The 208,382-nt window shown below is 29.0% G+C and carries 207 protein-coding genes, 4 pseudogenes and 1 riboswitch; of the genes and pseudogenes, 85 read left to right on the forward strand and 126 right to left on the reverse strand.

Annotation, left to right across the window (positions count from 1 at the left end):
- Nucleotides 1-386 precede the first annotated feature (386 nt).
- The 6 genes from L8W57_RS00005 to L8W57_RS07865 all read left to right on the forward strand — a co-directional run bounded on the left by L8W57_RS00005 (nt 387) and on the right by L8W57_RS07865 (nt 9,732).
- Nucleotides 387-4,127, forward strand: coding sequence for a hypothetical protein (locus L8W57_RS00005; RefSeq protein ID WP_263661773.1), 3,741 nt, complete (start codon nt 387-389; stop codon nt 4,125-4,127).
- 56 nt (nt 4,128-4,183) lie between these two features.
- Complete coding sequence (locus tag L8W57_RS00010; protein WP_133318845.1) at nt 4,184-4,477, forward strand: hypothetical protein; 294 nt, start codon at nt 4,184-4,186, stop codon at nt 4,475-4,477.
- A gap of 28 nt (nt 4,478-4,505) precedes the next feature.
- Nucleotides 4,506-5,384, forward strand: a complete 879-nt coding sequence (locus L8W57_RS00015; RefSeq protein ID WP_133318844.1) for an ankyrin repeat domain-containing protein — start codon at nt 4,506-4,508, stop codon at nt 5,382-5,384.
- Between the two features lie 35 nt (nt 5,385-5,419).
- Nucleotides 5,420-5,569 carry a hypothetical protein gene (locus tag L8W57_RS00020; RefSeq protein ID WP_263661774.1) on the forward strand — a complete coding sequence of 50 codons (150 nt, stop codon included), beginning with the start codon at nt 5,420-5,422 and terminating at the stop codon, nt 5,567-5,569.
- A 244-nt stretch (nt 5,570-5,813) separates the two neighbouring features.
- Entirely contained in the window at nt 5,814-6,809 is a 996-nt protein-coding gene (locus tag L8W57_RS00025) for a putative toxin (protein WP_263661775.1), read from the forward strand.
- Between the two features lie 10 nt (nt 6,810-6,819).
- The gene (locus L8W57_RS07865) at nt 6,820-9,732 is read left to right on the forward strand and encodes a BspA family leucine-rich repeat surface protein (protein ID WP_133318843.1); all 2,913 of its coding nucleotides are present in this window, start codon (nt 6,820-6,822) and stop codon (nt 9,730-9,732) included.
- A 235-nt stretch (nt 9,733-9,967) separates the two neighbouring features.
- On the opposite strand, the gene dnaE is transcribed toward L8W57_RS07865, so the two are convergent.
- Complete coding sequence (gene dnaE, locus L8W57_RS00040; RefSeq protein WP_133318842.1) at nt 9,968-13,561, reverse strand: DNA polymerase III subunit alpha; 3,594 nt, start codon at nt 13,559-13,561, stop codon at nt 9,968-9,970.
- 103 nt (nt 13,562-13,664) lie between these two features.
- Between dnaE and L8W57_RS00045 the strand changes: the two genes are divergently transcribed.
- A complete protein-coding gene (locus L8W57_RS00045; RefSeq protein WP_257396702.1) occupies nt 13,665-13,904 on the forward strand; it encodes a SelT/SelW/SelH family (seleno)protein in 240 nt (79 codons plus the stop codon).
- Nucleotides 13,905-13,927: 23 nt separating this feature from the next.
- Here L8W57_RS00045 and L8W57_RS00050 read toward each other — a convergent pair whose 3' ends face one another.
- The 4 genes from L8W57_RS00050 to L8W57_RS00065 are packed head-to-tail and all read right to left on the reverse strand — an operon-like array spanning nt 13,928 to nt 17,235.
- Nucleotides 13,928-14,494 (reverse strand): DJ-1 family glyoxalase III, encoded by a 567-nt coding sequence (locus L8W57_RS00050; protein ID WP_263661776.1) that lies wholly within the window; start codon nt 14,492-14,494, stop codon nt 13,928-13,930.
- Nucleotides 14,495-14,505: 11 nt separating this feature from the next.
- On the reverse strand, nt 14,506-15,378 hold the full coding sequence (locus L8W57_RS00055; protein WP_263661777.1) for an N-carbamoylputrescine amidohydrolase: 873 nt from the start codon (nt 15,376-15,378) through the stop codon (nt 14,506-14,508).
- The gene (locus L8W57_RS00060; RefSeq protein WP_263661778.1) at nt 15,347-16,261 is read right to left on the reverse strand and encodes a cation diffusion facilitator family transporter; all 915 of its coding nucleotides are present in this window, start codon (nt 16,259-16,261) and stop codon (nt 15,347-15,349) included. Before L8W57_RS00060 ends, L8W57_RS00055 begins: the two co-directional genes overlap by 32 nt.
- Complete coding sequence (locus L8W57_RS00065; RefSeq protein ID WP_263661779.1) at nt 16,258-17,235, reverse strand: agmatine deiminase family protein; 978 nt, start codon at nt 17,233-17,235, stop codon at nt 16,258-16,260. The genes L8W57_RS00060 and L8W57_RS00065 overlap by 4 nt, the downstream gene beginning before the upstream one ends.
- 190 nt (nt 17,236-17,425) lie before the next feature.
- On the opposite strand from L8W57_RS00065, the gene L8W57_RS00070 reads away from it, so the two are divergent.
- A complete protein-coding gene (locus L8W57_RS00070; RefSeq protein WP_263661780.1) occupies nt 17,426-18,421 on the forward strand; it encodes a c-type cytochrome in 996 nt (331 codons plus the stop codon).
- 23 nt (nt 18,422-18,444) lie between these two features.
- Here L8W57_RS00070 and L8W57_RS00075 read toward each other — a convergent pair whose 3' ends face one another.
- Both L8W57_RS00075 and L8W57_RS00080 read right to left on the reverse strand, forming a co-directional pair.
- Complete coding sequence (locus L8W57_RS00075) at nt 18,445-18,726, reverse strand: hypothetical protein (RefSeq protein WP_133318838.1); 282 nt, start codon at nt 18,724-18,726, stop codon at nt 18,445-18,447.
- On the reverse strand, nt 18,726-19,325 hold the full coding sequence (locus L8W57_RS00080; RefSeq protein ID WP_263660924.1) for an MBL fold metallo-hydrolase: 600 nt from the start codon (nt 19,323-19,325) through the stop codon (nt 18,726-18,728). Before L8W57_RS00080 ends, L8W57_RS00075 begins: the two co-directional genes overlap by 1 nt.
- A gap of 61 nt (nt 19,326-19,386) precedes the next feature.
- Between L8W57_RS00080 and L8W57_RS00085 the strand changes: the two genes are divergently transcribed.
- From L8W57_RS00085 to L8W57_RS00105, 5 genes are read left to right on the forward strand one after another with little or no spacing between them, the layout of a single operon-like run.
- The gene (locus L8W57_RS00085) at nt 19,387-20,127 is read left to right on the forward strand and encodes an NAD+ synthase (RefSeq protein WP_263661781.1); all 741 of its coding nucleotides are present in this window, start codon (nt 19,387-19,389) and stop codon (nt 20,125-20,127) included.
- Nucleotides 20,114-21,052: a tetraacyldisaccharide 4'-kinase gene (locus L8W57_RS00090; RefSeq protein WP_263661782.1), complete on the forward strand. Its 939-nt coding sequence runs from the start codon at nt 20,114-20,116 to the stop codon at nt 21,050-21,052. Before L8W57_RS00085 ends, L8W57_RS00090 begins: the two co-directional genes overlap by 14 nt.
- Nucleotides 21,027-22,436 carry a threonine synthase gene (thrC, locus tag L8W57_RS00095; protein ID WP_263661783.1) on the forward strand — a complete coding sequence of 470 codons (1,410 nt, stop codon included), beginning with the start codon at nt 21,027-21,029 and terminating at the stop codon, nt 22,434-22,436. The genes L8W57_RS00090 and thrC overlap by 26 nt, the downstream gene beginning before the upstream one ends.
- Nucleotides 22,433-23,158 (forward strand): 3-deoxy-manno-octulosonate cytidylyltransferase, encoded by a 726-nt coding sequence (kdsB, locus tag L8W57_RS00100; protein WP_263661784.1) that lies wholly within the window; start codon nt 22,433-22,435, stop codon nt 23,156-23,158. The genes thrC and kdsB overlap by 4 nt, the downstream gene beginning before the upstream one ends.
- Entirely contained in the window at nt 23,155-23,919 is a 765-nt protein-coding gene (locus L8W57_RS00105; RefSeq protein ID WP_263661785.1) for a transporter substrate-binding domain-containing protein, read from the forward strand. Before kdsB ends, L8W57_RS00105 begins: the two co-directional genes overlap by 4 nt.
- On the opposite strand, the gene L8W57_RS00110 is transcribed toward L8W57_RS00105, so the two are convergent.
- The 4 genes and pseudogenes from L8W57_RS00110 to ppk2 form a co-directional block, all read right to left on the reverse strand.
- The gene (locus L8W57_RS00110) at nt 23,916-24,698 is read right to left on the reverse strand and encodes an amino acid ABC transporter permease (RefSeq protein ID WP_263661786.1); all 783 of its coding nucleotides are present in this window, start codon (nt 24,696-24,698) and stop codon (nt 23,916-23,918) included. The genes L8W57_RS00105 and L8W57_RS00110 overlap by 4 nt on opposite strands.
- 9 nt (nt 24,699-24,707) lie before the next feature.
- A pseudogene (locus L8W57_RS00115) lies at nt 24,708-25,127 on the reverse strand (polyphosphate kinase 2); the annotation flags it as partial.
- Nucleotides 25,128-25,193: 66 nt separating this feature from the next.
- Entirely contained in the window at nt 25,194-25,976 is a 783-nt protein-coding gene (locus L8W57_RS00120) for an amino acid ABC transporter permease (RefSeq protein WP_263661786.1), read from the reverse strand.
- Nucleotides 25,977-25,985: 9 nt separating this feature from the next.
- Nucleotides 25,986-26,813 (reverse strand): polyphosphate kinase 2, encoded by an 828-nt coding sequence (gene ppk2 / locus L8W57_RS00125; protein WP_133318830.1) that lies wholly within the window; start codon nt 26,811-26,813, stop codon nt 25,986-25,988.
- A gap of 92 nt (nt 26,814-26,905) precedes the next feature.
- Between ppk2 and dsbD the strand changes: the two genes are divergently transcribed.
- On the forward strand, nt 26,906-28,597 hold the full coding sequence (gene dsbD, locus L8W57_RS00130; protein ID WP_263661787.1) for a protein-disulfide reductase DsbD: 1,692 nt from the start codon (nt 26,906-26,908) through the stop codon (nt 28,595-28,597).
- A 22-nt stretch (nt 28,598-28,619) separates the two neighbouring features.
- Here dsbD and L8W57_RS00135 read toward each other — a convergent pair whose 3' ends face one another.
- Nucleotides 28,620-29,795, reverse strand: coding sequence for an NAD(P)/FAD-dependent oxidoreductase (locus L8W57_RS00135; protein ID WP_263661788.1), 1,176 nt, complete (start codon nt 29,793-29,795; stop codon nt 28,620-28,622).
- A gap of 102 nt (nt 29,796-29,897) precedes the next feature.
- On the opposite strand from L8W57_RS00135, the gene L8W57_RS00140 reads away from it, so the two are divergent.
- Entirely contained in the window at nt 29,898-31,262 is a 1,365-nt protein-coding gene (locus L8W57_RS00140) for a sodium-dependent transporter (RefSeq protein ID WP_263661789.1), read from the forward strand.
- On the opposite strand, the gene L8W57_RS00145 is transcribed toward L8W57_RS00140, so the two are convergent.
- From L8W57_RS00145 to L8W57_RS00165, 5 genes are all read right to left on the reverse strand, one after another.
- Nucleotides 31,233-32,117: a 1-aminocyclopropane-1-carboxylate deaminase/D-cysteine desulfhydrase gene (locus L8W57_RS00145; protein WP_263661790.1), complete on the reverse strand. Its 885-nt coding sequence runs from the start codon at nt 32,115-32,117 to the stop codon at nt 31,233-31,235. The genes L8W57_RS00140 and L8W57_RS00145 overlap by 30 nt on opposite strands.
- Nucleotides 32,104-33,054 (reverse strand): OmpA family protein, encoded by a 951-nt coding sequence (locus L8W57_RS00150; protein ID WP_263660064.1) that lies wholly within the window; start codon nt 33,052-33,054, stop codon nt 32,104-32,106. Before L8W57_RS00150 ends, L8W57_RS00145 begins: the two co-directional genes overlap by 14 nt.
- A complete protein-coding gene (locus L8W57_RS00155) occupies nt 33,041-34,372 on the reverse strand; it encodes a MotA/TolQ/ExbB proton channel family protein (RefSeq protein ID WP_039626332.1) in 1,332 nt (443 codons plus the stop codon). Before L8W57_RS00155 ends, L8W57_RS00150 begins: the two co-directional genes overlap by 14 nt.
- 75 nt (nt 34,373-34,447) lie before the next feature.
- Nucleotides 34,448-35,512 (reverse strand): class II fructose-bisphosphate aldolase, encoded by a 1,065-nt coding sequence (fbaA, locus tag L8W57_RS00160; RefSeq protein ID WP_133318824.1) that lies wholly within the window; start codon nt 35,510-35,512, stop codon nt 34,448-34,450.
- Nucleotides 35,512-36,327: a peptidylprolyl isomerase gene (locus tag L8W57_RS00165; RefSeq protein WP_133318823.1), complete on the reverse strand. Its 816-nt coding sequence runs from the start codon at nt 36,325-36,327 to the stop codon at nt 35,512-35,514. The genes fbaA and L8W57_RS00165 overlap by 1 nt, the downstream gene beginning before the upstream one ends.
- Before the next feature lie 78 nt (nt 36,328-36,405).
- Between L8W57_RS00165 and nth the strand changes: the two genes are divergently transcribed.
- The gene (gene nth, locus L8W57_RS00170) at nt 36,406-37,029 is read left to right on the forward strand and encodes an endonuclease III (RefSeq protein WP_263661791.1); all 624 of its coding nucleotides are present in this window, start codon (nt 36,406-36,408) and stop codon (nt 37,027-37,029) included.
- A 28-nt stretch (nt 37,030-37,057) separates the two neighbouring features.
- Here nth and gltS read toward each other — a convergent pair whose 3' ends face one another.
- The 4 genes from gltS to L8W57_RS00190 form a co-directional block, all read right to left on the reverse strand.
- On the reverse strand, nt 37,058-38,266 hold the full coding sequence (gltS, locus tag L8W57_RS00175; protein ID WP_133318821.1) for a sodium/glutamate symporter: 1,209 nt from the start codon (nt 38,264-38,266) through the stop codon (nt 37,058-37,060).
- A gap of 114 nt (nt 38,267-38,380) precedes the next feature.
- Entirely contained in the window at nt 38,381-39,721 is a 1,341-nt protein-coding gene (locus L8W57_RS00180; RefSeq protein ID WP_133318820.1) for a TolC family protein, read from the reverse strand.
- A gap of 1 nt (nt 39,722) precedes the next feature.
- Nucleotides 39,723-41,654: an ABC transporter permease gene (locus L8W57_RS00185; protein WP_133318819.1), complete on the reverse strand. Its 1,932-nt coding sequence runs from the start codon at nt 41,652-41,654 to the stop codon at nt 39,723-39,725.
- Complete coding sequence (locus tag L8W57_RS00190) at nt 41,651-42,784, reverse strand: efflux RND transporter periplasmic adaptor subunit (RefSeq protein WP_263661792.1); 1,134 nt, start codon at nt 42,782-42,784, stop codon at nt 41,651-41,653. Before L8W57_RS00190 ends, L8W57_RS00185 begins: the two co-directional genes overlap by 4 nt.
- Nucleotides 42,785-42,917: 133 nt before the next feature.
- Here L8W57_RS00190 and L8W57_RS00195 point away from each other — a divergent pair, with 133 nt between their 5' ends.
- Both L8W57_RS00195 and L8W57_RS00200 read left to right on the forward strand, forming a co-directional pair.
- On the forward strand, nt 42,918-43,526 hold the full coding sequence (locus tag L8W57_RS00195) for an NAD(P)H-dependent oxidoreductase (RefSeq protein ID WP_133318817.1): 609 nt from the start codon (nt 42,918-42,920) through the stop codon (nt 43,524-43,526).
- Between the two features lie 69 nt (nt 43,527-43,595).
- Entirely contained in the window at nt 43,596-47,108 is a 3,513-nt protein-coding gene (locus tag L8W57_RS00200; RefSeq protein WP_133318816.1) for an acyl-[ACP]--phospholipid O-acyltransferase, read from the forward strand.
- Nucleotides 47,109-47,138: 30 nt separating this feature from the next.
- Here the strand turns inward: L8W57_RS00200 and L8W57_RS00205 are convergent, their stop codons facing one another.
- Together L8W57_RS00205 and L8W57_RS00210 are read right to left on the reverse strand one after the other, a co-directional pair.
- Nucleotides 47,139-49,148 carry a CocE/NonD family hydrolase gene (locus L8W57_RS00205; RefSeq protein ID WP_263661793.1) on the reverse strand — a complete coding sequence of 670 codons (2,010 nt, stop codon included), beginning with the start codon at nt 49,146-49,148 and terminating at the stop codon, nt 47,139-47,141.
- Entirely contained in the window at nt 49,145-50,395 is a 1,251-nt protein-coding gene (locus L8W57_RS00210; protein ID WP_220567114.1) for an MFS transporter, read from the reverse strand. The genes L8W57_RS00205 and L8W57_RS00210 overlap by 4 nt, the downstream gene beginning before the upstream one ends.
- Before the next feature lie 251 nt (nt 50,396-50,646).
- On the opposite strand from L8W57_RS00210, the gene L8W57_RS00215 reads away from it, so the two are divergent.
- From L8W57_RS00215 to mnmH, 7 genes are read left to right on the forward strand one after another with little or no spacing between them, the layout of a single operon-like run.
- Nucleotides 50,647-51,591, forward strand: coding sequence for an NAD(P)-binding domain-containing protein (locus tag L8W57_RS00215; protein ID WP_263661794.1), 945 nt, complete (start codon nt 50,647-50,649; stop codon nt 51,589-51,591).
- 47 nt (nt 51,592-51,638) lie between these two features.
- Nucleotides 51,639-52,277, forward strand: a complete 639-nt coding sequence (locus L8W57_RS00220) for a tRNA1(Val) (adenine(37)-N6)-methyltransferase (RefSeq protein WP_263661795.1) — start codon at nt 51,639-51,641, stop codon at nt 52,275-52,277.
- Nucleotides 52,267-52,638, forward strand: a complete 372-nt coding sequence (locus tag L8W57_RS00225) for a YkgJ family cysteine cluster protein (RefSeq protein ID WP_263661796.1) — start codon at nt 52,267-52,269, stop codon at nt 52,636-52,638. Before L8W57_RS00220 ends, L8W57_RS00225 begins: the two co-directional genes overlap by 11 nt.
- Entirely contained in the window at nt 52,614-53,849 is a 1,236-nt protein-coding gene (locus tag L8W57_RS00230; RefSeq protein ID WP_263661797.1) for a tetratricopeptide repeat protein, read from the forward strand. Before L8W57_RS00225 ends, L8W57_RS00230 begins: the two co-directional genes overlap by 25 nt.
- On the forward strand, nt 53,834-54,436 hold the full coding sequence (locus L8W57_RS00235) for an indole-3-glycerol-phosphate synthase TrpC (protein WP_263661798.1): 603 nt from the start codon (nt 53,834-53,836) through the stop codon (nt 54,434-54,436). The genes L8W57_RS00230 and L8W57_RS00235 overlap by 16 nt, the downstream gene beginning before the upstream one ends.
- Complete coding sequence (locus tag L8W57_RS00240) at nt 54,436-54,924, forward strand: HIT family protein (RefSeq protein WP_263661799.1); 489 nt, start codon at nt 54,436-54,438, stop codon at nt 54,922-54,924. Before L8W57_RS00235 ends, L8W57_RS00240 begins: the two co-directional genes overlap by 1 nt.
- Nucleotides 54,917-55,900, forward strand: a complete 984-nt coding sequence (gene mnmH, locus L8W57_RS00245) for a tRNA 2-selenouridine(34) synthase MnmH (protein WP_263659103.1) — start codon at nt 54,917-54,919, stop codon at nt 55,898-55,900. Before L8W57_RS00240 ends, mnmH begins: the two co-directional genes overlap by 8 nt.
- Here mnmH and L8W57_RS00250 read toward each other — a convergent pair.
- From L8W57_RS00250 to L8W57_RS00260, 3 genes are read right to left on the reverse strand one after another with little or no spacing between them, the layout of a single operon-like run.
- A complete protein-coding gene (locus L8W57_RS00250) occupies nt 55,895-57,415 on the reverse strand; it encodes an inorganic phosphate transporter (protein WP_133318806.1) in 1,521 nt (506 codons plus the stop codon). The genes mnmH and L8W57_RS00250 overlap by 6 nt on opposite strands.
- A gap of 43 nt (nt 57,416-57,458) precedes the next feature.
- Complete coding sequence (pdxA, locus tag L8W57_RS00255) at nt 57,459-58,559, reverse strand: 4-hydroxythreonine-4-phosphate dehydrogenase (protein WP_263661800.1); 1,101 nt, start codon at nt 58,557-58,559, stop codon at nt 57,459-57,461.
- Entirely contained in the window at nt 58,556-59,323 is a 768-nt protein-coding gene (locus tag L8W57_RS00260) for a pyridoxine 5'-phosphate synthase (RefSeq protein WP_263660947.1), read from the reverse strand. Before L8W57_RS00260 ends, pdxA begins: the two co-directional genes overlap by 4 nt.
- Nucleotides 59,324-59,378: 55 nt before the next feature.
- On the opposite strand from L8W57_RS00260, the gene L8W57_RS00265 reads away from it, so the two are divergent.
- From L8W57_RS00265 to L8W57_RS00275, 3 genes are read left to right on the forward strand one after another with little or no spacing between them, the layout of a single operon-like run.
- Nucleotides 59,379-60,338: a Ppx/GppA family phosphatase gene (locus L8W57_RS00265; protein WP_263660948.1), complete on the forward strand. Its 960-nt coding sequence runs from the start codon at nt 59,379-59,381 to the stop codon at nt 60,336-60,338.
- 10 nt (nt 60,339-60,348) lie between these two features.
- On the forward strand, nt 60,349-60,792 hold the full coding sequence (locus L8W57_RS00270; protein ID WP_263661801.1) for a GatB/YqeY domain-containing protein: 444 nt from the start codon (nt 60,349-60,351) through the stop codon (nt 60,790-60,792).
- Nucleotides 60,789-61,442 carry a DNA/RNA non-specific endonuclease gene (locus L8W57_RS00275; protein WP_258107532.1) on the forward strand — a complete coding sequence of 218 codons (654 nt, stop codon included), beginning with the start codon at nt 60,789-60,791 and terminating at the stop codon, nt 61,440-61,442. Before L8W57_RS00270 ends, L8W57_RS00275 begins: the two co-directional genes overlap by 4 nt.
- A 31-nt stretch (nt 61,443-61,473) precedes the next feature.
- On the opposite strand, the gene dnaK is transcribed toward L8W57_RS00275, so the two are convergent.
- The 3 genes from dnaK to L8W57_RS00290 are packed head-to-tail and all read right to left on the reverse strand — an operon-like array spanning nt 61,474 to nt 64,648.
- Nucleotides 61,474-63,336 carry a molecular chaperone DnaK gene (dnaK, locus tag L8W57_RS00280; protein ID WP_263661802.1) on the reverse strand — a complete coding sequence of 621 codons (1,863 nt, stop codon included), beginning with the start codon at nt 63,334-63,336 and terminating at the stop codon, nt 61,474-61,476.
- A gap of 23 nt (nt 63,337-63,359) precedes the next feature.
- On the reverse strand, nt 63,360-63,869 hold the full coding sequence (gene grpE / locus L8W57_RS00285) for a nucleotide exchange factor GrpE (protein WP_263661803.1): 510 nt from the start codon (nt 63,867-63,869) through the stop codon (nt 63,360-63,362).
- Nucleotides 63,866-64,648: an HrcA family transcriptional regulator gene (locus L8W57_RS00290; protein WP_263661804.1), complete on the reverse strand. Its 783-nt coding sequence runs from the start codon at nt 64,646-64,648 to the stop codon at nt 63,866-63,868. The genes grpE and L8W57_RS00290 overlap by 4 nt, the downstream gene beginning before the upstream one ends.
- A gap of 240 nt (nt 64,649-64,888) precedes the next feature.
- Between L8W57_RS00290 and L8W57_RS00295 the strand changes: the two genes are divergently transcribed.
- Complete coding sequence (locus tag L8W57_RS00295) at nt 64,889-65,020, forward strand: hypothetical protein (RefSeq protein ID WP_256374638.1); 132 nt, start codon at nt 64,889-64,891, stop codon at nt 65,018-65,020.
- Here the strand turns inward: L8W57_RS00295 and L8W57_RS00300 are convergent.
- The 5 genes from L8W57_RS00300 to L8W57_RS00320 are packed head-to-tail and all read right to left on the reverse strand — an operon-like array spanning nt 65,009 to nt 69,473.
- Nucleotides 65,009-65,638 carry a hypothetical protein gene (locus tag L8W57_RS00300; protein ID WP_263661805.1) on the reverse strand — a complete coding sequence of 210 codons (630 nt, stop codon included), beginning with the start codon at nt 65,636-65,638 and terminating at the stop codon, nt 65,009-65,011. The two genes, L8W57_RS00295 and L8W57_RS00300, sit on opposite strands and share 12 nt — an antisense overlap.
- Nucleotides 65,635-65,871 carry a hypothetical protein gene (locus tag L8W57_RS00305; protein WP_263661806.1) on the reverse strand — a complete coding sequence of 79 codons (237 nt, stop codon included), beginning with the start codon at nt 65,869-65,871 and terminating at the stop codon, nt 65,635-65,637. Before L8W57_RS00305 ends, L8W57_RS00300 begins: the two co-directional genes overlap by 4 nt.
- Nucleotides 65,855-66,907, reverse strand: a complete 1,053-nt coding sequence (locus tag L8W57_RS00310) for a DHH family phosphoesterase (RefSeq protein WP_133318797.1) — start codon at nt 66,905-66,907, stop codon at nt 65,855-65,857. Before L8W57_RS00310 ends, L8W57_RS00305 begins: the two co-directional genes overlap by 17 nt.
- Nucleotides 66,908-66,916: 9 nt before the next feature.
- Nucleotides 66,917-69,076 carry a flagellar biosynthesis protein FlhA gene (gene flhA, locus L8W57_RS00315; protein ID WP_133318796.1) on the reverse strand — a complete coding sequence of 720 codons (2,160 nt, stop codon included), beginning with the start codon at nt 69,074-69,076 and terminating at the stop codon, nt 66,917-66,919.
- The gene (locus tag L8W57_RS00320; RefSeq protein ID WP_133318795.1) at nt 69,069-69,473 is read right to left on the reverse strand and encodes an Rrf2 family transcriptional regulator; all 405 of its coding nucleotides are present in this window, start codon (nt 69,471-69,473) and stop codon (nt 69,069-69,071) included. The genes flhA and L8W57_RS00320 overlap by 8 nt, the downstream gene beginning before the upstream one ends.
- A 184-nt stretch (nt 69,474-69,657) precedes the next feature.
- Between L8W57_RS00320 and rpsO the strand changes: the two genes are divergently transcribed.
- Nucleotides 69,658-69,930, forward strand: coding sequence for a 30S ribosomal protein S15 (gene rpsO / locus L8W57_RS00325; protein WP_012661650.1), 273 nt, complete (start codon nt 69,658-69,660; stop codon nt 69,928-69,930).
- Between the two features lie 187 nt (nt 69,931-70,117).
- On the opposite strand, the gene L8W57_RS00330 is transcribed toward rpsO, so the two are convergent.
- Genes L8W57_RS00330 through ilvC form a run of 5 tightly spaced genes read right to left on the reverse strand, consistent with a single transcriptional unit; the run spans nt 70,118 to nt 74,223 of the window.
- Entirely contained in the window at nt 70,118-71,011 is an 894-nt protein-coding gene (locus L8W57_RS00330; protein WP_133318794.1) for an RsmB/NOP family class I SAM-dependent RNA methyltransferase, read from the reverse strand.
- On the reverse strand, nt 70,998-71,384 hold the full coding sequence (gene ruvX / locus L8W57_RS00335) for a Holliday junction resolvase RuvX (protein ID WP_220567240.1): 387 nt from the start codon (nt 71,382-71,384) through the stop codon (nt 70,998-71,000). The genes L8W57_RS00330 and ruvX overlap by 14 nt, the downstream gene beginning before the upstream one ends.
- A complete protein-coding gene (locus L8W57_RS00340; protein WP_133318792.1) occupies nt 71,381-72,148 on the reverse strand; it encodes a DNA-processing protein DprA in 768 nt (255 codons plus the stop codon). The genes ruvX and L8W57_RS00340 overlap by 4 nt, the downstream gene beginning before the upstream one ends.
- The gene (locus tag L8W57_RS00345) at nt 72,135-73,190 is read right to left on the reverse strand and encodes a divergent polysaccharide deacetylase family protein (protein WP_412175276.1); all 1,056 of its coding nucleotides are present in this window, start codon (nt 73,188-73,190) and stop codon (nt 72,135-72,137) included. The genes L8W57_RS00340 and L8W57_RS00345 overlap by 14 nt, the downstream gene beginning before the upstream one ends.
- Before the next feature lie 10 nt (nt 73,191-73,200).
- Entirely contained in the window at nt 73,201-74,223 is a 1,023-nt protein-coding gene (gene ilvC, locus L8W57_RS00350) for a ketol-acid reductoisomerase (protein WP_012661655.1), read from the reverse strand.
- A 107-nt stretch (nt 74,224-74,330) separates the two neighbouring features.
- On the opposite strand from ilvC, the gene L8W57_RS00355 reads away from it, so the two are divergent.
- From L8W57_RS00355 to L8W57_RS00380, 6 genes are all read left to right on the forward strand, one after another.
- Complete coding sequence (locus tag L8W57_RS00355; RefSeq protein WP_263661808.1) at nt 74,331-76,271, forward strand: VacB/RNase II family 3'-5' exoribonuclease; 1,941 nt, start codon at nt 74,331-74,333, stop codon at nt 76,269-76,271.
- Nucleotides 76,264-77,229: a DNA polymerase III subunit delta gene (holA, locus tag L8W57_RS00360; RefSeq protein ID WP_133318790.1), complete on the forward strand. Its 966-nt coding sequence runs from the start codon at nt 76,264-76,266 to the stop codon at nt 77,227-77,229. The genes L8W57_RS00355 and holA overlap by 8 nt, the downstream gene beginning before the upstream one ends.
- A gap of 90 nt (nt 77,230-77,319) precedes the next feature.
- Nucleotides 77,320-77,694, forward strand: a complete 375-nt coding sequence (rpsF, locus tag L8W57_RS00365; RefSeq protein WP_133318789.1) for a 30S ribosomal protein S6 — start codon at nt 77,320-77,322, stop codon at nt 77,692-77,694.
- A gap of 3 nt (nt 77,695-77,697) precedes the next feature.
- Nucleotides 77,698-78,228: a single-stranded DNA-binding protein gene (locus L8W57_RS00370; RefSeq protein ID WP_133318788.1), complete on the forward strand. Its 531-nt coding sequence runs from the start codon at nt 77,698-77,700 to the stop codon at nt 78,226-78,228.
- 10 nt (nt 78,229-78,238) lie between these two features.
- The gene (gene rpsR, locus L8W57_RS00375) at nt 78,239-78,499 is read left to right on the forward strand and encodes a 30S ribosomal protein S18 (protein WP_039618521.1); all 261 of its coding nucleotides are present in this window, start codon (nt 78,239-78,241) and stop codon (nt 78,497-78,499) included.
- Nucleotides 78,500-78,551: 52 nt separating this feature from the next.
- Nucleotides 78,552-79,187: a MarC family protein gene (locus tag L8W57_RS00380; RefSeq protein ID WP_133318787.1), complete on the forward strand. Its 636-nt coding sequence runs from the start codon at nt 78,552-78,554 to the stop codon at nt 79,185-79,187.
- Here L8W57_RS00380 and L8W57_RS00385 read toward each other — a convergent pair.
- The 5 genes from L8W57_RS00385 to fliW are packed head-to-tail and all read right to left on the reverse strand — an operon-like array spanning nt 79,180 to nt 81,721.
- Nucleotides 79,180-79,596, reverse strand: coding sequence for a hypothetical protein (locus L8W57_RS00385; RefSeq protein ID WP_263661809.1), 417 nt, complete (start codon nt 79,594-79,596; stop codon nt 79,180-79,182). The two genes, L8W57_RS00380 and L8W57_RS00385, sit on opposite strands and share 8 nt — an antisense overlap.
- Nucleotides 79,593-80,321, reverse strand: a complete 729-nt coding sequence (locus L8W57_RS00390) for a prepilin-type N-terminal cleavage/methylation domain-containing protein (RefSeq protein WP_263661810.1) — start codon at nt 80,319-80,321, stop codon at nt 79,593-79,595. The genes L8W57_RS00385 and L8W57_RS00390 overlap by 4 nt, the downstream gene beginning before the upstream one ends.
- Complete coding sequence (locus tag L8W57_RS00395) at nt 80,305-80,601, reverse strand: hypothetical protein (RefSeq protein ID WP_263661811.1); 297 nt, start codon at nt 80,599-80,601, stop codon at nt 80,305-80,307. The genes L8W57_RS00390 and L8W57_RS00395 overlap by 17 nt, the downstream gene beginning before the upstream one ends.
- Nucleotides 80,598-81,326: a pyrroline-5-carboxylate reductase gene (locus tag L8W57_RS00400; protein WP_263661812.1), complete on the reverse strand. Its 729-nt coding sequence runs from the start codon at nt 81,324-81,326 to the stop codon at nt 80,598-80,600. The genes L8W57_RS00395 and L8W57_RS00400 overlap by 4 nt, the downstream gene beginning before the upstream one ends.
- The gene (gene fliW, locus L8W57_RS00405; protein ID WP_012661666.1) at nt 81,326-81,721 is read right to left on the reverse strand and encodes a flagellar assembly protein FliW; all 396 of its coding nucleotides are present in this window, start codon (nt 81,719-81,721) and stop codon (nt 81,326-81,328) included. Before fliW ends, L8W57_RS00400 begins: the two co-directional genes overlap by 1 nt.
- A 175-nt stretch (nt 81,722-81,896) precedes the next feature.
- On the opposite strand from fliW, the gene bamD reads away from it, so the two are divergent.
- Nucleotides 81,897-82,553 carry an outer membrane protein assembly factor BamD gene (bamD, locus tag L8W57_RS00410; RefSeq protein ID WP_133318782.1) on the forward strand — a complete coding sequence of 219 codons (657 nt, stop codon included), beginning with the start codon at nt 81,897-81,899 and terminating at the stop codon, nt 82,551-82,553.
- Entirely contained in the window at nt 82,553-84,931 is a 2,379-nt protein-coding gene (gene lon, locus L8W57_RS00415; protein WP_263661813.1) for an endopeptidase La, read from the forward strand. The genes bamD and lon overlap by 1 nt, the downstream gene beginning before the upstream one ends.
- Nucleotides 84,932-84,941: 10 nt before the next feature.
- Here the strand turns inward: lon and L8W57_RS07895 are convergent.
- The 11 genes and pseudogenes from L8W57_RS07895 to L8W57_RS00470 all read right to left on the reverse strand — a co-directional run.
- Nucleotides 84,942-85,613, reverse strand: a pseudogene (locus L8W57_RS07895) (methyl-accepting chemotaxis protein); the annotation flags it as partial.
- A 716-nt stretch (nt 85,614-86,329) separates the two neighbouring features.
- Entirely contained in the window at nt 86,330-86,821 is a 492-nt protein-coding gene (locus tag L8W57_RS00425) for a PAS domain-containing protein (protein ID WP_263661814.1), read from the reverse strand.
- Nucleotides 86,822-86,906: 85 nt separating this feature from the next.
- On the reverse strand, nt 86,907-87,398 hold the full coding sequence (locus L8W57_RS00430) for a PAS domain-containing protein (RefSeq protein ID WP_133318778.1): 492 nt from the start codon (nt 87,396-87,398) through the stop codon (nt 86,907-86,909).
- A gap of 43 nt (nt 87,399-87,441) precedes the next feature.
- A complete protein-coding gene (gene ilvA / locus L8W57_RS00435; protein ID WP_133318777.1) occupies nt 87,442-88,653 on the reverse strand; it encodes a threonine ammonia-lyase in 1,212 nt (403 codons plus the stop codon).
- A complete protein-coding gene (locus L8W57_RS00440) occupies nt 88,650-89,018 on the reverse strand; it encodes a CoA-binding protein (protein WP_243705625.1) in 369 nt (122 codons plus the stop codon). The genes ilvA and L8W57_RS00440 overlap by 4 nt, the downstream gene beginning before the upstream one ends.
- Before the next feature lie 73 nt (nt 89,019-89,091).
- Nucleotides 89,092-90,264: an MFS transporter gene (locus tag L8W57_RS00445; RefSeq protein WP_165955254.1), complete on the reverse strand. Its 1,173-nt coding sequence runs from the start codon at nt 90,262-90,264 to the stop codon at nt 89,092-89,094.
- Between the two features lie 13 nt (nt 90,265-90,277).
- On the reverse strand, nt 90,278-90,601 hold the full coding sequence (locus L8W57_RS00450; RefSeq protein ID WP_133318774.1) for a MarR family winged helix-turn-helix transcriptional regulator: 324 nt from the start codon (nt 90,599-90,601) through the stop codon (nt 90,278-90,280).
- 803 nt (nt 90,602-91,404) lie between these two features.
- Complete coding sequence (gene trmA / locus L8W57_RS00455; RefSeq protein ID WP_133318772.1) at nt 91,405-92,442, reverse strand: tRNA (uridine(54)-C5)-methyltransferase TrmA; 1,038 nt, start codon at nt 92,440-92,442, stop codon at nt 91,405-91,407.
- Nucleotides 92,443-94,155: a Na+/H+ antiporter NhaC family protein gene (locus L8W57_RS00460; RefSeq protein ID WP_133318771.1), complete on the reverse strand. Its 1,713-nt coding sequence runs from the start codon at nt 94,153-94,155 to the stop codon at nt 92,443-92,445.
- A 16-nt stretch (nt 94,156-94,171) separates the two neighbouring features.
- On the reverse strand, nt 94,172-94,918 hold the full coding sequence (locus tag L8W57_RS00465; RefSeq protein ID WP_133318770.1) for an SDR family NAD(P)-dependent oxidoreductase: 747 nt from the start codon (nt 94,916-94,918) through the stop codon (nt 94,172-94,174).
- Nucleotides 94,915-96,162 carry an ankyrin repeat domain-containing protein gene (locus tag L8W57_RS00470; protein ID WP_133318769.1) on the reverse strand — a complete coding sequence of 416 codons (1,248 nt, stop codon included), beginning with the start codon at nt 96,160-96,162 and terminating at the stop codon, nt 94,915-94,917. Before L8W57_RS00470 ends, L8W57_RS00465 begins: the two co-directional genes overlap by 4 nt.
- Before the next feature lie 108 nt (nt 96,163-96,270).
- Between L8W57_RS00470 and L8W57_RS00475 the strand changes: the two genes are divergently transcribed.
- Nucleotides 96,271-96,723, forward strand: coding sequence for a methylated-DNA--[protein]-cysteine S-methyltransferase (locus L8W57_RS00475; protein ID WP_133318768.1), 453 nt, complete (start codon nt 96,271-96,273; stop codon nt 96,721-96,723).
- A 1-nt stretch (nt 96,724) separates the two neighbouring features.
- Nucleotides 96,725-97,603, forward strand: coding sequence for an EamA family transporter (locus tag L8W57_RS00480; RefSeq protein ID WP_133318767.1), 879 nt, complete (start codon nt 96,725-96,727; stop codon nt 97,601-97,603).
- Here L8W57_RS00480 and truA read toward each other — a convergent pair.
- Genes truA through glmU form a run of 7 tightly spaced genes read right to left on the reverse strand, consistent with a single transcriptional unit; the run spans nt 97,557 to nt 103,798 of the window.
- On the reverse strand, nt 97,557-98,291 hold the full coding sequence (gene truA / locus L8W57_RS00485; protein WP_133318766.1) for a tRNA pseudouridine(38-40) synthase TruA: 735 nt from the start codon (nt 98,289-98,291) through the stop codon (nt 97,557-97,559). The two genes, L8W57_RS00480 and truA, sit on opposite strands and share 47 nt — an antisense overlap.
- Entirely contained in the window at nt 98,291-99,316 is a 1,026-nt protein-coding gene (locus tag L8W57_RS00490; RefSeq protein WP_263661815.1) for an LptF/LptG family permease, read from the reverse strand. Before L8W57_RS00490 ends, truA begins: the two co-directional genes overlap by 1 nt.
- Nucleotides 99,313-100,062, reverse strand: a complete 750-nt coding sequence (locus tag L8W57_RS00495) for a prepilin peptidase (protein WP_133318764.1) — start codon at nt 100,060-100,062, stop codon at nt 99,313-99,315. The genes L8W57_RS00490 and L8W57_RS00495 overlap by 4 nt, the downstream gene beginning before the upstream one ends.
- Nucleotides 100,059-100,727 (reverse strand): polyprenyl diphosphate synthase, encoded by a 669-nt coding sequence (gene uppS, locus L8W57_RS00500; RefSeq protein WP_133318763.1) that lies wholly within the window; start codon nt 100,725-100,727, stop codon nt 100,059-100,061. The genes L8W57_RS00495 and uppS overlap by 4 nt, the downstream gene beginning before the upstream one ends.
- Nucleotide 100,728: 1 nt before the next feature.
- Nucleotides 100,729-101,349, reverse strand: coding sequence for a hypothetical protein (locus L8W57_RS00505; RefSeq protein ID WP_165955253.1), 621 nt, complete (start codon nt 101,347-101,349; stop codon nt 100,729-100,731).
- Nucleotides 101,346-102,509: a bifunctional phosphopantothenoylcysteine decarboxylase/phosphopantothenate--cysteine ligase CoaBC gene (coaBC, locus tag L8W57_RS00510; RefSeq protein WP_133318761.1), complete on the reverse strand. Its 1,164-nt coding sequence runs from the start codon at nt 102,507-102,509 to the stop codon at nt 101,346-101,348. The genes L8W57_RS00505 and coaBC overlap by 4 nt, the downstream gene beginning before the upstream one ends.
- Nucleotides 102,506-103,798 carry a bifunctional UDP-N-acetylglucosamine diphosphorylase/glucosamine-1-phosphate N-acetyltransferase GlmU gene (gene glmU, locus L8W57_RS00515; RefSeq protein ID WP_133318760.1) on the reverse strand — a complete coding sequence of 431 codons (1,293 nt, stop codon included), beginning with the start codon at nt 103,796-103,798 and terminating at the stop codon, nt 102,506-102,508. Before glmU ends, coaBC begins: the two co-directional genes overlap by 4 nt.
- Before the next feature lie 162 nt (nt 103,799-103,960).
- Here glmU and L8W57_RS00520 point away from each other — a divergent pair, with 162 nt between their 5' ends.
- From L8W57_RS00520 to L8W57_RS00540, 5 genes are all read left to right on the forward strand, one after another.
- Nucleotides 103,961-106,315 (forward strand): autotransporter outer membrane beta-barrel domain-containing protein, encoded by a 2,355-nt coding sequence (locus L8W57_RS00520; protein ID WP_263661816.1) that lies wholly within the window; start codon nt 103,961-103,963, stop codon nt 106,313-106,315.
- Nucleotides 106,316-106,459: 144 nt separating this feature from the next.
- The gene (fliP, locus tag L8W57_RS00525) at nt 106,460-107,194 is read left to right on the forward strand and encodes a flagellar type III secretion system pore protein FliP (protein ID WP_133318758.1); all 735 of its coding nucleotides are present in this window, start codon (nt 106,460-106,462) and stop codon (nt 107,192-107,194) included.
- Between the two features lie 65 nt (nt 107,195-107,259).
- The gene (locus L8W57_RS00530) at nt 107,260-109,008 is read left to right on the forward strand and encodes a bifunctional anthranilate synthase component I family protein/class IV aminotransferase (RefSeq protein WP_133318757.1); all 1,749 of its coding nucleotides are present in this window, start codon (nt 107,260-107,262) and stop codon (nt 109,006-109,008) included.
- Nucleotides 109,005-109,571, forward strand: a complete 567-nt coding sequence (locus tag L8W57_RS00535; protein ID WP_133318756.1) for an anthranilate synthase component II — start codon at nt 109,005-109,007, stop codon at nt 109,569-109,571. Before L8W57_RS00530 ends, L8W57_RS00535 begins: the two co-directional genes overlap by 4 nt.
- A 94-nt stretch (nt 109,572-109,665) precedes the next feature.
- A complete protein-coding gene (locus L8W57_RS00540; protein WP_263661817.1) occupies nt 109,666-111,906 on the forward strand; it encodes an autotransporter domain-containing protein in 2,241 nt (746 codons plus the stop codon).
- Between the two features lie 51 nt (nt 111,907-111,957).
- Here L8W57_RS00540 and L8W57_RS00545 read toward each other — a convergent pair whose 3' ends face one another.
- From L8W57_RS00545 to L8W57_RS00630, 18 genes are all read right to left on the reverse strand, one after another.
- Nucleotides 111,958-112,287: a Spx/MgsR family RNA polymerase-binding regulatory protein gene (locus L8W57_RS00545; protein WP_133318754.1), complete on the reverse strand. Its 330-nt coding sequence runs from the start codon at nt 112,285-112,287 to the stop codon at nt 111,958-111,960.
- Nucleotides 112,281-113,621 carry a class II 3-deoxy-7-phosphoheptulonate synthase gene (locus tag L8W57_RS00550; protein ID WP_133318753.1) on the reverse strand — a complete coding sequence of 447 codons (1,341 nt, stop codon included), beginning with the start codon at nt 113,619-113,621 and terminating at the stop codon, nt 112,281-112,283. Before L8W57_RS00550 ends, L8W57_RS00545 begins: the two co-directional genes overlap by 7 nt.
- Before the next feature lie 53 nt (nt 113,622-113,674).
- Nucleotides 113,675-114,028, reverse strand: coding sequence for a cupin domain-containing protein (locus tag L8W57_RS00555; RefSeq protein WP_243705616.1), 354 nt, complete (start codon nt 114,026-114,028; stop codon nt 113,675-113,677).
- Nucleotide 114,029: 1 nt separating this feature from the next.
- Complete coding sequence (gene rplS, locus L8W57_RS00560) at nt 114,030-114,386, reverse strand: 50S ribosomal protein L19 (protein ID WP_012661698.1); 357 nt, start codon at nt 114,384-114,386, stop codon at nt 114,030-114,032.
- Between the two features lie 11 nt (nt 114,387-114,397).
- Nucleotides 114,398-115,102 carry a tRNA (guanosine(37)-N1)-methyltransferase TrmD gene (gene trmD / locus L8W57_RS00565; protein WP_133318752.1) on the reverse strand — a complete coding sequence of 235 codons (705 nt, stop codon included), beginning with the start codon at nt 115,100-115,102 and terminating at the stop codon, nt 114,398-114,400.
- Nucleotides 115,099-115,623: a ribosome maturation factor RimM gene (rimM, locus tag L8W57_RS00570; protein ID WP_133318751.1), complete on the reverse strand. Its 525-nt coding sequence runs from the start codon at nt 115,621-115,623 to the stop codon at nt 115,099-115,101. Before rimM ends, trmD begins: the two co-directional genes overlap by 4 nt.
- Complete coding sequence (locus L8W57_RS00575) at nt 115,613-115,858, reverse strand: KH domain-containing protein (protein WP_043019956.1); 246 nt, start codon at nt 115,856-115,858, stop codon at nt 115,613-115,615. The genes rimM and L8W57_RS00575 overlap by 11 nt, the downstream gene beginning before the upstream one ends.
- Before the next feature lie 2 nt (nt 115,859-115,860).
- Entirely contained in the window at nt 115,861-116,088 is a 228-nt protein-coding gene (rpsP, locus tag L8W57_RS00580) for a 30S ribosomal protein S16 (RefSeq protein ID WP_012661702.1), read from the reverse strand.
- A 71-nt stretch (nt 116,089-116,159) separates the two neighbouring features.
- On the reverse strand, nt 116,160-117,497 hold the full coding sequence (gene ffh, locus L8W57_RS00585) for a signal recognition particle protein (protein ID WP_263661818.1): 1,338 nt from the start codon (nt 117,495-117,497) through the stop codon (nt 116,160-116,162).
- A 64-nt stretch (nt 117,498-117,561) separates the two neighbouring features.
- Nucleotides 117,562-118,314, reverse strand: a complete 753-nt coding sequence (locus L8W57_RS00590; RefSeq protein ID WP_133318749.1) for a pseudouridine synthase family protein — start codon at nt 118,312-118,314, stop codon at nt 117,562-117,564.
- Entirely contained in the window at nt 118,295-119,479 is a 1,185-nt protein-coding gene (gene waaA, locus L8W57_RS00595) for a lipid IV(A) 3-deoxy-D-manno-octulosonic acid transferase (RefSeq protein ID WP_133318748.1), read from the reverse strand. The genes L8W57_RS00590 and waaA overlap by 20 nt, the downstream gene beginning before the upstream one ends.
- Nucleotides 119,476-120,195, reverse strand: a complete 720-nt coding sequence (locus L8W57_RS00600) for a zinc ribbon domain-containing protein (protein ID WP_133318747.1) — start codon at nt 120,193-120,195, stop codon at nt 119,476-119,478. The genes waaA and L8W57_RS00600 overlap by 4 nt, the downstream gene beginning before the upstream one ends.
- An 11-nt stretch (nt 120,196-120,206) precedes the next feature.
- Complete coding sequence (locus L8W57_RS00605; RefSeq protein WP_133318746.1) at nt 120,207-120,932, reverse strand: Nif3-like dinuclear metal center hexameric protein; 726 nt, start codon at nt 120,930-120,932, stop codon at nt 120,207-120,209.
- Nucleotides 120,922-121,782 (reverse strand): glycine--tRNA ligase subunit alpha, encoded by an 861-nt coding sequence (glyQ, locus tag L8W57_RS00610; protein ID WP_133318745.1) that lies wholly within the window; start codon nt 121,780-121,782, stop codon nt 120,922-120,924. The genes L8W57_RS00605 and glyQ overlap by 11 nt, the downstream gene beginning before the upstream one ends.
- Entirely contained in the window at nt 121,779-122,285 is a 507-nt protein-coding gene (locus L8W57_RS00615) for a DUF3972 domain-containing protein (protein WP_133318744.1), read from the reverse strand. Before L8W57_RS00615 ends, glyQ begins: the two co-directional genes overlap by 4 nt.
- Before the next feature lie 9 nt (nt 122,286-122,294).
- Nucleotides 122,295-122,789 (reverse strand): 5-(carboxyamino)imidazole ribonucleotide mutase, encoded by a 495-nt coding sequence (purE, locus tag L8W57_RS00620; RefSeq protein WP_133318743.1) that lies wholly within the window; start codon nt 122,787-122,789, stop codon nt 122,295-122,297.
- Entirely contained in the window at nt 122,786-124,042 is a 1,257-nt protein-coding gene (locus tag L8W57_RS00625) for a peptidase U32 family protein (protein ID WP_263661819.1), read from the reverse strand. Before L8W57_RS00625 ends, purE begins: the two co-directional genes overlap by 4 nt.
- Nucleotides 124,039-124,746, reverse strand: a complete 708-nt coding sequence (locus L8W57_RS00630) for a protein phosphatase CheZ (protein ID WP_263659057.1) — start codon at nt 124,744-124,746, stop codon at nt 124,039-124,041. The genes L8W57_RS00625 and L8W57_RS00630 overlap by 4 nt, the downstream gene beginning before the upstream one ends.
- Before the next feature lie 214 nt (nt 124,747-124,960).
- On the opposite strand from L8W57_RS00630, the gene glnA reads away from it, so the two are divergent.
- Entirely contained in the window at nt 124,961-126,391 is a 1,431-nt protein-coding gene (gene glnA / locus L8W57_RS00635) for a type I glutamate--ammonia ligase (RefSeq protein ID WP_263660992.1), read from the forward strand.
- Nucleotides 126,392-126,415: 24 nt separating this feature from the next.
- Here glnA and purU read toward each other — a convergent pair whose 3' ends face one another.
- The 14 genes from purU to L8W57_RS00705 form a co-directional block, all read right to left on the reverse strand.
- Nucleotides 126,416-127,243, reverse strand: a complete 828-nt coding sequence (gene purU / locus L8W57_RS00640) for a formyltetrahydrofolate deformylase (RefSeq protein ID WP_133318739.1) — start codon at nt 127,241-127,243, stop codon at nt 126,416-126,418.
- Nucleotides 127,244-127,245: 2 nt separating this feature from the next.
- Complete coding sequence (locus L8W57_RS00645; RefSeq protein ID WP_263661820.1) at nt 127,246-128,349, reverse strand: CCA tRNA nucleotidyltransferase; 1,104 nt, start codon at nt 128,347-128,349, stop codon at nt 127,246-127,248.
- Complete coding sequence (gene ciaD, locus L8W57_RS00650; protein ID WP_263661821.1) at nt 128,318-128,755, reverse strand: effector protein CiaD; 438 nt, start codon at nt 128,753-128,755, stop codon at nt 128,318-128,320. Before ciaD ends, L8W57_RS00645 begins: the two co-directional genes overlap by 32 nt.
- The gene (locus L8W57_RS00655) at nt 128,752-129,000 is read right to left on the reverse strand and encodes a hypothetical protein (protein WP_087691144.1); all 249 of its coding nucleotides are present in this window, start codon (nt 128,998-129,000) and stop codon (nt 128,752-128,754) included. The genes ciaD and L8W57_RS00655 overlap by 4 nt, the downstream gene beginning before the upstream one ends.
- Before the next feature lie 61 nt (nt 129,001-129,061).
- Nucleotides 129,062-130,234 carry an MFS transporter gene (locus L8W57_RS00660; RefSeq protein ID WP_263661822.1) on the reverse strand — a complete coding sequence of 391 codons (1,173 nt, stop codon included), beginning with the start codon at nt 130,232-130,234 and terminating at the stop codon, nt 129,062-129,064.
- 2 nt (nt 130,235-130,236) lie between these two features.
- Nucleotides 130,237-130,404 carry a hypothetical protein gene (locus tag L8W57_RS00665; protein ID WP_087699327.1) on the reverse strand — a complete coding sequence of 56 codons (168 nt, stop codon included), beginning with the start codon at nt 130,402-130,404 and terminating at the stop codon, nt 130,237-130,239.
- Nucleotides 130,405-130,406: 2 nt separating this feature from the next.
- Nucleotides 130,407-130,742, reverse strand: coding sequence for a chaperone NapD (locus L8W57_RS00670; RefSeq protein ID WP_133318735.1), 336 nt, complete (start codon nt 130,740-130,742; stop codon nt 130,407-130,409).
- Entirely contained in the window at nt 130,729-131,655 is a 927-nt protein-coding gene (locus L8W57_RS00675) for a WD40 repeat domain-containing protein (RefSeq protein ID WP_263661823.1), read from the reverse strand. Before L8W57_RS00675 ends, L8W57_RS00670 begins: the two co-directional genes overlap by 14 nt.
- 4 nt (nt 131,656-131,659) lie before the next feature.
- A complete protein-coding gene (locus L8W57_RS00680) occupies nt 131,660-132,178 on the reverse strand; it encodes a nitrate reductase cytochrome c-type subunit (protein WP_133318733.1) in 519 nt (172 codons plus the stop codon).
- The gene (gene napH, locus L8W57_RS00685; protein WP_133318732.1) at nt 132,168-132,959 is read right to left on the reverse strand and encodes a quinol dehydrogenase ferredoxin subunit NapH; all 792 of its coding nucleotides are present in this window, start codon (nt 132,957-132,959) and stop codon (nt 132,168-132,170) included. Before napH ends, L8W57_RS00680 begins: the two co-directional genes overlap by 11 nt.
- Nucleotides 132,956-133,705 carry a ferredoxin-type protein NapG gene (napG, locus tag L8W57_RS00690; RefSeq protein WP_133318731.1) on the reverse strand — a complete coding sequence of 250 codons (750 nt, stop codon included), beginning with the start codon at nt 133,703-133,705 and terminating at the stop codon, nt 132,956-132,958. Before napG ends, napH begins: the two co-directional genes overlap by 4 nt.
- Nucleotides 133,706-133,707: 2 nt before the next feature.
- On the reverse strand, nt 133,708-136,482 hold the full coding sequence (gene napA, locus L8W57_RS00695; RefSeq protein WP_133318730.1) for a periplasmic nitrate reductase subunit alpha: 2,775 nt from the start codon (nt 136,480-136,482) through the stop codon (nt 133,708-133,710).
- Between the two features lie 168 nt (nt 136,483-136,650).
- Complete coding sequence (flgG, locus tag L8W57_RS00700; protein WP_133318729.1) at nt 136,651-137,445, reverse strand: flagellar basal-body rod protein FlgG; 795 nt, start codon at nt 137,443-137,445, stop codon at nt 136,651-136,653.
- 16 nt (nt 137,446-137,461) lie between these two features.
- Nucleotides 137,462-138,274, reverse strand: coding sequence for a flagellar hook-basal body protein (locus L8W57_RS00705; protein ID WP_133318728.1), 813 nt, complete (start codon nt 138,272-138,274; stop codon nt 137,462-137,464).
- A 134-nt stretch (nt 138,275-138,408) separates the two neighbouring features.
- On the opposite strand from L8W57_RS00705, the gene rpoD reads away from it, so the two are divergent.
- Nucleotides 138,409-140,286, forward strand: coding sequence for an RNA polymerase sigma factor RpoD (gene rpoD / locus L8W57_RS00710; protein WP_133318727.1), 1,878 nt, complete (start codon nt 138,409-138,411; stop codon nt 140,284-140,286).
- Nucleotides 140,287-140,306: 20 nt separating this feature from the next.
- Here rpoD and L8W57_RS00715 read toward each other — a convergent pair whose 3' ends face one another.
- Nucleotides 140,307-142,400, reverse strand: coding sequence for an RNA degradosome polyphosphate kinase (locus tag L8W57_RS00715; RefSeq protein WP_133318726.1), 2,094 nt, complete (start codon nt 142,398-142,400; stop codon nt 140,307-140,309).
- Nucleotides 142,401-142,627: 227 nt separating this feature from the next.
- Here L8W57_RS00715 and nrfH point away from each other — a divergent pair, with 227 nt between their 5' ends.
- Nucleotides 142,628-143,122, forward strand: coding sequence for a cytochrome c nitrite reductase small subunit (gene nrfH, locus L8W57_RS00720; protein WP_039618639.1), 495 nt, complete (start codon nt 142,628-142,630; stop codon nt 143,120-143,122).
- Between the two features lie 16 nt (nt 143,123-143,138).
- On the forward strand, nt 143,139-144,956 hold the full coding sequence (locus tag L8W57_RS00725) for an ammonia-forming cytochrome c nitrite reductase subunit c552 (protein ID WP_133318725.1): 1,818 nt from the start codon (nt 143,139-143,141) through the stop codon (nt 144,954-144,956).
- 27 nt (nt 144,957-144,983) lie between these two features.
- Here L8W57_RS00725 and thiC read toward each other — a convergent pair whose 3' ends face one another.
- The 3 genes from thiC to rpe all read right to left on the reverse strand — a co-directional run bounded on the left by thiC (nt 144,984) and on the right by rpe (nt 147,871).
- Nucleotides 144,984-146,282, reverse strand: a complete 1,299-nt coding sequence (thiC, locus tag L8W57_RS00730; RefSeq protein ID WP_263661824.1) for a phosphomethylpyrimidine synthase ThiC — start codon at nt 146,280-146,282, stop codon at nt 144,984-144,986.
- A gap of 43 nt (nt 146,283-146,325) precedes the next feature.
- A riboswitch (TPP riboswitch) is annotated at nt 146,326-146,430 on the reverse strand.
- Nucleotides 146,431-146,462: 32 nt separating this feature from the next.
- A complete protein-coding gene (locus L8W57_RS00735) occupies nt 146,463-147,227 on the reverse strand; it encodes a 3'-5' exonuclease (protein WP_263661825.1) in 765 nt (254 codons plus the stop codon).
- Entirely contained in the window at nt 147,224-147,871 is a 648-nt protein-coding gene (gene rpe, locus L8W57_RS00740) for a ribulose-phosphate 3-epimerase (RefSeq protein ID WP_220566854.1), read from the reverse strand. Before rpe ends, L8W57_RS00735 begins: the two co-directional genes overlap by 4 nt.
- A gap of 142 nt (nt 147,872-148,013) precedes the next feature.
- On the opposite strand from rpe, the gene rpmB reads away from it, so the two are divergent.
- From rpmB to L8W57_RS07905, 5 genes and pseudogenes are all read left to right on the forward strand, one after another.
- Entirely contained in the window at nt 148,014-148,208 is a 195-nt protein-coding gene (rpmB, locus tag L8W57_RS00745) for a 50S ribosomal protein L28 (protein WP_012661734.1), read from the forward strand.
- Between the two features lie 25 nt (nt 148,209-148,233).
- Nucleotides 148,234-149,361, forward strand: coding sequence for a potassium channel family protein (locus L8W57_RS00750; protein WP_220566855.1), 1,128 nt, complete (start codon nt 148,234-148,236; stop codon nt 149,359-149,361).
- A gap of 51 nt (nt 149,362-149,412) precedes the next feature.
- A complete protein-coding gene (locus L8W57_RS00755) occupies nt 149,413-149,628 on the forward strand; it encodes a YdcH family protein (RefSeq protein WP_133318720.1) in 216 nt (71 codons plus the stop codon).
- Nucleotides 149,629-150,059: 431 nt separating this feature from the next.
- Nucleotides 150,060-150,344 (forward strand): annotated as a pseudogene (locus L8W57_RS07900) (methyl-accepting chemotaxis protein); the annotation flags it as partial.
- 99 nt (nt 150,345-150,443) lie between these two features.
- On the forward strand, nt 150,444-150,791 hold the full coding sequence (locus L8W57_RS07905) for a CZB domain-containing protein (protein ID WP_410689985.1): 348 nt from the start codon (nt 150,444-150,446) through the stop codon (nt 150,789-150,791).
- A 12-nt stretch (nt 150,792-150,803) separates the two neighbouring features.
- On the opposite strand, the gene L8W57_RS00765 is transcribed toward L8W57_RS07905, so the two are convergent.
- The 3 genes from L8W57_RS00765 to groES all read right to left on the reverse strand — a co-directional run bounded on the left by L8W57_RS00765 (nt 150,804) and on the right by groES (nt 153,413).
- Nucleotides 150,804-151,373 (reverse strand): NUDIX domain-containing protein, encoded by a 570-nt coding sequence (locus L8W57_RS00765; protein ID WP_263661826.1) that lies wholly within the window; start codon nt 151,371-151,373, stop codon nt 150,804-150,806.
- A 128-nt stretch (nt 151,374-151,501) separates the two neighbouring features.
- Nucleotides 151,502-153,139, reverse strand: a complete 1,638-nt coding sequence (gene groL / locus L8W57_RS00770) for a chaperonin GroEL (protein WP_070256698.1) — start codon at nt 153,137-153,139, stop codon at nt 151,502-151,504.
- Nucleotides 153,140-153,152: 13 nt separating this feature from the next.
- Nucleotides 153,153-153,413: a co-chaperone GroES gene (groES, locus tag L8W57_RS00775; protein WP_039626536.1), complete on the reverse strand. Its 261-nt coding sequence runs from the start codon at nt 153,411-153,413 to the stop codon at nt 153,153-153,155.
- 162 nt (nt 153,414-153,575) lie between these two features.
- Here groES and L8W57_RS00780 point away from each other — a divergent pair, with 162 nt between their 5' ends.
- Nucleotides 153,576-156,119 carry a hypothetical protein gene (locus L8W57_RS00780; protein WP_133318717.1) on the forward strand — a complete coding sequence of 848 codons (2,544 nt, stop codon included), beginning with the start codon at nt 153,576-153,578 and terminating at the stop codon, nt 156,117-156,119.
- A gap of 33 nt (nt 156,120-156,152) precedes the next feature.
- Here L8W57_RS00780 and hpf read toward each other — a convergent pair whose 3' ends face one another.
- From hpf to yajC, 13 genes are all read right to left on the reverse strand, one after another.
- Nucleotides 156,153-156,671 carry a ribosome hibernation-promoting factor, HPF/YfiA family gene (gene hpf, locus L8W57_RS00785; RefSeq protein WP_133318716.1) on the reverse strand — a complete coding sequence of 173 codons (519 nt, stop codon included), beginning with the start codon at nt 156,669-156,671 and terminating at the stop codon, nt 156,153-156,155.
- Between the two features lie 78 nt (nt 156,672-156,749).
- Entirely contained in the window at nt 156,750-157,430 is a 681-nt protein-coding gene (locus L8W57_RS00790; RefSeq protein WP_263659040.1) for an endonuclease III domain-containing protein, read from the reverse strand.
- Complete coding sequence (locus L8W57_RS00795) at nt 157,427-160,366, reverse strand: DEAD/DEAH box helicase (protein ID WP_263661827.1); 2,940 nt, start codon at nt 160,364-160,366, stop codon at nt 157,427-157,429. Before L8W57_RS00795 ends, L8W57_RS00790 begins: the two co-directional genes overlap by 4 nt.
- Nucleotides 160,356-160,760 carry a bactofilin family protein gene (locus L8W57_RS00800; protein ID WP_133318713.1) on the reverse strand — a complete coding sequence of 135 codons (405 nt, stop codon included), beginning with the start codon at nt 160,758-160,760 and terminating at the stop codon, nt 160,356-160,358. The genes L8W57_RS00795 and L8W57_RS00800 overlap by 11 nt, the downstream gene beginning before the upstream one ends.
- Nucleotides 160,688-161,599: a M23 family metallopeptidase gene (locus L8W57_RS00805; protein ID WP_243705623.1), complete on the reverse strand. Its 912-nt coding sequence runs from the start codon at nt 161,597-161,599 to the stop codon at nt 160,688-160,690. The genes L8W57_RS00800 and L8W57_RS00805 overlap by 73 nt, the downstream gene beginning before the upstream one ends.
- Complete coding sequence (locus L8W57_RS00810; protein WP_263661828.1) at nt 161,586-162,755, reverse strand: Mur ligase family protein; 1,170 nt, start codon at nt 162,753-162,755, stop codon at nt 161,586-161,588. Before L8W57_RS00810 ends, L8W57_RS00805 begins: the two co-directional genes overlap by 14 nt.
- A 1-nt stretch (nt 162,756) precedes the next feature.
- Nucleotides 162,757-164,124: a hypothetical protein gene (locus tag L8W57_RS00815; protein ID WP_133318710.1), complete on the reverse strand. Its 1,368-nt coding sequence runs from the start codon at nt 164,122-164,124 to the stop codon at nt 162,757-162,759.
- Nucleotides 164,125-164,622 carry an LPS assembly lipoprotein LptE gene (gene lptE, locus L8W57_RS00820; protein ID WP_133318709.1) on the reverse strand — a complete coding sequence of 166 codons (498 nt, stop codon included), beginning with the start codon at nt 164,620-164,622 and terminating at the stop codon, nt 164,125-164,127.
- On the reverse strand, nt 164,619-167,048 hold the full coding sequence (gene leuS, locus L8W57_RS00825; protein ID WP_263661829.1) for a leucine--tRNA ligase: 2,430 nt from the start codon (nt 167,046-167,048) through the stop codon (nt 164,619-164,621). Before leuS ends, lptE begins: the two co-directional genes overlap by 4 nt.
- Nucleotides 167,049-167,056: 8 nt before the next feature.
- Nucleotides 167,057-167,398, reverse strand: a complete 342-nt coding sequence (locus L8W57_RS00830) for a DUF6394 family protein (protein WP_133318707.1) — start codon at nt 167,396-167,398, stop codon at nt 167,057-167,059.
- Nucleotides 167,399-167,400: 2 nt separating this feature from the next.
- On the reverse strand, nt 167,401-168,372 hold the full coding sequence (gene secF / locus L8W57_RS00835; RefSeq protein WP_133318706.1) for a protein translocase subunit SecF: 972 nt from the start codon (nt 168,370-168,372) through the stop codon (nt 167,401-167,403).
- Complete coding sequence (gene secD / locus L8W57_RS00840; protein ID WP_263661830.1) at nt 168,372-169,952, reverse strand: protein translocase subunit SecD; 1,581 nt, start codon at nt 169,950-169,952, stop codon at nt 168,372-168,374. Before secD ends, secF begins: the two co-directional genes overlap by 1 nt.
- Nucleotides 169,945-170,220, reverse strand: a complete 276-nt coding sequence (gene yajC, locus L8W57_RS00845) for a preprotein translocase subunit YajC (RefSeq protein ID WP_039618686.1) — start codon at nt 170,218-170,220, stop codon at nt 169,945-169,947. Before yajC ends, secD begins: the two co-directional genes overlap by 8 nt.
- On the opposite strand from yajC, the gene L8W57_RS00850 reads away from it, so the two are divergent.
- A complete protein-coding gene (locus L8W57_RS00850; protein WP_263661831.1) occupies nt 170,190-171,512 on the forward strand; it encodes an apolipoprotein N-acyltransferase in 1,323 nt (440 codons plus the stop codon). The genes yajC and L8W57_RS00850 overlap by 31 nt on opposite strands.
- Nucleotides 171,513-171,522: 10 nt before the next feature.
- On the opposite strand, the gene metK is transcribed toward L8W57_RS00850, so the two are convergent.
- The gene (gene metK / locus L8W57_RS00855) at nt 171,523-172,716 is read right to left on the reverse strand and encodes a methionine adenosyltransferase (RefSeq protein WP_133318704.1); all 1,194 of its coding nucleotides are present in this window, start codon (nt 172,714-172,716) and stop codon (nt 171,523-171,525) included.
- Nucleotides 172,717-172,845: 129 nt separating this feature from the next.
- Between metK and sstT the strand changes: the two genes are divergently transcribed.
- From sstT to L8W57_RS07910, 18 genes are all read left to right on the forward strand, one after another.
- Nucleotides 172,846-174,072 carry a serine/threonine transporter SstT gene (gene sstT, locus L8W57_RS00860; protein WP_258107600.1) on the forward strand — a complete coding sequence of 409 codons (1,227 nt, stop codon included), beginning with the start codon at nt 172,846-172,848 and terminating at the stop codon, nt 174,070-174,072.
- Between the two features lie 9 nt (nt 174,073-174,081).
- The gene (locus L8W57_RS00865) at nt 174,082-174,960 is read left to right on the forward strand and encodes an aspartate carbamoyltransferase catalytic subunit (RefSeq protein WP_263661020.1); all 879 of its coding nucleotides are present in this window, start codon (nt 174,082-174,084) and stop codon (nt 174,958-174,960) included.
- A gap of 4 nt (nt 174,961-174,964) precedes the next feature.
- Nucleotides 174,965-176,686 (forward strand): M3 family oligoendopeptidase, encoded by a 1,722-nt coding sequence (locus tag L8W57_RS00870; RefSeq protein WP_263661832.1) that lies wholly within the window; start codon nt 174,965-174,967, stop codon nt 176,684-176,686.
- Entirely contained in the window at nt 176,679-177,125 is a 447-nt protein-coding gene (locus L8W57_RS00875) for a hypothetical protein (RefSeq protein ID WP_263661833.1), read from the forward strand. The genes L8W57_RS00870 and L8W57_RS00875 overlap by 8 nt, the downstream gene beginning before the upstream one ends.
- The gene (locus L8W57_RS00880) at nt 177,122-179,185 is read left to right on the forward strand and encodes an ATP-dependent helicase (RefSeq protein ID WP_263659034.1); all 2,064 of its coding nucleotides are present in this window, start codon (nt 177,122-177,124) and stop codon (nt 179,183-179,185) included. Before L8W57_RS00875 ends, L8W57_RS00880 begins: the two co-directional genes overlap by 4 nt.
- A complete protein-coding gene (gene truB, locus L8W57_RS00885) occupies nt 179,182-180,000 on the forward strand; it encodes a tRNA pseudouridine(55) synthase TruB (protein ID WP_263661834.1) in 819 nt (272 codons plus the stop codon). The genes L8W57_RS00880 and truB overlap by 4 nt, the downstream gene beginning before the upstream one ends.
- Nucleotides 179,994-180,221 (forward strand): carbon storage regulator CsrA, encoded by a 228-nt coding sequence (gene csrA, locus L8W57_RS00890; RefSeq protein ID WP_012661763.1) that lies wholly within the window; start codon nt 179,994-179,996, stop codon nt 180,219-180,221. Before truB ends, csrA begins: the two co-directional genes overlap by 7 nt.
- The gene (locus tag L8W57_RS00895) at nt 180,218-180,973 is read left to right on the forward strand and encodes a 4-(cytidine 5'-diphospho)-2-C-methyl-D-erythritol kinase (protein ID WP_263661835.1); all 756 of its coding nucleotides are present in this window, start codon (nt 180,218-180,220) and stop codon (nt 180,971-180,973) included. Before csrA ends, L8W57_RS00895 begins: the two co-directional genes overlap by 4 nt.
- The gene (smpB, locus tag L8W57_RS00900) at nt 180,973-181,428 is read left to right on the forward strand and encodes an SsrA-binding protein SmpB (protein ID WP_039668585.1); all 456 of its coding nucleotides are present in this window, start codon (nt 180,973-180,975) and stop codon (nt 181,426-181,428) included. Before L8W57_RS00895 ends, smpB begins: the two co-directional genes overlap by 1 nt.
- Before the next feature lie 12 nt (nt 181,429-181,440).
- On the forward strand, nt 181,441-182,058 hold the full coding sequence (locus tag L8W57_RS00905; protein WP_263661836.1) for a TlpA family protein disulfide reductase: 618 nt from the start codon (nt 181,441-181,443) through the stop codon (nt 182,056-182,058).
- Nucleotides 182,042-182,335 (forward strand): ATP-dependent Clp protease adaptor ClpS, encoded by a 294-nt coding sequence (locus L8W57_RS00910; protein WP_220566880.1) that lies wholly within the window; start codon nt 182,042-182,044, stop codon nt 182,333-182,335. The genes L8W57_RS00905 and L8W57_RS00910 overlap by 17 nt, the downstream gene beginning before the upstream one ends.
- Complete coding sequence (locus tag L8W57_RS00915; RefSeq protein WP_133318694.1) at nt 182,332-184,461, forward strand: AAA family ATPase; 2,130 nt, start codon at nt 182,332-182,334, stop codon at nt 184,459-184,461. The genes L8W57_RS00910 and L8W57_RS00915 overlap by 4 nt, the downstream gene beginning before the upstream one ends.
- Nucleotides 184,436-185,077, forward strand: a complete 642-nt coding sequence (gene aat / locus L8W57_RS00920; RefSeq protein ID WP_263661837.1) for a leucyl/phenylalanyl-tRNA--protein transferase — start codon at nt 184,436-184,438, stop codon at nt 185,075-185,077. Before L8W57_RS00915 ends, aat begins: the two co-directional genes overlap by 26 nt.
- A gap of 92 nt (nt 185,078-185,169) precedes the next feature.
- Entirely contained in the window at nt 185,170-185,601 is a 432-nt protein-coding gene (flgB, locus tag L8W57_RS00925) for a flagellar basal body rod protein FlgB (protein WP_263661838.1), read from the forward strand.
- Nucleotides 185,602-185,611: 10 nt separating this feature from the next.
- The gene (gene flgC / locus L8W57_RS00930; protein WP_133318691.1) at nt 185,612-186,106 is read left to right on the forward strand and encodes a flagellar basal body rod protein FlgC; all 495 of its coding nucleotides are present in this window, start codon (nt 185,612-185,614) and stop codon (nt 186,104-186,106) included.
- A 3-nt stretch (nt 186,107-186,109) separates the two neighbouring features.
- Nucleotides 186,110-186,406, forward strand: a complete 297-nt coding sequence (gene fliE / locus L8W57_RS00935; protein ID WP_263661839.1) for a flagellar hook-basal body complex protein FliE — start codon at nt 186,110-186,112, stop codon at nt 186,404-186,406.
- Nucleotides 186,407-186,409: 3 nt separating this feature from the next.
- Nucleotides 186,410-188,218, forward strand: coding sequence for a peptidoglycan D,D-transpeptidase FtsI family protein (locus tag L8W57_RS00940; protein WP_263660141.1), 1,809 nt, complete (start codon nt 186,410-186,412; stop codon nt 188,216-188,218).
- Nucleotides 188,219-188,561: 343 nt separating this feature from the next.
- Nucleotides 188,562-188,744 carry a BspA family leucine-rich repeat surface protein gene (locus tag L8W57_RS07910; protein WP_412175277.1) on the forward strand — a complete coding sequence of 61 codons (183 nt, stop codon included), beginning with the start codon at nt 188,562-188,564 and terminating at the stop codon, nt 188,742-188,744.
- Nucleotides 188,745-188,752: 8 nt separating this feature from the next.
- On the opposite strand, the gene hemH is transcribed toward L8W57_RS07910, so the two are convergent.
- Genes hemH through L8W57_RS00955 form a run of 3 tightly spaced genes read right to left on the reverse strand, consistent with a single transcriptional unit; the run spans nt 188,753 to nt 191,591 of the window.
- Nucleotides 188,753-189,658, reverse strand: a complete 906-nt coding sequence (gene hemH / locus L8W57_RS00945; protein ID WP_133318688.1) for a ferrochelatase — start codon at nt 189,656-189,658, stop codon at nt 188,753-188,755.
- 2 nt (nt 189,659-189,660) lie between these two features.
- Nucleotides 189,661-190,518: a Gfo/Idh/MocA family protein gene (locus tag L8W57_RS00950; RefSeq protein ID WP_133318687.1), complete on the reverse strand. Its 858-nt coding sequence runs from the start codon at nt 190,516-190,518 to the stop codon at nt 189,661-189,663.
- Nucleotides 190,515-191,591: a DegT/DnrJ/EryC1/StrS family aminotransferase gene (locus L8W57_RS00955; protein WP_243705622.1), complete on the reverse strand. Its 1,077-nt coding sequence runs from the start codon at nt 191,589-191,591 to the stop codon at nt 190,515-190,517. The genes L8W57_RS00950 and L8W57_RS00955 overlap by 4 nt, the downstream gene beginning before the upstream one ends.
- Nucleotides 191,592-191,699: 108 nt before the next feature.
- Between L8W57_RS00955 and alaS the strand changes: the two genes are divergently transcribed.
- From alaS to L8W57_RS00980, 5 genes are all read left to right on the forward strand, one after another.
- Nucleotides 191,700-194,237, forward strand: a complete 2,538-nt coding sequence (gene alaS / locus L8W57_RS00960) for an alanine--tRNA ligase (RefSeq protein WP_133318685.1) — start codon at nt 191,700-191,702, stop codon at nt 194,235-194,237.
- On the forward strand, nt 194,237-194,779 hold the full coding sequence (gene maf / locus L8W57_RS00965; RefSeq protein WP_133318684.1) for a septum formation inhibitor Maf: 543 nt from the start codon (nt 194,237-194,239) through the stop codon (nt 194,777-194,779). Before alaS ends, maf begins: the two co-directional genes overlap by 1 nt.
- Nucleotides 194,779-196,710: a PBP1A family penicillin-binding protein gene (locus tag L8W57_RS00970; protein WP_133318971.1), complete on the forward strand. Its 1,932-nt coding sequence runs from the start codon at nt 194,779-194,781 to the stop codon at nt 196,708-196,710. The genes maf and L8W57_RS00970 overlap by 1 nt, the downstream gene beginning before the upstream one ends.
- 84 nt (nt 196,711-196,794) lie before the next feature.
- Entirely contained in the window at nt 196,795-197,688 is an 894-nt protein-coding gene (gene msrP / locus L8W57_RS00975; RefSeq protein WP_133318683.1) for a protein-methionine-sulfoxide reductase catalytic subunit MsrP, read from the forward strand.
- The gene (locus L8W57_RS00980; RefSeq protein WP_133318682.1) at nt 197,688-198,260 is read left to right on the forward strand and encodes a sulfite oxidase heme-binding subunit YedZ; all 573 of its coding nucleotides are present in this window, start codon (nt 197,688-197,690) and stop codon (nt 198,258-198,260) included. The genes msrP and L8W57_RS00980 overlap by 1 nt, the downstream gene beginning before the upstream one ends.
- Before the next feature lie 45 nt (nt 198,261-198,305).
- On the opposite strand, the gene L8W57_RS00985 is transcribed toward L8W57_RS00980, so the two are convergent.
- The 4 genes from L8W57_RS00985 to L8W57_RS01000 form a co-directional block, all read right to left on the reverse strand.
- Nucleotides 198,306-198,830 (reverse strand): DUF2165 family protein, encoded by a 525-nt coding sequence (locus L8W57_RS00985; protein ID WP_207920993.1) that lies wholly within the window; start codon nt 198,828-198,830, stop codon nt 198,306-198,308.
- 66 nt (nt 198,831-198,896) lie between these two features.
- Nucleotides 198,897-201,017 carry a heavy metal translocating P-type ATPase gene (locus L8W57_RS00990; protein WP_133318681.1) on the reverse strand — a complete coding sequence of 707 codons (2,121 nt, stop codon included), beginning with the start codon at nt 201,015-201,017 and terminating at the stop codon, nt 198,897-198,899.
- The gene (locus tag L8W57_RS00995; protein ID WP_263661840.1) at nt 201,007-201,198 is read right to left on the reverse strand and encodes a heavy-metal-associated domain-containing protein; all 192 of its coding nucleotides are present in this window, start codon (nt 201,196-201,198) and stop codon (nt 201,007-201,009) included. Before L8W57_RS00995 ends, L8W57_RS00990 begins: the two co-directional genes overlap by 11 nt.
- Nucleotides 201,199-201,744 (reverse strand): GNAT family N-acetyltransferase, encoded by a 546-nt coding sequence (locus tag L8W57_RS01000; RefSeq protein WP_133318679.1) that lies wholly within the window; start codon nt 201,742-201,744, stop codon nt 201,199-201,201.
- A gap of 80 nt (nt 201,745-201,824) precedes the next feature.
- On the opposite strand from L8W57_RS01000, the gene L8W57_RS01005 reads away from it, so the two are divergent.
- From L8W57_RS01005 to L8W57_RS01030, 6 genes are all read left to right on the forward strand, one after another.
- Nucleotides 201,825-202,532 carry a YebC/PmpR family DNA-binding transcriptional regulator gene (locus tag L8W57_RS01005; RefSeq protein WP_133318678.1) on the forward strand — a complete coding sequence of 236 codons (708 nt, stop codon included), beginning with the start codon at nt 201,825-201,827 and terminating at the stop codon, nt 202,530-202,532.
- 10 nt (nt 202,533-202,542) lie between these two features.
- Nucleotides 202,543-203,025, forward strand: a complete 483-nt coding sequence (locus L8W57_RS01010; RefSeq protein WP_133318677.1) for a peptidylprolyl isomerase — start codon at nt 202,543-202,545, stop codon at nt 203,023-203,025.
- Nucleotides 203,026-203,073: 48 nt separating this feature from the next.
- Nucleotides 203,074-203,502, forward strand: coding sequence for a trehalose-6-phosphate synthase (locus L8W57_RS01015; RefSeq protein ID WP_133318676.1), 429 nt, complete (start codon nt 203,074-203,076; stop codon nt 203,500-203,502).
- Between the two features lie 50 nt (nt 203,503-203,552).
- On the forward strand, nt 203,553-204,158 hold the full coding sequence (locus L8W57_RS01020) for a DedA family protein (RefSeq protein WP_133318675.1): 606 nt from the start codon (nt 203,553-203,555) through the stop codon (nt 204,156-204,158).
- A gap of 126 nt (nt 204,159-204,284) precedes the next feature.
- Nucleotides 204,285-205,061 (forward strand): threonine/serine ThrE exporter family protein, encoded by a 777-nt coding sequence (locus L8W57_RS01025; protein ID WP_133318674.1) that lies wholly within the window; start codon nt 204,285-204,287, stop codon nt 205,059-205,061.
- On the forward strand, nt 205,058-205,576 hold the full coding sequence (locus L8W57_RS01030; protein ID WP_133318673.1) for a threonine/serine exporter family protein: 519 nt from the start codon (nt 205,058-205,060) through the stop codon (nt 205,574-205,576). The genes L8W57_RS01025 and L8W57_RS01030 overlap by 4 nt, the downstream gene beginning before the upstream one ends.
- Here the strand turns inward: L8W57_RS01030 and argS are convergent.
- The 4 genes and pseudogenes from argS to L8W57_RS01050 all read right to left on the reverse strand — a co-directional run.
- Nucleotides 205,573-207,168, reverse strand: coding sequence for an arginine--tRNA ligase (argS, locus tag L8W57_RS01035; RefSeq protein ID WP_263660153.1), 1,596 nt, complete (start codon nt 207,166-207,168; stop codon nt 205,573-205,575). The genes L8W57_RS01030 and argS overlap by 4 nt on opposite strands.
- A 9-nt stretch (nt 207,169-207,177) precedes the next feature.
- A complete protein-coding gene (locus L8W57_RS01040; protein ID WP_133318671.1) occupies nt 207,178-207,417 on the reverse strand; it encodes a twin-arginine translocase TatA/TatE family subunit in 240 nt (79 codons plus the stop codon).
- 1 nt (nt 207,418) lies between these two features.
- Nucleotides 207,419-208,033, reverse strand: a complete 615-nt coding sequence (gene gmk / locus L8W57_RS01045; protein WP_133318670.1) for a guanylate kinase — start codon at nt 208,031-208,033, stop codon at nt 207,419-207,421.
- Nucleotides 208,030-208,382 (reverse strand): annotated as a pseudogene (locus L8W57_RS01050) (highly acidic protein); the annotation flags it as partial. The gene gmk and the pseudogene L8W57_RS01050, both read right to left, overlap by 4 nt.

The following is a 208,382-nucleotide window of genomic DNA, read 5'->3' on the forward strand; positions in this document are numbered from 1 at the left end:
CTATTTTAGCAGATCATCTGATAATAAATATTCTATTTTGAAATTGTCTCTTGAATATATTTAAACACTTACTCTTCATTAGTCAGGCAGTATTTTTCTTTGTTAGAATTTAAATCCACAATATTCTTTCCTTGAAATTCACACTCTAAAAATTTTAATATATCACCTATTTAGCAAAAAATATCACTTTTTTACACATTTTTACAATAAAATAAAAAGTATGTGCAAAAGTATGTGCAAATGAAAAAATATTTCATTAAAGTATGAATACTTAATGGTTTTGATTAATAAATTATATGGCGACCTCGGGCACCATTTGCTTTAGTTTTAAACTTATACTAGCTAAAATATACCATTTACAAAAAAACTTCTATAAAAGGTTTATGTTGAATTACACATTGACAAAAAAAGATAAAATATTTTATTATGAATTAAATTTGAAAAATCAAAACTTTTTTGATACTTTTTTAAAAATAATGGAAAATAGTATTTTTAAAGTAGAAAAAATTCAAGAAAATAATTTTATCGTAAGTGGAGGTAAATTTACTTGGATTTATGAAAATGGTAAAAATATCATAATAACAGAATCTGCCTTTGAGATAATTGCAAATTTTATTCTAGATGATTTTTTTAATCTTTACCGCCAAACTCAAACAGATAATGAAACAACAAATGAAACCAAAGACGTAACCGAAGAAAACTATACACCTAAAATGCAAGATTTCATGGATCAATTTAGTTGTTTTAATATTCCTCAAACTTTAGATGCAAAATCTTTAAAAATCAATACACAAGATATGTTTGAATTTGCAAAACAAATGAATGCTATGAGAGATTATTATGAAGATGAATTTGAACAAAGTGGCAAAATGGATTCAGAGCAAAAAGCTTTAAAAAATTATCAAGAAAAAATTATACAAAAAGCCTTAAGAGATGTCTTAGATATCACTCAAGAAGAATTTGAAAAACTCTCTTTAAGTGATACAAAAAAAGCACAAGATTTTATCGATGATGCTTTGGAGATTGAACTTTTAAAATATACTGATATATTTATCAATCATAAATTAGATGATGATATTTTCACATGTATAATTAAACCTTTACTTGAAGAAGAAACAAAAAATCAAATAGGTTTTATACAATCTAAATCTTTTAATAACATCAATTCTAAAGAATATTTTTTCAATTTAATAAAAGCTGGTGCAAAAGTGACATTCAAGCAAGCTCAAAAAAGTATGATAATGCAAAATTTTTATTATTCTTTACAAGCACAGCTTTGCGAAATTTATAATCAAAATAATCAAAATTACAAATTAGAAGACGAAGAAATAAATAAATTTATAGAATCTTTACCTAACTATATAATTTTTAACAAAATAAACATAGCTTTGCAAATATCTCAAGTAACACAAGGAAAAGAGCGTATTAACCAACTTGATGATATTGAATGTTTATATGATGAGTGGCAAAAAGAAGAATGTATAGAACTTTTTATGTTAAATTATACCTATAGTCCTCCAAAACTTTTAGCTTATGAAAGAATTGATGCAAACTTAAATGATGAAGAGATAAAAAATAAAGAACAAGAACTCATAAGAGCGAAAAAATTTAATTTTAATGCCATAAAAGCTTACAAAATTAAAAAAAGAAATGATTTTTCTAAACAGATCTTAGAAGAGTTAGCTCCTTCACAAAAACACGAATATACTATAAATTTAAATTCTATTGAAGAAAAATACATAAAAGAAATTTTAAATTTAGATGAAAATGTAAATATTACAAATTTTCACATAAATACTATCAATTCTTTATTTAATAAAATTATCCGAAAACTTTGTGGTAATTTTTTAGCATTAGATGATGTTTTAGAACAAAGCAAAATACACGATTTAATTCACAATGATTTTATCGAAATTTTAATGCAAAAAAGTGTTAGTAAAAAAACTTTGAAAAATATAAATATTTGTGTTTTTGAACCTATTTTTAGTACTAAAGAATACGATTTTTATTGTAATTTAGAAGATGAACAAAAACAAAATTTTGCCTTAAAAATAGATCAAAATTTTTTCAAGACTTTATTAAAATGTGGAGTAAGTATCACTCAAAAACACCTAAAAAAACTACAAACCTTGAAAGAATTTTATACCTTAATGCATAAATTAAATCTTGAAAATTTTAATCAAAATTTAAATTATTACGAAAATCAAATATACTACACAAAAGACCATATCAAAATTCAATTAAAAAATTTAAATAAAATCACAAATTTTCAAGAATTTTTAAATAAAAATACAAATTTTATAGCTTTAAATCAAATTTTAGATATTTTAAGTCAAATAAAAGATTTATCTTCGTATGAAAAAGAAGAATTTTTACAAAATTATGATTTTAAAGATTGGCAGCATACTGATGGTGAAATTTTTGTATATGATAGACAATACATTAATGAAAACTCCATAGGTTTTTTAAAAGCAAATAAAGAATTTCAAGAACCAAAAATACGCTTACTAGGTTTTACACAAATTAAACCAAACAATAGCATAGAAAGTCAAGCAGAAGAAATATTTGATTATTTAATGCTAGGAGAATCTCTTTTTGATTTAGATAATATATTAAATTTCTTAAATATCATTAAACACAAAGAATATTGCTATGCCTTAAAAGCTAATATAACCTATGGATTAACATACAGACGAATGATAAATTTAAAAGAATTAGCAAATTATCTAAAAACAGAAGAAATTAAAAATATTATATTTATCCAAAATGACGATGAGTGCTTTAACTCCTTAAGTAAAGCTTTGAAAATATTAAATTTAAAAGCAAATTTTGATTTTAAATTAGATTTAGATAATAATTTGCAAATTTTCATACTAGAAAATGAAGAGAATAAAAATTTAAAATCAGCTATTATGTTTGGAGATACCACAGAGGAAGAATATATTTTAGATTTTATAGAAAAAGAGCAGTTTAACCAAAACTCTCTTCCTTTACTTTTTGATTTAAATTTTAGACAAAATGGCAATGGAGGAATAGCTTTAAATTCTATTTTTTATCAAGGTTGTTGCTATTTGGAAGACAACTATACTAAAGTTGATAAATACATAGGTAGTTTTGATTTTTTTCAATGTAATTGTTTTTTAAAATATTTTAAAAATGATTTAAAAAAGATCATTATATCCTATATAGATAGAAGCGAAGAAGAGGATTTTAACATTGACGAAAATATAGAATTTAAATCTAATTTTGATAAAAAATTCTTTGACTATGTTTATTCTTATAAAAATTCTTACAATAATCTTTTTATATGTGAAAAAAATAATATACTTTATATTATGTTTTGTATAGATATGTATCAATCAAATTTAGAAGATAATTTTACATGCATGAGCTCTTTTATAAATAAACATTTTCCACTAAGTGTAAAGGAAGTTAAATTTTACTCACGAAGTCCTTATGAAAAATTTGGACTAGAAACATTTTATATACAAGAACAAATACAACTAGAAAAATTACAAAACATTAAACAAACAAATGAAAATTTTATTTCATTGCAAAGCATCAAAATGGCTAAAGAATTTTATGATACATTAAAACCTTTTGATGGTTTAAATGCTCTAAAAATTTATAATGAATTTAAAAAAATTTGCCTAACACCAGTGAATTTTTTAGAAAATACAGATAAAGATTGTGTAGATTTTTTTATAGATATTGATATTTCACACAATAGACCATTTATAGATGAATATTATATTTGTTTCAAATTTGAGAAAGATTTTTACACTTTTTTTAAAGATGAAAATCTAAGTAGATGGGTTTTAACGATAACTTTTAGTCTATCATATGATGAGTATCTTGAGCAAAACAAATCTTACTCAAGCAATGATAACAATGGAGAATTTATTAAATATGCAAATTTGAAAGAAGTAGATGATATGGAAAATCTAGAAATCAACTATGAAGAGCAACAAATAAGATGTGAAAAAATCTTTGACTTTATAGAAACAAATCCACTCTTTAAGAAATTTTTCAATAAAAACAATCCTAGGAATTTTAAATTACGATTTGCTACTTATGCTGAACAAATTGATGAAATAGTTTGGATTAATAACACTTGGATTAAATAAAGAAAGGAAAAAATAAAAACACTAAAAAATTGAAAACCAACAACATAGGAAAAATTATGGATTTTAATACCGATATTTTAGAAAGCTTAGATGATTTCAAAGCATTTTTAGACACAAAACCTAGTAAAGAACTCCTAGAAGCAGTAAAAAATCATATAGATGATTTTATGGAAGGTGCATATAATAATTTAGATCCAGAAAACTACGAAGTTGCTTTTGAAGAAGATACTGGCATACCTTATGATGAAGTAAGTGAAGATGAATTTATGGATTGGTTTATTAAAAATGTACTTTATCATGATGATTTAAGTGAGATTTATAAAATACTAAAATCACTTGTTAAAGATTAAAACCCAATTTACAAAGAAAGGAAAAACAATGAAAACATTAGAAGAAATATTATCTTTAGAAGAAGATGTAGATAAATATGTAAAAAACTTATGTTTAGAATTTTATGATCTTGTAGAGGCTAACAAACTTGAAGAAGTTAAAGAATTTTTAAAAGATTATCCTGTGCCTGAAATATTTTTTGAAAAATGCTATACACCTTATTGGGATAGTGAAAACAAAAGAGCTATTATCGATCCTGTTATCGCTTTAGCTTGTGCAGGAATTGCTTATGATAAAAGTAAAAGTTTTGAAATGATGGAGTATTTTGAAAATTTAGGACTTAAAGCCAATGAAGTGTGCTTTGGATACAATGCACTTAGTAGGTATATTGATAGAGATGGAAAAAATAAAGAAGTAATAGAGTATTTTTTTAAAAAAGGATGCACATTTGAAACTTATAATGAAGAAAGTGGCAGCACTCCTTTACATGAATGGATATTATGCGGCGAAGAAGTGAAGTATTTAGAAGAAGCTTTAAAACTAGGAGCAAATCCTAATATGAGAGCTATTAAAACAGAAAGTGAATTTAGCTTTACTAATACAGGAGAAACCCTTTTGCATAGAGCTGCAGAATCTGATGAGAAACCTATAGGAGCTTGTGTGGAAGTGCTAATCAAATATGGAGCTGATGTAAATGCGGCTAATTGTTGTATAAGTGATATTGAAGATGGGAAAATTGAATATTATGATCCTGCTACTCCATTAGATAGAGCTAACACCTATGATATAAGCAAAAACATAAAAATCTTAAAAAAAGCAGGAGCTAAGACTTGGGAGGAATTGGTTGAAGAATACAATATCGATACAAGCTTAGAAGAACCAGAACAAATTAAAATGTATGAAGAAAGAAGAAAGGATAAAAAATAAGATTAATAAGGTAAAGAACAAAAAAGGATTTTTCATTGAAATTTAATGATGTGAAATTTAAAATCAAAGAATTTGAAAGTGTGGATATCATCAGTGGTTATTCTCTTGCCTTTTATTTGCCTAAAGAAGAGCATATGATAGGAGAAGAAAACAAGAATAAAAACCAAAAAACAAAAAAAAGATGAATATCGCATCAATAAAAGTAATTCTTTAGAATATATACAAAAAATCAATGAAGAAAAAGAAATTGAAAAACTTAAACTTCAAAGCAATGAAAAAATCAATGAAGAATTTGATAAATTAAAAGATGATGCTTTACCTGCTAAAGAATATAAAAGAAAAAATTATGAATACGATGTATTTTATGATGTTTATACAAGTAAGGATAATATAAACAAGTGCATAAAAAAAATCCCGATAGAAAATGGTGTGGCAATAGTAACAAAAGATTTTTTAGAGGAATTTTATGAAAATTCTGTTAAGGGTCGGTATAATTGTAAATGGTGTCTTATACCCAGACTAATCCGCAATGAAGGAGAATCTAGTTTTGATCCTGTGCCTATTTTAAATAGTAGCTTTGTCATTTCAGAATTAAGCAATATCAAACAAAAAACCCTTACTTTTCAAAGAAAAATAGCCAATGTGGAACATCCAAGTCATTTTGCTTTACAAAGCCCTAAGGAATTTAAAAGTATGCTTGAAAATGAGCAAAGCTTTGCTTCTTATGGTGGTAAAGAAAAACAAATAGAAGAGCTTTTAAAAAGCGCACAACATAAGCTTGAAACCATTAAAAAAGCAGATGGAATTTCTAAAAAAACTAAGGAAGATTTAGAGAAAAAGCAAAGAAAAGAAGTTGAAAAATGCAAAAAATTAAAAAATAGCAAGAAAAAAATTTCACCCAAACTCATAGGAGATACGGGAGAATATGTCACTTCTTTACTTTTTGGGAAAAGATCCACACGCTATTTAAGCAATCAAAGAAAACTAGATACTAATTTTAATACTAAAGGTTTCAATCACACCATACCTGATTTTTTAGTAACGCTAAATGATTACCCTACTTTAGTAGAGGTTAAAAATGTTCAAGATCAAGCTTTAACAGAACAAATAAGCTTTGAGTTAAAACTTGCTAGAGAATATGAGCTTGATTATTTATTTTTATGCAATCATTACACAAAATTAATAGATAATATAACTAATCTAGAGATATTTAATAAAGACAATAAAAACCATAAAGGATCAAGAAGTGGTTTTATCTACCACAGACATGCTCACAGAAGCATAAAGACAATATTTAAAGAAATATATCTACACCATATCAAAGGAGTAGCACCTAATAAAATAGTAATAAAAAGATTAAATTTAAATGACCCTGTTCATATAGAAGAAGAATTAAACAAAAACAAACAAATACAAAAAAACTAAAGGAAAAACAATGAAAACATTAGAAGATATCATAGCTATGAGTTTTGAAGAAAAAATGCAAATTCAAAAACAGTTATTTGATTTTATTAGTAATAATGACTTGGAAAATGTTAAAAATCTTTTAAAAGATTATCCCATAAAAGAAAGCTTTTATGAGGCACATTTTACATACCATCATAATAATGAAGATTATGAGCTATCTTTATTTGATCCAGCAGCAAGCTTATTAAGGGCCGCATTTGCTTGTGAAGAAAATAATAATGATTTTTCTATTTTAGATTATTTATTTGATGAGTATGGTTTAAGTTTAAAAGATCCTAAATATAATTTTGCTTTTCCCGACATGAAACATATCAAAGAAGCTAATGAAAAATACATCTTAATGAAAGAAGTAGAAGGCGAGCCTAATATTTATAAAAACGCTCTAATCTACGCATATATACTAGGCACTAAAAACCCAAATTCTCAAATCATACAATATCTAGTCAATCGTGGAGCTAAATTTGAAGTGCATAATGAAGGATTTTCCGGTAGAACTCCTATGCATTTTTGGGTTATGCAAAATAATTATGAATTATTAGAACTAGCTATTAAAGGAGGGGCTAATGTAGATATGCAAACCCGACTTATTCAAGAGAGTGAATACAATGAAACTCTTTTATTTGAAGCTGTAAGCGAACCTGAAACTTATAAGGTTACAAAGCTTTTAATTGAACTAGGAGCTAATGTGAATTTTGTCACCCCAAGAACTCCTTTAGATAATGCAAGAGGATCTAGAAATAAAAAGCTTTTAAAAGATGCGGGAGCAATGACTTCAGAGCAAATTAGAAAAAAATATAATTTACCAGCATATGATTCTTCTCATTGTGAAATTAATGGAAAAACTGACTTTGATTTATTGGGTAAATATCGTGATGAATGCTCCAAACTTTTAAACGATGCCATAAAAAAAGCCAAGGAGAATGGAGAAAAAAAAGATGTAAATAAAGTTTCAACACAAGAAACTACAATAATTTTAGGAAAAACTCCTAAAGAGCTTATAGATGCTGTGCAAAATTTTAAAGTTTTAAAAGCTTTAAATTTATTACAAAATGACGCTATTAAAAGCATCAACAAAGACATTTTAAAAATATGTGATGATGCTATAAATGAGTTAATCGATAAAGTTGTAGTAGATTCTAACAAAGGTAAAAATATAGGAGATGGTATTTATATAGAATTTAGTGAATTTATTTGCATTGATTATAATGATGATGGTTATAAAGATTATAGCGGGTGTGTAAGGAAAGAACTCAAAAAAAGTAGTCTTTATGAGCTAAAAAAGATTTTAGAAGATATTATAAAGGGTAAAAGCATAGAATCTGCTTTGCACAGTTGTGCTTTTTATGATAAAAAAGGTAAATTTAAACCAAAACATCCAAATCTTTGCTATATTCCATTTAATCTTTTTGAATTAAAAATATTAGTAGAGATGGAATTTATATCTTTAGGGCAAATTGATTTAAGTTACATAAAAGACCTAAATCAACTTTTTGCTAGTTATTCTATGGAAATCATTCATTTGCATACAAATAGGAAAGATTTTAGCGGGATAGAGTCTTGGGATGTGAGCCAAATCAAATACATGAATGGACTTTTTAAAGGATTAAAAGATTTTAATGCAAACTTAAGCAAGTGGAAAGTTACAAATGTAAAAGATTTTGAAGATATGTTTTGTGATTGTGAGTCTTTTAAAAGTGATTTATCTAAATGGAAACCAAAAAAAGCTGAAAATATCAATTCTATGTTTCATGGAGCAAAATCTTTTGACTGCGATTTAAGCGAATGGAATCTACCAAGCGAATTAGTAGAACAATCAAACAATATATTTAGCGACTGCCCTTTGCAAAACAATCCACCTTCATGGTATAAAGCAGTATTTGATATGGATAATCCAAGCTATGAATTATTATGCAAACTTGTTAAGGCGCGTGATTATAAACAAGCTAAAATTATTTTAGAAAAGATACTTCCTTTACAAAATGAACAGTATCAACATATCACTCAGCTTTGTTTTTATGTACCGAAAGGGACAGTAAGCAATGCAATGCCAGATGAGGATTTTTTTAGTACTCTTGTAAAAAATGCAAAATCTCAAGGCTTTCATATTCCTATTAGTGATAAAGTGATGCATACTTGTTTGCGTTTTGATAAACTAGAATATGCTAAATTTCTTAGAACATTAGGCTATAAAGTAGTAATTACTGAAGAAAATAATTTTGGTTTATTTGTTGCATTAAAACATAAATTGAGCACAGAAAACAAAAATATTTTAGAATTTATCTTGGATAATCTTGATAGCAAAATCGATACTGCATTTTTTGAAAATATTAGACTTGACAAAACGCCTAATAGAAGATTTTGCGATGCAGATGATGAAACACTTGATTTTTTCTTTCAAGAATTAATAAAGCGTTACCCTAAAGAGATGCTTGATGAAAAACTACTAGTTATGTTTGTGCATAGCGATCTTATTTATTTACTTTTTAAACATGGATTAAAAATAGATTTAAAAAATATACCATATGATCTAAATATAGTAGGAAGGTATTACTTAGCGCCGATTCAGAAAATGCTCGCTTATGAAGCAAAGGGAAGAGTATCAAGATTTTTACAGCTTTTAAGACATAATTTATTGCGTGCAGATTCTATTATAGAATATCATACTGGAGTAAAAGCCCCTGCGTTGCTTATTTTTTTAGATAATTTTAAGGATAGATTAGACCTTGATGGTAAAGAATACCCAATAAAAGACATTTTAATAGAATTTGCAAGTCATAATGTAGATATACAAAAGCTTGGAACTTTTTATGATAAAGATTTTTATGAAATTTTAAAATTAAGCGAATATAAACAAGAAATATTGAAAATTTTTAAAAAATAAATATATATTATATTTGACAAACAAAAATGGTTTTTTATATATATTTTAGTTATCTTAAAAATTCTGTCTTACTAAAAAAATAATTAAATTTTTAACTAAAAAATATATAAAAACCTTTTTTGAGACATTTTATAGGATAACCTTGTGATTTTTTAAAATGGCATTGAATTTTATCAACTTAAATTTGCATATATAAAATCTCATATAAAATTCAAACCTATTTTTATTTAAATACTTAAGTTTTACATTTTTGAGCTATCACATCCATAGCTTCTTGCGAGAGAACAAAATTTGTATGATAAAGCAAGCAGCTACCCATATCAAGTACTTTTAACACAAGCTTTTTGTTATTAGCATCTTTTGGATTATGTCTTGTATTAGCTAGATCATAAATTTCATACACCATATCTTTACTAAGCTTATTAATGTCAAGTTCTATGATATTTTCTTCAAATTTCATAGGATCTTGTGTAAATTCTTCTTTGTTTTCTTTTTTTACAAAGCTTTTTTTCTTACTAAAAGATTTTAGCTCATTTTCTTTTGCTTCTTCTAGTGTATAAATTTCATTTAAACTAAAGCTTAAGTCATTGTCATTGTTTTTATATCTTAGCAAAAAGGCAAAGGCTTCATCTTTGCTTTCTTTAAAAAGTGTTTCAACTTTTTCTACTTGAGTTTCAAAAATAATCATATCAAAAGAAGAATAAAAGTCTAAAACCACAGCCTTAGCATATCTTTTACCACTTTTACTCATCATTGATTTAAAATCTTCAATCTTTCCTACAACCAAAAGTTCACCCTCGCCTTTGAGTGTTTCAAAATCCATACTTTTAAAATATTCTATACCTTCTATTTGACTTGCAAATTTATCTAAAGGATGACCTGATACATAAATTCCTAAGATTTCTTTTTCATAGCCTAGTTTTTCTATTAACTCAAATTCTACTTTGCTATCGTGAAGCCCTACTTTGATATCTGCTGCTATTTCTTCTTCTCCAAAAAGAGAAGCAGTAGAATTTCTTTTAACTTCAGCTATTTTTCTACTTGTTTCTGAAATAAGCTCAAGATTATCCACCAAGCATTTTCTAGTATAGCCAAACTCATCAAATGCACCTGATTTAGCTAAATTTTCTATAGTTTTTTTATTAATCTTAGTAGGATCAATAGAGCTTATAAAATCATCAAAATCACTAAAGCCCTCTTCCTTGCGAATAGTCATGATATTTTCTATCGCAGGAATTCCCACACTCTTAATCGCTCCAAGCCCATAAATAATAGCTTCAGAACCATCTTCAAGCTTAGTTGCACTAAATTCTCTTTGAGCTTTATTGATATTTGGCGGCAAAAGCTTGATATTCATTCTTTTCATCTCTTCAATGTATTTTGCGACCTTATCCACATTGCTTTCTTCACTTGTTAAAAGCGCAGCCATAAATTCACTTGGATAATAAGTTTTTAAATACGCTGTTTGAAAGGTTATAAGTGCATAGGCAGCCGAGTGAGATTTATTAAAACCATATTCAGCAAATTTCAAAATAAGCTCAAACAAATCATCAGCCTTTTTCTCATCATAGCCTTGTTTTTTAGCTCCTTCTAAATACTCTGCTTTAAGATTGTCCAAAATTTCTCTTTTTTTCTTACCCATAGCACGACGCACATTATCAGCTCCACCCAAAGAAAAACCACCAATTTTTTGCACTATTTGCATAACCTGCTCTTGATAAACTATAACCCCATAAGTATTTTCAAGTATAGGCTTTAAATCATCAAATGCATAAGTAGCAGCCTTTCTACCATGTTTAATATCGATAAAATCATCCACCATCCCACTATCAAGTGGTCCTGGTCTATATAAAGCTAAAACCGCGATTAAATCTTCAAATCTTTCAGGCTTTAACCTAGCATTCAAACTTTGCATACCGCCTGATTCTATTTGGAAAATACCCAAGGTATTACCACTTTGTATGGTTTTATAAACCTTAGGATCATTCATATCAATCTTTTCCCAAATTACATCTTTACCATAACGCTTTTTCACTAGCTTAATTGCATTATCAATTACTGTAAGGGTTTTTAAACCCAAAAAGTCAAATTTAATTAAATCCACATCTTCAAGATATTCTTTAGAATACTGGGTTACCAAATGGCGCTCATCGTTTTTGCTTTGTCTAAAAAGCGGAGCTTTATTCCACAAAGCTTCATTAGATATCACAACTCCGGCCGCGTGCATACCTGCATTTCTATTTAAACCCTCTAGTGCCTTAGCAAAATCCCAAACTTGGCGCCCCTTTGGATGAGAATTTACAAATTCAGCTATTTTTGGTTCTTGCTCATAGGCTTTTTCTAAAGTAATTTTTAGCTCTTCAGGAACTAATTTTGCCAAAGCATCTGCATCAGGTATGCTCATATCACAAACCCTAGCTACATCACGGATTACCCCCTTTGCTAAAAGCTTACCAAAGGTAATGACTTGTGCAACCTTTTCAGCTCCATATTTATCGATCACATAATCAATCACTTCCCCTCTTCTATCTTGACAAAAATCCACATCAATATCGGGCATTGATACACGCTCAGGATTTAAAAATCTCTCAAAAAGAAGATTATAAGGTATAGGATCTAAATCTGTAATTTTCAAACAATACGAAACTAAACTCCCCGCTGCACTCCCACGCCCTGGGCCAACTGGTATATCTTTTTCCTTAGCTGCGGCGATAAAATCATGAACGATTAACATATAACCTGAAAATTTCATATTTTTAATAATACTAATTTCTAAATCAAGCCTATCTTTATACTCTTGGTGCTTACTCTCATCGATAAATTGAAGTCTTTCTTCCAAGCCTTTTTTACAAAGATACTCAAAAACTATATCATCATTATCAAAGCTAAATTCTTGATCTTCTTGTGCTAGATTTAAACTATATTTTTTTGCATATTCACGGGTAAATTTAAAATTTGGTGGGGTTGGATCGCCTAGTTTTAATTCTAAATTGCATTTATTAGCTATTTCTTGAGTATTTTCAATGGCTTCAGGAATATCAGCAAAAAGCTCGCTCATTTGCTCTGGCGTTTTTACATAAAACTCATGCACCTCATGTCTTAAACGCCCTGGATCATCAAGCTTAACCCCCATGGCTATACACATAAATACTTCATGAGCAGCCGCTCTTTCTTTAAAAGTGTAATGCGTATCATTAGTTGCAATAATTTTTATATCAAGCTCTTTAGCAAGTTTGATGATAGAATCATCAATAAATTTTTGATCATCAATACCATGACGCATAATTTCAAGGTAAAAATCATCTCCAAAAACCTTTTTATACCATAAAGCTGCTTCTTTTGCACCCTCATAACCCTTTGCGCCAAATTTTATATTTCTTTCATTCTTGGTATTTAAATGCCAATTAACCTCACCTTGCAAACACGCAGAAGAGCAAATCAAACCCTCACTATGAGTCTCTAAAAGCTTTTTATTAATCCTTGGGTAATAATACAAGCCATGTATATAACTTTGCGAGCTCAAATACATCAAATTTTTATAACCAATTTCATTTTTAGCAAATAAACAAAGATGAAAACGCTGTCTTGAACTTTTATCACTTAAATCATCGTGATTATGTAAATATGCTTCAAGCCCTATAATAGGCTTAATTCCTTCAGCTCTCATTGTTTTATAAAAATCAATAGCACCAAACATATTTCCATGATCAGTCATAGCAACACTTGTTGCACCTTGTGCTTTTAGCGTTTTAGCTAGCTCTTTGAGTTTATTTGCTCCATCAAGTAAAGAATATTCTGTATGTAAATGCAAATGTGTAAATTGGCTCATATTTTTCCTTGTATTTTTTTATTATTATAAAAAAAAACCTTAAATTTAAAACTTACAAGCATAAAAAATGTATAATAGCTTACTTTCAAAAAAGGAGTAAAAAATGGAAGTAAAAATTTATTATTGTAATCTTTGAAATTACAAACCACAAGCTGCAAGGGTTGCAGAAGAAATACAAAATGAATTCAAAGATGCACAAATTTCTACCATAGAAAAAGGTGGCGGTCATTTTATAGTAGAAGTAGATGGTAAAATCATTTACTCTAAAAAAGACTTGTTTAATTGTGAAGTAGATAGATTTCCTCATGAGGGTGAAATTACCAAGCTTATGAAACAAATGTAAGCTAAACCCTCATCAGCGAGGGTTTATTTTGTTAAAGGAACAAGCATACCTTCATAAAGTTTTTGATAAATTTCTTCTGAGCATAAATGTTTAGCAAGCTCTAAACCAAATAAAATAGCCGTAGCAGGCCCAGCTGCTGTGATGACATTTTCATTTACTACAACTGCTTTATTTACTCTTATACCTTCAATACCCACTTCACAACCAGGATAGCAAGAAAACTCGCCGTTAATCACCCCTGCTTTTGCCAATACCATAGGTGAAGCACAAATAGCAGCTACGATTTTTTTCTTAGCATGTAAATCTTGTATGATTTTTATGATAAGTGAATTGTTTTTTAAATTCATCATACCTTCAAATCCACCTGCCAAAGCGATTGCATCTAAATTTTCTTGATCAACACTAGCCAAACTCACATCAGCCCTTATGCTAATTCCATTAGCTCCTTGCACTAAAAGCTCATCATCTAGTGAAGCAATAATAACTTCTAAATTTCCACTAGCCTCCCCTGCTCTTTTTAAAACATCAGCTATACCTATAAATTCAGCCTCTTCAAAACCTTTTGCCAAAGGCACTAAAACTTTTTTCATTTTTCCTCCTTTTAGTCAATAAATCTTTTATTTAATTCATGAAAATATTCTATGCGTCTATCGCGTAGAAATGGCCACCATCTACGCACATTTTCACATCTTTGCATATCAATTTCAACGATTTTACAAAGCTCTTGTTTATCATCAGCCCTAAAAAGCTCTTCACCTTGGGCCCCAAAAACAAAAGAATTCCCCCAAAATCTTATACCTTCTTCCACACCGCTTTCATCTTTTTCAAAACCCACTCTATTAATAGCTACTACAGGTAAGCCATTAGCTATAGCATGACCTCTTTGCACACCTATCCAAGCTTCAAGCTGTCTTTGTTTTTCTTCTTTTTCATCCTTATCAAACCAACCTATAGCGGTAGGATAAATTAAAATTTGAGCTCCCTTTAAAGCCATTAACCTAGCAGCTTCAGGATACCATTGATCCCAGCATATTAAAACACCAAGCTTTCCAACACTTGTTTGTATAGGCTCAAAACCCAAATCACCTGGAGTAAAATAAAATTTTTCATAAAAACAAGGATCATCAGGAATATGCATTTTGCGGTATTTGCCTGCTATGGAGCCATCTTTTTCAAATACCACACTAGTATTATGATAAAGCCCTGCACTTCTTTTTTCAAATAAAGAAGTTACCAAAACAACTTTATTTTCCCTAGCTATATTAGACCAAAATTTAACATCCTCTTCATAGTCATTTGCCAAATCAAAAAAGTTTGTATTTTCACTTTGACAAAAATACTGCGTTTGATGAAGCTCTTGCAAACACACAAGCTCAGCCTTTTCTTTTGCTGCTTGTTTAATAAGTTCGCATGTTTTTTCTATAGTTTTTTCTTTATTTTGTTTAAATTCTTGCTGAATGAGCGCTAATTTCATTTTTACTCCTTTCTTCTTCTGAATCATCATAAGGATCTAAATGTATATGGATATTCCAAAAATCATCTTTAAAATGTTCTCTTATACTATCTTCAATCTCATCACCAATCTCATGAGCTTTTAAAAGTGATATTGTAGGTTCAAAAACTAAATGCACACTAACATAAAGCATATCAGGACTTTTTCTAGTTTTTAAATGATGAAAACTTTTGACTTCTTTATTTGTACTTATGATTTGTTTAATCACTTCAACTTGTTCTTTATCAATAGCTACATCTAATAAAATTTTAGAACTTTCCTTAATGATTTTAAAAGCTGAAAAAATCGTATATAAACTTATAGCTATACCAAATATTCCATCAATAAAATGATAATTTGTAAAAGCTATAATCACAAGTGCTAAAAGCGTTAAAGCATTAGTCAAAAAGTCTATTTTATAGTGTAAGCTATCAGCTTTTATAATCAAGCTTTTTGTTTTCTTAGCAACATAATTTAAAAAAACCACCAAACACAAAGTCACAGCCATAGCAAAAGCCATGACAAAAATTCCAAGATCAAGTTTTTCTACACTTTCTTGATTGTGAATTTTCAAAACACTCTCATAAAAAATATAAACCCCAATCCCACTAATAACAAGACCTTCAAAAAGCCCCATTAAAGCTTCAATTTTACTAAGGCCAAAATTATATTCCTTGCTAGAGCCTTGAGAGCTTTTTTTCAAAGCTAAAAAATTTAAACCCGAAATCACACAATCAAGCAAAGAATCAATCGCGCTAGAAAGTACTGCAACAGAACCTGAAGCTAATCCTACTGCAAATTTTATAATAGCTAAAAAAATAGCACATACACTTGCAATGATAGTTGCGCTTTTTTGTAAATTCATCTTTGACCTTCATAGCGGTTTTGACAAGAGCAATGCAAAGAACCATTTTGTCTTAAAAACACCCTTGCATCAACCCCTACTACTTTTCTATCTTTGCATGCTTTTTGTAAATTTTCTAATACCAAAGCATCATTTTCATCATTATAAGTTGGCACTATCAAACCACCATTAACAAAAACAAAATTTGCATAAGTAGCACCAATTCTTTTACCTTCAAAATACAAAGGCTTAGGTAAAGGAAGCTCTAATAAATCAAATCCTGTTTTTTTAAGTTCCTCTTCCATAGCCTTTAAAGGTTTATAATGCTCATCATTTTCATCTTTACACACACAATAAGCAATAGTTTTTTCATTTATAAATCTTGCTAGAGTATCTATATGATGATCAGTATCATCGCCTTTTATATAACCATGATTTAACCATATAATTTGTTTTAAGCCAAAAATTTCTTTTAACTTAGCTTCAATTTGCTCTTTATTTAAATGTGAATTTCTATTTTCATTTAACAAACAAGCACTCGTTGTAAGCATTACTCCTTGCCCGTTAAAATCAATACTCCCACCTTCTAAAATAAGATCAATTTTTTCTAATTTTCCAGGTAATTTTTGTGCAAAAAGCTTTGAATTTACCGCATTATCTAAAGTGCTTTGAAATTTATCGCCCCAAGCATTAAAAGTAAAATCAAGCCCTATAATTTTATCATCTTCACGCGCATCAATTGCACCAAAATCTCTAATCCAAGTATCATTAGTATCACACTTAAAAAAATCTACATTTTTTATATGTTTAAATCTTTGAAAATCTTTTTCACTTGGAGCAATAAGTAAAACTTTTTGAAAATTTGCCACAGCTTTAATAAATTCCTCATAGCTTTGCATAATTTCTTCTAAATAAGGACTCCAATCGCTATTTTTATGGGGTAATGAAAGTAAAAGTAGTTCCTGTTTTTCCCATTCTGCTATGCTTTTTCTCATTGATAATTTCCTTTGATAAAATGTATAAAAAGGTAACATTAATTACATATTCTAAAAAATATTAATAATATCATTTTTATCTTTAAAAACGGCATAGTAGTATTTAAAGATACTTTTACATTAAAAACATTTAATATTTTTTTAAATTTCAAGTTATAAGATGAAAATAAGACAAGTTCAAGGAGGTAAAATGAAAAAAATTGTATATTCTGTCTTATCTTTATCTTTTTTAATGAGTTCTGCTTTTGCCATTGATCAAGCAAAACTTCAAGCAAAAAAGCAAACAGGTATCCATTTACAAAGTGCACAATGGAAAGTCCCAAATACTATAGAAAATGGTATTATCATTGAAGATAAACTTCCAAATTCACCTTATACTCAAGCAGTCATTTTGGGTAATAAAATTTTAAATTACACCACAAACTATATAGGACCTCAAGCAAAAAATCCTAAAAATCGTTATGCAGGTAACAATCTTTCTTGCTCAAGCTGTCATGCTAATGCTGGAACTATAAAAAATCAATCAGGTTTTGTAGGAATTTATGCACGCTTTCCACAATATAATGCAAGAGCGGATAAAATAATCACTCTAGAAGATAGAATTAATGGCTGTATGGAAAGATCCATGAATGGCAAAAGGCTTCCAAACAACTCTCCTCAAATGAAAGCCATACTTGCTTATATGCATTATATTTCTCAAGGTATAGAAGTAGGAGCAAAAACACAAGGACAAGGATTACCTAAAATATCCTTTTTAAAAAGAGCAGCAGATCCTAAAAAAGGTAAAGAAATTTATCAAAATAAATGCGTAGCCTGCCATGGAGAAAATGGAGAGGGGATAAAAAGTAATAATCCTAGTATGAGTTATTACATATATCCTGCTTTATGGGGAAATGATAGTTACAACACAGGTGCTGGCATGTATAGACTTATCAAAGCTACAAGTTATATCAAAGCAAATATGCCAAAAGATGATGCAACCTTAACTCTAGAACAAGCTTATGATGTGGCAGCTTATATTAATTCTCAACCAAGACCTATTAAAAAGAATAGAAATAAAGACTTTCCAGATCGTGATGTAAAACCTGCAGATATGGATGTAAAACCTTATGCTAAACATGATAAATTTAGTATAGAGCAACATCGTTATGGTCCTTTTGAACCTTTATATATTAATACAAAATAATTTTTAAGAATAGCTAATTCTAGCTATTCTTTTTTTAAAACCCAAGCAAAATACCATATCGCAAAAGATAAAAGCAAAATCATAAAAAGCTTTTTATCATACACTCCAAAACCAATATAAAGCACAGAATACATAAAACCAAAACTTCCTGCATAAATGCAAATTCTACTCATTAAACCATTTTCTACTGCTCTAAAACATGGACATTTGTGAAAAAATTTCTTTTTTGTTTCTTTGGGTTTAAAAAAACTCAAAATCGCACTTAAAATCAGTAAAAAACTTAAAAAATATAAAACCTTATCCATTAATGAAAATACCTTAACCAAGCAGGAATTGCACTTTGCTCTTCTCTTAAAGAACTTTCTTCTCCATGCCCTGGAAAAAGCTTAAAATCTTTTTCATAAGCTAAAACTTTAAGCAAACTCTCTTTCATCTTAGTTGCATCTGAGTAAGGAAAATCCCACCTACCAATACTACGATAAAATAAAAAATCCCCACTAAAAAGCACATCTTCACCCACAAGTTCTATCATACAACACCCTGGAGTATGCCCTGGGAAATGATGAAATTTAAACTTAAACTCATCTATACTAAATTCATTTTCATTTTCTATCAATACATCAGCACTTGAATGCTCAAAACCATAATTAAAAGGATCTTTTAGCATAAAAGCATCATCTTTATGGATAAAAATTGGAATTTCATAAGCCATTTTAACTTTAGCATTATCATAAACATGATCATAATGACCATGGGTATTTAAAATAGCTAAAGGTTTACTTGTATTTTCTTTGATAAACTTATAAGCATTTTCTCCTGGATCGATGATAATTTGCTTGTTATTATGATCTATAATATAACAATTTGTTTCATACATTCCACATGGTTGTTTCAAAATACGCATATAAACTTCCTTTTAACTAAATCAAATATAATTTTAAAAAATTAATATTTAAAGATTTTTTATGAATTATACAAAATTACAAGAATTATTGATCAATTTTATAAAAGAACAAGCAAGAGATAAAAATCTCATCTTAGGTTTAAGCGGTGGGATAGATTCAGCTTTAGTAGCTCATCTTTGCAAAAAAGCAGTAGGTGAAAAACTTTTTGTGCTTTTAATGCCTACAAAATATTCTAAAAAAGAAAATTTAGATGATGCGTTAATGCTGTGTGATCATTTGCAAATTCATCATAAGATCATTTATATTGATGAAGTACTTTGTGCTTATGAAAAAATTTGTCAAGATTTAAGCCATTTACGTTTTGGGAATTTAGCTGCAAGAGTGCGCATGAGCTTGCTTTATGATTATTCAGCCTTGCATAATGCTTTAGTGGTAGGCACTTCTAATAAAAGCGAACTTATGCTTGGTTATGGAACTATTTATGGGGATTTAGCTTGCGCTTTTAATCCTTTAGCTACACTTTATAAAAGTGAAGTTTTTGAGCTTGCTAAATTTATAGGTGTACATGAAAATTTCATACAAAAAGCCCCTAGTGCTGATCTTTGGCCAAATCAAAGCGATGAAAAAGATCTTGGCTATAAATATGAAGTTTTAGATGAAGTTTTAAAAGCTTTAGAAAATAATCAAGGCTTGGAAAATTTTGATGAAAATTTAAAAAATTTAGTCTTAGAGCGTATGCAAAATAATGCCTTTAAAAGAAAACTTCCAACAACATTAAAGAATACATATGACTTGGCTTGATCGGTATTTTTTTAAACCTAATTTTTTACAAAAAATTCTAGCCTTTTTGCTTTTACCTTTTAGCTTTTTATATATGATTATAGCTATTTTAAATACTAAATTTAAAAAAGAACTTGATTTTAATTTACCCATTATAAGCATAGGTAATCTAACCCTAGGAGGCAATGGAAAAACCCCCATTTGTAAAGCCATAGCTGCTGAATTTGAAAATTGTTTTATCATCTTAAGAGGCTATAAAAGACAAAGTAAAGGCTTAATCATCGTTAAACACAAAGATAAAATTTTATGCAGCATTAAAGAAAGTGGCGATGAAGCTATGGAGTATGCACTTACAAAGCATATTAGCGGAGTGATAGTAAGTGAAGATAGAGTTAAAGGCATACAAAAAGCTATCGAACTTGGAGCAAAGATCATACTTTTAGACGATGCTTTTTCTAAATTTCATATTAAAAAACTTAATATTTTATTACAAAGCAAAGATGAGCCTTTTTTTGATTTTACCCTACCTAGTGGGGCTTATCGTTTGCCAAAATCTTTTACTAAAAGGGCTGATTTTACAGCTAAAGAAAATGAAGATTTTGTGCGTTATTCTCATGTAAAAGAAAATCAAAAAGCTATTTTAATAAGCTCTATTGCAAAGCCTTTTAGATTATATGAGCATTTTATCAAAGCTAGGGCTTGTTATTTTTTTGCTGATCATTACACTTTTCAAAAAGAAGAATTAGAAAAACTTTTAAAAAAACACAATTGTGATACCTTAATGCTAACCTTTAAAGACTATGTCAAGGTAAAAGATTTTGGCTTTAAAACAGAATTAATTCATCTTGATATTATTTTAAAAGACAGCTTTAAGCAAATTTTACAAGATTATATTGATAAATTTAACAATAAGGAAAAAAATGTTACTACACTCAACCCAAGATAAAAATCACCAAGTAAGCTTTTCAAAGGCCTTACTTAGCCCTAGTGCACCTAATAATGCTTTATATGCACCACTTAATCTACCAAAGCTTGATAATGAAGCTTTAAAAAATTTAAACTACAAAGAATTAGCCTTAAAAATCATCGCAGCTTTTGATTTTGATTTAGAGCCTGAAGTTTTTGAAAAAGCTTTGAAAACTTATGAGAGTTTTGATGATAAAACCTGCCCTATTAATTTAAGAAAAATTAATGATAAGCTTTATATTAATGAATTATTTCATGGGCCAACAAGAGCTTTTAAAGACATGGCATTGCAGCCTTTTGGCGTGCTTTTGGAATGCTTAAAAAAAGATGATGATTTTTTAATCATGTGTGCTACAAGTGGCGATACAGGACCTGCTACGCTAAAAAGCTTTGAAAATAAAAAAGGCATAAAAGTAGTTTGCATTTACCCAAATGAAGGCACAAGCAAAACTCAAGCTTTACAAATGACACACTCAAATGCAAGCAATTTAAAATCCATAGCCATTGAAGGTAATTTTGATGATGCACAAAATGCCCTAAAAACACTTTTAAATGATGAAGATTTTAAAAACACCTTAAAAGAAGAAAAGTTAAGTCTAAGTGCTGCAAATTCAGTTAATTTTGGAAGAATACTTTTTCAAATCATCTATCATTATTATGCTAGCTTAAAAATTGATAAAACAATAGACATCATCATTCCAAGTGGAAATTTTGGCGATGCTTTGGGAGCTTATTATGCTAAAAAAATGGGAGCAAATATAGGTAAAATTAAAATTGCTTCCAATTCAAACAATATCTTAAGTGAGTTTTTTAATACAGGTAAATATGATTTAAGAAATAAAAACTTACAAAAGACTATTTCCCCTGCTATGGATATACTCATATCATCAAATATAGAAAGATTGCTTTTTGATAAATTTAAAGATGAACGCACCAAAGAACTTATGCAAGCTTTAAAGAATGAAAAATATTATGAGCTTAGCCAAAAAGAACTAGAGCTTTTACAAGAAGACTTTGAAGCTGATTTTTGCAATGATGATGAGTGTATGCAATATATCAAACAATACAGCCACTTAGGACTTTTAGATCCTCACACTTGCACTTGCTTTAAAATGCTTGATTCTAACACCACGACACTCATCACTTCCACAGCACAATGGAGTAAATTTACCCCAAGTATGTATCAAGCAATTTATAACAAAGAATGTCAAGATGAACAAGCTTGTATGCAAGAACTTGCAAAAGAATTTAAGCAAGAAATTCATCCAAATATTGCAAGCTTATTTACAAGCACTCAAAAACAAAATCAAGTTTGCAAACTTGAAAATCTAAAACAAACTATTATAGAATGGATAAAACAATGATAATCATACCAGCAAGATTAAAATCAAGTCGTTTTGAAAATAAAATTTTATGTGAGATTGATAATTTACCTATGTTTATTTATACAGCTAAAAAAATGCAAGAAGTTGATGAAGTGTATGTGGCACTTGATGATGAAGAGGTTTTAAAAATAGCACAAAAACACAATATAAAAGCAGTTTTAACAAGCAAAAATCATGAAAGTGGCACTGATAGGATCAACGAAGCTTGTCAAATTTTAAAACTAAATGAAAATGAGCTAATTATTAATGTCCAAGCTGATGAGCCTTTTATAGAAACACAAAATATTAAAGATTTTAAAGAATTTAGCCAAAAAGCTTTTGAAGATGAGCTTTGTTTTATGAGTAGTTGCTACAAAGAAGTAGATGCGAAAGCTTGTGATGATCCAAATTTGGTTAAAGTAGTTACTGATAGTAATGATTATGCTTTATATTTTTCAAGATCTAAAATTCCTTATGAAAGGGCAAATTATAAACAAAATTTTAAAGCCCATCTTGGAATTTATGCATATAGGGTTAAAAATTTACAAGAATTTTGTACTTTAAAAAACTCAGCTTTAGAAGAATGTGAAAAATTAGAACAATTAAGAGCCTTAGAAAATGGCAAAAAAATCAAAATGTTAAAAATACAAAGTCAAAGCATAGGTATAGATACAAAAGAAGATTATGAAAGGGCTTTGGCTAAATTTGGAGTTAAAAAATGAAAAAAATATTTTTTTTACTAAGCTTGTTTTTTACACTTCATGCAAAAGAATTAATCGTAGGCATGGAGTTAGCCTACCCTCCTTTTGAAATGAGTGATACTAAAGGTAATCCAAGTGGTATTAGTGTAGAGTTTTTACAAGCCTTTGCTAAGGAAAAAAACTATGATTTAAAAATTCAAAACATAGCTTGGGATGGACTTATACCTGCTTTAAGAACTCAAAAAATAGATCTAATCATGTCTTCTATGAGTATAAGCGAGCAAAGAAAAAAAGTAATAGATTTTACCTTGCCTTATGCTAAGGCAAATTTAGCGATATTAAGCGCTAAAAAATCAAATATTAATTCCATAGAAGATTTAAATCAAAAAGGAAAAATCCTTGCTTTAAAAAGAGGTTCAAGTGCACATTTATATGCTCAAAAAAATCTTAAAAACGCAAAAATCTTAGTATTTGATAAAGAAAATGCAGCCATTTTAGAAGTCATTCAAGCAAAAGCTGATGCTTTTATTTATGATCAAATGAGTATTTATAAAGCATGGAAAAAACATCCTGAGCAAACAAAAGCTATTTTTACCCCTTTTGAAAAAACACCTGAGCAATGGGCCATAGCTTTAAATAAAAACAATACCAAATTAAAAGAAGAGCTCAATGAGTTTATTTTAAAATTTAAAAAAAATGGTCTTTTTGATAAGCTAAGTCAAAAATATCTCAAAGATATGCAAGAAGTTTTCAAAGAACAAAAGCTTGAGTTTTTCTTTTAAGAAAAACTCTTTTCAAGCTTTCTTGAAAACATAGAAATAGGTAAAGTTAAAACCAAATAACAAAGCGCTAAGGGAATATAAATTTCTAAAGTAGAAAAGGTAAAAGCATTAATTTCTTGAGCATTTTGAGTTAATTCTGAAATAGCTATAACGCTTAAAAGAGAGCTATCTTTGATCAAATTACTAAGTTGTCCACTTAGTGGTGCTAAGATATTTTTTAAAGCTTGAGGAAAAATCACACTTTTATAAATTTCAAACTCACTCAAACCTAAAGCCTTAGCACTTTCATATTGCATTTTATCAACACTTAAAATCCCTGCTCTAAATATTTCACAAATATAAGCACTAGCAAATAAAGCTAAAATCAAAACTCCACAAACATAGCGATTATCAAGCCCCAAGTTATCTGCAAAAATATAATAAATCAATAAAATTTGCACTAGCAAAGGTGTGCCTCTAATAAGCTCTATAAAAACTCTTGCAAACATATTAAAAAGCACGATTTTACAAAGACTCATATAACACAAAATCAAAGCAAAAATCACACCTACAATCAAAGACAAAACACTAATAAAAAAACTCGTAAAAAAACCTTGTATCATTTTGTTTTTATACTCATAAATTGCCATAAAATCAAAATTATAACTAGCACTTAAAAAAGATAAATAAAAAAATAAAAACAATAAAAATGCTAGCAAAAAGGCATTAATAGCAAACACCTTTGGACTGATTTTTTTATGCTCATTAAATTTATTACGCACTATAAAAAGATGATTCAATTCTAGCCTTTATTTTTTATCAAATTTTTTAAGTTTTTCATCATTTAAACTAAGTTCCATCTTACGAATTTCTTCCTCACCGCTACGGACTAATTTTTTATCATATTTAAAATACTTATTTTTAATTTTATTTGGATATTCTAAAGAATTAAGTAGATATTTAAATAAATTTATCCTTGCTTTCTTTTTACTATCTGAATTAATGATCACCCAAGGACATTTTGGTGTATTAGAAGCTAAAAGCATAGAATATTTTGCTAGAGTGTATTTATCCCATAATTCTTGTGATTTTTCATCAACAACAGAAAGTTTGTATTGTTTTAGCGGATCTGTTCTCCTTTGCTCAAAACGCCTTTTTTGCTCTTGTTTGGAAAAAGAAGAGCTCAATGAGTTTATTTTAAAATTTAAAAAAAATGGTCTTTTTGATAAGCTAAGTCAAAAATATCTCAAAGATATGCAAGAAGTTTTCAAAGAACAAAAGCTTGAGTTTTTCTTTTAAGAAAAACTCTTTTCAAGCTTTCTTGAAAACATAGAAATAGGTAAAGTTAAAACCAAATAACAAAGCGCTAAGGGAATATAAATTTCTAAAGTAGAAAAGGTAAAAGCATTAATTTCTTGAGCATTTTGAGTTAATTCTGAAATAGCTATAACGCTTAAAAGAGAGCTATCTTTGATCAAATTACTAAGTTGTCCACTTAGTGGTGCTAAGATATTTTTTAAAGCTTGAGGAAAAATCACACTTTTATAAATTTCAAACTCACTCAAACCTAAAGCCTTAGCACTTTCATATTGCATTTTATCAACACTTAAAATCCCTGCTCTAAATATTTCACAAATATAAGCACTAGCAAATAAAGCTAAAATCAAAACTCCACAAACATAGCGATTATCAAGCCCCAAGTTATCTGCAAAAATATAATAAATCAATAAAATTTGCACTAGCAAAGGTGTGCCTCTAATAAGCTCTATAAAAACTCTTGCAAACATATTAAAAAGCACGATTTTACAAAGACTCATATAACACAAAATCAAAGCAAAAATCACACCTACAATCAAAGACAAAACACTAATAAAAAAACTCGTAAAAAAACCTTGTATCATTTTGTTTTTATACTCATAAATTGCCATAAAATCAAAATTATAACTAGCACTTAAAAAAGATAAATAAAAAAATAAAAACAATAAAAATGCTAGCAAAAAGGCATTAATAGCAAACACCTTTGGACTGATTTTTTTATGCTCATTAAATTTATTACGCACTATAAAAAGATGATTCAATTCTAGCCTTTATTTTTTATCAAATTTTTTAAGTTTTTCATCATTTAAACTAAGTTCCATCTTACGAATTTCTTCCTCACCGCTACGGACTAATTTTTTATCATATTTAAAATACTTATTTTTAATTTTATTTGGATATTCTAAAGAATTAAGTAGATATTTAAATAAATTTATCCTTGCTTTCTTTTTACTATCTGAATTAATGATCACCCAAGGACATTTTGGTGTATTAGAAGCTAAAAGCATAGAATATTTTGCTAGAGTGTATTTATCCCATAATTCTTGTGATTTTTCATCAACAACAGAAAGTTTGTATTGTTTTAGCGGATCTGTTCTCCTTTGCTCAAAACGCCTTTTTTGCTCTTGTTTGGAAACTGAAAAATAAAATTTAAAAAACAAAATTCCACTATCAAGTAGCATTTCTTCAAAAGAAGACACCTCACGCAAGAATTTTTTATGCTCATTTGGAGTACAAAAACCCATCACAGGTTCCACTCCCGCTCTATTATACCAAGATCTATCAAAAATTACTATCTCTCCTGCTGCAGGCAAATGTGTCACATAACGCTGAAAATACCACTGAGTTCTTTCCACATCACTTGGTTTTTCAAGTGCTACCACACGACAACCTCTAGGATTTAAATGTTCAATTAATCTTTTAATAGCACCACCTTTTCCTGCTGCATCACGCCCTTCAATTAAAATCAAAACTTTTAATCCTTTATCTTTGACATGATTTTGAAATTTTAAAAGCTCAATTTGTAATCTTCTAAGTTCGCTTTCATACTCAAGTGTTGATTTTTTCACTTTAATAAGAGTAAATTTATCCTTATCCATAACAAACTCCTTAATTTAGGATAATTATTAACTTAAATTTACCACAAATAAGTAAAATAAAACAAATTTAATTTTCAATTTCAAGGAGAAAAATGCGTTTTTTAGCGGTATTTTTTATTTTTTTAAATTTAGCTTTTGCTAACAATGGAGTATTATCACTTAATGAAGCCTTTAAACTCAATACTCACAGCAATAATCAAGGAATTTTTTTAAAAATCAATCTTGCAGATAGAATTTATCTTTATAAAGATCAAATCAAAGTAGAATTAGACTCTAATGATATTACTTCTTTATTAAATTTCCCACAAACTCAAACTAGAGAAAATAAAGAAGTAATTTTTAGCCAACTTGAACTTTTCATACCTCAATTATTATTAGATGATTTTATTAAAAATAACAAAGCAAAACTTTCCCTAGCTTATCAAGGTTGTTCAGAAGAAGGTTTATGCTATCGTCCTGTATATGTAAATTATGAGCTTAATAAACAAAATGGAATTTATGCTATAAAATCAACTAAAGATCAATTTAAAAAGCAAAACGAAGATGAGCAAATTGCTAATGATTTAAGCACACAAAATATATTTATCACACTTTTGACTTTCTTTGGTTATGGCTTATTACTAGCATTTACTCCTTGCATTTTACCAATGATACCTATTCTTTCTTCATTAATTGCAATGAAGCTCAAAGACAAACCATCTAAAAAACATAGCTTTTATTTATCTTTTATCTATGTCTTTTTTATGTCTTTAGCTTATGCTATAGCAGGTGCTTTAGTAGGCCTTGCAGGGGCTAATGTACAAGGTTTATTACAACAACCTTGGATTATCATTACTTTTGCAGGCATTTTTGTATTACTTTCACTTTCTATGTTTGGACTTTATGAATTACAATTACCGCTTAAATTTCAAAATTTTATCAATAAAAAAATAGAAGGTAAAAATGGAGTTTTTGGTATAGCTATCATGGGCTTTTTATCAGCTCTTATTGTAGGACCTTGCGTGGCTGCACCTTTAGCAGGAGCTTTGCTTTATATTACTAATAGTGGTGATGTATTTTTGGGAGGACTTTCTTTATTTGTGATGAGTTTTGGTATGGGCATGCCTTTACTCTTAATAGGTCTTGGAGGAAATCTTTTAAAAAGTGGGGCTTGGATGCTTAAGATAAAGATTTTCTTTGGTTTTATCATGCTCATTATGGCAGTTTGGATGCTAGAAAGAATACTTAGTGCAAATATCATTTTGATACTTTATGGAATTATAGGGGTATTTTTTGCTAGTTTTATGGGTTTATTTGATGAAGCTAAAACTAATTTTGACAAATTTAAAAAAGCGAGTATGATTTTAGTTTTAACTTACAGTTTAAGCCTAATTTTAGGTGGTTCAATGGGTTCAAAAAGCTTACTAAAACCTCTTGAGTTTAACCTTGCCTCAAAAGAAAATAGTCCTAGTTTAAGTTTTAAAACCATTAAAAATTTAAAAGAACTTAAGCAAGAATTACAAAATTCTACCAAACCTATTATGCTTGAATTTACAGCCGCTTGGTGTGAAAACTGCAAGCTCTTAGAAGAATATACTTTTACAGATGCTAAAGTACAAAATTTACTTGCTAATTACACACTTTTAAAAGCAGATGTAACACATAATAGCCAAGAAGATTTAGCTCTTATGAAAGAATTTGGAGTTTTTGGGCCTCCTGTGATGATATTTTTTAACAAAAGCGAGGAAAAAGGACGCATTATAGGCTATGTAGATGCAAATGAATTTTTAAATAGAGTTCCTTAAAGGACTCTATTTAAAATTAATTTTATTTCAAAAAACCTTTCAATCCTTCAAGCTGATATTGCCATAGTTTTTCTATAAAAATTTTAAGTTTTATTGCCAAAAGACCACTAATTGGTTTATGTAAAACCGTGCCAACTGCATAATCTTTTCCGATTGAACAAACGGTATTTCCACTCACAAAAGAAAATTCTTGTTTAAATTCTTTCTCATCAATCATAGCCATTAAAGCTTTAGCCACATAAGCTCCTTCTCTTAATGCAAGCTGGGCTGTTGGAGGATATGGAGTGTTAGTTTTAGGGTTTTTAAATAAACTATTATCGCCTATAAAAAAGTATTTTGATGAATTTTCAACATTTAATGGATGCATAAAAACATCTACTTCTATACGCGATCTTGTGCTTGGAAAATCTGAGCTATTTTCTATAACACTATTACCTCTAACTCCTGCAGTCCAAATGATAGTATTAGCTTTAATAAATTCTCCCCCATCAAGCCTTATGCCATTTTTTTCACATTCTATAATTTTAGATTTTTCATATACTTTCACACCAAGTGCTTCTAGCCTTTGCCTTGCTTTTAAAGCCAAACTTTTATCAAACATAGGTAAAATTTGATCCATAGCTTCAATAATAGAGAGTTCTAATTTCTCATAAGCAATTTGCTCTTTTTGACAAAATATTTTAAGCTCTTTAGCTAAAGAAGCTACAAATTCAACCCCACTTAAACCCCCACCACAAACTGCGATTTTTAAATCATCTTCATTTTGGGTGGTTTTATAATTTTTTATTTTCTCATATATTATTTCATTAATTTTTAAAGCATTTTCATAATTATCTATACTCAAAGCATATTCTTGCATGCCTTTAATACCAAAAGTTTCTTTGGCAAAACCAAGCCCACATACTAAAATATCAAAGTCAAATTCATTATTTTTAGTAAAAACTTTGTCTTTAGAAATTTTTAAAACTTCATCTTGGATAAAGTTGATTTTTGGATTTAATAAAGGCAAAAGATCATATTTTGAACTATAAATATCTTCATTGGAAGCTACTTTGTGTAGTAAAATAGTATGATAATGATAAGAATTGTTATTAATCAAACTCACTTGTGCTTTTTCAAAAAACTCATCAGGTAAGGCTTTTATAGCCGATAAAGTAGCATATCCTGCACCTAAAAACAAAATTTTCTTTTTTTGCATGGATTTTCCTTTAATTTGATAAAAAAATAAATAAAAATTTGGCATAATGGTATTATTTTTTATCTTAAAATATTTTTTATTTAAATTTAGCAAGGAAAAAGCATGCAAAGACAAACTTGGAGCAATACGCTAACTTATATCCTTACAGTAGCAGGAGCGACTATTGGCTTTGGAGCCACTTGGCGTTTTCCATATTTAGTGGGTGAAAATGGAGGTGGTGCTTATGTTTTGGCCTTTTGTATAGCTATGATTTTTATAGGAATTCCTGTGATTTTGGTCGAAAATGTCATAGGAAGACGCAGAATGCTAAATTCAGTCGATGCTTTTGGCGGAAAAACAAGCGATGGAGTTAAAATATCTAATTCTTGGCAAGGTGTTGGCTATATGGGACTTTTAGGTAGTTTTGGAATCATGGCTTATTATATGGTAATAGGCGGATGGGTTTTAGCTTATATTTTTAAAATTATCATAGGCGATTTTAATCTTTCAAGTCCCATTAACGCTCAATATACAAGCGAATTTTATAGCTCTACTATAGAAAATAATCCTTTATTAATAGGAATTTTTACTACTATATTTGTGATAATTAATTGGATTATCTTAAAAAAAGGTGTGATTGATGGCATAGAAAAGTCAGTAAAATACCTTATGCCATTTTTGTTTATCTGCCTTTTGGTTGTTGTTGCACGCAATTTAACTCTTGAAGGAGCAAGCGAGGGTGTGAAATTTTACCTTACTCCTGATCTTTCTAAAATCACTCCCAAATTGTTTATAGATGTTTTAGGGCAAGTATTTTTTGCCTTATCTTTGGGTTTTGGTGTAATGATAACCTTATCATCTCACCTTAAGAAAAATGAGAATTTAATCAAAACTTCTGTTTATACAGGAATTTTAAACACTCTCATAGCAGTGCTTGCTGGATTTATGATTTTCCCAGCTTTATTTAGCGTAGGTTTAACCCCTGATAGTGGGCCATCTTTGGTTTTTAAAACCCTACCTGTTGCATTTTCACATATACCTTTTGGAAGTATAATTTGCGTGTTTTTCTTTTTACTTTTAATCATCGCTGCACTTACTACAAGCTTGCCAATTTATCAAGTAATCATTAGTGTTTTGGAGGAAAAATTTAAACTAGCTAAAAATACTGCTATCAATCTAACACTTGGAAGTATTTTTGTTTTGGGAAATTTACCATGCATACTTACTTATGGTCCTTTAAGAGATATTACTATCATCAAGGGAAAAAATATTTTTGATAGCTTTGATTTTATTAGTGGAAATATATTCTTTGTTTTAACCGCATTTTTTTGTTGTATTTATGTAGGTTGGGTGCTTAAAAAAGATGCTATTTATGAACTTTCCAATCAAAATATCCTAAAAGGAAGTATTTTTAAACTATGGTATTATTATGTTAAATTTATTATACCTTTGATTATTTTAGTGATTTTTTATTTTGGAATTTTTTAATTTATACTCATAACGCTTTAACATGCTTATATTTCCTTCAAGGCCTCCTTGATGGATATATAAGATTTTTCTACCAAATTGCTCTTTATGAGCTAATAAAGTTTTAAAACCCACCATATCATAAAGCAAATCAAACTCCACTCCACATTCTTTTTTTAAATCCTTATAAAGCTCATAAAATTCTAAATAAGGCTTAGCAAAATGATATTTTTTAGGTGAATTTAATATGGTTAAATTACCAAAATCATAATTTGGCTCTAAGCTTAAAATTTGCTCTTTTAAATATGCACTATCGCCCACACAAGCACATGTAAAAACTTTAAATTTACTATGTTTAGCCAAAAAAGCCGCAGAAGTTCCTGTACCTGAAGGTAAAAAAATACTTACATTTTCATTTAACTGCTCACTAAGCTCTAAGGCTAGTTGCTGGTATCCAAATTCAGCTTCTTTTATAGCCACACCCTCTTCTATAAAAATATCATCATCTTTTTTCAAGGCTAAAGCTTGCAGTCTTCTTGTGGGATAGTTTATATTTTCTATCAACTTCACATTGTGTTTTAATGCAAATTCTAAATTTCCATGGGGATTTTCTTTTAAAAAAGAACTCATTTTTTCACAAACAAAAATGAGCAAAAAATCATTTTCGTAACAAAACTTAGCTAAAGCAACTAAAGCATTACTTTGAGAGGAGCCAAAAGAAATAAATCTTTGTCCTTTTTTAAATAAATGTTTATTTTTTTCAAAAAAGGCTAGTTTTCTAGCCTTATTTCCATTAATATAACCTAGTAAATCATCTCTTTTGAGTAAAAATTCAAAATCTTTGTATTTTAAAACATCAATTCTACTTGCTATCAAGGTATTTTTCAACCTTTTCTAAAGCATTATTTGTATTGATATTAAACTTAATCTCTATTCTACGACTTGCCTCTTTGTCTTCTTTACCATCTTTCATAATCACATCAGAATAAGATCTACCACTTGCCATTAAAAGTTTTTGCAATCTTGGATCTTTGTAAAATGAGTGTATAAAACTCATCACAGCATAAGCTCTTTTTTGTGATAAATCAAGATTATATATATAAGAGCCTGCACTATCCGTATGCCCTTCTATGACTATATTTTCTATACTATTTAAGATATTTTCATCTTTTAAGATATTGTCAAAATACTGTGTTAAAATTGCCTTTAAATTCTCTTTTGCTTGAGCTTTTAGAGTAAAAGAATTTGTATCAAAAAGCACTTCAGAAGGTAAAACTATCGCGCCTGTATTAGAATCTAGAGTAATATTAGTATCAAATTTTGCTTGAAGATTTTTGATGGTATTTTCTTTGATTAATCCTAGTTCTTTGATTTTGCTTTTCGCCTCATCAAAATTACGCTCTAATTCTTTGATTTCCTCATCTTTTTTATTTAATCTTTCAAGTAAAGCAAAAATTTGCTGATCTTTTTCATCTAAACTTGAATTTAAATCTTGATTAAGTTTAGTAATATTAGCTTCTAAAGCTTGTTTTTGCTTGTTGATATTATCAAGTGTACTTGAGGTATTACTTAATTTTTGGCTAAGACTTTTTAAAATATCTTCTTTTTGGTTTAATTCTTCTTTATTCTCTCTTAAGCGTTCTTCTTGTTTTTGTAAATTTTCTTTTATGATTTGTAAATCACTTTGAGTTAAAACATACTTAACAACTATAGCTCCAATAAGCAAAATAAATATAAAAAGCAAGCCCGCCATTAAATCTGCATAAGCTATCCAAAAATTATTTTCTTCATTGTTAGAATTATTTTTTATCATCTATTTTTTCATCTTCTTTTTGATTTTCAAGCTTTGCAATAACTTGTGTGGTTTGCTCATCTAATTCTTTGCTTTCTTCTTTAAATTCTTGCATTAGTGAAATTTTTTCGTCAATATTTTTTTCATCTTCATAAGCTTCTTTAAAAGTATGCATACCCTCTATAATACTTGCCCTAAAGCCTTCAAAAAGCTTAGTTTGATTATCAAGCATAAGATTTTGATATTTTTCAATATTATTTGAAAAATTATTTACCTTTTCATCTAAAGCACTCACACTTTTATCTAAATGCACAATCTTATCTGAACTCACATCTAAAAGTCTATTATATTGCTCTGAAATTCTTAAAGTTAAATCTTTTATGTTTGAATTTAACATATTTACCGCATTTGCAATCTCGCTATAAGTTTTAACAATATCTTTTTGCTCTCTTTGGGTTTTAGATAAATCACTCATAGTTTGTTTTACATGCTCACTGCTTAATCTTACAGCTTTTTCTTCAGCATTTACAAGTTCTTGAAAAACTTTAAATTTTCTATCTATTGTATTATCTAGTTCTTTAAAAAATTCCTCATTGCTTACATGTTCAAAAATCGTGCCTATTTTTTCAAAATGTTGCAAACTTTCTTGAAGGTATTTTCTATCAATTTCTTCTTTAGACCAGAAAAAATCGCTTGTTGCATTTTTTTGACGATTTAGAAGTTTTTGGAATTTACTACTACCGTATTTTTCAAAAAATATCCACCAAAGTGCTAAGAAAATTCCATAAATTGATACATAAAAGGCTGTTCCTACTCCATTTAATAAAACTGAAATTTCTTGTTCTAAGCCTGCTGTGTCGCTTGAATTAAAATTTGGCATAGACATGGCTATACTTATAAAAGTTCCTAAAATACCAAGCATAGGAAAAATAGCTGCACCCACAGAAGCAAAATTTTCATTTCTCAAATCTTTCACATAAGCATATGCAAAATCATCAAAGCTAGCATTTGACTTTGTTTCTTTACCTATAACTAAAAAATGTTTCATAATATAGCGTTTTAATATCAGCTTAAACTCATCTTTTTGTTGCTCAAAAATACTTGAAGCATAATCAGCACTATGTCTAGCAAAGATCAAAGCCACTAAAAAGATAATCCCTATCATTACAACACTATGTAATTCTACTTTAAAATCAATCTTTCCAAAATACCCTAAAAGCACTAAAATATACAATATAGCAGGGATAAAAATAATCTTTAAATAAGCAACAATTCCTGTGCTACCTTTTCCTTCAGGTAATACAAGATCAGAAAAATCATCAGTTGTTTTAACTTCCATTTTATAAACCTTTGTTAATTTTACTCTAAAAATTTAAAATCTTCACAGGAAAATCAACTAAGAGTTATAAAACTCTTAGTTTCTATCGATACAATTTAAATCGCTAAAAGCACATTCTAAGCGTTTGATCATACTCTCTTCGCCCGCTCTAAGCCATACTCTTGGATCATAATATTTTTTATTTGGCTTATCTTCTCCATCTGGATTACCAATTTGGCCTTGCAAATAAGCTTTATTTTTAAGCTCATACTCTCTAACACCATCCCAAAAAGCCCATTGTGTATCTGTATCAATATTCATCTTAATTACACCATAGCTAAGTGCTGCTTTGATATCCTCTATATCGCTACCACTGCCACCATGGAAAACAAAATTGATTGGTTTATCTTCACCAAGATTGAATTTTTCTTTTACATAATTTTGAGAGTTTTTAAGAATTTCAGGTCTTAAAATCACATTTCCTGGTTTATATACTCCATGTACATTACCAAAACTAGCTGCAATTGAAAATCTATCACTAATTTTAGAAAGTCTCTCATAAGCTAATGCTACATCTTCAGGCTGAGTGTATAATTTTGCATTATCAATATTAGTATTATCCACTCCATCTTCTTCACCACCCGTACATCCTAGCTCAAGCTCTAAAGAAATTCCAAGCTCAGACATTTGTTTTAAATAATTCTCACAAGTGCCTAGATTACTTTCTAAATCCTCTTCACTTAAATCAATCATATGAGAGCTAAACAAAGGCTTACCTGTTTCTTTTTTAAACTCAATATTTGCTTCAATCAAAGCATCAATCCAAGGAAGTAATTTTCTAGCAGCATGATCTGTGTGTAAAATTACTGGAACTCCATAAGCTTTTGCCATTAAATGCACATGTCTTGCACCACTTATAGCACCAAGCACATCAGCTTTTGGACAAGCTTTTCCTGCTACAAATTTAGCTCCACCATTTGAAAATTGAATAATCACAGGTGAATTAACTTTTTTAGCACTTTCTAAAACCGCATTAATAGAATTTGTCCCCACGACATTTACCGCAGGGATAGCAAATCCTTCTTTTTTTGCATAATTATATACGGTATTTAGATCATCGCCACTTAAAACACCTGGTTTGACAAGATCTAATACACCCATTATTTATATTCCACTTTTGCTTTTTGACGAAGCTCTTGAGCTTTTTTATTCATAAGTTCTTTAAATTCTTCCATTTTGATATTGCTTTCAATACCTGCTTTTACTTCATTATAACTCATAGTACTTTTCGCTCTAGCATCTTCTTTTAAAATAATATGATATCCAAAATCACTTTTTACTGGTGTTTTAGAAATAGTACCTTTTTTCATAGAAAAAGCTGCATCAGCAAATGGTTTTACCATAGTTGATTCAGCAAACCATCCAAGATCACCGCCTTGAGCCGAAGAACCTTTGTCGATTGATTTTTCTTTTGCAAGTTGAGCAAATTTATCATTTAAAGCTTTTCCACTTAACTTACTAAGCTCGGCAATAATATCTTTAGCTTCTTTTTCACTAGTTACCAAAATATGCTTAGCTTTTACTTGAGCTGGTTTAGTAAATTTATCTTTATTTGCTTCATAGTATTTTTTAGCCTTAGCATCATCATTTTTGATAGAATCAAAAATTTTCTTTTGATAGATATTTACCATGATAGCTTCTTTAGCACGCTCTAATTCTTCTTTATATGAAGGATCATTTTCTATTTTTTGAGCTTTAGCGTCTTTTAATACAAGTTGTTGGATGATATATTGATCAATGATTGCTTTTTTTTGTTCAGCTGGTAAGTCAGTGATTTTAGCACCTCTTAACATAGGAGCAAAAAACTCATTTACTTCTGTATCGCTAATATTGTTTCCATCAAGGGTGGCAACCACCGCAGCATTTAAACTCAAACCTGTTAATAAAGCCGCAGCAACTAAAGAAATTTTTTTCATTGTTTTTCCTTTGAAATAGTTTTGTTGATTTTATTATATCTAAACTTTATTTAAAGCCGATTAACATACAATAAGTTTATGAAAAGAAATTTAGAAATTAAAGAATTATTTTTAAAACATTTTGGACAAGCAAAAACAGAATTAGTTTTTAGTAATGCTTATGAACTTATAGTTTGTGTTATGCTTTCAGCTCAATGTACTGATAAAAGGGTTAATCTCATCACACCTGCTTTATTTAAAGCTTACCCTAGTGTGCAAGATTTAGCTAAGGCAAATTTATCTTCTTTAAAACTTTTGATTAATTCTTGCTCATTTTATAATAATAAAGCACAAAATTTAATCAAAATGGCTCAAGCAGTTTGCGAGCAATTTAATGGTGAAATTCCAATGGACGAGCAAGATTTGAAAACTCTAGCAGGTGTAGGACAAAAAACTGCACATGTAGTGATGATAGAATGGTGCGGGGCTAATTGCATGGCTATAGATACCCATGTATTTAGAGTTTCGCATAGACTTAATCTTAGCAAAGCCAAAACTCCTGAAGAAACCGAAAAAGACTTAACTAAAATTTTTAAAGATAATCTAAACTATCTTCATCAAGCTATGGTGCTTTTTGGGCGTTATACATGTAAAGCTAAAAATCCTTTATGCAAAGAGTGCTTTTTAAATCATTTATGCAAAAGTAAAGATAAGAAAATTTAATCTAGCACCAATTTAGTGCTAGATGATTTTAATGAAAGAATGGTAGATACAAAAAAGCATTGATCACTAAAGCATTTACTATATCTATGAAAAACGCACCCACTAAAGGTACAATAATAAATGCCATATGGCTCATACCATAGTGATTTGTTACAGTTTGCATATTTACCATAGCTGTTGGAGTAGCGCCCAAACCAAAACCACAATGTCCTGCTGCTAAAACTGCTGCGTCATAATCTTTTCCACATACCCTAAAAGTGATAAATATAGCATAAGCAGCCATCATAGCAACCTGAACAGCTAAAATTACCAACATCGGTAGTGCAAGAGTTACTAAATCCCAAAGATTAATAGTCATTAGAGCTAAAGCTAAAAATAAAGATAAGCTTACATTACCCAAAACTGATACTTCTCTATCAAATACATGATGAATTTTTGTAGCTGATAAAACATTTCTTAAAACCACACCTACAAAAAGACAATACACAAAAGTTGGTAAAGTAAAACCTGTATTTGTTTTAATATAAGTAGACAAAGCACTACCTATTAATAAACATAAAGCAATTAATGCCAAAGATTCTATAAAAGAAGAAGGTGTGATTAGTCTTTCTTTTTCTGGAGACTGGAAATTTAAAATCGCATCTTTATCATCATTTTGCTTTGGAACTACTAACTTATATTTATTGACTAAATATCTTGCAACAGGCCCACCTATGATACCACCTGAAATAAGCCCAAAAGTAGCACAAGCAATAGCAACAGTAGTTGCACTAGAGTAAAAATAAGGTTCTTTAATAAATTCAGCTGCCCATGCTGCACCTGTTCCATGACCGCCACTCATTGTAACAGAACCTGCTATAAGTCCCATTAGTGGATTTTGCCCCATAGCACTTGCCACACCTATGCCAACTATATTTTGTGCAAAAAGCAAGCCAACAACAACAACTAAAAAAATTGCTAATTTTCTTCCACCCTTTTTTAAAGAAGCAAAATCAGCTAACAAACCAATACTTGAAAAAAATGCAAGCATTAAAGGATCTTTCATAGATTCATCAAATTTAATATCCAATGAGAAGAAACTATGTAAGATCAAAAGAATAATCGCAGCAATCCCACCACCAACAACTGGCTCAGGGATATTATAATCACGAAGAAATTTTACCCTTTTAATGACAAATACGCCTAAAAGCAATACTATAACCATAGTAACTAGCGTTGCATAAAAATCAAATTTCATAATTCTCCTTTGTTTGATTTATTTATCAATTGTATTCTAAATGACTTTAAAACAACGCAAATAAACAACACTCTTTTCTTATAATATTACAAAATGAAACACTTTTAGTCTTTTTTACTCTGAAATTAAAACAATATTGTGATATAAATTAATATTTTTAAGCAAAGATAGCTTTGCTCTGCTAAGCTCTTGGAGTGAATTTATAAGCAAAGCGTCCGCATCAAGATAATCTTTTAGTTCACTGCGACCTAATTCATATTTTTCTAAATATAGCTGTGTAATTTTTTCTTGATTAATATTGATATTTTTTACTAATTTTAACAAATCATTATAATACTTGTCATTTTCATAACAAAAATTAAATTCATGGATAGTTCTTTGTAATACATCTTTATATTCAACCAAACGAGCTTGGTATGTTAATTCAGAAATTTTTACATTTTGTTTTACTCTATAAAAGTCCAAAAATGGTAAGTCAATGGCGACATTGCCTCCTAAAATTAAAAATTTAAAACTCTCATCAATATTCTTATTATTCCCATCTAAATTTCCCAATATTTTTATGCTAGGTAAAATACTTTTTTGCACACTTGTATAATCCTTGTAAGAAGCCATAAGTTGATTTAGTTTTGCTTGAACTTGTGGTCTATAAGCAAGCATTTTTAATTCTATATCAAAATTAATTTTTTGCAAAGAAAAATCTTCAAGAGTATAATTTAGCATTTTATTAATCAAATGCTCATCATCTTTACCCAGTAAGTCTTTTATATTTTTAAGAGTTAAGTCTTTATTTTGTAAATTTGTAATGATATTTTGTTTAGTGTTTAATAAAGATTTTTTAATATTTAAAAGATCTATATATTCAACTTTTCCATAATTAAGTTTAGTAGTATAAATTTCTAGCATTTGCTCTAGATTTTTTAAATGTTTGTTTAATAAATGATCTACATCATTGAAATAAATAAATTCAAAAATACTATTTATCGCTAAATTAATCGTATCAAGCTCTAAAGAGCGTAACTCATACTCACTTGCTTTTGCTAAAAATTCAGAACTAGCAACTTGATCTGAAATTTTGCCATATATATCAAGCTCATAATTTAACATAATGCCATTTGAAAAACTATGCGTTTTTGTGCCATTGTTTAAATTTTTTCTTATATTTGCACCAAAATTTCCACTCAAAGTAGGATAAAGATCTAAATTTAAAAGCTTATATCTAGCTAAAGTACTTAAAAAATTAACCCTTGCTATATTTAAGTCTTTATTATTATCAATAATAGCTTTTAAGATATTATTTAAGTCTTGATTGTTATATTTTTCCCACCAAGCCTTGCTTGCGTTAAAATCTTCAAAATATTCTTTTTTTATTTGTTCTTGAGATACTTGTTCTAATTTTACTCCTACGCAGGCATTTAAAAAAAAGGCTATAAAAAATAATAAAAATATTCTCATCTCATTCCTTTGATAAAGCACTAATAGGATTTAAATTTGCTGCATTTTTTGCTGGGAAAAATCCAAAAACCACTCCGATTAAAACCGAACTTAAAAGCCCTAAAAATACCGAATTTAATGAAAGTATCATCGTAAAACCAAAATTTAAAGAATTAAATACTTCAATGATGATAAAAGAAAGTATTACTCCAAAAATAGCCCCTAAAGAACAAATCAACACAGCTTCGATTAAAAACTGCATTAAAATATCTTCTTTTCTAGCTCCAATAGCCATTCTAACTCCAATTTCTCTTGTGCGCTCACTTACTGAAACAAGCATGATATTCATCACACCAATACCACCTACTATCAAAGATACCACTGCAATAGAAGAAATAAGTAAAGTCAAAGTAGCAGTATTTTCCTCAATGGCATTTTTAATCGCGTCAGAATTTATAGTAAAAAAATCTTTTTTTCCGCGTTTAATCTCTAAAATTTTTACCATAGCTTCTTCAGCCAAAGCAGGATTTACCTCATCTTTTACCTTAGTTACTATAGCTCTTATTTGTTTATCTCCTGTGATTTTATTCATCAAAGTAGAATAAGGAGTATAAATTTTAATGGTATTTTCATCAGCTCTAAAGCCTTTATTATCTCTTTCTTTTTTTAAAACACCAACTATAGTTAAAGGTTGCTTGTTAAAAATCACGCTTTTACCTAAAACATCTTTAACGCTGATATTATCAAATAAAATTCTCAAAGCATTTTCATCTATAATGCAAATATTAGTATTATCTTTTATATCTTCATTATTAATAAACCTACCATCTACCATCACAAAACCTCTAAGTCTTAGATGATTTGGTCCTACTCCATAAATTCTAGCTTGTAAAGAATTATTCTTATAAGTTACCACCCCTATTTTACCCACATCTGCTTCTACTGCTTCTAAATAAGGCAAAGAACTTAAGGTTTTTAAATCACTTAAATTAAGCCTTGTTCTACCTGATCGAATATCTCCCAAGCCACGCCCTGAAACAACTTCTATAGTATTAGTCCCAATAGAGCTAATAGAAGCAAGTATGTTTTGTTGGGCTCCAAGCCCTAAAGCAACCACGCAAACTACTGAAGCTATGCCTATGATAATACCAAGCATAGTAAGCAAAGAGCGTAGTTTGTGTGCTACAATGGAAGCTATGGACATTTTTAAACTTTCAAAAAGCTGATTTTTAAGCAAATTAAAGCTTTTTTTCTCTTTTGGCATTAACTTAGTTTTTATTTCATCTGTTTTTTTTGCACCATTATCACTTATAATCTTACCATCTTTAATTTCTATAACTCTTTTTGCTCTAGCAGCTATTTCTCTATCATGAGTGACTAAAACTACGGTGTGTCCTTGCTCATTTAGTTTATTTAAAATTTCTAAAACTATCTTACCGCTTTTAGAATCAAGCGCACCCGTTGGCTCATCTGCTAAAATAAGCTCACCACCATTCATCAAAGCTCTTGCTATGGAAACTCTTTGCTGTTGCCCACCACTTAGTTCATTTGGCTTTGATAATTCTTTATGATCAAGCTCTAAAAAAGAAAGTAATTCTTTAGCCTTTTGCGATCTTTCTTGTTTATTTTTTCCTGCATAAACAGCAGGTAAGGCTACATTATCTTTAGCATTTAAAAGACTAAGCAAATTATATCTTTGGAAAATAAAACCAATTTTTTCGCGTCTAATTCTTGCTTTTTCATCTTTGCTTAAATTAGTTACTTCATATGCATCTAAAAAGTATTTTCCACTACTTGGCTCATCAAGTGTGCCTATAATATTTAAAAGAGAGGTTTTACCACTTCCTGATTGTCCTATAATGGCTACAAATTCTCCCTTTTGAATATAAAGATTAATATTTTCTAAAATAGTTGTATTATTAATCTTTTTTTGTATATTTTCTAAGCGTATCATTTTTTATTTTTACCTATGATAACTAAATCACCCTCATTAATACCATCTAAAATTTGAGTATTTAAACTATCTTTGATACCTAATTTAACAGGTGTTTTTACACTTATATTATTGGCTTTTAAAATTTCTACATAATAACCACTTGTATCGCTTTTTATAGCCAAAGTTGGTATAACTAAAGTATTATTTTCTGTTTTAATAGCAATTTCATTTTCTGTACTCATACCTATGCGTAAAAAATTATTATCATTTTTTACAAAAACCCTTGCATAATAATATACAGCGCTAGTGCTAGTACTTGAGTTTGAGTTTAAATTTGTATTGCTTGTTGCATCACTTATGGTAGTATTTGCTGGATCTATACTTGAAATAGTTGCTTCATATTTTTTATCAGGCTCATTTAAAATGCTAAATTTTACCTTTTTTCCAACACTGATTTTATTAATATCAGCTTCAGCTATTTGCATACGAATTTCCATTTCACTTAAATCGGCCAAGCGCACTATACTTGGTGTATTTTGGTTTGCATTTACAGTTTGCCCCTCTTCAACTGCTACATTGATAATCTCACCCTTACTAGGTGCAGTTATAGTAGTATAAGCTAAATCTTTTTGAGCATTTTTTAAAGAAATTTCAAGTTGAGTAGTTTGAGCTTTTAAATCAGCCACATTTGCTCTTAAGGCATAAAAAGTATTTTTAAGATTTTCAAGATTTTCTAAAGAGGTAGCCTTTTTAGCATAAAGCTTTTGCTCTCTTTGGTATTGTTTAGTAGCTATATCAAGAGCAATTTTTTTACTTTCTAAATTTGCCTTTGCACTTTCAAGTCTAGCTTTGGTAATATCTAAATCATTTTGTTGTTTATCTTTATCAATTTGCGCGATTAAATCACCCTCATTAATACGATCGCCCAATTTTACATATAGTTTAGTAATTTGCCCACTAACTTGTGCACCAACATCAACTTGGGTTTTTGCATAAACTTCACCTATTGCTTCTATGCTTTGAGTAATGTCTTGTTTTTTAACCTCATAAGTTAGATAATTATATTCTTCCTTATTTGCAAAAAAGTAAAAATACACCCCTATAATAAGTATAATCAAAAATATGCTTAAATAAATTATTTTTTTCATTTTAATCCTTTAAAAACCGCATAATAAAACATTTGTGTGAAGCAAAAATAAAATTGTAGCAATAAAATATAATTTTAACAATTTTAAAGCTTATAAGATATAAGATAAATTAAACTAAAAATAAGGAAATTATATGCAAGATTATTTAAATTTAATGCAAAATCGCTCTTCCATTAGAGCATATACTCAAGAAAAAATTTCTAGAGAGAACTTAGAATATATCTTAGAATGTGCTAGATTATCTCCTAGTTCTTTAGGGCTTGAACCTTGGAAATTCTTAGTTTTTCAAAAAGATGAACATAAAAAAGAAATTGCCAAAATAGCTAACAATCAAAACCATGTAGCAAATTGTGCTGCTATTATTGTTGTGATCTCAAGAGCTGATTTTAAAGATTATTTTGAAGAAAAACTAAAAAAGCGTGGTTTAAGCCAAGAAGAATTAAATAAACGCTTGCAAACCTATAAGCCATTTTTAGACGCAATGGATTTAGAACAAAGTTTTATTTATGCAAAAGAGCAAAGTCATCTTGCCATTGCAAATATTATCAATGCTGCTTATAGTTTAAATTTAGGTTCGTGTATTATCGGTGGCTTTGATAAAGATAAAATCAATCAATATTTAAATTTAGACACTACCAAACAAAGAGTATCTATGCTCATTGCTCTAGGACATGCCCAAAAAAATTCTAGTACAGAAAAAGCTCGTTTTGCATTTAATGAAGTGGTAGAATTTAAAGATTAATCAAATATCAAAACTCCATTTAAATTTTATATAATAAAATAATATTTTTAAAATAAAATGGAGTTTTAAATGCAAGGAAATTTTTTAAAGATTTTTGGCGTATTGCCATTTTTAGCAGTAGCTTTTATTAACGCTTTTGTGGATTTAGGACACAAAATCATCATACAAAATACCATTTATAAATTTTATGAAGATAGCACCCAACTTTTTCTAACTGCTATTGTCAATGCTTTAATGCTTTTGCCTTTTATTCTTATGCTTTCACCATCTGGATTTTTAGCGGATAAATTTCCTAAAAATAAAATCATGAAAATATCTGCATTATTTTCAGTAATATTAACTTGTATTATTTGTTTGTGTTATTATCTTGGAGCATTTTGGCTTGCATTTACAATGACTTTTATCATGGGAGTGCAATCTGCCTTATACTCTCCTGCAAAATATGGCTTTATAAAAGAATTAGTAGGAAAAGAGCTTTTAGCTATGGGAAATGGAGCTGTCAATGCAGTAAGTATTGTGGCTATTTTAGCCGGTATGGCAGTATTTTCTCTAAGCTTTGAAATGCTTTTTGAGTCAAATTTTAACACTCCTTCGGATATTTTAACACAAATTGCACCTTTGGGTTTTGTATTAATAGCTTTTGCTTTATTAGAACTTTTTTTAGCTTATAAACTTCCTAGCTTAAAAGAAGAAGATAAAAATTTAAGTTTTGATAAAAAACAATATTTACAAGGAAAGCTTTTAACCTCTAATTTAAAAACAATATTTTCTCATAAAATTATTTGGCTTTGTATTATAGGAATTTCACTTTTTTGGGCCATATCACAACTTTATTTAGTGAGTTTTCCTGTATATGCAAAAAATGATCTTTTCATAGAAAATACCTTTTATGTACAATGCTCTTTAGCTTTTTCTGGTATAGGAGTGATTATAGGATCACTTATTAGTGGTAAGTTTTCTAAAAATTACATCGAATTAGGTCTTATACCACTAGGTGCTTTAGGGATTTTTCTAATGAGCATTTTAATGCCATTTTTAGAAAACTTACTAAGTTATAGTGTAGTATTTTTTATTTTTGGTTTAAGCGGAGCATTTTTTATCATACCTTTAAACTCTCTAATACAATTTCATGCAAAAGAAAATGAACTAGGAAAAGTCTTAGCAGGAAATAATTTCATACAAAATATTTTTATGTTAGGCTTTTTAGCACTAGCTACTTTTGCTGCTTATGCTAAAATTGAAGTGATAAATTTGTTTTATTTTATCATCGCTGTGGCATTTTTTGGAAGCATTTATGTGCTAAGTAAATTGCCTTTTTCTTTAGTGCGTTTATTAATGAGTATAGCGTTTTTTCAACGCTACCGTTTATTGGTAGAAGGTTTTGAGAATATTCCTGAAAAAGGTGGAGCGTTATTACTTGGCAATCATATATCTTTTATAGATTGGGCTATTGTGCAAATGGCTATACCAAGAAAAATTTATTTTGTTATGGAAAAAAGCATTTATTCTAAGTGGTATATTAGAATTTTTCTTGATAAATTTGGAGTTATTCCTGTTTCAAGTGCTTCTAGCAAATCAAGCTTAGAGCTTATTGCTATGCATATTAAAAATGGAAATTTAGTTTGCCTTTTCCCAGAAGGAGTGCTTTCACGCCATGGACAGCTTAATGAATTTAAAGGTGGATTTGAGTTAGTTTGCTCAAAATTAGAAGAGCAAGATGGAGTGATTTTACCTTTTTATATTAGAGGACTTTGGGGAAGTGCTTTTTCAAGAAGTGATGAAGAATTTTCAGCAAGAAACCGCAAAATAAGCAAAAGAAAAATCGCTATTGCTTTTGGAAAAAGCTTGCCAATACACACTAAAAAAGAAGTGGTTAAAGCAAAGGTTTTTGAACTTTCATTTATTGCTTGGAAATCTCAATGTGAAAGTATGCATACTATAGCTAGAGCTTGGATAGATAGCGCTAAAAGAAATTTAAGTCAAATAGCTATTGTTGATCCTTTAATAGGTGGTATTACTTATAGAAAAATGCTTGCTTTAAGTTTAGTTTTTAGCTCTTTTATAAAAAATAGATCGCATGAGTTAAATATACAACCTACCCAAGGAAGCTATGCTCCAAAAGAAGAATGTATAGGAATTTTGCTCCCTGCTTCTATGGCTAGCTCTCTTTGTAATCTAGCTGTATTACTTGCAAATAAAATCGTGGTAAATTTAAATTTCACAGCAGGTGTAAAAGCAATAAATCAAGCCATTCAAAGCTCTCAAATTCAACAAATTTATACTTCTAGAAAATTTATGGAAAAATTAGAAAATAAAGGTATAAAACTAGAATTTGAAGAGCATGTTAGAATCATTTTTATGGAAGATATTATCGCAAACTTTAAAAGACAAAAACTCAAAATCTTTTCTATGCTTGCTTTAGTAAGTATCTTACCTACTTGTTTAATAAAAGCATTATTTGCATCTAATAAACAAAACCTTGCCATAGCTGCTATATTATTTAGTAGTGGTAGCGAGGGAACACCTAAGGGGGTAATGCTAAATAATCGCAATATTTTAAGCAATATAGCTCAAATTTCAGATGTATTATGTGCAAAAAATGAAGATGTTGTCTTATCTTCTTTGCCACCTTTTCATGCTTTTGGATTAACTGTAACTACTTTTATGCCTTTATTAGAAGGGATTAAAAGCATAACACATGCTGATCCAACAGATGCGCTAGGTGTAGCAAAAGCTATAGTAAAAAACAATGTTAGCATTATGTGTGCTACTTCAACTTTTTTAGGTATTTATGCAAGAAATAAAAAACTTGATGCGATTATGTTTGAAAGCTTAAGGATTATCGTTTCAGGTGCTGAAAAACTCAAAAGCGAAGTAAGAACTGCCTTTGAAATGAAATTTAAAAAACCTATTTTTGAAGGCTATGGAGCTACTGAAACCACTCCGGTTGCAAGTGTAAATTTACCGAATAAATTTGATCCTGACTATTGGATTTTACATCGTGCAAATAAAGAAGGTAGCGTAGGTATGCCTTTACCAGGAAGTGCTATACGCATAGTAGATCCATCTACTTATGAAAGTTTAAATCATGGAGAAGATGGATTAATACTCATTGGTGGCCATCAGGTTATGGTGGGTTATTTAAACAATAAAGAAAAAACCGATGAAGTTATCAAAGAAATCGATGGCATACGCTGGTATAATACCGGCGATAAAGGCCATGTAGATGAGGATGGCTTTTTATATATAGTAGATCGTTATTCTCGTTTTGCAAAAATTGGTGGTGAGATGATATCTTTAGGAGCTTTAGAAGAAGAAATTGCTAAATTTATCAATACAGATGTAGTAAAATTTTGCGCAGTTGCACTAGATGATGATAAAAAAGGTGAAATGGTATGCTTATTAGTAGAATGCCAAGAGCAAGATTTTGAAGGAATTTGTGAAGCAATTAAAAACTCTACTATGCCTGCTATTTTTAAACCAAGTAGATATTTTAAGGTAGAACAAATCCCACTTTTAGGCTCTGGCAAAGTGGATTTAAAAGGTGCTAAAGATTTAGCTAAAATCTTGCAAGAAAATTAATTCCCAAAGTAAATTTTACTTTGGGAAATTTTATAAACTATTTCTTTTAGTTTTACAATCATATTTTTTATCAAAAACAAGCTTATTATTTTCCTTAACTACTAATTTTCCCTTAATATAAAAATACTCCAAATCGCTAGTTTGTGTTAAGATTATATCCGCCTCCATCATACAACCCTCGCGTCCTATTTGCATTGTTTGAGTAATGGTATATTCTGCACTTAATGGGTTTTCATTTTGAAGTTTTAATTCTCTTTTTAAATTGTGCTTTACTAAAACATCAACCTCATCAAATCTATAAACACCTTCTCCAAAAACTCCACCAACACCATCTGTAATACAAGTCCAAGTATCGTTTAAAATATCATAAGAAATGCTTCTGTCCACCCTACCTTCTTCTAAAAGTGTTATTGGAGTTAAAGGAGCACTTTGTGGTTGCATATTGATTTTATCGCTATCTTGACCATTAAAACATGGTAAATTAAATTCACACTCATTTAAATCTAAAGTTAATGTTGAAATTTTTGGCATAGGCCAAAACATAGGCCAAAAAGAATTTGCTAATGATAATCTTATCTTAGAACCCTTGGCAAATCTATATCCACAAGCATCAAGTTTGATTTGCTTTTGGATAAATTCATCTTTTTTTAAAGGTATAAATTGCTCTTTATTATCACTTAATGCAAGATTGATTACTCCATAACTTACTCTTTTTACAAAACCATCAGCTCTAACTTCACTAAGTTGAGCAAAAAGCATAGCTTTTTCTTGATCGCTTGCAATTTTTACATTTAACATAGGAAAGCCTAAGACATCTAAATCCTGTTCTAAAAAATCACTTTCAAAAACAACTGCCATCCCATCATCCAACCTTTGATCGCTAGGACTTTCTCCTAAAACACCAGCTCCCATCCACTCTCCTGATAAAAGCCCATGATTTAATGGAGTGTTAATTTTGATAAATTCACTTGATTTTTTACATGTTAATTTATGCGGATTTAAATAGTATCTTTTATAGCTAATATCATTTTTAAAATCATTTAAAGCAACAAAACGACCTTCTACTTTCTCTGTTTTTGAATTTGGCTTAGAGCTTTTTTCAATATATGCTTGTATCATAGGAGCTTCAAATACATCGCTTTCTTCATTTTTAAGCCATTTATCCCACCATTTAAGTGCTTCTTGTAAAAAACCCATTGCAGGCAAAGGTAAGCCATCATGAGGATAAACATGAGCCCAAGGACCAACGATAGCTTTTTTTGGAACTTTCAAACCATTCATTAGAGTAAAAACAGGATTAGTGTAAGAATCAGCCCATCCATCTAATGCAAAAACAGGAACTTGTATATCATCATAATTTTCCCCAACAGACCCATGCTTCCAATAATCATCTTTTAAAGTATGCCCAAGCCATAATGTGGGCCATAAAGGCATGTTCTCAAGCCTATTGAACCATTTTTTTCTACCATTTGGATCAATTTTTGGATCAACAAAGCGTGATTGATATGCAAGCATGATATTACCCCACCAAAAATTATCATTAAGCAAACATCCGCCTTTATAATGAATATCCTCATTAAACCTATCATCAGTAAAACCTACTACTATAATTGCTTTTAAATTTTTAGGTCTTCTTGCTGCAACTTGTAAAGAATTAAAGCCACCCCAAGATTTACCCATCATACCAATATTCCCATCACACCATTCTTGCTTTGCAATCCACTCAATGACTTCTAAGGCATCATCTTGTTCTTGTTTTAAATATTCATCTTCTAATAAACCATCAGATTCCCCACTTCCTCTAATATCAACCCTAACAACCGCATAGCCATTACCACTAAAATATCCGTGCATAGGCTCATCTCTACCCCTTGTTCCATCATTTTTTCTATAAGGAATGTATTCTAATATAGCAGGAACTTTTTCTTTTACTTGAGGAAGCCAAATTCGTGATGAAAGCTTAGTGCCATCTTTTAAAACTATCCATTCATTTTCTATTACTCTAACCTTGTTTTTAAAGTTAAAAACAATTTCCTTCATTTCATCTCCTTTTTATTGTATTTTTTAATCCAAATCAAACAAAACATTACACCCAAAATAGCCATAACTATCATGATGGTAAAATATATATGAAAACCTTTTACACCTGGGTATCTATCTAATAAATCTCCAGCAAGTAATGGTGCAAAAACTTCAGGCAAATACCCAAAAGTAGATACAATACCTATAGCCATACCCGCTAAATGTATAGGAATTTTTCCCTCACTAAGTAAAGAATAATAAATTCCAAAATTAGAATACATAGCTATATAAATTATGACACAAGCAGAAGTTAAAACACTCATTTGTAAAAATCCATTTAATTTTGAACTAAGCATTAAAAAAATAACACCAATTCCCATTAAAATAAAGCCTATCATCATTATTTTAGCTTTTCCATATCCATCTGCTATAAATCCACCCACTACAGAAGAAACCGGACGAATATATTGAGCCAATACCGTTAAAATAGCTGCAAAAACAGCAGAAGTTCCTATAACATTGCTTGCATAAGGAGTAAAATAATAAAAACTCATGTTAAAAAAATATGTACAAAAAGTAATAGCAACCACAAGCCAAAGAGCAGAATTTTTCAAAAGAAAAACCAAGTCTTTGATTTTAATCTTCTCACTTTGCTCATTAATATCATCTTTCAAAAGAAAAAACAATAAAATAGCACTTGCAATAGGAGCTATAGAATAAAACACAATAACCATTTCTATACCTTGTGCGGCCAAGGCTTTTGTTTGAAAATATCCAAAAATACTCGTAGCTATAGCCAAATGTGCAGCACCAACAACTCCTCTACCGCCTTCAAAAATTCCATAAGCCCTTGCTTGTTCTTTAGAATTTGCTAAGCTCCTTACTATTTTCATCAAAGAAGGCCAAAAAGTTAATAATGAAGTAATCCCCCAAATTCCATAAATAATCAAAAGTGCATTTAAAGAAGTAAAATATAAATGCAATAAACCACCAAGCCCTGTAGCAATTAAAGAAAAAATCAATAACTTTTTTGGTGCAAAACGATCTGCTAAATAACCTCCTAAAGCATAAGAAAACAAACCAAGCAATCCATAAGCACTACCCAAAAGCCCCATTTCAAAATTATTTAAATGATAAAGACTCATATAATCATCATAATAATACTTTCTAAAATAAGGTAAACCATAAATAATAGATCCGCAAAAGGATAATAACAATAATGTTAAAAAATTATTTTTTAAACTTTGTCCTGTATTTTGTCCCATCAAAAACTCCTTTTGTATACTATATATAATTTTTATGTTTTTTTGCTTTTATATAAGTGATTTTATGCAAAAAATATTATAATAATATATTTTTTACACATTTTAATCTACTTTATTATAAAATTTTATTAATTTAATAATTTATAAGCATAAAAAATTTATTTACAAAATAAAAATAATTTCTGTTTTTTATTTTTTATTATTGTTTTTTTGATACATTTACATAAACTAAAAATTAAAAAAGGGAAATAATGAAAATTTTTGATATGGTAGTTATTGGTGCTGGCCCTGCAGGTATTGCAGCGGGAGTAGAAGCTAAAATAAAAAATAAAGAAGTTATTGTTTTAGAAAAAGCTGATGCGATTTGTCAAACCTTAGTAAAATTTTACAAAGAAGGCAAAAGAGTAGACAAAGCTTATAAAGGTTGTGATAGCACAAATCACGGGCATATAAATTTTGAAGATGGAACTAGAGAAAGCACAATAGAAACTTTCCAAAATGCCATTAAAGAGCACAATCTTGAAGTAAAGCTTTCTAGTGAAGTTGAAAGTGTTAAAAAAGATGGAGAAAATTTCATAGTTAGCACTGCAAATGAAAATTATATTTGTAAAAATGCAGTTATTGCCATAGGTAGAATGGGTAAGCCAAATAAACCAAACTATACTTTACCTATAACTTTAACTAAAATCATCAATTTTAATGCAAATTCAACAAGCCAAGATGAAAAAATCTTAGTTGTAGGCGGTGGAAATTCAGCAGCAGAATACGCTATAGATTTAGCTAAAAATAACGATGTTACACTTTGCTATAGAAGAGAAACTTTCTCAAGATTAAATGATATTAATCTTGAAGATATTCAAAAAGCTTTTGAGCAAGGCAGTGTAAAAGCAAAACTCGGCATAGATATAACTGGTATTGAAGATGAAAATGGTAAAGCTAAAGTAAATTTCACTAACAATACAAGTGAAATTTATGATCGCATTATTTATGCTATTGGTGGTTCAACCCCGCTTGATTTCTTACAAAAATGCTCTATAGAAGTTGATGAAAAAGGTGTGCCAAGCTTTGATGAAAATAAAGAAAGCAATGTAAAAGGATTATTTATCGCAGGTGATATAGCGAGTAAAAACGGAGCTTCTATTGTAGTGGGTTTAAATGATTCATTTAAAATCTGCGATCATCTTTATAAATGCTAAAACTCTTTCAATATTCAAAAGGCTATCGTTATAATAATGATAGCCTTTTGCTTTTTGACTTTTTATCTAAAAATAACTTAAAAGGAAATATCCTTGATATAGGATGTGGATGTGGAATTTTAGGACTTTTAGTAAAGCAAAAATTTCCAAATTCAAAAGTTTATCTACTAGATATTCAAGAGCAAAATATCAAACTAAGTTATAAAAATGCTAAAGAAAATAAACTTGAAATTCAAAGCATTTGCGAAGACTTTTTAAACTATAAAAGTGATATAAAATTTGATTTTTTGATCTCTAATCCTCCATTTTATAAAAAAAATACACAAAAAAGCCAAGATTTACATTTATGTATATCAAGATATCAAGAATTTATGCCACTTGAGAAGATGTTTGCTAAAATAAATACTTTAATCAAGCCAAATGGTAGTTTTTTTATGTGCTATGAGGCAAGTTTTTTAGATGAAATTTGTGCTTCTTTAAAGCAATTTAAATTAAAGCTAGTTTCTCTTCAATGCATTCACACCAATACACAAACTAATGCAAGGCTTGTTTTAATGCATATTAAAAAAAATAATAAAAGCCCTTGTGTGATAATGCCTACGCTTTTTATGTATGAAAATAATGTTTTAAATCCAAAAATTAGTGAAATTTATGAAAATACAGGAACTATAAGCTATGATATATAAAAAAGACTTTGATTATTCTTTTGATGAAAATGCTTGTAAAATATGCGGTGGAAAATGCTGCATTGGAGAAAGTGGATATATCTATGCTAGCAAAGAAGAGCTAGAAGCTATTGCTGCTTTTTTAAATTTAAACTTTGAAGCCTTTAAAGAACAATACCTTATCAAAGTTGGATTTAAATATAGTTTTAAAGAAGTAAAGCATGAAAATGGCTATCGTTGTATTTTTTTTGATACAATGTATAAAAAATGTTTAATTTACAAGCATAGACCAAAACAATGTAAAACTTTTCCATTTTGGGAGTATTTTAAAACACACAAAGAGGAGTTGAAAGAAGAATGTATAGGGGTTTGCTTTCACTAATTATCGTTTTTATCCTAACAAACCTTGCTTTGGCTAAAAGCGAAGATAAAATCTTACAAGCACTCATTTATGAAGAACATGGACAGTTTCAAAAAGCATGTGATATTTATACAAATTTATTTCATGAAAATAATGAAAGTATCTATTTACAAAAAGCATTGCTTTTAGCTTTGGGTGCTAACTTAAAACAAAAAGATGAACTTTTAAAAGCCTCTAAAGAATTTTTAAATCATACAGCTATTGCAAGATTAAATGCTTTGCATTTTTCTGAAATAGGAGATTATAAACAAGCCGAAACTATACTTTATAAACTCATTAAAGAAGAGCAAGATTATAGAAACTATGAAATACTAGGTGATATTTTTGCTAAAAAAGCTTTATACACCAAAGCTTTAGAGCAATACAATCTTGCTTATAAGCTTTTTGAACATGAAAATTTATTACTTAAAATAGTTGAAATTAATATTAAAAATAAAAATATTGATCAAGCTAAAAAAGCTTTAGAAGAATTTGTAAAAAATTCACAATGCACTCTTAAAACATGCACCCTACTTTTAAAAATTTATCAAGAGCAAAAAAACAATAAGGCAAGCATTCAAACCCTTGAAAAACTATATAAACTCAACAATGATATTAAATATATATATGCTATGATAGAATTACTAGTGCAAGAAAAAAATTATAAACAAGCTCTAAATTTAGTCCAACAATACAACATAGATCCTGATACTAAAATTTTCTTATATACACAAACAAAAAATTATAAAAAAGCTTACGAAATAGCTTTAAAACATTATGAACTTAGCAAAGATAAAAAATACCTTTCTATGGCAGGGGTTTTAGAATTTGAAATTTATATGGATTCTAAAAGTAAAAAAATCACAGATCCAAAAATTCTAGCTTCTATTATGAAAAAATTTGAACAAAGTGTAGATGTGCGTAGCGATGCTTTATATCAAAACTACTATGGCTATGCCTTAATCGAATATGATATTGATATTGCAAAAGGCATAGAATTAGTAGGCTGGGCGCTTGAACAAGAACCACAAAATCTTTACTACCTAGACTCTTTAGCTTGGGGCTATTATAAACTTAAAAATTGCAAAAAAGCTTATGAAATTTTACAAAAAACATTCCACGATAAAGAATTTGCAAATTCCCAAGAAAGCAAAGATCACTTAAAGGCCATTGAAAAATGTTTAAAACAATAGATTTAAAAGATCATTTTTCAAAAACACAAAAAATTCTAGAAAATAAAAAAGAAATTTTTCCTTATGATATGCTAGGCAGAAGCCTAGCTTCTAATGCTTTTTATCCTAAAGATATTTACACACTTTTGCTTGAAAGAAAACTTTCGCATTTTTTATACTCCAAAGATTTAAATTTTAATCATGAAAATTTTGATGCTATCGTTTTACCAACAAGTCCTTTGCTTAATCAAGACATACAAAATTTAAGTCTTTTTAGACGCTATCATGAAAAACCCATTGTGCAATTTGACTTTATTTTTGATGAATATCAAATTTTAGAAAGCTTAGTATATGGGGCTGATGCGTTTATTGTATTTCCTAAAATGCTAAAAACTATGCAACTAAAAAAACTTTATAATTTTACAATACATCTTGGCTTAGAGGCCATTTTTTATATTGAAAGCAAAAGCGATCTTAATAATGCTATTTTAGCAGGAGCTAGAATTTTTTTATTAGAAGATGAAAAACTATTACCTTTGATACCAAAAAATAAAGCTCTTATAAGTAAAAATATCAAAAATCTACATGCTTGCATAAAGGAGAGTTGATGGAGTATTTATACGCACCTTGGAGGGATGTTTATTTTAATAATAAAGATAAAAATTTTTGCCCTTTTTGTCATTGTAAGTATGAACTCAATGAAGATGAAAAACTTGGGGTAATTTTTAGAGCTAAAGAATGTTTTGGCATTATGAATAAATACCCTTATAGTCCGGGTCATTTCATGATTATCCCTTATGAGCATTTAGAAAATATAGAAGATTTAAATAATGATACATGGCTAGAAATTAGCCATTTTGTGCGTATTGGAGTTAAAATTTTAAAAGAAAACTTTCATGCCAAGGGTGTTAATATAGGTATGAATTTAGGCAGTGCAGCAGGAGCTGGCATAGCGCCGCATTGTCATTATCATTTAATCCCAAGATGGCAAGGGGATACAAATTTTATCACTACCATAGGACAAACTAGAGTTTGTGGGAGTGATTTGGAAAAAGTTTATACCACCTTATGCAAAGCTTTTAAAGATTATGTATAAAGAAGTTGATTTTGAAAATTTTTTAAAATTTAATTTTGATCTTTTAATTGATGTAAGAAGTCCCAAAGAATACAAACTTGCTCATATAAAATCTGCGCAAAATTACTACGCATTAAATGATAATGAATTTGAAGAAATAGGCACACTTTATAAGAAAAATAAAGGCTTAGCTAAAGCAAAAGGTGCAAGTTATATTTGTAAAAATATGAGTGAACATATTAATAAACTTTATCAAAATTATAAAATAGGTTCTTTGGTGGGAATTTATTGTGCAAGAGGTGGTAAAAGATCAAAAGCTATTGCTTTAATCTTAGCTGAACTTGGTTATAGAGTTGTAAGATTAGAAGGTGGATACAAGGCCTATAGAAGTTATGTGAGTGAGTTTTTTAGGAAAGATTTAAATATTGAGTTTTTATGTCTTTGTGGTAATACAGCAAGTGGTAAAAGTGATTTAATCGAAACTTTAAATAATGCTTTAAATTTAGAAAAACTAGCTAACCACCAAGGATCAAGTTTTGGTAAAATTTATGGAGAACAACCAAGCCAAAAAGCCTTTGAAGATAAGTTGTTTTATTTTCTAAAAGATTATACTCACAAAACTTGTTTTATAGAAGCTGAAAGCAGACAAATTGGAAATTTAACTATCCCACTAAATTTATACAATAGTATGCAAAAAGCTAAGAAAATTTGGTGCGAGTGTGATATAAATTTACGCATTCAAAGAGTTTTAAAAAACTATACTCCAATGGATAAAAAAGTATTTTATCAATGCGTTGAAAAAATATCACCTTATATCAGCAAGGATTTTAAATTAAGACTTTGTAAAAATTATGAAGAAAATAATTTAGAACTTTGTGTAAAAATGCTTTTTGAATATTATGATAAAGTATATAAAAAACCTGCAAAAATTGATTATTTTATAAATAGCTCTAATTTAAATGAAGCTAAAAAATATCTTATGAGTTTAAACTCATAAGATTATATTTACAAAAATTACAAAAATAATACTTGAAAGAATTCCAGCAACTGGTAAAGTAATAACCCAAGCTAAACCAATAGGTTTCATCATACCCCATTTAGCATCTTTATTAAACACCCCTATACCCAAAATAGCGCCGATTAAAATATGGGTTGAGCTAACTGGAATTCCAAGTTGAGTTGCTAAAAGTATAACAATACTTGCACCAAGTTCAGCACTAAAGCCTGTTGTTGGCTTAATTTCTGCTAGTTTTGAACCAACAGTTTGAATAACTTCTTTACCTAAAAACCAAAGTCCAATAACCAAAGCTATACCAAACATAAGCATTACAGCAAATGGCACTGGCGAACTTGGATTAATGGTATTATTTTTAAGCACATCTAAAATCGCAGCAAATGGCCCAAGAGCATTAGCTATATCATTAGCTCCATGCGAAAAAGCAAAACTAGAAGCAGTAAAAATTTGAAACCACGAAAAAATCTTTTCTATAGTTTTATTTACTTCAGTTTTTTTCATCAATCTTACAACAGCCAAAGTAACTATATAAGCAAAAATAGAAATAATAGAAACTATCCATAAATTCTGCACCATATCTAAAGTAGAAACTTTATTTAAACCTTTAAATAAAAACATTGACGCTATTATTAAAGCAGCTATCCCTGCAACCAAAGGAACATGAAATTTCATTTTAGAAAAAACATCTATATTTTTTTCTTTTTCTTTTAATTCTTTAATTTTTAACTTATATTCACTTCTTTTTTCATCATCATCTAAAACAATGGCACTTAATTCTTTAATTTGCTCTTCTTGACTTTTGTTTTTTAAATTGATAAAAAAATTTTCTTTAAACTCTTTTTTTTCTTTTTTAATTTCTTTTATTTGCATATTAATCAAAGCCGAAGGTTGAAGTATTTTTTTATAAATATAAGCATAAATTAAATACGCCACAAGTCCACCAAGTAAAGGAGAAATAACCCAACTCATAGCTATTTTATAAATACCATTCCAATTTACCATAGAAAAAGCTTGGTCTTGATCAAAAAATACAAACCCCATAGCTATACTTGAACCTACAATACCACCTATAATGCTATGAGTAGTAGAAACTGGAAGTCCTTTTTTTGTTGCTATAAATAACCAAATACCTGAACTTAGCAAAGCTGAAAGCATAACACATACAAATACCATAGGATCAACACTATCTGGTAAAACCACTATACCACTTCTTATAGTATTAGTTACTTCCCCACCTGCAAACACAGCCCCACTTAATTCAAATACTGCTGCAATAATTAAAGCTTGCTTAATAGTAACTGTCTTAGCTCCCACGCTAGTGCCAAATGAATTTGCAACATCATTACCGCCAACATTAAAGGCCATAAAAATTCCAAATACACTAGCAAGAATAAATAATATCATGGAATTATTAGGAATGTAATTATAACCCCAAACAAAAAAACACAAAACGCTTACAATAAAAATAAAAAATGCAATGGTATTGTCTTTACTCAAGCATTCTCCTTAAGAAATTATTTTAAGAATATTTTAGTAACTTTTACTTATTTTTTTCTTTGATTTGTAAAAATTGTAAAGCAGATTTTACTGCTTGCATATAACTTTGTAAGTTTATTTTTTCATTTTTATAAGCCCTATCATAAGCTGTTCCATGATCAACACTAGTTCGAATTATGGGTAAATTTAAACTCGCATTAATACTTTTATCAAAATACAAAGCTTTTAAAGGTGCTAAGGCTAAATCATGATACATGCTGACTAAATACTTGCATTTACTTAATGCAAAAGGAGTAAAAGCACTATCGGCCACTAAAGGCTCACTTAAAAAAATATTTTCCTTATAAGAAAACTCTTTTTCTTTTTGACTTAAAAAATATTCATTTTCTAAATTTTGTAAATTTAATGCATGATCTTTTAAAAATACATTTGCCATTCTTATAGCCTTTTTTATTTCTTGCTCTTCCTCTCCACCTATTACGCCATTATCGCTTGCATGAGGATTAAAACCCAAAACTCCAATTTTTTCAAATAAAGTGCATTGATAAAAATTAATTAAAAATTTCGCAAGTTCAAAAGCCTTAATTTCTTTATAAACATCTCTTAAAGGCATATGCTCAGTATATAAAGCCACAAAAAGCTCATCACACCCTAACATCATAATAGCATCTTGTTTGAAAAAATCTCTTAGTGCTTCAGTATGACCTTTATAGCTCACTCCTGCCATTTGCCAAGTTTTTTTATTAATCGGTAAAGTTACTAAAGCATCTAAAAATAAATGCGTGCAATAACTAGCTCCTTCAAAACTTAAAAAAGAATAAGCTCCACTTTTAGCGTCTAAATTTGCAGGATTTAACTCAAAATCAAAATCAATAATTTTATTAGCTTGATATGAAAACTCATAAATTAAAAAATTTTCTTTTTCTTCTTTAAAGGCAAAATGTGGTTTTGAAGCATTAGAAATTTCAACTAAATTGATTTTAGATTTAGGATTTATTTTTAAAAGTTTATTTGCTTTTTGAAATAATTCATAATGCACAAAATAATATGGCTCACAAATTTTTACTAGCTCATCATGACAAGATAATAAAATTTGCATACCTATACCATTTAAATCTCCTATACTAATAGCAATTTTTTTCATCTTTTAATCAAAGCTTTCATTTGCAATATAGCTTTTTCTAAGCCTACAAAAACCGATCTTGCTACTATGCTTTGACCTATATTTAACTCTTCTATTTCTAAAATATCCACAATATTTTTTACATTTTTATAATTAAGCCCATGACCAGCTGCCACTCTTAAATTTAAACCCTTAGCCAAACTCGCACTTTGTTTTAATCTTTGGAGTTCATTTTCTAAAAGCTTTTTGAGTTCATTTTTACTTAAAATTAATTCAGGCAATGCATAAGAAGTTTGATTGATATTGGTATATAATGCATTATAAATATTAGCATACAATCCTGTATGAAGCTCTATAAAATCAGCATTTAAAGAAGATGATTTATTAATATCTTCTAAATTTGGATCAATAAATAAAGAAACTTCAATTTGCTCTTGTTTTAAAGCATTAATGGCTTCTTGTAGTTTTTTATTGTCTAAATTTAAACCACCTTCTGTTGTAAGCTCTTGTCTTTTTTCAGGTACTAAAGTAACGCGCGAGGGTTTGTATTTTAAAGCATATTCTATCATATCAATAGAGCATTCTAAATTCACTACACACTTGCAGTATTTTAAGATATTTTCTAAATCAAACTCATTAGCATGACGACGATCTTCTCTTACATGGATAGTGATTTGATCAGCTAAATTTGCACTCAAAAACGCAGCTTCAAGCAAATCAGGATCATTTACTTTTCTAGCTTCTCTTAAAACTGCTATATGATCGATATTAACCCCTAAAAGCATAAGTTTTCCTTATAAGTTTTTTGCTATTATACTTTAAATTTTTTAAGGAGAGCTAGTGCTAGGTATTGATATGGGTTCAAATACATTGAGAGCTGTTTTGATGGATGAGAATTTTAATAAATTAAAAAGCGAAGAATTTATCATAGGAGCAGCTAAAAATATGCAAAATGACACCATTAGTGATGAAGCTATAGAAAGAATTTTTAGCGCTTTGAAAATCTTAAAAGAAAAAAATTATAACTTAAGTCAAGCTAAAGCAGTCGCCACAGCTGCTTTTAGAAAAGCAAAAAATACTAAGCTTATTTTTGAAAAAATTCAAAAAGAATTTAAACTTGATATAAAATTAATCGATGCAAAAACCGAAGCAAAACTAAGCATTTTAGGTATGCAAGAGCGTCTTAAAGCTCTTAAACTTTTTAGAAAAGACTTAAGTTATTGTGATTTGGGCGGTGCTTCTTGTGAAATTTCAAATGATAAATTTAGCAAAAGTTATGATTTTGGAATCATTAGTTTTTATGAAAGAATGCATTTTAAAGCCATAAAACCAAGTGTTTATGTAAGATTTTTTAAAAAATATCCACAAAATCTTGTGCGTATTAAAGATGAAAAATTAAAAATTCATCTAAGCCCCTACCCTGCGCATTTAAAGCAACTTGCCTTAAAAGCTTTTAATCTTAGTAAAGATATAAAATTAAAAGGAAATTTTTTCATACTAAATTCAGGAGTACCTACCACACTTTGTGCTTATAAACAAAACATAAAATACAAAGACTACCTAGAAGAAAGTGTAAATGGTAAAATACTCAAACGCAAAGATTTTTTTGATTTTGCATTAAAAATTTGGAATTTAGAACAAGAAAAAGCTAAAATTTATCTTGGAGAAAATAGAAAAAAATACCTCATAGCAGGCTCAATGATACTTTTTGCTTTATTTAATAAGCAAAAGCTCATTGTGATTGATGATGGTGTTAGAGAAGGTGTGTGTATAGCACATTTTAAAAATATCAAATTTTAAAGGAGAAAAAATGAGTTTAAAAGATCAAATTTTAGAAGATATCAAAGAAGCTATGCGTAATAAAGATGATTTTAAAAGAAACACTTTAAGAACACTTAATGCTAGCTTTAAACAAATAGAAGTTGATGAGAGAATCACACTTAATGATGAAAGAATATATAAAATCATTGCGAGTGAGATTAAAAAACGAAATGAAGCTGCACTTGCTTTTAGCAAAGGTTCTAGAGAAGATTTAGCACAAAAGGAACTCCAAGAAGTAGCTATTTTAAGTGCTTATTTACCAAAACAACTTAGCGATGAGGAATTAGAAAGTGAGCTAAAAAAACTTATAGAAAAACTACAAATTAGCTCTTTAAAAGAACAAGGTATTTTGATGAAAGAAGCTAAAACAGCTTTTGGTGCAAGCGTTGATGGTAAAAGACTTAATGAAATGGTAAGAAAGCTTTTAGCATGAAAAAAGTTTTAACACTTTGCGCCTTAGCTTTAAGCTCTTTTGCTTATACTCAATATGAATTACATCCTAGCTTTAAAGCTTATTTTAAAGACTGCTCTTTATTAATGGATAAATATTATTATATTAATTGTTATGATTATAATTATAAAGGCACTAAAGCAATTGCTTATAAACTAGAAGCTAAAATTTTAAATCAAGGACACATCAAAAAACGCCCAAAATTTAAAGATGATACCAATATTCCTAAAAAGTATAGAACTTATTGGGAGGATTATCTAAGAAGTGGTTATACAAGAGGACATGTCGTGCCAAATCAATCCATGAATGCAACCCCACAAGCCCAACTTAGCACTTTTTTAATGAGCAATATCACTCCGCAAAAAAAAGATATTAATGCAGAAATTTGGAATGAAATCGAACAAAGAGAAAGATATTTAGCAAAGAAAAATAAAGAATTAGAAGTCTTAAATTTAGTACTTTATGATGATAAGCCAAAACGCATTAAAAACAACATAGCCATTCCTAGTTTTTATATCAAAATTCTTAAGGCTAAAAATTTCAGCGAATGTTATAAAGTGCCAAATAATGATAATTTTGCAAGATTTGATAGAAATTATTTTAAGGAAGATTGTAAAAAATATATTGATTAAACTAGAAGCAACAAGGCTTCTAGTTTAGTTTTTACTCAACTTCAGCATCGATTACATCATCGTCTTTTTTCTTTTGAGCATTTGGTTCTTCTTTTTTATACATATTTTCTGCTAATTTATGAGAAACTTCACTTAAAGCTTTCATTTTGCCCTCGATTTCTTCTTTAGAAGCATTAGCATTTTTCAATGTCTCTTTTAACTCATCTAAAGCTTTTTGAATATTTGCTTTATCACCATCGCCTACTTTATCTCCAAGCTCACTTAAAGATTTTTCTACTTGATGTACTAAGCTATCAGCAGCATTTCTAGCTTCTACTGCCTCCTTGCGTTTTCTATCTTCTTCTTTGTGAAGCTCTGCATCTTTTACCATATTGTTGATTTCTTCTTCACTTAGTCCGCTTGAACCTGTGATTTTAATCTCTTGAGCCTTACCTGTAGCTTTATCTTTTGCACTAACTGTTAAAATACCATTTGCATCAATATCAAAAGTTACTTCAATTTGTGGCATACCACGAGGTGCTGGTGGAATTCCTTCAAGATTGAAATTTCCTAAAGATTTATTATCACGGCTAAATTCTCTCTCACCTTGTAAAACATTGATAGTAACTGCGCTTTGATTATCTTCAGCAGTTGAGAAAACTTGCTCTTTTTTAGTTGGTATAGTTGTACCTTTTTCGATGATTTTAGTCATCACACCACCTAAAGTTTCAATACCTAAAGAAAGCGGAGTAACATCAAGCAATAATACATCTTTAACATCACCTTTAATAACCGCACCTTGAATCGCCGCTCCAATTGCAACAACTTCATCAGGATTTACTGATTTATTAAGCTCTTTTCCAAAGGCTTTTTTAACTTCTTCTTGTACTAGTGGAACACGAGTAGAACCACCCACCATAACGATTTCTTTTACTTCACTTTTATCAAGTCCTGCATCTTTTACTACTTCGTTAATTTTACTAATAGTTTCAGCAACTAAACCATCAATCATACTTTCAAATTTAGCTCTTGTTAGAGTTTTAGTTAAGTGTTTTGGACCACTTGCATCAGCTGTGATAAATGGTAAATTAATATTAGTTTCATTAGCTGAACTTAATTCTTTTTTAGCATTTTCAGCTGCTTCTTTTAATCTTTGTAAAGCCATTACATCGTTTTTAAGATCAATACCTGTTTCATCTTTAAACTCATTTGCTAAAAAGTCAATTAATTTATTATCAAAATCATCACCGCCTAAAAATGCATTACCGCCTGTTGCTAAAACTTCTACAACATTATCACCTGTTTCAAGCACAGTAACATCAAATGTACCACCGCCTAAATCATAAACTACAATTTTTTCACTTTCTTTTTTATCAAGTCCGTAAGCCAAAGCTGCTGCAGTTGGTTCGTTAATAATTCTTAATACATTCAATCCTGCAATTTGTCCTGCTTCTTTTGTAGCTTTTCTTTGTGCATCATTAAAATACGCTGGAACAGTAATAACCGCATCTTCTACTTTTTCACCCAAGAAAGCTTCTGCATCTTCTTTTAATTTCATTAAAACTTTTGCTGAAATTTCTTGTGGAGTATAAATTTTACCTGCTATTTCAATCGCACAAGCCCCATTTCTCTCTGTGATATGATAAGGTAAGCGATTTTTAGCTTCTTTTGCTGCTTCTTCATTGATCATCAAACCCATAATTCTTTTTATAGAATAAATAGTTTTTTCAGGATTAGTCACAGCTTGACGCTTAGCGCTATCTCCAACTAAAACTTCTCCCTTATCTGTAAAAGCAACTACTGAAGGAGTAGTGTTTTTACCTTCTTTATTTGGGATAACTTTACTCTCGCCTCTTTCATATACACTCACACAAGAATTTGTTGTACCTAAATCTATACCTATAACTTTTGCCATTTTTTTATCCTTTTTATTAAATTTTATTTTGCAACACTAACTTTTGCTGATCTAATTACTCTATCATTCATCATATAACCTTTTTGTAAAAGTTGGACAATATGATTACTTTCATGATCGGCGCTTTCAACATGAAACATCGCTTCATGTAAATTTGGATCAAACTCACCATTTGCTTCTATTGCTTTAACCATATGTTTTTCAAGTTTTTTCAAAAGCAAGTCTAAAGTGTTTTGAACCCCTTCTTTTATTTTCAAACTTAATTCATCATTAGCTTCTACATTAATAGCCGCCTCTAATGCATCAACTACATCAAGCAAATCTTTAGCAAAATTTTCATTTGCATAAATTGTTGCTGAAATTTTTTCTTTTTCCATTCTTTTTTTGATATTTTCAAATTCAGCATTTGCTCTTAAATAAGTATCTTTTAACTCATTATACTCTGCTTGAAGTTTTTCTAATTCATTGTTTTGATTTTCTGAATTTTCCACTGCTTCTTCTTGCATTTGCTCATTTTGCTTTTCTTCGCTCACGCAGCCTCCTTTATAATATTTAACATTGTTTTAAAATCAGAATACACACTACCGGCAAAAACCACATTAGATTCTTTGCCTAAAAATGTACTCTTAAGCTTTAATCCCATAAAGCCCTCTTCAAATAAAGGATCAAATTGCAATTTATCGTTAAAATAAAATCCAATTTGAGGAGATAAAAGCTTAGCAAATTCATCATTTTGATAAATTTGATAAGCTTTACTCTCATTATATCTATAATAAACCATAGCCTTTTTTAGCATAGTTATTTTTTCCAATAACTCTTTAAACTCAACTCTAAAAGCTAAATTTTCAATACTTTTTAGATCAAGTCCTATAAGTCTTTGTAAGAAAACCAGACTATCCTGACTAAATCTTAAAACCAACTCATTTTGTCCAAAATCAAGTATGATAAATTTATCATTAACCTTGGTAATATCTTGTAAAATAAGCTCATCGCCACCATAAACTAAGGTATAAATTTCAAACTTATCAAGCAAAAACTCTAATAATGCAAGATCGTTAATCACAATCTCATCTTCGCAAAGTTGCTCATACCAATAAGCCTTCATAGCACTAAAAGTTGGTATGCGACCACTGCTAATATGAAGTTGCGTTAATACACCCTCATCGCTTAATTTTTTAAAATAAACTCTTATAGTAGAAGCAGGTATGCTAACTTTATGATTTAACTCATTAGAACCCACAGGGTTATTACCCTCTAGATAGGTTTCAATGATAGTTTTTAAAATTAAATCTTTTTTACTATAAGACTTCACTATAAAACCTTAAATTTTTTATTTTAGCACTCAATGTTTTTAAGTGACAAAATAATTATACAACTTTAGTATAATAATGTCAAGTTATTTTTAAATAAAAATATTTAAAATTATTTAGTCTATATAACTAAAGTTTATTTAGCCATTTATATATAATATATAAAAACTTATTTTTCAGTTTTTTTAAAAGAAAAGATAATATAATTGCGTCTAGCAATATTTTTTAAAAGGTTTATAATAATGAAAAATCTTACTTTAAGAGAAAAGCAAGATCTTGAAGCTTATGTGTTTTCCAATATAGAAAGAAAAAAAATGGCTTTAAGTAGAATTTTAAAGTTATATTATTTAAGATTTTTTAGACTAGTTTTTTAATTTATATTTTCTCATACCCTCTTTTGTGAAAGATAAGTCTTTAAAATCAGGGGATGAGATTAACTCCATACAAGTTTTATCCAAATTTTCCATTCCACTTACTTGCATACTAGCTTGCAAATTTTCATCTAAATATAAATCAAAAATTACACAAGCTTGATTATTGACCTTGTAGAGAATTTTTCCACCTTTTTTCTCATCTAGTTCATACGCTTGTAATTTATCATTTTTACTCATTCTCTTAATTTCATTTGCAAAAGATTGATGCAAGGTATAATAAATCATAAAATCACGCATAATATTTTTAATATCAGCAATTTCTTTTTTTAGTTTTGATAAATCTTTAGTGTATAAACTTATAAATTGCGTATTTAAGTATTCATTTAGATTTTTTTCGTTTAAATTTTCACACAGTGGATAAAATTTAACCACGAAAGCCTTATCTTTAGTAAGCACTATATCCGCGCAAGCTTGTTTGTTTTGTTTGTATTCTAACAATAAAGCTTGACTTGAGCTTAAATTTAGCGTGTTTTGCTTATTGTAAGCAAAATCACTTAAATCTTCATAGATATTTGCATAAGAAAAAATTCCTATAAAAAGCAATAATAAATTTTTCATTCAAATAAATCTTTATGATGAATTTTTAAGTACTCCACTACTTCTAAGATCTCATCAACTCCTTCTTTTTGGGTATTATGACAAACTTCATCAATACAATCAATATAAACTCCAATTGCTTTTTCTAATTTTACTCTTTTTACCCCAGCAAACAAGAGCATTGCTTCTAAAACTATGCTTAATTCATATTGTAAATTTTCTATTTCTTCTTTAAAATCATGATTTATTTTCATTATTTTCCTTTAATTCTTTACTTTTAATTAAATCTACAAATTGTGCTTTTATGAAATCATAGTTAGAGCTATCTTTATACGCAGCAAATAATCCTCCGCTAGCATTTTTATGCCCTCCCCCATTGACCAAGCTTTTAGCCATCAAACTCACATCGATTTTATTATTTGCTCTAAAACTTAAGGTTTTTCTCGAACTAAGATCAACAAAAAAATCAAAATCAGGATTTTGCATTAAAAAATCATTTCCAATTACGGAAGTATTGCCTATATTTGAAGTTAATAAACCTTTACTTCCTTTATAAAATACACTAAATTTTTCTTTATTTACACTTAGTCTTTCTACTATAAATTTAGAAATTAAATTGCTTAAAGTATCATCATTTTCTTTTTTAAAAAAAGATTTTTTTAAGCCATGTAAATCATCATCTAAATTAATATGAGCATTTTTTTGATGAATGTATTTTCTACAAACATCAAAAAGATAAAAAAGATATTTGATATTTTCTTGTGCAAACATTACTCTATTGATTTCTTTTGCTCCAGAAACCATACCAAGTAGTACTTTTCCAAGTTCAAAATTCTCATCTTCACTCAACCAAATATCTACTGCATTTACCACATCTACAAATTCTGACAAAGCCTTATTTTCGCCATAACATTTACTAAAAAAATCATAAACAATCTTAGTAGCACATCTTTTATCATCTAAAAAATACCAAGGATATTTTTGCATACATTCTAAGCCACTTTGATGATGATCTAAAAGTAAAAGCTTAATTTTTTTTCCTTCTATGGCTTTTTGAAAATCTTCACATTGACTTAATGTTAAATTTAAATCTGTGATTAAAATCACAAATTCTTCATTAGGACTTTGCTTTAAATCTTCCTCTATATTTTTAAAAATCACATTAAAATTTTCATTAATCTCTTTACCATAATTAGAATTATAAAAATAACAATTCTTAAAATAAAAATCTAGCACATACTGACAAGCATAGCCATCTAAATCCGTATGTGAAAGATGATAAATTTTCATATTTTTCCTTTATAAATTATCAACTTTTATGATACCTTCTGTTTCAAATTTAGTATTTTCTGCAATCTCAGCAAAACTTAAAACTGTAATATTAATACCAAAATTAGAACAAATATCAGCAATGAATTTTCTAAGTTGTGGCTCAACACAAAGCAAGAAAGGTTTAATTCTTGTATTTGCCACACTTGCAAGTTCAGCTTTTAAAGCTTCTACTAAAGCACCAGTTTGGGCTACATTTATCATTAAATGATACGAACCATCTTTAAACTGCACATGCTCCATTAATTTTGCAGCTGCAGCTGCATCAAAAATATAAAAGCTAATTTGCCCTTTTTCATCCACATATAAATTTGTAATTGCTCTTGCTAAAGAAGCCCTTACATGCTCAATAATCATATCCAAACTCTTGCTTACTTCAGCTATATCACTAATTGATTCTAAAATTGTAAGCATATCTTTAATAGGAATATGCTCTTTAAGTAAAGCTTTTAAAACTTTTTGAATTAAACCTATACTAGCAACCCTTAAACAATCATCTACCACGATAGGATAATCATTTTTGATTTTATCTAATAAATTTTGCACTTCTTGTTTAGTTAAAAGCTCTGAAGCATTAGCTTTTATAAGCTCACTCATATGGGTTGAAATCACACTTGCTGGATCAATTACAATATAACCATTCAGCGTTGCCTCGTCTTTTAAAGATGATTCTATCCACAAAGCATCAGAATTAAAAGCAGGTTCTTTAGTAGCTATACCTTCGATAGGTTCAGTGATAAAACCACTATCCATAGCTAGATATTTATCAGGATAAATTTCAGCACTAGCTATACCTACACCTTTGAGTTTAAAAGTATATTCATTTGGTTTTAATTGCAAATTATCTCTAATTCTAATTTTTGGCATTAAAAAACCTAAACTTTGAGCTATATTGCGTCTTGTTGATCTAATACGCTCTGTTAATTCACTTTCTGCTAGTTTGATAAGTCCATAACCTAATTCTAATTCTAAAATTTCTAATTTTAAAATATCTGTGATTTTATTCTCTTCTTCTTTTAAGATTTCTTCTTCGCTGCGTTTTTGAGGTTTAGCTTGTTCTTCTTCATGGGTTTCTTGAGACTTTTTAGCTGAAATTGCATTGATTTGAATTTTACCTTCTTGCACTTGCTTTATCATATAACCAAGTCCTAAAAACACCAAAGCCATAAAGCCCAAAGAAAAATGTGGCAAGCCTGGTACTAAAGCAAATATAAATAAAACAAAGCCTACAATTAATAAAGTTTTGTATTCCCCTAAAAGCTGATTGATAGAACCTTCAGCAAAATTATCCTCATCTTTACTAGCACGCGTGATGATAATTGCAGTTGCCGTTGAAGTTATAAGTCCAGGAATTTGAGAAACAAGTCCATCGCCTATTGTTAATATAGTATAAGTTGAAGCACATTCTCCAAGCTCCATATCATGCTGAAAATAACCTATCATAAACCCACCAATTAAATTTACAATGGTGATAATAATCCCAGCAACAGCATCCCCTTTTATAAATTTAGAAGAACCATCCATTGCTCCATAAAAATTTGCTTCAGCTATGATTTCTTGGCGTCTTGCGCGTGCAGTTTTTTCATCAATCAAACCTGCATTTAAATCCGCATCAATAGCCATTTGCTTACCTGGCATTGCATCAAGGGTAAATCTTGCTTGAACTTCAGAAACCCTTGTACTACCTTTAGTTACAACCATAAAATTGATTAAAACCAAAATACAAAAAACAACCATACCTATAACATAATTACCGCCAACAACAAATTCACCAAAACTTGCCACTATATCACTAACAGCAGCTGGTCCTTGATGACCCTCACTCAAAATCATACGCGTTGTAGCTATGTTAAGTGAAAGTCTAAAAAGCGTGATAATTAAAATCATAGTTGGAAAAGTTGTTAAATCCGTAGGCTTTGGTATATATAAAGAAATTAAAATAATTAAAACCGAAATTGCTATACTTAAAGCAAGAAAAAAATCTAAAACTATACTTGGTAAAGGTACTATAATAATAGCTAAAATTGCAATAATTACAGCTACTATAGTTAGACTCTTTGCCTTTAAAATAGGTGCAACAAGTGGAGCAATCCAAGGCAATACTAAGCTAAAAATATCCCTTTTAGCCATTATTTTGAATAATATCCTCTAGAGTAATAGAAACTAAAAAATCATCTATCTTATTTTGAAGCTTCACCAACACAGGCATAATTTTACAATTTTCTTCTTTTTGCGAAGGACAAATTCCATTACTGCACTCAAATACATTGATAGATTTTTTCTCTACACTATTAATAATTTCTTTTAAAGTGTATTCACTTGGCTTTTTAACAAGCATAAATCCACCTTTAGCACCCTTATAAGATTTCAAAAGTGCGTCTTTGGCAAGTACTTGTAAAATTTTCGCCAAAAAACTTTTTGGTATATCTAAAACACTTGACATAGTATCTACATCTTGTGGTTCTTGGGATTTTGCTATATGAATTAAAGACAATAAAGCATATTCGCTAGCTTTGGTAAATAACACTTTTTTCCTTTCATTAAAATATTAATAAACAATATCTATTTTTAACTTTAAATAAAAATTTTAATTATATCAAAAATATGTGTTGTTAAATATTAAATTTCTTATTTTTCAAATTTCAGCATTTTTTTTGTTTTTTTAGTTATAATTGCACTTTTTATTTTAAATACCGCTCAGGAGGTCTATTATGGCTTTAGATTCGGCTAAAAAAGCAGAAATAGTTGCAAAATTTGCTAGAAAAGAAGGAGATACTGGTTCTCCAGAAGTTCAAATCGCACTTTTAAGTGCAAGAATTTCAGATTTAACAGAACATTTAAAAATCTACAAAAAAGATTTTTCTTCTCGTTTAGGTCTTTTAAAGCTTGTTGGTCAAAGAAAAAGACTTTTATCTTATCTAAAAAGAAAAGATTATCAAGCTTATTCTAAATTAATCAGCGAATTAAATTTAAGAGATAAATAAGCCTCGTGCTTATTTATCTTTAATATATTTTATTTTAGTTATTTACCACTTCTTTAATTTAAGTTTTCAAAATTTCAATATTTTATTCACAAGAGTTTCACGATGTGATTTTAGCTTCTAAGTATCTAAAAATAGCACTTTAAGTTTTATGAGTAAAAATATTTTTCACATTTAATTTTATTGATTTTTAATATTTTTTCACTTTTGCTATAAAAAACCCATCTGCATAATTATCTGGTAAAACTCTTTTGGCAAATGACAAGTCAAAATCATCACTTTTTGCATTAATGAAGTTAACATTTAATAAATCAAAATCTAGTAATTCTAATTTAAAATTTTCACTTCTTAACGCATTTTCTAAAACAGCTTCATTTTCTTCTCTTAAAAATGTACAAGTACTATAAACCAATTCCCCACCATGTTTTAAGGCTAGTAATGCTGAATGTAAAAGTTTTTTTTGTAAATTTGCTATTTGCTTAATTTCTTTTGTGTTTTTTTGTATTTCAAAACCCATTTTTGCAAAAGTTGAACAAGGCGCATCAAGCAAAATTTTATCAAATTTCAAAGGACAAGCTTTACCTATAGTGCGTGCGTCTTTTAAAAAGCATTTTGCAATTTTAACTTGATAATTTTCCATAGTTTTTTTTAAGGTAAAAAAGCGTGTTTTAGATAATTCACAACTTGCTAAATAACCCTCATTTTGCATAAAATTGGCCAAATTTAAACTTTTTCCACCAGGAGCTGCACACATATCTAATACACTCTCACCAGCTTTAACACCCAAAGTTTTAGTACATAAATACGAAGAATAATTTTGTATATAAAACTTACCCTCATTAAAAGCATTCATTGAGCTTAATTTGCTTTTAAAAATACTAGGTATTTTATAACAATACAAATCAATTTTTTCAAATTTTATATTTTTTTCATTTAGAATTTCTTCTAGTTTTTCATTGTCAATAAGCAAAGAATTTCTAAAAATATTGACATATTTTTCTTGATTAAAACTTTGAAGGATTTGTTCTTTTTGCTCTTTTGTATAAATTTCATCTAAAGCTGTATTTAAATCAAGCAAGGCCATAAAAATCCTTTAAAAATAAATATGCAGCTAAAGAATCAAGTTTGCCATCTTTTTTCTTTAAATTCACTACACCAAGCTCTTGTGCGTTTTTAGAGCTAAAACTCTCATCAACAAAAAAAACTTCTTTATCAAAATCAAGTAAAGATATGAAATGCTCTATTCTTTTTCGCATTTCGTCTTCACTAGATCCGCCCAAAGGAATTCCTACCACCAAAGTATTTACATCATAGTCTTTAATGTATTTTTTTACCTCATTTGCTGCTTGATTGCGGTTTTTTCTAATGATAGCTTCAAGCGGCATGGCCATGCTTTTATTAATACACAAAGCAACACCAATACGCTTTAAACCTATATCTAACGCTAAAGTATTCATATGCAAGCTCTTATTTTCACTCCAGAAATTTCCACCAGACCCTCAAGTTCATATTCATAAACTCTATCACCAAATTTTTTCAAAACTTTTTCTAAATCATTTTCATGCTTTAAAAAGCTTAACAAATCATCCTCACTTTGCTCTTGATAAAGCTCTCCAAACATTTTTGCAAATTCCTCAAAATTATGAATTAAATTTGCTTTTTTTGCGGCTAAAAGTAAATTTGTTCCTTCACTTTCATCTTTCCTATGAGGTAATACATATATAGGTTTATTCATACTCAAAGCAAGCCTTGCACTTTGCATAGAACCACTTTTTAAATCAGCTTGAGCTATTATAACAACCTCACTTAAAGCAATAATAAGCCTATTTCTTAATAAAAAATCATATGGCTTTGCTTTATATTTTGCTTCATTTTCACTTAAAGCTAATGCATTTTCATAAATATTTAAAATTTCATTTGTATTAGCTTTTGGATAAATCTCATCAAGTCCATTAGCAAATATGGCTATAGTTTGAGGATAAGCTATTTTAGCTGCTTGGATATCCACACCCAAAGCCCCACCACTTACTACACAAACCTTAGTCTTTTTTAACAAAGATACTAACTCAATGAGACAATTTTTAGTATAAACGCTCATTTTTCTAGAACCTATAATAGCTACTTTTCTAGCATTTAAAAGCTCCAAATTGCCTTTATAATAAATCTTTGAAGGTGGATTTAAAAGATTTTTAAAATCTTCAATATTCTCAATAAATTTCATTTAAATATACAAGTTCAACTGAATTTAATAAATCTTTACTTTGCACCAAAGCTTTAAAAGTCTTTTCTCTTGGATGACCAATAGCTATAGCAAAACCTTTCTTTCTTGCCTCTTCTACTGCTTGTTTGAGTTGATTTTTAATATATGCTATATCATCTTCATTATCCAAAAAAACATCTCTAGCTATATAAGGCTGATTAAATTGACTTGCTAAATTTTTAGCTTTAGAATTTCCTATGGTTCTTGAATCTACAAAAATAAAATCATTTTGTTTAAAAGCATTAAATAATTTTTCCATAGCCTGCTTATTTGCAGTAAATAAACTTCCTGTATGGTTGTTAATAAATTTTACCTTTGGAAATTGTTCTTTTACAAAAGCTACGCGCTTGCTTATTTTTTCTATATCATCACTAGGGTGTAAAGTGTTTAATTCTGCCTTGTCATATTTTATAGCAGCAAGAGGCAAATGCACCATAAAAAAGTCAAAATCCTTTGCAAACTCAGCTGTATAAGGATGGCGTTTATCAGGTGGAAAAAAAGATGGGATTAATTTTAAATTTGTTTTTTTAAGCATATCTACATGAATGTGACTTGCCATATCATCTATAATAATTGCTAGACGAGGCTTGGTATTTTTTTGTACTAGAATTTGAGTTTTGTTATCCTCGCTTTTATCTGATATATTTTGCTCTTCATTTTTTGATTCTTTGCTTGTATTTTGATCTATTACTTCTAAAATTGAAGTTTGATTATCTTCTTTAGTTTGATTTAACTCTGTATTTACAGGGTTTAAATTTAAAATTTCACTAATATTTTTATCTAAAAATTCTAAATTTTCATTTTCTAAAGTCAAATTTATATCATTAAAACTAAAATTATTTTCTTGTTCTATTATAGGTAATGGTTCTTTTTTGTTTATTGTTTGATTGTAATCTAAACCTTTATTTTCTTCTTTTTTTAAAAATAAAGCTCCAAATGCAAAAAGAAAAATTCCAAACACAATAAGACAAAGCGCTAGAAGCACTTTGTATTTTTTATTTATAGTTTTCAAATTAGTTTTTATCTTTATCAACTAATTTTTTAGCGCTAATCCAAGGCATCATAGCGCGAAGTTCGCGTCCTGTTTTTTCTATCAAAGAATCATTCATTAATTTACGCTCTGCGTGCATTCTTGCAAAATTTGCTCTTCTTTCTAAGATAAAATCTTTAGCAAAACTTCCATTTTGTATGTCTTTTAAAACACCTTTCATAGCCTCTTTAGTTTCTTTGGTAATAATCTTAGGCCCTGTGATATAATCTCCATATTCAGCTGTATTAGAAACAGAATATCTCATATCAGCAATACCGCCTTGATAAATCAAATCCACAATTAATTTCATTTCATGTAAACACTCAAAATACGCCATTTCAGGTTCATACCCTGCTTCAACTAAGGTTTCAAAACCAGCTTGGATTAAAGCACTAAGTCCTCCACAAAGCACCGCTTGTTCGCCAAATAAATCTGTTTCAGTTTCAGCTTTAAAAGTCGTTTCTATAATACCTGTTCTACCACCACCTATAGCACTAGCATAACTTAAAGCTAAATTTTTAGCATTTTTACTTTCATCTTGGTGGATAGCAATTAAACAAGGAGTACCCCCGCCTATACTAAATTCATGTCTTACAGTATGACCTGGAGCTTTAGGAGCTATCATAATCACATCTATACCTTTTGGAGCAACAATTTGTCCATAATGGATATTAAATCCATGTGCAAATGCTAAAGTTTTACCTGCTTTTAATTCAGGTTTAATTTCTTCATTAAAAATTTCACTTTGAATTTCATCAGGAGCTAAAATCATAATCAAATCTGCTTCTTTAGTAGCTTCTTTTACACTTTTTACTATAAAATTTGCTTTTTGAGCTTTTGCCCAACTTTGCCCACCCTCTTTTAAGCCTATGATCACTTCTACACCACTATCTCTTAAATTCATAGCATGAGCATGACCTTGAGAGCCAAAACCTATAATAGCTACTTTTTTTGATTTTATTAAATTAATATCACAATCTTTATCATAATAAATTGACACAGCCATTATGCACTCCTAAAATTAAAATTAAAGCAAAGATTATAACTAAAAAATATAAATTTAATCCTTTTATGATAAAATTTAAGTTTTGAAAAATTACTATAAAGAGTATTATGAAAGAATTATTTAATCAACTAAGCTATGGTCTAAATGCTGATGAAATTACCAATAAAAGCAAGCAAATCATTAGAGAGTTGCTAACTTGTGATATCATTAAATTTTATAAAAACAAATACTATTTAAAAGATGGCTTTACTTTTGGTAAGATTGATATTTCAGCTAATGGAACGGGATTTTTAGAAAGTTTTGATCCTGTTTTTAAGCGTGATTTGCTCATAGAAAATAAAAATTTAAAAGGAGCAAATTATGCTGACATAGTTGTGGCAAAATTACTTCCTCTTAAAAAAAAGCGTCCAAGTGCTAAAGTTATTTTAATACTTAAAAGAGCCCATGAAACTTCTTTGGTTATAACTAAAAAATACGGCGAAGCAGTCCTTGGAGTAAATATTCAAACAGGACTCACATGTGCCTTAAAAGCCTCTCAAAAATCCTTAAAAACTCTACCTTTAGGAACTATTTTAAAAATAGAAAATCATGATAATAATATCACTGAAGTGATAGGGCATATTGATGATGATTTTGTAGATGAAAAAATTTCCTTAGCACTTTTTAATAAAAATGCAGTTTTTGATAATTTATGTGAAAATGAAGCAAGAGCTTATGGAAATGAAGTTGATGCGAGCATGTATCCATCAAGAAAAGATCTTAGAAATTTAAATTTTTGTACCATTGATCCAATTGATGCAAAAGATTTTGATGATGCAATTTATTATGATAAAAATGAGCATGCTATTTATGTAGCCATAGCTGATGTAAGTGCTTATGTGCATGCTTATAGTGCCATTGATAAAGAAGCAAGATCAAGGGGTTTTTCGATTTATTTTCCTCATATTGCTATACCTATGTTACCAAGAGCTTTGAGTGAAAATATTTGCTCACTAAAACCTAATAAAGATAGATTAGCATTTTGTTTTAAAATAAGCTTAGATCAAAACAATGAAGTGATTAAAGAAGAGCTTTTTGAAGCTATTATCAACTCAAAACGCCGTTTTAATTACGATGAAGTTGATGAGTATTTACAAAAGCAAGAAGATTTAGGCGCAATCAATTGGCTTTATGAGGTTTTCAAAATCACTCAAAATTTACGAAAAAAACGATTAAAAAATGCTTGTGAGTTTAAAACCCAAGAGCTAAGAATGACTTTAGATGAAAATAATAAACTCATAAAAACACGCCTTGAAAATGACACTGCTTCGCATAATTTAATCGAAGATTGCATGCTTTTAGCTAATAAAGCTGCAGCAAAACTCATTGATATAGGAGTTTTTAGAAATCATTTAAGTCCTGATTATAAAAAAATAGATCAATTGCTAGCTGATCTTTCAACACTTAGTATAGATATTAATCCTAAAAATAATGTCATAGAATTATTTAAAGACATTCAAGTCTTAGCAAATGAGCTAAATATAAGAGAAGAAGTAGATAAGCTCATCATCAAAGCGCAAAAAAAGGCAGAATATTCTAGTGAAAATGCAGGGCATTTTGGCTTAGGTTTTGATAAATATACCCATTTTACAAGTCCTATTAGAAGATATTCTGATCTTATATTACATAGACTTTTAAAAGCTAAAATTAACAATGATGAAAAAATGTTTAATTATTTGCTTTTAAACATACAAAGTACTTGCGAGGAATTAAGCTTATTAGAAAGAGAAGCAGATAAAGTTGCTTGGCATTTCATGGATAGAAAATTTGCAAGATGGGCAAAAGAAAATATAGGAAAAAGATTTAAGGCTTTAGTGGTAGAAAATCAAAGTTCATTGCAAGTAAAATTAAATGATGAAATTAAGGGAGCTTTGATTACCATCATAGGTTCAAGGGCAAATTTATTAGAAAATATAGAAGTAGAAATCACTGAAGTAGATATTGTTAGTGCTAAAATTTTTGGCAAAATCACCAAGCATTTTAGTTTAGAAAGAAACCAAAATGTATAAAAATCAACTCCAAAGCTTACTTAATAGCAATAATTTTCCTAATTATTTCTTACTTTATGGAGCGGATAATTTCCAAATAGAGCTTTATACTAAATTTATTAAAGACAAATACTCTTTTGATGAGAGTTTAAGATTTTATTTTGAAGAATATGATTTTAAGCAAGCATATGATTATTTATCTAGCGCTTCCTTATTTAGCGAAAGAAAATTGCTAGAAATCAAAACTCAAAAGAAAATCCCAAGTAAAGAACTCAAGCAACTTTTACAGCTTTGTCAAAATTCGCAAGATAATTATTTTTTACTTGAAATTTATGATGAAAACTCCAAACAAAGTGAAGCGGAGAAAATTTTTGCTAATAATTTTTGTAGATTTTATAAAGTAAATTCAGCTAAGGAAGGCATGGAATTGCTAGCTTTAAAAGCTAAAGAATTAAATATTAACATTACTCAAAATGCCCTTTATACTCTTTTTTATAATTTTAATGAAAATTTATATTTAGCGGCTAATGAGTTAAATAAATTTAGTGGTCTAAATATCGATGAAAAAATCATCCAAGAGCATTGTTATAGTTTAAGTACTATTAGTTTTGAAAGTTTTTTTGATAAATTAATGCAAAAAAAAGATTTAAGGAATGAACTTGAAAGTATTTTAGAAAATTACAATGAAATAGTATTGATTAATGCCTTATATGCAAATTTTTCTAGACTTTTTAAAATTGCACTACATGTTAAAATTTATGGAAATTTAGACTTGAAAGAAATTTTAGGCTATGCTCCACCTATTTCTGTGGCACAAAATCTTCAAAAACAAGCTCTTATGATCAAAATATCACAATATAAAAATATCTTTCTGATACTTTGTAATTGCGAATATGAATTAAAAAAGAATTCTAAAATAGAAAAAAAAGAATTTTTAATCGCAACACTTTTACAACTTAGCTCCATATTAAAAAGTTAAATTAAGAAAACTTATGGTAAAATTAAATTTGCATTTTATGCAAAATCCTTGCCTAAAATTTTAGGCTTTATATCCATAAGGAGAAATTAAATGAGACATTATGAAGTTTTATTCATATTAAAACCAACACTTACAGAAGAAGAAGTAAGTGCTAAGTTGGAATTCGTAAAAGAAGTCCTTACAAAAAATGGCGCAGAAATTGAAAGCGTAGTTCCAATGGGAACAAGAAAACTTGCATACAAAATTAAAAAATATGAAAGAGGAACTTATTTTGTGATTTATTTCAAAGCTCCTACAAATTTAATAGCAGAGCTTGAAAGGGTATTAAGAATCACTGAAGAAGTAATCAGATTTTTAATCGTAAAATATGAAAATAAAAAAGAAATTGCAGCTTGGGAAAGACTAAGCAAGGGTATCAAACAAAATAAAAAAGAAATTAAAGCTAGTGAAAGTACAGAAGGCTAATTAATGTTTAATAAAGTCGTTTTAGTAGGGAATCTTACAAGGGACATAGAAATGCGTTATGCTCCATCAGGTAGCGCAATAGGCTCTTCTGCTATAGCTGTAACAAGAAGATTTAGTACAAATACAGGAGAAAAAAGAGAGGAAACCTGCTTTATCGACATTAGCTTTTTTGGAAGAACTGCAGAAATTGCTAATCAATACCTTAATAAAGGTAGTAAAATTTTAATCGAAGGTCGTTTGAGATTTGAGCAATGGAGCGATCAAAATGGACAAAACAGATCAAAACATAGTATTCAAGTTGAAAATTTAGAAATGCTGGGTTCAACTGTGCAAAATAATCAACAAAGTAATTTTGAAAATCAAAATTATGGTTATAATCAAAATTTTAATCAACAACAAAGCTTTGATCCTTATGCTCAAGTACAAACTAGAACAAATTCATCTAATAATACCTATCAAAATCCTCAAAAGGAAGCCCCTATGAAGGAAATTGATATTGATAAATATGATGATGATACAGAATTACCATTTTAAAGGAAAAAACATGGCAGAAAAAAGAAAATACTCACGCAAATATTGTAAATATACTGAAGCTAAAGTTGATTTTATAGACTATAAAGATACAGCATTGCTAAAACATGCTTTATCAGAAAGATTTAAAATTATGCCACGCCGTTTAACAGGTACTAGCAAAAAACACCAAGAAATGGTTGAAGTTGCTATTAAGCGTGCAAGACATGTAGCACTTATCCCTTATATCGTAGATAGAAAAGAAGTTGTTACTAATCCTTTTGAAGGACTATAATTATTAAATCAAACCCAAGCTTTTTAAGCTTGGGAAAATAAAAGGTTGTTTTATGTTTTCAGATATAGAATCTGAAATTTATGTTATTTTACTTGCATCCGTTGCTATTATAGCGGTTTTAAATCCTTTTGGAAATCTTCCACAATTTATTGCAATGACTGAAGGTTTAGATGCTGATACAAGAAAAAAACTTTTTAGAAATATCATTTACACTGCATTTTGTATTGTTTTAGTTTTTTTACTTTCTGGACCATTTATCATGAAATATTTATTTAAAATAGATATTAATGATTTACGAGTTGCAGGTGGTTTGATTTTAATCATTATGAGTACAAAAAATCTACTTTTCACCCCATCAAGCACTCAATTTCAACACTATCAAGGATTAAGCCACAAAGAATTATTAAAAAAAAGTATAGTACCAATGGCATTTCCTATGCTTGTAGGACCTGGAACACTTTCTACCATAGTAGTTATTTCAGAAGATCAAAATTTAGCTATAGCCATAGCTTCTGTATTACTTACTTTTGCTTTTATTTTTGCCTTATTTCACTTTTCAGCTACTATTGAAAAAGTTATCGGTAAGCTTGTGCTTTATGTTTTTTCACGCATTGCTTTAGTTTTTATTATGGCTATGGGAGTAAAAATGATAGCTATTGGAATTCAAACTTACATTCAATCTACCTAGGATAAATAAAAAAACTTTTTTGCAAAAACACTTCTTCATTTACTGCTTTATTAGTATTTAACAACACACTAATATTTACCGCTACAATACTTTTTGCATGAATATACTTTGCAATTAATTTATTATTTTTACATTCACCCAAAGGATAAGCATAATCAATTCGTATTTTTGTATTATTATATTCAAAATTATATTCACTTAAGCATTCTTTACCCTCCAAATAGGCTTGATATAAAAAATATTTAGCAAACTCTTTAGCATCATGAAGTAAAATATTTCCTTGAGTATAAAGCGTTAAATCTTTCATAATTCTTGGTGGATATGAAGAAATTTTTATTATAAACGCCATAATAAAAGAAATAAATAAAATAAAAAATATTGTATATATCATTGCAAATGATTTTTTCACAAAAGCATCCATTTATCTAAACATCTATTTTGAGTATTACTGCAAATTGTAATTTTTAATAACTCGCCATCATGCTTGAAAATAAGTTTTGAAATATTTTGAGCTAATAAAAATACTTGTTTGTTATGATTTAAATCATCAATTTGCATATAAATATTTTTATTTTTCAAATACACCTTAATATAAGCATATAAAATAGTATAAAATCCGCTAAAACTCTCATCAAAAAAATTGATTTTTTCTCTATCATCAACTAATATTTTATAGATTTTTGAATTTTTTATATCATAAATATACATATAATCACTAGTATATATTTTCAACTTCTTCATACTATGCATATCTTTATAATTGCTCAAAATTCCTTCAGAAATTCCATTTTCTATAAAATGCAAATTACTTTTTGGGCTAAAAAAACTTTCATTATTTTCTAAAATAATACCACTGAAGTTTAATTTTTTTAATGACAAATCATAAAAAATATCATCATTTGCACTCATATAACACTCAAAAGAATTACTTGTAAATATTGCATTCAAGCAAGAATTATAAATTTTCTCCATGCTAAGTAAAGCTTGATTTAAATCAAAAAATATTTCACTAGATTTTTTAACATTAAAACTATAATTATAAATATACATAGCTGGATTAATTAAAATAGTAATCAAAATACCCAAAATAACAAGGCTTAACGCAAGTTCCAATAAACTAAAAGCCTTTTTCATCTACAAAAGCTTCTTTATAGGATAAATCTTTTATTTTTAAAGATTTGAGTTTAAATTCATCACTAGTGTATTCTAAAAAGTTGTAAGTATTTATATTTATCTCTTTTGCTTTATATAAAGGAATTTTCTTTAGCAATTCTTTTTCTTCATTAAAAAGGGTTTGATTTTGCCATATAACATTTAAAGATTTATTTGCAAATACAAGATAATAAGATCCAAAAATAAAAGATAAAATTACAATACAAAAAGCAAGCTCTAGGAGACTAAAAGCTTGCTTCATTTATTTAAACTTGCATTAAAAGCTTCAAAAAAGGCACCGCGCAAAGCTCTTTTTTCCAAAGCTTCAATTCCTTTTATAGTTACTCCTGCTGGAGAACAAATTTTTTCTTTAATAATAGCAGGATGAGCATGATTAAACAAAGCACTAAAGCTTTCAAAACTTGCACGAGTAAGCTCATAACTAAGCTCATTTTTTAAACCATTTTTCACACCTGCATTAGCTAAACTTTCTGCTACCAAAGCCAAAAATGCAGGAGCACAACCACTCAAAACCATAGCTATATCAAATTCTTTTTCATTTTGCAAACTTATGGCTTTACCAAAAGTATTTAGCAAAGATAAAATTTCATCTTTAAATAAATCTTTTTCCATTAAATAAGCAGTTGTAGAAGCTTTAAATTCGGCTGCTGTATTTGGCATAATTTTCACATAATTTTGTGCATCAATACAATGAAGCCACTCAAAAGTAGTGTTTGCTAAAACCGAAATAAGCCATCTTGCCTTGCCTTTTAATTTAACAGCTACTTCTTCTAATGCATAAGGTTTAAAAGCCAAAATAATATTTTTATTATCCATATCAAACTCATCATACGATAATACTTTTAAATTTAAACCACTGGCTTTTTTTAAATCCCTAGCAACAATAACTACTTTATAAGTATCCTCTAAACCTTTAGCTATAGCACTTGCCATAGCACCATTTCCTAAAATATAAATTTCAGACATTATTTTGTTTGTTTAATAAAAGCTGAAATCTTTTCAGACTGAAAATAATTAGGATATTTGCTTGTATCTAAAATCACTTGCACTAAAGAGTTATTATCATAATTCATCACAACAGGTGCTAAAAAATTTACCGTAGATTCTTCTAATGGCTCATTAATAGCCACTATAACAAACACACCAAAATTAGTTTGCTCATTTAAAGCTAATAATTCTTGATAATAATCAGGCACTTCAAAATCATAATCAGGACGGATCATATAAGGATCAATCATCACAAAAGAAAAATCTTTACCATCAAGGCTTTTAAGTCTATAAAAAACCTCGTCTATTTTATAAAAATTCATATTTTTGGTATCTTCAAAACCTAAAATAGGACATTTAACTTCTAAGTTCATCTTGCCTCCTAAAATCTATTAACTAAGAAATTACAACTCATTAAGCAATTTTAGTTCCAATTTTAAAAATTACACTAATTAAGAGTTTTTGACTATAATTTTAGTTTTAAAAATTAACAATTTCATAAACATAAAAACATTATAATTACAATTATTAAATTTATAAGGTAACACAATGAAAAAACTTTTTATTTTTTCACTTATTATTGCAGGTTTATTTTTAGGAGCATGTAGCTCGAAAAAAGCTGAAGATTTATATAATCTAAGTTCTATGGAATGGTATCAACAAATTATAAAAGATTTACAAGAAAAAAATCTTGAAGCAGCTGATAAACACTATACTTCAATGGCAGGTGAGCATATTGCTGATCCATTATTAGAACAAACTTTACTTATATTAGCTCAAGCTCATATTAGTGAAGAAGAATATGAAATGGCAAATTTTTATCTTGATGAATATTTAAACAAATTTGGTGATTCTAAAAATGTAGCTTATATAAGATATTTAAAAATCAAAGCTAAATTTGACTCTTTTGCTGTTCCAAATCGTAACCAAGCTTTAATGCTAAAAACAATAGAAGAAATCAAAGAATATAATCAAAACTATCCTAATGTACAATATAATGATTTAATCGATACTATGCTAACTAAATTTAATCTTGCGGTTTTTTACCTTGATACAAGTATAGCAGAGTTATATCAGAAAAAAAACAGAGAGCAAAGCTATGAGATTTATAAGCAAAAAATCGAAAATTCCGATTTTAATAAAATCGATATGATTAAACCAGAACTTCCATGGTATAGAAAAATATTTGAAGAAGGTATAATGTAATGAAATTAGAAAATACTCAAAACTATCCAACAAAACTTCCCATTCTTGTAGAAGATGAGCTTTTTTTATACCCTTTTATGATAACACCTATTTTTTTAAATGATATGCAAAATATTAAAGCCTTAGATACCGCTTTACAAAATGAAAGTATGATTTTTGTGGCACCATCAAAAATTGAAGGTGGGCGTGGCTTTGATGATATATATGATTGTGGTGTCATTGGGAGTATTATGAGAAAAGTTCCACTGCCTGATGGTAGGATAAAAATTTTATTCCAAGGATATGCAAAAGCCAAGATTGTTGAGAGAATTTCGGATGATCCTTTATATGCTTTAGTTGATTTAATTCATCAAGAGCCAATTTGCAATACAAAAAAAGAAGCTATTATAGAAGTAGTTAGAGAAAAAGCAAAAGCTTTATCGATTGTGAGTCATTATTTTCCACCTGATCTTTTAAGAACTATAGAAGAAGATGTCGAGCCTAGCAGAATTTGTGATCTAATATTAAATTCTATTAAAATCAAAAAACAACAAGCTTATGAATTTTTTATCGAAACTAATTTAGAAACCAAGCTTTTAAATTTAATTGATTATTTAGCTAAAGAAATTGAAGCAAATAAAATCCAAAAAGAAATCAAAAATAAAGTTCATTCTAAAATTGACAAGGTTAATAAAGAATACTTTTTAAAAGAACAACTCAAACAAATTCAAAGAGAGCTTGGAAGCGATATACAAAAAGAAAGCGAAGTAGAGGAATATAATAAAAAATTAGAAAAGAAAAAAGCTTTTATGTATGAAGAGGCTTATAAAGAAATCAAAAAGCAAATTCAAAAATATGAAAGAATTCATCAAGATAATTCAGAAGCTTCTATGGTGCAAACTTACATAGAAACGGTTTTAGATATACCTTTTGAGCACTCCTCAAAGAAAAAACTAAATTTAAAAGATGTATCTTTACAACTCAATAGTGATCACTATGCTCTAGAAAAACCAAAAGAGCGTATTGAAGAATACTTTGCAGTTAAAGAACTTTTAGAAAAACGCAAGATTAAAGATAGAGATGGTGCAAAAGTTATCTTGTGCTTAGTTGGCCCTCCTGGTGTTGGCAAGACTTCTTTAGCAAATTCAGTCGCAAAGGCATTAAAAAGAGAGTTAGTGCGCATAGCTTTAGGTGGTTTAGAAGATGTTAATGAACTAAGAGGACATAGAAGAACCTATATAGGAGCTATGCCAGGACGCATTATACAAGGACTTATAGAAGCAAAACAAAGTAACCCAGTAGTTGTGCTTGATGAGATTGATAAACTAAGTCACAATCATAGAGGAGATCCAAGTGCAGTTTTACTTGAAATCTTAGATCCTGAACAAAATACTAAATTTAGAGATTATTATCTAAATTTCAACATCGATTTAAGCAAAATCATTTTCATAGCTACTGCAAATGATGCAAGTTTAATTCCACCTGCTCTAAAAGATAGAATGGAATTTATAGAACTTAGCTCTTACACCCCTCAAGAGAAATTCCAAATAGCCAAAAACTATCTCATACCTGATGAAATAAAAAAACATGGATTAAAAAAAGAAGAAATAAGCTTTAGTGATGATGCTATAGAATTAATAGTAAATGAATATACTAGAGAATCAGGTGTAAGAAATTTAAGAAGAAAAATTGCTGAAATTTGTAGAAAATGTGTTAAAAAACTTCTTTTAGAAAAAGATATTAAAAATATTGAAATTAATGATAAAAATTTAAAAGATTTTTTAAGCAAAAAAGTTTTTGAAATAGAAAAGCACGAAAAAGAAAATAAAATCGGACAGGTAAATGGACTTGCTTGGACTGCAGTAGGTGGAGATGTATTGAAAATCGAAGCCATTAAAATCAAAGGCAAGGGTGATCTAACTTTAACAGGGAGCTTAGGTGATGTAATGAAAGAATCAGCAAAAATTGCTCAAAGTCTTGTTAAGAATTTAATCGATGATGAACAAATTAAAGTCTCAAAGAAACTTTTCTACAAAGAAGATGAAAACATATATAATCAATATAATCTTCACATTCATGTACCAGATGGAGCCACTCCAAAAGACGGACCAAGTGCAGGTATAACTATTACCACAGCCATTGCTTCTATTTTTAGCGACAAGAAAGTAAAATCAAATGTTGCAATGACTGGAGAAATTGATCTAATGGGCAATGTTTTACCAATAGGTGGTTTAAAAGAAAAACTTATTGCTGCTTATAAAGCTGATATTAAAACAGCCATTATCCCACATAAAAACTATGAAAGAGATTTAAAAGATATTCCTGAAGAAGTAGTAAAAAATATGAAAATTATTGGGGTAAAAAATTTACAAGAAGTTTTAAAAATAGCTCTTATCTAAATTAGAAGCTTTAAGCTTCTAATTTATCTATAATAGCTTTACTTTCTCTTTCTAAATTTTGTATATCTTCTATAATACAATCATAATCCTCTTTAGAAATGCTTTCCTTTTTAGAAAGCTTCACTGCTTTGTTAGCTACATTTTGAATAAATTCACTTTTAGACTCTAATTCTTTAGGAGGAATTAAAGGACAGAAAATGCTTTTTGCATCTTCATCTTTACATAAAGTTGAAATAGGATCTAGATTTTGAAGATTTTCTTGAGAACCATTTAGAGTTAAATAAACATCAGATTTATATAATATATGATCTATTTTCATAGCAGAAAGAGTTAAATCAGATGCAAAATTAACAAAATCTTCTCCTAAATGCAAACTCTTTCCTTCAAGATCTTTAAAAGCTTGGCTAAAATCTAAAATTTTAGCATCAGAAGAACTAGCTATACCATAAACCTTCTCACTATTTTCTTGTATTAAGCCTATTTCTTGATTCATTACTTGAATTGCTAAAGTAATTTCACCTGTTGCTTTTTGTGTTTTTTCAGCAAGTTGTCTTACTTCATCTGCAACTACCGCAAAACCTCTACCATGCTCTCCCGCACGAGCTGCCTCAATAGCTGCATTTAAAGCAAGTAGGTTAGTTTGATCTGCAATATCCCTAATTACTTCAACAATCGCATTGATGTTTTGAGAATTTGAAGCAAAAGTATCAACAGCATTTTTACTTTCATTGGCTACTTGCATCATAAAACCAATTGATTCTTGTAAGCCACCAATCTCGATACCATTTTTTTGCGCTGTATTAGAAATAACTTTAATATCACCAAAAACTTTCCTCATAAGTTTAATGATAGCATTTAAATCTGTAGATAATTTTAATAAATTTTTATTTTGACTATTTAAACTCAAGTCCATAAGTTCTCTTGATAAAGCATTCTTAAACACCAATTTTCCAGTTTTTTCTATCTCATCCAAAGCTTTATTAATAAAGTTAATATTATGAACAAAAATACCTTTTAAACCTTCAGGGATAGCTCTTCTAAAATATTCACCTTTTTGAGAACAAGCAATTGAAGTATTTATCTCTCTTAAATAAGCCTCTAAACCATCTATTGTGTTATTAAGATTATCAGCAATTTCTTTTAATTTTTTATTAGTACATTTAATATATACAATTCTTGAATCAAAATTACCATTTTTTAACTCTCTACTAAGATGTAAAATCTTATCACTAAATTGTTCTTCTTTTTTTAAAATAAACAATCCATATATAAATAAACAAAACAAAACTAAAAAGAAACCTAAAGAAATAAACTCTGCATAAAGCAAAGAATTAATACAGGCTACTATGCTTAAAACTATACCAAGAAACAAAATATTTTTCATAAGAAATCCTTTTTTTATTTTTGAATTTTCATCATTAGTTCATTATAGGTCATCCCATAAGATTTTACTATTGCTTTTAACTCCTCTATTCCAGATTTAATACCACCATCTTTTTCTTTCAACAAAAGAACTTTATAAATTTCTTCTATTGTTTTGATAGCATCAACATTAGGTTTTCTTCTAACTGAATAATAATTTAAAATGCTTCCATTTTCATCACATGAAGCAGTTACATTAGCAAAAACCCAATAATAATCATTATATTTTGTTTTATTTTTTACAAAAGCAAAAATTTCTTTTTTAAGCTGAATGTTATCCCATAAATATTTAAAAACCGTTCTTGGCATATCAGGATGACGCATAATACTGTGAGGTTTGTATAAAATTTCATCAATTTTATAATCAGAATATCTCAAAAAATCCTCATTTGCATAAATAATCTCACCTTTTAAATTAGTTTTTGATGTTATTAAAACATCCGAGGTTAGAATTTTTTCTGAAGACATGACACAATCTCCTTAGTTTAAAATTAAAAAGAGAGTGATTATATCTTAATACAAAATAATAATTTATAAACAAAATTTATCAAATTCATCTTTGAAGCTCTAAAATTAATTGATTATAACTCATACCATAAGAATTAACTATCTTAACAAGTTCATCCACTCCGGCTTTTATACCATCTTTTTCTTCTATTTCTAAAAGAATTTTATAAACTTGCTCTATGGTTGATATTGCCTCTCTTTTAGGTTTTCTTCTAACTGAATAATAATTTATAATATTTCCTTGTTCATCAAAAGAAGCTGTAACATTAGTAAAAACCCAATAATAATCATTTTGTTTGGTTTTATTTTTAACAAAAGCAAAAATTTCTTTTCCATCTTGTATATAATCCCATAAACATTTAAAAACAGTTTTTGGCATATCAGGATGACGCACAATATTATGAGGTTTATATAAAATTTCCTCCATTTTATAACCCGCATATTTTAAAAAATCATCATTAGCATAAATAATATCCCCTTTTAAATCTGTCTTAGAGGTTATTAATGTATCTGGTTCTAAAATTTTTTCTTGCGACATTTTTTTCCTTATAATTTATTTACAAAATATTATATTTCATTTATCATAAAATTTCATTGAAATTAAAACCTTTGTCATAAAGTATCTTTCTGACTAATTCTTGATGTTCTTTTCCTTTTGTTTCCAAAGTAATTGAAATCATCGCATCACCATATTCTAGCTTAGTGGAAAATCTATCATAATCAATTTTAACTATATTAGCTTGAGCTTCTTTTATAGCATCACTCAAAGTACTCAAAGCTCCTGGTTTATCAACCAAAGTAACATTGATAAGCATTTTTCTAAAAGCTTTAAACAAACCTTTTTCTATGATAATATTTAACATTTGTACATCAATATTTCCACCGCTTAAAATCACGCCTACTTTTTTATGATTTTTTAAATCTATTTTTTTATGTAAAAGTGCAGCAACTGCTGATACTCCAGCACCTTCAACTGTGATTTTATGTTTTTCAAGTAAATATAACACCGCATTAGCTATTTCTTCATCATCAACTTGAATAAAATCATCAACACATTCAAGAATAATATCAAAATTAATTTTATTTACATCACGCACCGCAATACCATCAGCTATGGTTCTCACAGCCTTTGAATTGATTATTTTTTTACTTTTAAAACTCTCATACATAGCAGGAGCTCCTTTAGCACTCACTCCAATAACTTTTATATTAGGATTAATCTGCTTAGCAGCACTCGCCACTCCACTAATCAAACCTCCCCCACCAACTGGAGCTAAAATCATATCTAAATCACTTATTTCATCAAGCATTTCAAGCATTAAAGTACCCTGCCCTGCTATAATACTTTCATTTTCAAAAGGATGAATAAAATTTAAATGATGTTCTTTAGCATAATTTAACGCATAAGCATAAGCCTCATCAAAATCATCTCCTTTTAAAATCACTTTTGCACCTAAATTTTTAGTCGCACTTACTTTTAGCAAAGGTGTAGCTTCAGGCATAACAATCACAGCTTCTATCCCAAATTTTTTAGCACTAATTGCAACTCCTTGTGCATGATTTCCAGCGCTTGCAGCTATTACACCTGCTTGCTTTTGTTCTTTACTTAAATTAGCAATAGCATTATAAGCACCTCTGATTTTATAAGCACCTGTTTTTTGTAAATTTTCACATTTTAGAAAAACATCAGTATCTAAAAACTCACTTAAAAAAGAAGAGTGCACCAAAGGGGTTTTTAATACAAAATCTGCAATTTTTTGCTTTGCTTGATAAATTTTATTTAACTCAATCATGATTTACCTTTTTTATCTAATTCTACTTTAATACAACGATCTTGAACACAATTTATATCAAATTTTTTACATTTTTGCATTATTTCATCGTTAATAATACCAAGTTGCATCCAAAAATTTTTAACATTTTTAGCTAAAAGATCTTCAAAAATTTCATTTGCGTAACTTGCTTTTCTAAACATTACAACCGTGTCGATTTCAAAAGGAATTTCCCTTAAATTTCTATAAACTTTCTCGTTTAAAATAAAATCTTCTTTAGGATAGATAGGATAAATTGTATAAGATAAATCTTGTAAATATTTGCTTACAAAATACGAAGGTTTTTCTTGATTAGGACTAAGTCCTATAATGGCGATATTTTTCATAGAACTTAGTATTTTATGAGTATCACACAATGCTTTTTCCTTATTTTTAAAAAGCATTGTATCTAAAATAAAATTAACAAAAAGTTTTTTTAACTATTAATAAATAATATAAAACAAGAGCAAACAAAACAAGTACAGCGCAAAGTGCATAGACATTAGCAAAACCTATACTTGGTTCAACAATACCCAACAAATAAGGACTAACTCCTATGCCAAAATCCAAAGATAGAAAAAAAGTAGAATTAGCTAACCCCATTTTTTCTTTAGGAGCTAGTTTGATAGCCAAAGCTTGTGCACTTGAAGTAGCATTTGCATAACCTAGTGCACAAAATATACCGGCGATAATAATCATATAAAAATTTTTTGCAAACGCAAGTAAAAGTAAACACAATATAAAACTAAATAATGAAAAAATTATTATAATATTAGCTCCATGTTTATCAAATACCTTTCCAGCAAGAGGTCTAAAAACTATAGAAAATCCAGCATATATTACAAAAAACATAGATCCAGCAAAGCTTAAATTTAAACTTTGAGTATAAGCACTCATATAAGCTATAATAGCTCCAAAAGGACATGCGATCAAAAAAGTAATCAAAGCCAAATTTAAAACTGATTTTTCAAAGTAATTATAAATACTAAATTTTCTTTTTACATGATAATGTTTTTTAAATCTTCTTACTTTTAAAAAAATTGATAAAACTAATGCAAAGATAATACTCACACTTGCAATTAAAAAGCTTAGTTGAAATAAGTTGATAGAGTCAAGTTTTATGGCCAAAAAAGGCCCTAAAGCTGAAGTTAAAACAACACTCGTAGCATAATACCCTATACCAATTCCTCTTTTATTACTAGGTATTATTCTAGCAATAGCTGCCCCACAAGCACAAGAACAAATTCCATAGCAAACTCCAGCTAAAAAGCGTATCAATACCAAAAAATACACATTATAAAATTTCAAATACATTAAATTAATAAAAAGATAAAATAAAAGTGAAAATATAATCACTTTTTTTATATTAATACCATCAATAATAGAACCAAAATAAAGTCTAGAAAGCAAAGCACCTATAACAAAAGCACCCATTATAAGTCCTGCGGTGCTAGTTTGAAGATTTAAAACACCCAAAACATAATCTGTACTAGAAATAGTACTCATATAAAAAACAAGACAAATAACAAAATTTATCCCAAAAATACAGAAAAAATTTACATTAAATAAATTATATTTCTTACTAAGACCCATGAAAAAACCTTTCTTAAATTTTTTCATTGATATAATCAAGTAATTTTAAAAGCACTTCTTGATCTTGTTCATCTAATATATCTAAGATTTCTTTTTCATATTTTCTTATACAAACATTTGCATCAAAAAAAATTTCTTTACCCTTGGCACTTAAAGTAATGATCTTTTCTCTTTTATCATCAGCTTTTAAAAACTCTATATATTCAAGTTTTGCTAGTTTGGAAACAACTCTAGAAAGTATAGCTTTATCCATTTGATAAAATTCACATATTGGAGCTAAAGTGCTATTTTGATGATGGCTTAAATAAACAAAAACTCTCCAATCACTTGATTTCAATCCAAATGGCTTTAAAATTTCATTGACTTTATAGAGTATTTTTCTATTTGTATAAGTAATTTTTTGAAAAAATATGAGAAATCCTTTGTAAAAATTAATTGATTAAATCAACTATTTTAATAGTAACAAAGATTACATAAATTCTAACTTATATAAGTTTTTTCCTTAAATACATTCTGCATTTAAGATAAAAAATATCAAAAAATTAAAGCTTGTAACTTTGTTATAATATTTTAAATTTACAAATATTTGTAGTATTGACAAACTCAAATTAGCTTAGATTAAACTATGACTTTAGAGACTTTATTTATACTAATAAAACTTGCATTATTATTTTATAATGCTTAACATAATTTAACATAAGTCAATAAATTTTACCACTAAGTATTATAAAATATTAAAAATTATCACAATAAAGGTTGTAATCATGATCAATATTTATCCTTATATACTAATAATACATTTATTTTGTGCTATATTTTTTATAGGATTTTTATTTACCGATGTATTCTTATTAAGAAAATTAAATTTGGATATAAAAAATACAATTAAAATAATGCCACCTATTGTATTGATTTTATTTCTTAGCGGTTTATATTTAGCTCATTTTCACTTAAATTCATTAAATTGGATATTTATTTGCAAAATATTCTTTGCTTTTTGTATTTTTATATTAATACTATTTTCTCTTTTTTATAAAATAATCTTAAAAAAACAAAATCCTTTTCATGCATATATTCATCCTATTGTATTTATTTTTACTATAATTATTGTAATATGTGCAAAATTAATGTTTTATATTGTTATTTGATTTTCAAATAAACACCACATTCAAGATGATTTGTGTTTGCAAATTGATCAAAAAATGCAAATTTGGATATTTTATGAGTTTTGCATAATTTCTCAAGGTTTTCTTTTAAAGTGATAGGATTGCACGATATATAAATGATATTTTCATAATTTTTAATAAGTTCAATCACACTTAAATCAAGTCCTGCTCTTGGAGGATCAACTAAGACATGAGATATTTTAAAACCATCTAAATCTATGTCTTTTAAGCGATTAAATTCCCTTTCTTTTTTCAATGCTTGACTTAACTCTTCACTAGAAAGCCTTGTAAAAGTTATATTTTCAATAGAATTTAAAACGCAATTTTTTAAAGCAAACTCAATATTTTTCTTAGAAATTTCAGTTGCTAAAACTTTTTTAAAATTTCTTGCTAAAGCTATAGTAAAATTTCCATAACCACAATAAAGCTCTAATAAATCTTGCTTAAAATCACTCTCTACACAAGATACAACCCATTCGATCATCTTTTCATTAATAAAAGTATTGGGTTGGATAAAACAATCATTATTAAACTCATATAAAAATTCATTTGTATTGATGTTTAAAATTTGTCTTAAATTTTCTCCATTAAATACAAGTTTTTTACCCCTACTTCTTGCTATGAGCTTAAGGTTTAATTTTTCTGCTAATTCTTGTAAATCTTGTGCAATTAGCTCTATATTTTTATGGAAAAGTAAAGTTATACTTAAATCTAATTTTGTAGCTAAAAACTCTACTCCAAAAAGCTTTTGTTTTAAATTTTCATTTAGATTATTTAATAAAATAGGCATATATTTTTGAATTTTTTCATCTGCTATATCAAAATTTTCAATAGGAATTTTTTTCTTATTTTCAAACATTGCATAAGAAATTTTCCCATTTTCATGATGATATATAGAAAATTCCGCCCTAGTTCTATAAGCTTTTAAAGGTGATTTAAAGCACTGAATTTCTCCATCATATAAAGAAGAAAACAATGCTTTGTTTAAAGCAATTTTTTCTTCAAAATACATTTACGCATCTACCTTTTTGCCAACCACAAAAAGTAAAGCTATCATAGCTAAGATTCCAAAAACAAGTCCTAGCCATACATTAAGTCCTAATGCTACCGGTAAATAACCACAAAGTATACTAATAGCACAAACACTCAAAGCATAAGGCATTTGTGTACTAACATGAGCTAAAAGATCACACTTACTTCCCATAGATGAAAGTATAGTTGTATCAGAAATTGGTGAGCAATGATCTCCAAAAATAGCTCCTGTTAAAACCCCTGAAATATTAATAATCATATATTGGTGCAACTCTGCTCCGCTTAATTCATTATGAACCCCAACAGCCATAGCTAAAGGAATAGCCAAAGGCATTAAAATACCCATAGTTCCATAACTAGTTCCCGTTGAAAAAGAAATAATAGAAGCAAAAATAAAAATTGCTGTAGGAAGCAAATAAAGAGGTGTTTTATCTGAAAATAAGTCAATTAAATATTTAGAAGTTCCCAAATCTTTAATCACAGAAGCTAATGACCATGCACAAAGTAAAATAATCACAGTCATAATCATAGTTCTCCAGCCATGAGTCCAAACCGCAATAGCTTCTTTTAAAGTAAATATTTTTCTATACATTCCCAAAATAATAGCTACTATGGTAGCTAAAAGCGCTGCTTGAAACAATACAACTGAAGCATCAGCTGCGCCAAAAGTCTCTCTAAAAGCAAATAAACTAAGCGGTGCTGCATCAATTTGTGCTTTAACACTCACATCATCTAAGGCATTATAACCACTAAAATAAAAACCTATAAATGAAAACACGATCAAGACAGCTAAAGGTATAATAGCATTAGAAGCTTGCAATTTTACATGCTCTTTTGGCTCTAAGACCTTATCTTCTATATTATCAATTTGTTCATGACCATGAGAAAATTTACCTGCTCTAGCTCTAAGTTCAGCTTTTAACATAGGTCCAAATTCCCTACCTGTATAAATAGTCAAAACAACAAAAATCAACATAAAAAGATTATAAAATCTATAAGGTAAGGTTTGTACAAAGATTTCAAAAGCGTTAATTTCTTCTTTTACTACACCTAAATGTGCAAAAGTTGCATTATCAATTAGATCATATCCGCTGCGAATTAAAGAAATTTCAAGTCCTATCCAAGTAGAAATGATAGCAAGACCGGTAATTGGTGCTGCAGTTGCATCCATTATAAAAGCAAGCTTTTCACGGCTTACTCTAAATTTATCTGTTACCGGACGCATGATAGGACCTACGATTAATGAATTGGCATAATCATCAAAGAAAATAAAAATTCCCATGCACCAAGTAGCAAATTGTGAGCTTTTTGCTTGTTTAGCTTTAGTAGAAAGCCAAAGAGCTACTGCTTTTGTCCCCCCTGTTTTGGTAATAAGAGCTACAACACCACCTATAGTTAAAACTTGCAATAAAATTCCTGCATTACCCGGACTTGCCATGGCATTTACCACTTTGGAAATAAAGCCTGTAAAAGAAGCAATGATAGCATGGTAAATACTATTTTCAATAAGTCCTAACATAAAAGTACCACTTAATGCACCAATAAATAACGAAAGTACTACATCTTTAGTAACAAAAGCTAAAATAATAGCTATCACCGGTGGTAAAAGCGTCCAAGCTCCAAAAAGTTCTGCATTTGCTTGTGCATCAGCAAATAACAACAAAGGAGCTAATAATAAATAAAAAATTTTCATAATTATCCTTAAGTTTTTATATTTTTTCGCTAAAAGTTCCTGCCCATGTTTGAGTCACAGGCATAAGCTCTATTTCGTTAATATTAATATGCTCAGGTAAGCTAACGATAAAAGTAATAATTTTTGCTATATCTTCAGCTTTGATATATTTAGTATTTTCATAAACCTCATCAGCTTTTTTAATATCACCTTTAAATCTCACTTCACTAAATTCAGTTTTACAAAGCCCTGGAGCGATATTTGTTACTTTTATATTACTTCCACGCAAATCCGTTCTTAAAGCTTTGGAAAATTGTGCCACAAAAGCCTTAGTTCCACAATAAACATTACCTCCATAATAAGGCACATTAGCTGCAATTGAGCCAAGATTAATTATGTGGGCATTTTTTGCTTTTCTAAGTAAAGGTAAAGCAGCTCTTGCTACATATAAAAAGCCTTTGATATTAGTATCTACCATGGCTTCAATATCTTCAATATCCAAAGAATCAAATTCATTTAAACCTAAAGCAAGACCTGCGTTGTTAATAAGCAAAGAAATATTGCCAAAATCTTGAGGTAAATTTTCAATTGATGCAAAAACTGCTTGTTTATCTCTGACATCAAGTTCTATGGGATAAATTTTATCCCCATAAAGCTCTTGTAGTTTTTCTAATCTATCTTTGCGTCTTGCTATAGCTATAACTTTATAATCAAGTTCTATTAAAGCTTTTAAACTCTCTAGTCCAAAACCTGAACTTACTCCAGTTATTAAAGCAGTTTTCATGGTTGTGTCTCTTCATATAGCATCAAATTCTCATTTTCCTTTAAACCAAGTTTTTTTAGATATTTAATATTTTGTTCTTTTTTTGCAATTATGGCAAAATCAAGAGCGTTAAATCCCAAATCATCAATTTCTTTATAATTTGCTTTGTAATCTATAAGTAACTTAAGCATTTTTACATCTGCATAGTTTGCTCCATGCATAAAAATATTTTTAGAAGTATGCTCAAGTGCACATAAAGTAATGAAATATGGCGTATTACTTCCCATACTAGCAATAGAAAGTTTTTCATTATCGTTAATGTATTTTTGATTTACATTAGCTCCATTTTCTAATAAAACTTTTGCAACCTTATAATTGTTGTATTCAACTGCATAAAACAAAGGTGTTTTTCCAAAAGAATTTCTATAATCAATAATAGCCCCATTTTCCAATAAAAGCTTGACATTATCTGCACTATCTAATGCAAAAAACAAAGCAGACTCATAACCTTCATTTATTTTTACACCTAATTTTATAAACTCACTTATAATTTGACTTTCTCTATTGTTTAACAAAGCAGATTTAAAACCATTATTTAATTCTAAATTGCTAATTTTTTTAGAATAAATATATTCTTTTATTTGTTCTAAAGAGTTGTTTTTATTAGCCACAAATTTTTCAAAGTCCGAAATATCTTTAAAGATTTTAGTCTCGCCAACTGCCCAATTTAAAAATTCATTCAAAGCATTACTAGCAAAGTAAATAGCACTTGCTTTATCTAGATTAAATTCGTTTTGAAAATATTTTGTTAAAGGATTAATCGCATTATTATACTCTTTCCAAAATTCCTTAAAGAGCTTAAAATTTCCTATACTTTGATAAGCCCAAAATCTAAAATAAGCTTTTAATTTTGCAAATTTTTCTTCAAGTATTATAGGATCTTGTAAAGTTTTTTGATAAACTTGCGGATCAAGCGCAATTTCTAATAATTTAAAATCAAATTTTCTCAAATCGCTAAAATATTCCCCTCCCATACAGGCACTATTACTTCCTCTAATTTCATTAGCAAGCTCATATAATCTTTTTGTAATTTGATTATTTTTTAAAGAAAAATCGCAATTTAAATCTACTTGAGCAAAATCTTGAGAAACTTGTGGTTTAAACTCTTTAAAAAAATCCATCTTATTTTCTTTGACATACCCGCAAGTGTAATCTAAAGCTAATGCATTTAAACTTATAATCAAACTAAATAATAAAATCCTCAAATATTTTCCTTTGATATAAATTAAATCACTATTTTAACTAAATTTTTGCTTTAATAACAATTAATTAATTTAAAATTCATACAATGATTATTTTAAAATGAGGAAAAAATGTATCAAAGTTTTTACAAAGCTAGTTTTGCTTATATTCTTTTGCAGAGTAATGAAAATAAACTTATCAATGTTGATTTTATAACATATAAGCCCAATTTTAGCAAAGATAAACACACTATTTTAGAACAAGCCTTAGAAGAGCTAGACCTTTATTTTAATAAAAAACTTTTTTTCTTTAATACACCCCTAGCTCTTCAGGGGAGCGAATTTGAGCAAAAAGTATATAAAGCTTTAATTAAAATTCCCTATGGACAAACTAAAACCTATCAAGAAATTGCTTCTTTTGTCAATCATCCAAAAGCTTTTAGAGCGGTAGGTAATGCAAATTCTAAAAACAAACTTGCAATTTTTATACCTTGTCATAGAGTGGTAGCTAAAAATCACTTAGGCGGATACAATGGTGGTTTATTTATCAAAGAAGCTTTACTTAAATTAGAAGGTGTGCTTTAAAATGCCAAGTTTATTACTAGCAAGTTTTATTTGGGCTTTTTCTTTTCCATTAATTGGGCATTTTATAACCTTAGAAATGGATAGTTTTTTTGCTGCATTTGCAAAAGTTTTTTTGTCTTTATTAGTATTTTTACCTTTTTTAAATTTTAAGCTGAATTTGCATTTAAAACTAAAACTCATAAGCATTGGAGCTTTACAACTTGGTGTGATGAATTTATTTTATTATCATTCTTTTTTATATTTAAGTGTAAGCGAAGTGGCACTTTTTACGATTTTTACACCTTTTTATGTTGTACTTTTTTATGGGCTTTTTTCAAAAAATCTTAGATATTTATATTTTATAAGTATTTTTATATGTATTGTAGGTGCTTTTGTAGTTAAATTTGATAATATTAACTCTAATTTTTTATATGGTTTTTTACTTATTCAAGGAGCTAATTTAGTATTTGGCGCTGGACAAAGTTTTTATAAAATTTTATTAGAAAAAAATACAAACTTAAACCAAAAAGAAGCTTTCGCTTATTTTTATTTAGGCGCAACCAGTATAACCTTACCTGCTTTTTTATTTTTTGGAGATTATAATAATTTACCATCCAATTTAAGTTCTTGGATAGCTTTGATTTATCTTGGGACTATTGCTTCAGGATTTGGATATTTTTTATGGAACAAAGGCTCCACTGAAGTAGATAACGGGGTTTTAGCTTTGATGAATAATGCTATTATACCTATAAGTATTTTTATCAATATGAGTATTTTTGGAGTAGATGTAGAGCTACTACCTTTTTGCATAGGGACCTTGATCATTCTTTTTTCATTTTTTATACATAAAAAAATCATGCATTATTATAATAAGAAATCTTACTCAAATACAAACCACTAGCAGGAGCTAAAAATCTACAATGAGCTTTTTTGGCATTGATTTGATCTAAAAGCTCATTTTTGCTCATTTTTCCTTCTAATACTTTTAAAATACTTGCCATCATCATTCTAATTTGAGATCTTAAAAAACCATTTGCTTCAAAATAAAACACAGTGTAATTTTTATAAGCATAAACTCTAGTTTTATACATTTTTCTTATACTTGTTTTATTATCAGAGCCTTCTTTTTGAAAGAGTTTAAAATTATGCTCTCCTTCAAATAAAAAAGCAATTTCCTTGGCTAATTTAATATTTATTTTTGGATAAAAATACACATATGAGGCTAAAAAGGGATTATATTTTCCATGACTTATAATATAGCGATATGCTCTTTTTTGCACATCAAAACGCACTTGGAAATTTTCTTGCATTCTTTGGATATGCTTTATATGTATAAATGGGTGTGCAAAATGATTAATTTTATTTTTTAAATATACAAAATCTTTAAAATGTTCTCCCGCTTTTACGCAAGCGACTGCATTAAATGCATGCACACCTTTATCAGTTCTTGAAGCAAATAAAGGCTTTTCATAAATACCCAAATGCGACAAGGCCTGCGCTAAGGTATCTTGAACACTAAGCTTATGTGGCTGGGTGGCTGAACCTTGAAATTTAGAACCATCATAAGAAAAAGTTAATTTTAAAAGCATTAATACTTACTTGCAATTTTTGCTTTAAAATAAAACAAAGAAGTAATTAAAAAGCTTGAAAAAATCACAGCAATAGCTACAAAAGGAGGATTATAAAAACTAATCAAAAGCGTAAAATAAGCAAAAATAATCACAAAAATTCCAAAATAAGCAAAACCTTTTTCATAACGATAAGTTACTATACCAAAAGAGAGTGCAAAAAGCACGCTAGCTAAAGGAAATAAAGCTATAAGAATATAAATAACAAATTCTTTTGCTTTTTCTTTATTGCTTGTTACATCAGACCAATACCCATAAAAACTTTGAGTATTTAATTCTTTAGAAGAAAGTTTGCTTTTAATTAATAAATTTTTAAAACTAGAAATATGCCAATCTTCTTCTTTAATCTCATAAGCTTTTCCTTCGTCTAGTTTAAAAGTAATAACACCATCATTTGTTTCTAACTTTCCTTCTTTGGCTAAAATCACTTGTTCTTTATCTTGTGGGTTTTTCTTTGGATGATACATTATGATATTTTTATAAGTTTCATCAGAATTTTTGGCATCGATAAAAACAAGCCATTCTCCATATCTTTGTCCAAATTCCCCTGTTTTTATACTTACTTTAGCACTAATTTTTTTATAATCTACAAAATTATCAAAAAGTTCAAAAGATATAGGTATAAAAACCAAAACCACCACAAGCATAAAAGTACTTACTAAAGCTGCAATTTTTGCAAAAAAACTTGCTATCATGCTTGGAGCTATACTCAAAGCAAATAACACTGTGCTTTCATTTTCCCTAGAAAGTCTATAAAAGGCCAAAGTCAAAGCTATGAAAAAAGATATGGGTAGAGTAAAAATCAATATCTTTGGTAAAAGAAAAATATATAATTTGATTAACTCAAAAAAAGTAATTTCAATATAAGCAGTAATTTTAGCAAGTTGTATAAAAAAAATAATCGAAACAATAATAAATAAAGTAAAAAATAAAGATAACATTGTACTTAAAAACTGATTAAGCAAATACTTATAAACTAGTTTCATAATATACTTTCTACACTTAGATTAATCAAAATTCCACAAAATAAAAAAGGAATCATAGGCATTTGATAATCTTTCTTGGCTATTTTTATAAACATCAAAAGACTTAAAAAACTTGCAATAAATAAAATCAAAAAGCCTTTTTCATAGCCAAAAATTCCAAAAATCAAAGCTATTATTATAACATCACCTTCCCCTAAACTTTCTAAAATTTCATCTCTTTTTTTAAAATTTTTAATAAAATTAATCACACTTTTTAGTATAAAAATTAACCCCGCTCCAAAACACACTCTAAATAAAAAGCTATCTTGAAAATCCTCTAAATTTAAACCATTTTGCAAAAAATCAAAACAAAAAGCTAAAATAAATAAAATCCAAAGCCAAAGCTCACTCACTGCTTTTAGATAATAATCCATCCAAGAAAGTGCTAATAATACAGCTAGCATACAAGCAAAAATTAAAATTTGAAAAACATCTTCAATTAAATAAAAAGCAAAGACAAACAAACACGCACAAATAAATTCATTAAAAGGATAAATCAAAGAAATTCTTTCCTTACAAAAAGCACATTTGCCTTTTAAAAATACAAAAGATAACAAAGGAAAAAGATGATAAAATTTCAAAGTTTTAAAACACTTAGGACATTTTGATCTTGGACTTATTATGCTTTCTTTATTAATCGTTCTTAAAATCAAAACATTGACAAAAGAACCCACGCAAAGTCCTAATAATAAAAAGAAAAATATCATTTACCAAAGGTTCTTTTGCGTTTTTTAAACTCAGTAATGATATTTGTGATTTCTTTTTTAGTAAGTGCAGGAAATAAGGTTTGACTAAAATAAATTTCTGCATAACTTGATTGCCATAATAAAAAATTTGAAATTCTTTTAGCGCTCCCTACCCTTAAAAACAAATCCACATCTTCACTTAAGTCAAGATTTGCTTGTATATTTACTTCATTAATTTCAAGATTTTTTTCAATCACCTTTTTAACCGCTCTAACTATTTCATCCTTGCCTCCGTAAGAAATAGCTAAATTTACGCATAATTTTGTGTAATTTTTAGTTTGTTCTTGAAAATTTTGTATTTTTTTTAAGGTTAATTCATCTAAAAGACTTAAATTTCCTATGGCTTTAAAACGCACTTCATTAGCTATAAATTTATTTAAAGATTCATCAAGATATTTATTTAACAGCTTAAAAAGAAACTCCACTTCTTCTTTTGGTCTTTGCCAATTTTCTGTACTAAAAGCATAAAGGGTTAGATTTTGAATTTTTTCATCTATACATACTTCTATAATTTTTTCAACAACTTTAGCACCTTGACTATAGCCAATTTTTTCCAAAAGTCCATTTTTTCTAGCCCATCTTCTATTGCCATCCATTACTACAGCAAGATGCTTTAACTCATTCATTCTATCCCTTTATATCCATCAATCTTTTAAAAACAAACATAGGATTGAGCGTATTAACTACTTCAAATTTAAAATACTCGTTTAAAAAATGTGCTACTTTGGCAAAAGGTGTTTGTATGCGTATGATTTTACCATTATCAATTATAATTTTTAAAGCACCAAAAATTTCAAAATACAAATATACCTCTAAAATATTTCCATTTTTCTTAGCTTCAAACAAAGCTCTATTTCCCTCATAAACAAAAGGTATATGGTAAATTCCTTCAAAAAACGCAAAAAACATTTCCTTATAAATTTCAAACTCATATGCGCTTTTGCTTTCCATAAGTCTTTGGATAATGAATTTTTTATACCAAGCTTTTTCATCACCTTCTTGTAAAAGCTTTTCTATAAGTTCAGCACCTTCTTCAAAAAGTCTAATTTTAGGCTTTTTCAAAAGATTTTTAAAAGAAATCACGCCTTTGTCTTCATAAACTTCAGCTAAATACTCCTCCCCTACTTCAAGCTCTATCAAACTTTTTGTTTCAAGCTTTTTAGTGTTTAAAAGCAATACATAGCGATTATATGCGCGTTTTTCTAAAATTTGCATTCTTACAGGTAAGGTTGAGTTGATGATATTCACCAAAGTTTCCTTAATTCTTGTGCTAAAATAAAACCAAGTTTTTCTTTGCTTTGTTTAGAACTTTGAGAGATGCTATCTTTAGTGATAAAACAAATGCTATTTTCATCACTTCCAAAGTTCATTTGCTCATTTAAGACATTTAAACACACCATATCTAAATTTTTACCAACTAAAGATTTTTTAGCATTTTCTAAAGCATTTTGCTCATCAAATTCCATTTTAAAGCCTATTTTTTTGCCTTTAAAATCTAAATTTTTTAAGATATCCTCATTAAGCTTTAATTTTAAATCAAGTCCGTTTAAATGCTCATTTTTCTTAATCTTACCCTTATAAGCCTCAAGAGTAAAATCACTCACAGCAGCAGCCATAATTAAAGCATCAAAATCTTTGTATTTTTGCAATTTTTCTTTTAGTTCTAAAGAAGATTCAAATTTTTCTAATTTATAAGGTGTTTTAAACTCTACTGAGCTAACTAACACTACTTTAGCACCTAAAAAATACAAGGCATCAGCAATTGCCTTTGCCATTTTTCCACTTGAAAAATTACTAATACATCTTACATCATCAATTTTTTCTTTAGTCCCGCCACCGCTTACAATAAAACTTTTATCTTTAAAAAAATCTTCTTGCATTAGACTTCTTTTTAAAGCATTTATAATACTATCAAGCTCAGCCAAAGCTCCCAAGCCTTCATCTTTACAAGCTAGAGTTTTAACTATAGGATCAATGATAATATAACCTTGCTCTTTTAAATTTTTTAAAGAATTTTGAGTGCTAAAATGTAAATACATGTTTGTATTTGCAGCGGGTGCGATTAGAAATGGTTTATTTTTATCTACTGCTATTAAAGTTTGAATGAATAAATTATCTGCTATACCATAGTTTAATTTATTGATAGAATTTATACTAGCAGGCGCAAAAAGCACACAATCGCAAGTCTTACTAAAAGCTATATGATTATTAGTATTTTGCCAACTTTCATTATCTTCACATAAAACTTCATCCGCTAAAGCTTCAAAGCTAAGCTTAGTGCCAAATTTTAAAGCTCCCTGACTTAGCAAAACTTTAACCCTAAAACCTTCTTTTTTTAATAAAGAAATAAGCTCATAAGCTTTATAAAAAGCTATGCTTCCACTTACTGCTAGTAAGATAGTTTTCATTTTTTGCCTAATTTTTTATAATAGTAATTTTCCACAATCTGAGCATTAGTTCTACTAATATACATAGAACCTTTTTCTACATTTTTATACACTGTGCTTCCTGCTGCGATGATTACCTCATCTTTTATCTCAACCGGAGCGATAAATTGCGTATCTGAACCTACAAAAACATTTTTACCTATTTTAGTTTTATGTTTTTTTACCCCATCATAATTACAAGTGATGGTGCCACAACCTATATTAGTTCCCTCATCTATTTCACAATCTCCTAAATAACTCAAATGCCCTGCTTTAACTCCATTTAATAAAGCATTTTTACATTCTACAAAATTTCCTATATGCGTATTTTTAAGCTGACATTTTGGACGCAAATGCGCTAAAGGCCCTACATCGCTATTTTCTACTATACTATCTTCAATCACACTTGAACTTTTAATGATAGAATTAATGATTTTTGATTTTCCTTCTATACGCACATTTTCATATACTTCACACTCACCTATAAACTCAACTTCATCTGAAATAAAAGTCGTCGCAGGCATGTGAAAAATCACCCCTTGCTTCATCCATTCTTTTTTAATCGCTTCTTGCATAAGATCTTGAGCTAAACAAAGCTCTACTTTATCATTTACCCCCATAAAATCTTGCTCATTTATAAACACCGCATCGATTTCATAGCCCTTTTCTTTTGCTAAATAAACCGCATCGGTTAAATAATACTCTTTGGCTTTATTATCATTTTTTATCAAAGGCAATACTTCTTTTAAAATTTGTGCTTTTATAGCATAAACACCACTATTGCAAATGTTTATAGTAAGTTCTTCTTTATTTGCATCTTTTGTTTCTACTATTTTTTGAATTTTATTTTCTTTTAAAACTATTCTTCCATAGCTTTTTGGATCTTTTGCTTCAAAAACTGCCACATTAAAATCACTCTCATTTAAAGCTATTTTTTCTAAATCATCTGCTTTAACTAAAGGCATATCGCCACATAAAATCAATACTTTTTCATGCTTACTCTCATAACCCCTTAAAGCCCCTGCAGTACCTGGAAAATTTTGCAAGTCTTGTTCTAAAAAGCGTGTATTTGGAAAATACTCTAAAATAACTTGTTCAACCTTTTCTTTTTGATGAGAAAGCACCACACATACATCATCACTAATTTTATATGCTTGTTTTAAAATATGTAAAATCATTGCTTTTGAGCAAATTTTTTGAAGCACTTTTGGATTTTGTGATTTCATACGCGTGCCAAGTCCAGCAGCCAAAATAAGCACAGAAATTTTCATAATTTACCTTTGTTTTAAAAATTATTGCTTATTTTAACAAGCTAAAGTAAAAATTCTTACTAGTTGTTATTTGTTTTTTACAGATTTTCATTTACTTTAAACTTAAATTTATGGGGGGGGGTATAATGCTTTTTTCAATTTAAATTTACAAGGAGTAATCAAATGAAACTTTCTTATTACACAAGTAAAGTTTTAATGGGTGTTAGCATTAGTGCTTTATTAAGCAGTGCTGCTTTAGCTCAAGAGATAAATCATGGAAATTTTTCTGATTTTTTTAACTATAAAGATGGAATTTGGAGTTTAGATTCTAAAGAAAATATAGAATTAAAAATAAGTCCGAGTATACTCCAACTATATCCTATCCAAGAAGGTATAAATGGGGCTGGAAAGACAATAAAAGAAATTAATATCAAAACAAGTGGTATTTTAACCATAGGATCTGATTCAGATTGGGTAGATCTAGGTGAAACTTCAACTAATGAAGCACGATATGATTTATATAGTGTTAATTTAGAAGCAAAAGAAATTATTTTAAATAAAGATCAAACTTCTTTAAAAGCAAATAAAGCTTTTAATATAAAAGGAAATGTTACACTTAATGGTAGCTCGCCTATAACAAATGATAATATAAGCAACGAAGAACTTGATAGACCTAGTTTAGATGTATGGAATGGATATGGCGAAAAAGATGGCTATATGAGCATACAAGGAAATTTAAATGTAAACAATTCTTTTATTGGTATATTTGATGCAAATAAAAAAGGTGGCTTAATCTCTGTAGATGGAGATGTAAATATAAAAGATTCAGCTATAGGCATAAGCACAAATAGTGTTTCAAATTTAGGTATAAACAACTATGTAGCTATAAAAACTACAGGCAATTTTAACCAAGATATAGATAAAAACATAGTAACGGCACTATATACTAAAGATATAACGAGCATGCTTGAAACAAGTAATTTACTTCCAAAAAATGTATTTTTTGAAGATACTGATTTGGCTCAATTTACAGATTATAAACTTAGTGTTTCTAATGATGGCAAAAGTCTTTTAATTAGCGGTGGTGCTAATGAAAATGTAAGAGATTTATCAAAAATATTAAAATCTGAAATTGATATTAGAAAAGAAGCTTTAGATAGCTTTAATAATATAAAAGAAGATATTAAAAGAAATGAAAATTTAGAAAATTCTGGATTTGGAACCTACCAAAAACCAGGATATATTGGCGATGATGCTATGCTTGAAGCCATAGCACAAGCAGAAAAAGAACTGCAAGAACAAATTAAAAAATTAGAACAACAAATCCAAGATATACAAGATAATGGTGGAAAATTTGATGGTAGTGATTTAGTTGAAAATATGAAAGATATTAGCTTAGAAAATAAAAATTTAGCTGTAAATATGCTAAATAGTATTTTAGATTCTAAACTTAGCAATGATGCTATCGCAGCACTCACTCTAGATACCACAGGAAAAAATCTAAACACACTTACCACAAATACAAAAGCAAGTGCAAAAGCTATAGTAAATAATGCTCAAAATTCTTCTGTCAATTCATCTATAGGTGTAGCAAATGACCTAGCAATTGGAACAAGAATAGCAAAACTTTCAAATCCTTATCAAGATAAAGCTTTAGTAGAAAAATTTGCTACAACCCATATAGCAGCACTAGCAAGCGATGTTTATAATTATTATGGAAATTCTTCATTTAATAATAGCTTTTGGGGTAATGTTTTTGGTGGTGCAAATATCATAGATGGAGATAGTGGTGCTTTATATGGATTTACACTAGGTGCTGATAGAAAAATCAATGATAATGCTTTGCTTGGTTTTTACTTTACTTATGCTGATTCAACTATCAAAGATGGAGTTATGGAACAAAAATCAGATAACTATCAATTTGGTATTTATTCTTTAATTAATCCAAACGATCAATGGGAAATTAATCTAAGAGCTTACGGGCAAATTTCTCCAACAGATCAAAGTGTTGTAATGTTAAATGATTCTAATAAGGCTGATTTTGATAGTAAATTCTTTGGTTTAAGTGCTAATGCCGGTAGAATTTTTAATCCAAATTCATCATCATTATTCATCAAGCCTTTTGCTGGTATAAATTACTACTACGCACACACTCCAAGTTATAAAGAAAGTGGTATGTTTGCAAAAGATGTTCAAAGTATGACAAATAATTCCATATCTTTAGAACTTGGTGCTGAATTTAGAAAATATATGAGCGAAACATCATATTTATTTATCACTCCAAAAATAGAACAATATGTAATGAATAATGGAGATGATTATGTAGCTGGATTTGTTGGATCAAATTCAAATTTTATCATCAAAGGTAATGATAAGAAAAAAACTTATGGACAAATCATCATAGGTGGAAATGTAGATATTAACGAGCAATTTAGCCTAAATGCAGGTATTGGAGCTAAACAAATACTAGCTGGTAAAACAGATGGTAAAAATGAAACTTATGTAAGTGGTCAAGTAGGTTTTAAATACAAATTCTAAAAAAATATTTTTTGAGAAACTCCTAAATGCTAGAGTTTTTCACTCTAGCATTTTAAAAATAAACCATTAATTCAATCATATAAATTGCATTTTTAAGAGTAAAATTGCTAAAATAATGCTTTTAATTTTAACCAAGGAAATATTTTGAGGGTTTTACTAGTTTTATTTTTATCAAGCCTAGCTCTTTTTGGCGCTGAAGCAACTATACCAACTGTAAATTTAAGCCTTAGTGCCCCAAATAGCCCTCAACAGCTCGTAACAACTTTAAATATAATTATAGTTTTAACTATACTAGCACTTGCTCCAACTATCATCTTTGTAATGACTTCATTTTTAAGACTTATAGTAGTTTTTTCTTTTCTAAGAACTGCTCTTGGCACACAAACCATGCCTCCAAATACTATCTTAGCGACACTAGCTTTGATTTTAACTTTTTTTATTATGGAACCTGTTGCTACAAAATCATACAATGAAGGCATAAAACCCTATATTGCTGAACAAATAGGCTATGAAGAAGCCTTTGCTAAAGGCGTTAAACCTTTTAAAGATTTCATGTTAAAAAATACCAGAGAAAAAGACTTAGCACTTTTTTATAGGATCAGAAATTTAGAAAATCCAAAAACCATAGATGATGTTCCTTTAACGGTTTTAGTGCCTGCTTTTATGATAAGTGAACTTAAAACTGCTTTTGAAATAGGCTTTTTACTTTTCTTGCCATTTTTAGTTATTGATATGGTAGTAAGCTCAGTGCTAATGGCTATGGGTATGATGATGTTACCACCTGTTATGATTTCCATGCCTTTTAAATTGCTTATTTTTGTTTTGGTAGATGGATGGAATTTACTTATACAAAATCTCGTCAAAAGCTTTTTAACTTAGCAATTTAGAGCAAAAATATGTGTATTATTAGCTTTATTTGTATTTTTCTAAATCAAAGATTTTAAATGGCATTTGCTATATTTGGAAAATACCTTTATGATGATCTTGCCTTCACTCTTAAAGCTCACACTCAAAAAGAAAGTAAAAAAGCTTTTAAAATCATAGAAAAATATAAAAATCAATATTATTTTTTAGGCTATATTCAATATGAATTCTATAAATATCTAGAAGATAAAAATTATAAAAGCAAAGAGCCTTTTTTATATTTTTTTGCTTTTAAATCAAAAAAAATCTTTACAAACGAAGAAAAAAATTTAGACTTTTATCCAAGTTTTTCATCCAATTTAAACCAAGAAAAGTATTTTGAAAACTTTGACAAAGTCAAAGAAGCCATAGCTAAAGGTCAAAGTTATCAAGTTAATCTTACTCAAGAACTACATTTACAATCAAATCTTAATGTGTATGAGAGTTTTTTAAGCCTTTATCCTAAGCAAAATACCCCCTATAAAGCTTATATGAAAAATGAATTTTTAGAATTGGCTTCATTTTCACCTGAACTTTTTTTTAAAATCAAAAATAAAAAAATCATCACAAAACCCATGAAAGGCACAATCAAACGCTCAAATAATCCAAAAGAAGATGAAAGTCTAAAAAACTTTTTAAAATGCGATGAAAAAACTATTAGTGAAAATGTAATGATAGTTGATTTATTACGCAATGATATTTCAAAACTCATCAAAAAACATTCTTTAAAATGCGAACTTTTTAAGGTTAAAACCTACCCTACCTTACACCAACTCATTTCAAAAATAAGTGGGAAATTAAAGCCAAAAAATGATTATTTTAAAATTTTCAAAGCCCTTTTTCCATGTGGATCTATCACAGGTGCACCCAAAATAGAAACTATTAAACTCATAGAAAATTTAGAGCAAAGAAAACGCGGGATTTATTGTGGAGCGATAGGTTTAATCCATAAAGATAAAGCAAAATTTAGCGTAGCCATACGCACTTTAGAGAAAAAAAATAATGATGATTTTTTAAGATATGGTGTGGGAAGCGGACTTGTGTGGGACTCACAAAAACAAGATGAATTTGAAGAATTAAAACTAAAAAGTAAAATTTTAAAACCTAACTTTTATTTATTTGAAACAATGTATTATAAAAATCACTCTATTTTATTTTTCAAAGAACATTTGACAAGAATTTTAAACTCAGCTAATTTTTTTGGCTTTGATACTCAAAGATTAAAACATGATTTTAAAAATATACTAGAGAGCAAAGATAAAAAATTCCATTTTAAATCTTTACAAAATTTTAACAATTTTGTTTTCAATCATCATCATTTTTTTACAAAAAGTAATTTTACTCAAAAAGGCTCAAAGGCTATTAAATTAAAACTTTTTAAAAATGGCCTTTATGAGTTTGATTTTAGCAATATACAAGAAAATTCAAGCAAAAAACTACTCATAAGTAAAGACATCATAAAAGTAAATCTTTTAACACACCATAAAACTTCTCTGCGTAGTTTATATGAGGCAAATTCTCATCTATGGAAAGAAAATATTTGCTATGACATAGTTTTTTTTGATGAAAAAGGCATACTTTGTGAGGGTTCAAGAAGTAACATTATTATAAATTTAAATGATGAGTATTTTACCCCTTATGCTAAAAACTGCCTAAATGGTATTTATAGACAAACACTCTTAAAACACAAGCTCATCAAAGAAAAAGATATCACTAAAGATGAGCTTTTAAATGCTAAAGAAATTTATGCTATTAATTCTTTAAGAGGCTTAAAAAAGGTATTTTTGTGAAAGTTTTGATTATAGATAATTATGATTCTTTTACCTACACCATAGCCTTTTATTTAAAAGAATTAAACATTACTTATAAAATTATTAAAAACGATAAATTCAAAAATCCAAAAAAGCTTAAAAAATATGATTTTACCCATCTTCTAATCTCCCCTGGACCAAATTCTCCAAAAGAATCAAAGTTAAGTTTAAAAGCTATAAAATATTTTAAAAAAGATAAAAAAATTCTTGGAATTTGTCTAGGACACCAATGTATAGCACATGTTTTTGGTGGTAAAATTTCTAAACTTCCAAAACCAACTCATGGTAAGGTAAAAACTATAAAATTTAAACCAAACCCACTTTTTAAAAATCTTAAACAAAATTTTAAAATTTGTTTATATCACTCTCTTTATGTTAATCATATAGGTAAAAAATGTGAAATTTTAGCCCATAGTGAAGATAATATCATCATGGCTTTAAAACATAAAAAATACGATATTTATGGAGTTCAATTCCACCCTGAAGCCATACTAAGTCAAAATGGCAAAAAGCTACTTAAAAACTTTCTTACTTTGCAATAATCTAATATTTATATTTTTTTCATTTACTTTAAACTTAAATTTATGGGGGGGGGTATAATGCTTTTTTCAATTTAAATTTACAAGAAGTAATCAAATGAAACTTTCTTATTACACAAGTAAAGTTTTAATGGGAGTTAGCATTAGTGCTTTATTAAGAAGCGGTGCTGCTTTAGCTCAAGAAATTACTATTAACGGCTATGATGGCAGCATGAAGAAACATTTTGAAACAAACGATGGACGAAATTTTAATTTAAAAACAGACTATACCAATGGTGATTTAACAATAGATCTTTTTCACGCAGACCTAGCTAATGATATAGTTAATGATGAATATAAAGATCTCTCAAGAGTAAATATTAACTTAAATTCTAATAATCTTAGTTTTAAAAATACTTCCGAAGGTGCTAGTTATGTAACAAACTATACCATCAATGCTAAAAAAACTGAAGCTATAGATGTAATATTTCAAAGCACAAATGGAAAATCGATCGTTAATGGAGATTTTAGTATAAAAGGTTCATCTAGTCCTACAGAAGGTGTTTTAGATGATATAAAATCTTCAGCTATTTTAATCGGCGATGGACATGGCCTACGAGGCTCTCTTGAAGTAAATGGAAATTTTACAGCAGATCAATCTACTCTATTTACTATAGGTGGTAATAAAAGTCAAAATCATATACAAGTAAATGGTAAAGCAAATATCACAAATTCAAACTTTTCCATAGGAACAACAAGTTTTGGTGATTTAGCTTTAAATAATTATGTTTTTATGAGTGCAAGTGAAGGATTTAATGAAGATATAACAAGCTCAAACAAAGCTAGTGCAAACATAAGTAAAAATTTTGAAAGCATTGTTGGTATGAGCAACAAAGACTTAGGACTTGATTATGAAGTTGTAAGAGCTATGGATGTAAAAGATTTTGTTGAATATGAACTTTCTACAAAAGATAATAAGCTTTTAATTAGTGGTGGTGCAAATGAAAATGTAAATAACAATAAGATGATTCTAGAAAGCGATAAAAAATATCTAGAATTAGTTAAAACTGATTTAGAAGATGCCAAAGATGATGAAGGTGCTAATAAAGAAAAATTTGATGAAGCTATTGCAAAAATTAATGAGCAAATAAAACAAATTCAAGATATGATTAGCAATGCTGGAAGTGGAGAAATCTCTAATGATGATTATATTAAAAACGATTCTAGTGTTTCAGCTTCTAACAAAGACTTTGTTTCTAAAATTTTAGATGGACTTAAAATTGGTGGAGATTTAAATGCAATAGGTAGTATTAAATTTGATAAAGTCGGGGAACAAGTAGCAAATGATATAAAAGATTCAGCTAAATCTATCTCAAATGTAAATCAAGCCTCATCAGGTATAAACTCGACTATCAATGTATCAAATGATGTATCCATAGGTTCTCGTGTAGCTATGTTAAATAATCCTTATGGAAATTACGCTACAAAATTATCTCAAATAAGATTTGCTACTAATGATTATAGAGGAAATTATGTTGATAATTATAATAACAGCATTTGGGGTAATGTAATAGGCGGTGCAAACATCATAGATGGAGATAGTGGTGCTTTATATGGAGCCACTATAGGTATGGATAGAAAAGTCAATGATGATGTTATTATTGGTGCTTATTTTACTTATGCAAACGCTGAAATAAAAGATAATCTTTTAACCCAAAAATCAGATAATTTCCAATTTGGTGCTTATTCTAATATCCATATAAGTCCAAAGGTAGAAGTTAATGTTAAGGCTTATGCTCAAATTTCTCCAACAGATCAAGATATTGTAAATAGAGGATTTAACACTACAAATAGTGCTGACTTTAATAGAAAATTCCTTGGTTTGAGTGCTAACATGGGATATATTTTTGATTTTAGTAATAATACCTTATTTATCAAACCTTTTGCCGGAGCAAACTACTACTATGCATATACCCCAAGCTATAAAGAAAATGGAATTGCAGGAAAAGATGTCAATAGCGCTAGTAATAATTCTATTTCTTTAGAACTTGGTGCTGAATTTAGAAAATATATGAGCGAAACATCATATTTATTTATCACTCCAAAAATAGAACAATATGTAATGAATAATGGAGATGATTATGTAGCTGGATTTGTTGGATCAAATTCAAATTTTATCATCAAAGGTAATGATAAGAAAAAAACTTATGGACAAATCATCATAGGTGGAAATGTAGATATTAACGAGCAATTTAGCCTAAATGCAGGTATTGGAGCTAAACAAATACTAGCTGGTAAAACAGATGGTAAAAATGAAACTTATGTAAGTGGTCAAGTAGGTTTTAAATACAAATTCTAAAAAAATATTTTTTGAGAAACTCCTAAATGCTAGAGTAAAAACTCTAGCATTTTAAAAACTCTCATATTCTTTAGCTATAAAAACTTCATCATCTTTTACAATTAATGGGCGTTTTATAAGCGTTGGATTTTGCAAAATCATCACTTTAATTTCATCTTGGTTTAAATTTTGAAGTTTTTCTTTATTTAACCCTAATTTTCTAGCACTCATACCCGCTGTATTTACAAGCTCTAAAACACTCCTTTTGCTAAACCAAAAATTTAAAGTTTCTTCATCTAGCTTTTTAATATCTAAAAATTCAAATTCAATTTGCTTAGAATTTAAATAATCCATGGCCTTTTTAACACTATTACAATTTTTAATACCATAAAATTTTAACATTTTCTTGCCTTTTTAACTAAGTCTGCTATGATAAATGCTAATTCTAAAGCTTGGTCAGCATTTAATCTTGGATCACATTGTGTTTCATAGCGTTTAGAAAGTTCTTCTTGAGTGATATTTAAAGAGCCTCCTACACATTCTGTTACATTTTGCCCTGTCATTTCCAAATGTACCCCACCAGGATACACTCCTTCACTTATAGCTATCTCAAAAAACGCACGCACTTCTTGAATAATTTTATCAAATTCTCTTGTTTTAAAATTACCTGATTTAACCGTATTTGCATGCATAGGATCTATGCTATAAAGTATATTAAACCCTTCTTGTTTTAACTCTTTAAATAATTTTGGCAAGGCATTTTCTATCTTATCACATCCCATACGGATGATGAAATTTAATCTTCCTGCTTCATTATGTGGATTTAAAATACTTACTAGCTTTTTTATTTCATCTAAATCATAATTAGCACTAAGCTTAACACCGAGTGGATTTTTTACTCCACTTAAAAAATGCACATGTGCTTCATCTGCTTTTCTAGTACGCTCACCTATCCAAAGCATATGTGCTGAACAATCATAAATTTCCCCGCTTAAACTATCTACTCTAGTTAAAGCTTCTTCATAAGGCAAAAGCAAGGCTTCATGGGAAGTATAAAAGGCTGTTTGGGAAAGATTTGGGGTATCAGTGATACCACAAGCTTGCATAAAAGCTAAAGCTTGAGTGATTTTTTCACTAAGTTCATTATATTTTTTCCCAAGCTCTGCTTTTTTTAAAAAACCCAAATTCCACTTATGCACTACTCTTAAATCCGCTAAACCACCTCTTGAAAAAGCTCTTAATAAATTTAAAGTTGTAGCACTTTGATAATACGCTTCTAGCATTCTTTTAGGATCGGCTATTCTTGATTTTTCATTAAATTCAAAACCATTAATAATATCCCCACGATAACTTGGAAGTGTTACTCCATCTACTTCTTCAAAATCACTACTTCTTGGCTTTGCAAATTGTCCTGCAACACGCCCTACTTTAACGATAGGACAAGATCCTGCAAAAGTAAGCACTATGGCCATTTGAAGCATAACTTTAAACATATCTCTTATATTATCAGCACCAAAATTTACAAAACTCTCTGCGCAATCTCCTCCTTGGAGTAAAAATGCTTGAGAATTTACAACATTAGCAAGAGATTTTTTTAACTTATCTACCTCACCTGCAAAAACAAGTGGTGGTAATTTTTCTAATTTTTTAACAACATCTTGTAGTTCATTTTCATCAGGATATTGCGGCTGTTGCTGAATTTTATAATTTTTCCAAGAATCTTTAGTCCATTTCATAGCTTAACTTCCTAATTTTAAGTAAGCTAAAATTATACAAAATGAGACTTAAATTAAGATTTCAAAACGCTCTCAACGCGTTCAAGGCTATCTTGTTTATATAGAGTTAAACGCACTATAGAATCTTCTAGTGCTAAAAGATTATGAATTTCATTAGCTTTCAAACTAATGCTATCTAAAGATTTAAGTAGAATTTGCTGATTTAAAACTCCAAAATCAATAGAGCCTTTTAATACTTGTATAGTAATATCAAAAGGTGCTTTATGATCTTTCATAAAGCTATCCTTTGACATATTTATGCATATTTCCTTAGCATAAGCATTTTCTATTTTTTTAGATATATTTATGCCATTTTCAATTTCTTGTTCCCAAGAAATTACTTCATGCATTTGAGTTCTAAATTTCATTTTATTTTTTAAGTTCTTTAATACGAGCTGCCTTACCCCTTCTATCTCTTAAATAGAATAATCTAGCACGGCGTACACGACCTCTTCTTAACACTGTAATACTTTCTAAACTTTCACTATAAATAGGGAAAATTCTTTCAACACCTACATTGTTAGCGCCTATTTTACGCACAATAAAAGTTTCATCTACACCATTTCCTCTACGCGCTATACAAATACCTTCAAAATTTTGAATTCTTGTTTTATCGCCTTCTTTAATGCGAATAGCAAGTCTTAAAGTATCTCCAGCACGAAATTCTGGAACATTTTTACCTTCAATTTGTTTTTGCTCAAATTGCTCAATGTATTTATTTTTCATAACGATATTCCTTAAAATTTGCGTTCATGCTTTTGATACAAATCAGGACGAAAATATTTCGTTTTGCAAGACGCCAAAGTAGTTTTTAAAGCTGTAATTTTAGCGTGATTTCCCTTTAAAAACTCTGAAGGAACATAAAATTTTTTATTTTCCTTTTCAAAAACAAATGGCTTAGAAAATGATGGTGCTTCTAATAAATCATTTTCAAAACTTTCTTCACTTAAACTTTCACTATTTCCAAGAACATCTTGAATATTTCTACTAATAGCATCACACATCACCAAAGATGCTAACTCTCCACCTGTAAGTATAAAATCTCCTATAGAAAACACTTCATTAGCAAATTCTTCCACAATACGCTCATCTAAACCCTCATATCTACTACATACAAAACAAATATGCTCTTTGACGCTTAATCTTTTAGCATCTATTTGCTTAAAAGTTTTAGCACATGGCAAAAGAAAAATAAAATGCGTATTTTTATCTTGGCTTTTAATATGCGTTAAACAATCATATAAAGGCTGAGCTTGTAATAAAAGTCCCGCACCACCGCCTATTTTATAATCATCTACTTTTAGATGTTTATTTGTAGTAAAATTTCTAGGATTAACAAAATCAAATTCTAAAATTCCTTTTTCTTTTGCCCTTGCCAAAATAGAAGTTTTAAAATAAGGCTCAATAAGCTCTGGGAATAAACTTACAAAAGTATATTTCATGAATTTTCTAAAATATCTAAAGCAGATTGTGTGAATATTTTTTTATTTTCTATATCAACTTTTTGAATATATTTATCAACATAAGGAATATAAAAGTTTTTAACCTTTGTCTGTAGTTTTTCATCGCATTTTATACAGAATAAAAATCCAGCTCCATTTTCTAAAATATCTTCAACTATACCTAATTTTTGTTCATTTTCAAAAATTTCACAGCCTATAATATCAAAATAAAAATACTCATCTTTTTTTAACTTACAAGTTTCTTTTGTAGTTTTTATGCTTTGAAATAGTGTAATATTAGTTAGTTTTTTTGCAGATTCTAAATTCTCAAAATCTTCAAATAAAACCAAAGATCTTGTTTTATCGAAAGCTTTTATGGTGTAAATTTTTTGATTACCATCAAAAAATTTAGCACCTGCTTTAAACTGCTCATAAAAATCACTTAAATTATGTAATTTTACATAACCTTTCAAACCAACACTTTTCCCAAGTTTAGCAACTTGGACCAAATCATTCTTCAATAGCTTTTACCGTTATACGATATGAAGTTGCATCTTTAACTTTATAAGCCATAATAACTGTTTTTATTGCGTTGATTAATTTCCCGTTTTTTCCGATCAACTTACCAGTATCAGTTGGATCAACATAAATGATAATTTCAGCAAAATTGTTTTCTAAATTTTGTTTTTGTATATCAACTTTTTCAGGAAAATCAACAATTAATTTTGCGTATTCTCTTAAAAAATTTTCAACCATTTTTATTTGCTTGTAATAGCTGCTACTCTATCGCTTAATTTAGCACCTACGCTCTTCCAATAAGCTAAACGCTCAGCATCAAATTTTACTACTTCAGGTTCAACCATAGGATTATAATATCCAATGCTTTCTATCCAACTACCATCGCGTCTTTTTCTACTATCAGTTACAACTATACGATAAAATGGTCTTTTTTTGCGTCCCATTTTTGTAAGTCTGATTACTGTCATTTTAATACTCCTAAAAAAATTAAAATTTTGTTATAGATATTTTAACTCATATATCCATAAAAAAGCTTTAATTATTGCGGTCTTTTAGCTTGCTGCAACATATTCATAAAATTTTCCATTCCTTTTTTGTTTGAAAATTTCTTTGCCAACTTAGCCGCATTACTAAATTGTTTTAAAAAGCGATTTACTTCCATTTGAGATAAACCAGCACCCTCTGCAATACGACGCTTTCTTGCGTTGTTTAACAAATCAGGATTTTCTCTTTCTTTTGGCGTCATTGATGAAATCATTGCTTTAATATGAATAATTTCTTTAGAATTATCCAAATCAATATCTTTAATATTTGCTGCCATAGATGATAAACCAGGTATCATACCAATGATTGATTTCATACTACCAAGTTTTTTAACACTTTCCATTTGATTTAAAAAGTCATTGAAATTAAATTCACCTTTTTTGATTTTTTTATTAAGTTTTTTTGCTTCTTTTTCATCTATAATAGCGGCAGTTTTTTCAGCCAAAGTCGCCAAATCACCCTCACCCATGATACGATTAACAATCCTATCAGGGATAAATACTTCTAAATCAGCTACTTTCTCACCAACACCAATAAATCTTAAAGGCACACCAATTTGTTTAGCTATACCTAGCGCAACACCACCTTTAGTATCTGCATCAAATTTACTTAAAATAACCCCAGTGATTTCTAAAGCTTCATTAAAGCTACTTGCTGTTTTAACTCCATCTTGACCACTCATAGCATCAGCTACATAAAATACTTCATCAGGATTTAAAATAGCTTTTACTTCTTTAAGCTCATTCATCAAAGCTATATCAATTGCCAGACGACCGGCAGTATCTACAAGCAAAACATCATACATAGAATTTTTTGCTTTTTCCAAAGCTTGTTTAGCTACATTTAAAGGATTGCTTTCATTTTCTATGAAAAATAAATCGAGCTCATTAGCCTGAGTGAGTTGTCTTAATTGCTCTACTGCAGCTAATCTTTGCAAGTCACATGCAGCAATTAATACTTTTTTATTTCTTAGTTTTAAGTAATTAGCAATTTTTACCGTAGTAGTAGTTTTACCACCACCTTGCAAACCACACATCAAAACAACCGTAGGTGGCTTACTAGCAAATACAAAACCTTGATTTTTACCTTTAACACTAAGAATTTCTTCTAAATTTTTCTTAATTGAGTCTAAAAATTGCTTTTGGCCTATGCCATTAGTTTTTACATCATTTTCTACTAAAGCGAGTAATTCTTTCGTAACTTTATGATGCACATCTGCTTTTAAAAGGGCTTTTTTTAAAGTGTCAAGAGCATTTTTTAAAGCTTTTTCATCATCAACAAAACGAAGTTTATTAACCGCGGATTTAAATGACTCACTAACTATTTCAAACACTTTATTTTCCCTTTATTAAAATTTTAAAAAGCTAAATTATAAACCCTTTTAGCTTTAAACGCCTTTAAAAATTTAAATTTTTTATTTCAAAACCATAAGCATTAAAACTCTCATCAAGTAAAGCTTTAAATTGATAATCAAAAATATGCGTTTCATAAGAATGCAAATACATTCTAGAAGAGCTATTTTTTGCATATTTTTCATCGCCAATAATACCATGTTTTATATGATTTAAATGCACTCTGATTTGATGTGTTCTACCTGTTTTAATGACTGCTTTTATTAAAGTTTTTTTTGCATTTACCATTAAAGGTATAACCTGAGTATGAGCTTCTAAGCCAAATTTATCGATTTTACTAAAAGCTCCGGATTTATTTTTTATAGTAGTTATTTTTTCACAAATTTCAAGTTCTTCAGCAATTACTCCATCGACAATAGCTAAATAGCTTTTATAAACATTTTGTTTTTTGTACTCTTGAATGCATTTTAGTCTAAATTCCTCATCTTTGCTTAAAAGCAAAACCCCGCTTGTTTCTTTATCAAGTCTATTAATTAATTTAGCATTATAAATACCTTCTAAATTCTCGCTAATTTCCCCATAAGGCTTATTTAAAACTATGATTTTATCATCTTCAAAAAGTATTTTTGCTTTTTTTATTTTTTGCACGACAAATCTTGTTTTTGAGCTCATCAAAGCTCTAGCTATAACAACCTTTTTTCCCATAGCAAAAACACAACCTTTATCAATCAAATCCTTTGCTGCATTATTAGAAATTTTTTCTTGCATTGCAAGCAATTTATAAGCTTTTTCTTGCATCTAAACCTTCTTTTATACTTAATATAATTTCATTTAAATCATTTTGCTCTTTGACTTGCGCTTGTGATAATTTTTGCTTTAAAAAATCATTTATATCTTTTACACTCTCACAAATATACAAATCATCAACTTCTTGATATAAACTTTCTTGATTAAAATAATATTTCCCCGAGATAATAACATTATTCCATCTAGCCGCTTCTATAGGATTATGCCCACCTATATTTTTTACAAAAGAGCCACACAAAAAAACTACATCACTAATCTTATAAAAACTTTCTAGCTCACCCAAAGTATCTAGTAATAAACACTTGGTCTTAAAAAAATTTGCAAAATCATTTTCACTTAAAGTAAAGTCTGAAAATTTTTGCATATTATAATGATTTTTTTGGCAAAAATCTTTTAAAATCCCCTCAACCTCGCCAAAACGCTCCGGATGTCTTGGAGCGATAATTAATCTATCATTTTCTTCTAGTTTAATCTCATTAAGCAATAATAGTTCTTCATTTTCATGCGTACTAGCAAATATAATAACCCTAGCCTTAGGTTTTGAATAATTTTTCACTTGTTCTTGTTTTATATATGCTTTGATATTTTTATATGCTGCAACATTTTTAGCACCCAAACACTCTAACCTTTCTTTGTCTTTTTGACTTTGCGCAAACACAACATCAATATATTTAAAAATCAAACGATAAAAAAAGCTAAAACGCTTGTAGTTTTTTAAAGATCTATCACTAATCCTAGCATTTAATAAAATAACTTTTGCATTATAAAATTTAGCCATCAATACAAGCATAAGCCAAAGCTCTGCTTCAAAAATAATCAAAACTTTGCAAGGTTTCATCCAAAATGGTATAAAAATTTCAAATGGTAAAAAATTTACTTTTTTAGAATGTCTTAAAGCTTCATTAAATCCGGTTTGCGTGATAGTTGAAATTTTACAAGTTGGAAAAAGTTTTATTAAGGGAACAATGCTTTTAATCTCCCCAAAGGAGCAAGCATGAAAATATATATCTCCTTGTTCTTGTTTTAAGTTTTTGTAAAGAAAAAATCTAGATTTTAAAGACGCTTTATATTTTTCTTTACAAAAACTTAAAATCAACAAAAAAGGAACTGCGATTACATATATAATCACAGCAAAAATGTAATAAAAAAAAATCAATTTTGATTTTCTTCTTTTTCTTTATATAAAATTCTTCCACAATGCGGACAAGTTACGATTTCATCACCTTTTAAAACTGCTAAATAAGTTTTATCATAAATTCTCATAAAACAGCCATAACAAGCATGTTTTTTCACAGGAACTACAGCACTATTTCCCGCCCATTTTCTAATTTTCTCATAAAAAGTTAAAACTTTTTGATTTATTTCGCCAACCAGCTTTACTTTTTTATCATAAATCTCTAATCTTTCTTTTTCAATATCAACTAATACAACTTTTGTTTGAGCATCTATTTGATCCACTTCATTTTCAAGTTCAGTTCTCTTAGTTTGCAATTCTTGTATAAATTTTTCTTTGTTTTCTAAAATTTTATCTAATCTTTCTATCTCTTCATTTGCTGCATCAAGTTGCTCTTTAGCTATATCTTCTTCGATTTTTAAAGCATTTGCTTCTTTTTCAGTTTTCACTGCAGCACTTTTTTTGGCTATTTCTTTAATTTTCACACCAAATTCTGCAATATGGTTATTGTTTTGTATTTTTTGATTTTCTATATCTTTAATATCTTTTTCAAAACCTGCAATTTCTTCTTCAGTTTTATCAAGCAAATTACGCTTTTCTTTTAAATCCTTTGTAGCATCTTCTACTTTATTTGCAAAACCATCTAACTCTTTATCAATTTGCGATAAAGCTATAAGTTGTTCTAAATATTTATTCATTGATTTTTTCCTTAAAAATATTGAAATGGATTTTTTGAAACTGATATTATAACTTCTAAATGAAATTTTTGCAAATCTTTTGCTAAAATTTCACCAAAGTATGACTCACTTTCATAGTGACCTATATCAATCAAATTGAGTTTATTATGATAACTTTCTAAGGCCTGATGATACTTAAAATCTCCACTTAAAAAACAATCTGCTTTTACACTAGAAATCAAATCTCCACCACTGCCTGTACATATTGCTAAAGTTTTTATTTTTTCTTGATGAGCATTAACAACCCTAATATGATTAAGCTTTAAACACTTTTTAACATGATCAACTAATGTATCTAATTGAAAATCTACATCACAATAGATCAAAAATTCATTTTGTTCTTTGATCTTAAAACCCAAAATTTCGCTAGTAAAATAAGTATTTAAATGACTTAAATCAAAATTTGTATGCATAGCAATCAAGGCTATATTTTTTTGTATCATTTTTGTAAGAAGATTTTGCGGATAAAGCACTCCACTTAAATTCTTCAAACCTTTAAAAATTAAAGGATGATGGACTATAAAAAGTGAATTTTCGCTTGCATTTTCAATTAAATGCATATCTACATCAAGCGCAAGATAAATCTTATTTACATCTTGATCGAAATTTCCAAGCAATAAACCACTATTGTCCCATGAACTTTGCGTATTAAATGGACTAATAGTATCTAAATAATCATAAATTTCTTTAATTTTCATCTAAACTTTCTTTATATACTAAAGCACAACTTTTAGATAATTCTCTAATTTTAAGCATAAAATCTTGTCTTTGAGTTACTGAAATAGCTCCTCTTGCATCAAGCAAGTTAAAAGTATGTGCTGCTAACATACAATAATCATATGCTGGTAAAGCAAGTTTTGCATCTAATGCATTTTTACACTCATTGTAAGCATTTTCAAATTGTATATTTAAAGTTTTTACATCACTTACTTCAAAATTATATTTACTAAATTCAAACTCACCTTGCTTATGAACATCTTTATAGGTAATTTTTTCGCCGTTAAATTCATTCCAAACTATGTCATATACATTATCTACATCTTGTAAATACATTGCAAGTCTTTCCAAGCCATAAGTAATTTCAGCACTAACTAAATCTACGCTTATACCACCAACTTGTTGAAAATAAGTAAATTGTGTAACTTCCATACCATCAAGCCAAACTTCCCAACCCAAACCCCAAGCACCTAAACTTGGACTTTCCCAATTATCTTCAACAAAACGAATATCATGTGATTTTAAATCAAAGCCTAAATTTTCTAAACTTTTTAAATATAATTCTTGGATATTATCAGGGCTTGGTTTAATTAAAACTTGAAATTGATAATAAGCACCCAACCTATTAGGATTTTCACCATATCTTCCATCAGTTGGTCTTCTACTTGGTGCTACATAAGCAGCCGCCCAAGGTTTTTTACCTAAACTTCTTAAAAAAGTTGCCGGGTGAAATGTCCCTGCACCTGCTGGAAAATCATAAGGTTGCATAATAGCACAACCTTGCTTTTGCCAAAATTCTTGTAAATTTAAAATCATTTGAGAAAAAGTCATTTTTCTTCCTTTAATTCTTCAGACTTCTCAGGCGAATTTGCATATAATTCCACTGTTTTATTCCACATCATTTTATATTTTCTTTTTAGAAATTCAACTTCATTACGCGCATATTTAAGTTGCTCGTTAAGATTTTCTATAGTTTTTCTATCCTCATCATAAAGCTCTTGCATAGAATAAAGAGCATCTTTTAAAAATTTATTTTCACCCTTTAAAGCTTCTAAGGTTTCATCCTTAGCATCAAGAACTTTTTCATGTAAATTTAAAATAGTCCCTATAGTTTTTTCTACAAAACTTTCTCCTGCCAAGGTCATAGAATTTAACATAGCAGGTTGCTTTGAACTTGAAGGAACTACGCTAAAAGTACCTTGATTAGCTTCTATATAAATTTTACCTTCTTCTTCTTTGAAATTTAAAGCACCATTTGCCATCATTCCTTTTACAACATCTTCGGATAAATGTACTAACTGACAAAATTCTTTTAATTCCAAGTAAGTTTGCATATACGCTCCTTAAAGAAAAACTTCAATTGTATTAGAATCTTGGATTAATTTTTCTTGTTGTTTTTGTCTATCTTCTAATAATTTTTGCGCTAAAGACTCATCTTCTATTGCTAAAATTTGCACTGCCAAATAAGCTGCATTAATAGCCCCTGCTTTACCTATAGCCACAGTTGCTACAGGAATTCCACTTGGCATTTGCACAGTAGAAAATAAAGAATCCATGCTAGCTAAATTACTTCCTGGCATAGGTATACCTAAAACAGGTTTTGTTGTATGTGCTGCAACAGCTCCTGCTAAATGAGCTGCCATACCCGCTGCAGCAATAAATACTTTTGCACCTTTTTCTTCAGCATTTTTGATGTATTCTTGGGTTCTTTGAGGACTTCTATGAGCTGAAGTGATCAAGACTTCATATTTTACATCAAATTTTTCCAAAATTCCTAAAGCTTCTTTTACTATATCATAATCACTCTTACTTCCCATCAATATGGAAACAAATTTCATTCAACACTCCTTCTTAAAAAGCTAAATTCTGGAAGTTTAAATGGCAAAGTAATTTCATTTTCATTACCACTATGAATTTCACTAAATTCTTTATTGTTTTTTGCTAATAATTGTTTAAACACTATGAATTTTTTTCCTTCATTTTCATATACTAAACCTAGTTTATTTTCCCCTAATTCTATATTAGAATCAACCGGAGCTAGAATTTCATATTCTTTGTTTAATTCTATCTTACCCTTACATTTAAAAAATTCACCATCTTCGCTAATAGCATGCACTTGATGGGTTCCTTCTTCTATACTTGTATTATGATTTATTGAATCGGTTTTTTCATAAGCTCTTGAAACTAAATATCCATCTGTAAAACCTCTGTGTTTTAAAGTATAAATTTCTTTTTCATACTTAGCCGCATCAAAAGTATTTTGCAATACATCTTGCACTGCCATTTTATAAGTTCTTGTAGTCAAAGCTACATAATACTCACTTTTCGTTCTTCCTTCTATTTTAAAAGCATGAATGCAATCTTCTTGCATAATTTTTTGAATATACGAGCTTAAATTTAAATCTTTAGAATTAAACACATGCGTGCCATTCTCATCTTCTTCAAGTCTAAAAAGTGTATTAGTTTCTGGGTTCTTTGCATAAAGTTCATAGTTAAATCTACAATCATTTGCACATGATCCACGATTACTCATGCGTCCACTTTGCACTGAGCTTATCAAACATCTGCCAGAATACGCAAAACACATAGAACCATGGACAAAACTTTCAAGTTCTATGTCACAATTATTTTTCAAATCTTTTGCATCTTTTAAACCAAGTTCCCTTGCTATAACAACACGCTTAGCTCCCATATCTTTATAAACTTGAGCGTCTAAGTAATTTAAAATATTAGCTTGGGTTGATACATGAAGATTGATTTCAGGTGCAAGCTCTTTAACCAAACACATAGCACCTACAGAAGCTACTATAAAAGCATCGGGTTTCATTTCTTTTAATTTTAAAATATGCCTTTTCAAACCTTCAATTTGTGAGCTAAAATGAAATCCATTAATCGTTACATAAATTTTTTTTCCTTTTGCATGCGTATAATCAATAGCTTCTTTAAAAGTTTCATAATTAAAATCTCTAGCAGTTCTTGCTCTTAATGAAAAATTACTCACACCTGCATAAACAGCATCAGCTCCATAAGCTAAAGCTATTTTTAATTTTGTAAAATTACCTGCAGGAGCTACTATTTCAGGAATAATCATTTTTTTCCTAAACTTGCGATTAATGCCTCAATATCATCATTACTTACAACATCTGCAGTTGTATCTCCTTCGATATGCACAGCAGATCCCACGCGTTTTTCATCATCAATTTTACCTTCAAACAAACTACTCATATATCTACTTAAAGCTCTCATAACATTAATAACACGCTCAATTTTTTGACGATGAATATCTTGATATTGCATAGCATCCATTGCCATCATAACTTCATCTTGTCCAGTTTGCAAACAACCTGTAATCTCATCTATGATATTTTTAGCATTGTTATTTATTTCAATAGCTTCTTTAAAGCTTACCACATTAGGAAATTTTGCATTTAATTTTTCAAAAATTTCTATATTTTTATTTAAAGCATCACTGATTACACAAAGATCACTCTCAGAATTTGCAAAAAAATCGTTAATAGCTTCTAATTTTTCCATCATCTCTGTGGCTTTTATTTCACTATCTCTTGTAACATCATCAAGTTGATGTACAACTTTATGTTCTTTACTAGGTGGTGGTGGTGGCCAAGCCATATCCGCTCTTGCTTTATAATCACCATTAATCATATCATTAACAATTTGCTTATTTTTTTCCTCATCTTCATAATCTGTATCTGGTTTTTCTTCTGTTTCTTCTACAGAATCAAGATCTAAGTCTTCAGTGCCATTCATTAAAGCATCTAATTCTTCTTGAGTCATTGTTACACCTTTTTTAATAAAAAAACTAATGCGAGATTATATTACAAAAAAATATAAATCAACATTAATTTTACCAATTAATTATTTTTTTGCACAAAATAATCTTTTTTTTAATTTGATTATAAAAAAAATATTAATTTAAACTTAATTTAAAAAAAATATACTACAATCTATAAAATAAATTAAAAAACCCAAAAAATAAAAAGGAGAAAAAATGGGTAAATTTGTAAATAACATTGATGAGTTTTTTAGTTATTGTCAAGAACATGAAGTTTTATTTGTTGATTTTAGATTTACTGATATGATAGGCACTTGGCATCACATCACTTATAATATAAAAGCAATTGATGATAAAACCTTTGAAAACGGAATTCCTTTTGACGCAAGCTCTTTGCATGGTTGGCAGCCCATAGAAAAATCAGATATGATTTTAAAACCTGATGTGAAAAGTGCGTTTTTAGATCCTTTTACAGCTGATCCTACTATCATAGTAATTTGCGATGTATATGATATTTACAAAGATCAAATGTATGAAAAATGCCCAAGAAGTATTGCTAAAAAAGCAATGCAACACTTAAGCACAAGCAATATCGCTGACACTGCTTATTTTGGTCCTGAAAATGAATTTTTTATTTTTGATAATGTAAAAATAGTTGATTCTTCTCACTGTGCAAAATATGAAGTAGATACTGAAGAAGGTGAATGGAATGATAATAAAGATTTTACAGATAGTTACAATAGTGGACATCGCCCAAGAAATAAAGGTGGATATTTTCCTGTAAGTCCTATTGATTCTAGTGTGGATATTAGAGCTGAAATGGTACAAGTTTTAGAAAGAGTTGGTTTAAAAACTTTCGTACATCATCATGAAGTAGCACAAGGACAAGCTGAGATTGGTGTAGAATTTGGGAATTTAGTTGAAGCTGCTGATAATGTACAAATTTATAAATATGTAGTTAAAATGGTAGCGCATTTAAATGGAAAAACAGCAACCTTTATGCCAAAACCACTCTATGGAGATAATGGAAGTGGTATGCATGTGCATATGAGCCTTTGGAAAGATGGAGTAAATTTATTTTATGATAAAGAAGGATATGGAAAATTAAGTGAATATGCGATTAATTACATCGGTGGAATTTTAGCTAATGCAAGAAGTGTTGCTGCATTTACCAATCCTAGTTCAAATTCTTATAAAAGAATAGTTCCAGGTTTTGAAGCACCTTGCATACTAACTTATTCTTGCCAAAATCGCTCTGCAAGTTGTCGCGTGCCTTATGGTATTAATGAAAAAAGCGCAAGAGTTGAAATAAGATTTCCTGATAGCACTTCCAATCCTTACCTAGCTTTTACAAGCTTGCTTATGGCAGGACTTGATGGTATTAAAAATAAAACCATACCGGTAGGTCCTATGGATGAAAATTTATTTGCACTAACCCTAGATGAGATTAGAGAAAAAGGTATAGAGCAATTACCTCACACTTTAAGAGGATCTTTGGAAGCACTCATTAGAAAAAATGCCTTCTTAAAGCCTGTTATGAGTGATGTATTTATTGATGATTATCAACATATGAAATTTGAAACCCAAGTATGGCCTGTAGAAGCTAGACCAACTGCATATGAGTTTAAAACTTGCTATTCATGCTAATCTTGATGCTTTTTAGCATCAAGATTAAAATACTATTGTTTTATTATCATATATAAAAATCCTATCATCAAACACTAAATCCAAGGCCTTAGAAAAAACATTTTTTTCTACATTACGCCCTGCTTGTTGCATAGCTTGCCAAGAATATTCATGAGTAACCGGTATAACATCTTGGGTAATAATTGGCCCCTCATCTAAGTTATTATTTACAAAATGTGCTGTTGCACCTATAATCTTTACCCCTCTTTCATAAGCTTGCTTATAAGGATTAGCTCCTATAAATGCAGGTAAAAAAGAATGGTGGATATTAATAATCTTCCCCTCAAAATTCTCTACAAAAGATGGAGATAATATTCTCATATATTTTGCTAAAACAATATAATCAAACTCATATTGTTTTAAACACTCTAGTAGTTTTTTTTCATGCTCTTGTCTGCTTAAATCCTGTGCTAAAATAGTATGAAAAGGTATGTTAAATTTATCCACTAAAGGTTTTAATACATCATAATTTGCAATAACTGCCTTAATATTTGCATTAAATTCTCCACTAAATTGACGGATAAGTAACTCACCTAAACAATGAGTTTCTTTAGTAGCTAAAACAATAATATCTTTTTTTCTTTTTGAAGTAATTTCAATTTGTGCATTATCAGGAAGCATAGCTTCAAGCGTTCCTTTAAAAGCTTTTATATCAAGCTCACCTTCTAAATGCGCCCTAAAGAAAAAACGATTTTCTCCAACAAATTCATCATTTTTTATAATATTGATTCTATATTTAAAAATAACATCTGAAATTCTATAAATCAATCCTTTTTCATCGCTGCATGAAATTTTTAAAATATACTCATTCATTTTTACTCCTTTATATAGTTTTTTAATTCTTGTAATTTTCTTTTTTCAAGTTCAATTCCAAGTTCTTTCCCACTAAATCCTTCCTTTAGTAAGTCATTGGCGCTAATTTTACTTTCAAAAGCATGATGGTATAAATTTATTTTTTTTGCTTGTGTTATACGCTCATTATTCCAAAGTCCAAGCCATTTGCAAAGTGGTATTTTTAAAGCAATTTTAGCTAAATCAAAATCATCAATTTTACCTAAAATAAATTCTTGTTCGCATTTTTTTAAAAGCTCTTTTTTTAATTTTGTTTTTTTAAAAAATTCCTCTTTACTTATATGAAAAAAATTCAAATACAAATACAAAAACAAAGCCTCATCACAAATTAACTTTTGGCTATACTCTAAAAGTCTCTCAAATTCTTTATTACAACTTTGATAAAAAAAGATTTTTTCTTCTAAATTTAAAATTTTAAAATACTCATAAGCTTTATTTAGTCTTGAAGTTTTAAAAATTTTATAAAGTTCATTATTAATACGCTCTTTAGATAAATCGCTTATATCCATAGTTTGCATTAATTTTAAACTTTCTTTTGCAATTGTTAAATCAAACCTACATGCAAAAGAAATTCCACGAAGCACTCTTAAACTATCTTCAATAAAACTTTTATCATCAATATGTCTTATAATCTTTGCTTGCAAATCTTGCAAACCATTAAAAAAATCCAAAAATTCAAAATCAAAAATATTTACCATCAATGCATTAATGGTAAAATCTCTTCTTCTTGCTCCTTCTTGCTCATTATTACAAACTTTAACTTCAAAACCTCTATGGCCTGTAGAAATTTTATTTTCATAGCGTGCTAGAACTAAATCAAATTTTTTATATTTATATACAAAAAAACTTTTTCCTACTCCATTTGCACCAAGTTTTTGCATAAGCTCATCAAAAAGCATAGGCTCAATATCATAAATTTCTATATCATAATCATCACTAGATAAATCTAAAAAAGAATTCCTTACACAACCACCTACTAAATAAACCCTTTGTGTGTAAGGCTTAAGTATATTTTTAATTCTTAAAAAATCTTGGTCATTTTTTAAGTCTATCTTCAATCTTTGCAAGTAAAAACTCTAAAAAAGTAATGGTCATATCTAGTCTTTTTTCCATATGCTCATCTTTGGTATTTTTTAATCCTTCAAATAAAACCAAAATACGCTCTCTAAGATTTTTCAAGAAAAATTCTTCATTATTTATAATGCTTTCTTCTTTTTCTTCTAAAGCTTCAACCTTAATAGCGACATTTTGTTTATCATCTTTTACTTTTACTTCTAAATCATCTAGTTCTTGGATTAGCTCTTGTGTAACCTTACTAATTTCTTCTTTGATTTTTTTCTCTTGAGTATTAACATTTTTTTCTTGAGTAATTTCTTCTACCATAGGAGCAAATTCATCGTTTTTATTTTTTTTATTATCTAATTGCGAATTAACTTCACTAATAGCCATTTTTGCTAAATCTTCTATATTCATAGTTTTATCAACCACCTTTTAAATTCATTAATTTCTTCTTCACTTTTCATATTGACAAAAAAATCAAGCATATCATAATTTAAATCTTCATGATTAGAACGCAAGCCACTCAAACGCCTTATAGCATCAATGGCATTTTTATTTTGCGGATCTTGTTTTAATATATTTTTATAAATCTCCAAAGCCTCATCTTTTAAGCCTTGTGCTTCATAAATAGAAGCCTCTGTTACTGTATATCGCATTATTAACTCACAAAAATAAAATCCTAAAATTCTAACAAAAAAGGCTTTAATTTATTTTTAATTTTCACTTAATCACAGGAGCCTTATATGCCAAAAATACAAAAATGTTAAGTATTATAGCTACTATAATAAGCATAATAAAGCCTGAAGTGAAATTTCTAAAATTATCATGAAGCATGCCTATAATCCAAGGTGATTGAGCAGCTATTAAATACCCTATACCTTGTGACATAGCAGAAAGTTTAGCCGCTATGATAGAATTTGAGCTTTTGATAGCAATAAATAATAGCGAAATTGTAAAAACTCCACTAGAAGCAAAACCTAAAAAAATAGCCGCTAAAAACAAAATCGCTTTTACTTTAAAAAGAAAAATCATCATAAAACTTAAAAAATACAAAAACCCTAACATCACTATAGCAAAACTTTTAGCACGAGATCTAAGCTTTCCTAAAATGATAGGTAGTAAAAATGCCACAGGCATTCCTATGATTTGAGATAATAATAAAACATTAGAACCAAAGTCAATTCCAAAGCCCTTTTCACTAATCATCACACTAAGCCATGCAAAAAGACTATAAGATAAAAAACTTTGTAATCCCATTACAATAGTAACTTTCCAGGCTGTTAAGTTTAAAAAGATATTCACTTTATTAATATTTTTCTTTTTAGGGCGTAATAATCTTTTATTTTTCAAATGTGGAAAATAAAAAATCAAAGCAATTAAAGCCAATATAGCCCAAAAAAACATAGCTTGAGGTACATCAAAAAATTTAAGTAAAGGAAGTGATAAGGCCACGCCAGCAATTGAAGATAAGCCTATAATTGATCCATATAAACCCATTATCTTATAAGTATTTTTAGAAAATTTTTCTTTTACAAAAGAAGGTAATAAAACATTAGCTATTGCAATGCCTGCTCCTATCAAAAAAACCCCAGAAAATAAACCTATAGTTCCTCCATAACTTCTAATAACTTCTCCAAAGACAATCAAAATTAAGGCAAAAAACAAAGCTTTAATTTGTGAAAAATACGCTACAAAAAACGATATAAGACCAAAAGCTATTAAAGGTAAGGTTGTTAGCATACCTGCTAAAGTAGAATTAATATTGTAATATTCTTGAATATGTTCTATCATAGGACCTATGGAAGTTATAGGTGCTCTTAAATTTAAAGCAAGAGTAATCACAACTAAAATATTAATCCAAAAGAATTTTTTATATGAAATTTGTGTGTACATGATTATTTTTGATTTAATATATTTTCAAGATATCTTTGTTTATCAGAATCGGTGTTTTTTTGCACTACTTGTTTTTTTTCTTTTACAACTTCATTCTCTTTGGAAAAATAAAAGTGATCAATGATAAAAATAGAAGAAATAATCACAATTAAAGGAATTAAAAAAATCATAATCAATACTTTCTAAAAACATTACCATAGTATTCTAAATTATCTTTTTTTAAATTTTCATCAAAAGTATTTGCCTCAAAATTTGCTTTTAAAATTTTTTCTCTTTCTTCATCCAAATCCTGATACGAAAATACCATATTAATACTTATCACCCCATCAAGCTGTTCTAATTGTTTATATGCTTTTAACTCATCATCTAAATTTTCACTTTCTATTACCACTATAATTTTTTCTTCTTGAGCTAATTCCACACTACAACATGGTGTTTGTTGAATTTGCTCTTTAAGTTTTTCTAATTTTTCCTCTTTAGTTAAAATCAATACACTAGAAAGATTCATCTATACTCCAAAATATAATTTTATCTTCATAACCAGCACTAATAAATTCATGCTCGTTTAAAAATATAAGATATTCTAGCAAAAAATCTTTATTTTGGAATTTTTTTATTGTTTTTAAATTTTTAGTATCTATAAGCTCTATAATATTTTTTTCATTATCTCCAAAAACCGCTATAGAACCACTTTTATTTAGACTACAAGCATATATTAAAAAGTCTCTTTCTATGCTTTTTTCTTGATCATTTCGCACTATGCCTAATTTTCTATCAGTGCTACAACTTGTAATAATTGCATTTTTAAAATCAAGTTGATAAATATTATCTTTATGAAGATTTTTATAACTTTTTATTTTTTGCCACTTTTTCACATCAAAAAGTATTATTTCACCACTTTCAAAACCTGCTACTAATTGAGTTTTTGCCTCATTTAAAACCACATCACTTAAACTTGAGTTAGAGAAAGTAAAATTTTTTATAATATTTTTTGTTTTTAGATCAAAAAGCTCTATATTAGAACCTAGCAAGGCTAATAAAATAGTATCATCATCTAAAAACAAAGCTTTTTTTACTCCATCACTTAAAAGCTTATAGTTGTAAAGTTGTTTATTTTTATAAATACTAAGCCTTTTACTACCAAAATCACCTTCACTTAAAATCAAAATAGCCCCATTTAAGTAATCAATACTATAAATTCTAGGGCTAAGATTTTCTTCGTAAAAATTTTTAATCTTATCAAGTTGAGTGATTTTTTGCATTTTTTTGTCTTTAATAAAGTACTGATTTAATTCTCCATTATCAAGTCCTATAAGCAAACTACTATCAACAAGTTTTAAGGCATTTAAATTTGAATCAAGTTTAAGCTCATAACTAAATACATATACACTCATTAGTAAGATTAAAAATATTTTTTTCATAGTTTTATTTTACGCCTTCATTTAAAACATCTAAAAGATTAGATTTTTTCTTTAGTTCCTCATTTTTAAATTTAGCTTCAAAACTATTTCCTACTAAAGGTTTTGCATCGCTTTGTGGCACATGGCATTGTGTACAATTAAACCTTGCATCACTTATCATATCTTTAGTAGATTTGTTTTTTCTTAAGTCAAAATAATGGCTACTTGGAAGCGGAGTGGCCCCAACATCTTTAGCTATAGCTTTATCATGACAGCTTAAACAAATATTATTATCCTTAGTAATTGGAAGCATATCCTCTAAAGTATGTGGAATTAATGGCGGAGCATTTTCAAATGATCTCTCAATTAAAACAGATTCTCCAGCCATTGCTTGAGAATACTTTGCATCCAATAACTCTACATTTTCACTTTCTAAACTTGTTTTTCTTAAACCTATATCTTTTGAATCAACACTTTTAACAGCAAGTCCGCAAGCACTTATTAAAACAGCTGCTGCTAAGGATAAAAAGATTTTATTTTTCATTTTCTCTCCTTAAATTTATTATACTAAAACCTAAAGCATCATCACCGCAAACATCAACACATTTTCCACATCTTATACACTCACCTGATTTTACATCTTGATTTTCTTTACCTATCATCCAAAGCACTTGCTTTTCAGGACATATCCCAAGGCATTTATAACACTTAGTACATTTTTGTAAGTTATATCTTACTTTTAGTAATGAAAAATGCGAACTTAAAGCCCAAAAAGCTCCTAAAGGACAAAAATGCGAGCAAGTAAATCTTGGACTAAAAAATGTATCTATACAAAAAACAATCAAAGCTACAAAAAGCCAAGAAATACCGCCGAAAATAATTCCTCTTTGGATTATTCCTATATAAGAAAATTCCTCAAAAACAGGAAAGGAAAAAAGAAAAGAAAAAATCAAAACAAAAGCCAAAACATAATAACGCAAATTTTTATTTACATTAAAAATCCTTGCTTGATTAAAACCTAATTTACTTCTAATAAAATAAGCAAAATCAGTAATGATATTTACAGGACAAACCCAAGCACAAAACGCTCTTCCAGCAAAAATAGCATAAAATAAAAATACTATCAAAGCACCACTTAAAGCCATTAAATCTACTTGCAAACTTGCTAAAGCAAGTTGAATAAACGCAAAAGGATCGCTTAGCGGCACCGAAGAAAATAAAACTGAAGAGCTTAAATTTCCTTTTAATATAAAATTAAATACACCAAAAGAAAAAAAAGTTAAGATAGACAATTGCACTATTCTTCTTAAAATAAGATATTTCATAACAATTCTCCATCATTAAGATAATCTTTAGCCTTGTTTTTATTGAAATTTTTATCTGTGTTTACATCTTGCAAGCGTTTTTCATCTTTTTCATCCCAACCTTTGATGTAATTATCCCCAGCTTTTCCCAAGACAAATTCTCTAGGTAAAACTCTAATAGCAGCTTTTTGCGTTATACAGGCTTTCTCACAAATCCCACATCCCACGCATACTTCATGATCTACTACAGGTAATAAAAATGCGTGCTTTGCAGTTCTTTCATTGCGTTTTATTTCAAGCTTTAATGCCTTATCTATCAATGGACAGGCTCTATAACAAGCATCACATTGAATTCCCCAATAAGCAACACAACTTGCACTATCAATTATAGCTATACCCATTTTTGTTTTATAAATTCCATCATTTTGCTCTAAATATTTATGATCTAGCGCATTTGTAGGGCAATCTCTTATACAAGGTATATCCTCGCACAATCTACAAGGATTTTCTCTTGCTATAAAAAAGGGTGTGCCATTTTTAGCACTATTTTCTAAATTTGCTAGTTTTAAAACATCATAAGGACAAGCTTTTACACAAAGTCCACATCGTATACATTTTGATAAAAATTCTTTTTCATCATCTGCCCCAGGAGGTCTTAAAAAATACTCCTGATTTGAGCTAAATGCTAAACTTGCTAAAAATGCACTTCCGCTTCCTATACATAAAAGCTTAAAAGTAAAGGCTAAAAATTCTCTTCTATTTTTCATTTTTATGCTTTAGTAATTTTTACGGCACATTTTTTGAAATCTGTTTGATTAGACAATGGGCAAGTTGCATCTAATGTAACTTTGTTTATATATACATTTTCATCAAACCAAGGCACATACACAAGCCCTTTAGATGGTTTATTTCTACCACGAAAATCTACTCTAGCTTTTACTTTACCACGGCGTGATTGTACCCATACGATATCACCTTGATTAATTTTCATTGCCCTAGCATCATCTTCATTCATATAACAAAGTGCTTCAGGTACTGCACGGAAAAGCTCAGGAACTCTCATAGTCATAGTTCCACTATGCCAATGCTCTAAAACCCTACCAGTACATAACCAAAATGGATACTCTTCACTCGGTCTTTCAGGAGCTTTCATAAATGGTCTAAAGAAAATTTTCACTTTGTTTTTCAAGCTATATTTTTCTTTAGTCTGCGGAGCCAGTAAATCTCCTTTTGGCAGTTCTTTAGCGAATTCACCATAAAATGCAAAATCTGAATTTGGAGCTGCTTTTTTAGCATAATAATCAAATTTAGTATTAAATCTCCATTGTGTTTCTTTACCATTTACCACAGGCCATCTTAAACCTCTTACTTTATGATAAGTATCAAAATCAGCTAAATCATGCCCATGACCTAAACCAAATTTGCGGTATTCTTCCCAAAGGTATTTTTGCACAAAAAAGCCATAACCTTCAAATTCTTTACCATCGCTACCTATAATTTTTCTTTCATCGCCATTAACATCACTATTATCAAATCCTTTTGCAATAGAATCGTTTGCTTTGAAAGATTTTGCTTCTTTGTTTGCAAATAATACATCATATAAAGTATCATCTTCACTATAACCCATAGCTTTAGCTTCTTCTAAAACACTTGGCAGAGTAAGTTTATCATTTACCTTAGTTTCACCCCAAACTTCTTTTAATTTAAAGCGTTTTGCAAATTCCATAATTTGCCAAGTATCACTCATAGCCTCACCTACAGGCAGCACTTGCTGTTTCCAGTGTTGAGTTCTTCTTTCAGCATTACCATAAGCACCCCATTTTTCATAAATCATAGCACTTGGTAAAATTAAATCTGCCACCTTAGCACTAATTCCTGGGTAGCAATCACTCACAACAATAAAATTATCCATTTCTCTAGCCGCTGCTATCCAGTGATTTGCATTAGCAGTGTTTTGCCAAGGATTATTTACTTGCACCCAAGCAAATTTGATATTTCCATCTTCTAAATCTCTCATGATTTTTAAGTATGGAGCACCTGGTTTAGGATTGATTGTTTTTGCCGGAACTTTCCAAATTTTTTCGCTAATTTCTCTGTGCTTAGGATTTGCAACGACCATATCAGCAGGTAAACGATGCGAAAAAGTCCCTACTTCTCTTGCAGTTCCACAAGCACTTGGTTGCCCTGTCAATGAAAACGCACCGCTACCTGGCTTAGCTTGTTTACCAAGTAAGAAATGCACCATATAAGCTTGTTCATTCACCCAAGTACCTCTTGTGTGTTGATTAAAGCCCATAGTCCAAAAACTTACAACTTTTCTATTTTTTTCTATATATAAATTTGCTAATTCTTGAAGTTTTTTCTTAAATTCTTCAATGCTTTCATCTTCATTACCTTTAGCAACTTTAGCAACATAATCAAGCGTATAAGGCTCTAATGCTTTTTTGAAATCTTCAAATGAAATTTCCCAATGCGCATCAGGAGCACTTTGGTGTTTCATTTCAAATTTATCACCTGCTTTTACTCCTAAATAAGCCAAAGATACCGCTTCTTCTTCATCTACAATAATAGCATTTTGTTTTGCTACTGTATCTTTCTCACTTGCTTTAAATTTAGGATGGTTTGGATTATTTCTCATTCCATAACCAATATCAGCATAGCCTGTTGTAAAGATACAATGTTTTTCAATAAATTCTTTATCCATAGCTTCAGGATGATTATAAACAATCTCTCTAGCGATATAATTCCAAATAGCTAAATCAGTATTTGGCTTGAAGATGATTTCAGTATCTGCTATATGAGAAGTTCTATTAGAAAAAGTAGATAAATTTACAATTTTGACTTTATCTAAATTACTTAATTTTCTATCACTTACCCTTGACCATAAAATCGGATGCATTTCTGCCATATTTGCACCCCAAGTAATAATAGTATCAGTAAGCTCTATATCATCATAACAGCCAGAAGGCTCATCAACTCCAAAAGTTTGCATAAAACCAACAACCGCACTAGCCATACAATGGCGTGCATTTGGGTCTATATTGTTTGATCTAAAACCAGCTTTTACTAATTTTGCAGCAGCATATCCTTCTTGTATAGTGTATTGACCGCTTGCAAAAATTCCAATTCCTTCAACACCTTTTTCTTTGTAAGCTTTTTTAAATTGTTTTTCCATTTCATCAAAGGCTCTTTGCCAAGAAACTTGTTGAAATTTTCCATTTTTATCAAACTCACCTTTTGCATTTACGCGAAGTAAAGGTGTTACTAAGCGATCTTCTCCATACATAATTTTTGCATTAAAATAACCTTTAATACAATTTAATCCACGATTTACAGGAGCTGCTGGATCTCCTTTTACAGCAACAATTTTACCATCTAAACTTGCAACTAAAATTCCACAGCCTGTACCACAAAATCTACAAACAGCCTTATCCCAACGCCATTTATTCTCAGTATTAGCAAGTACACTACTTGGAACACTAAGACCTGCAACACCACAAGCACTAGCAATAGCGGTGTTTTTAATGAAGTCTCTTCTGTTCATTATATCCCTCGTTATTGTTTATTCAATGTATTTTAATACATCTAAAAAATATTACTACATTAATGATAAAATTTAAATTATAAAAAAGAATATTTTATAAGTATTTATAAATAGGAGTTTTTTAGTATATTTTTAAATATTTTTACATATTATAAACGCTAGTTAATTCTAGCGTTTTAATTGATTTACAATTCCAAGCATATCATCACTTGTAGTGATTGCCTTTGAGCCTGCCTCATAAGCCCTTTGCCCTGTGATAAGATCTGTCATTTCTTCTACAAGCTGAACATTACTAAGCTCCACAAAGCCGTGTTTGATGACAGAAAAACCGTTCTCGCCCGCTATACCTGCAATAGGCGCTCCACTTGCATCAGTTTCTACTAAAAGGTTATCCCCTAAAGCATGTAAACCTGCAGGATTGATAAAATTTACAAGTTCAATTTGTCCTATTTGAGTTTCAGCTGTATTTCCTGGCTGCATTACTGAAACTGTTCCATCACTTGCCACATTTATAGCAATAGCATCTTCAGGTATAGTCATTTCCGGTAAAAGTCTATAACCATCTGAATTTACTATGTTTCCTTCAGCATCTTTAGTAAATTGACCATTTCTAGTATAAGCTATAGTTCCATCAGGCATTTGAATTTGAAAAAAGCCATTATTACCAGCAATTGCCATATCAAGACCTGAAGTTGATGTTTGTTTTAAACTACCTTCACTAAAAATTTTACTTACAGCTGTTACTCTTGCTCCAAGCCCTACTTCAATGCCACTTGGATGTTTTGTGGTACTTGAGGTTGAAGTTCCTGCGTATTTCATCGTTTGATACATCAAATCTGCAAATTCTGCACGCGATTTTTTATAACCTACTGTATTAACATTTGAAATATTATTTGAAGTCACATCAATTTGTGTTTGTTGCGATACCATCCCTGATGCTGCTGTGTATAATGATCTTAACATTTTATCTATCCTTAGTTTATTTAGTACTTGCTAATTTATTAATAGCTTCTTGATTTAAATCATCCATATGAGATGTCATAACTTTTTGATACATCTCAACCATTCTATTTGCCTCAATTAACCCTACCATTTCTGTAACTGGATTAACATTTGATCCTTGAGTAAAACCTTGCTTAATGGCATTTGAATTTGGTAAATCTCTAATCTTGTTTAAATTATCAATTTTATACATATTATCGCCATCTTTTTGCAAATCTCTTAAATCATCAACTTGTGCTACAAATAATCTTGCAATATTTTGATTAGCTGCACTGATAATTCCATTTTTATCCACATTAATAAAAGAAGTAGAATCTCCTATGCGGATGCCATCATTTTCGGGATTATTAAAATAATCACTGCTTAAAACTCTGTATCCTTGACGGTTTACCAAATAACCCTCATCATCAAGTTGGAAATTTCCATCTTGACTTAATCTTATTTCACCATTATTTGTTTTAATCAAGTAAAAAGTATCTTCGCGAGTAAGAGCTAAATCCAAAGGATTATGCGTCATTTTCATAGAACCTACGCTAAAATTTGTATAGACATGATTAACCTGCGGAACTCTATCTATAGTTGTATTAACAAATCTTGCAGCATCTCTTGTGTGATTTTGTATAGGTAACTCATCTTGAGTTTCTTTAAAAATCCTTTTAAAATCTGCAATAACAACATTATCTCTTTTATAGCCACTTGTATTTACATTTGCTAGATTGTTAGTTACAACATCTAAACGATTAAATTGCGTAACCATAGCACCGGTGGCTTGATAATACCCATTTTGCATTATTTTTCCTAACTAAAATCTTAATTTTTCACTAATAAAGCAAAAGTCGTTCCAAAATATTTTTATTTGTTTTTAATTAATTTTTAGGCATAATATTTAGTTTTACACTCATTACTTAAATACAAGGGGTATCCATGGCTAATGAAACTAATGTTTTAGAAGAACTTTTCAAAGAAAATTCTAAAGATTATATCACATATGAAAAACTTGTCAAGTATTTTGCAAAGCTTCCAAACGCAACAAGTGCAAAAAAAATCCGTGATCTAATGGATAAATATAAAGTAGAATTAATCTCTTCAGCTGAAATTGCCAAAAAAAGAAATTTAGAAGAAGCAAAAAAGCTACAAGAGGAAAAACAAAAATTACAAGATACAAGTTTGGAAAATGAATTTGATTTAGCCAATGAAAATGATTTACTTGAGTGGAGCAGATCAGACTCTCCTGTAAGAATGTATTTAAGAGAAATGGGACAAATTGCTCTTTTAAACAAAGATGAAGAAATTGAAATTTCTAAAAAGATTGAGCTAGGCGAAGACATTATCATCGATGCTTTTTGTTCTGTGCCTTATTTGATTGATTTTATACTTGATTATAAAGAACCTTTAATTAATAGAGAAAGAAGAGTGAAAGAGCTTTTTAAAAGCTTTGAGGATGATGATAAAAGCGATGATGATAAAAGCGATGAAGAAATAGATTCTGAAGAAGAAAACGAAAATGAGGAAAATGAAAATTCTAATGAAAAAAAACCTAAAAAAACAAATAAAAAAGAAGATGAAAGAACTTTAAAAGTCATAGAAAGCTTTAAAGCATTAGAAAAAGCAAAAAAAGAATGGTTAAAAACTATATCTACTATTAATGCAGAAAAAAATGATGATGAACTATTAGATAAACTCATAATTGCTTTTAAGAAAAATATACTAAAAGAAAAACTAATGGATCTAGGTCCAACATCAAAACTTATTTCTGAAATAGTAAAATCTATGGAAACAGCATTAAAAAGTGATGAGGAATTTGATAAAGAATTAAAACGTTTAGAGTATCGCTTACCAATGTTTTCAGAAGAATTAAAACAAAGACACCAAGATATTTTAAAAGATATTACCAAACTTAGCAAAGAAGAAATTGCAGAGCGTGCCCTAGAAACTACCATGGTAAGCACTTATATGGAGATTAAAAAACTCATTCAAACTAAAGAAGCTAGTCAAAATTCTTTTGATTTAGAAAAAGATCAATTAAAAGAAATTCTAGAGCAAATCAAACGCGGTAAAAAAATATCTGATGAGGCTAAAACTAGAATGGCAAAATCAAATTTACGCTTAGTTGTAAGCATTGCCAAAAGATATACTAACCGCGGATTACCATTTTTAGATTTAATCCAAGAAGGCAACATAGGCTTAATGAAAGCAGTAGATAAATTTGAATACAAACGCGGTTATAAGTTTTCAACCTATGCAACTTGGTGGATTAGACAAGCTATTTCAAGAGCAATTGCTGATCAAGCAAGAACTATAAGAATTCCTATTCATATGATAGAAACTATCAATCAAATCAATAAAATCATTCGCGAGTATTTACAAAAAGAAGGTAAAGAACCGGATGTAAGTATTATTGCAAAAGAAGTAGGACTTAGTATAGATAAAGTAAAACAAGTTATTAAAATTACTAAAGAACCAATTTCCCTAGAAGCACCTATTAGCAACGAGGATGATGGTAAATTTGGAGATTTTGTAGAAGATAGAACCTCAATTTCACCTATGGATCACATCTTAAAAGATGATTTAAAAGAACAAATTGATGAAGTTTTAGATCAGCTTAATGATAGAGAAAAGGCTGTTATTAGAATGCGTTTTGGCTTAATGGATGATGAAAGTGATAGAACTTTAGAAGAAATCGGTAAAGAATTAAATGTCACAAGAGAAAGAGTAAGACAAATAGAAAGCTCAGCTATAAAAAAACTTAAACACCCAAAAGTTGGTAGAAAACTTAAAAACTACATAGAAGGTTGGAAATAATCCTTGCTAAAAAGCAAGGATTAGCTATCTCTAAAAAGCTTCGTTGCTAAGTGCGTCGCCCTGCTGTGATCAGTATCTTTTTTCAAGGTATTAAAAATTCTACTAATATACTCTTCTAAAGTTTGTTGAGAATTGTTGATTTTTTCTGTCTCATTTAAAACAACCTTACGATATCTTCCCTCGTTGTCTAACTCATAAGCTAAATCATTGTCGCTTAATTGTAGTTTTAAAATTTGAGCCAATTTTGCACGAGAATGCTCATCAAAAATAGGAGTCATTAATTCTAGTCTTCTTTCTAAATTTCTTGGCATCCAATCAGCGCTTGAAATAAAATAATTTGGTGTTGTATGTTTAAAATATAAAATTCTAGCATGCTCTAAATATTTTCCCACTATACTTCTGACTCTTATATTTTCACTATATCCTTTTACTCCAGGTCTTAAACAACAAATTCCACGCACAATAAGATCTATTTTAACACCTTTATTTGAAGCCTCATATAAAGCTTTAATCACATCACCATCTACCAAAGCATTCATTTTGGCTATGATTACTCCATCTTTTCCATAGCTTGCTTCAGTAGCTATCATATCTAAAATTCTTTCTTTGATTTGCTTTGGACTCATTGATAAAGTCTTTAAACGACGACTTTTGCTATATCCTGAAAGTATGTGAAAAAAAGTTGTAGTATCTTGAGAATATTCTTCTTTTGAAGTAAAATAACTCACATCAGTATAAATTTTAGCTGAACTTGCATTGTAATTACCCGTACTTAAATGATTATAAATTTTTAATTTATCCCCTTCTTTTCTAATCACTTGAGCTACTTTTGCATGCACCTTAAAACCAGTGATTCCATATACCACATGAGCCCCTGCATTTTCTAATGATTTTGCCCAATGCAAGTTATTTTCCTCATCAAAACGCGCTTTTAATTCTACCATTACAGTAACTTGTTTGCCATCGCTTGCTGCATCAATTAAAGCTTGAACTATGTTTGAATTTTTTTCTACTCTATAAAGAGTCATTCTTATAGAAACAACCTTAGGATCTTTACTTGCCTCTTTGATAAATTGATATACAGGCTCAAAACTCTCATAAGGCTGTATAGCCAAAATATCTTGTTTATCTATTGCACTAAATATAGATACATTATCCCCAAAAGGTGGTAAAATTTTTGGTGTATACATAGGATTTAGCAAATGTGTAAATTCTTTGTTGGAAATGATTTGCCATAATGAAGCTAAATTTAAAAGTATATTATACTCATAAATATCTTTATGAAAAATATTCATATGAGAACTTAAAAATTCAATCAACTGCTCATCTGCGCCTTTTTCTATTTGCAAGCGTATAAAAGCACCTTTTCTACGAAGTTTTAAACCCTGCTCTAAAATCAACATAAAATCATCAGCTTCTTCTTCTTCTATTTCCATATCTGCATTTCTAGTTACTCTAAAAGCAGCAGAAGATAAGAGCTTGTAGCCAGGAAAAATATGCTCAGTATGATAGCGTACTATACTTTCTATAGGCACATAAATATTAGAACTTACTTGATAAAATCTTGGTAAAACCCTAGGTATGCGTATCATGCCAAATTTTAAAAGTTCAGGGTGCATAGGATCACAAAGTTTTACCGCTAAAGAAAATGAAAGGTTATTTAAATGCGGAAAAGGATGAGTTGCATCAACTGCAATTGGAACTATCACAGGAAAAATATTAGAAAAAAAATGCTCATTACATTGCTGTTTTAAATCCTCATCAAGTTCTTCGTATGAGCGAATAAACAAATTTTCTTTTTCTAAATCTTGGGTAATTTTAGTAAAATACTGCTCTACTACATATTTTTCTTCATGTAGATAATTTCTAATAGCTTTAAGTTGCGCAAGAGGAGTCATTTCATCATTGCTTGTTGTGCTTATTCCTGCCACAAAAAGTTGTTTTAATCCAGCCACTCTTATCATATAAAACTCATCTAAATTTGTACAGTATATAGCAATAAATTTAAGTTTTTCAAGCAAAGGAAGATCTTTAGAGCATTGATCTAAAACACGAGAATTAAACGCAAGCCAAGAAAGTTCTCTGTTAATATACATTGATGGTTGAATTTGCATGATATACCTACCTTTATTTCTAGATATTTATATTTTAGTATTTCTTTCATTAAAATTTATTTTATTTGTATAATAGTAAATATAATTATATAAAAAAATAATACTTTTTTTATCTTATTAAAAAAATAATAAATGATTAATAAATATATATTTACTTTTTTGCCTTTATGGTGTTATATAATTATACACAAGTTCTTGTAACTTAAACTTCATTCAAAGGAGAGACTTTGAAAAAAGCAAACTCAAAACTTTTTGCTGTTTTCCTCTTCTTACTTGTAATTTTAGCAGGAGTTGGAATGTATACTTTCCATAATGCTAAGGGCACTTCTTATTTTAGCGATGCTAGTGAAAGCTGTAATAATTGCCATATTATGAACGAGGTTTATAATGATTATTTAAAAGCTTCGCACTCTAAAGAAGTTGATGGTAAACCAAGAGCAACCTGTAATGATTGCCATTTGCCACATAGCTTTTTTGAAAAATGGATTGCTAAAGCTCAAAGTGGCTTAGGACATGCTTATGCATTTACTTTCAAACTAGATTCTTTACCTACACATTTGAGTGCAAATGCAAAAAGTAAAGAAATAGTCCAAAATAACTGTATAGAATGTCACAAAGAAATTGCGAGTAACACTATCAACCCTACCCTAGATCCACATAAAGATAATGCTTTAAGTTGTGTATCTTGCCACCAAGGTGTTGGTCATAAGAGAGGATTTTAAATGAAAGGAGTATTTAATGAATAACAAAGGCATTTTATATAGTGCTATAAGTGCTACTATAGTAGCTATTGCAGGTGTATTATGGCTTAATCAGGACATTACAGCTAAAACAAATGATTCAGTAGGTGGGATCATTTCACAAGAAATTGTAAAACTTGGTGATGAAAATCCTACTTTTGATTACTGGGGAAAGAACTTTCCTGATTATTTAGACATGCACACAGCAGTAGAAAAACAAACACCTAATGCAACAGAATTTGGTGGAAATTTAGCTTATTCAAAGCTTATTCGCTATCCACAACTAACTGTTCTTTGGGCAGGTTATCCATTTAGCATTGATGCAAATGAAGAAAGAGGACACTTTTGGGTTCAAGTAGATCAAATGGATACAGCTAGAAATAATAAAGATTTCTTAAATGCACATGGTTTTACAGGATTTGGCGGTCAACCAACAGCTTGTATGAACTGCCATAGCGGATGGACTCCATGGCTTTTAAACAACACTGCAAAAGGTGATTGGGTAGCATTTAACTCTGCAAAATATTGGACTATGGTTAAAACTATCCCAGCTGTAAATGGAGCTAAAGAAAACTCACCTGAACACAGCGGTCCTCATGGTGGAAAAAGAATGGGTGTAACATGCGCAGATTGCCACAACCCAACAGATATGAGTTTAAGACTTACAAGACCAGCTTTAATTAAAGCATTAATTTCAAGAGGTTATGAAGCAGACGAAAAACAAGGTGTTAAAGCTTCAAGAAGCGAAATGAGAACTTTAGTATGCTCTCAATGTCATGTTGAATACTACTTCAAACCAACAGGCACTAAAGTGAAAACTATAGGCGAAAGTATTGCTAATGATAGTTCTAAAAAATGGTGGAATGGCACTCAAAAAACTTATGATGAGTTTGATTCTTGGAGAGATGGTAACAAGCCAATTGAAATCGAAGTTGATGGTATAGAGCTAGCATTTCCATGGAGTGAGTGGAAAAAAGGCGAGCCATTTAGAATAGAAATGATTGATGATTATTATGAAAAAAATAGAGAAAATTTTCCAAGTGATTGGGTTCATAAAATCACAAAAGCGCCAATGATTAAAATTCAACACCCAGAAAGCGAACTTTATAGTGGTGGAGTGCATGCTGCAAATGGTGTAAGTTGTGCAGATTGTCATATGCCTTATATTAGAAAAGGTGCAAAAAAAGTTACTAACCACAATATTACTTCACCTTTAGTTGATATTAACTCAGCTTGTAAAACTTGTCACACTCAAAGCGAAAGCTATCTAGCTAAACAAGTAAAAGATATTCAAAATTCAGTAGCCCATAATTTAAGAACAGCTGAATATTCTTTAGTAAGCTTGATTAAAGATATAGAAACTATTCGTGCAGAACTTGGAAAAATGCCTAAATTTCAAACTGATGGCAAAGCAGATGATGCTAAAATTTCGACTGAATTAAAAGAAGTATTAGAACTACATAGAAAATCTCAAATTAGAGCGGACTTTGTAGGTGCTGAAAACTCAACAGGTTTCCACAATCCTAGAGAAGCTTCGAGAATGCTTTTACAATCAGTTGATATGTCAAGACAAGGACAAACTAAGCTAGCAGAAATTGCAGCCAAAAATGGCATTAAAGATTTCAAAACTTCAAATTTAGGTTTTGAAGATATTCAAAAATTAAATCCAGGTGAAATTCACTATAAAGTAGATCTAAATGGTAATAAAGCAGGTGATCGCTACTATAAACACCAAGAAGTAAATGGTAATCCACCAGCAAAACTTCTTGAAGATGATAAAAATCTAAAACCTTATAATTATAAAGTAATAGATTAATCAAAATAAACCCTCGCAATCGAGGGTTTATTCTTTTATCAAACTTACATCCTCACCTTTTAAAATTTTATTCATAGTGTTCATAGCACACATTTTTCCACACATTGAACAAGAATTAAGTTCTTCAGGCTTTCTTTCATTAAACATTTTCTTAGCCTTTTCTCCATCAATTGTTAATTTAAACATTTTTTCCCAATCAATATCTTGTCTTGCTTTACTCATTTCATCATCTATTTTTCTTTCTTTGGGAAGCTTGGCTATATCTCCTGCATGAGCTGCTATTTTAGTTGCTACTATACCATCTCTTACATCTTCTAAATTTGGAAGTCTTAAATGTTCAGCAGGAGTTACATAACAAAGTATATCAGCGCCAGCTGCTGCTGCAACTGCTCCACCAATTGCTCCACTTATATGATCATATCCTGCACCTATATCAGTAACTAATGGTCCTAAAACATAAAATGGAGCTCCATTGCAAATTCTTTTTTCAAGTTGCATATTAGCTTCTATTTCGTTAATAGCCATATGACCAGGTCCTTCTATCATTACTTGTACATCTTGAGCCCATGCTCTTTTGGTTAGCAATGAAAGTTCTATAAGTTCAGCAATTTGAGCTCCATCACTTGCATCATGAGTACAACCGGGCCTTAGTGCATCACCCAAAGAAAGTGTCACATCAAATTCCTTACATATAGCAAGCAAATCATCATAATATTCATAGAATGGATTTTCAGCATCATTCATTTGCATCCAAGCATAAAGAACTGAACCTCCTCTTGAAACTATATTAGTAATCCTATCACACTCTTTAAAAACCCTAGCAGCACGAGAATTTATCCCTGCGTGAATTGTCATAAAATCCACTCCACTTTTAGCATGATGATATACTACATCTAAAAAATCTTTTGCTTTAATATCTTTTAAATCTTTTTCCAAAAAACCTACCGCATCATAAACAGGCACAGTACCTATCATAGCTTTTGAAGTAGCAATTAGCTCATCTCTAAAACGACTCGTTTTACCATAATTACTAAGATCCATAATAGCTTCTATATTAAATTTGTGAGCCAATTCTACCTTTTTCATCTCTTCACTATAATCTACACAATCATTTGAAACACCTAAATTCACATTTACTTTCGTTTTAAGTCCATAGCCAATACCATTTGGATCTAATGCTTTATGATTAATATTTGCAGGAATGATAATTTTTCCACATGCTATATTTTCAAGCAAAAAATCTTCACTTACTTGCTCTTTTTGCGCAACAATTTGCATTTGCTTTGTGAAAATTCCTTCTTTTGCATAAGACATTTGAGTTTTCATTTGAATTTATCCTTGAAATAAATTTGGATAAATGAAGGGTATGTGAGTAGTTGATAAATTATCCCAACGCTAGCATTACCTAGTTCTGGTGCGGTCTAAGCTTTTAGCTTACTCTCAGCCTGTATCACAAGCTCCCGTCATTTATGCAAAAGAAGTATAGCAATAAATACAAAACAAAGTTTATTTTTTTGTTTGATTTTTAGCTTGCTTGCTAAAATGTAACAATTCTTCAGTAGTTTTAATGTAAAAAGGAATTTTTTTAAGACAGTATTTTAAAATTTCACTTGCAGCCAAAGCATCACTTAAGGCTCTATGATGCTTACTTTCAATACACAAAAACTCTTTTAGAGTATCAAGACCGTATTTGGGACTTTCAATGCATTTTTTAGCTAAATCAATAGTACATAATCTTCTATTTAAAAGCACTCCAAAATCATTTTCATACATAGCTTTAGATATAAAATGATAATCAAAACGCACATTGTGTGCTACAAAAATGCTATCTTTTAAAAATAACTTAAAATCATTTAACACAGCTTTCAAAGAAGGAGCATTTTCTACCATATCTAAACTAATCCCAGTTAATTCTGTAATATTTTCAGGTATGCTTTCTACTTTTACAAAACTCTCAAATCTATCAATTTCTTTATAATTTTGAATTTTTACAGCACCTATTTCTAAAATTTGACCACTTTTTATCCCGCCAGTACTTTCAATATCTACAACACAAAATATCTCATCTTTTATTTTTGTATTTTTACTTTTTAAACACAAACAATTTTGTGCATTAAGCTCTACCCCTAGTCCTAAAAGCTCAAAAATATATAAATCAAAATCATAGTGGTTTAATTCTTCTATTTTTGCAAGTTCTTTTAAAACCCAAGGAAAAGGTTTGTTTTCTTTGCTTAGTTTGATGATTAAATCATCGATTTGTTGTTGGCTCAAAATTCAAGCTTTAAAGAATTAATTGCTGTTTTTTTATCTTGCGAAGAAAAAATATAACTACCCGCGACTAAAATATCAGCTCCTGCTTCATCCAAATCAGGTGCATTTAAGCCATTTACCCCACCATCAACCTCTATAAAAACTTTAAGATTTTTCCTATCTATCATTTCTCTTAACTGGCGAATTTTATTATACACCAAAGGTAAAAAACTTTGGCCGCCAAAGCCTGGATTAACACTCATTAAAAGCACCATATCTACAAATTCTAAAATATGTTCTATGCTTGAAACTGGAGTATGTGGATTTAATACAATAGCAGGATGAATGCCGTTTTTTCTTATATACTCACACACCCTAATAGGATGGTTTTCAGCTTCTAAATGAAAACTAATAAATTTTGGTTTTATAGGTATAAATAAATCTACAAAACTACTAACATTATGCACCATTAAATGCACATCTAAAGGTACTGAAGTAATTTTTGAAATATTTTCAATCACACAAGGACCAAAAGTAAGATTTGGCACAAAATGTCCATCCATCACATCAATGTGCAACAAATCAGCTCCCGCTTGAGATACTTCTTTAATCTCATTTTCTAAGTTTAAAAAATTTGCAGACAATAAACTTGGCGCTACATACATTATATATCTCCAATAAAATAAAAAATAATTTTATCATACTTATTATCAAATTTTCTTTATGTATTTTTAATAATATTTGATTTTTTTAAGCTTGCTTTAGATATAATGCTAAAAATTATTTTTATTTCATAAGGAAAAATTTATGTCAAGAATTTGCCAAATTACAGGAAAAGGACCTATGGTAGGTAACAATGTTAGCCATGCTAACAACAAAACTAAAAGACGCTTTTTGCCAAATTTAAGAACAGTTCGTATTACTTTAGAAGATGGAACTACTAGAAAAGTTAGAGTTGCTGCTTCAACTTTAAGAACACTTAAAAAACAGAGTAGCAAATAATCCTTAACATAAACGAGGAATTATTATGTCTTTTTTGAAAAAGCTACAAAAATTCCTCAATTGGTCCCCTTCTCCAAAACCTTCAATCAACCTCAATGACGAGCTTTACGAACAGCTTAGATTTTTAAGAATTCCTCTTATTGCTGTCGTAATAATGACACTAATTGGAGCTTTTGGTTATATGCTTACAAGTAATTATAATCTCAATGATGCTATTTACCAAGCTGGTATGACATTTACCACTTTAGGCTACACTGAAGTCAATCCCATACCAACAGCGGGTAGAATTTTTACCGTTATATATGTGTTATTAACTTTTACAATATTTACTTTTTGCATGGGTTTAGTGATAGAAATAGTAAAAAAAGGAATCTTGTCTAAAATAATCAAGGAGAGAAGAATGCTTCATAAAGTTGCAAGATTAAAAAATCATTTTGTAATATGCTATCACAATGATTTTACCATAGAACTAGCACAGCAATTCAAAGAAAATCACATTCCTTTTGTTGTTGTTGATGAAATAGAAAATTTTAGCGAGATAGCTGAAAAATATAATTATCCTTATTATATAGAAAGTGCCCCACATACAAATATAGCCTTTTTAAAGACCAATCTTTCTAGCGCAAAAGGTGTAATTACTCTTAGCAATAACATAGCAGATAATATAGCCATCATTGCTTCAGTGAGATTGTTTGAAAAAGAATTACAAAGAATCAATCCTTATTTTATACTAGCTAGCTCAAGCAATGAAGACGAAACTGAAAAACTCAAAAAACTTGGAGCAAATTCCATAGTTTCTGCTACAAAATTGGTCGCACAAAGACTTAGTGCTATGTCAGCAAGACCTGATATGGAAAATTTATTAGAAAATTATCTTTACAAAAAAAATAGCCCTATTGATTTAGAAGAGGTTAAAATTCCTGACGAGTCATGGGTGAGATTTAAAAGACTAAAAGAAATCCATTTAAGAGATATGGCAAATGTTAGCATAGTAGGAATTTTGGAAAATAAAAAATTTACCCCTATGCCAAGAGGAGACACTTTAATAGGCACTGGTGCAAAATTGTTAATCGTTGGTACAGCAGATAGTATAAAAATAGCTAAAAAGATTATTAAAAATAAACAAAAACCTGACGAGTTAAAATACATTTAACTTATTTAAGCTATAATCAATAACAATAAAATTTCAAAAAAGGAGGCTTACATGCTACATGAATTTAGGGATTTAATCACCGAGTTAAAAGGCAAGGATATGCATTTTGATAAGTTGTTTGAAGAGCACAACAAACTTGATCACAAAATCAAAGATGCAGAAGAAGGTAGAATTCATCTAGATAGCTTAGAAATAGCAAATCTAAAGAAAGAAAAGTTAAAATTAAAGGATGAATTAAATACTTATTTATCAAATTATAAAAAATAATTTCTACCGATTTTTTTAACTTTTAAGGATTAAATATGTTTGGAAAAAAAAGTCAATTATCACAAGACTTTGAAAATTTACAAAATAAAATCAAAGAACTAGAAGAAGAAAACAAAAGACTTCTTTCAGAAAAACAAGAATTAATTAAAAATTATGAAAAACAACTTCAAGGAAATTGCGGAAAAACTGAACTTGAAACAAATCTTTTGGAAATGCTATTAAATGGTGTTTTAAAAGGTATTGCAAATGTTCAAAGTGATATGCAGGAAAATGTTAATAAAGCGGAAATGATTTCTCAATATTCTGATTCCTCTTTAAAAGATATGCAAGAGTTAAATTCAATAACTCACTCTATCATATCTTCACTTCAAAGCATTATAGAATCAGCTAATCGCTCAAGAGATACAGCGGGAAATTTACACCGCAGCGTTGATGAGATCACTAATGTTATTAACTTAATCAAAGATGTATCTGATCAAACCAATCTTTTAGCACTAAATGCCGCAATCGAAGCTGCTAGAGCAGGAGAACACGGCAGAGGCTTTGCTGTTGTTGCTGATGAAGTAAGAAAACTTGCTGAAAAAACACAAAAAGCAACTTCTGAAGTAGAATTAAATATTAACCTATTAAAACAAAATGCTGATGAGATGTATGGACAAAGTGAACAAGTAGAAAAAGTATCATTAGAATCTAATGAGCATATAGTAAAATTCTCTAGTAATTTTGCTCAATTAATTTCTAATGCAAATTCAACTAGTTCTCACGCTAAAAGCATTACCTCTGAAATATTCATATCACTAGCAAAACTAGATCATATTGCATTTAAATTAAATGGATATAATGAAATTATTCATGCTTCAGGAAAAACTTTATCTGATCATTTAAGTTGCAGACTTGCAAAATGGATTGCTGGTATTGGCAAGGAAAGATTTTCTGGCGGAAGAACTTTTGGTAAGTTAAATTTACCACATCAAAAAGTACATGAAAATATGAACCAAGCCGTTGCTTTAGCACATAATGAAGATACAAGTGATAAACTAGTACAAAATCAAATTTTAGATAAATGCTCTAATGCTGAAAAGGCTTCTGAAGATTTATTTGGAATCTTTAAAGAAATGCTTGATGAAAAAGATCTAAATATTGAAAATAAAGAGGAAAAATAAAAAGAGGTAAGATTAATTCTTACCCTTAAACCATAAATACGCATACTCAAGTAAAGGAGTTTTTATAGGATTTTCTTTAGAAAACTTTTCAAAATCTTTTCTTTTTATCCATACTGCTTGGATATCTTCCCCCTCAATTCCACCACCATTACCAATTTTATCATCTTCATTAATTTCAGCAAAAAATAAAAATTGTCTACTAACACCTGAACCAAAACCTGTATAAAATTCCCCTATTTTTTCTACAACCTTAGGAGCATAACCTAGTTCTTCAATACATTCTTCTTTAGCTATTTCCTCTAAACTCAAATCTTTATCAACAAGACCTGAACAAAGCTCTATGCTAAATCCCATCTCGTTTAAATTTAAGTTATTGCGTTTTTGATAATCCCATAAAGGAATTCTAAATTGCTTTACAAAAACAAAAGAATTTTTTTGAGTATGATATAAAAAAACAGAAACACTATCTAATGCTTCTATAAAATCCCAAGTGTATTTTTTGTTATCTTTACCTATATAAGTATATCTTTTAGGTTTAATATATTTTGAGTTAGAAAATTGCTCTTCTTGTAAATTTTTCATGTAAAATCCTTATAATTTTACATCTATTATAACAAAATAAAACGAGTATGAAAAAATATGAAAGAATTTAAAAGAGTTGCTACAAAAAGCAACTCTATAAAGAAAGCTAAAGAATATAAAGGCGGTTATTACATCATACCACCCATGCCTCCCATACCACCCATGCCACTCATATCAGGCATAGCAGGTTTGTCTTCTTTAATTTCGCTAATTGTAGCTTCAGTTGTTAAAAGCATGCTAGCTACCGATACCGCATTAAGTAAGGCTACTCTTTCTACTTTAACAGGATCGATAATACCGCTTTCAAGCATATTTACATATTCACCTTTTGCAGCGTCAAAACCAGTATTTTCTTCTTTACTATTTTCTACTGTATTTACAACTACACCAGCATCAAATCCAGCATTTTCAGCAATTTGTCTTAAAGGTGCTCTTAATGCTCTTTCTACAATAGCTGCACCAATAGCCTCATCGCCTTGCAAATTCAAGCTGATTTTTGATTTTGCTTTGATTAATGCAGCGCCACCACCTATTACTATACCTTCTTCAACTGCAGCTTTTGTAGCACTTAATGCATCATCAACTCTATCTTTTTTCTCTTTCATTTCAGTTTCAGTAGCCGCACCAACTTTAATCACCGCTACACCGCCGCTTAATTTAGCTAATCTTTCTTGTAATTTTTCTCTATCATAATCTGAACTTGTTTCAGCAATTTGAGCTTTGATTTGGTTAATTCTTGCATCAATATTTGCTTTTTCACCTGCACCATTTACAATAGTTGTATTGTCTTTATCAATAATCACGCTTGAAGCTTGACCTAAATCTTGAATACTAGCACTTTCTAAAGTTCTTCCAAGCTCTTCAGAAATCACTTCACCGCCTGTTAAAATAGCAATATCTTCAAGCATAGCTTTTCTTCTATCGCCAAAACCAGGAGCTTTAACTGCTGAAATATTTAAAACACCTCTTAATTTATTTACAACTAAAGTTGCCAAAGCTTCACCTTCAATATCTTCAGCTATAATTAAAAGTGGTTTTCCTGTTTTTTGAATTTGTTCTAAAATTGGTAATAAATCTTTTAAGTTGGCAATTTTTTTATCAAATAACAAAATAAAAGGATTTTGCAATTCAGCTGTCATTTTTTCAGTATTTGTAATGAAATATGGGCTTAAATAACCTCTATCAAATTGCATACCTTCAACTACATTTAATTCATCATTGATTGATTTTGCTTCTTCAACAGTGATAACACCATCTTTTCCAACTTTTTCCATAGCATCAGCGATTAAATTTCCGATTTTCTCATCTGAATTCGCAGAAATTGTTGCAACTTGAGCTATTTCTTTTTTATCTTTAACTTCACGAGAAAGTTTTTTAAGTTCAGCTACTATAGCTTCGCAAGCTTTATCCATACCTCTTTTAACTTCGATAGGATTAGCACCTGCTGTAATATTTCTCAAACCTTCTTTAAAAATAGCATGCGCTAAAACTGTTGCTGTTGTTGTTCCATCGCCTGCTTGATCAGCTGTTTTACTAGCTACTTCCCTAACTAAAGAAGCACCCATATTTTCTAAAGAATCTTTTAATTCCACTTCTTTAGCTACACTCACACCATCTTTTGTGATAGTTGGAGCACCAAAACTTTTTTGGATTAATACATTACGGCCGCGTGGTCCCATAGTGACTTTTACAGCATCATTAAGTTTTTTAACACCTTCATAAAGTTTATTTCTTGCTTCATCTGAAAAAAATATTTCTTTTGCCATTTTTTATCCTTTTTTATTTAATAATCCCTAAAACATCTTCAACATTAAGAACTAAATACTCTTCATTATCAAGTTTAATTTCAGTTCCACCGTATTTTGCAAACATTACTTTATCATTTACCTTAATATCTTCTATTTCTTTGCTTACTGCAACAACTTCACCATTTAATGGTTTTTCTTTAGCATTATCTGGTATAATAATCCCAGAAGCAGTAGTTTTCATTTCTTCTAAGCGTTTTACTAAAATACGCTTTCCTAGAGGTTGAAAATTCATTTTTTATCCTTTCTAAAATGTGCCATTTTTAGCACTCTTTGTTTTTGAGTGATAGAATTATACATTAAAGAAAGTTAATTGTCAATAAATTAAGTAAAATATATCATATAAGTTTAGTCTATATCACTAAATTTATATGATATATTATTATAAAGGTTTCTCATGAAAAAAATTCTTTACATTCTTTTAGGTGTAGTGTGTATAGTATTTCTAGCTATATATACATTATTATTTACAAGCATGGGTAATGCTTTTTTAAAGCCAAGAATCGAAACGATTATTGCTCAAAAAAGTGGTATGAATGTTAAATTTGAAAATTTTAAAATTAGTTTTTCACAACTTGACATTAAAGCAAATATTGATGATAAATTTTTTGCTAACATAGAAGGTGGCATATCACCTTTAAGACTAGGATTTAATTTAAACTATCTTTTAGGACTTAAACAAAACTATATTCAAAATCTTGGCTTAAAAAGTGATAAAGATTTTACATTTAAAGGTAGTGCTGTAGGTAAAAGTAGTGATTTTTTAGTAAAAGGTAATGGGTTTTTGTTTGATTCTAATCTTAGCTTAGATGCAAAAATTGTTGATTTTTCTCCTATAAATCTTGAATTTATTGGTAAAAATATAGATTTGGCTCAAATTTTAGATTTTGCTAATCTACCAAGATATGCTCAAGGAAAAATTAGTATTATAAGTGATATACAAGCTAAAGATTTAAAACCAAATGGTAATGCTTTGATTAATTTTTACACAAGTTCTATCAACAATACTCTAATTGAAAAAGATTTTAATCTAAGCTTACCAAAACAAAGCTATATAAAAGGTGAAATAAGATCTTTAATCCAAAGCAATGAAGTTATTTCTAAAAGTGAAATTTTAAGCAACTTCTTCAAACTTTATATACAAAAAAGCATTTATGATATAGCAAAACAAAGCTTAACTAGTGATTTTGATATCAAAATAGATGATTTTAATCAATTTTCATCTCTAGCCAAAATGAAACTCCAAGGTAAAAGTCAAATTCAAGGTAATTTACTTTTTGCAAACAATCAATTACAAAAATTAGATGCTGACTTACTTGGATTTGGTGGTAGCTTAAAAGCTGTTTTAGAAAATAATAATCTTAATATCAATACAACTAATATAGAAGTAGCAGAACTTTTAAAAACCATATCCATACCTGCCTTTATTAATTCTAAATTAGTTTTAGATTTAAAAACACAAGGGCTTGATTTTAAAAATTTCAATCTAAACACTAGGTTAAACAATGCAAATATAAATGTTATGGAATTTAAAAAACTAAGCAATCTTGATTTTCCAAAAACAAATTTTAACTTACAAGCTAAAGCAAATGCGAAAAATTCTTTGATTGATTATGAAGCTTTACTTGATTCAAACTTAGCAAAAATACCTCAACTAAAAGGTTCATATAACCTTACAAACAAAGATTTAAATGTACAAATCAGTGCTTTTATAGATAATCTTAACAAATTAAAACCTTTAACCAAACAAGATCTCAATGGACCTTTAAATTTAGATGCCAAAGTTGATCTTAAGTCAAATCAAATTCAAAATCTTGATGCAAATATTAAAATCATGCAAGGGCTTATCAATGCAAAATCCAATGGAAAAAGTTTACAAGCAAAAATTGATAATATAAAATTAGAACAACTTTTTCCTTTGATAGGACAAAAAGTTTTAGCATTTGGTAATGTAAATGCAGATATTGACTTAAAGTCACTTGATTTTAACAATATTAATGGTGATTTTAAAGCAAATATTAATTCTTCTTTTAATGAAGTAGAATTATCCAAGCTTTTAGAGAAAAAATTTCCAAAGAATACTTCAGCAAAAATCAATCTTGATGGAAAAATTTCTAAATCAATCATTGATTTTAACGCTAAAGTTTTAAGTTCATTTGCAAATATTAATTCATTAAAAGGTAAATTTGATCTTAATCAAATGGATCTAATAAGCACTTATAATATATCATTGCAAGATTTTTCTAAGTTAGGATTTTTAGTTGATAGAAACTTAAAAGGCAAGGCTGATTTTGAAGGAAAATTTGATTTTAAAAACGCTTTAATAGATGCAAGTATTAATAGTAAAAATATATTTAACGGCTCATTAAATGCCACTTTAAAAAATAATATTTTTAACGCTAAAATGCAAAATACCGATCTTTCAAATTTAACTCAAAGCTTAGATTTACCTGATTATTACCAAGCAAAATCAAATTTAAGCATTGATTATAATCTTTTAAAAGAAAGTGGTGTAGTGCTAATGAATTTAGCCGATGGGCAACTTAAGAAAAATCTCATCACAGGTGCTTTAATGTTACTTTTACAAAAAGATATCACTCAAGATGTATATCGCAACGGTGAAGCCAAAATAAATATCAACAAAAATCTTATAGATTTAAATTTAAACCTAGTGGCTGATAGAAGCAATATAAATATTAGCAAAGGTAAGGTTGATACAAAAAGTACCAAATTAAACATTCCTTTTAATATCGTCATTGATAGAGCAAACTTCAAAGGTGTTATAAAAGGAACAACGCAAGATCCTAAAGTAAGTCTTGATACAAAAAGTGTTGTAAATTCTATTGTTAATACAATAGGTGGAAATGCTAGTGATGGTGCTAAAAATACAGGTAAAAAAGTAGATCAAGCAATAGATAAAATTTTTAACAAACTCTTCTAATAAATCTAGCCTTTAAAAAAGGCTAGATTTTTATTAAAATAAACCAAATTTACCATCTTTTTTCTTATATAACACCCTCATTTTTGCATCTATGTCATTAAAAACTAAAAATATATCTTTACTTGCTTTTAATTTTTCCAATGCTTCTTCAATTTCCAAAGGCTTATATAGCTCAAGTTCTGTTGGAACTATCTCATCTTCCTCAATCAAGCTCGGTAATACTAAATTTTCTTTTATCTCATCTTGATGTTTATGGGTAATATTTTTATCATGCAATCTTCTTAAAACCTTAGAAATTCTATCAATGGCTAAATCTATAGCAGCATATAAGTCTTTATCTTTTTGCTTTACAACCACTGTATTAATACCGGCTAGATTAATGCTAAATTCAGCCCAAAATCCTTTCTTTCCATGCCTTTCATCAGCACTTATAACACAACGCGCAGAAATCACATCTAAGCCATATTTACTTAAAGCATCAAAGCTTTTTTCCACATACTCTTTTATAGACTCAGTTAGCTCAAATTGCTTTCCAACTATACTTGTATTCATTACTTCTCCTTTTTATGAAGTTAAATACATTATAGCACTTTAATCGTAAAAAAATAACTTTTTAAATAAAAAATAAATTTAAAATTTTAAAGGATCTAGAATAAGTACACCATCCTCTGAAAGTTTTTTACCTTGAAAGTGTGTTTTACAAAAAGAAACAATTAAAGCATGAAAAATTTGATAAAGCTCATATAATTTACATTCTTTTTTTAATAAAACACACAATTCTTGTTGATTTTTAGTTATGTCTTTTTTTAAAAAATCTGCCAACTCATCATAACTTTGACACTCATAGCCTAAATAATTAGCTATTTTTGCACTATAAGCATCAACTACTAAAACTTCTTTTTTGCATATATAATTTAAAATTCCATCAGCACTTTCTTGACCAAAACCCTTAATATCCAAAAGCCATTCTCTATCAACTTCTTCTTTAAAAAGCTCAAAAGAATTAAAATATTGAAAATATTTTTGAGTAAAATTTTTAATATATTTTGCCTTAGTATTATAAAATCCACTTGGCTTTATTAAAAACGCTAAATCTTGAGTATTTAAATTTAATAAATCTTCTATCTTAGTAATATTTGCTTGTTTTAAATTTGTCAAAGCTTTCAATACATTTTTCCAGTTTGTATTTTGAGTTAAAACTACAGAAATTAAAATTTCAAACTCACTTAAAGTATTATTTTCTAGCCATTCAAAATCTTTATAATCAATATTTGCATTAACTAAAGCTTTAAAAATTTCATATCCACTCATGCTTTTTCACTCTTTCTTAAATGCATCAAAATAGCCTCAATTACATCATCATCGTCTTTACTTTTTGCTTTAATGACTTCTTTGCTCTCATCATCTTTTACAAAACAAATATTTTGTTCATAATTGCTCACTAATTTATAATGTTTGCTAGCTAAAATTTTTATGATAATTAAATCCAAAAACTGCTTTGTGAAGATATCAGGCCTTCCAAAACGATCATTCATCTCACTTTCTATCTCATAAACTTCATTAGCACTCATACACTTACTAAGTCTTCTGTAAAGTTCTAATCTCAAACGATCTTCACTAATATACTCACTATTTAAAAAAGCATTGATATTAAGCTTTAGATCTATTTTTTTCTCTTTAATTTCTTCTTTTTTACTTAGCTTATTAATTTCATCTTCTAACATTTTAAGATACAAACTATAACCAATTTGTTCTATATGTCCACTTTGATCCACACCTAATAAATTTCCACCCCCACGAATTTCTAAATCATGGTAAGCAAGCACGCTTCCTGAGCCTAAATAAGAATTGCTCTCTAAACTCATAAGTCTTTTTAAAGAATCTTTTGTGATTTTTTCCTTATCTTCAATCAAAAAATAACAATATCCTTGCTTAGCACTACGCCCTACTCTTCCTCTAAGTTGGTGCAAATCAGCCATACCAAAGCGATCTGAATTTTCTACTATAATAGTATTTGCATTTGCTAAATCAATACCACTTTCAACTATAGAAGTACAAAGCAATAAGTCATATTCTTTATTTTCAAATTTAATCATTTCTTCTTCAGTAGTTTTTGCATCAATTTTAGAATGCAAGATTAAAATTTTTAGATTTGGAAACAAATCTAAAAGATATTTTTTACACCCATCAATACTTGCTATATGATTGTGTATATAAAAAATCTGTCCTGCTCTTCTTAATTCTCTTGAAATAGCTTCTTTAATCAAAGCGTCATTACTTTCTCTAACAAATGTACGCACATCCAAACGATCCTCAGGTGGAGTTTGTAAAACACTATATGACTTTAAAGAGCTAAGAGCTTGATTTAAACTTCTTGGTATAGGCGTTGCCGACATAGATAGAATATGTGAATTTTTACTTAGTTCCTTGAGTTTTTCTTTTTGTTTTACACCAAATTTATGCTCCTCATCTATCACGACTAAACCCAAATTTTCACACTCAACCCCTAAAAGAGAATGCGTTCCAACCACTACACAAGGCTTATTTTCTTTTAAAAATGCTAAAACTTGTTTTTTTTCTTTAGCACTAGTAAAACGATCTAGCTTAAAAACCTCTATATCAAAAGAATCAAATCTTCGTTTTAAGGTTTTAAAATGCTGGGCTGAAAGCAAAGTAGTTGGCACAAAAAATAAAGCCGTATAACCACTTTTTACACAAGTAAATATAGCGTTCATAGCAACTTCTGTTTTACCAAAACCCACATCGCCACTTAAAAGCCTATCCATCACCTGCATACTTTTTAAATCTTGAGTGATTTCTTGACAAACTTGACTTTGATCTTTAGTGTAAAAAAATCCTGCCTTATTGATAAATTCATCTTGTAATTCTTGAGAAATTTTTAATTCTTTTGCTTTTATCAAAGCTCTAGCCGCTGCTAAAGAAACTATATTTGAAGCAATGGCAAATAATTTTTCTTTTAATCTTTCCTTGATTTTTAAAAAACTTCCTTTTCCAAGCTTATCAAGTAAAGGCACGCCACCACTTGCACCGATATATTTATCAATCATATATAAATTTTCAACAGGCAATAAAAGCTTATCGTTATTTAAATACCCAAGAGCGACAAATTCTTTTTTTGCTCCCGCTATTGCAATAATCTCAAGACCTAAAAATTTAGCTACACCATAATCTTCATGCACAACAAAATCGCCAACTCTAAGCTCATCTATTACCAAACTTGCTTTTCTAACTCTTTTGTTTTTTTCTTTTTTATTTAAAGATATGATAAGCTCATCTTGAGTACTTAAATTAATTCTTTCTTGGGATATTTTTAATTTAATATTTGAAAATTCTTCTAAATTTAAAGCTTTAAACAAAGCTTCATTTTTTGCCAAAATAGTAATTTTTTTATCTTTGTGAAAAGTGAAAAAATCATAATTATAAGAACTTACCAAATCTTTATAAAATCTTGGTTCAGATAAAATATTTTGATTGATTTTGCTAATATCTTCTTCAAAATCATTTACATCAAATTTTTTTATGCTTACAAAATTTAAATCTAAATAATCACAAAAATCATCAACACACCAAAAACCTAAAGAATTAACATCATTTATAATGCTTTGACTTTGGAAATTTTGAATTTTTTCTTGTAAATTTTCATATTGCTCTTGACTAAAAGCACTCAAAAAAGGACAAATTTCTATATTGGAGAGTTCAGTAGGGATTGATTTTTGTGTATGTATATCAAAATATCTTATACTTTCTATCTCATCTGAAAAAAGTAAAATTCTAAAAGGTTGTTCTTCATTAATCGCAAAAATATCTATAATATCCCCGCGTATTGAAATTTCACCCTTATCTTGAACTATATCTACAAACTCATATCCACTATGTAAAATTTCTTCTTTAAATTTCTCTAAAGCAAGAAGTGAATTTCTTTTAAGAATAATGTTTTTTAGATGCTTTTTACCTGGTAACTTTTGCAAAATTGTTTTTATAGGAGATATTAAAATTTTATTTTCATTTTCTTTATGATAAGCATTTAATACTTTACAAATTTCAAAAAGTTCTTTAGAAAAAGAGCGTAAATCGCTACCAAATTCTGCTCTAAAATCAGGTAAAATAAAAGTTTTTAATTTTAAAAATAAGCAAACTTGAGCTAATTCATCTGCTTCTTTATCATTCTCACAAATTATTAACTCAGTTTTATTACTTAATAAATATTCATATAATTTAGCTTGCATTTTCTGAATTTTCTATACTCACATCAATAGTTGCAAGCTCTTCTTCTTTTTCAATTATTTTACTACTTCCGTTAAATTTCCCACCATTTTCAATACTTAATTGTTTAACTATGATATTACCATTAAGTACACCGCCGGATAAAATTTCTAAAGAATCAACTTGCATTTCTCCCTCAAAAACTCCATTGATTACTATCTTACTTGCCTTAACTTGTCCTTTTAAAACACCACTTTTACCTACCACTATCACATTAGAAGAATTAATTACTCCTGTGATTTCTCCATCTAAATGAAGCATAGAATCAAAATAAAATTTTCCTTCTATTTTTGCTCCGTTTGAAATGACTGTAGTTTCGGATACTGCAGCAATAGAGCCTTTATTAAAGATTGCCATGGCACTCTCCTTTCTTTTTCAAAAATTTGTTCATAGTTTTTTCGGTTTAAATCTATAAAAATCTTAGGATCTAAAAGTTTATTAATAAATCTAACCTCATAATGCAGATGCGGCCCCGTAGAAAGACCTGTATTTCCTGTATAACCCAACAAATCACCTTTTTTTACAAATTGCCCTGCTTTGACAACATCCTGACGCGTCATATGCGCATAAACCGTTTTAAAACCAAAATTATGGATCAAAATCACTGAGTAACCATAACCATTATTGCTATATGCAGCGTATTCAACCACTCCATTTGCAGGCGCATAAATAGGAGTTTTTAAAGCTGCTCTTAAATCAATACCTGGATGAAATTCTTTTTTATTTAATATAGGATGATGACGCCATCCGAAATTACCTGTGACTCCATTATCTTCTATCACATGACCATTTGGAATTTGTGTTAAAAATAAATAAGCTTGATCATTAGTAAGTTTGACTTTTTCTAATCTTTCTGGTATATCTAAACTTTCATCTTGCTTTAAGCCTAAATTATCCTCAATATCTGCAAGTTGGGTTTGGAGTTCATCATATAAGGCTGTTTTTTCCTCTAAACTTTTTTGCATACTCTCATTTTGAGAAAACAATTTAGTATTCTTTGAAGATAATATTTCTTGTTCTTTTAAAAGCTCTGAACGCTTATCTGCTAGATAATTAATATATAAAGCACCTAAAACTATAACAACAAAAACAAAAGTAGTAAAATAAATTATTACTTTTTTTATAATCTGACTTAATAAAAAATGTCTAGAACCATTTACATCTGTAATAGTTAGCGTAAATTTATCTTTCATTATAGCCTCTTAAAAATTTTTCTACCAATACAAAAGAACCAAAAACTAAATATAACTCATCTTTTTTTATTTGTTCAAATTTTTGATAAACAATATCTAATTTTTCTAAATTTTCTAGCAAAACAGAACCCGCCAAAGGTCTATCTTTACTTTCATAATCATAAATTTCAACTATTTTTATTATAGGTTTTAAGACCTTTAAAATTTTATAAGAATCTTTATCTAAAAAGCAATTATAAACTAAATGAACTTTTTTTTCCTTGAAAATTTCAACTAAAGCTAAAGCCGCCATTTCATTATGTCCTACATCAATAAAAATATTTTGACTTATTTGCTCGCACCTTCCTTTTAAATCAAGTTTTGGTAGATTTTTGATACTTTGAATCAATTCTTTTTCATTTTTAGCACAAATTTTAGAAAAAGCTTCTAAAGCTAAAAAAAGATTATCTTTTAAAAAAGTTGCAAAATTGTGCTTTTGAATATATTCTTGCACATAAGGATAAATAAAATTATTTTTTTCTAGCAAACTGATACTTAAACTAGCTTGTTTTAAATTTGCTATTTTTTGAGCCAAATTTAATACTTTTGCTTCTTGCTTATGATTAATTAAAGCTTTAGCACTCATGGCTTTTAATTTTGTTCTTGCTATTTCTTCTAAATTTTTACCTAATAAATCTTGATGATCAAATCCTATTTTAGTAAAAATACTAAAATCTATTTCAAAAACACTTGTCGCATCATACTCCCCACCTACTCCGGCTTCTAAAATCACATAATCACAATCTTTAAAAATAAAAAAAGCTAAAAAAGTAGCGTATTCAAAATAACTAAGTTTTTTTACATCTTCCAAAAAAACACTTTCTAGTTTTTCATGCGCTTTTTCTAAAAGTTCATTGCTTGCAATTTTACCATTTAACCAAAATCTTTCATTAAATTCAAAAATATGTGGACTTGTATAATGACCTACTTTATATCCTTGCTCTAAAAGTAAAAGCGCTAAAAATCTACCCGTACTTCCTTTACCATTAGTGCCAATAATTTGGATATTTTTAGTTTTTGGAATAAATTTTTTATACTTCTCATACATGCTAAACATAAAAAATCTACTAATTTTTTGCACATACATAGTTTTTTGTGAAAGTGTTTGTTGAAATTTCATGCTAAGCTTTTTGGATTAATTCTTTTAAAATATCACCATCTGGAAATTCTTTTTTTTCTATGTAAGAAGATGATAAAATAAGTTTAACCACTTCTTCTTTATAAATAAATTTATAATCATCTATAAGCTTTAAGGCTTTTTCTATAAAAATCTGAGCACTTTCTAAATTTTTACCTGGAAGTATAACCAAATAAGAACTTTCATCTAAAATCCAAATTTCACCCATATCTTTACATAAATCTTTAAGTATCTTTTTAAACTTTCCACTAATTGCCTTAAAACTATCAACACCATAAACATTAATAACATGCTCTATATTATTAATTTTAAAAAAACATAATGCATAATTAACAGCATAAAGCTTATAGTTTTCATCAAGTTTTTTAAGTTCTTGAGCAAGACTCCACTGCTCTCTTTGCTCATCATCACTTGTAGCTTGAATTTGAGTTTTAATTTGCGCTATTTGCTCGTTTGCATACAAAAGTTTATCTTTTAGTGTATCAAAATTAATTTGAACATTACCATTTTCATCTTTAGTTAAAGCATTAATAAATTTCACATCTTCTTGGCTGTTATCATAAAGCTTTGATACCATTTCATTTAAGCTTTCTAAGTGCTGATTAAAAAAAGAAAGGTTTTTTTGTATATAATATTTATCTGTTGCTTCTTTTTTTTGCAACATTAAATAATACTCATGTGCAAATTCTTTCCTGGCAATTAATTTAGGATTTTCTTTTAAATTTTGTTTAAACTGCTCAAGCTCTTTACTTGCTCCAAACAAAGACTCCAAAGAAGCTAGTAAAAGTTCAGCCTGCTTCTCATAAGATCTCTCCTTTAACATAACAATGAGTTTTTCAACTAAAGTGTGAAAATCCAAAAACGCTCGAATATTAAATTCTTCTAATTTTTTTAAAAGCTCATAATCCTCATAAGATTTTTCAAGCTCTCTCCATTTAGCCCTTAAAAGATATATGGTTTCTAAATCCATAGCTTGAGATAATCTGTGTTGAGTAATTTTTGCTAATTCTTTGATTTTTTTATCTTTGCTAATACTAAGCTGTTGCACAATCAAATCAAGCAAAGCATAAACATCTTCATATTTTCTACTTACTTGCCTATTAAGTCTAGAAACTAAAAACATCAAAAACTCATCAATAGTTCGAATGCTTTTTCCTTTTAGCTCTTGCTTATAAATATCATCTAAAAGATTAGTATATTTTTCTATCCTTGCTTTATTAAAACTCATCACTCCCGCTTTTTTAGCACATTCTTCAAATACCTCACTATAATTTTCAGGAGTTGGATGCAACTTACGCTCTTTTAATTTTATCAATGTTTCTTTTGCAATCTCATTGATATGACTTGCCATTTATTTATAACCCCTAATAGCTATGATAGAAACAAATTCATCAAAAGCCTCACTTGATGCATTTTTAATTGCTTCAAATCTAGCTTGATCGCTAATAATAGAATTTGGATTAATATCAAAATTATAACTTCCCTTGGTATTTACAACTTCTTCTTTACCATTTTTATAACGCATAAGAAATTCCAAGTAAAGCTCTGCTTTATAATTAACTACATAACCATTTCTATCATACACCATAGGATGAAATTCTAACTTTTTCATCGTAACTATAATAGAACTATCTGCATTATGCTCATCTGTGACTTTTCTGCCAAGCTTATTAAGCATAGCTTCTCTTAAAATATCTGTTATATAAACACTATTTTCGGGATCTTGTTTACTAATATTGATTTTCAAAAATACATTTTCACCCAAAACCCTACTTGCCATTTGAGATGATGGGATATATCCACAAGATATAATAAAAAAAGCAAAAAAAGATATTAAATATTTTTTCATTTAACCACCAAATTTACCAATTTCTTATCAATATAAATTTCTTTTACAATGGTTTTTCCTTCTAGCCATTTTGCAACATTTTCTTTAGCCAAAGCTAAAATCTCATCTTCTTTAGCCTCTGAATTTATTTCAATCTGTGCTCTTTTTTTACCATTAACACTAATAGCTATATTAAAACTATCTTTTACAAAAACTTCTTCTTTTATTTTTAATACTTTAAAATTTTCACATTTAAACAAATGCTCGCTAAGCTCAAAACAAACATGAGGGATAATAGGCTCTAAAATATTTAAAATAATATAAAAAGCTTCTTTTAAAACTTCTTTATGATTTATAGCATTTAAGGCATTTAAAGCTTCCATACATGCAGCTATTAAGGTATTAAAGGCAAAACTTTCTTCATAAACTTCAAAAGATTTTTTCAAAGCTTCATATACTTTTAATCTAGCATATTTTTCTTCTTTATTTAAACTTTGATGATCAATTTCTTGTAATTTTCCACATTCTAAACTCATAGCCTTTTCATAAAGCCTATTGATAAATTTAAACGCACCCTCTAGCGCACTATCGTTCCATTCAAGTTCTTTAGCAGGTGGTGCAGCAAACAATATAAACAATCTTGCGCTATCTGCTCCATATTTTTCTATAATATAATCAGGATCTACTACATTACCCTTAGATTTACTCATCTTAGCACCATCTTTAGTGACCATTCCTTGGGTTAAAAGTCTATTAAAAGGCTCATCATCTTTTAAATAACCCAAATCTCTAAGTGCTTTTTGGAAAAATCTAGCATAGAGTAAATGCAATATCGCATGTTCAATCCCGCCAATATATTCATCAACATTCATCCAATAATTAACACTTTTTTCATCTACTGCTTTTTCTTGCCATGTTTTATCATCACTTGCAAAACGCGCAAAATACCAAGAACTTTCAAAGAAAGTATCTAAAGTATCGCTTTCTTTTTGTGCTTTTTTACCACATTTTGGACAAATGCACTCTTTCCATATTTCATGCTTATCAAGTGGATTTCCCTCTCCATTTATAATCACATCTTCAGGCAAGGTAATAGGTAAATTTTCTATTTTTTGAGGAACTATGCCACAAGAATTACACTTAATCATTGGTATAGGAGCACCCCAATATCTTTGTCTAGAAACACCCCAATCACGAATTTTAAAATTGGTAACCTTTTTACCAATACCCAAAGATTCAATTTTTAAACTAATTTTTTCTCTAGCATCATTACATTCTAATTGATCAAATTCGCCACTATTGGTTAAAACACCTTCTTTTAAAGTGTAGCATTGTGCATCATTTTCATCTTTATAAATTACTTTTTTTATAGCTAAATTATAAGTTTTTGCAAACTCATAATCTCTTTCATCATGAGCAGGCACACTCATAACAGCCCCACTACCATAATCACTTAAAACAAAATTAGCTACCCATAAAGGAATTTTTTCTTTACTTAGTGGATGGATTACATGAAGATTTAAAAAATATCCTTCTTTTGGCGCAGCTTGTCTTTGGCGGGGTGTTTGATTTTGTATATTTTGAATTTTTATGATAGTATCTTGATCTAGTAATTTTTTATCAATTAATTCGTTTACTATTTCATGATCAGGTGCTAAAGCAATATAAGACACTCCATAAATAGTCTCAGCTCTTGTTGTAAAAACATTGATCTTTTTTGCACTGATTTTATCATTTTCTTCTATATCAAAATCAAAACTAAGCCCTGTGCTTTTACCTATCCAATTTTCTTGCATAGTCAAAACCTGACTTGGCCATTTTCCTTCTAATTTTTTAAGATCTTGCAATAATTCATCTGCATAAGCGGTAATTTTTACATAATATCCTGGCATTTTTTTTCTAATGACTTCATGTCCGCAACGCCAACATTTGCCATCTTCAACTTGCTCATTTGCCAAGACTGTTTTATCATTCTCACACCAATTAACTTCAGCTTCTTTAGTATAAACAAGTCCTTTTTCATACATTTTAATGAAAAATTCTTGCTCAAATTTAGTATATAAAGGATCAGAAGTAGCAAACATTCTTTTTTTAGAAAAGGAAAAGCCCAAAGAAGCAAGTTCATTTTGCATATAATCAATATTTTCATAAGTCCATTTCTTAGGATGAATACCGTGTTTTATCGCAGCATTTTCAGCAGGCATACCAAAACTATCAAAACCTATAGGATGTAAGACATTAAAACCTTTTTTTCTATAATATCTAGCCATAGCATCACCTATGCTATAGTTTCTCACATGTCCCATATGAATTCTACCACTTGGATATGGAAACATAGATAAAATGTATTTTTTTGGTAAAGAAAAATCATCTTTTGGCTCAAAATATTCTTTTTCTTGCCAAATTTTTTGCCATTTTTTTTCTATTTTACCTGCCTCATACGCCATTTTAACTCCTAATTTTCTTCTTGACTTTTTACTGAATCAACTATAACTAAAATCATTGAAAAGATATTAGCTATCAAAGCACCAATTGCTAAAGTATAAACCATAACATTAGCCTCTGGATTAATTTGTATTAAAGCAAAAGCTGGAATTAAATGCAAATCAGCCACTAAAGAACTAGCAAATAATTCAGCTGCTAAGAAATTTCTAACTCCGATTTTCAATAAAGTAGAAATTAAATTCACACAAGCTGCAATAAATAATGCAACTTCATTTTGATCATATAAAAATCCTGCGGTTGTAGTTAAGCTCATTAGAGCAAAAAAGATATAAATAACCTTACCCCAATTCATTTTTACACCGTTCCTTTTTCATACATCGCTCTTAATTTCTCTTTTTCTTGTTTTTTCTTTACTTTTTCTAATTCTTTTTGACGATACTGCGTAACACTAAATTTAAACCATAAAAGTGCTGGACTTGCTACAAATATAGAACTTGCAGTACCTGCCACAATACCCACTATCATAGTTAGAGCAAAACCTTCTATCATAGATCCACCAAAGAAATAAAGCACTACAACAGTGATTAAAGTTAAACCCGTTGTTAAAGTAGTTCTTGATAAAGTTGCAGAAACTGATTCATTAATAATTAAATCAAGTTTTGAATTTTTACTTGTTTTAACACCTTCTCTAATCCTATCAAAAATAATAATCGTATCATTTAAAGAATATCCAAGCACAGTTAAAACAGCCGCCAAAATATCTAAATTTACATCTATTTCAAATAATGCAATAGCGCCTAAAGTAATGACTATATCATGAATTTCACACACAATAGAAGCCATAGCAAAACGCCATTCAAATCTCACTGCCAAATAAATCAAAATAGCAATCAAAGAAATTCCAACCGCCATAAGACCTTTATTACGCAGTTCATCTCCTACTTTTGGACCTACCACATCCACACGGCGCACTTCAAATTTACCTGTATCTTTTAATAAATTTGCAATACTTACTCCAATGTCACTTCCCAAGCTATCGCTACTTCCTGAAAAACGAATAATCACTTCATTAGCACTACCAAATTCAGTAACACTAGCACCTTTTAAATTTTCATTGATAGCTAAAGCTTTGCGAATTTCAGCCAAAGGAGCTTTTTGCTCATATTGAAGTTGCACTAAAGTTCCACCGGTAAAATCAATACCAAAATTCAAACCCTTAGTAAAAAGGATAAAAATAGAACCAAAAAATAAAATAAAAGACAAAGAGATGGCTGCAAATCTCATTCTCATAAAATCATAAACATGTTTTTGACTAAAAAATTGCATTAAGGTCTCCTATATCCAAACCATAATCTTGTATTATTGCTTTTTTCCATACGGTTCATAAACATTTCAAACATACCATGAGTTCCAACAATAGAAGTAATCATCGAAACTAAAATCCCAATACTCAAAGTCACCGCAAAACCTTTTACCGCACCTGTTCCATAAGCATAAAGTACCACTGAAGTAATAAGCGAAGTAATGTTAGAATCTAAAATCGCGCTCATTGCATGCTTATAACCATTTTCAACACTTTGCCTTATGCTAGCACCTTCTCGCAATAACTCCCTAATTCTTTCATTAATAATAACATTAGAATCTACTGCCATACCCACAGTCAGTACAAGTCCTGCCATACCAGGTAAAGTTAAAGTTGCACCAAACATAGCCATTACAGCAATAATCACTAAAATATTTGCCACTAAAGCAATATTAGCAAAAATTCCTGCTATACCATAATACATCACCATAAATGCAATAACTAATATAGAAGCACCTGCTAGGGCTATCATACTCATTTTAATACTATCAGCACCCAAAGATGGTCCAACACTTCTTTTTTCAAGCATTTTAACCGGTGCTAAAAGCGCCCCACTTCTTAAAGCAATGGCCACATCATGAGCTTCTTCAACAGTAAAGCTACCACTAATTTGACCACTACCTCCACCTATTCTTTCATTAATTCTTGGAGCTGAATATACTTTATTATCTAAAACTATAGCTAAGCGTTTGCCTACATTATTTCCTGTATAGTCTCCAAATTTTTTAGCACCTTCTGAATTTAAGGTAAAATTAATAACAGGAAGATTATTACTTTGCGCAAAACCCACTTTTGCGTCTGTTAGCATAGAACCATCAAGAATAGGTATAGATTTTACCAGATATTTAATTTGAGGATTTTTTGCATCTTCAAAAATTAAATCTCCATATTTAGCAGCTTGAGCTGGAGTAAGATTATTTACCTGATCCATTCTAACATCATCTACTTCCATTAATTGCAAATGTGCAGCTTTTGCGATAAGTTCTCTAGCTCTAGCCTCATCTGCAACAGTTTTAATACCTGGAAGTTCGACTAAAATTTTATCCTCACCTGATCTTGCTACATTTGGCTCTGCAAGACCAAATTGATCAAGTCTATTTCTAATGGTTTCTACAGCTTGTAAAATAGCTTGTTCATGAGTTAGTTTGATTTCTTCTTGGGTTAAAGAAAGTGTGTAGTGTAAATTTTCGTGTGTAATAGCCAAGCCTTTAATGTCTTTTAACAACAAATCAACCTTAGCTACATCATTTTCATCTAATAAACTAAATTCAATACTAGTATCATTTACTTTGATTTTATCAACAATAATATCTTCTTTATTGATAGAATAACTAAGAGAAGAGGCTATGGATTTAACCTTTGATTTAACCGCCTCTTCTACTTCTACACCTAATAACATATGCAAACCACCTTGTAAATCAAGTCCTAGGTTGATCTTAGCACCACTTTGGGTTTGCATAAAAGAAGGTATGGAAAAAACTAATCCTATAAGAAAAACTACAAAGAAAATAATACTTCTATAAGTAATTTTTCCACTACGCATCAATTTTCTTTGCTATAAAATCTCTAGAAATTTTTACAACTACATTTTCATCATTAAGCTTAACTTTGATAAAATCCTCTTCTGGTTTTACCACCTCGCAAATTATCCCACCATTTGTGATGATTTTATCTCCTTTTTCTAAAGATGAAACCATTAATTTGTGGTCTTTTGCTTGTTTTTGTTGTGGTCTAATAACCAAAAAATAAAAAATCGCAAAAAGCACAATGAGAGGCAACAATGAAGTCCAAATATTTCCGTTTTCTGCCATTTCTTCCCCTTTTTTTTAAGTTCATAAATTCTAATTCTACCACTTTTAAAATAACAAAAGCCTTTTTTTCTGCACTTTTATTGTCAAATTTTATTTATTTTTCTTTTTTTGAAAATTTACTTTTCGAATTTATCTCACCATTTTTAAGCATATATGGTTTAATTTTATTACTAAGAAACAAAAGTAAAGCAGGATATTTTTACACCGGTTTTTTTATAGGAATTTTATGGTTTTGGTGGATAGGTTTATCATCAATTTATTTTAATTTAGCTTATTTAATTCCTTTAGAAATTATCTTAATTGGATTAATTTATGGATTTTTGTTTTTTATATGTTTTTTTCTTAAATATGATTTTTTAAGACTTTGTGGAATTTTTTTACTTTGTTTTATTCATCCTTTTGGCTTTGATTGGCTAAATTGGGGTGTTTTAAGTGTATATGGAATCTTTGATGCAAGTTACCAAGGTATTATAGCTATGTTTTTGATTGCTTATTTTTATTATGAAAAATATATTTCAAGATATTATAAAATAGCAATTATTCTAATCCTTATTCTAATCGGAGCTCAATATAATCAAAAACAATCACAAACACTAAATTTAGACTATAAATTAATCCAAACTAATATCTCTCAAGATCAAAAATTCATACAAGAAAATTTACAAACTCATTCTAAAGATATATTTTATCAAATCAACAAGGCCATAAAAGAAGGTAAAGAAGCAATTATTTTTCCTGAAACTGCTTTTGCTTTTGCATTAAATAAAACACCAAGTTATTTACAAGCCTTAAAATATTTATCAAAACAAATCATCATCATCACAGGTGCTATAAGCACTACACCTAATCATCTATACAATAGTACTTATGTATTTGACAATGGTAACATACAAGTTTTTAACAAACATTATCTTGTACCTTTTGGAGAAGAAATTCCTATATTTAAAAACTTTTTTAAAAAACACCTTTTAAATATTGATGAATTTTCAAAAGGAAAAGAATTAAATCAATACACTCTAAATAATCAGCTCATCACTAATGCTATCTGCTTTGAAGCTACAAAAGAAAAACTTTACAAACACTCAAAAATCATCATCGCTATTTCAAACAATGCTTGGTTTAATTTTTCAAGTGAGTATAAATTACAAAATTTTCTAATGCGTTTTTATGCAAATAATTATAATGTAAGTATATATCATGCAGTTAATGGAAAAGAAAATGCGGTAATTAAACCAAAAGAAGTATTGATTTTAAAGATAAAAGAAAAACTTTTAAAGCAAAATGAAGCTTAAAAGCTTCATTTTATAATGCCTTAAATTCATCAAGTGCGTCTAATTTTTCCCAAGGATAATCAGCTTGACCCACTTGACCACGAGCAGCTACATCAGCATACATGAAAGTATCTTTACTTGGTTTATCAAGATTGAATTTATTTTTAATCCAATTTGGAGTTAATGGGAAAGTTTTCATCACAAAATCACTTAAAATATCATCATTTAATCTTGTATTTGTTCCCATGCAATCCACACTTACAGAAGTTGGTTTAGCCACACCTATAGCATAAGAAAGTTGTACTATACATTTTTTAGCAAGCCCTGCTGCTACAATATTTTTAGCAAGCCATCTTGCAGCATAAAGTCCGCTTCTATCAACCTTAGTATAGTCTTTAGAAGATTGTGCACCACCTCCTATTGGAGCATAGCCACCAAAGCTATCTACTATAAGCTTTCTTCCTGTTAAACCACTATCATGTAATGAGCTGTGATTTACATATTTTCCCGTTGGGTTGATTAAAATTCTTGTTTTTTCTGGGCAAAAAAGCTCTTTTGGTAAATTTGAATCCAAAATCAAATCCATCACCAAAGCTCTTAAATCTTCTATTTTCATACTTTCAACACAAGGAGCTGAAACTACAATAGTATGGATACTTTGAGGTTTGCAATTTTCAAAATTTTCTTTATTTGCATAATCAATTGTAACTTGAGTTTTAATATCTACTCCAAGTTTATCAGGATTGTTTTTTGCAAACTCATATACTTTATCACAAAGCATTCTAGCATAAGAAATAGCTGCTGGCATATATTCTTTTGCTTCATTGCTTGCAAAACCAAACATTATACCTTGATCACCTGCTCCAATCTCTCCATCTTCTTGATCAACACCTTGATTGATGTCAGGACTTTGCTCATTTAAAAATACCATTACATCTAAATCATCAGGATGCAAACATTGTTTTTTGCTAAAATGCGGATTTCCATTGTAACCAATATCTGCTAGAGCTTTTTTTACAATATTTTCATAATCTTGTTTTTCTAGTTTATATTTTGATTTAATCTCACCACCAATTACTACTTTATTTCCTGCTACAAAAACCTCACTAGCAACCCTTGAGTCTTTATCATGAGTTAAAAAGGCATCAACTATAGAATCAGCTATAATATCAGCACATTTATCAGGATGTCCTGCACTAACAACTTCAGAAGTAAATAAATACATATTTTATATTCCTTATCATAAAAAATTCTAGCTTTATTTTAACACAAGCTAACTTAAAAATCAAAAAGCTTATTTAAGCTTTACTTTGCTAGAATAAATTTAAATTTATCACTACAAAAAAGGTAAGAAATGAGTTTATTTTCTTATGCAATCAAACGCTATAAAGATGGAAATCTTATTTTACAAATTTGCATAGGTATTGTTTTAGGAATTTTAGTAGGTATTTTTTCTAAAGATTTAGCTATTTTTGCAAATATTTTTGGTGCTTTATTTACAGGAGCTTTAAAAGCTATAGCACCAATTTTAGTTTTTATTTTAATTTTAACAACCATTTGCACAAAAGAATTTAATCATGGAAGTGAGAAAATAAAACACATTATTTTCTTGTATATTTTTGGAACCTTTTTAGCTTCTTTAAGCGCAGTTAGTATAAGTTTTATCTTTCCTGTAGAATTAGTATTAACCGATATTGAAAAAGCTTCCACTACAAGCCCTGCGCATATAGGCGAAGTATTTAAAACCTTACTTTTTCAAGTAGTAGACAATCCGATCCATGCCTTATCTTCAGGAAATTATTTAAGCATATTAGCTTGGGCTATTGGTGGAGGTTTTGCTCTAAGACATTGCTCTAATGATGCAAAACAACTTTTTACTGATATAAACGAGGGTGTATTAAAAATTGTTAAATTTATAGTCAAGCTTGCTCCTTTTGGAATTTTTGGACTTGTGGCTAATTCAGTTGCCCAAACAGGAGCAGCAGGACTTTTAAGTTATGTTAAATTATTAATAATTTTAGTTTTGACTATGTTTTTTGTAGCTTTTGTGATTAATGCTTTAATTGTCTTTGCTTATACAAAGAAAAATCCTTATCCTTTGATTTTTATTTGTTTAAAACATAGCGCTGTTTTTGCATTTTTCACAAGAAGTTCTGCAGCAAATATTCCTGTAAATATGGCACTTTGCTCCAAATTAAATATCAACAATAACCTATATAGCATTTCTATTCCACTAGGTGCTACGATTAATATGGCAGGAGCAGCTGTAACTATAGCTATACTAAGTCTTGCAGCAGCTCACACAGTAGGTATTGAAATAAATTTTTTACAAGCTATGCTTTTGAGTGTTTTAGCTGCATTTGCAGCTTGTGGAGCTAGCGGGGTTGCTGGGGGTTCGCTCTTACTTATACCACTTGCTTGCTCTTTGTTTAATATTGATTATGACATAGCTATGCAAGTAGTTGCGGTTGGTTTTATCATAGGGGTTATCCAAGATAGTGTTGAAACTGCATTAAATAGCTCAACAGATGTTTTATTTAGTGCTATTTGTTCAGATAATGAGCTTAATTTAAAAATTTAAGGAGGACTTATGAGGCATTTAATTACTACAAAAGATTTTAACGATGATGAAATCTTGGCTTTATTTAAAGAAGCAAAAGAATTTTTGGATGAAAAACCGCGTACATTTTTAGAAGGAAAAAGTGTTACAACAATTTTCTTTGAAAATTCAACACGCACTCAATCAAGCTTTGAAACAGCCGCAAGAAGACTAGGTGCTAAAGTTTTAAAATTAGATGTTTCAAGAAGTAGTTCAAGCAAAGGCGAAACACTTTTTGATACTGCTGCAAATTTAGATGCAATGGCACCAAGTGCTATTGTAGTTAGACACAAAAACTCAGGTGTGCCTCATACTTTAGCAAATTATACTCATTGTCCTATAGTTAATGGAGGTGATGGTAAACACGCTCATCCTACCCAAGCTTTACTTGATCTTTTTACCATAATGGAGCATTTTGATTATAATGTCAAAGGTAAAAAAATAGCCATAGTAGGAGATATTAAAAACTCACGCGTTGCTGCTTCAAATTTAGAATTATTACCTCGTTTTGGTATAGACATTACCCTAGTAGCCCCACCTCATTTTATGCCAAATTATCCTATTAAAAAAACAAATAAACTAAAAGAAGTTATTGATGATGTAGATATTATCATGAGTCTTAGAACACAAACTGAAAGACACAATATTCCAACCTATGCATCGCTTAAAGATTATGCAAATGATTTTTGTATTAGCAAAGATTTAATAAAAGATAAAAATCTCATTATCTTACATCCTGGTCCTGTACATAGAAATATCGATATTAGCGATGAAGTAATGGCTGATAAAAGATGTAAGGTTTTAACTCAAGTTAAAAATGGTGTTGCCATTAGAATGGCTGTATTAAAAAAACTCATTTTAGAAAGCTAAAATCATGCAAAATTGGAACTTAAATATATTATTTAAAGATGAGCAAGAATTAAATCTTTTTTTACAAAAAACCCAAGATGAAGCTTGTGAATTTAAAAAACAATATGAAAATAATCTTCATAGTTTAAGCAATGAGCAATTTTTACAAGCTTTAAAAAATTATGAAGAATTAATCTTAAAACTTTCTCACATACTAACCTATGTGTATTTAAATTTTGCTCAAGATACTACCAAAGGTGCTTTTTATGCAAAATATGAAAATTTAAGTAAAAAAATAGAAGAAAATCTTTTATTTTTTGAACTTGAATTTTGCGAGTTAAAAGAAGAAAAAAGTAAGACTTTCATCACATTTTGCAAAGATTATGAGTTTTATTTAAATAATCTTATCAAACACAAAAAACACAATCTTTCTAAAAAAGAAGAAAGAGTTATCCTAACTCTATCAAGTACAGGTTCAAATGCATTTGCAAGATTATTTGATGAAATCTTTAGTGCTTTAAAATTTAATTTTGAAGGACAAAAATTAAGCGAGGAAGAAATTCTAAGCAAGCTTTATGATAAAGATAGAAGCATTAGAAAAAAAGCTTCAAAATGCTTTAGCAAAACTTTAAAAAAACAAAACAAGCTTTTAGTATATATTTTTAATATGATTAAAAGTGAACTTGCTAGCATTTGTGAGTTAAGAGTCTATGAAAGTCCTGAAGCTCCAAGACACACAAGAAATCAAATTTCTAAAAAAAGTGTTGATGCGCTTATTAGTGCTAGCGAGAATAGCTTTGATATTGTTTCTAAATTTTATAATGCAAAGAAAAAAATTCTAGGGTATAAAAAGCTAAAAGATTATGATCGTTATGCACCTATTGGAAAAGAAATGCAAGTTGATTTTAATCAAGGAAAGGATATCGTTTTAAAAGCCTTTGAAAAATTTTCTAAAGATTTTTATATGATAGCAAAAGAAGCTTTTGAGAATAATTGGATTGATATCTATCCTAAAGAATTTAAACAAAGTGGTGCTTTTTCTCACTCAAGCACGCCGCTAAGCCATCCTTTCATACTTTTAAACTATACTAACCAAAGACGCGATCTTTTTACCCTAGCACATGAGCTAGGCCACACTATACATCAAAAACTTTCTTATAAAGTAAGTTTTTTAAATCAAGATACACCTCTAACTACAGCAGAAACTGCTTCAGTGTTTGCGGAAATGTTGATTTTTGACTATATTAAAGAAAATTTAGACAAAGAAGAGCTTTTATCTTTATATGCAGCAAAAATTGAAGATATTTTTGCTACTCTTTATAGGCAAATTAATTTTACTACTTTCGAACGCAGATTTCATGCTAAAAAAGAAGAACTAAGCGCTCAAGAACTAAGTGAAATTTGGCTTGAAGAATCAAGAAAAATGTTTCAAGATAGCGTAGTTTTAACCAAAAATTATGGCCTTTGGTATTCTTATATACCACATTTTATACACTCTCCATTTTACTGCTATGCTTATGCTTATGCACAACTTTTAGTTTTAGCACTCTATGGTCTATATAAAAGTGGTAAATGCTCTAATTTTACTTCAATTTATATCAAATTTTTAAGTAGCGGGGGAAGCAAAAGCCCAAAAGAACTTGTAGCTATGTTTGGCTTTGATATAGAAAGTGATGAATTTTGGAATATAGGCTTAAAGCAAGTTAGGATACTAGTAGATGAATTTTTAAGGCTAAGTAATGATTGATAAAATTTTAAATAATAAAAATTTTATAACTTTAATGCAAAAAAGCATTTATGAATGTTTGCAAATTTTAATCCAAGAAGATATTGAATTTAATATCATTGTAAATACTAAATTTGTTACACTCGAACCTCCTTTACCATCAGAATTAGATGTAGTGAGTAAAAATCCTTATTGTCTTTTTGCACTTGGTGGTTATACTTTTAAGTCCATAGTTTTAACAAATGAGCATATAGAATTTCACGCAGGTTTTGGACCTGATGATTTTGCAACCTTTGTAAAAGTGGATTTAGGTGCAATTACTCAAATTCAAGTTGAAGATAATATCATTTTTGTCAATTTTTCAAACTATTTTAAAAAGCAAAATGATCAAAAGTTAAAAGAAAAATCCATGAATGCTTTTTTAAACAATCCCAACAATAAAGATTTATTTAAAAAATGAGTTTTTTTGAAGGTTTAAATGATAGCCAAAAAGAAGCTATCATGCATATTGATGGAGCTATGCTGATACTAGCAGGCGCAGGTAGTGGAAAGACTAAAACCATTACCACTAGACTTGCTTATTTAATCGATCATGTAGGTATTCCTGCGCAAAATACCCTCACACTAACCTTTACAAACAAAGCTGCTAATGTAATGAAAACAAGAGCCTTAGCACTTTTACAAGATCAAAATTTACACAATCCCCTTTTATGTACTTTTCATAAATTTGGCTTGTTATTTTTAAGACTTTATAGCGAAAGAATTAATAGGGCAAATAATTTTGTCATTATTGATACAGATGATAAAAAGAAAATACTAAAAGATTTAGCTAGCGAAAATTTGCAAAGCTCTTTAGCAAGCATAGGTGCTTATATTTCAAATTTTAAAAATCAAAGCAAAAGCGCTCAAGAAATACGCAAAGAATTAGAATTTTTAAAAGATGAAAAAAACAAAAATTACGAAGAAATCATTCATTTATATGAGCAATATGAGCATTTTTTAATCCAAAATAATTTCATGGATTTTGATGATTTACTCATGCTAACTAATAAAATTTTAGAAGATGAACAATTTGCACAAGAGCAAAGTCAAAAATATACCTATATAACAGTAGATGAGTATCAAGATACCAATGCCTTGCAATATCAAATTCTAAAAAAACTTTGCGTGTCTCATGAAAACATTTGCGTGGTGGGTGATGATGATCAGAGTATTTATGGTTGGCGTGGAGCTAAAATAGAAAATATCTTAAATTTCAAAGAACAATTTAACAATGTAAAATTAGTCAAACTAGAGCAAAATTATCGCTCAACTAGCGCTATTTTGCAAGCTGCAAATGAGCTTATAGAGCATAATAGAAAAAGACTAGGAAAAACTTTGATTTGTACCAAAGATGAGGGCGAAGAAATTACAATTTTACAAAATGATGATGAAAAAATTGAAAGTTTTAAGGTTGCAAGAGAAGTTTCAAAACTTTTAAACTCGGGGATTAATCCTAGTGAAATAGCCATACTTTATAGAGTAAATGCCCTATCTCGTGCTCTTGAAGAAGCTTTTAGCAAAGAAAAAATTCCTTTTAAATTGCTAAGTGGAATTCGTTTTTATGAAAGAGCTGAAATTAAAGATATTATTTCTTATTTAAGATTGCTTTCAAATTTAAATGATGATTATTCTTTTAAACGCATTATCAACCGCCCTAAAAGAAACTTTGGTAATGCAAGTTTAGAAAAGCTAGAAAATTATGCTAAAGAAAATCATTTGTCTTTATTTGAAAGTCTATGTGCTTTGCAAGGAAGTGGTTTTTTTAGTAAAAAAACAGACAAAGAGTTAGAAAAATTCATACTAAGCATACACAAAATCAAAGAAAAAGATGATTTGCTTGCAATGATTTTAGCCTTAGAAGAAGAATTTAAAATCAAAGAATTTTACAAAGATAATCCAGAGGGCGAAGATAAACTTTTAAATATAGATGAACTTTATGCTAATTTAAAAGATAAAATTACTCATGGAAATTATAATGGCTTAGATGATATTTTAAATGAAATTTCTTTACTTAATGAGCAAGATGGACTTGATAAAGAAAGTATTTGTATTATGAGTATTCATGCAAGCAAAGGACTTGAGTTTGATTATGTTTTTATCATAGGTTTAGAAGAAGGCTTTTTCCCACTCACTAGCGAATCAAGCAATATAGAAGAAGAAAGAAGACTTGCCTATGTAGCAATCACTAGAGCCAAGAAAAAACTTTATTTAAGTTATGCTAATTCTAGATTTTATAAAGGAAGTCGCACAAGATTAGAAAAAAGTAGATTTTTTGGCGAGAGTAATGTAATCAAAAAAGAATTAACACTAGATCATCAAAAAAATTGCTACAAAAAAGGCGATTTAATCAAACATAAAATTTTTGGCATAGGCAGAGTCACTGGGGTAAGTAAAATAGGTGCTGAAGAAAAACTCACGATTAATTTTGGAGGCATAGAAAGAATGATAATGTCAAGTTTTGTGGAAAAAGTGATATGAATAAACTTTTTGTAGCTTATAAACCAAGTGGTATGAGTTCTAATGCTTTTTTAGGCAAACTCAAGAAAAAATATAAAAATAAAAAAGCAGGTTTTTCAGGAACACTTGATCCTTTTGCAAAAGGTGTTTTACTCATAGCCTTTGATCAATACACAAAACTTTTTCGTTTTTTTGATAAAAATCCAAAAGTTTATAAAGCAACACTTTGGCTAGGCGCGCATTCACTAAGCCTTGATAATCAAAATATCAAAGAAATCAATCTTATAAATGCTTTTGAAGAGAAAGTTTTAGAACAAATTAAAAATGAACTTTTAGGTAAAATCACCTACACCCCACCCGCATTTTGTGCAAAAAAAATAGATGGGGTGCGCTCTTATGAGCTTGCAAAAAGAGGTTTTGAAGTCAATTTAAAGCCTTGTGTTATGGAAATTTTTTATACTAAAATTTTACACTATAGCCATCCCTTTTTAACCATAGAAATAGCAGTTAGTGAGGGTTCTTATATACGCTCTTATTGTGAATTATTTGCTAGAAAACTTGGTATTAAAGCCACACTAAGCTCATTAGAGCGTTTAAGCGAGGGAGGGTTTTTTTATGAGAATGAAAAAGAGTTAAATCCTTTAGCTTATTTAAATCTTAGAAAAAATACGATAAAATATCCCCGAAAATTACACAATGGACAAAAAATATTTTTGGACGATTTGGAAATTCAAGAAGAAGGTAGCTATATTTTAGAAGAAAAAGATTTTTTTTCTATCATTTCTATCCAAGATAATCAAGTGCAATATTATTTAAATAAGGTATTAAAATGTTAATTTTATCAAGAAAAGAAAATGAAAGTATAAAAATCGGAGATGATATAGAAATCAAAGTAGTTCAAACAGGCAAAGGCTATGCTAAAATAGGCATCGAAGCTCCAAAGTCTTTAATGATACTACGCAAAGAGCTTATCGAGCAAGTAAAAAGTGAAAATTTACATGCAATTAGTGATGAAACGATAAAACTTGACGATCTGAGTAAAAAGCTTAAAAAATGAAAGCTTACGCAAAAGCTAATATTTTTTTAAAAATCATAGGAATTGACTCAAGATCTTATCATTTATTACAATCACGCTTTGTTTTATTAAAAGATATTTTTGATGAGTTAAGCTTTAGTGATGAAAAAACCAAAGAAGGATTTGAAATTATTGGAAATTTTACTCAAGATACCATCATACACAAAGCTTATAAAGAATTAGAAAATTTAGGTTTTTCTAATGAATTAAATGAATTTTTTAAAGACAAAAGTTTAAAGCTTACCAAAAACATTCCCATAGGTGGAGGCCTTGGTGGAAGCAGTACCGATGCGGTTGTATTTTTATTAATGATCAACGAAACTTTAAATTTAAAACTCAATCAACAACAACTTAAACAAATCTGCCAAAAACTTGGCTCTGATTTAATCTTTTTTTTAAGCGGATATGATAGTGCAAATGTTAGCGGGTGTGGCGAGATTGTAGAATATTTTGAAGATGATTTTAGTCAACTTGATTTTACTTTTCCATCTATTGAATGCTCAAGCGCAAAAGTATATAAAGCTTTTGATGAAAGCTCATATGATTTAACAGCGAATTTAAATTTGTCTAAAACACTTAAAACACTTAAAACAAGTGAAATTTTAGAGTATAAAAATACTGATTTAAACGACTTATTTGCTCCTTGTGTAAAAATTTATCCTAAAATGCAAACTTTTCTTAATGAGGCTTATTTTTTAAGTGGAAGTGGAAGTGGAGTTTTTAAGGCTAAATGATGAAAAAAACTATAGTAAAAAACAAAAAAGCTTTTTTTGATTATGAAATTTTGGAAAAATTTGAAGCAGGTATTGTTTTAAAAGGTTCTGAAGTAGTGGCATTAAGAGCTAGTAGAGCAAATTTGAAAGATTCTTTTGTGCGTATTATCAAAGGTGAAATTTTCTTACTTAATGCTCATATTTCTCATCTTAGCACTACACATTCTTTTTATAAGCATGATGAAAAAGGTGCGCGAAAACTTTTAATGCATAAAAAGCAAATCGATAGGCTTTTTGGTAAAATTAGCACCCAAGGCTTTACTATAGTGCCATTAGAACTTTATTTTAATGAAAAAAATAAAGCAAAAGTCTTAATAGCCTTAGCCAAAGGAAAAAACTTACACGATAAAAGAGAAAGCTTAAAGAAAAAACAAGCAGATCTTGAAGCAAGAGCTGCTATGAAAAATCATTATTAAAAAAGGATTTTGATGAAAAAATTTACTTATTTGTTTTTTACATTTGCTTTTGCATTTTTAATAAGTGCTTGCTCAAGTGAAGAAAAAATCGAAAATGAATTTGCATTTGCTGAGTATAAAATGGGTGATGAAATTCTTTTAAAAAGTGTCAATGGTGGCGAGAAAACCCTAGTAAGAACACAAAATGGTTTTGTAGTAAAAGGTGAAGAGGGTAAAATTTTAATGTTTGATTTTTTTGGAACCTTTTGCACACCTTGTCAAGAAGAAGCCACTCATCTAACAAGTTTGTGGCAAAAAAATGCTGACAATTTTATCATCATAGGACTAAGTCATTTTGAAAATGTTAGCGATCAAGCTGTAAAAGATTTTGCCATTAAATATGGGGCTTATTATTTCTTAAGTAATTCTAAAGAAAATGATAGAATTGTTGCACAAGCATTAAAAGATATCAACTATCAAAGCATGGAACAACTTCCTTTTAAAGTAGTTTTAAAAGATGGAAATTATCAAGATCTAACAGATTTTTGGAATAAAGACTCAAAAAGTTATGTGAAATATTATCTTGGAAAAGTTTCTACTGAGATTATGCAAGAAGATATTACTAGGATATTAAATGAGTCTAAAAAATGAAATTTTAGAACAACAAAAACTAGCAGAACCTAAAATGTTTAAGGTTTTGCTTTTAAATGATGATATTACCACCATGGATTTTGTAATTGAAATTTTAATGAATATTTTTCATCATGATTTTGAAAAAGCAAGTGCAATTATGCTTGAAATCCATCATCAAGGAAGTGGAGTTTGTGGCATATACACAGAAGAAATTGCACTTAGCAAAAAACAGCAAGTTGACATGGCAGCAAAAAATAATGATTTTCCACTCCAAACAAGGATAGAAGAACAATGAAATATAAAGAATTAATTGACTCATTTATACCAAATGCAAGACATTTAAGCTTTATCAATCATCATGAATTTATCACTTGTGAGCATTTGCTTTTTGCTTTAGTTAAGCTTAGCAATGATTTTAAAAATCTACTTGAAGAAATCGGAGATGGTGATTTACAAGGCTTTGAAAATGAATTAAAAAATTATCTAGCTAAAAATAATGAAATTTTAAAAAAAGAAATAGAACCTATTTTTTCTGTGATCTTGGAAAATATATTACACAAGCTAAATGCAAAAAATCAAACAAGTGTGATTGATTTTATCATTGCACTTTGCAAAGAAGAAAAAGCTTATTCTTATAATATCTTAAAAAAACACCTAATAGAAGAAGAAAAAATAAAAGAATTGTTACAAAATGCTGAATTTGAAAATTTAAAAACCCATACCATAGAGCTAGTTGAGCTTGCAAAAAAAGGCAAAATAGATCCTGTTATAGGTAGGAAATTTGAACTTGAAAGAATGATGCAAATTCTAAGCCGTCGTAAGAAAAATAATCCTATTTTAGTTGGTGAACCAGGTGTTGGTAAAAGTGCCATTATAGATGGGCTAGCACTAGCTATAGCTGAAGAAAAAGTGCCAAAACATTTAAAAAACTCAAAAATTTATAGCCTTGATATGACAAGCTTGCTTTCGGGGACAAAATATAGGGGTGATTTTGAAAAAAGGTTAAAAGATATCATTAAAGAATTAGAAAATATCCCTAATGCTATTTTATTTATAGATGAAATTCACACCATAGTAGGAACCGGTGCAAGCAATGAAAGTCATGCAGATATGTCAAATTTATTAAAACCTGCATTAAGTAATGGCAACATCAAATGCATAGGTGCAACTACTTTCATAGAATACAAAAATACCTTTGATAAAAACAAAGCTCTAAGTAGAAGATTTGCAAAAATTGATATAGATGAGCCAAGTGAAGAAGAGTGTTTTTTGATCTTGCAAGGCTTAAAAAGCAAATATGAAAATTTTCACAAAATCAAAATCAGTGATGAAATTTTACAAACAAGTATAAAACTAGCAAAACAATTTTTACATGATAAATTTTTACCCGATAGTGCAATTGATTTAATTGATGAACTTGGCGCAAGCTTTGCTTTAGAAGATAAAAAAAGTAAAAAAATAGTAAAAATAAAAGATTTAGAAAATACTTTAGCAAGAATGACACATTCTCATAAAATTTATGAAAGTGATCAAGGTAAAATCTTAAAAAATTTAGAGCAAAACTTAAAGCAAAATATTTTTGGACAAGATGAAGCCATTAAAGCTTTGTGTTCTATTTTAAAACAAAGCTATGCGGGGTTAAAAGGCAAAAATACCCCAAAAGGCGTGTTTTTATTTACCGGTTCAAGTGGAGTTGGTAAAACCGAACTTGCAAAAAATTTAGCACAAATTTTAAACCTTAATCTTGAAAGATTTGACATGAGTGAATACTCGCAAAAACATGATGTGAGCAAACTCATAGGAACTTCAGCAGGTTATGTGGGCTATGAAGATGGTGGCTTGCTTAGTAACAGCATTAGAAAAAATCCTTTTAGCGTAGTCTTATTTGATGAGATAGAAAAAGCTCATCCTGATTTAACTAATACCTTTTTACAAATTTTTGATAATGCAAGTTTAACAGATAATAGTGGATTAAAAGCTGATTTTAAAAATACTATTATCATTATGACTTCAAATTTAGGTCTCAAAGAAAGTAATGAGCTTGGTTTTTTAAGCAGCGATAAAGAAAAAAGTAATAAAGCCATAAAAGATTTCTTCGCACCTGAATTTATCAACCGTATAGATAAAATCATTCATTTTAATGACTTAAGTCAAGAAATTTTAGAACAAATCGTTCAAAAAGAACTAGATTTAATGGCAAAAAATTTAAACAACATCACCATGGAAGCTGATAAAAAAGTAAAAGAATTTCTTGCTAAAAAAACTAATAATAAAGAATTTGGAGTAAGATTATTAAAACGCATTATTGCCGAAGAATTAGGCGAGAGATTAAGTGATGAAATTTTATTTGGAAAATTAAAAAATGGTGGTAAATTAAAACTCAAACTTTCCAAAAATGAAAAAATTGAATTTGTATTCTAAACTTTTAAAAAGCCCTGATGATGCGCCTGTTTTTATTAGTGAAAAACTAGAAGTAGATTTTATACCTCATGCTTATAGCTTAGGGCTTTTTCCATGGACTAGCAATCCTGTTACTTGGTGGTGTCCTTCTCCTAGAATGGTGCTTTTACCTGATGAAGTGCGCATACAAAAAAGCATAAAAAAATCTTTAAAAGCTTATGAAATAAGACTTAATTTTGATTTTAACTCGCTTATAAATCATTGTGCAAAAAGAAAAAAAACTTGGATAAGTCAAGAATTTATACAAGTTTATACAAAGCTTTTTGAGCAAAATTTAGCTCATAGTGTTGAAGTTTATGAAAATGATGTTTTAATCGGCGGTTTATACGGACTTATAATAGGTAAAATATTTTTTGGTGAAAGTATGATAAGTCTTAAAAAAGATGCCTCAAAAGTAGCCCTAATAAGACTTTGTGAGCTTTTAAAACCATATGATTTTTTAATAGATTGTCAAGTGCCTAATGAGCATTTAAAATTTATGGGTGCTAAAGAAATGACAAAAAAAGATTTTTTGAAAACACTAGAAAAAAAAGTTTCACTTGAAAGTGGCTTTAAAAATTTCAAAAATTTACTATAAAAAGATATACTTATACATAAATAAAATTGCATAAATATTTTGGAATGATTTTTGCTTTTAGTCTATAAAAGCTTTATTTTAAAGGAAAAATTATGATAAGCCCTTTTAAGTCAAAAGAACTTATTGTTAATGCTTTAGCAGGAAGAAACCTAAGAAGTCAAATGATTAATTCTAACCTTGCAAATGTTGATACTCCTTTTTATAAAGCAAGAGATATAGAATTTGAAACTGCTTTAGTTAATAGAGCAAATGAAATTTTCAAAAGAAAAGATACTAAAGAGCTTGAATTAGCAAGCACAAACACAAATCATCAAAAACCTTGGAAATTTCCAGATCCTAATAAATCAACTATTTATTTAAGAGATGGGCATTTGGCAAGAAATGACGCAAATACAGTAGATCTTGATGTAGAAACTACTGAAATGAGCAAAAATACTATGATGATTTCTGCTTTAGATGGTGTTTTAAGAAGACAAAGTAATATTTTTTCAACCATCATAGAAACAAGCTCTAAATTAGGCTAGGAGAAAAATAATGGCTTATTTAAGTGATTTTGATATTAGTGGATATGGACTTAGTGCTCAACGCTTTAGAATGAATGTAATTAGCTCAAATATAGCTAATGCTAATACTACTAGAACAGCAGAAGGTGGTCCATATAGAAGAAGAGAAGTGATTTTTAAAGCAACTGATTTTAACGAATTGCTAAACAAGCAAATAGCTAAAGATAATAATTTTTTAGAATATGAAAATCCTTTAAACGATCCTGCTTCACAAAAAGATGCAAAACCTGCTATAATGAGCGTAGTAGTTGATAAAGTTGTAAGAGATGATAAAGATTTTCGTATGAAATTTGACCCATCTCATCCAGATGCGAATGAACAAGGTTATGTTGCTTATCCAAATATAAATCCTGTTATTGAAATGGCCGATTTAATAGAAGCAACAAGAGCTTATCAAGCTAATGTAAGTGCCTTTACTAGCACCAAAACTATAGCACAAAGTGCGATAGATTTACTAAGAGGTTAATAAATGAACACTATTAATGGTATAAATCAATTTAACAATGTTAATAACAAAAACAATAATAACAACACAAGCAACATAGGAGATGAGTTTTCGAGTTTATTAAAAAATTCCATCAACAATCTTAATAAAACTCAAGAAACCGCTGAAGCTGCTATGGTAGACATTGCAACAGGCGAAGTCAAAGACTTACATCAAGCTGCAATTGCGATTAGCAAAGCTGAATCAAGTATGAAATTTATGCTTGAAGTTAGAAATAAGGCTATAAACGCATATAAAGAAATTTCAAGAACTCAAATTTAATATATGCTTTCAAACACCATTAGAAATAGGGTTTCAAAAGTAGCTTTTGCTTTTTGTATGGCTCTGTTTTTTATGGCCTTATTTTTACTTTCTACTTTTTTTCTAACCTCAAAACGCCATATACCAAATACTCAAAAAGAACAATATTTTTCCGCTCTTAGAGGTAATATCATCACAAGCGATAATTTTACCGTAACTTCTAGTAGGCAAATTTATAGAGCTGAAATTGATCTAAGGAGCTTAAATCCCGATAAAAAGGATTTGTTTTTAACTCTTTTTCAAATTTATAGTGGCGCAAGTGATGAACAAATGCAAGATATAAAAAAAAGAATGCTTGCAAAGAAAAAAAGAAGTTATAATTTTATTTTACTCCAAGATATTAACTCAAAAGACGCAAGTTATTTAAAAGAACTAGCTAAAAAACTTTATACTCAAGGTTTTTTTAAATCTTTCACAAATAATAATGGCAGAGTGGAGACAAGAGGGCTTGATATTATAGAACATAAAGAAGATCGTGTATATATGCCAAAAGATTCACTTACTCCAATCATAGGCTACACAAGAACCTATATGGATGAGCAAAGTGAAATTTTTAAAAATGTCGGCATAAAAGGTTTGGAAAAATACTATAATGAATGTTTAAATCCTTTGCAAAATGCTAAAATTCAAGGTTTAAGAGATATAGGTGGTAATATCATCTTGAATTTGCATTCTTATGAACAACGCAAAATAGATGGTTGTAATTTATACTTAAATATTTCCTTAAAACTTCAAAAAGGTTTAGAAAAAGCTATCGATAAAAGAAATGAAGATCTAAAAGCTAATGAAATTATAGTTGCCATCATGGAAAGTAAAAGCGGAAAAATTCTAGCACTTGCTAGCTCAAGAAGATATGATCCGCAAAATCGCGGAAAAGATCTATCTGTACTCAATGCAAGTGCCATAGAATATGGCTATGAAGCAGGATCTGTTATAAAACCTTTTATATTTACCACTGCATTAATGCTTGATAAAATCAAAGTTGATGAAATCATTGATACTCAAGGTGGACAATACAAACTTGGTCGTTTTACTATACGCGATGATCACAAAAAAAACAAAATGAGCATGGAAGAAGTTATTACTTACTCTTCAAATGTCGGTATGATTAAAATTGCCCAAAGATTAAGTAATCTTGAAATCATCTCAGGACTTAGAATTTTTCGTTTTGGAGAAAAAAGCGGTATTGATCTTCCTTATGAGCAAAAAGGAGAAATACCAAATCCAAAAAGATTAAGAGAAGTTGAAAAATCTGTATTAAGTTATGGTTATGGCTTGAAAACAACTTTTATACAACTTTTAGCTGCTTATAATGTATTTAACAATGATGGAATTTACATCACCCCACAAATTGCAAATAAAATTTATCAAGATGGGCGTTTAATAAAACTTGATGATGAAGTTAAGAAAGAAAAAATTCTTTCAAGCAAGGCTGCCAAAGAAATGCAGCAAATTTTAATTAATGTTATAGAAAAAGGAACCGGTAAAAAAGCACGAACTCAAGGTATCATTATAGGTGGAAAAACGGGTACAGCTAGGATTGCTGAAAGAAAAGGCTATACTTCAAATCGCTATAATGCCTCGTTTTTTGGCTTTGCAAATGATGAGAAAAATACCTATACCATTGGAGTTTTAGTAAGACATCCTACCAAAGCTTATAGTTATTATGCCGCACAAAGTGCTTTACCTATGTTTAAAGATACAGTAAATCTTTTGATTAAAGAAAGTTATTTAAAACCCATAGAAAGCAAAAACAATGACATTAAAAAATAAAATTACAATAATAATCTTTTTTATATTGATTTTTTGTTTCGCTTATTTAAAGTATTGGGTTTTATTATTTATAACTTTACTTGTGTTTTTAGTTATATTGTATTTACTCAAACTGCAATCAAAAAAGATAATCCACAAACCAAAAACAAAAGAAACTCTTAAATATTTGATACTACCAGATATTCCGCTTAAAAATATAGATACAAGCAATGTTAACAATATTGAAGGAGTGTTTTAGGATATAAGATCCAATAAGCTCTAAATAACTACAACAAAAAAGCTTAAAATTCATTGCTGGGATGTTTCAAATGTATTATGATTTTTTTGTGAATCTATTTTCAAAATTCCTTTTTCAAAAACTCCAAAATTTAATCAAGATTTAAACAATTGGAATATTGATAGTGTTATAAGCACACAAAGTATGTTTAGTGGATGTATAAATTTCAATCAAAAACTATCAAACTGGAATTTAGAAAATATCCCGAGAAAAAAATATATGTTTTTTAATACCGCTATAAAACATTAATATAAAAACTATATTTTTACTTGATTTAAAATAAACTCTATAAACTCATCACTATCATTAGGACATTTAATAAGCTCATAATCGCTTTTTGCTAAGTGCCTATATTCAACTCCAAGCTCAAAAATCGTTTCAGAACAATCTATACAAAAAGATACAGGATAAATCAAAGCTTTTTGATCTAAACTTTCTAAAATATCACTTGTGTTAGGCTCAAGCCATTTAACTGGACCTAGTTTTGATTGATATGATAAAATGATTTGGTCAAATTTATTTTTAAGTTTTCCTTTTAAAATATCCACATGCTCTTGCACATGTTTTTCATACAAATCACCTTTTTTAATCACTGAAAGCGGTAAAGAATGCGCAGAAAAAATCAAAGTTTTATAATCGTATTCTCTCTTTTTTTCTAAAATATGCTTTATAATCATTTCATTATAAAGTTCATCTTTATAAAAAACATCAATGATTTTTACATTAGCTTGGTTTTGGATATTTCTTAGCTCATTTTCCACTACTTCTAAAGAACTAGTTACAGTGGTTTTAGAATGATGAGGATACAAAGGAAATAAAATAATTTCGTCATTTTTTTGAAAATCATATTTTGAAAAAACCTCATTTGCAAAAGGTGGTACATAAAGACTAATAAAATCGAATTTATATTCTCTAGTTTTAGAATTTAATTTATCACATAAACTTTGTGTGATTTGAGTAAGTGGAGATTTTCCACCCATTTTTTCATAGTTTTGTTTCATAGCTTTTAATCTTGATTTTCTTATCATAAAGGCTACAAATTTTCTTAAAAAAACATTTTTTATCCCTAAAATATAAGGATCATTAAACATATTTTTTAAAAAAACTTCACATTCGTCAAGTTTATTCACCCCGCCCATATTTAAAAAAAAGATATGTTTCATTATCAAACACCTTCTAAAATTTCTTGTACTCTCAAAGCATCTTCAATGCTAGCCAAATTTTCACAAACCCCATTTTGTAAAAACTCGAAAAAAGCCTCATGCTCAGCATATAAAGGAGAATTTTTATATAAATTTGGAATTTTTTGCATATTAATAAAAAGTTCAAAATTTTTAAGATCAAGTTCATAAGTATGTTTTTTACCTAAAAGTGTGATCTTTCTTATAATACATTGTCCATTCCAACTATCATGGATATTTGCTAAAATATTTTCCAATTTTAAACCTATCATTACCTCATCTTCAAATTTATCATGATGAAAGCTTTTATAAACATTTGCTTTTAAAATTTGTTCTTGACTTAAAAATCTAACTAAGTCAATATCATGCACACTAAGATCACTTAAAACACCCACATCATTTATTCTTTGTGGATAAGGAGAAATTCTTTGTATGTTAATACTTATAATCTCATCTTCTAAAAGTTTTTCTTTTAAAGTTAAAATAGCCGGATTAAATCTCTCACAAAAGCCCACCCCTACTCTGACTTTATTTTCTCTAGCTTTTTGCTCTAAAATTAAAATTTCATCTACATTTAATGCCAAAGGTTTTTCTATCAAAACATTTTTTATTTTAGGAAAAACCTTTAAAGCTATATCTAAATGCGTATGAGTAGGCGTAGCAATGATAACACCATCAAGATTTTGTGCTAAAAAATCATCAAAATTTTTATGAAAAAAGTGTTTAAATTTATCTTTACAGAAAGGATCATAAAGATGAATTTCTTTTACTTTTAAATTACGCTCGAGTTCTCTTAAATGGTTTTTACCCATTTTACCAAGGCCTATAAGCCCTATTTTCATTTAAAAGCCTCAATCACTCTAATTTGGTGTTCTTCTTTTAAAAACGCACTCATAGGTAAGGATAAAATTTCATCACTTAATAGCTCTGTATTTGGCAAATCACCTTTTTTATAAGCAAGACAATCGAAAGCTTCTTGCAAATGAAGCCCCAAAGGATAATGCACCGCAGTAGGTATACCTTGCTCTTGTAATTTTTGCATGAATTTTTCTCTATTCTTTACACGCACGCTATATTGAGCCCAAGCACTCACAAAATCATCTTTTCTTGGCGGTAAAATACAATTTTTTAAATTTTCATCATAAACTTTTGCTATTACTTCTCTTTTTTTAATCTCTTCATCTAAGTATTTTAATTTCACATTTAAAACAGCCGCTTGGATGGTATCAAGCCTTCCATTAATACCGATGTATTTATGCTTATATCTTTGCACTTGTCCATGATTTAAATAAATTTTTATTTTTTGCGCTAATTCATCATCTTGGGTAAAAATCGCCCCGCCATCTCCATAAGCACCTAAAGGCTTAGACGGAAAAAAGCTTGTGCAAGATATATCAGCTATAACACATGATTTTACACCCTTTTGACTAGCTCCAAAACTTTGCGCACTATCTTCTATCAAAGCAATGTTTTGACTTTTACAAAGTTCTTTTAAAGCAAACATATCAGGCATAAGCCCAAAAATACTCACAGCAATTATAGCTTTAGTTTTAGGCGTGATAACACTTTGAACTTTTTCTAAACTAAGATTATAATCCTTAAAATCAATATCTACAAAAACAGGCTTAGCACCGATTAGAGCAACCATTTCAGCCGTAGCTATAAAGGTAAAACTTGGTACTATTACCTCATCATCCCTACCCACACCCAAAGCCATTAAGGCTAAAAATAACGCACTTGTGCCACTTGAACAGCCTATTGCATGTTTGACACCTACATATTTAGCCAAATTATTTTCAAATTCTTCTAATTTTGCACCACCTATAAAAGAGGTGCTTTGTAAAACTTCACCAATAGCCTCATCGATTTCATTTTTATAAGCATTATATTGAGCATTTAAGTCTATAAAAGGAATTTTCATTATATTAACCTTATAAATTTAAAATCATGATTATAAGATAGTTTTACTTAATTTAAAGTATTTTTGGTATTATTTTAAGCAAAAAACTAGCTAGGAAAATCTATGGATATAAGAAAAGAATATTTAGAATTTTTTAAATCAAAAGGACATGAAATCACTCCTTCAAGCCCTTTGGTGCCTGATGATGCAACTTTACTTTTTACTAATGCAGGTATGGTACCTTTTAAAAGCATATTTACCGGAGAAGTACCACGCCCTAATCCTCCGCGTAAAACAAGCTGTCAAACTTGTATAAGAGCTGGTGGAAAACATAATGACTTAGACAATGTAGGCTATACGGCAAGACATCATACTTTCTTTGAAATGCTTGGGAATTTTAGTTTTGGAGATTATTTTAAAGAACAAGCTATTGCTTATGCTTGGGAATTTGTAACTGAGGTTTTAAAATTACCTAAAGAAAGATTATATGTAACCGTTCATGAAAGTGATGATGAAGCATATGAGCTTTGGCAAAAACATATAGAAAAAGAAAGAATTTATAAATTTGGCGATAAAGATAATTTCTGGCAAATGGGCGATACTGGACCATGTGGACCTTGTAGTGAAATTTTTTATGATCAAGGCGCTGAATATTTTAATTCTAGCGAAGATTATATGGGTGGAGATGGAGATAGGTTCTTAGAAATTTGGAACCTAGTTTTTATGCAGTATGAAAGAAGTGCAGATGGAACGCTTACTCCATTACCAAAACCAAGTATTGATACAGGCATGGGGCTTGAAAGAGTTAGTGCTATAAAAGAAGGAAAATTTAGTAATTTTGATAGTTCTTTGTTTATGCCTATTATTGAGAGTATTGCAAAACTTTGCGGTAAAACTTATACTTATGAAAGCGGAGCTAGTTATAGAGTAATTGCTGATCATATAAGATCAAGTGTATTTTTACTTGCTCAAGGAGTTGGGTTTGATAAAGAAGGCAGGGGCTATGTTTTAAGAAGAATTATGCGTCGTGCCTTAAGACATGGATATTTGTTAGGTCTTAAAAGAGCTTTCATGTATGAGCTTGTAGATGTAGTTTGTGAGTTAATGGGTGGGCATTATACTTACTTAAATGAAAAAAAAGAATTTATTAAAGAACAAATCAAACTAGAAGAAGAAAGATTTTTAAGCACTATTGAAAATGGTATAGAAATTTTTAACGAAGAACTTAAAAAAACTAAAGATATTTTTAGTGGTGAAGTAGCTTTTAAACTTTATGATACTTATGGTTTTCCGCTTGATTTAACCCAAGATATGCTAAGAGAAAAAAATCTTAGTATAGATGAGGCTAAATTTAATGAGCTTATGCAAGAACAAAAAGATAGAGCTAAGGCTTCTTGGAAAGGAAGTGGGGATAAAGCAGTTAGCGGGGACTTTAAAGTTTTATTAGAAAAATTTGGTAAAAATGCTTTTAGTGGCTATGAAAATTATGAAGAAAAAACTAAAATCATGGCTATTTTGGATGAAAATTTTAAAATCATAACCGAAACTAAGGCAGGAGATATAGCGTGGTTAATGCTTGAAAAAACTCCATTTTACGCAACAAGTGGAGGGCAAAGTGCTGATATAGGTTTTATCAATGAAAATGAGGTTTTAGATACACAAAAATTCTTTGATATTAATCTTAGTCAAGTGAAATTAAAACAAGATCTTAAAACAAACGATGAAGTGTTAGCTTGCATAGATACTAAAAAAAGAGAACAAATCGCAAGACATCATAGTGCGACACATTTATTACACCATGCTTTAAGAGAAATTCTTGGCTCACACATTAGCCAAGCAGGCTCTTTAGTAGAACATAATAAATTAAGATTTGATTTTACTCATCCAAAAGCTCTAAATAAAGAAGAATTAAAGCAAATAGAAGCTTTAGTAAATACCTACATCATGCAAGCAAATGAAACTAAAATTGAAATTTTAGCTTTAGATGAAGCTAAAAAAAGTGGTGCAATAGCTTTATTTAGTGAAAAATATCAAGAAAAAGTAAGAGTTTTAACCCTAGGAGCTAGCAAAGAGCTTTGCGGTGGTACTCATGTGAAAAATAGCTCTGAAATAGGAAGTTTTTACATCATCAAAGAAAGTGGTGTTAGTGCTGGGGTTAGAAGGATAGAAGCGGTGGTAAGTAAAGCTGCACTTGATTATGTTAGTGAAAATTTAAAAGAGCTTAATCAAGCCAAAGAAGAATTAAAAACTCAAGATATTTTAGGCTATGTAGCAAAATTAAAAAATGAAATAGTCAGTTTAAAAAATGAATTAAAAAATTCAAACAAAACAGAATTAAACTCTAAAGAACTAAATGGCATTCAATATTGTATACAAAAAATAGATAGTGGTGATATAAAAACTATGATAGATGAGTTTAAAAACAAATTTAACAAAGCTGTAATTTTACTTTTACAAGAAAAAGAAAGTAAGATTATCATAGCAGCAGGTGTTAAAGACACTTCGTTAAAAGCTGGTGTTTTGGTAAAAGAAATTGCACAAATGCTTGGTGGAAACGGTGGCGGTAGAGATGATTTTGCAACAGCTGGCGGTAAAGATACAAGTAAAATAGAACAAGCACTTGATCATGCTAAAAAAATCATAGAAGAAAGTCTTGCTTAATGCTTTATTTAGCTTCAAGTTCGCCTTCACGCGTTGCTTTATTAAAAGAAGCAAATATCGCTTTTGAACAAATTATTATCGATTATGATGAGAGTTTGGTAAAAAAAGATAATCCAAGCTCTTATGTGCAAAAAATTGTTTTAGAAAAAGAAAGACAGTTTTTTGCAAAATATCCTGATTTTAAAAATGTTTTATTTGCTGATAGCATAGTTTGTGCTCAAAATATCATTCTAACTAAAGCTAAAAGCGACAATGAGGCTTTTAATATGCTCAATTTGCAAAGTGGCAAAAGCATTAGCGTTTTAAGCGCGATGATTTTAGTTTTAGAAGATAAAAAGATTTTTAATCTTAGCAAATGTGATTTGATCTTAGATAAATTTGATTTAAAAGATATGCAAGAATACATTGATTCAAAACTTTATCAAGGTAAAGCCGGTGCTGTGATGTGTGAGGGATTTCATAAAAAATACATTAAAAAAATCATAGGCCATCAAAGTACAGCACTAGGGCTTAATATAGAACTTTTGAAAGCATTTTTATGATAAAAATTTTAAAAATATTTCTTTCTTTTTGTATAGTATGTATGGTTGGAGTTTTTATATTTATTGCATATTTGTTTTCTGATTCTGATTTAAATCAATATACCTTTAAAGATTACAAACCGCCTCTTACAACACAAATTTTTGATAAAAATGGAAAATTAGTTGCAAATGTTTTTGAGCAACACCGCTTTTATGCCCCTTATGAAGAACTTCCACCAAGACTTATAGAAGCTTTGGTAGCCATTGAAGATACTAGCTTTTTTGAACATGGCGGGGTTAATATAGATGCAATTTTTAGAGCAGCTATTAAAATCATAAGAAGCGGTGGAAAAACTATGGAAGGAGCTTCCACTCTTACTCAACAATTCATAAAAAATACAGAATTAACTCCTGAGCGTACTTTGAGCAGAAAGCTAAAAGAAGCTTTGCTTGCATATAAGATAGAAAATACTTTAACTAAAGAGCAAATTTTAGAAAGATATTTAAATTTCATCTTCTTTGGACATGGATATTATGGAGTAAAAACTGCTGCGCTTGGGTATTTTAGAAAAAATTTAGATGAGCTTAGTTTGAAAGAGATTGCCATTTTGGTAGGTATGCCAAAGGCTCCAAGTACTTATGATCCTACTAGACATTTAGATCTTTCTTTAGCTAGAGCAAATAGCGTAGTACAAAGAATGTATAATCTTGGTTGGATTTCTAAAGAAGAGTATGAAAACGCCTTAAAAGAAATTCCAAAAGTATATGATGATACTTTAACACAAAATGCAGCCCCTTATGTTACTCAAGAAGTTTTAAAACAACTAAGCGGGATTAAAGACTTAAAAAGTGGTGGCTATAAAATAGAGCTTGCCATTGATCTTGATGTGCAAAATATTGCAAGAGAAGCCTTAAAATTTGGCTATGATGAAATAGTTAAAAGAGATAAAGATGCAAATTTAAGCACACTCAATGGAGCTATGATAGTAGCAAATCATCAAAATGGAGACATTTTAGCCTTAGTTGGCGGGGTAAATTATACAAAAAGTAATTTCAACCGCGCCACTCAAAGCTTAAGACAACCGGGGAGTTCTTTTAAGCCTTTCTTATATCAAATTGCCATTGACATGGGCTATTCTCCTATGAGTAAGGTTGCTGATATTTCAAGAATTTTTGAAAGTACTAAAAAAGATGAGAAAGATTGGAAACCTAAAAATTATGGTGGAAAATTTCTAGGACTCATAAGTTTAAAAGAAGCGCTAACTGGCTCAAGAAACCTAGCTACCATAAATTTAGCTCTTGCCCTAGGACTTGATGTAATCCACGATAAGCTTCAATTTATGGGCTTTGAAAACATACCGGTTGATTTATCTATAGTTTTGGGTAGCTTTGGAATTTCCATTTATGATTATGCTAAACTTTACACGGTATTTGGAAACTATGGTGTGCAAAAAGACTTATTACTCATTAAAAGAGTAATCGATAAAAATGGTAAAATAGTAGTAGAATTTAATTCCGGAGAAAGAAAAATCAGTGAACCTGAACAAGCTTTTTTAGTCAATGATATGATGCAAAATGTTGTAAAAAAAGGCACTGGGCGTAATGCTAGAGTAGAAGGGATTGAAATAGCTGGAAAAACAGGTACTTCAAATAAAAGTATAGATGCGTGGTTTTGTGGCTTAACTCCTGAAATAGAAGCTATCATTTGGTATGGAAATGATGATAATAAGCCTATGAAACAAATAGAAGGTGGTGCAAGAACTGCTGCGCCGGTTTTTAAAGAATTTTTAACAAAATACTTAGAACTTTATCCTGATAGCGCTAGAAAATTTATCATCCCAAAAGGGGTTTATCAAGGAATTTATGAAAAACAAAGAGAGTACTACACCAATACTTCTCCATTTCCAAAAAACAACCCTGCTCTATCTGAAAATAATGAGGTAATTTTTTAAAAATATTTTTTATAAAATAATAAAAATTATCCTTCTATTTTCCTTTATATGTTTTAATATCACAAAATATATAAAGGATGCTTCATGAATATCACAAACGAACAATTATATAACAAAAGACGCCATTTTTTAAAACTAGGTGCTGGAGCTTTAGTTAGTTCAGCTTTAGTTCAATCTGAATTAATGGCATTAAATTTCTTTCCTGATCCTAACAATGAAAAATTAAATTTAAGTGAAGAAAAAATTGCAACTAATTATGTTAATTTTTATGAATTTTCTACTGATAAAAAAAGAGCTGTTGAGCTTGCAAAAAATTTCAACACAAATGGTTGGAAAATAGAAGTTAGCGGGGAAGTTGAAGAACCTTTGACTTTAACTATGCAAGATTTATTGGCTTTTCCATTAGAAGAGAGAATTTATAGATTTCGCTGTGTTGAAACTTGGTCCATGGTGGTGCCTTGGGTTGGTTTTGAATTGCGTGCTTTAATAGAAAAATGTAAAGTTAAAAGTGAGGCTAAATTTATAAAATTTACCACTCTTTTTGATAAAAATCAATTTGCCGATCAAGCCTCATTTTTTCCAACTCTTGATTATCCTTATGTAGAAGGCTTAAGATTAGATGAGGCTATGCACCCACTAACACTTATGGCTGTGGGCATGTATAAAAAGCCTTTATTAGGACAAAATGGAGCACCGATTCGCCTTGTAGTTCCATGGAAGTATGGCTTTAAAAGTATAAAATCTATTGTAAAAATAGAATTTACCAAAGAACAACCTAAAAGCACATGGGAGTTAGCAAACCCTAGAGAATATGGATTTTATGCTAATGTTAATCCAAATGTCTCTCACCCAAGATGGTCTCAAGCAAACGAGCGTCCTTTGGGAGATTTTTTCACTAAGCCTACGCAAATGTTTAATGGCTATGAAAAAGAAGTAGCGCATTTGTATAAAGATATGGATTTAAAGGTTAATTTTTAATGAGCAAAAAAGTTTATAATATCAGTGGATTTTTAGCTTTTGTTTTAAGTATTGTTTTTAGTGTTTATCAAATCATGCAAGAATTTGATATTGTAAAATCTGTATATTTTTATAGTGGTGTATTTGGCTTAATCTTTTTTGGATTAAGCCTATTTTTTTCACTTTTAAAGTATAAACACACAAAAGATTACCCTAAATTTTTAGGTTTTTATGCATTTTTTTGGGTTTTGATTCACTTTTTTAATTACTTTGCTTTTAGTAAAAATTTAGATTTAATGCTTTTTTTCAAAGATACTTTTAGTAAAAATTTAGAATTTAGTGGTTTTATAAGCTTTTTTATACTCACACTTATGTTTATAAGCTCATTTAAGCTTTTTAAAAAATTAAGTAAGATAAGAAAACTTGGCTATTTTTGCTTTTTACTAGTATCTTGGCATTATTTTTTATCTGCAAAAATACCGCAAATTCCACATTTTTTAGCACTGAGCCTAGCTTTAATTTTCTTGTTTTTTAAATTATGGAATAATTACAAAAAAAGAAGAAGTAAATATTTACAAGCTCAATCATTATAAAAACATTTTATATTTTCCACAAACCCTCAACAGAGAGTTTGTGATTTAATCATCGTTTTTAATACTAATATAAACTAATGCTAAAAGCATATAGGTTACTAATCTAGTAGCATCAGGCAAACCATTCCAAGTTTTACTCATCCACATGCCAAACCACTCTGCAGCCACCACTTGAAAACCAAAAAACCATAACAAACAACAACAAGTTAAAGCAATGATTCCAAATTTTTTAGCTTCATGGAAAGTTTTTACATCTAAATTTCTTGCTTTAAACATATCTAAAGCACCTTTTAAAGCAGTCAGCATAATAAAAGCTTCAAAACAAATAATAAAGATATAAGCAATATGATGGATCGTAGAATTTGTAATAGCCCTATAAATAATAGCATTACCTAAATAATCAGGCTTAGTATCCATACTCATAACATGTTTTACAAACTGAAAATTTGAATTATAATCAGTTATATTACCAAAAACAACAATAGCAGCCAAAGAGGCAACGGTAAGCAAGATAATCATTTTAGAATATCTTATTACACTCATCATAGAAAAACTACAATTGCAATTCATTAAATACTCCTTTTTGTTAAAGTTATATTAATATAATACAACAAATATTAAATAAAACTGAAATATCTAACGCAATCTTAAAGAATTGACTACAACCGTTACTGAACTAAAACACATTGCTAAAGCTGCCAAATGCGGACTAAGACTTATAAATGGCACAAGACCTGCCGCAATGGGAATACATAAAGCATTGTAGACAAAAGCCCAAAAAAGATTAAGTTTGATGATATTTTTAGTTCTTTGAGAAAGCTCAAAACAATAAGCTATTAAAGATAAATCATCTTTTATCAAAATCAAATCTCCGCTTTTTTTAGCAAGCTCACTTGCTTTAGAAAAACTTATGCTTGCGCTAGCTAAATTTAAAGCAGGAGCATCATTGATACCATCTCCTATAAAAAGAACTTTTTCTTTTTTGATTTTTTCTTTTATGAAATCAAGTTTTTGCTCAGGTTTTAAATCAGAATAATATTCATCAACATTAAGCTCATTTGCTATTTTAGTAACACTTTTTTTATTATCACCACTTAAAATAATACTTTTTATACCTTTTTGCTTTAAATTTGCTATCAAATTTTTAGCTTCGTTTTTAAGTTCATTTTTTAAACAAACCCCGCCAAGACAAATATTATTTTTTGCAAAATACAAACATATAGGTGCTTGATCTTCAAATTCTTGCAAAAATTGCTTGCTTTTTTGTATATCAACACTATTTTCAAGCATTAATTTTTCATTGCCTATTAAATATTTATCATCATTTTCCTCATAAAGCAAACCACTACCCACTAAAACACTTAATTTTCCTTGTAAATTTAAATTTACATTCAATTTTTTAGTAAAAGCCTTTGCGATTGGATGTGAGCTTAAATTTTCAATTTGCGTGAGTTTTTGAAAATTTTCTTGAGTTAGATCATGCTTATAAACACTTAAATCATCTTGACTTAAAGTGCCTGTTTTATCAAAAATAGCAAGTTTTATACTAGCTAAATTCTCTAATACCGCTGGATTTTTTACTAAGATAAAATTTCTTGCACCATTTGCTAAAGCACTAACTATGGCTATAGGGGTTGCTAAGCCCAAAGCGCAAGGACAAGAGATTAAAAGAGTGGCACAAGCATGTAAAAATGCTGCGTTGACTCCTTCTTTAAAATACCAAAAAACAAACACAAAAAGCGATAAAACAATAATACAAGCTACAAAATAAGCTGAAATTTTATTAGCTAAATTTGCTAAAGGTGTTTTGATATTGCCTGCTTTAAAAACAAGATCTTTAATTTGTTCTAATGAGCTTTCAATCGCCTTTTTACTAGCTTTAATCTTTAAGCTTCCATTAATCAACACACTTCCTGCTAGAATTTCATCATTTTGCTTTTTCAAAAGTGGTAAAAATTCTCCTGTTAAAAAACTCACATCAACCTCAGCCTCGCCTGCTATAATCACCCCATCAACAACAACGCTTTCACCCTCTTTTACTAAAATCACATCATTTTCTTTTACAAAAGCACTAGGTATGCTTTTTATACTTGCATCTTCTAAGATTATATTAGCTTTTTTAATATCTATATTTTTTAGTTTGTTTTGATATTCTAAGGATTTAAATTTAGCCTTTTCTTCTAAGTATTTACCTAATAAAACAAAGCTTACAATCATCGCTCCGCCACTAAAATACAAATAACCATCTTTACTAAATACCTCAAAATACACAAAAAAAGAATATATAAAAGAAGTAAAAGCACCTAAGGATATCAAGGTATTCATATCTAAATTTTTATGTTTTAATCCTTTAAGAGCGTGGATAAAAAAACCTTTTCCACAATAAAAAATCGCTATCATAGATAAAAACATTTGAATTAAAGCAGAAACATTTCCTTGAACAAACATTTCAAAATACATCACAATAGAGCTTAAAATTATACTCATAATAAGCTTTGTTTTCATATTTTTAAGCTCTTTGAGTTTAAATTCGTATAAATTTTGCTCTTCTTGTAATATTTCAAAACCCAAAGCCTTAATTTTTTCTTTGATCTTTGCTTCTAAAGATAAATCTTTAAGCAAAAACACTCCACTAGAATTGACATAAGAAACACTTACATCTTCTACCCCATCAATTTTTGCACAAACTTTTTCTATAGCATTAGAGCAATTAACACAAGTCATATTGCCTATTTTTAACTTTAACTCATGCTTCATCTATCTCAAAACCTAAATCTTGCAATTGTTTTTTAAACTCTTCAACTTGCTCTGCTTTTAAATCAATCTCTATGCTTTTATTTTCAACACTTATTTGCATAGCACCAAATTCATCTTCCAATGAAGCTTTGATTAAATTTACACAACTTTGACAATTAATATTTTTAGTTTTTATAATCATTTATTCTCCTTTTTCTCTGTATTCATATTTATAAGTGTGAAAAATTTTATTTTTTATAAATTTAAAACCCATTTTTTCATAAAGCATTTTTGCATTTATATTTTCATCTTCCACGATTAATGAAAGCTTTTTGCCATTTTTCAAAGCTTCATTGAAGGCATATTCAATCAATTTCTTAGCAATACCTTTCCCTCTTGCCTTTTCATCCACGCAAATACTATCTAAATAAAACTCATTATCACATTCTTTTAAAACTTTTTCATTAATTCCTAAAAATTCTAAATGCTCATTTAAAGGCTTATCTAGCTCATCTGCCAAAGCCCCATCATAAAAACAAATCACACCTAAAATTTCATTATCTTCTTCATAAACATATATATTTTCATAGCTTAAACGATTATTTTCTTGAGTGAAGAAATTTTCTAAAACCTCTATGGCTTTTTGATGATCATTATAGCCACTAAGTTTATATATAAAATGATCCATTGCCAAAGCAAGCAATTGTATGCATTTTTTAACATCATCTTTCCTAGCTTTTCTGATCACTCTTTTGCTCCTTTAAAATCAAATTTAGACTTCTTAGTTTATACTTTTAACTTTAAAACAATATAAGAAAGAGAGAATTTATGGGAAGAGCGTTTGAATATCGCAGAGCCTCTAAAGAAGCAAGATGGGATAAAATGAGCAAACTTTTTCCAAAACTTGCAAAGGCTATACAAGTAGCAGCAAAAGAAGGCGGAGCTGATCCTGATATGAATCCAAAGCTTCGTAGTGCCATAGCTACTGCAAAAGCTAATAATATGCCAAAAGACAATATCGATGCAGCTATTAAAAGAGCAAGTGGAAAAGATAGTGCTGATATTAAAAATATCCACTATGAGGGAAAAGCAGCACATGGAGCTTTAATCATTGTTGAGTGTATGAGTGACAATCCTACACGCACAGTGGCTAATGTAAAAGCAATTTTTAGCAAAAATGGTGGAGAAATTTTGCAAAATGGCTCTTTGACTTTTATGTTTTCACACAAAGCTGTTTTTCATCTTGAAAAATATGATGGAGATTTAGAAGAACTTGAACTTGAACTCATTGATGCAGGACTTGAAGAACTTGAACAAAATGATGAAGAATTACTAATTATAGGTGATTACACTGCTTTTGGTGAACTTAGTAACGCCATAGAAAAAAAAGGCTTAGTGCTTAAAAAAGCAGGACTTGAATATCTTGCTAATAACCCCGTAAGCTTTAGTGAAGAGCAACTTCTTGATATTGAAAAATTGCTTGATAAATTAGAAGATGATGATGATGTACAAGCAGTTTATACCAACATAGAATAGGAGCAAAAAAATGCTTAAAAAAATCGACATAAAAGATGCAAAAAAATACAATTTTGCTATCATTAGCACCGAAAAAGGCGATATGAAATTAGAATTATTTCCCGATGAAGCACCACAAACTGTGTGTAATTTTGCCAACTTAGCCAATGAAGGTTTTTATGATGAGCTTGTTTTTCACCGCGTGATTCCAAATTTTGTAATACAAGGTGGCTGCCCTTATGGTATAGGTTCAGGTGGCCCTGGTTATGAGATAGAATGTGAATGTGACGATCAAAAACACAAGCACTTAAGAGGTAGCTTATCTATGGCTCATGCTGGTAGAGATACAGGTGGTTCACAATTTTTTATCTGTCATAGCCCACAACCTCATTTAGATGGAGTACATACTATCTTTGGACAAATCAATCCTGAAGACAAAGAAAGTTTAGAAGTACTAGATAGCATTAGAGCAGGAGATAAAATCAAAACTATCCAAATTTTAGAAAAACTTTAATTTTACATCTCCTTAAAATTGTGCTATGATTTTTTAAGGAGATTAGTTATGCATTTTATTTTTATTTGTATTCATCTTATCTGTGCTATATTTTTTATAGCCTATGTATTTTTTGATGTTTGTGTTTATTGCTTTGCTTATAAACACGAAAACAAAGAAGATTGCGATAAAATTAAAAAAGCCTATACCAAATCAAGTATTTTTATTTTTGCTAGTATTTTTATCTTACTTTTATTGAGTGGTTTTTATCTTTTAAGTTTTTATGAATTTAATTCTTTTTGGGATTTTTTTGCAAGCAATTTTGGAGTATTTTTATTTATCAAGCTTTTGCTACTAATAACAATGTTAGCTTTAACTTGTTATTCTTTGTTTTTTATAAAAATTTTAAAAAGAAAAGATCCTTTAAAATCTCACTTGATTGCATTGATTTTATGTATTTTAATAGTCATTTGTGCAAAAGCCATGCTATATTTTTAAAACATTAAAACTAAATTTATATCATTAGTTTAAAAAATTAAAGGGTGTTTATGCTTGGTGATATTATAGATTTTTTACTTACTCTTGCAAAAGATTGGGGTTATTGGGGGATTATCTTTCTTATGTTTATAGAAAGCTCCTTTTTTCCTTTTCCTAGTGAAGTAGTGATGATACCTGCTGGATATTTAGCTCATCAAAACGAACTTAACTTTTGGCTATGTCTACTTTGTGGGACTTTTGGAGCTCTTTTGGGTGCTTTATTAAATTATTACTTATGTTATTTTTTAGGGCGTAATGTTATTTTAAAAATATGTAAATATTTTGGAGTTAATGAAACAAAATTTGCTCAGTTTGAAGCCTTTTTCAATAAACATGGTGAAATATCAACATTTAGTGGTAGATTAATCCCTGGATTGCGTCAATACATTTCTTTACCTGCTGGACTTGCAAGAATGAATTTGAAAAAATTTATATTTTATACTAGTTTGGGAGCTGGAATTTGGTGTTTGATTTTACTTATATTAGGTTATATTTTAGGTAAAAATGAAGACTTACTTAAAGAATATCTACATTTTGTTATTATTGCTTGTATTATTTTTATAAGTATGCTTTTAGCTATTTATATTTATATACAAAAAAAGAAAAATTACACTTAATTTTTTTAACTTCCTTAAATTACCTAGTGCATATATTTTTAATATTTTTACAAAAATATTTTAAATTTATAAGATTTTATATTTTAATTTTGATAAAATCTTTAAAAACTATTTTAAAGAATATTTATGCAAAAACCATCAATTCAAAATTTAACTAATTTTTTAATCGAATATATTAGCGTTTTTCTAAGTGCAGGAACTTACACAGCAAGAGTAGCAAAATGCGTTGGAAGGATAGCTAATGCGTATGGTTATGAAATTAATATGAATTTTTTCTTTCATCATACTACGCTAAATATTTTTGATAAAGATGATAACTCTATACAAAGAACCTACATCATACCTAACAAACACAATCATATTAATTTTAAACTTATTTTAGAACTTAGTGCATTAAGTTGGCAAATTCATGATCATAAATACAACCTAGAAGAAGCTAAAATTTCTCTTTTAAAACTCAAACAAACCAAAAGAAATCCTTTTTTAGCTAATTTATTTTTAGTTTCAGCAGCAAATTCGGCCTTTTGTAAGCTATTTGGGGGAGATTTTTATGGATGTTTATTTGTATTTTTAGCTACTTTGGTTGGTTTTAGTTTGAGAGTTTTACTCACTAGAATAAAAATTGATTTAAGAATTCAATATATTTTTTGCTCTTTTTTATCTTCTTTTATTGTGTTTTTTGGAGTGGATTTAAAGCTTATACAAGAAGCAAATATTGCTTTGGGTTCTAGTATCTTGTATTTAATACCTGGAGTTTATTTTATAAACTCAATTATAGATATTTTAAAAGATCACATACTTATGGGTTTTAGTCGTATTATTAGTGTGGTGATATTGGTATGCTGTATTGCTATTGGAATTTATACCACTCTTAGCATTAGTGACTTTGGAATTTTAAGATGATTGATTATTCTTCTATACTTTGGGATATGTTTTTTGCAGCTTTAACAGGATTTGGTTTTGCTTATGTGTGTAATCCACCCTTTAAAACACTCATACTTTCAGCCATATTAGCCGCTATAGCTCATGGTATGCGTTTTACTCTAATGGGGTATTTTGGCTTTCAAACTTTAGCTATTGCGACCTTTATAGCTTCTTTTAGCATAGGTTGTCTTGGTTTGTTTTTGGCTAAGATTTTTAAAACACCCGCTGAAATTATAGCTTTTCCTGCTCTTATCCCTATGATACCCGGAATTTACGCATACAAAGCTATATTGTATTTGATTTCTTTTATACGCTCAGAGGATATTGGCGAAAAAACTAATTTTTTGATTCATTTTTTTGATTATTTCTTTACAACACTTTCGGTAACATTAGCTCTAGCAGTAGGAGTAAGCATAACCTTGCTTTTATTTTTTGAACAAAGCTTTATGATGACAAGAAGTATTAAAAAAAGCAAAAATCACGATCAAAATTAATCGTGATTCATTTTATTCTTTGCCTCTATTCCCATGAGTGCAAAAGCTGTTTTAATACTCAAGGCACATATGGCAAAAAGTTTTAAAAGCTCATCTTCATTGCTTGAGCCAACAACTTTATTTTCATTATAAAATTTATGAAATAAAGAGGCTAAATTTTTTAAATAATCAGGAATTTTTTGCAAGGCTCTTGATTCGAATGCATCATTAAGTACTGCTTTTAAATTTAAGCTTTCAAACAAAAGATTCATACCATCTTCATTTAAACTCTCAAATTTAGCATATATAACATCATTTACACTCTTACCTGCTTTGGCAAATACTTGATGAATTCTCGCATGAGCATAATTAATATAATACACAGGATTAGAGCTATCTTCTTTTTTAAACTCATCTACATCAAATTCCAAATGCGTATCACATTTTTTGCTGATAAAAATATATCTTAGCACATCACTACCAAGTTCTTCTAAAACATCACCCATTAAAATGAAATTTCCTGCTCTTTTACTCATCTTATAAGGCTCGCCATTTTTTAACAATGAAACCATTTGTGCTAAGATAATTTCAAGATTTTGACTATCATGACCTAAAAATTCCATAGCAGCTTTCATTCTAGCTATATAGCCGTGATGATCAGCCCCCCATATATTGATACACTTATCATAACCACGACTCATTTTATCTTTATGATAAACTATATCAGCAGCTAGATAAGTTCCTTTTCCATCATCTTTAATAATCACACGATCTTTTTCATCACCTTTAGCACTTGATGCAAGCCATATTTTACCATCTTGCTCATAAGTACCACCATGCTCTTTTAAGGCTTTTAAAGTATTTTCTAATTCACTATAATAGCTTGTTTCACTCACATAAGTATCAATAAATATCTTAGCATCGGCTAAATTTTGCTTAATAATTTTTAGCATTTTATCCTTAGCCCAAAGCGCTAATTGTGGAATATTTCCTTCTATAAAAAAATCTTTTTCAAATTCAGCAAAAGCCTCTTTTGCTACATCTATAATATATTCACCTTTATAATACTCATCAGGATATCGAACTTGCTCTTTTAGGCAATGTTCTTTTACTGCAAGCAATATAGAAAGACCTAAAAGATAAATTTGATTACCCGCATCATTAACATAATATTCTGTATCAAATTTATATCCTAAATGTCTAGCAACCCTAGTTAAAGTATCACCAAAAATAGCCCCTCTAGCATGCCCTATGTGTAAAGGTCCTGTTGGATTTGCACTAACATATTCAAGTAAAAAACTCTGCTCTTTTTTTTCATCTTTTGCAAAATTTTCACTATCACTCAAAGCTTGCGTAGCCAAAGAATTTAAAAAAGCCTTTGAAAGCTTAAAATTTACATAACCATTTAAAGCCTCTACACTTTCAAAACAATCACAATCTTTTAACTTAGCAACAATATCATTAGCAATTATTATAGGGTTTTGCCTTAATTCTTTAGCTAAAGAAAAAGCCAAAGGTGTAGCAAAATGGGCTAGATTTTTATTCTTAGGATTTTCTAAGATAAAATCTCTTCCTAGTTTCTCTTTAATTTCTTTATAAACTAAAGTTTTCAACGTATCGCCTTAAGCTTTTTTTGTTTCTTCATTATTTTCTTTTACTAGCACATCTTTTTCGTTGATTTTTTCAATTTTTTGTGCATCTTCTTGAACGATTTTTTTATCATCATCAGTATTCATTTCATCTTTAAAAGTTTTAATACCTTTTCCTAAACCTTTAGCAAGCTCTGGAATTTTTTTAGCACCAAAAAGTAATACTACAATAAGTAATATAATTAACCATTGGGTTCCACTTGGCATATGCATTTTATTCTCCTTTATTCCATTGAATTTGAATTTGTTTTAAATCATGTTTTGTACTTTTTAATTTTGAAGCTTCAAAAACTGCTTCTAACTCCCTATAGCTTTTTTCAAGATCATCATTTATGATTAAAAAATCATATCGGTCCAAATAAGCCATTTCATCACTAGCATTTTCTAATCTTTTGCTAATATCTTCTATTTTATCAGTATTTCGCTTAAGCAATCTTTTTTCAAGTTCTTTTTTATCTTTAGTTGTGATAAATACAGAAGTAATATAATTAGGCATTTTTTCTTTAGCTATGCAAAAGCCTTGCACATCTATATCAAAAATGACACTTTTACCCTCTTGCAATGCTTTTTTTACAGGAACTAACGATGTACCGTAGTAATTTTTATGCACTAAAGCCCATTCTAAAAAATCACCTTTTTCTATACCTTGTTTAAATTCTTCTTCACTGATAAAAAAATAATCTACTCCATTTTTTTCATTTTCTCTAGGAGCTCTTGTTGTGCTTGAAATAGAAAAATAAATATTATCTTTTTCTTTAAAAAGCCTTTGAAGCAAGGTACTCTTACCTGCTCCACTTGGTCCTGAGATAATTAAAATTTGACCGCTCAATGTTTATCCTCATCAAAGCTTATATTGATGTTTATATTCATCTTCATACCTTTCAAGGCTGCCTTTAAAGTATCATCAGTAATACTTGAAGTAATGGTTTGAGCTATACTCTTACTAAGCTCATTTACCATTTCATCTTCTTGTAAATTTTCTATTTTTTCTTGAGTGCTTAATATATTTTCTTCTTTCTTTTCTACAATAGCTGGAGCAAGCTCTTCGCCTAAAGCTAACATAATATCATTTTCATTTAAATTTGCAAACTCATCTTGTGTATCGTCTAAAATTTCGCTCATATTTTCCTCTATATTTTCCTCTATATTTTCCTCTATATTTTCCTCTATATTTTCCT

It is taken from the genome of Campylobacter sp. IFREMER_LSEM_CL1890, assembly GCF_025772045.1.
GTDB lineage: Bacteria > Campylobacterota > Campylobacteria > Campylobacterales > Campylobacteraceae > Campylobacter_D > Campylobacter_D lari_D.

Excerpts from the sequence above, each read along its gene's own strand:
- L8W57_RS00210 (WP_220567114.1), bottom strand. The coding sequence starts at position 50,395 with ATGGGACAAAATACAGGACAAAGTTTAAAAAATAATTTTTTAACATTA.
- L8W57_RS00540 (WP_263661817.1), top strand. The coding sequence starts at position 109,666 with ATGAAACTTTCTTATTACACAAGTAAAGTTTTAATGGGAGTTAGCATT.
- napA (WP_133318730.1), bottom strand. The coding sequence starts at position 136,482 with ATGAACAGAAGAGACTTCATTAAAAACACCGCTATTGCTAGTGCTTGT.
- L8W57_RS07865 (WP_133318843.1), top strand. The coding sequence starts at position 6,820 with ATGAAAACATTAGAAGATATCATAGCTATGAGTTTTGAAGAAAAAATG.
- L8W57_RS00755 (WP_133318720.1), top strand. The coding sequence starts at position 149,413 with ATGCTACATGAATTTAGGGATTTAATCACCGAGTTAAAAGGCAAGGAT.
- L8W57_RS00705 (WP_133318728.1), bottom strand. The coding sequence starts at position 138,274 with ATGCAAAATGGGTATTATCAAGCCACCGGTGCTATGGTTACGCAATTT.
- L8W57_RS00105 (WP_263661785.1), top strand. The coding sequence starts at position 23,155 with ATGAAAAAAATATTTTTTTTACTAAGCTTGTTTTTTACACTTCATGCA.
- L8W57_RS00465 (WP_133318770.1), bottom strand. The coding sequence starts at position 94,918 with ATGAAAACTGCTTTAATAACTGGAGTAAGTTCAGGTTTTGGACTAGAG.
- L8W57_RS00440 (WP_243705625.1), bottom strand. The coding sequence starts at position 89,018 with ATGAAAAATATCGCCATTATAGGACTTAGTCCTAATCAAGAAAAACCT.
- nth (WP_263661791.1), top strand. The coding sequence starts at position 36,406 with ATGAAAAGAAATTTAGAAATTAAAGAATTATTTTTAAAACATTTTGGA.
- L8W57_RS00340 (WP_133318792.1), bottom strand. The coding sequence starts at position 72,148 with ATGAAATTTATTGAGAATATTGAAGATTTTAAAAATCTTTTAAATCCA.
- L8W57_RS00910 (WP_220566880.1), top strand. The coding sequence starts at position 182,042 with ATGAGTCTAAAAAATGAAATTTTAGAACAACAAAAACTAGCAGAACCT.
- L8W57_RS00670 (WP_133318735.1), bottom strand. The coding sequence starts at position 130,742 with ATGAATCTTTCTAGTGTATTGATTTTAACTAAAGAGGAAAAATTAGAA.
- rpe (WP_220566854.1), bottom strand. The coding sequence starts at position 147,871 with ATGTATGTAGCGCCAAGTTTATTGTCTGCAAATTTTTTAAACTTAGAA.
- L8W57_RS00155 (WP_039626332.1), bottom strand. The coding sequence starts at position 34,372 with ATGGAAGTTAAAACAACTGATGATTTTTCTGATCTTGTATTACCTGAA.
- L8W57_RS00475 (WP_133318768.1), top strand. The coding sequence starts at position 96,271 with ATGTATCAAAGTTTTTACAAAGCTAGTTTTGCTTATATTCTTTTGCAG.
- dnaK (WP_263661802.1), bottom strand. The coding sequence starts at position 63,336 with ATGGCAAAAGTTATAGGTATAGATTTAGGTACAACAAATTCTTGTGTG.
- L8W57_RS00380 (WP_133318787.1), top strand. The coding sequence starts at position 78,552 with ATGTTTTCAGATATAGAATCTGAAATTTATGTTATTTTACTTGCATCC.
- lptE (WP_133318709.1), bottom strand. The coding sequence starts at position 164,622 with ATGAAAAAATATTTAATATCTTTTTTTGCTTTTTTTATTATATCTTGT.
- rpsP (WP_012661702.1), bottom strand. The coding sequence starts at position 116,088 with ATGACAGTAATCAGACTTACAAAAATGGGACGCAAAAAAAGACCATTT.
- dsbD (WP_263661787.1), top strand. The coding sequence starts at position 26,906 with ATGCGTTTTTTAGCGGTATTTTTTATTTTTTTAAATTTAGCTTTTGCT.
- L8W57_RS00660 (WP_263661822.1), bottom strand. The coding sequence starts at position 130,234 with ATGTACACACAAATTTCATATAAAAAATTCTTTTGGATTAATATTTTA.
- L8W57_RS00490 (WP_263661815.1), bottom strand. The coding sequence starts at position 99,316 with ATGAAACTAGTTTATAAGTATTTGCTTAATCAGTTTTTAAGTACAATG.
- secD (WP_263661830.1), bottom strand. The coding sequence starts at position 169,952 with ATGCGTAGTGGAAAAATTACTTATAGAAGTATTATTTTCTTTGTAGTT.
- ilvC (WP_012661655.1), bottom strand. The coding sequence starts at position 74,223 with ATGGCTGTGTCAATTTATTATGATAAAGATTGTGATATTAATTTAATA.
- truB (WP_263661834.1), top strand. The coding sequence starts at position 179,182 with ATGAATAAACTTTTTGTAGCTTATAAACCAAGTGGTATGAGTTCTAAT.
- L8W57_RS00850 (WP_263661831.1), top strand. The coding sequence starts at position 170,190 with ATGAAGTCCAAATATTTCCGTTTTCTGCCATTTCTTCCCCTTTTTTTT.
- L8W57_RS00190 (WP_263661792.1), bottom strand. The coding sequence starts at position 42,784 with ATGAAAAAAATAATTTATTTAAGCATATTTTTGATTATACTTATTATA.
- rpsR (WP_039618521.1), top strand. The coding sequence starts at position 78,239 with ATGGCAGAAAAAAGAAAATACTCACGCAAATATTGTAAATATACTGAA.
- L8W57_RS00270 (WP_263661801.1), top strand. The coding sequence starts at position 60,349 with ATGAGTTTAAAAGATCAAATTTTAGAAGATATCAAAGAAGCTATGCGT.
- ruvX (WP_220567240.1), bottom strand. The coding sequence starts at position 71,384 with ATGAATACTTTAGCGTTAGATATAGGTTTAAAGCGTATTGGTGTTGCT.
- L8W57_RS00830 (WP_133318707.1), bottom strand. The coding sequence starts at position 167,398 with ATGAATTGGGGTAAGGTTATTTATATCTTTTTTGCTCTAATGAGCTTA.
- L8W57_RS00480 (WP_133318767.1), top strand. The coding sequence starts at position 96,725 with ATGCCAAGTTTATTACTAGCAAGTTTTATTTGGGCTTTTTCTTTTCCA.
- L8W57_RS00625 (WP_263661819.1), bottom strand. The coding sequence starts at position 124,042 with ATGATTATTCCTGAAATAGTAGCTCCTGCAGGTAATTTTACAAAATTA.
- L8W57_RS00135 (WP_263661788.1), bottom strand. The coding sequence starts at position 29,795 with ATGCAAAAAAAGAAAATTTTGTTTTTAGGTGCAGGATATGCTACTTTA.
- aat (WP_263661837.1), top strand. The coding sequence starts at position 184,436 with ATGAAAAAATTGAATTTGTATTCTAAACTTTTAAAAAGCCCTGATGAT.
- fliW (WP_012661666.1), bottom strand. The coding sequence starts at position 81,721 with ATGAACTTAGAAGTTAAATGTCCTATTTTAGGTTTTGAAGATACCAAA.
- L8W57_RS00230 (WP_263661797.1), top strand. The coding sequence starts at position 52,614 with ATGTATAGGGGTTTGCTTTCACTAATTATCGTTTTTATCCTAACAAAC.
- yajC (WP_039618686.1), bottom strand. The coding sequence starts at position 170,220 with ATGGCAGAAAACGGAAATATTTGGACTTCATTGTTGCCTCTCATTGTG.
- L8W57_RS00680 (WP_133318733.1), bottom strand. The coding sequence starts at position 132,178 with ATGAAAAATAAAATCTTTTTATCCTTAGCAGCAGCTGTTTTAATAAGT.
- mnmH (WP_263659103.1), top strand. The coding sequence starts at position 54,917 with ATGTATAAAGAAGTTGATTTTGAAAATTTTTTAAAATTTAATTTTGAT.
- glmU (WP_133318760.1), bottom strand. The coding sequence starts at position 103,798 with ATGAAAATTTCTGTGCTTATTTTGGCTGCTGGACTTGGCACGCGTATG.
- L8W57_RS00260 (WP_263660947.1), bottom strand. The coding sequence starts at position 59,323 with ATGCTTTTAGGGGTTAATATCGATCATATAGCAGTTTTAAGAGAAGCT.
- L8W57_RS00185 (WP_133318819.1), bottom strand. The coding sequence starts at position 41,654 with ATGATACGCTTAGAAAATATACAAAAAAAGATTAATAATACAACTATT.
- rplS (WP_012661698.1), bottom strand. The coding sequence starts at position 114,386 with ATGAAAAATAAATACATTGAGCAATTTGAGCAAAAACAAATTGAAGGT.
- L8W57_RS01040 (WP_133318671.1), bottom strand. The coding sequence starts at position 207,417 with ATGCATATGCCAAGTGGAACCCAATGGTTAATTATATTACTTATTGTA.
- fbaA (WP_133318824.1), bottom strand. The coding sequence starts at position 35,512 with ATGGGTGTATTAGATCTTGTCAAACCAGGTGTTTTAAGTGGCGATGAT.
- L8W57_RS01025 (WP_133318674.1), top strand. The coding sequence starts at position 204,285 with ATGCAAAAACCATCAATTCAAAATTTAACTAATTTTTTAATCGAATAT.
- L8W57_RS00630 (WP_263659057.1), bottom strand. The coding sequence starts at position 124,746 with ATGACTCAAGAAGAATTAGATGCTTTAATGAATGGCACTGAAGACTTA.
- trmA (WP_133318772.1), bottom strand. The coding sequence starts at position 92,442 with ATGTATTTTGAAGAAAAAATTGCTTTAAACAAAGCATTGTTTTCTTCT.
- L8W57_RS00940 (WP_263660141.1), top strand. The coding sequence starts at position 186,410 with ATGCTTTCAAACACCATTAGAAATAGGGTTTCAAAAGTAGCTTTTGCT.
- L8W57_RS00550 (WP_133318753.1), bottom strand. The coding sequence starts at position 113,621 with ATGAAATGGACTAAAGATTCTTGGAAAAATTATAAAATTCAGCAACAG.
- csrA (WP_012661763.1), top strand. The coding sequence starts at position 179,994 with ATGTTAATTTTATCAAGAAAAGAAAATGAAAGTATAAAAATCGGAGAT.
- uppS (WP_133318763.1), bottom strand. The coding sequence starts at position 100,727 with ATGAATGAGTTAAAGCATCTTGCTGTAGTAATGGATGGCAATAGAAGA.
- L8W57_RS00795 (WP_263661827.1), bottom strand. The coding sequence starts at position 160,366 with ATGCAAGCTAAATTATATGAATATTTATTAAGTAATAAAACTGAGTTA.
- ilvA (WP_133318777.1), bottom strand. The coding sequence starts at position 88,653 with ATGATTGAGTTAAATAAAATTTATCAAGCAAAGCAAAAAATTGCAGAT.
- L8W57_RS01010 (WP_133318677.1), top strand. The coding sequence starts at position 202,543 with ATGCTTAAAAAAATCGACATAAAAGATGCAAAAAAATACAATTTTGCT.
- rpoD (WP_133318727.1), top strand. The coding sequence starts at position 138,409 with ATGGCTAATGAAACTAATGTTTTAGAAGAACTTTTCAAAGAAAATTCT.
- maf (WP_133318684.1), top strand. The coding sequence starts at position 194,237 with ATGCTTTATTTAGCTTCAAGTTCGCCTTCACGCGTTGCTTTATTAAAA.
- L8W57_RS00865 (WP_263661020.1), top strand. The coding sequence starts at position 174,082 with ATGAGGCATTTAATTACTACAAAAGATTTTAACGATGATGAAATCTTG.
- L8W57_RS00780 (WP_133318717.1), top strand. The coding sequence starts at position 153,576 with ATGAAAAAAATTCTTTACATTCTTTTAGGTGTAGTGTGTATAGTATTT.
- L8W57_RS00675 (WP_263661823.1), bottom strand. The coding sequence starts at position 131,655 with ATGAAAAAAATATTTTTAATCTTACTAATGAGTGTATATGTATTTAGT.
- holA (WP_133318790.1), top strand. The coding sequence starts at position 76,264 with ATGTATAAAAATCAACTCCAAAGCTTACTTAATAGCAATAATTTTCCT.
- L8W57_RS00555 (WP_243705616.1), bottom strand. The coding sequence starts at position 114,028 with ATGAAATTTAGAACTCAAATGCATGAAGTAATTTCTTGGGAACAAGAA.
- leuS (WP_263661829.1), bottom strand. The coding sequence starts at position 167,048 with ATGGCGTATGAGGCAGGTAAAATAGAAAAAAAATGGCAAAAAATTTGG.
- L8W57_RS00355 (WP_263661808.1), top strand. The coding sequence starts at position 74,331 with ATGAAAGAATTATTTAATCAACTAAGCTATGGTCTAAATGCTGATGAA.
- flgC (WP_133318691.1), top strand. The coding sequence starts at position 185,612 with ATGGCTTATTTAAGTGATTTTGATATTAGTGGATATGGACTTAGTGCT.
- L8W57_RS00810 (WP_263661828.1), bottom strand. The coding sequence starts at position 162,755 with ATGAAATTTCAACAAACACTTTCACAAAAAACTATGTATGTGCAAAAA.
- L8W57_RS00370 (WP_133318788.1), top strand. The coding sequence starts at position 77,698 with ATGTTTAATAAAGTCGTTTTAGTAGGGAATCTTACAAGGGACATAGAA.
- L8W57_RS00300 (WP_263661805.1), bottom strand. The coding sequence starts at position 65,638 with ATGAAAAATTTATTATTGCTTTTTATAGGAATTTTTTCTTATGCAAAT.
- L8W57_RS00150 (WP_263660064.1), bottom strand. The coding sequence starts at position 33,054 with ATGATAAAAAATAATTCTAACAATGAAGAAAATAATTTTTGGATAGCT.
- rpsF (WP_133318789.1), top strand. The coding sequence starts at position 77,320 with ATGAGACATTATGAAGTTTTATTCATATTAAAACCAACACTTACAGAA.
- truA (WP_133318766.1), bottom strand. The coding sequence starts at position 98,291 with ATGCTTTTAAAATTAACTTTTTCTTATGATGGTTCTAAATTTCAAGGT.
- L8W57_RS00010 (WP_133318845.1), top strand. The coding sequence starts at position 4,184 with ATGGATTTTAATACCGATATTTTAGAAAGCTTAGATGATTTCAAAGCA.
- L8W57_RS00295 (WP_256374638.1), top strand. The coding sequence starts at position 64,889 with ATGAAAAATCTTACTTTAAGAGAAAAGCAAGATCTTGAAGCTTATGTG.
- L8W57_RS00995 (WP_263661840.1), bottom strand. The coding sequence starts at position 201,198 with ATGATTATAAAAACTAAAAATATTAATTGTCAAAGTTGTGTAAATTTA.
- L8W57_RS00870 (WP_263661832.1), top strand. The coding sequence starts at position 174,965 with ATGCAAAATTGGAACTTAAATATATTATTTAAAGATGAGCAAGAATTA.
- L8W57_RS00495 (WP_133318764.1), bottom strand. The coding sequence starts at position 100,062 with ATGATATTTTTCTTTTTATTATTAGGACTTTGCGTGGGTTCTTTTGTC.
- flgG (WP_133318729.1), bottom strand. The coding sequence starts at position 137,445 with ATGTTAAGATCATTATACACAGCAGCATCAGGGATGGTATCGCAACAA.
- sstT (WP_258107600.1), top strand. The coding sequence starts at position 172,846 with ATGAGTTTATTTTCTTATGCAATCAAACGCTATAAAGATGGAAATCTT.
- L8W57_RS01005 (WP_133318678.1), top strand. The coding sequence starts at position 201,825 with ATGGGAAGAGCGTTTGAATATCGCAGAGCCTCTAAAGAAGCAAGATGG.
- glnA (WP_263660992.1), top strand. The coding sequence starts at position 124,961 with ATGGGTAAATTTGTAAATAACATTGATGAGTTTTTTAGTTATTGTCAA.
- hemH (WP_133318688.1), bottom strand. The coding sequence starts at position 189,658 with ATGAAACATATCTTTTTTTTAAATATGGGCGGGGTGAATAAACTTGAC.
- L8W57_RS00790 (WP_263659040.1), bottom strand. The coding sequence starts at position 157,430 with ATGAGTGGATATGAAATTTTTAAAGCTTTAGTTAATGCAAATATTGAT.
- L8W57_RS00895 (WP_263661835.1), top strand. The coding sequence starts at position 180,218 with ATGAAAGCTTACGCAAAAGCTAATATTTTTTTAAAAATCATAGGAATT.
- L8W57_RS00430 (WP_133318778.1), bottom strand. The coding sequence starts at position 87,398 with ATGTCGCAAGAAAAAATTTTAGAACCAGATACATTAATAACCTCTAAG.
- L8W57_RS00240 (WP_263661799.1), top strand. The coding sequence starts at position 54,436 with ATGGAGTATTTATACGCACCTTGGAGGGATGTTTATTTTAATAATAAA.
- gltS (WP_133318821.1), bottom strand. The coding sequence starts at position 38,266 with ATGAAATTTGATTTTTATGCAACGCTAGTTACTATGGTTATAGTATTG.
- L8W57_RS00985 (WP_207920993.1), bottom strand. The coding sequence starts at position 198,830 with ATGAATTGCAATTGTAGTTTTTCTATGATGAGTGTAATAAGATATTCT.
- rpsO (WP_012661650.1), top strand. The coding sequence starts at position 69,658 with ATGGCTTTAGATTCGGCTAAAAAAGCAGAAATAGTTGCAAAATTTGCT.
- L8W57_RS00460 (WP_133318771.1), bottom strand. The coding sequence starts at position 94,155 with ATGAAAATTTTTTATTTATTATTAGCTCCTTTGTTGTTATTTGCTGAT.
- L8W57_RS00765 (WP_263661826.1), bottom strand. The coding sequence starts at position 151,373 with ATGAAAAATTTACAAGAAGAGCAATTTTCTAACTCAAAATATATTAAA.
- napG (WP_133318731.1), bottom strand. The coding sequence starts at position 133,705 with ATGAAAAATAGAAGAGAATTTTTAGCCTTTACTTTTAAGCTTTTATGT.
- groL (WP_070256698.1), bottom strand. The coding sequence starts at position 153,139 with ATGGCAAAAGAAATATTTTTTTCAGATGAAGCAAGAAATAAACTTTAT.
- L8W57_RS00140 (WP_263661789.1), top strand. The coding sequence starts at position 29,898 with ATGCAAAGACAAACTTGGAGCAATACGCTAACTTATATCCTTACAGTA.
- L8W57_RS00275 (WP_258107532.1), top strand. The coding sequence starts at position 60,789 with ATGAAAAAAGTTTTAACACTTTGCGCCTTAGCTTTAAGCTCTTTTGCT.
- L8W57_RS00390 (WP_263661810.1), bottom strand. The coding sequence starts at position 80,321 with ATGAAAAAGGCTTTTAGTTTATTGGAACTTGCGTTAAGCCTTGTTATT.
- L8W57_RS00205 (WP_263661793.1), bottom strand. The coding sequence starts at position 49,148 with ATGAAGGAAATTGTTTTTAACTTTAAAAACAAGGTTAGAGTAATAGAA.
- msrP (WP_133318683.1), top strand. The coding sequence starts at position 196,795 with ATGAATATCACAAACGAACAATTATATAACAAAAGACGCCATTTTTTA.
- napH (WP_133318732.1), bottom strand. The coding sequence starts at position 132,959 with ATGAAATATCTTATTTTAAGAAGAATAGTGCAATTGTCTATCTTAACT.
- L8W57_RS00090 (WP_263661782.1), top strand. The coding sequence starts at position 20,114 with ATGACTTGGCTTGATCGGTATTTTTTTAAACCTAATTTTTTACAAAAA.
- pdxA (WP_263661800.1), bottom strand. The coding sequence starts at position 58,559 with ATGAAAAAAATTGCTATTAGTATAGGAGATTTAAATGGTATAGGTATG.
- L8W57_RS00575 (WP_043019956.1), bottom strand. The coding sequence starts at position 115,858 with ATGGTTGAAAATTTTTTAAGAGAATACGCAAAATTAATTGTTGATTTT.
- alaS (WP_133318685.1), top strand. The coding sequence starts at position 191,700 with ATGGATATAAGAAAAGAATATTTAGAATTTTTTAAATCAAAAGGACAT.
- groES (WP_039626536.1), bottom strand. The coding sequence starts at position 153,413 with ATGAATTTTCAACCTCTAGGAAAGCGTATTTTAGTAAAACGCTTAGAA.
- L8W57_RS00400 (WP_263661812.1), bottom strand. The coding sequence starts at position 81,326 with ATGTCTGAAATTTATATTTTAGGAAATGGTGCTATGGCAAGTGCTATA.
- smpB (WP_039668585.1), top strand. The coding sequence starts at position 180,973 with ATGAAAAAAACTATAGTAAAAAACAAAAAAGCTTTTTTTGATTATGAA.
- L8W57_RS00665 (WP_087699327.1), bottom strand. The coding sequence starts at position 130,404 with ATGATTTTTTTAATTCCTTTAATTGTGATTATTTCTTCTATTTTTATC.
- L8W57_RS00235 (WP_263661798.1), top strand. The coding sequence starts at position 53,834 with ATGTTTAAAACAATAGATTTAAAAGATCATTTTTCAAAAACACAAAAA.
- L8W57_RS00815 (WP_133318710.1), bottom strand. The coding sequence starts at position 164,124 with ATGGCAAGTCATATCAATGAGATTGCAAAAGAAACATTGATAAAATTA.
- L8W57_RS00715 (WP_133318726.1), bottom strand. The coding sequence starts at position 142,400 with ATGCAAATTCAACCATCAATGTATATTAACAGAGAACTTTCTTGGCTT.
- L8W57_RS01020 (WP_133318675.1), top strand. The coding sequence starts at position 203,553 with ATGCTTGGTGATATTATAGATTTTTTACTTACTCTTGCAAAAGATTGG.
- L8W57_RS00445 (WP_165955254.1), bottom strand. The coding sequence starts at position 90,264 with ATGGGTCTTAGTAAGAAATATAATTTATTTAATGTAAATTTTTTCTGT.
- L8W57_RS00070 (WP_263661780.1), top strand. The coding sequence starts at position 17,426 with ATGAAAAAAATTGTATATTCTGTCTTATCTTTATCTTTTTTAATGAGT.
- flhA (WP_133318796.1), bottom strand. The coding sequence starts at position 69,076 with ATGGCTAAAAGGGATATTTTTAGCTTAGTATTGCCTTGGATTGCTCCA.
- L8W57_RS00395 (WP_263661811.1), bottom strand. The coding sequence starts at position 80,601 with ATGAAGCAAGCTTTTAGTCTCCTAGAGCTTGCTTTTTGTATTGTAATT.
- metK (WP_133318704.1), bottom strand. The coding sequence starts at position 172,716 with ATGTATTTATTTACTTCTGAAGTTGTTAGTGCAGGACATCCTGATAAA.
- hpf (WP_133318716.1), bottom strand. The coding sequence starts at position 156,671 with ATGAATACAAGTATAGTTGGAAAGCAATTTGAGCTAACTGAGTCTATA.
- dnaE (WP_133318842.1), bottom strand. The coding sequence starts at position 13,561 with ATGAGCCAATTTACACATTTGCATTTACATACAGAATATTCTTTACTT.
- L8W57_RS00800 (WP_133318713.1), bottom strand. The coding sequence starts at position 160,760 with ATGGCAATCTTTAATAAAGGCTCTATTGCTGCAGTATCCGAAACTACA.
- rpmB (WP_012661734.1), top strand. The coding sequence starts at position 148,014 with ATGTCAAGAATTTGCCAAATTACAGGAAAAGGACCTATGGTAGGTAAC.
- L8W57_RS00225 (WP_263661796.1), top strand. The coding sequence starts at position 52,267 with ATGATATATAAAAAAGACTTTGATTATTCTTTTGATGAAAATGCTTGT.
- bamD (WP_133318782.1), top strand. The coding sequence starts at position 81,897 with ATGAAAAAACTTTTTATTTTTTCACTTATTATTGCAGGTTTATTTTTA.
- ppk2 (WP_133318830.1), bottom strand. The coding sequence starts at position 26,813 with ATGGATAAGGATAAATTTACTCTTATTAAAGTGAAAAAATCAACACTT.
- L8W57_RS00305 (WP_263661806.1), bottom strand. The coding sequence starts at position 65,871 with ATGAAAATAAATCATGATTTTAAAGAAGAAATAGAAAATTTACAATAT.
- L8W57_RS00875 (WP_263661833.1), top strand. The coding sequence starts at position 176,679 with ATGATTGATAAAATTTTAAATAATAAAAATTTTATAACTTTAATGCAA.
- L8W57_RS00055 (WP_263661777.1), bottom strand. The coding sequence starts at position 15,378 with ATGAAATTAGCGCTCATTCAGCAAGAATTTAAACAAAATAAAGAAAAA.
- L8W57_RS00195 (WP_133318817.1), top strand. The coding sequence starts at position 42,918 with ATGCAAGATTATTTAAATTTAATGCAAAATCGCTCTTCCATTAGAGCA.
- L8W57_RS00915 (WP_133318694.1), top strand. The coding sequence starts at position 182,332 with ATGAAATATAAAGAATTAATTGACTCATTTATACCAAATGCAAGACAT.
- L8W57_RS00015 (WP_133318844.1), top strand. The coding sequence starts at position 4,506 with ATGAAAACATTAGAAGAAATATTATCTTTAGAAGAAGATGTAGATAAA.
- L8W57_RS00060 (WP_263661778.1), bottom strand. The coding sequence starts at position 16,261 with ATGAATTTACAAAAAAGCGCAACTATCATTGCAAGTGTATGTGCTATT.
- L8W57_RS00725 (WP_133318725.1), top strand. The coding sequence starts at position 143,139 with ATGAATAACAAAGGCATTTTATATAGTGCTATAAGTGCTACTATAGTA.
- glyQ (WP_133318745.1), bottom strand. The coding sequence starts at position 121,782 with ATGACTTTTTCTCAAATGATTTTAAATTTACAAGAATTTTGGCAAAAG.
- thiC (WP_263661824.1), bottom strand. The coding sequence starts at position 146,282 with ATGAAAACTCAAATGTCTTATGCAAAAGAAGGAATTTTCACAAAGCAA.
- secF (WP_133318706.1), bottom strand. The coding sequence starts at position 168,372 with ATGCAATTTTTTAGTCAAAAACATGTTTATGATTTTATGAGAATGAGA.
- L8W57_RS00615 (WP_133318744.1), bottom strand. The coding sequence starts at position 122,285 with ATGCAAACTTACTTGGAATTAAAAGAATTTTGTCAGTTAGTACATTTA.
- coaBC (WP_133318761.1), bottom strand. The coding sequence starts at position 102,509 with ATGAAAACTATCTTACTAGCAGTAAGTGGAAGCATAGCTTTTTATAAA.
- L8W57_RS00215 (WP_263661794.1), top strand. The coding sequence starts at position 50,647 with ATGAAAATTTTTGATATGGTAGTTATTGGTGCTGGCCCTGCAGGTATT.
- L8W57_RS01030 (WP_133318673.1), top strand. The coding sequence starts at position 205,058 with ATGATTGATTATTCTTCTATACTTTGGGATATGTTTTTTGCAGCTTTA.
- trmD (WP_133318752.1), bottom strand. The coding sequence starts at position 115,102 with ATGAAATATACTTTTGTAAGTTTATTCCCAGAGCTTATTGAGCCTTAT.
- L8W57_RS00310 (WP_133318797.1), bottom strand. The coding sequence starts at position 66,907 with ATGAAAATTTATCATCTTTCACATACGGATTTAGATGGCTATGCTTGT.
- L8W57_RS00530 (WP_133318757.1), top strand. The coding sequence starts at position 107,260 with ATGGCATTTGCTATATTTGGAAAATACCTTTATGATGATCTTGCCTTC.
- purE (WP_133318743.1), bottom strand. The coding sequence starts at position 122,789 with ATGAAATTTGTTTCCATATTGATGGGAAGTAAGAGTGATTATGATATA.
- L8W57_RS00200 (WP_133318816.1), top strand. The coding sequence starts at position 43,596 with ATGCAAGGAAATTTTTTAAAGATTTTTGGCGTATTGCCATTTTTAGCA.
- L8W57_RS00180 (WP_133318820.1), bottom strand. The coding sequence starts at position 39,721 with ATGAGAATATTTTTATTATTTTTTATAGCCTTTTTTTTAAATGCCTGC.
- L8W57_RS00065 (WP_263661779.1), bottom strand. The coding sequence starts at position 17,235 with ATGAGAAAAAGCATAGCAGAATGGGAAAAACAGGAACTACTTTTACTT.
- L8W57_RS00165 (WP_133318823.1), bottom strand. The coding sequence starts at position 36,327 with ATGAAAAAAATTTCTTTAGTTGCTGCGGCTTTATTAACAGGTTTGAGT.
- L8W57_RS00905 (WP_263661836.1), top strand. The coding sequence starts at position 181,441 with ATGAAAAAATTTACTTATTTGTTTTTTACATTTGCTTTTGCATTTTTA.
- L8W57_RS00600 (WP_133318747.1), bottom strand. The coding sequence starts at position 120,195 with ATGAATAAATATTTAGAACAACTTATAGCTTTATCGCAAATTGATAAA.
- L8W57_RS00605 (WP_133318746.1), bottom strand. The coding sequence starts at position 120,932 with ATGAAAATTAAAGAAATTTATGATTATTTAGATACTATTAGTCCATTT.
- L8W57_RS00990 (WP_133318681.1), bottom strand. The coding sequence starts at position 201,017 with ATGAAGCATGAGTTAAAGTTAAAAATAGGCAATATGACTTGTGTTAAT.
- ciaD (WP_263661821.1), bottom strand. The coding sequence starts at position 128,755 with ATGAATATAGAAGATTTAGCAAAAATGGCTATTAGTGAAGTTAATTCG.
- L8W57_RS00750 (WP_220566855.1), top strand. The coding sequence starts at position 148,234 with ATGTCTTTTTTGAAAAAGCTACAAAAATTCCTCAATTGGTCCCCTTCT.
- lon (WP_263661813.1), top strand. The coding sequence starts at position 82,553 with ATGAAATTAGAAAATACTCAAAACTATCCAACAAAACTTCCCATTCTT.
- fliE (WP_263661839.1), top strand. The coding sequence starts at position 186,110 with ATGAACACTATTAATGGTATAAATCAATTTAACAATGTTAATAACAAA.
- flgB (WP_263661838.1), top strand. The coding sequence starts at position 185,170 with ATGATAAGCCCTTTTAAGTCAAAAGAACTTATTGTTAATGCTTTAGCA.
- L8W57_RS00050 (WP_263661776.1), bottom strand. The coding sequence starts at position 14,494 with ATGAAAAAAGTTTTAGTGCCTTTGGCAAAAGGTTTTGAAGAGGCTGAA.
- L8W57_RS00980 (WP_133318682.1), top strand. The coding sequence starts at position 197,688 with ATGAGCAAAAAAGTTTATAATATCAGTGGATTTTTAGCTTTTGTTTTA.
- thrC (WP_263661783.1), top strand. The coding sequence starts at position 21,027 with ATGTTACTACACTCAACCCAAGATAAAAATCACCAAGTAAGCTTTTCA.
- purU (WP_133318739.1), bottom strand. The coding sequence starts at position 127,243 with ATGAATGAGTATATTTTAAAAATTTCATGCAGCGATGAAAAAGGATTG.
- L8W57_RS00085 (WP_263661781.1), top strand. The coding sequence starts at position 19,387 with ATGAATTATACAAAATTACAAGAATTATTGATCAATTTTATAAAAGAA.
- L8W57_RS00880 (WP_263659034.1), top strand. The coding sequence starts at position 177,122 with ATGAGTTTTTTTGAAGGTTTAAATGATAGCCAAAAAGAAGCTATCATG.
- L8W57_RS01015 (WP_133318676.1), top strand. The coding sequence starts at position 203,074 with ATGCATTTTATTTTTATTTGTATTCATCTTATCTGTGCTATATTTTTT.
- L8W57_RS00590 (WP_133318749.1), bottom strand. The coding sequence starts at position 118,314 with ATGCAAGAAAAAGCTTATAAATTGCTTGCAATGCAAGAAAAAATTTCT.
- L8W57_RS00425 (WP_263661814.1), bottom strand. The coding sequence starts at position 86,821 with ATGTCTTCAGAAAAAATTCTAACCTCGGATGTTTTAATAACATCAAAA.
- kdsB (WP_263661784.1), top strand. The coding sequence starts at position 22,433 with ATGATAATCATACCAGCAAGATTAAAATCAAGTCGTTTTGAAAATAAA.
- L8W57_RS00950 (WP_133318687.1), bottom strand. The coding sequence starts at position 190,518 with ATGAAAATAGGGCTTATAGGCCTTGGTAAAATGGGTAAAAACCATTTA.
- L8W57_RS00520 (WP_263661816.1), top strand. The coding sequence starts at position 103,961 with ATGAAACTTTCTTATTACACAAGTAAAGTTTTAATGGGTGTTAGCATT.
- L8W57_RS00545 (WP_133318754.1), bottom strand. The coding sequence starts at position 112,287 with ATGTTAAAATTTTATGGTATTAAAAATTGTAATAGTGTTAAAAAGGCC.
- L8W57_RS00080 (WP_263660924.1), bottom strand. The coding sequence starts at position 19,325 with ATGCGTATTTTGAAACAACCATGTGGAATGTATGAAACAAATTGTTAT.
- L8W57_RS00330 (WP_133318794.1), bottom strand. The coding sequence starts at position 71,011 with ATGGCCTTGCTTGATTTAAATACAGCTTTAGATGAAATTTATACAAAA.
- L8W57_RS00075 (WP_133318838.1), bottom strand. The coding sequence starts at position 18,726 with ATGGATAAGGTTTTATATTTTTTAAGTTTTTTACTGATTTTAAGTGCG.